The sequence below is a fragment of the Streptomyces sp. TLI_053 genome (genome assembly GCF_900105395.1).
GTDB lineage: Bacteria > Actinomycetota > Actinomycetes > Streptomycetales > Streptomycetaceae > Kitasatospora.
The window spans coordinates 1777472-2000000 of sequence record NZ_LT629775.1 but is presented as its reverse complement, the minus strand read 5'-3'; the positions used below and the strand labels follow the sequence as shown (position 1 = coordinate 2000000).

The 222529-nt window shown below is 74.1% G+C and carries 174 protein-coding genes, 2 rRNA genes, 2 pseudogenes and 2 riboswitches (2 of these 180 cut by a window edge); of the genes and pseudogenes, 96 read left to right on the top strand and 82 right to left on the bottom strand.

Annotated elements, in window-relative coordinates:
• From BLU95_RS07795 to BLU95_RS07735, 13 genes are all read left to right on the top strand, one after another.
• Positions 1-2999 (top strand): 23S ribosomal RNA (locus tag BLU95_RS07795) (it extends 124 nt beyond the left edge of the window).
• Positions 3000-3085: 86 nt separating this feature from the next.
• Positions 3086-3202 (top strand): 5S ribosomal RNA (gene rrf / locus BLU95_RS07790).
• 97 nt (positions 3203-3299) lie between these two features.
• The gene (gene clsA / locus BLU95_RS07785; protein ID WP_093859348.1) at positions 3300-3920 is read left to right on the top strand and encodes a cardiolipin synthase ClsA; all 621 of its coding nucleotides are present in this window, start codon (positions 3300-3302) and stop codon (positions 3918-3920) included.
• A gap of 124 nt (positions 3921-4044) precedes the next feature.
• Positions 4045-6540 carry a mannose-1-phosphate guanyltransferase gene (locus tag BLU95_RS07780; RefSeq protein ID WP_093859347.1) on the top strand — a complete coding sequence of 832 codons (2496 nt, stop codon included), beginning with the start codon at positions 4045-4047 and terminating at the stop codon, positions 6538-6540.
• 141 nt (positions 6541-6681) lie between these two features.
• Entirely contained in the window at positions 6682-7836 is a 1155-nt protein-coding gene (locus BLU95_RS07775; RefSeq protein ID WP_353653545.1) for a DUF881 domain-containing protein, read from the top strand.
• Positions 7833-8165: a small basic family protein gene (locus BLU95_RS07770; RefSeq protein WP_030062488.1), complete on the top strand. Its 333-nt coding sequence runs from the start codon at positions 7833-7835 to the stop codon at positions 8163-8165. The genes BLU95_RS07775 and BLU95_RS07770 overlap by 4 nt, the downstream gene beginning before the upstream one ends.
• 475 nt (positions 8166-8640) lie before the next feature.
• Complete coding sequence (locus tag BLU95_RS07765; protein ID WP_231978386.1) at positions 8641-9555, top strand: DUF881 domain-containing protein; 915 nt, start codon at positions 8641-8643, stop codon at positions 9553-9555.
• 448 nt (positions 9556-10003) lie between these two features.
• The gene (locus BLU95_RS45490) at positions 10004-10546 is read left to right on the top strand and encodes a double zinc ribbon and FHA domain-containing protein (protein WP_030303564.1); all 543 of its coding nucleotides are present in this window, start codon (positions 10004-10006) and stop codon (positions 10544-10546) included.
• Positions 10547-10725: 179 nt separating this feature from the next.
• Positions 10726-11418 (top strand): transcriptional regulator FtsR, encoded by a 693-nt coding sequence (gene ftsR, locus BLU95_RS07755; protein WP_173862234.1) that lies wholly within the window; start codon positions 10726-10728, stop codon positions 11416-11418.
• Between the two features lie 123 nt (positions 11419-11541).
• Positions 11542-12018 carry a bifunctional nuclease family protein gene (locus BLU95_RS07750; protein ID WP_030303568.1) on the top strand — a complete coding sequence of 159 codons (477 nt, stop codon included), beginning with the start codon at positions 11542-11544 and terminating at the stop codon, positions 12016-12018.
• 328 nt (positions 12019-12346) lie between these two features.
• Positions 12347-13009 (top strand): MerR family transcriptional regulator, encoded by a 663-nt coding sequence (locus tag BLU95_RS07745; RefSeq protein ID WP_093859342.1) that lies wholly within the window; start codon positions 12347-12349, stop codon positions 13007-13009.
• 281 nt (positions 13010-13290) lie between these two features.
• The gene (locus BLU95_RS07740) at positions 13291-14082 is read left to right on the top strand and encodes a SanA/YdcF family protein (RefSeq protein WP_502689813.1); all 792 of its coding nucleotides are present in this window, start codon (positions 13291-13293) and stop codon (positions 14080-14082) included.
• A gap of 54 nt (positions 14083-14136) precedes the next feature.
• The gene (locus BLU95_RS07735) at positions 14137-15585 is read left to right on the top strand and encodes a DNA polymerase IV (RefSeq protein WP_093859340.1); all 1449 of its coding nucleotides are present in this window, start codon (positions 14137-14139) and stop codon (positions 15583-15585) included.
• 159 nt (positions 15586-15744) lie between these two features.
• On the opposite strand, the gene BLU95_RS07730 is transcribed toward BLU95_RS07735, so the two are convergent.
• Both BLU95_RS07730 and BLU95_RS41350 read right to left on the bottom strand, forming a co-directional pair.
• Positions 15745-17235, bottom strand: a complete 1491-nt coding sequence (locus tag BLU95_RS07730) for an MFS transporter (protein ID WP_093859339.1) — start codon at positions 17233-17235, stop codon at positions 15745-15747.
• 143 nt (positions 17236-17378) lie between these two features.
• Positions 17379-18695 carry a DUF2382 domain-containing protein gene (locus BLU95_RS41350; RefSeq protein ID WP_107452494.1) on the bottom strand — a complete coding sequence of 439 codons (1317 nt, stop codon included), beginning with the start codon at positions 18693-18695 and terminating at the stop codon, positions 17379-17381.
• A 163-nt stretch (positions 18696-18858) separates the two neighbouring features.
• Positions 18859-18962, top strand: a riboswitch (glycine riboswitch).
• Between the two features lie 240 nt (positions 18963-19202).
• On the opposite strand from BLU95_RS41350, the gene gcvP reads away from it, so the two are divergent.
• Entirely contained in the window at positions 19203-22103 is a 2901-nt protein-coding gene (gene gcvP, locus BLU95_RS07720; RefSeq protein WP_093859338.1) for an aminomethyl-transferring glycine dehydrogenase, read from the top strand.
• A gap of 213 nt (positions 22104-22316) precedes the next feature.
• On the opposite strand, the gene BLU95_RS07715 is transcribed toward gcvP, so the two are convergent.
• A complete protein-coding gene (locus BLU95_RS07715; RefSeq protein ID WP_093859337.1) occupies positions 22317-22508 on the bottom strand; it encodes a DUF5999 family protein in 192 nt (63 codons plus the stop codon).
• 371 nt (positions 22509-22879) lie between these two features.
• Positions 22880-23500 carry a hypothetical protein gene (locus BLU95_RS07710; protein ID WP_093859336.1) on the bottom strand — a complete coding sequence of 207 codons (621 nt, stop codon included), beginning with the start codon at positions 23498-23500 and terminating at the stop codon, positions 22880-22882.
• A gap of 362 nt (positions 23501-23862) precedes the next feature.
• Here BLU95_RS07710 and BLU95_RS07705 point away from each other — a divergent pair, with 362 nt between their 5' ends.
• The gene (locus BLU95_RS07705) at positions 23863-25368 is read left to right on the top strand and encodes a glutamate-cysteine ligase family protein (RefSeq protein ID WP_093859335.1); all 1506 of its coding nucleotides are present in this window, start codon (positions 23863-23865) and stop codon (positions 25366-25368) included.
• A gap of 204 nt (positions 25369-25572) precedes the next feature.
• Positions 25573-26361: a CPBP family intramembrane glutamic endopeptidase gene (locus BLU95_RS07700; RefSeq protein ID WP_231978384.1), complete on the top strand. Its 789-nt coding sequence runs from the start codon at positions 25573-25575 to the stop codon at positions 26359-26361.
• A gap of 22 nt (positions 26362-26383) precedes the next feature.
• On the opposite strand, the gene BLU95_RS07695 is transcribed toward BLU95_RS07700, so the two are convergent.
• The 6 genes from BLU95_RS07695 to BLU95_RS07670 form a co-directional block, all read right to left on the bottom strand.
• Positions 26384-26914 carry an HAD domain-containing protein gene (locus tag BLU95_RS07695; protein WP_093859333.1) on the bottom strand — a complete coding sequence of 177 codons (531 nt, stop codon included), beginning with the start codon at positions 26912-26914 and terminating at the stop codon, positions 26384-26386.
• A 206-nt stretch (positions 26915-27120) separates the two neighbouring features.
• Complete coding sequence (locus BLU95_RS07690) at positions 27121-28398, bottom strand: MFS transporter (protein ID WP_231978378.1); 1278 nt, start codon at positions 28396-28398, stop codon at positions 27121-27123.
• A 99-nt stretch (positions 28399-28497) separates the two neighbouring features.
• A complete protein-coding gene (locus tag BLU95_RS07685) occupies positions 28498-29199 on the bottom strand; it encodes a dienelactone hydrolase family protein (RefSeq protein WP_093859331.1) in 702 nt (233 codons plus the stop codon).
• A gap of 132 nt (positions 29200-29331) precedes the next feature.
• The gene (locus tag BLU95_RS07680; protein ID WP_093859330.1) at positions 29332-30744 is read right to left on the bottom strand and encodes a sugar porter family MFS transporter; all 1413 of its coding nucleotides are present in this window, start codon (positions 30742-30744) and stop codon (positions 29332-29334) included.
• 118 nt (positions 30745-30862) lie between these two features.
• Positions 30863-31537 carry an FMN-binding negative transcriptional regulator gene (locus BLU95_RS07675; protein ID WP_093859329.1) on the bottom strand — a complete coding sequence of 225 codons (675 nt, stop codon included), beginning with the start codon at positions 31535-31537 and terminating at the stop codon, positions 30863-30865.
• Between the two features lie 13 nt (positions 31538-31550).
• Positions 31551-32276, bottom strand: coding sequence for a pyridoxamine 5'-phosphate oxidase family protein (locus tag BLU95_RS07670; protein ID WP_093859328.1), 726 nt, complete (start codon positions 32274-32276; stop codon positions 31551-31553).
• Positions 32277-32310: 34 nt separating this feature from the next.
• On the opposite strand from BLU95_RS07670, the gene BLU95_RS07665 reads away from it, so the two are divergent.
• Complete coding sequence (locus BLU95_RS07665; protein WP_093859327.1) at positions 32311-33669, top strand: aminotransferase class I/II-fold pyridoxal phosphate-dependent enzyme; 1359 nt, start codon at positions 32311-32313, stop codon at positions 33667-33669.
• Positions 33670-33957: 288 nt separating this feature from the next.
• Entirely contained in the window at positions 33958-35148 is a 1191-nt protein-coding gene (locus tag BLU95_RS07660) for a GDSL-type esterase/lipase family protein (protein ID WP_231978376.1), read from the top strand.
• A gap of 77 nt (positions 35149-35225) precedes the next feature.
• On the opposite strand, the gene BLU95_RS07655 is transcribed toward BLU95_RS07660, so the two are convergent.
• The gene (locus BLU95_RS07655) at positions 35226-36584 is read right to left on the bottom strand and encodes an NAD(P)/FAD-dependent oxidoreductase (RefSeq protein WP_093864705.1); all 1359 of its coding nucleotides are present in this window, start codon (positions 36582-36584) and stop codon (positions 35226-35228) included.
• 395 nt (positions 36585-36979) lie between these two features.
• Here BLU95_RS07655 and BLU95_RS07650 point away from each other — a divergent pair, with 395 nt between their 5' ends.
• The 4 genes from BLU95_RS07650 to purB all read left to right on the top strand — a co-directional run bounded on the left by BLU95_RS07650 (position 36980) and on the right by purB (position 40313).
• Positions 36980-37735, top strand: coding sequence for a HipA family kinase (locus tag BLU95_RS07650; protein ID WP_197698730.1), 756 nt, complete (start codon positions 36980-36982; stop codon positions 37733-37735).
• Positions 37732-38148: a DUF3037 domain-containing protein gene (locus BLU95_RS07645; RefSeq protein ID WP_045943322.1), complete on the top strand. Its 417-nt coding sequence runs from the start codon at positions 37732-37734 to the stop codon at positions 38146-38148. Before BLU95_RS07650 ends, BLU95_RS07645 begins: the two co-directional genes overlap by 4 nt.
• Positions 38149-38277: 129 nt before the next feature.
• The gene (locus BLU95_RS07640) at positions 38278-38721 is read left to right on the top strand and encodes a MarR family winged helix-turn-helix transcriptional regulator (RefSeq protein WP_093859325.1); all 444 of its coding nucleotides are present in this window, start codon (positions 38278-38280) and stop codon (positions 38719-38721) included.
• Between the two features lie 152 nt (positions 38722-38873).
• The gene (gene purB, locus BLU95_RS07635; RefSeq protein WP_197698729.1) at positions 38874-40313 is read left to right on the top strand and encodes an adenylosuccinate lyase; all 1440 of its coding nucleotides are present in this window, start codon (positions 38874-38876) and stop codon (positions 40311-40313) included.
• A gap of 160 nt (positions 40314-40473) precedes the next feature.
• Here the strand turns inward: purB and BLU95_RS07630 are convergent, their stop codons facing one another.
• Positions 40474-41976, bottom strand: coding sequence for an MFS transporter (locus BLU95_RS07630; protein ID WP_231978374.1), 1503 nt, complete (start codon positions 41974-41976; stop codon positions 40474-40476).
• Positions 41977-42285: 309 nt separating this feature from the next.
• Positions 42286-42451, top strand: a riboswitch (cyclic di-AMP (ydaO/yuaA leader).
• A 3-nt stretch (positions 42452-42454) separates the two neighbouring features.
• Between BLU95_RS07630 and BLU95_RS07625 the strand changes: the two genes are divergently transcribed.
• A complete protein-coding gene (locus tag BLU95_RS07625) occupies positions 42455-43492 on the top strand; it encodes a M23 family metallopeptidase (protein WP_093859323.1) in 1038 nt (345 codons plus the stop codon).
• A gap of 280 nt (positions 43493-43772) precedes the next feature.
• Here BLU95_RS07625 and BLU95_RS07620 read toward each other — a convergent pair whose 3' ends face one another.
• The 4 genes from BLU95_RS07620 to BLU95_RS07605 form a co-directional block, all read right to left on the bottom strand.
• A complete protein-coding gene (locus BLU95_RS07620) occupies positions 43773-44495 on the bottom strand; it encodes a DUF2470 domain-containing protein (RefSeq protein WP_093859322.1) in 723 nt (240 codons plus the stop codon).
• A gap of 178 nt (positions 44496-44673) precedes the next feature.
• On the bottom strand, positions 44674-45090 hold the full coding sequence (locus tag BLU95_RS07615; protein ID WP_093859321.1) for a RidA family protein: 417 nt from the start codon (positions 45088-45090) through the stop codon (positions 44674-44676).
• Positions 45091-45232: 142 nt separating this feature from the next.
• Positions 45233-45982 (bottom strand): IclR family transcriptional regulator, encoded by a 750-nt coding sequence (locus BLU95_RS07610; RefSeq protein WP_093859320.1) that lies wholly within the window; start codon positions 45980-45982, stop codon positions 45233-45235.
• The gene (locus tag BLU95_RS07605) at positions 45979-47193 is read right to left on the bottom strand and encodes a sugar kinase (protein ID WP_231978372.1); all 1215 of its coding nucleotides are present in this window, start codon (positions 47191-47193) and stop codon (positions 45979-45981) included. Before BLU95_RS07605 ends, BLU95_RS07610 begins: the two co-directional genes overlap by 4 nt.
• Positions 47194-47558: 365 nt before the next feature.
• Between BLU95_RS07605 and BLU95_RS07600 the strand changes: the two genes are divergently transcribed.
• The 6 genes from BLU95_RS07600 to BLU95_RS07575 all read left to right on the top strand — a co-directional run bounded on the left by BLU95_RS07600 (position 47559) and on the right by BLU95_RS07575 (position 56359).
• Positions 47559-48968 (top strand): type III PLP-dependent enzyme domain-containing protein, encoded by a 1410-nt coding sequence (locus BLU95_RS07600; RefSeq protein WP_353653544.1) that lies wholly within the window; start codon positions 47559-47561, stop codon positions 48966-48968.
• Positions 48968-50755, top strand: coding sequence for an N-acyl-D-amino-acid deacylase family protein (locus tag BLU95_RS07595; protein WP_093859318.1), 1788 nt, complete (start codon positions 48968-48970; stop codon positions 50753-50755). Before BLU95_RS07600 ends, BLU95_RS07595 begins: the two co-directional genes overlap by 1 nt.
• A gap of 322 nt (positions 50756-51077) precedes the next feature.
• Positions 51078-51704 (top strand): bifunctional 4-hydroxy-2-oxoglutarate aldolase/2-dehydro-3-deoxy-phosphogluconate aldolase, encoded by a 627-nt coding sequence (locus BLU95_RS07590; protein ID WP_093859317.1) that lies wholly within the window; start codon positions 51078-51080, stop codon positions 51702-51704.
• A gap of 391 nt (positions 51705-52095) precedes the next feature.
• The gene (locus tag BLU95_RS07585; protein WP_093859316.1) at positions 52096-53736 is read left to right on the top strand and encodes an alpha-amylase family glycosyl hydrolase; all 1641 of its coding nucleotides are present in this window, start codon (positions 52096-52098) and stop codon (positions 53734-53736) included.
• 162 nt (positions 53737-53898) lie between these two features.
• Positions 53899-55059, top strand: a complete 1161-nt coding sequence (locus BLU95_RS07580) for an ABC-2 transporter permease (protein WP_093859315.1) — start codon at positions 53899-53901, stop codon at positions 55057-55059.
• Between the two features lie 376 nt (positions 55060-55435).
• Positions 55436-56359, top strand: a complete 924-nt coding sequence (locus tag BLU95_RS07575; protein ID WP_231978370.1) for an NHL repeat-containing protein — start codon at positions 55436-55438, stop codon at positions 56357-56359.
• 90 nt (positions 56360-56449) lie between these two features.
• Here BLU95_RS07575 and BLU95_RS07570 read toward each other — a convergent pair whose 3' ends face one another.
• Together BLU95_RS07570 and polX are read right to left on the bottom strand one after the other, a co-directional pair.
• Positions 56450-57244: a (2Fe-2S)-binding protein gene (locus tag BLU95_RS07570; RefSeq protein WP_093859313.1), complete on the bottom strand. Its 795-nt coding sequence runs from the start codon at positions 57242-57244 to the stop codon at positions 56450-56452.
• A gap of 861 nt (positions 57245-58105) precedes the next feature.
• Positions 58106-59836: a DNA polymerase/3'-5' exonuclease PolX gene (gene polX, locus BLU95_RS07560; protein WP_093859311.1), complete on the bottom strand. Its 1731-nt coding sequence runs from the start codon at positions 59834-59836 to the stop codon at positions 58106-58108.
• A 327-nt stretch (positions 59837-60163) separates the two neighbouring features.
• Here polX and BLU95_RS07555 point away from each other — a divergent pair, with 327 nt between their 5' ends.
• From BLU95_RS07555 to BLU95_RS07545, 3 genes are all read left to right on the top strand, one after another.
• On the top strand, positions 60164-61210 hold the full coding sequence (locus tag BLU95_RS07555) for a hypothetical protein (RefSeq protein ID WP_093859310.1): 1047 nt from the start codon (positions 60164-60166) through the stop codon (positions 61208-61210).
• Positions 61211-61335: 125 nt separating this feature from the next.
• Positions 61336-61965, top strand: coding sequence for an ArsR/SmtB family transcription factor (locus BLU95_RS07550; protein WP_093859309.1), 630 nt, complete (start codon positions 61336-61338; stop codon positions 61963-61965).
• A complete protein-coding gene (locus BLU95_RS07545) occupies positions 61962-63398 on the top strand; it encodes an MFS transporter (RefSeq protein ID WP_197698728.1) in 1437 nt (478 codons plus the stop codon). Before BLU95_RS07550 ends, BLU95_RS07545 begins: the two co-directional genes overlap by 4 nt.
• An 81-nt stretch (positions 63399-63479) precedes the next feature.
• Here BLU95_RS07545 and BLU95_RS07540 read toward each other — a convergent pair whose 3' ends face one another.
• Together BLU95_RS07540 and BLU95_RS42995 are read right to left on the bottom strand one after the other, a co-directional pair.
• Positions 63480-64145, bottom strand: coding sequence for a DUF6629 family protein (locus BLU95_RS07540; protein ID WP_093859308.1), 666 nt, complete (start codon positions 64143-64145; stop codon positions 63480-63482).
• A gap of 58 nt (positions 64146-64203) precedes the next feature.
• Positions 64204-65187 (bottom strand): DMT family transporter, encoded by a 984-nt coding sequence (locus BLU95_RS42995; RefSeq protein WP_231978369.1) that lies wholly within the window; start codon positions 65185-65187, stop codon positions 64204-64206.
• Positions 65188-65497: 310 nt separating this feature from the next.
• Here BLU95_RS42995 and BLU95_RS07530 point away from each other — a divergent pair, with 310 nt between their 5' ends.
• Complete coding sequence (locus BLU95_RS07530) at positions 65498-65761, top strand: dsRBD fold-containing protein (protein WP_093859307.1); 264 nt, start codon at positions 65498-65500, stop codon at positions 65759-65761.
• Positions 65762-65810: 49 nt separating this feature from the next.
• On the opposite strand, the gene BLU95_RS07525 is transcribed toward BLU95_RS07530, so the two are convergent.
• Positions 65811-66506, bottom strand: coding sequence for an alpha/beta fold hydrolase (locus BLU95_RS07525; RefSeq protein ID WP_093859306.1), 696 nt, complete (start codon positions 66504-66506; stop codon positions 65811-65813).
• 509 nt (positions 66507-67015) lie between these two features.
• Here BLU95_RS07525 and BLU95_RS07520 point away from each other — a divergent pair.
• Positions 67016-67471, top strand: a complete 456-nt coding sequence (locus BLU95_RS07520; protein WP_093859305.1) for a MarR family winged helix-turn-helix transcriptional regulator — start codon at positions 67016-67018, stop codon at positions 67469-67471.
• 9 nt (positions 67472-67480) lie between these two features.
• On the opposite strand, the gene BLU95_RS07515 is transcribed toward BLU95_RS07520, so the two are convergent.
• Complete coding sequence (locus tag BLU95_RS07515) at positions 67481-68407, bottom strand: AEC family transporter (protein WP_093859304.1); 927 nt, start codon at positions 68405-68407, stop codon at positions 67481-67483.
• A 184-nt stretch (positions 68408-68591) separates the two neighbouring features.
• Between BLU95_RS07515 and BLU95_RS07510 the strand changes: the two genes are divergently transcribed.
• Entirely contained in the window at positions 68592-69056 is a 465-nt protein-coding gene (locus BLU95_RS07510; RefSeq protein ID WP_173862013.1) for an HD domain-containing protein, read from the top strand.
• Positions 69057-69413: 357 nt separating this feature from the next.
• On the opposite strand, the gene BLU95_RS07505 is transcribed toward BLU95_RS07510, so the two are convergent.
• The 4 genes from BLU95_RS07505 to BLU95_RS07490 all read right to left on the bottom strand — a co-directional run bounded on the left by BLU95_RS07505 (position 69414) and on the right by BLU95_RS07490 (position 73824).
• A complete protein-coding gene (locus BLU95_RS07505) occupies positions 69414-70634 on the bottom strand; it encodes an ROK family transcriptional regulator (protein WP_159424817.1) in 1221 nt (406 codons plus the stop codon).
• Between the two features lie 274 nt (positions 70635-70908).
• A complete protein-coding gene (locus tag BLU95_RS07500; RefSeq protein WP_093864702.1) occupies positions 70909-71304 on the bottom strand; it encodes an aggregation-promoting factor C-terminal-like domain-containing protein in 396 nt (131 codons plus the stop codon).
• Between the two features lie 568 nt (positions 71305-71872).
• Positions 71873-73435, bottom strand: a complete 1563-nt coding sequence (locus BLU95_RS07495) for a carboxyl transferase domain-containing protein (protein ID WP_093864701.1) — start codon at positions 73433-73435, stop codon at positions 71873-71875.
• The gene (locus BLU95_RS07490; RefSeq protein WP_162497184.1) at positions 73432-73824 is read right to left on the bottom strand and encodes a hypothetical protein; all 393 of its coding nucleotides are present in this window, start codon (positions 73822-73824) and stop codon (positions 73432-73434) included. Before BLU95_RS07490 ends, BLU95_RS07495 begins: the two co-directional genes overlap by 4 nt.
• Between BLU95_RS07490 and BLU95_RS07485 the strand changes: the two genes are divergently transcribed.
• Positions 73805-74293 (top strand): hypothetical protein, encoded by a 489-nt coding sequence (locus tag BLU95_RS07485; RefSeq protein WP_231978367.1) that lies wholly within the window; start codon positions 73805-73807, stop codon positions 74291-74293. The two genes, BLU95_RS07490 and BLU95_RS07485, sit on opposite strands and share 20 nt — an antisense overlap.
• A gap of 16 nt (positions 74294-74309) precedes the next feature.
• Here BLU95_RS07485 and BLU95_RS07480 read toward each other — a convergent pair whose 3' ends face one another.
• Both BLU95_RS07480 and BLU95_RS07475 read right to left on the bottom strand, forming a co-directional pair.
• Positions 74310-75065, bottom strand: a complete 756-nt coding sequence (locus tag BLU95_RS07480; RefSeq protein WP_173862012.1) for a sirohydrochlorin chelatase — start codon at positions 75063-75065, stop codon at positions 74310-74312.
• An 86-nt stretch (positions 75066-75151) separates the two neighbouring features.
• On the bottom strand, positions 75152-76297 hold the full coding sequence (locus BLU95_RS07475) for a uroporphyrinogen-III synthase (RefSeq protein ID WP_093859300.1): 1146 nt from the start codon (positions 76295-76297) through the stop codon (positions 75152-75154).
• Positions 76298-76703: 406 nt separating this feature from the next.
• Between BLU95_RS07475 and nirB the strand changes: the two genes are divergently transcribed.
• The 3 genes from nirB to BLU95_RS07460 are packed head-to-tail and all read left to right on the top strand — an operon-like array spanning position 76704 to position 81057.
• Positions 76704-79322, top strand: a complete 2619-nt coding sequence (nirB, locus tag BLU95_RS07470) for a nitrite reductase large subunit NirB (RefSeq protein ID WP_093859299.1) — start codon at positions 76704-76706, stop codon at positions 79320-79322.
• Positions 79319-79693, top strand: coding sequence for a nitrite reductase small subunit NirD (gene nirD / locus BLU95_RS07465; RefSeq protein WP_093859298.1), 375 nt, complete (start codon positions 79319-79321; stop codon positions 79691-79693). Before nirB ends, nirD begins: the two co-directional genes overlap by 4 nt.
• A complete protein-coding gene (locus BLU95_RS07460; protein WP_093859297.1) occupies positions 79690-81057 on the top strand; it encodes an MFS transporter in 1368 nt (455 codons plus the stop codon). Before nirD ends, BLU95_RS07460 begins: the two co-directional genes overlap by 4 nt.
• A gap of 64 nt (positions 81058-81121) precedes the next feature.
• Here the strand turns inward: BLU95_RS07460 and BLU95_RS07455 are convergent, their stop codons facing one another.
• Positions 81122-82207: a substrate-binding domain-containing protein gene (locus tag BLU95_RS07455; protein WP_093859296.1), complete on the bottom strand. Its 1086-nt coding sequence runs from the start codon at positions 82205-82207 to the stop codon at positions 81122-81124.
• Positions 82208-82427: 220 nt separating this feature from the next.
• On the opposite strand from BLU95_RS07455, the gene BLU95_RS07450 reads away from it, so the two are divergent.
• From BLU95_RS07450 to BLU95_RS07435, 4 genes are all read left to right on the top strand, one after another.
• Entirely contained in the window at positions 82428-83168 is a 741-nt protein-coding gene (locus tag BLU95_RS07450; RefSeq protein WP_093859295.1) for a TetR/AcrR family transcriptional regulator, read from the top strand.
• A gap of 151 nt (positions 83169-83319) precedes the next feature.
• Positions 83320-83874, top strand: a complete 555-nt coding sequence (locus BLU95_RS07445) for a universal stress protein (RefSeq protein ID WP_093859294.1) — start codon at positions 83320-83322, stop codon at positions 83872-83874.
• Positions 83871-84233, top strand: a complete 363-nt coding sequence (locus tag BLU95_RS07440) for a hypothetical protein (protein ID WP_093859293.1) — start codon at positions 83871-83873, stop codon at positions 84231-84233. The genes BLU95_RS07445 and BLU95_RS07440 overlap by 4 nt, the downstream gene beginning before the upstream one ends.
• A 137-nt stretch (positions 84234-84370) precedes the next feature.
• The gene (locus tag BLU95_RS07435) at positions 84371-89098 is read left to right on the top strand and encodes a wHTH domain-containing protein (protein WP_093859292.1); all 4728 of its coding nucleotides are present in this window, start codon (positions 84371-84373) and stop codon (positions 89096-89098) included.
• 235 nt (positions 89099-89333) lie between these two features.
• On the opposite strand, the gene BLU95_RS07430 is transcribed toward BLU95_RS07435, so the two are convergent.
• The 3 genes from BLU95_RS07430 to BLU95_RS07420 form a co-directional block, all read right to left on the bottom strand.
• The gene (locus BLU95_RS07430; protein ID WP_093864699.1) at positions 89334-90992 is read right to left on the bottom strand and encodes an alpha/beta hydrolase; all 1659 of its coding nucleotides are present in this window, start codon (positions 90990-90992) and stop codon (positions 89334-89336) included.
• A gap of 402 nt (positions 90993-91394) precedes the next feature.
• Positions 91395-92126 carry an alpha/beta hydrolase family protein gene (locus BLU95_RS07425; RefSeq protein WP_093859291.1) on the bottom strand — a complete coding sequence of 244 codons (732 nt, stop codon included), beginning with the start codon at positions 92124-92126 and terminating at the stop codon, positions 91395-91397.
• Positions 92127-92357: 231 nt separating this feature from the next.
• Positions 92358-93182 (bottom strand): IclR family transcriptional regulator, encoded by an 825-nt coding sequence (locus BLU95_RS07420; RefSeq protein ID WP_093859290.1) that lies wholly within the window; start codon positions 93180-93182, stop codon positions 92358-92360.
• A gap of 320 nt (positions 93183-93502) precedes the next feature.
• Here BLU95_RS07420 and BLU95_RS07415 point away from each other — a divergent pair, with 320 nt between their 5' ends.
• The 4 genes from BLU95_RS07415 to BLU95_RS07400 all read left to right on the top strand — a co-directional run bounded on the left by BLU95_RS07415 (position 93503) and on the right by BLU95_RS07400 (position 97290).
• Positions 93503-94813 (top strand): extracellular solute-binding protein, encoded by a 1311-nt coding sequence (locus BLU95_RS07415; protein ID WP_093859289.1) that lies wholly within the window; start codon positions 93503-93505, stop codon positions 94811-94813.
• 38 nt (positions 94814-94851) lie between these two features.
• Complete coding sequence (locus tag BLU95_RS07410) at positions 94852-95829, top strand: carbohydrate ABC transporter permease (RefSeq protein WP_093859288.1); 978 nt, start codon at positions 94852-94854, stop codon at positions 95827-95829.
• On the top strand, positions 95826-96674 hold the full coding sequence (locus tag BLU95_RS07405; protein WP_030396330.1) for a carbohydrate ABC transporter permease: 849 nt from the start codon (positions 95826-95828) through the stop codon (positions 96672-96674). The genes BLU95_RS07410 and BLU95_RS07405 overlap by 4 nt, the downstream gene beginning before the upstream one ends.
• Positions 96675-96762: 88 nt before the next feature.
• Positions 96763-97290 carry a nucleotidyltransferase domain-containing protein gene (locus BLU95_RS07400; protein ID WP_093859287.1) on the top strand — a complete coding sequence of 176 codons (528 nt, stop codon included), beginning with the start codon at positions 96763-96765 and terminating at the stop codon, positions 97288-97290.
• A gap of 63 nt (positions 97291-97353) precedes the next feature.
• Here the strand turns inward: BLU95_RS07400 and BLU95_RS07395 are convergent, their stop codons facing one another.
• Positions 97354-98001, bottom strand: coding sequence for an alpha-ketoglutarate-dependent dioxygenase AlkB (locus BLU95_RS07395; protein WP_093859286.1), 648 nt, complete (start codon positions 97999-98001; stop codon positions 97354-97356).
• A gap of 681 nt (positions 98002-98682) precedes the next feature.
• On the opposite strand from BLU95_RS07395, the gene BLU95_RS07390 reads away from it, so the two are divergent.
• From BLU95_RS07390 to BLU95_RS07375, 4 genes are all read left to right on the top strand, one after another.
• On the top strand, positions 98683-99066 hold the full coding sequence (locus BLU95_RS07390; protein ID WP_093859285.1) for a hypothetical protein: 384 nt from the start codon (positions 98683-98685) through the stop codon (positions 99064-99066).
• On the top strand, positions 99063-100268 hold the full coding sequence (locus tag BLU95_RS44990; protein WP_093859284.1) for a hypothetical protein: 1206 nt from the start codon (positions 99063-99065) through the stop codon (positions 100266-100268). Before BLU95_RS07390 ends, BLU95_RS44990 begins: the two co-directional genes overlap by 4 nt.
• A gap of 82 nt (positions 100269-100350) precedes the next feature.
• Entirely contained in the window at positions 100351-100743 is a 393-nt protein-coding gene (locus tag BLU95_RS07380; RefSeq protein WP_369826319.1) for a roadblock/LC7 domain-containing protein, read from the top strand.
• Between the two features lie 203 nt (positions 100744-100946).
• Entirely contained in the window at positions 100947-101321 is a 375-nt protein-coding gene (locus BLU95_RS07375) for a hypothetical protein (protein WP_093859283.1), read from the top strand.
• A 215-nt stretch (positions 101322-101536) separates the two neighbouring features.
• Here BLU95_RS07375 and BLU95_RS07370 read toward each other — a convergent pair whose 3' ends face one another.
• From BLU95_RS07370 to BLU95_RS07345, 6 genes and pseudogenes are all read right to left on the bottom strand, one after another.
• Positions 101537-102655 carry an NUDIX hydrolase gene (locus tag BLU95_RS07370; protein ID WP_159424815.1) on the bottom strand — a complete coding sequence of 373 codons (1119 nt, stop codon included), beginning with the start codon at positions 102653-102655 and terminating at the stop codon, positions 101537-101539.
• A 497-nt stretch (positions 102656-103152) separates the two neighbouring features.
• On the bottom strand, positions 103153-104100 hold the full coding sequence (locus tag BLU95_RS07365; protein WP_093859281.1) for an SGNH/GDSL hydrolase family protein: 948 nt from the start codon (positions 104098-104100) through the stop codon (positions 103153-103155).
• Positions 104101-104249: 149 nt separating this feature from the next.
• Positions 104250-105404, bottom strand: coding sequence for a glycosyltransferase (locus tag BLU95_RS07360; protein ID WP_093859280.1), 1155 nt, complete (start codon positions 105402-105404; stop codon positions 104250-104252).
• 251 nt (positions 105405-105655) lie between these two features.
• Positions 105656-106813, bottom strand: a pseudogene (locus BLU95_RS07355) (glycosyltransferase family 4 protein); the annotation flags it as partial.
• 145 nt (positions 106814-106958) lie between these two features.
• Entirely contained in the window at positions 106959-107150 is a 192-nt protein-coding gene (locus BLU95_RS07350; RefSeq protein WP_093859278.1) for a YegP family protein, read from the bottom strand.
• Positions 107151-107288: 138 nt separating this feature from the next.
• Positions 107289-107477 (bottom strand): hypothetical protein, encoded by a 189-nt coding sequence (locus tag BLU95_RS07345; RefSeq protein ID WP_093859277.1) that lies wholly within the window; start codon positions 107475-107477, stop codon positions 107289-107291.
• Between the two features lie 265 nt (positions 107478-107742).
• Between BLU95_RS07345 and BLU95_RS07340 the strand changes: the two genes are divergently transcribed.
• The 3 genes from BLU95_RS07340 to BLU95_RS07330 all read left to right on the top strand — a co-directional run bounded on the left by BLU95_RS07340 (position 107743) and on the right by BLU95_RS07330 (position 113052).
• Entirely contained in the window at positions 107743-109479 is a 1737-nt protein-coding gene (locus tag BLU95_RS07340) for an FAD-dependent monooxygenase (protein ID WP_093859276.1), read from the top strand.
• 38 nt (positions 109480-109517) lie between these two features.
• The gene (locus BLU95_RS07335; RefSeq protein ID WP_093859275.1) at positions 109518-112742 is read left to right on the top strand and encodes a DEAD/DEAH box helicase; all 3225 of its coding nucleotides are present in this window, start codon (positions 109518-109520) and stop codon (positions 112740-112742) included.
• 76 nt (positions 112743-112818) lie between these two features.
• Positions 112819-113052, top strand: a complete 234-nt coding sequence (locus BLU95_RS07330) for a hypothetical protein (protein ID WP_159424814.1) — start codon at positions 112819-112821, stop codon at positions 113050-113052.
• A 30-nt stretch (positions 113053-113082) separates the two neighbouring features.
• Here the strand turns inward: BLU95_RS07330 and sph are convergent, their stop codons facing one another.
• On the bottom strand, positions 113083-114099 hold the full coding sequence (gene sph, locus BLU95_RS07325; RefSeq protein WP_093859273.1) for a sphingomyelin phosphodiesterase: 1017 nt from the start codon (positions 114097-114099) through the stop codon (positions 113083-113085).
• Positions 114100-114171: 72 nt separating this feature from the next.
• The gene (locus tag BLU95_RS07320; protein ID WP_093859272.1) at positions 114172-116268 is read right to left on the bottom strand and encodes an MMPL family transporter; all 2097 of its coding nucleotides are present in this window, start codon (positions 116266-116268) and stop codon (positions 114172-114174) included.
• A 326-nt stretch (positions 116269-116594) separates the two neighbouring features.
• Between BLU95_RS07320 and BLU95_RS07315 the strand changes: the two genes are divergently transcribed.
• A complete protein-coding gene (locus BLU95_RS07315) occupies positions 116595-118013 on the top strand; it encodes a lamin tail domain-containing protein (protein ID WP_093859271.1) in 1419 nt (472 codons plus the stop codon).
• Positions 118014-118107: 94 nt separating this feature from the next.
• Here BLU95_RS07315 and BLU95_RS07310 read toward each other — a convergent pair whose 3' ends face one another.
• Complete coding sequence (locus tag BLU95_RS07310; RefSeq protein ID WP_093859270.1) at positions 118108-119148, bottom strand: deoxyribonuclease IV; 1041 nt, start codon at positions 119146-119148, stop codon at positions 118108-118110.
• Positions 119149-119382: 234 nt separating this feature from the next.
• Between BLU95_RS07310 and BLU95_RS07305 the strand changes: the two genes are divergently transcribed.
• Both BLU95_RS07305 and BLU95_RS07300 read left to right on the top strand, forming a co-directional pair.
• On the top strand, positions 119383-120471 hold the full coding sequence (locus tag BLU95_RS07305) for a right-handed parallel beta-helix repeat-containing protein (RefSeq protein ID WP_093859269.1): 1089 nt from the start codon (positions 119383-119385) through the stop codon (positions 120469-120471).
• A 98-nt stretch (positions 120472-120569) separates the two neighbouring features.
• Positions 120570-121604, top strand: a complete 1035-nt coding sequence (locus BLU95_RS07300; RefSeq protein WP_093859268.1) for a methyltransferase — start codon at positions 120570-120572, stop codon at positions 121602-121604.
• Between the two features lie 96 nt (positions 121605-121700).
• Here BLU95_RS07300 and BLU95_RS07295 read toward each other — a convergent pair whose 3' ends face one another.
• Together BLU95_RS07295 and BLU95_RS07290 are read right to left on the bottom strand one after the other, a co-directional pair.
• Positions 121701-122441 (bottom strand): class F sortase, encoded by a 741-nt coding sequence (locus tag BLU95_RS07295; protein WP_093859267.1) that lies wholly within the window; start codon positions 122439-122441, stop codon positions 121701-121703.
• A gap of 139 nt (positions 122442-122580) precedes the next feature.
• The gene (locus BLU95_RS07290; protein WP_093859266.1) at positions 122581-123006 is read right to left on the bottom strand and encodes a hypothetical protein; all 426 of its coding nucleotides are present in this window, start codon (positions 123004-123006) and stop codon (positions 122581-122583) included.
• A 252-nt stretch (positions 123007-123258) separates the two neighbouring features.
• On the opposite strand from BLU95_RS07290, the gene BLU95_RS07285 reads away from it, so the two are divergent.
• The 9 genes from BLU95_RS07285 to BLU95_RS07245 all read left to right on the top strand — a co-directional run bounded on the left by BLU95_RS07285 (position 123259) and on the right by BLU95_RS07245 (position 139830).
• The gene (locus BLU95_RS07285) at positions 123259-123711 is read left to right on the top strand and encodes a PPOX class F420-dependent oxidoreductase (protein ID WP_093859265.1); all 453 of its coding nucleotides are present in this window, start codon (positions 123259-123261) and stop codon (positions 123709-123711) included.
• A 164-nt stretch (positions 123712-123875) separates the two neighbouring features.
• Positions 123876-124841, top strand: coding sequence for a hypothetical protein (locus tag BLU95_RS07280; protein ID WP_093859264.1), 966 nt, complete (start codon positions 123876-123878; stop codon positions 124839-124841).
• 384 nt (positions 124842-125225) lie between these two features.
• Positions 125226-126710: an MFS transporter gene (locus tag BLU95_RS07275; RefSeq protein WP_093859263.1), complete on the top strand. Its 1485-nt coding sequence runs from the start codon at positions 125226-125228 to the stop codon at positions 126708-126710.
• Between the two features lie 67 nt (positions 126711-126777).
• Positions 126778-128175: a non-ribosomal peptide synthetase gene (locus BLU95_RS07270; RefSeq protein WP_197698727.1), complete on the top strand. Its 1398-nt coding sequence runs from the start codon at positions 126778-126780 to the stop codon at positions 128173-128175.
• A gap of 332 nt (positions 128176-128507) precedes the next feature.
• Positions 128508-131714 carry a non-ribosomal peptide synthetase gene (locus BLU95_RS07265; RefSeq protein WP_093859262.1) on the top strand — a complete coding sequence of 1069 codons (3207 nt, stop codon included), beginning with the start codon at positions 128508-128510 and terminating at the stop codon, positions 131712-131714.
• Positions 131711-132952, top strand: a complete 1242-nt coding sequence (locus BLU95_RS07260) for an acyl-CoA dehydrogenase family protein (RefSeq protein ID WP_231978364.1) — start codon at positions 131711-131713, stop codon at positions 132950-132952. Before BLU95_RS07265 ends, BLU95_RS07260 begins: the two co-directional genes overlap by 4 nt.
• A gap of 39 nt (positions 132953-132991) precedes the next feature.
• Positions 132992-134863, top strand: coding sequence for a non-ribosomal peptide synthetase (locus tag BLU95_RS07255; protein WP_093859261.1), 1872 nt, complete (start codon positions 132992-132994; stop codon positions 134861-134863).
• A gap of 78 nt (positions 134864-134941) precedes the next feature.
• Positions 134942-136888, top strand: a complete 1947-nt coding sequence (locus BLU95_RS07250; protein ID WP_093859260.1) for a non-ribosomal peptide synthetase — start codon at positions 134942-134944, stop codon at positions 136886-136888.
• Positions 136885-139830 (top strand): condensation domain-containing protein, encoded by a 2946-nt coding sequence (locus BLU95_RS07245; protein WP_093859259.1) that lies wholly within the window; start codon positions 136885-136887, stop codon positions 139828-139830. The genes BLU95_RS07250 and BLU95_RS07245 overlap by 4 nt, the downstream gene beginning before the upstream one ends.
• A 94-nt stretch (positions 139831-139924) precedes the next feature.
• Here BLU95_RS07245 and BLU95_RS07240 read toward each other — a convergent pair whose 3' ends face one another.
• From BLU95_RS07240 to BLU95_RS07210, 7 genes are all read right to left on the bottom strand, one after another.
• Entirely contained in the window at positions 139925-140254 is a 330-nt protein-coding gene (locus BLU95_RS07240) for a TcmI family type II polyketide cyclase (protein WP_093864696.1), read from the bottom strand.
• A 39-nt stretch (positions 140255-140293) separates the two neighbouring features.
• Complete coding sequence (locus BLU95_RS07235; RefSeq protein ID WP_093859258.1) at positions 140294-140749, bottom strand: SRPBCC family protein; 456 nt, start codon at positions 140747-140749, stop codon at positions 140294-140296.
• A gap of 1 nt (position 140750) precedes the next feature.
• On the bottom strand, positions 140751-141011 hold the full coding sequence (locus BLU95_RS07230) for an acyl carrier protein (RefSeq protein WP_093859257.1): 261 nt from the start codon (positions 141009-141011) through the stop codon (positions 140751-140753).
• A gap of 76 nt (positions 141012-141087) precedes the next feature.
• Positions 141088-142329 (bottom strand): beta-ketoacyl synthase N-terminal-like domain-containing protein, encoded by a 1242-nt coding sequence (locus BLU95_RS07225; RefSeq protein WP_093859256.1) that lies wholly within the window; start codon positions 142327-142329, stop codon positions 141088-141090.
• 5 nt (positions 142330-142334) lie between these two features.
• Positions 142335-143594, bottom strand: a complete 1260-nt coding sequence (locus BLU95_RS07220) for a beta-ketoacyl-[acyl-carrier-protein] synthase family protein (RefSeq protein WP_093859255.1) — start codon at positions 143592-143594, stop codon at positions 142335-142337.
• Positions 143591-144025: a cupin domain-containing protein gene (locus BLU95_RS07215; RefSeq protein WP_093859254.1), complete on the bottom strand. Its 435-nt coding sequence runs from the start codon at positions 144023-144025 to the stop codon at positions 143591-143593. The genes BLU95_RS07220 and BLU95_RS07215 overlap by 4 nt, the downstream gene beginning before the upstream one ends.
• A 109-nt stretch (positions 144026-144134) precedes the next feature.
• A complete protein-coding gene (locus tag BLU95_RS07210) occupies positions 144135-145301 on the bottom strand; it encodes a SchA/CurD-like domain-containing protein (RefSeq protein ID WP_093859253.1) in 1167 nt (388 codons plus the stop codon).
• 303 nt (positions 145302-145604) lie between these two features.
• Here BLU95_RS07210 and BLU95_RS07205 point away from each other — a divergent pair, with 303 nt between their 5' ends.
• Complete coding sequence (locus BLU95_RS07205; protein ID WP_093859252.1) at positions 145605-147230, top strand: FAD-dependent oxidoreductase; 1626 nt, start codon at positions 145605-145607, stop codon at positions 147228-147230.
• 68 nt (positions 147231-147298) lie between these two features.
• Here the strand turns inward: BLU95_RS07205 and BLU95_RS07200 are convergent, their stop codons facing one another.
• On the bottom strand, positions 147299-148858 hold the full coding sequence (locus tag BLU95_RS07200) for an APC family permease (RefSeq protein WP_400746942.1): 1560 nt from the start codon (positions 148856-148858) through the stop codon (positions 147299-147301).
• 428 nt (positions 148859-149286) lie between these two features.
• On the opposite strand from BLU95_RS07200, the gene BLU95_RS07195 reads away from it, so the two are divergent.
• Positions 149287-150603 carry a DUF2254 domain-containing protein gene (locus BLU95_RS07195; RefSeq protein WP_093859250.1) on the top strand — a complete coding sequence of 439 codons (1317 nt, stop codon included), beginning with the start codon at positions 149287-149289 and terminating at the stop codon, positions 150601-150603.
• A gap of 93 nt (positions 150604-150696) precedes the next feature.
• On the opposite strand, the gene BLU95_RS07190 is transcribed toward BLU95_RS07195, so the two are convergent.
• The gene (locus tag BLU95_RS07190) at positions 150697-151008 is read right to left on the bottom strand and encodes a hypothetical protein (RefSeq protein WP_093859249.1); all 312 of its coding nucleotides are present in this window, start codon (positions 151006-151008) and stop codon (positions 150697-150699) included.
• Complete coding sequence (locus tag BLU95_RS07185; RefSeq protein WP_093859248.1) at positions 151005-151346, bottom strand: SAV_915 family protein; 342 nt, start codon at positions 151344-151346, stop codon at positions 151005-151007. Before BLU95_RS07185 ends, BLU95_RS07190 begins: the two co-directional genes overlap by 4 nt.
• Before the next feature lie 235 nt (positions 151347-151581).
• Between BLU95_RS07185 and BLU95_RS07180 the strand changes: the two genes are divergently transcribed.
• The 3 genes from BLU95_RS07180 to BLU95_RS07170 all read left to right on the top strand — a co-directional run bounded on the left by BLU95_RS07180 (position 151582) and on the right by BLU95_RS07170 (position 154856).
• A complete protein-coding gene (locus BLU95_RS07180; protein WP_231978362.1) occupies positions 151582-152061 on the top strand; it encodes a helix-turn-helix domain-containing protein in 480 nt (159 codons plus the stop codon).
• Positions 152054-152503, top strand: a complete 450-nt coding sequence (locus BLU95_RS07175) for a DUF4180 domain-containing protein (RefSeq protein ID WP_093859246.1) — start codon at positions 152054-152056, stop codon at positions 152501-152503. The genes BLU95_RS07180 and BLU95_RS07175 overlap by 8 nt, the downstream gene beginning before the upstream one ends.
• A gap of 130 nt (positions 152504-152633) precedes the next feature.
• Positions 152634-154856, top strand: a complete 2223-nt coding sequence (locus BLU95_RS07170; RefSeq protein ID WP_093859245.1) for an NADP-dependent isocitrate dehydrogenase — start codon at positions 152634-152636, stop codon at positions 154854-154856.
• Between the two features lie 88 nt (positions 154857-154944).
• Here the strand turns inward: BLU95_RS07170 and BLU95_RS07165 are convergent, their stop codons facing one another.
• Positions 154945-156438 (bottom strand): MFS transporter, encoded by a 1494-nt coding sequence (locus BLU95_RS07165; protein WP_093859244.1) that lies wholly within the window; start codon positions 156436-156438, stop codon positions 154945-154947.
• A gap of 143 nt (positions 156439-156581) precedes the next feature.
• Here BLU95_RS07165 and BLU95_RS07160 point away from each other — a divergent pair, with 143 nt between their 5' ends.
• Complete coding sequence (locus tag BLU95_RS07160; protein ID WP_093859243.1) at positions 156582-157289, top strand: TetR/AcrR family transcriptional regulator; 708 nt, start codon at positions 156582-156584, stop codon at positions 157287-157289.
• 115 nt (positions 157290-157404) lie between these two features.
• Here the strand turns inward: BLU95_RS07160 and BLU95_RS07155 are convergent, their stop codons facing one another.
• The 3 genes from BLU95_RS07155 to BLU95_RS07145 form a co-directional block, all read right to left on the bottom strand.
• On the bottom strand, positions 157405-158373 hold the full coding sequence (locus BLU95_RS07155) for a cytochrome c oxidase assembly protein (RefSeq protein WP_093859242.1): 969 nt from the start codon (positions 158371-158373) through the stop codon (positions 157405-157407).
• A gap of 155 nt (positions 158374-158528) precedes the next feature.
• Positions 158529-159344 (bottom strand): alpha/beta fold hydrolase, encoded by an 816-nt coding sequence (locus BLU95_RS07150; RefSeq protein ID WP_093859241.1) that lies wholly within the window; start codon positions 159342-159344, stop codon positions 158529-158531.
• A gap of 161 nt (positions 159345-159505) precedes the next feature.
• Positions 159506-160660 (bottom strand): helix-turn-helix domain-containing protein, encoded by a 1155-nt coding sequence (locus tag BLU95_RS07145; RefSeq protein WP_159424813.1) that lies wholly within the window; start codon positions 160658-160660, stop codon positions 159506-159508.
• Between the two features lie 144 nt (positions 160661-160804).
• On the opposite strand from BLU95_RS07145, the gene BLU95_RS07140 reads away from it, so the two are divergent.
• The 3 genes from BLU95_RS07140 (at position 160805) to BLU95_RS07130 (ending at position 163611) form a co-directional block, all read left to right on the top strand.
• Positions 160805-161797, top strand: coding sequence for an FUSC family protein (locus tag BLU95_RS07140; RefSeq protein WP_107452490.1), 993 nt, complete (start codon positions 160805-160807; stop codon positions 161795-161797).
• Positions 161798-161854: 57 nt separating this feature from the next.
• A complete protein-coding gene (locus BLU95_RS07135; protein ID WP_093859238.1) occupies positions 161855-162661 on the top strand; it encodes an alpha/beta fold hydrolase in 807 nt (268 codons plus the stop codon).
• A gap of 107 nt (positions 162662-162768) precedes the next feature.
• Positions 162769-163611, top strand: coding sequence for an alpha/beta fold hydrolase (locus tag BLU95_RS07130; protein WP_093859237.1), 843 nt, complete (start codon positions 162769-162771; stop codon positions 163609-163611).
• A 130-nt stretch (positions 163612-163741) separates the two neighbouring features.
• Here the strand turns inward: BLU95_RS07130 and BLU95_RS07125 are convergent, their stop codons facing one another.
• From BLU95_RS07125 to BLU95_RS07115, 4 genes are all read right to left on the bottom strand, one after another.
• Positions 163742-164920 carry an alpha-hydroxy-acid oxidizing protein gene (locus BLU95_RS07125; protein ID WP_093859236.1) on the bottom strand — a complete coding sequence of 393 codons (1179 nt, stop codon included), beginning with the start codon at positions 164918-164920 and terminating at the stop codon, positions 163742-163744.
• Positions 164921-165138: 218 nt separating this feature from the next.
• Entirely contained in the window at positions 165139-167811 is a 2673-nt protein-coding gene (gene lanL, locus BLU95_RS07120) for a class IV lanthionine synthetase LanL (RefSeq protein ID WP_093859235.1), read from the bottom strand.
• Between the two features lie 2 nt (positions 167812-167813).
• Complete coding sequence (locus tag BLU95_RS42985; protein WP_173862011.1) at positions 167814-167990, bottom strand: SflA family class IV lanthipeptide; 177 nt, start codon at positions 167988-167990, stop codon at positions 167814-167816.
• A 305-nt stretch (positions 167991-168295) separates the two neighbouring features.
• On the bottom strand, positions 168296-169297 hold the full coding sequence (locus BLU95_RS07115) for a 2-hydroxyacid dehydrogenase (RefSeq protein ID WP_093859234.1): 1002 nt from the start codon (positions 169295-169297) through the stop codon (positions 168296-168298).
• A gap of 323 nt (positions 169298-169620) precedes the next feature.
• Here BLU95_RS07115 and melC1 point away from each other — a divergent pair, with 323 nt between their 5' ends.
• Positions 169621-170043, top strand: coding sequence for an apotyrosinase chaperone MelC1 (gene melC1 / locus BLU95_RS07110; protein WP_093859233.1), 423 nt, complete (start codon positions 169621-169623; stop codon positions 170041-170043).
• Between the two features lie 53 nt (positions 170044-170096).
• Positions 170097-170924: a tyrosinase MelC2 gene (melC2, locus tag BLU95_RS07105; protein ID WP_093859232.1), complete on the top strand. Its 828-nt coding sequence runs from the start codon at positions 170097-170099 to the stop codon at positions 170922-170924.
• A 116-nt stretch (positions 170925-171040) separates the two neighbouring features.
• On the opposite strand, the gene BLU95_RS07100 is transcribed toward melC2, so the two are convergent.
• From BLU95_RS07100 to BLU95_RS07080, 5 genes are all read right to left on the bottom strand, one after another.
• Positions 171041-172066: a 6-phosphofructokinase gene (locus tag BLU95_RS07100; protein ID WP_093859231.1), complete on the bottom strand. Its 1026-nt coding sequence runs from the start codon at positions 172064-172066 to the stop codon at positions 171041-171043.
• Between the two features lie 366 nt (positions 172067-172432).
• Positions 172433-173161, bottom strand: a complete 729-nt coding sequence (locus BLU95_RS07095) for a type 1 glutamine amidotransferase (RefSeq protein WP_093859230.1) — start codon at positions 173159-173161, stop codon at positions 172433-172435.
• Between the two features lie 64 nt (positions 173162-173225).
• Positions 173226-174488 (bottom strand): MurT ligase domain-containing protein, encoded by a 1263-nt coding sequence (locus tag BLU95_RS07090; RefSeq protein ID WP_093859229.1) that lies wholly within the window; start codon positions 174486-174488, stop codon positions 173226-173228.
• A 483-nt stretch (positions 174489-174971) separates the two neighbouring features.
• Positions 174972-176384 carry a GNAT family N-acetyltransferase gene (locus tag BLU95_RS07085; protein WP_093859228.1) on the bottom strand — a complete coding sequence of 471 codons (1413 nt, stop codon included), beginning with the start codon at positions 176382-176384 and terminating at the stop codon, positions 174972-174974.
• 89 nt (positions 176385-176473) lie between these two features.
• Positions 176474-177901, bottom strand: coding sequence for a pyridoxal phosphate-dependent decarboxylase family protein (locus tag BLU95_RS07080; RefSeq protein WP_093859227.1), 1428 nt, complete (start codon positions 177899-177901; stop codon positions 176474-176476).
• A gap of 402 nt (positions 177902-178303) precedes the next feature.
• On the opposite strand from BLU95_RS07080, the gene BLU95_RS07075 reads away from it, so the two are divergent.
• Positions 178304-179476 carry a WD40/YVTN/BNR-like repeat-containing protein gene (locus BLU95_RS07075; protein ID WP_159424812.1) on the top strand — a complete coding sequence of 391 codons (1173 nt, stop codon included), beginning with the start codon at positions 178304-178306 and terminating at the stop codon, positions 179474-179476.
• Positions 179477-179675: 199 nt separating this feature from the next.
• Here the strand turns inward: BLU95_RS07075 and BLU95_RS07070 are convergent, their stop codons facing one another.
• Entirely contained in the window at positions 179676-180824 is a 1149-nt protein-coding gene (locus BLU95_RS07070; protein WP_159424811.1) for a hypothetical protein, read from the bottom strand.
• A gap of 199 nt (positions 180825-181023) precedes the next feature.
• Positions 181024-182874 (bottom strand): asparagine synthase (glutamine-hydrolyzing), encoded by a 1851-nt coding sequence (gene asnB, locus BLU95_RS07060; protein ID WP_093859223.1) that lies wholly within the window; start codon positions 182872-182874, stop codon positions 181024-181026.
• A gap of 208 nt (positions 182875-183082) precedes the next feature.
• Here asnB and BLU95_RS07055 point away from each other — a divergent pair, with 208 nt between their 5' ends.
• Positions 183083-183367 carry a hypothetical protein gene (locus BLU95_RS07055; protein ID WP_093859222.1) on the top strand — a complete coding sequence of 95 codons (285 nt, stop codon included), beginning with the start codon at positions 183083-183085 and terminating at the stop codon, positions 183365-183367.
• A 124-nt stretch (positions 183368-183491) separates the two neighbouring features.
• The gene (gene glmS, locus BLU95_RS07050) at positions 183492-185318 is read left to right on the top strand and encodes a glutamine--fructose-6-phosphate transaminase (isomerizing) (RefSeq protein ID WP_093859221.1); all 1827 of its coding nucleotides are present in this window, start codon (positions 183492-183494) and stop codon (positions 185316-185318) included.
• Between the two features lie 64 nt (positions 185319-185382).
• Here glmS and BLU95_RS07045 read toward each other — a convergent pair whose 3' ends face one another.
• Positions 185383-187179 carry a glycoside hydrolase family 35 protein gene (locus tag BLU95_RS07045; protein ID WP_093859220.1) on the bottom strand — a complete coding sequence of 599 codons (1797 nt, stop codon included), beginning with the start codon at positions 187177-187179 and terminating at the stop codon, positions 185383-185385.
• Between the two features lie 395 nt (positions 187180-187574).
• On the opposite strand from BLU95_RS07045, the gene BLU95_RS07040 reads away from it, so the two are divergent.
• Positions 187575-188981, top strand: coding sequence for an amidase (locus BLU95_RS07040; protein ID WP_093859219.1), 1407 nt, complete (start codon positions 187575-187577; stop codon positions 188979-188981).
• 73 nt (positions 188982-189054) lie between these two features.
• On the opposite strand, the gene BLU95_RS07035 is transcribed toward BLU95_RS07040, so the two are convergent.
• The 3 genes from BLU95_RS07035 to BLU95_RS07025 all read right to left on the bottom strand — a co-directional run bounded on the left by BLU95_RS07035 (position 189055) and on the right by BLU95_RS07025 (position 193224).
• Complete coding sequence (locus BLU95_RS07035; RefSeq protein WP_093859218.1) at positions 189055-191049, bottom strand: FUSC family protein; 1995 nt, start codon at positions 191047-191049, stop codon at positions 189055-189057.
• Between the two features lie 142 nt (positions 191050-191191).
• Entirely contained in the window at positions 191192-192514 is a 1323-nt protein-coding gene (locus BLU95_RS07030; protein WP_162497189.1) for an MFS transporter, read from the bottom strand.
• Positions 192511-193224, bottom strand: coding sequence for an ArsR/SmtB family transcription factor (locus BLU95_RS07025; RefSeq protein WP_093859217.1), 714 nt, complete (start codon positions 193222-193224; stop codon positions 192511-192513). The genes BLU95_RS07030 and BLU95_RS07025 overlap by 4 nt, the downstream gene beginning before the upstream one ends.
• 195 nt (positions 193225-193419) lie before the next feature.
• Here BLU95_RS07025 and BLU95_RS07020 point away from each other — a divergent pair, with 195 nt between their 5' ends.
• A complete protein-coding gene (locus BLU95_RS07020) occupies positions 193420-194160 on the top strand; it encodes a PIG-L deacetylase family protein (protein ID WP_093859216.1) in 741 nt (246 codons plus the stop codon).
• Positions 194161-194244: 84 nt separating this feature from the next.
• Here the strand turns inward: BLU95_RS07020 and BLU95_RS07015 are convergent, their stop codons facing one another.
• The 4 genes from BLU95_RS07015 to BLU95_RS07000 form a co-directional block, all read right to left on the bottom strand.
• Positions 194245-195396, bottom strand: coding sequence for a PP2C family protein-serine/threonine phosphatase (locus tag BLU95_RS07015; RefSeq protein ID WP_093859215.1), 1152 nt, complete (start codon positions 195394-195396; stop codon positions 194245-194247).
• 73 nt (positions 195397-195469) lie between these two features.
• Complete coding sequence (locus tag BLU95_RS07010; protein ID WP_231978359.1) at positions 195470-196291, bottom strand: DedA family protein; 822 nt, start codon at positions 196289-196291, stop codon at positions 195470-195472.
• 47 nt (positions 196292-196338) lie between these two features.
• Positions 196339-196533, bottom strand: coding sequence for a DUF1918 domain-containing protein (locus tag BLU95_RS07005; protein WP_093859214.1), 195 nt, complete (start codon positions 196531-196533; stop codon positions 196339-196341).
• 134 nt (positions 196534-196667) lie between these two features.
• On the bottom strand, positions 196668-197345 hold the full coding sequence (locus BLU95_RS07000; RefSeq protein ID WP_093859213.1) for a TetR/AcrR family transcriptional regulator: 678 nt from the start codon (positions 197343-197345) through the stop codon (positions 196668-196670).
• 120 nt (positions 197346-197465) lie between these two features.
• On the opposite strand from BLU95_RS07000, the gene BLU95_RS06995 reads away from it, so the two are divergent.
• A complete protein-coding gene (locus BLU95_RS06995) occupies positions 197466-198026 on the top strand; it encodes a hypothetical protein (RefSeq protein ID WP_093859212.1) in 561 nt (186 codons plus the stop codon).
• Between the two features lie 119 nt (positions 198027-198145).
• Here the strand turns inward: BLU95_RS06995 and BLU95_RS06990 are convergent, their stop codons facing one another.
• A complete protein-coding gene (locus BLU95_RS06990) occupies positions 198146-198964 on the bottom strand; it encodes an SDR family oxidoreductase (protein WP_093859211.1) in 819 nt (272 codons plus the stop codon).
• 266 nt (positions 198965-199230) lie between these two features.
• Between BLU95_RS06990 and BLU95_RS06980 the strand changes: the two genes are divergently transcribed.
• The 7 genes from BLU95_RS06980 (at position 199231) to BLU95_RS06955 (ending at position 207255) form a co-directional block, all read left to right on the top strand.
• On the top strand, positions 199231-199761 hold the full coding sequence (locus BLU95_RS06980) for a TetR/AcrR family transcriptional regulator (protein ID WP_286158645.1): 531 nt from the start codon (positions 199231-199233) through the stop codon (positions 199759-199761).
• Between the two features lie 267 nt (positions 199762-200028).
• The gene (locus BLU95_RS44985) at positions 200029-201909 is read left to right on the top strand and encodes a prolyl oligopeptidase family serine peptidase (protein ID WP_107452487.1); all 1881 of its coding nucleotides are present in this window, start codon (positions 200029-200031) and stop codon (positions 201907-201909) included.
• Positions 201906-202064 (top strand): hypothetical protein, encoded by a 159-nt coding sequence (locus tag BLU95_RS42980; protein WP_167349777.1) that lies wholly within the window; start codon positions 201906-201908, stop codon positions 202062-202064. Before BLU95_RS44985 ends, BLU95_RS42980 begins: the two co-directional genes overlap by 4 nt.
• Positions 202065-202168: 104 nt before the next feature.
• Positions 202169-204085 carry a RiPP maturation radical SAM C-methyltransferase gene (locus tag BLU95_RS06970; protein ID WP_093864693.1) on the top strand — a complete coding sequence of 639 codons (1917 nt, stop codon included), beginning with the start codon at positions 202169-202171 and terminating at the stop codon, positions 204083-204085.
• Positions 204066-204740, top strand: a complete 675-nt coding sequence (locus BLU95_RS06965; RefSeq protein ID WP_093859207.1) for a DUF5825 family protein — start codon at positions 204066-204068, stop codon at positions 204738-204740. The genes BLU95_RS06970 and BLU95_RS06965 overlap by 20 nt, the downstream gene beginning before the upstream one ends.
• Before the next feature lie 33 nt (positions 204741-204773).
• A complete protein-coding gene (locus BLU95_RS06960; protein WP_093859206.1) occupies positions 204774-205973 on the top strand; it encodes a cytochrome P450 family protein in 1200 nt (399 codons plus the stop codon).
• Positions 205966-207255, top strand: coding sequence for an MFS transporter (locus tag BLU95_RS06955; protein WP_093859205.1), 1290 nt, complete (start codon positions 205966-205968; stop codon positions 207253-207255). The genes BLU95_RS06960 and BLU95_RS06955 overlap by 8 nt, the downstream gene beginning before the upstream one ends.
• A 43-nt stretch (positions 207256-207298) precedes the next feature.
• Here the strand turns inward: BLU95_RS06955 and BLU95_RS06950 are convergent, their stop codons facing one another.
• The gene (locus BLU95_RS06950) at positions 207299-207760 is read right to left on the bottom strand and encodes a rhodanese-like domain-containing protein (protein WP_093859204.1); all 462 of its coding nucleotides are present in this window, start codon (positions 207758-207760) and stop codon (positions 207299-207301) included.
• 342 nt (positions 207761-208102) lie between these two features.
• On the opposite strand from BLU95_RS06950, the gene BLU95_RS06945 reads away from it, so the two are divergent.
• Positions 208103-213007 carry a CLIPPER-2 domain-containing protein gene (locus BLU95_RS06945; RefSeq protein ID WP_107452485.1) on the top strand — a complete coding sequence of 1635 codons (4905 nt, stop codon included), beginning with the start codon at positions 208103-208105 and terminating at the stop codon, positions 213005-213007.
• A gap of 148 nt (positions 213008-213155) precedes the next feature.
• Here BLU95_RS06945 and BLU95_RS43840 read toward each other — a convergent pair.
• Positions 213156-213515: pseudogene (locus BLU95_RS43840) on the bottom strand (ricin-type beta-trefoil lectin domain protein); the annotation flags it as partial.
• 216 nt (positions 213516-213731) lie between these two features.
• Between BLU95_RS43840 and BLU95_RS43835 the strand changes: the two are divergent.
• The 5 genes from BLU95_RS43835 to BLU95_RS43825 all read left to right on the top strand — a co-directional run bounded on the left by BLU95_RS43835 (position 213732) and on the right by BLU95_RS43825 (position 221872).
• Positions 213732-214193 (top strand): hypothetical protein, encoded by a 462-nt coding sequence (locus BLU95_RS43835; protein WP_162497183.1) that lies wholly within the window; start codon positions 213732-213734, stop codon positions 214191-214193.
• Positions 214194-214607: 414 nt separating this feature from the next.
• Positions 214608-215156 (top strand): sigma-70 family RNA polymerase sigma factor, encoded by a 549-nt coding sequence (locus tag BLU95_RS06935; RefSeq protein WP_093859201.1) that lies wholly within the window; start codon positions 214608-214610, stop codon positions 215154-215156.
• A complete protein-coding gene (locus tag BLU95_RS42875) occupies positions 215153-216943 on the top strand; it encodes a hypothetical protein (RefSeq protein ID WP_162497182.1) in 1791 nt (596 codons plus the stop codon). The genes BLU95_RS06935 and BLU95_RS42875 overlap by 4 nt, the downstream gene beginning before the upstream one ends.
• Positions 216944-217034: 91 nt before the next feature.
• Entirely contained in the window at positions 217035-220439 is a 3405-nt protein-coding gene (locus BLU95_RS44980) for an FtsK/SpoIIIE domain-containing protein (protein ID WP_286158619.1), read from the top strand.
• Positions 220349-221872, top strand: a complete 1524-nt coding sequence (locus tag BLU95_RS43825; RefSeq protein WP_231978684.1) for an FtsK/SpoIIIE domain-containing protein — start codon at positions 220349-220351, stop codon at positions 221870-221872. The genes BLU95_RS44980 and BLU95_RS43825 overlap by 91 nt, the downstream gene beginning before the upstream one ends.
• A gap of 57 nt (positions 221873-221929) precedes the next feature.
• Here the strand turns inward: BLU95_RS43825 and BLU95_RS06920 are convergent, their stop codons facing one another.
• Positions 221930-222232 (bottom strand): WXG100 family type VII secretion target, encoded by a 303-nt coding sequence (locus BLU95_RS06920; RefSeq protein WP_030396211.1) that lies wholly within the window; start codon positions 222230-222232, stop codon positions 221930-221932.
• A gap of 72 nt (positions 222233-222304) precedes the next feature.
• On the bottom strand, positions 222305-222529 hold the final stretch of the coding sequence (locus BLU95_RS06915; RefSeq protein ID WP_093859200.1) for a hypothetical protein. Its footprint extends 558 nt past the window's final position; the window shows 225 of its 783 coding nt (coding positions 559-783); the start codon falls outside the window, past its right edge; the stop codon is at positions 222305-222307.

Here is a 222529-nt window from a genome sequence, read left to right as displayed (position 1 = left end):
AAACCCGGCAGTCGTCATGGGCTGTCACCCATACCTGAACACATAGGGTATGTGGAGGGAACGCGGGGAAGTGAAACATCTCAGTACCCGCAGGAAGAGAAAACAACCGTGATTCCGGGAGTAGTGGCGAGCGAAACCGGATGAGGCTAAACCGTGATGGTGTGAGACCCGGCAGGGGTTGCCGTCACGGGGTCGTGGGATTTTTCTTGACCGGTCTGCCGGCCGGTCGGCGAGTCAGAAACCGTATGGATAGTCGAAGGACATGCGAAAGGTCCGGCGTAGAGGGTAAGACCCCCGTAGGCGAAATCTGTACGGCTCGTTTGAGAAACTCCCAAGTAGCACGGGGCCCGAGAAATCCCGTGTGAATCTGGCGGGACCACCCGCTAAGCCTAAATATTCCCTGGTGACCGATAGCGGATAGTACCGTGAGGGAATGGTGAAAAGTACCGCGGGAGCGGAGTGAAATAGTACCTGAAACCGTGTGCCTACAAGCCGTGGGAGCGTCGGACATGCAGCTTGCTGTGTGTCTCGTGACTGCGTGCCTTTTGAAGAATGAGCCTGCGAGTTTGCGGTGTGTAGCGAGGTTAACCCGTGTGGGGTAGCCGTAGCGAAAGCGAGTCCGAACAGGGCGTCTGAGTTGCATGCCCAAGACCCGAAGCGGAGTGATCTAGCCATGGGCAGGTTGAAGCGGAGGTAAGACTTCGTGGAGGACCGAACCCACCAGGGTTGAAAACCTGGGGGATGACCTGTGGTTAGGGGTGAAAGGCCAATCAAACTCCGTGATAGCTGGTTCTCCCCGAAATGCATTTAGGTGCAGCGTCACGTGTTTCTTGCCGGAGGTAGAGCACTGGATAGGCGATGGGCCTCACCGGGTTACTGACCTTAGCCAAACTCCGAATGCCGGTAAGTGAGAGCGTGGCAGTGAGACTGTGGGGGATAAGCTCCATGGTCGAGAGGGAAACAGCCCAGAACACCGACTAAGGTCCCTAAGCGTGTGCTAAGTGGGAAAGGATGTGGAGTCGCAGAGACAACCAGGAGGTTGGCTTAGAAGCAGCCACCCTTGAAAGAGTGCGTAATAGCTCACTGGTCAAGTGATTCCGCGCCGACAATGTAGCGGGGCTCAAGCACATCACCGAAGTCGTGTCATTGCAGCATATAGGGCCAACGCCTGCTGTGATGGGTAGGGGAGCGTCGTGTGCCGGGTGAAGCGGCGGTGGAAACCAGTCGTGGACGGTATACGAGTGAGAATGCAGGCATGAGTAGCGATACAAGAGTGGGAAACTCTTGCGCCGATTGACCAAGGGTTCCTGGGTCAAGCTGATCTGCCCAGGGTAAGTCGGGACCTAAGGCGAGGCCGACAGGCGTAGTCGATGGACAACGGGTTGATATTCCCGTACCCGCTTTGAAGCGCCAACGCTGAACCAGGTGATGCTAAAGCCGTGAAGCCGGCCCGGAGTCTTCGGACAATGGGACGTGGTGGAGCCGCTGAACCAAGTCTGTACTAGGTGAGCGATGGGGTGACGCAGGAAGGTAGTCCAGCCCGGGCGGTGGTTGTCCCGGGGTAAGGGTGTAGGCCGAGTGATAGGCAAATCCGTCACTCATTGAGGCTGAGACCTGATGCCGAGCCGATTGTGGTGAAGTGGATGATCCTATGCTGTCGAGAAAAGCCTCTAGCGAGTTTCATGGCGGCCCGTACCCCAAACCGACTCAGGTGGTCAGGTAGAGAATACCGAGGCGTTCGGGTGAACTATGGTTAAGGAACTCGGCAAAATGCCCCCGTAACTTCGGGAGAAGGGGGGCCATTCCTGGTGACGGCACTTGCTGCCAGAGCTGGGGGTGGCCGCAGAGACCAGCGAGAAGCGACTGTTTACTAAAAACACAGGTCCGTGCGAAGCTGTAAGGCGATGTATACGGACTGACGCCTGCCCGGTGCTGGAACGTTAAGGGGACCGGTTAGCTCTGATTCGTCGGGGCGAAGCTGAGAACTTAAGCGCCAGTAAACGGCGGTGGTAACTATAACCATCCTAAGGTAGCGAAATTCCTTGTCGGGTAAGTTCCGACCTGCACGAATGGCGTAACGACTTCTCGACTGTCTCAACCATAGGCCCGGTGAAATTGCATTACGAGTAAAGATGCTCGTTTCGCGCAGCAGGACGGAAAGACCCCGGGACCTTTACTATAGCTTGATATTGGTGTTCGGTTCGGCTTGTGTAGGATAGGTGGGAGACTTTGAAGCCGTGACGCCAGTCATGGTGGAGTCGTCGTTGAAATACCACTCTGGTCGTGCTGGATGTCTAACCTGGGTCCGTGATCCGGATCAGGGACAGTGTCTGGTGGGTAGTTTAACTGGGGCGGTTGCCTCCTAAAGAGTAACGGAGGCGCCCAAAGGTTCCCTCAGCCTGGTTGGCAATCAGGTGTTGAGTGTAAGTGCACAAGGGAGCTTGACTGTGAGACTGACGGGTCGAGCAGGGACGAAAGTCGGGACTAGTGATCCGGCGGTGGCTTGTGGAAGCGCCGTCGCTCAACGGATAAAAGGTACCCCGGGGATAACAGGCTGATCTTCCCCAAGAGTCCATATCGACGGGATGGTTTGGCACCTCGATGTCGGCTCGTCGCATCCTGGGGCTGGAGTAGGTCCCAAGGGTTGGGCTGTTCGCCCATTAAAGCGGTACGCGAGCTGGGTTTAGAACGTCGTGAGACAGTTCGGTCCCTATCCGCTGTGCGCGTAGGAGTGTTGAGAAGGGCTGTCCCTAGTACGAGAGGACCGGGACGGACGAACCTCTGGTGTGCCAGTTGTCCTGCCAAGGGCATGGCTGGTTGGCTACGTTCGGGAGGGATAACCGCTGAAAGCATCTAAGCGGGAAGCCTGCTTCGAGATGAGCACTCCCACCTCCTTGAGAGGGTAAGGCTCCCAGTAGACGACTGGGTTGATAGGCCGGATATGGAAGCCCTGTGAGGGGTGGAGTTGACCGGTACTAATAGGCCGAGGGCTTGTCCTCAGTTGCTCGCGTCCACTGTGTTGTTCTGAAACAACGACCCCCGGTTCCTGGCCAGGAACCGGGTGCGGTCGACAGTTTCATAGTGTTTCGGTGGTCATAGCGTGAGGGAAACGCCCGGTTACATTCCGAACCCGGAAGCTAAGCCTCACAGCGCCGATGGTACTGCAGGGGGGACCCTGTGGGAGAGTAGGACGCCGCCGAACAAATTTTCTGGAAGAGCCCCCGCCGGGTAATCGGTCGGGGGCTTTTCTGTTGTAAGGTCGACGTGAAAAGTTGCCATACGTGACAGGAGGCCCCCGGGTGGAGGTCCAGGAGACGCGGGTCCAGACCGATCGCGTCCTCACCATCCCCAACCTGCTGAGCATGGGCCGGCTGGTCGGTGTTCCGCTGTTCCTCTGGCTGATCCTCTGGCCGGTGTTCGACGGTCCGAACAACGACGGGTGGGCGTTGCTGATCCTGATGCTCAGTGGCATCAGTGATTACCTGGACGGGAAACTCGCGCGCAGGTGGGGGCAGATCAGCCGGGTGGGGCAGTTGCTCGACCCGCTGGCGGACCGGCTCTATGTGCTTTCCACCCTGGTCGGCCTGACCTGGCGTGAGATCCTGCCGTGGTGGCTGACGGCGATCCTGCTGGCGCGCGAGGTGTTTATCGCGGCGCTGCTGCCGATTCTCAACCGGCACGGCTACGGGCCGCTGCAGGTGAGTTTCCTGGGCAAGGCCGCGACATTCAATCTGATGTACGCGTTTCCGCTTCTGCTGCTCGGCGCCGGGGACAGTTGGATCGCCCGGCCGGCCGAGATCGTGAGCTGGGCGTTCATCTGGTGGGGTGCCACGCTGTACTGGTGGGCCGCCATTCTTTACGCGGTCCAGGTGCGACAGATCGTCCGCGGCCGCGCGGCCTCCTCGCCGTCCACGGTCTGAGACGTGATCTGAGAGAAGTCCCACGTCGCCACGGTGCGTCGGACGATACCTTCCGGGTAGACCTCCTCTGGAACGGTTTGATGGACCCGAACGGTCCACCACCGCGAAGGAGGACGCACCCGTAATGAAAGCCGTTGTTATGGCAGGGGGCGAAGGCACTCGACTTCGCCCGATGACCTCCAGCATGCCGAAGCCCCTGCTCCCGGTCGCCAATATGCCGATCATGGAGCACGTGCTTCGACTGCTGAAGCGGCACGGTCTCTCCGACACCGTCGTGACCGTCCAGTTCCTGGCCTCACTGGTGAAGAACTACTTCGGTGACGGCGAAGAGCTGGGCATGCATCTCACCTATGCGAACGAGGAGACCCCACTCGGCACTGCGGGGAGTGTCAAGAACGCCGAGGACGCCCTCAAGGACGACTCCTTTCTGGTGATCTCCGGCGACGCTTTGACCGACTTCAATCTCTCGGAATTGATCGAGTTCCACCGCAGCAAGAACGCATTGGTCACCGTCTGTCTCACCAGGGTGCCGAACCCCCTGGAGTTCGGTATCACGATCACCGACGACGAGGGCCGGGTCGAACGCTTCCTGGAGAAACCGACCTGGGGGCAGGTCTTCTCGGACACGGTGAACACCGGTATCTACGTGATGGAGCCCGAGGTCTTCGACTACGTCGCGGCCGGCGAGTCGGTGGACTGGTCGAGCGATGTCTTCCCCCAGTTGCTCAAGGAGGGCAAGCGGGTCTACGGCTATGTTGCCGAGGGCTACTGGGAGGACGTGGGCACCCACGAGAGCTACGGCAAGGCCCAGGCGGACGTCCTGGACGGCAAGGTCGAGGTCGAGCTCGACGGCTTCGAGATCTCGCCGGGTGTCTGGGTGGCCGAAGGGGCCGAGGTGGACCCGGAGGCGATTCTCCGTGGCCCGCTGTACATCGGCGACTACGCCAAGGTCGAGGCGGGCGTCGAGATCCGCGAGCACACCGTGCTCGGCAGCAACGTCGTGGTCAAACGCGGTGCCTTCCTCCACAAGGCGGTCGTGCACGACAACGTCTACATCGGGCCGCAGAGCAATCTGCGGGGCTGCGTGGTCGGCAAGAACACCGATGTGATGCGGGCCGCGCGGATCGAGGACGGCGCGGTGATCGGGGACGAGTGCCTGGTCGGCGAGGAGTCGATCATCGCGGCCAACGTCCGGGTCTACCCGTTCAAGACCATCGAGGCCGGCGCGGTCGTCAACACCTCGGTGATCTGGGAGTCCCGGGGGCAGGAGCACCTGTTCGGGGTGCGCGGTGTCTCCGGCATTCTCAATGTCGAGATCACCCCGGAGCTGGCCGTCCGGCTGGCCGGGGCGTACGCGACGACCTTGAAGAAGGGCGCGACCGTCACCATCGCGCGTGACCACTCGCGCGGTGCGCGGGCTCTCAAGCGGGCGATGATCTCGGCGTTGCAGACCAGCGCGATCGACGTCCGCGACCTGGAGAACGTGCCGATGCCGGTGGCCCGGCAGCACACCGCGCGGGGCAGTGCCGGCGGGATCTTCCTGCGCACCACCCCCGGGGTGCCGGACTCGCTGGACATCCTGTTCTTCGACGAGCGCGGCGCCGATCTCTCCCAGGCCGGACAGCGCAAGCTCGACCGGGTCTACGCACGCCAGGAGTACCGGCGCGCGTTCCCGGGGGAGATCGGTGACCTGACCTTCCCGTCGAGCGTCTTCGACGGCTACGCGGGCAACCTGCTGCGGGCCGTGGACACCACGGGCGTGCGGGAGGCCGGTCTGAAGGTGGTCGTCGACACCGCGCACGGCAGCGCGGGACTCGTTCTGCCGAGCATCCTCGGCCGGCTCGGGGTGGAGGCGCTGACGGTCTCCGGCGGGCTGGACGAGGCACGGCCGACCGAGGACGCCGAGGAGCGGCGGGCCGGACTGGCCCGGCTCGGCGAGCTGGTCGCCTCCTCGCGCGCCGCCTTCGGCGTGCGGTTCGACCCGGTGGGCGAGCGGGTGGCCTTCGTGGACGAGCTCGGCCGGGTGATCGACGACGACCGGGCGCTGCTGGTCCTGCTGGACCTGGTGGCGGCCGAGCGGCGGAGCGGGCAGGTCGCGCTCCCGGTGACCACGACCCGGATCGCCGAGCAGGTCGCGGCCTACCACGGCACGCAGGTCATCTGGACCACGACGACACCGGACGATCTGGCCAAGGCGGCCGCCGCAGAGGGCACGGTGTTCGGCGGCGACGGCCGCGGCGGCTTCGTGGTGCCGGAGTTCAGCGGAGTGCTGGACGGGGCGGCGGCCTTCGTCCGGCTGGTCGGTCTGGTGGCCAGGACCCAGCTCACCCTGAGCCAGATCGACGCGCGGATCCCGCAGGCGCACATCCGTCGCAGGGACATCGCGACGCCGTGGGCGGCGAAGGGCATGGTGATGCGCTCGGTGGTCGAGGCGGCCGGTAGCCGGCAACTGGACACCACGGACGGCGTACGGGTCGTCGAGGCGGACGGGCGGTGGACGCTGGTGCTGCCCGATCCGGCCGAGGCGGTGACCCATCTGTGGGCGGAGGGGCCGGACGACGCGGCGACCGAGGCCCTGCTCGACGAGTGGGCGGCGGTGGTCGACAGCGCCGGGCGGTGAGCCCGCGGCGGGGCGGAGCGGCGGTCGCCGCTCCGCCCCGCTGTCCGTTTCGGGCGGTTGGTCGCGTTCTGGCGTATTTGAAATAGTTGCAGGTCAGGGGGCGTGCGCAGGGCCCTCGCGCGACATGGGACGATGGTCGGCATGTCAGCGACGCCGGGGCAGGGTGCCAGCAGTGGACGGTACAACCGTCCGGATGCCTCGATGTCCCTGCTGACCAATGTGATGGACCACAGCCTCGACGAGGGGTACGCCGAGGCGGCCGCCGCGCGGGGCGGGGCCGGGCCGTACCGGATACCGGGGACGGTGCGCGGGCTGATCACCCTGGGCGCCGGGCTGGCGCTGGTCGGCGCGGTCATCACGGTCGGGGCGGTGAACGCGCACAAGGCGGAACCCACGCTGGCCAAGGAGCGGGACGCCCTGATCCACCGGATCAACGACGCCAACGGTTCGGCGGACCGTCTTCAGCAGCAGGTCCAGGACCTGCGCCGGAAGGTCGACACCACACAGCGGCAGGCGCTCGCCCCGGGTGAGGGCGACCCGGCGGCCCTGGCCGGCGCGGTCGGTCTGGCCGAGGTCACCGGCCCCGGGGTGAAGCTGGTACTGGAGGACGCGGCCGGGACGGGCGCCGGCGGGAACGTCGACCCGCGTGCCGGGCAGGGCTTCTCCAACAGCGGGCGGTTGCGCGACCGTGACCTCCAGCTGGTGGTGAACGGGCTCTGGTCCTCGGGTGCGGAGGCGGTCTCCATCAACGGGCAGCGGCTCACCGCGCTCTCGGCGATCCGCGCGGCCGGCGAAGCCGTTCTGGTGGACAACCGGCCGCTGGTGCCGCCCTACACGGTGCAGGCGCTGGGGGACGGGCCGCGGCTGCTGGGCGCCTTCGAGAGTGCCATGGCCGGCCAGTACCTGCGGCTGCTGCAGGAGAAGTACGGCATCAAGTCGACCCTGTCGGCGCAGAAGAGCCTGACACTGCCCGCGGCCGTCGGGGTGAGCCTGCGGACCGCGCAGCCCGCGGTGCCCGAGGCGTCGCCGAGCGGCTCTCCGGCGGCCGGTGCGAGCGGCTCGCCGTCCGGTGGCCCGTCGCCGTCGCCGTCCGCTCCGGCCTCTTCCGGCTCGTCCGCCGGGGCGTCGCCCTCGGCGAAGCCGAGCGGGTCGACCCCCGCCAAGCGCTCACCGAGTTCGCCGGCCAGAACCACCACCTCGCCTCCCTCGGCGTCCTCCCCGCCCGCCAAGGGCTCCCGCCCGTCCACCACGACCACCGGGTCGTCCTCCGCAGCGACTGGAGCAGCTACACCGTGATTGCCGTACTGGGTCTCGTGATCGGCGTCGTCGTCGGACTCTTCGTCCAGCCCGAGGTGCCCGACGCCGTGGTGCCCTATCTGCCGATCGCGGTGGTGGCGGCGCTGGACGCGGTGTTCGGCGGCGTCCGGGCGATGCTGGACGGCATCTTCAACGACAAGGTGTTCATCGTGTCGTTCCTGTCCAACGTGGTGGTGGCGGCGCTGATCGTCTTCCTCGGTGACCAGCTGGGGGTCGGCTCGCAGCTGTCCACCGGCGTGGTCGTCGTCCTCGGCATCCGCATCTTCTCCAACGCGGCCGCGATCAGGCGCCATGTCTTCCGTGCCTGAGCCGGGCCGCGGGCGCGCGGCGGCGGAGGAGGAAGTGGACGGATCGGTGGGAGAAGTCGTGCGGGACGAGAAGCAGGGGGAAAGGTCCTCGGACGGGACGGCGACCGCCGGGGTCGAGGACGGGGCGGTGGCGGAGAGCACCGGGGAGCGAGAGGGGCCGGCGCCCGTTCGTCCGGCCGGGCGGGTCGAGCGGACCCCCGGGGTCGTGGCCGAGGCCGGGCCGGAGCCGGACCCGGAGCGCGTTCACGAGCGTGTCCCGGAGCCCGAGCGGGTGCCCGGGCCCGTGACGCGGCCGGTCCCCGGGGCCGCGGTCGTGCGCGCCCCCGGCGTGACGCCCGTGCCCGGACACGCACCGGTGGCACCGTCCGAGGCGAAGCCGACTCCCGTGCCCGTGCGTGCGCCCGAACCCGCGCCTGAGCCCGTGTCGAGGCCCGAGCCCGCGCCGGAGCCGAGGCTCGAGCGGAAGCCCGAGCCCGTGCCGGAGCTCCGGCCGGTGCTCGCGCCGGAGCATTCGCCGCTGCCCGCGCCCGCGCCCGAGCCCGCTCCGAAGCCCGCGCCCGAGCCCGAGGAGGAGTCCGGGGCCGAGGAGGAGCCCGGGTTCGAGGAGGATCCGGAGGAGGTCGAGCCCGCGCCGATGTCGGTCTCCGCGCAGGCCGTGGACCGCCACGCCGGACGCCGGCGGCTCAAGGCGGCGCTGTGGCCGCCGAGGATGTCGCGCGGTCAGCTGGTGGTGGCCGTGCTGCTGTTCGCGCTCGGCCTGGGGCTCGCGATCCAGGTCCGCTCGACCAACGACCACCACAGCCAGCTGCGCGGCGCGCGCCAGGAGGACCTGGTTCGCATCCTCGACGAACTGGACAGCCGTCAGCAGCGTCTCCAGCAGGAGAAGGCGGAGTTGGAGCAGTCCCTGGCCAAGTTGGAGAACAGCTCCAACCAGGCCAAGGAGGCCCAGGAGCAGACCAGGAAGAAGGTGACGGAACTCGGCGTGCTCGCCGGGACCGTCAAGGCCACAGGTCCGGGCATCGTACTGACGGTCGATGATCCCCAAGGGCAGGTGAAGGCAGATATGCTGCTGGACACCCTGCAGGAACTACGAGCGGCGGGGGCGGAGGCGATTCAGATCAACGATGTGCGCGTGGTGGTCAACACCTACTTCACGGACGTGTCCGGCGGCGGTGTGCAGATCGACGGCAAGAAGGTCTCGGCTCCCTACCGCTTCACCGTCGTGGGGAATCCGCAGGACCTGACCCCCGCGCTGAACATCCCGGGGGGTGTCGTCCGTACTCTGGAGAGCCACCAGGCGCGTGCGACGATCTCCCAGCAGCAGAAGGTGGTCGTCGACGCACTCGTCGACTTGAAGACGCCGCAGTACGCCAAGCCGGCTCCGAAGTGACCAGCACACTCGGAGTGCCACTCCCGCCGGCCCGATCCACGACCGGGCCCGCAGTCTGTCCGAGGTTCTCACCCTGCCCCACGGGCGGGTCTGTCACACGCAAGGGGATTCGCCCGTGAGTTTCTTCTCGAAGTTGTTCGGTCGTAACAAGGGCCGCGACGCGGCCGCGGAGGCGCCGACCGCGCTGCACCGCAACTACGACGAGCCCGGTGTGCCGGGCATGCGCTCGGCCCCGGAGGGTGCGGAGTACGCCGAGCGCCCCATGTACCGGGACGGTGCCGGGGCCCAGTACACGGGGAATCAGGCGGGCTACGGCGCGTCGGTTGACCCCTCCGGCGCGCCGCGCATAGGTTTCCCGTCAGCACCCTCAACCTCTGGTGGAGGGTTTGCTCCGGACCCGTACGCCGGGCACAACCCGTCGGGTGTGCCGCGCCAGGAGGCTGTGAACATGGCTGGCCCGACTCCGTGCCCCAGGTGCGGCAACCAGAACCCGGCCTCGGCCCGGTTCTGTTCCAACTGCGGTACGGCGCTGCGGGGTGGGCTGCTGCCCGAGGGATCGGCCGAGACCACCTCGACCATCTCGATCTCCGGCCTGGAGTCGTACGACCCCAACACCACGACCGGGACCGGCACGCCGGCGCTCTCGGCCGAGGTGCTGGCGGCGATCGACGCGCTGCCGCCGGGCTCGGCCCTGCTGATCGTCCAGCGCGGCCCGAACTCCGGCAGCCGCTTCCTGCTGGACTCGGACAAGACCACGGCCGGCCGCCACCCGCAGGGCGACATCTTCCTCGACGACGTCACGGTCTCCCGCAAGCACGTGGAGTTCCGCCGGACGCCGGGCGGCGGTTTCACCGTCGCCGACGTCGGCAGCCTCAACGGCACCTACGTCAACCGGGAGCGGATCGACGAGGTCGCCCTGAACAACGGTGACGAGGTCCAGATCGGGAAGTACCGGCTGGTCTTCTTCGCCAGCCACAACCGGGGGTACTGAAACCAACGTCGGCAGGAGCCCGAGTGAGTACGAACACCCCTTCCTCTCCTCTCGGGGCGGCCACCCCCGCGTCGTCCGGTCCCAGGCCGGACCAGGGCGCGCGGGGCGTGGTCGCGGCCCCCAGGCAGCCGGTCCGTCCGGACCGGCCCGCCGGGCGGCGGCGCGGCGGCGACGAGCTGCTGAGCATCGGCGCGGTGCTGGCCTTCCTGCGTGACGACTTCCCCGAGGTCACCATCTCGAAGATCCGCTTCCTGGAGGCGGAGGGACTGGTCGAGCCGCAGCGCACACCCTCGGGGTACCGCAAGTTCAGCCCGGCCGACGTCGAGCGGCTGGCCTACGTGCTGCGGATGCAGCGCGACCACTACCTCCCGCTGCGGGTGATCCGCGAGCACCTCGACGCGATCGAGCGCGGCGAGGCCCCGCCCGCGCTGCCCGCCGCCGACACCCGGCCGGGCCCGCTGGAGGAGGCCGACCGCGAGCTGACCGCCGGGGCCGAGGCCGCCACCGGGGTACGGCTGGGCCGGGCCGAACTGCTGGCGGCCGCCGAGGCCGGCGAGACCGCGCTGGCCGAGTGGGAGGCCTACGGTCTGGTCGCCCCGGGGCCGGACGGCGGGTACGACGGCGAGGCGCTGCAGGTCGCCAGACTGGTCGCGGAGCTCGGCCGGTACGGACTGGAGCCCCGGCACCTGCGGGCCATGAAGGCCGCCGCGGACCGGGAGATCGCGCTGGTCGAGCAGGTCGTGGCCCCGCTGCGGCGGCACCGGAACCCGCAGACCAGGGCGCATGCCGAGACCACCGCCCGGGAGCTGGCGACACTCTCCGTACGGCTGCACGCGGCCATGGTGCAGGCGGGTCTGCGGGCCCGTCCGTAGGGCGCCGGGCCCCGGCCCGCGAGGGTCGCGCCGGGACCGTGCGCACCGCCCTCGCCGGGGCCCTGACCAGCACCGTCGGCGCTGCGCTTTCATATCCGGGGCGGGAGCCATAGGGTTGCGTGTGTGAATGAGCTCGACGTCGTGGGTGTCCGGGTGGAGATGCCTTCCAACCAGCCGATCGTGCTGCTCCGCGAGGTCGGGGGCGATCGGTACCTGCCCATCTGGATCGGCCCGGGCGAGGCGACCGCGATCGCCTTCGCCCAGCAGGGCATGACGCCGGTGCGCCCGCTGACGCACGACCTCTTCAAGGACGTCCTGGAGGCCCTCGGCCAGCAGCTCACCGAGGTCCGGATCACCGACCTCCGTGAGGGCGTCTTCTACGCCGAGCTGGTCTTCGCCGGTGGGGTGGAGGTGAGCGCCCGGCCGTCCGACGCGATAGCGCTGGCGCTGCGCACCGGGACGCCGATCTACGGGAGCGAGGAGGTGCTCGCCGAGGCGGGCATCGCGATCCCGGACGAGCAGGAGGACGAGGTCGAGAAGTTCCGCGAGTTCCTGGACCAGGTCTCGCCGGAGGACTTCGGCGGCAGCGGCCCGCAGTAGTCGTCCCGCCGCCCGGTGCCGGTCCCGGGGTGGGCCCGGGGCGGCTCGCCGACTGCCCGGGGGCTGATCGTGGTTGCTCGGTGGTGATGGCCCGGGCGGTGCCCGCGGCCGGACTTCGGGCCGGCGGGCGACGGCCGTTTTGCCAAAAAACGCGCACCTACCCACACTGGGGGCACGAAAAACCACCCTCCTGAGTGATGTGGTCTGTTCGGCCCGGCGTGGCGATCGTTGACGGGCCATAGGGGACTGCCTACCGTCAGGAGGGGCTGCCCGGGTGTCCGACGCCCGCGGCCCGGTTTGCCCGCAGCACGAGTGGACGGAGGTAGGCATGACCGGCACTGGCGACGAAGTGGCCACGGGAGGCCTGTGCACCGTGCACCTGCCGCGCACCGCCCGCACCGTGACCGAACTGCCCCGGACGGAGCTGCCGCGGGTGGGCCGGTTCCCGGCCGTGCAGCCCGGCCAGCCCGCGATCGAGCGGCTCTCGCCGACCTCCGAGCTGATCGGCTACCGCGGCCCGACCGCCTGCGCGGCGGCCGGCATCACCTACCGGCAGCTGGACTACTGGGCCCGCACCGGGCTGCTGGAGCCGAGCGTGCGCTCGGTGTACCCCGCGAGCAGCCAGCGGCTCTACAGCTTCCGCGACATCCTGCTGCTGAAGATCGTCAAGCGGCTGCTGGACGCCGGGGTCTCGCTGCAGAACATCCGGGTGGCGGTCGCCCATCTGCAGGCCGTCGCCGAGGTCGCGGACCTGGCCGGGACGACCCTGATGTGCGACGGCGCGACGGTGTACGAGTGCACGACGCCGCAGCAGGTGGTCGACCTGATGAAGGGGGGCCAGGGGGTCTTCGGCATCGCGGTCGGCGCGGTCTGGCGGGAGCTGGAGCTCACCCTGGACCGGCTGCACGCCGAGCGGACCGACACCGGCGAGACGGTGGTCGGCCACGATCCGGCGGACGAGCTGGCGCAGCGGCGCAACCGCGCGGTCTAGGGGTTGTCTGACAATTCCCGCCGCGCGCGCGACGCCGGGCATCCCGGCTGGACGCACCGCCGAATCGTCCAAGTACGTCCAGTACGAGGACGCTTCGGCGGCACGCCCAGCCGGGCGCCCAACGCCGCGCGCTGATGCGACGCGAATTGTCAGACAACCCCTTGGGCCGACTTCTCCCTCGCGCGACGCGGGGACTCCGGAACGACGCCGTGGGCCCGGACGGGGAACCGTCCGGGCCCACGGCGTCGTCGTGCCCGGTGAGCCGAGACGAGGGAGGGCACGTGCGGTTGGGTTCCGGCATCCCCGGGCTGGTGCTGCGAAGGGCGGCGGGGTTCGGCCGGCGGCTGCGCCGGCGACCGGCCCAGCGGCGGCTGTTCCAGCTGGTGACGCTCGGCTGCTCACTGGCGCTCGCGCCGAGCGCCTGGCTCTGGATCTCGGCCGGCGACCGGGTGGGGACGGTGGCGAGCGCGCCCTCGGCGCCGGTGGCGGTGGTGTTCGGCGCCGGGCTGTTCGACGGGAAGCCCTCGCCGTACCTGGCGCACCGTCTGGACGCGGCGGTGGAGCTGTACGAGCGGCAGAAGGTGCGGGCGATCCTGGTGACCGGCGACAACGGCCGGACCAGCTACGACGAGACCGACGCGATGCGCCGGTACCTGGTCGAGCACGGGGTGCCGGAGGTGCGGGTGGTCGGCGACTACGCGGGCTTCGACACCTGGGACTCCTGCACCCGGGCGCACCGGATCTTCGGGGTGGACCGGGCGGTGCTGGTGAGTCAGGACTTCCACGTCCGCCGGGCGCTGGCGCTCTGCGAGGCGGCGGGGATCGACTCGTACGCGGTGGGTGTGCCGGAGGTCAAGGACCTCACCTGGCTGTACGGCGGCTTCCGGGAGGTCCCGGGGGCCGGGAAGGCGCTGCTGAACGCCTGGCTGCGGCCGGACCCGCTGTTCCTGGGGCCGCGCGAGCCGGGCATACCGGAGGCGCTGGCGGACGCGGGCGCGGCCGGCCCGGGCGGTGGCGCCGGAGACGGCACGGCCGGTGGTGGCGACGGCCAGGTCGGCGCAGGGGTGCGCTGACCTCCGGCGGCCGGGTTCGGACACGTTGTCGGACCCTTGCGGCATGATCGGCGGGTGCGGTCACTGCCGAGCATCATCCACCTCGACATGGACGCCTTCTTCGCGGCGGTGGAGCAGGCGGCCAAGCCGAGCCTGCGCGGCAAGCCGGTGATCGTGGGCGGGCTCGGCGGGCGCGGGGTGGTGTCGACGGCGTCCTACGAGGCGCGGAAGTTCGGGGTCCACTCGGCCATGCCGATGGCGCAGGCGCGCCGGCTCTGTCCGAACGCGGCCTTCCTGGCCGGCCGTTTCGAGGCCTACCGGCGGGCCAGCGGGCTGGTGATGGGGCTGCTGCGGGAGCTGTCGCCGCTGGTGCAGCCGCTCAGCCTGGACGAGGCCTTCGTCGACCTCGAGGCCGGTCCGTACGGTCCCGTGCTGGCCGAGGCGGAGCACGGGACGGGGGAGCGGCTGCTGCTGGCCCTGGCCGAGGACCTGCGTGCGGACATCGTGGAGCGGACCGGGCTGACCGCCTCGGTCGGGGTGGCCGGCTCCAAGCTGATGGCCAAGATCGCCTCCGAGCAGGCCAAGCCGGACGGCCTGGTGCTGATCGAGCCGGGGCAGGAGCGCGCGGTGCTCGGGCCGATGCCGGTACGGGCGCTGCCCGGGATCGGACCGGCCACCGAGCAGGTGCTGCGCCGGGCGGGGCTGAACACGGTCGCCGAGCTCGCCGAGGCGGGCGAGGCGGAGCTGGTGCAGTTGCTGGGCAAGGCGCACGGCGTCGGTGTCCACGCCATGGCCATAGGGCTGGACGACCGGCCGGTGGTGGCGGACCAGGACGCCAAGTCGGTGTCGGTGGAGGACACCTTCGAGGTCGACCTGGCCGACCGGGACCGGGTGCTGCGCGAGGTGGAGGCACTGGCGCTGCGCTGTGTGCGGAGACTGCGCGGGGCCGGGCGCTCGGGGCGGACGGTGGTGCTGAAGGTACGGCGGTTCGACTTCTCGACGCTGACCCGTTCGGAGACGCTGCGGGGGCCGACGGACGACGAGGCGGTGGTCGTCGAGACGGCGCGACGGCTGGCCTCCCAGGTGGACATCACCGGCGGGGTGCGGCTGCTGGGTGTCGGGGTGGCGCAGCTGGCCGACTACACCCAGGAGGACCTGTTCGCGCAGGCCGTCCGGGAGGAGGCGGCGGCCGAGGCCGAGGCCGGAGCCGGGGCGGTCGTGGAGGAGGAGCCGGAGCCGGCCGAGGAGCAGGCGGTGCCGGTGCGCCGCTGGCTGCCCGGGCAGGACGTGCGGCACGCCGAGCACGGGCCGGGGTGGGTGCAGGGCAGCGGGGTGGGGCGGGTGACGGTCCGGTTCGAGACGCCGTGGAGCGGGCCGGGCCGGGTGCGGACCTTCCGGATCGACGATCCGGCGCTGGAGCCGGCCCGGCCGCTGCCGCTGCGCCCGGGGTGGCCCGGGGCCGGGGACGGGGACGGGGACGAAGCGGGGGCGGAGGGTGCCGGGGGCGGTCCGGAGCAGGGCTGACCGGTTCCTCCGCCGGCTGCGGGAACGAAGCGGCCCCACCCGGCGGGGGAGCCGGGTGGGGCCGCTTCGTTCCCGGGCCGTGGACGGTCGCGATGCCCTCGGCGACCGTTCTGGTCCGGTCCCCGCGCCCTGTCCCTGGGCGCGGGGCGGGACGCCTCGTCAGGCGTCGGTCTTGACCGGCTCGCGGCCGGAGGTGAGGTCCGCCGTCGTGTTGCCGGAGGCCACCGCGGTGGTCGGCCGGACGGTGCGGATCAGGAACGGGACGGCGCCGGCCACGATGCAGACCACGGCGGCGGTCCAGAACGCGTGCTTGTACGCGTCCAGGGTGGGCAGCGCGATCGGGATCGGCAGCTTCATGGTGTCGCCGGTGAGGATGGCGGCCATGACGGCGGTGCCGATCGCGCCGCCGACGGTGCGCAGCACGGCGTTCATGCCGTTGGCGATGCCGCTCTGCTCGACCGGGACGGCGCCGTTGATGTAGGCGGGCATCGCCGAGAAGGCGAGGCCGATGCCGAGGCCGAAGATGGCCGAGGCGAGGTAGATGTCGGCCTCGTGGCTGTGCCGCACGGCCAGGTAGGCCATCGCGACGGCGCCGAGGACGCCACCGAGGACCAGCGGCAGGCGCGGGCCGCGGCGGGCGATCAGCACGGCGCCGATCGGGGCGGCGACCATCGAGCCGAGGGCGGAGGGCAGCAGCATCACACCGGCGTGCAGCACGGTGGCGGTGAAGCCGTAGTGGGCGAACTTCTCCGGGGTCTGGGCGAAGTTGCTGATCACCATGAACGAGCCGTACATGCCGAAGCCGATGAGCAGGCCGGCCAGGTTGGTGAAGGCGACGGCCGGGCGGGACATCATCTTCATGTCGACCAGCGGGTGCTTGACCTTGACCTCGATGACGCCCCAGATCAGCGCGACCACGGCGGCGACGGCGAACAGGCCGAGGGTCTTGGTGGAGGTCCAGCCCCAGTGGTTGCCCTGGCTGACGGCGACCAGGAGGGCGGAGAGCCAGCCGGCCAGGGTGATGGCGCCGAGCGGGTCGGCACCGCCCTCCTTGTCGGTGACCGGGTCGCTGGGCACCCGGAAGGCGACCAGGGCGATCGCGAGCAGGCCGAAGGCCAGGCCCATCCAGAAGATCGACTTGTAGCTCCAGTGCTCCAGCAGCAGGCCGGTGGCGACCAGGCCGAGGCCGCTGCCGACGCCCATCGAGGCGCTGATGGCGGCGACGCCGCCGGTCACCTTCTGCTTGGGCAGCTCGTCGCGGACGATGCTGATGGCCAGCGGGAGCACGCCACCGCCGGCGCCCTGGAGCACGCGGGCGACGACCAGCCAGGTGAAGGAGTGGGTCGAGACGGCGAGTGCGGAGCCCGCGACCAGGCCGGCGAGCGAGATCAGCAGCATCGGCTTGCGGCCGCGCAGGTCGCCGAAGCGGCCGAGCAGCGGGGTGAGCACGGCGGCGGACAGCAGGTTGGCCGTCATCAGCCAGGTGATGCTGGAGCCGGAGACGCTCAGTTCCTTGGCGAGCGAGGGCAGGATCGGAACGACCGCGGTCTGCACCACGCTGAACGACAGCATCGCCAGGATGAGGGCCGGCAGGACCCGGGCGCTGCTCTGCTTCTCGGTCGTGGTGGTGGGCTGTGGTGCCTCACTCACGGTTGCTTCCTCTCGTACATAGTGAATGAACTGAAGTAACCATGCAGGGAGATACTTCAGTGTGTCAAATATTCATTGGTTAAGCCTTGGCAAAAAGGAAAGACCCCGGCCATGATCGGCCGGGGTCCTGCCGTTCCGCGGGGTCAGGCGAGCGGCCGCAGCGGGGCCGGGCGGGCCTGGTCCTCGACCGCCGGGTGGGCGGCCTGACGGGCCGGCGCGTGGGCGGCCGACGGCACCGGGGTCGAAGCCGCCGCCGTGTTGTCGTGGACCTCGACGTGCTCGCGGCGCAGCTCGTCCCGGACCACCTCCTCGGCGGTGTACCGCTCGACCACCAGACGGACCCGCTCGATCGGTGCCAGGTACTTGCGGACCACCGGGCGCTCCTCGCGGAGGGTCACCTCCTCCACCGCCTCGGCGATCTCCTTCTCGCTGAGCGCGGCCCGCTCCGCGTCCCCGACCGGGATCCGCTCGACCCGGACCCGTTCGCGGACCACCGCGACCCGCCGTTCCACCGGCTCGCTGGTGACGTACTTGCGCAGCTTCGCGGTGCCCAGCACATGCCACTCGGTGGTGATGTCCAGGCGCTCCTCGCGGCAGGTGATCTCCACCGGGCCGCTCGGGGAGGAGGCGGCGGGGCCGGTCCCGGGGTGCGCGGTGTCCGCGGCGGGGCCGGCCGGGGCGACCGACGGGGCCGCCGGGGTGTGCGGGCGCGGCTCGGCGGCCTGGTGGGGCGCGGCGGGTGTCGTGGTGGTGGGCAGGGGCGTGGCGAGGGTCCGCACGGGGGCCTCCGGGGCGGGGTCGGACGGCTTGCCGAGGTCGGCGGCCGGGCTCGGGACGGGAGTGGGGGACTGGTGGAGGCCGAGCGGCTTGGCCGGATGCGCGGTGCCCGTGCCGTTGGTCGCGCCGATGCCGTTGGTGGTGCCGTTGGTGGTGCCGTTGGTGGTGCCCGTGGCGTTGGCGGCGGCCGCGCCCACCGCGGCCGTGCCGGCTGCCGTGCCCCGGTCGGCGGTGGTGCCGAAGTCGAGGTCGGCCGGTTCCGAGCCCGAGCCGTCACCCGCCGACGGCCGGCCGTCCACCGGGGTGTCCAGCCCGTAGTAGCGGTAGAGCTGAAGCTCCTGGGCGGGCGACAGGTGCTGGCCGACGCCGAAGTCCGGTGATTCCTTCACCAGGGACTTGTCGTACGGCACCCGCAGCTCCTCGCCGGAGAACTCGCTCGTGGTCAGGGGGACGAAGGCGTCCCGGCCGAAGATGCCGGTCCGCACGGCCGCCCACTCGGGTCGGCCGGTGGCGTCGTCGAGATACACCTCGTCGATGGTGCCGATCTTGTCCCCGTTGCGGTCGACCGCCTTGTGGCCGATGAGGTCCCGGGGGTCGATGTCGGTCTGCACTCTTTCCTCCAGTGCGGTGATCCTGCGGAACTCCCGCAGGACGACGGCCGGCCCGCCCGCCCGGTCCGCCACTTCACACCAAAAGCCATGAACCGGACCCCCGCGACCGGGGCGGGGCCGGACGGGCGCGGCGCTGGGCCGATCGGGGCAGGCCGGGCGATCGTGCCGCGGCGGCGGAGTGACCGGACGCACCCGTGATCGCCGGGCCTCCCGCTGGTACCCTGGGCGCGACCGCCGAGCCCGCGCGGGAGAGTCCCCGGCAGTGGAAGCCGCTGGTCGGGGCGCCGAAGGAGCAACTCCTCCCCGGAATCTCTCAGGCATCCGTACCGTGCGGGATAGGTCACTCTGGAAAGCAGGGCAGGAACGCGGGCGAGGGAGCCGGCGGACCCCACCCTCACCGACGGTGCAAGCCGGCGGGGCGTCCCACGGCGCTCCGCGCGGGCGAAGCTCTCAGGTCCCGATGACAGAGGGGGAGGCCTGTCGGGTTCGTCCGACCGGGTCCTCCGCTGTTGTCCGCAGCGGCGAGGCGCCCCGGCGTGCGCACCCCCGCCGGTCCGTGACCAGGAGGCCTCGACCACCATGAACGCCCAGCCGAACTCGGGACGCCCCACCACCCCCGCGACCCTCACCGAGCTCGAACAGGCCAGCCCCTTCGAGAACCGCCACATCGGCCCCGACGCCGCTGCGCAGGAGAAGATGCTGGCCCACGTCGGCTACGGCTCGCTGGACGAGCTGGCCACCGCCGCCGTCCCCGAGGCGATCCGCTCGATCACCGCGCTGGACCTGCCCGGCGGCCGCTCCGAGGCCCAGGTCCTGGCCGAGCTGCGCGAGCTGGCCGACCGCAACTCCGTCCTCCGGTCGATGATCGGTCTGGGCTACTACGGCACCTTCACCCCGCCGGTGATCCTCCGCAACGTGATGGAGAACCCGGCCTGGTACACCGCCTACACGCCCTACCAGCCGGAGATCTCGCAGGGCCGGCTGGAGGCGCTGCTCAACTTCCAGACCCTGGTCGCCGACCTGACCGGTCTGCCCACCTCCGGCTCCTCGCTGCTGGACGAGGGCACCGCGGCCGCCGAGGCGATGGCCCTGGCCCGCCGCGTCACCAAGGTCAAGGGCGGCGTCTTCCTGGTCGACGCCGACACGCTGCCGCAGACGGTCGCGGTGATCAACACCCGCGCCGTGCCGACCGGTGTCGAGGTCGTCGTCGCCGACCTGTCCGAGGGCATCCCGGCCGAGATCGCCGAGCGCGGCGTGTTCGGCGTGCTGCTCCAGTACCCGGGCGCGACCGGCGCGGTCCGCGACCTCGCCCCGGTGATCGAGCAGGCCCACGGTCTGGGCGCGATCGTCGCCGTCGCCGCCGACCTGCTCGCCCTCACCCTGCTGAAGTCCCCGGGCTCGCTCGGCGCCGACATCGCCTGCGGCACCTCGCAGCGCTTCGGCGTGCCGATGGGCTTCGGCGGCCCGCACGCCGGCTACCTCGCCGTGCGCGCCGACTACGCCCGCTCGCTGCCCGGCCGCCTGGTCGGCGTCTCCGTGGACACCCACGGCAACCGCGCCTACCGCCTGGCCCTGCAGACCCGCGAGCAGCACATCCGCCGCGAGAAGGCCACCAGCAACATCTGCACCGCCCAGGTGCTGCTCGCCGTGATGGCCTCGATGTACGCCGTCTACCACGGCCCCGACGGCCTGGCCGACATCGCCCGCCGCACCCACCGCTACGCCGCCGCGCTGGCCGAGGGCCTGCGGGCCGGCGGCGTCGAGCTGCTGCACGGCGAGTTCTTCGACACCGTCACCGCGGTCGTCCCGGGCCGCGCCGCCGGGATCGCCGCCGCCGCCCGCGCCAACGGCATCAACGTCTTCCAGGACGGCGAGGACCGGATCTCGGTCTCCACCGACGAGACCACCACCCGCGAGGACCTGGCGGGCGTCTGGGCCGCGTTCGGCGTCGAGGCCGTCGAGGTGGCGGAGGACGCCGACACCCTGCCGGCCGCGCTGCTGCGCGAGGACGAGTACCTGACCCACCCGGTCTTCCACAGTCACCGCTCCGAGACCGCCATGCTGCGCTACCTGCGCCGCCTGTCGGACCGGGACTACGCGCTGGACCGCGGCATGATCCCGCTGGGCTCCTGCACCATGAAGCTCAACGCGACCACCGAGATGGAGTCGGTGACCTGGCCGGAGTTCGGCCAGCTGCACCCCTTCGCGCCGGTCGACCAGGCCGCGGGCTTCCTCACCCTGATCCGCGGCCTGGAGCAGCAGCTGGTCGAGGTGACCGGCTACGACGCCGTCTCCATCCAGCCGAACGCCGGCTCCCAGGGCGAGCTCGCCGGTCTGCTGGCCGTCCGCGCCTACCACCACGGCAACGGCGACACCCAGCGCGACGTCTGCCTCATCCCGTCCTCCGCGCACGGAACCAACGCCGCCTCCGCGGTCATGGCCGGCATGCGGGTCGTCGTGGTCAAGACCCTGGTCGACGGTGACGTCGACGTCGAGGACCTGAAGGCCAAGATCGAGCAGCACCGCGACAACCTGTCGGTGCTGATGGTGACCTACCCGTCCACCCACGGCGTGTACGAGACCCAGATCACCGAGATCTGCGGCCTGGTGCACGAGGCCGGCGGCCAGGTCTACGTCGACGGCGCCAACCTCAACGCCCTGGTCGGCCTCGCCAAGCCGGGCAAGTTCGGCGCGGACGTCTCGCACCTGAACCTGCACAAGACCTTCTGCATCCCGCACGGCGGCGGCGGCCCGGGCGTCGGCCCGGTCGCGGTGCGCGCGCACCTCGCGCCGTACCTGCCGAACCACCCGCTGCAGGCGGAGGCCGGTCCGGCCACCGGTGTCGGTCCGATCTCGGCCGCCCCGTGGGGCTCGGCGGGCATCCTGCCGATCTCCTGGTCCTACGTCCGGCTGATGGGCGGCGAGGGCCTCAAGCGCGCCACCCAGGTCGCGGTGCTGAACGCCAACTACATCGCCAAGCGGCTGGCCCCGCACTTCCCGGTGCTCTACACCGGTCCCGGCGGCCTGGTCGCGCACGAGTGCATCATCGACCTGCGCCCGCTCTCCAAGGAGACCGGCGTGACGGTGGACGACATCGCCAAGCGCCTGATCGACTACGGCTTCCACGCGCCGACCATGTCGTTCCCGGTCGCCGGCACGCTGATGATCGAGCCGACCGAGTCCGAGGACCTGTACGAGATCGACCGGTTCTGCGACGCGATGATCGAGATCCGGGCCGAGATCGAGAAGGTCGGCTCGGGCGAGTGGGACGCCGACGACAACCCGCTGCGCAACGCCCCGCACACCGCCGCCACCCTGGCCGGCGACTGGGCGCACGGCTACTCGCGGCAGGAGGCGGTCTTCCCGGCCGGCGTGAACCCGGCGGACAAGTACTGGCCGCCGGTCGGCCGGATCGACGGCGCGTACGGCGACCGCAACCTGGTCTGCTCCTGCCCGCCGATGGACGAGTACGGCGTCTGATTCCGGCACGCCGTCCGGACCGGACGGGTCCGGACGGCGGACGGAACGGTACGTGACAGGGCCCCGGCGGTGCTTCCGCCGGGGCCCTGCCCTGTGGTGCTCCGTCATGCCCGGTGGTGCCCAGTGGTGCTCCGCCGCGCCCGCGACTGTGGCGCGCGCGGCCGGTGCTGCCGGGGTGCTGCCGGTGTGTCGCCCCCGGGGCGGCCGGGCGGCTCAGACCGCGCTGGCGACCGGACGGCGCGGGGCGATCACCCGGCCGTCGGGCAGCAGCTCGCCGGTGTCCTCGAAGAGCAGGACTCCGTTGCAGAGCAGGCTCCACCCCTGCTCGGGGTGGCAGGCCACCGTGAAGGCGGCCTCGCGGTCCTCGGACTCGGCCGACGGACACTCAGGACGGTGCTGGCACATACGCGTACCCTCGCTTCGCTCCGCGATCCTCCCCGTGATGCGGTGCCGCCGGATGGCCGTCGGGCGCCGCCGCGGTGGTCGGATCCTGTCCGGCGCCGGGCCAGGTGTGGACCGGCGCTCAAGTGGGTAGGACAGGAGGTCCTTCCACGCTGGTTCCCAGTGTCGGCATCCCGGGACCCGCGCGCAGCGATTTCGTGACACGCGCCACAACCCCCGCCCAGAGATCACCCGTTCAGGTGGTGAGCGGCCGAAATCGATGCCGGACGGGTCATGGGTCGGACGGTCCGTCCGGGCCATGCCGGATGACCCGATCGGGTGGGTCCGGGCGGACGACCCGATCGGGTGGGCCCGGACGGGCGGTCGGCGACGGGTCAGAGTGCTCCGGAGGCGAGCCGCGCCGGATCGGCGGGGGCGCCGAGGAGCACCGGGCGGGCGATCGGCGACCGGGCGAGCGGCCCCCGGGCCAGGACCGGCAGCAGTTCGGCGGCCGGGTGGGCACGGTGCGCGGTGACCCCCATCGGTGCCGGAGCCAGCGGGATCAGCAGATCGGTGCCGGGAGCGCCGTCCGGACTGTGCAGCCACAGCGCCGTCGCGTACTGGCCGGGGAAGGTCAGCAGCCTCGGCTGGCAGCGGGTCCGGGAGGACTGGGCGAGCTGCCACGCCTGGCGCAGCGCTCTGACGGTCGAGTCCAGATAGGGGCCGGCGGTGAAGTGCGAGAAGGTGTGGCCCTCGGCCCCCTGCACCACCTCGGCCGCTGCCGCGACCTCGGTGCCGTCCTTGATCAGGAAGCGCCATCCGGTCCGGCGGGCGGCGGCGAGTTCGGCCCGCGGTCCGTCCAGGACGTGGACGGCGAGCGGGTGCGCGGGGAGGAGCGGCCCGGTCGGACGGCGCAGCGCGGCGGCGGCGGGCTGGCGCAGCGCTGTCTCCGAGTCGAGCGCGGCGAGCACCGCGCGCAGGGCACTGGGCGGGGGCTGGGGGGTCTGCAGAGTCATGGCAAGGTCGCCTCTCCGTGCGAGATCGGCGTGCGAGTGCGGCATACCGGCATGGCGGGTGCGTCGGCGGTGACGGGACCTGGGCCTTGTCCGGTTGGGCAGGATCGCGGTGCCGGCGCGGCGGCCGTCCTCGGGTCTCGGGCGACGGCCGACCGCGCCGTGGCGCAGTGCGAATTCTACTCGAACAGGTGCGCAGGGTGACCTGTTTATCACAGGCGGTGGCGCCGGGCAAGTCGGCAGTTGAGCTGAAACGACGTCAGTTCCCTTGCATTGCAAGCCAATCGAAGCGTTCGGGTATCGATCTTCGGGGTGGGCATGATGCTTGCACGGTCGAGGGCCGGCCGGCTCAGGAGGTGGGGACCATGGGCGAGAAGGTCGTGGCGACTCGAGCGGAACTGTCGGACCGGCAGATGTACCGCCGCAAGCTCCAGTCCTGCCTGGAGGCGCTCGGCCGGATGCTCCGCGAGGACCGCTTCGACCGTCCGAAGGCCGTGATGGGACTGGAGATCGAGCTCAATCTGGCCGACGAGCAGGGCCTTCCGGTGCTGAACAACGCGCAGGTGCTCACCTCGATCGGCTCCGCCGACTTCCAGACCGAGCTCGGCCGCTTCAACATCGAGGTCAACATCGCGCCGCACCGGCTCGGCGGGCACGTCTTCGAGGAGCTGCGCGAGGAGATCGACACCGGCCTGCGCTACGCCGACCGGAGGGCCGGGGAGGCCGGTGCCCGGATCGTGATGGTCGGCATCCTGCCGACCCTGGAGCTCGACCACACCGGGCTCGACGCGATGTCCCACAACCAGCGGTACAGCCTGCTCAGCGACCAGATCCTGGCCGCCCGCGGCGAGGACATCACCCTGGACATCGAGGGCGTGGAGCGGCTCGAACTGGACTCGATCACGATGGTCGCCGAGGCTGCCGCGACCTCGCTCCAGCTCCACCTCCAGGTGACCCCGGAGCGGTTCTCCTCGGTGTGGAACGCGGCCCAGGCGATCTGCGGGCCGCAGCTCGCGCTGGGAGCCAACTCGCCGTTCCTGTTCGGCCGGGAGCTGTGGCGGGAGACCCGGCCGGTGCTGTTCCAGCAGGCCTGCGACACCCGATCGGCGGAGCTCAAGGCCCAGGGCGTGCGGCCGATCACCTGGTTCGGCGAACGCTGGGTGGACTCGGCCTACGACCTGTTCGAGGAGAACCTGCGGTACTTCCCGGCGCTGCTTCCGATCTGCGACGACGAGGACCCGGCGAAGGTGCTGGCCTCCGGCGGGGTGCCGCGACTGGCCGAGATGCGGCTGCACAACGGCACCATCTACCGGTGGAACCGGCCGGTGTACGACGTCAGCGGCGGAGTGCCGCACCTGCGGGTGGAGAACCGGGCGCTGCCGGCCGGGCCGACCGTGGCCGACACGCTCGCCAACGCCGCCTTCTACTACGGCGTGGTGCGGGTACTGGCCGAGCAGCCCCGGCCGATCTGGACCAGGCTTCCGTTCGAGCTGGCCGACGAGAACTTCCGGCAGGCGGCCCGGTACGGCATCGACGCGGTCTTCCAGTGGCCGCGGTCCGGCCGGGCCGGTCGCGGCGGCGGGTCGACCACCGTCTCCGCCGTCGACCTGGTGCTCAACGAGCTGCTGCCGATGGCCCACCAGGGGCTGGACGCGTGGGGTGTGGAGCCGGCCGACCGGGACCGTTACCTCGGCATCATCGAGCAGCGCTGTCTGCGCAGGACCAACGGCGCGGCCTGGCAGAGCGCGACCTTCCACCGGCTGCGCGAGCAGTACGGGACGGAACGGCCGTCCGCGCTCGCGGCGATGACCCGGCGGTACATGGAGCACATGCGCGGCGGCGAGCCGGTGCACACCTGGCCGGTCGGGTAGGGCCGGCCCGGATCGGCCTCGGCTCGGCCTCGGCCCGGCCCCGGCTCGGCCGGGATCGGCCCGGGTCTGCCCCCGGGCTGTCGCGGGGTGCTCGCCGGGGTCCGCGCGGCGGGCTGTGGAAGGATGACCGCTCCGGTCCGCCGCCGTCGCCCGCCGGCGGCCGGAGCACCGTCCGCCCGCCGCCGTCCGCGCTGGAGCACCCCCGTGACGACCGTTCCGACCGCACCGGAGACCGTGAAGCCGACCCGTCGGCTGCTCGGGGTGGAACTGCTGACCGTCCTCGGCCTCTCGCTCGGGGCGAGCGGCGTCGGCGCGCTGATCAGCTTCACCGGCTCGCTCACCGAGACCCTGAAGCTGGGCCAGCAGGTGGCCACCCTGAACGGCTCGCGCGCGCCCGGCCGGCCCTGGCTCGACCTGGTCTGGCAGCTCTACTACATCGGCCGGGGGCTGATGCCGGTCGTGCTGGTCGGCTATCTGCTGGTCCGCGAGGGCGTGTCGCTGCGGGTGCTGGGCTTCGACCTCGGGCAGAAGCTGCGCGACCTCGGCCGGGGCGCGGCGGTGGCGGCCGCGATCGGCGGCTCCGGGCTGGTGCTCTACCTGGGCTCGCAGGCGGCCGGTTACAACCTGACGGTCGCGCCGTCCGGGCTGCCGGACGTCTGGTGGCGGATCCCGGTCCTGATCCTCTCGGCCTGGCAGAACGCGGTCCTGGAGGAGGTCGTCGTCCTCGGCTACCTGCTGCGCCGGGTGGCGCAGCTGGGCTGGAGCTGGCCGGCCGCACTGGCGGCGAGCTCGCTGCTGCGCGGTTCGTACCACCTGTACCAGGGCGTCGGCGGGCTGGTCGGGAACATCGTGATGGGCGTGGTGTTCTGCCTGCTGTACCGGCGCTGGGGGCGGGTGATGCCGCTGGTGGTGGCGCACGCCCTGATCGACACGGTGGCGTTCGTCGGGTACGCGCTGCTGGCCGGGCACGTCGGCTGGCTGCCCACCGGCTGACCGGGCGTTCCGGCGGGGGAGGTCAGCCGGCGGCCCGGCGTTTGGCCGGGGACAGCACTCCGGGGCGCGGCGGACGGGCCAGCAGCCGGTCCACGTGCCGTCGTTCGAGCCCCTCGCCGGGGTCGATCGGCAGCAGCACCCGGTCGCGGCGCCAGAGCGAGCCGCGGACCAGACGGGGCGGGATGACGTCGTCGACCCAGGCGAACGGGCGGCCCGCCGCGTAGCGCAGCAGGGGTGCCCACTTGCGGGCGGAAAGGAGTTCCATCAGCGGGACGCGCGGGTCGCCGGGCTGCGGGACGTAGCCGGTGAAGCGGACGAAGGGCAGCTCGGGCAGGCCGATCGCCGGCGAGACATGGGTATTCGCGTGTTCCTCCCATGTGCTCGCCCAGACCAGTTCGTACGTCCCGGCCAGCTCGCGCAGCCAGTCGCCGTGGCGGGCCGAGAGCAGCACGGTGTAGCCGAGCAGGGTGTGGGCGTCGAACCCGGACCTGGGGTGGGGACAGACCGGGTTGAGCACGCCGTCGATGTCCAGGAACAGCAGTGGCTTCGGCATCGGGCGCCCCCCAGGTCTCGTGCGTCGTCACCTGGTCGGACGAGCGGGAGCCCCGGCCGGTTGCCCGCCGAAGGGCGCACGCGGGGGCGCACCGGGGGCGCTCGGGGTGGGGCGGGAAGGGGCGGGAAGGGGCGGGGAGGGGCGCGACCGGTGCTCACCGTGCCGTGGCGGGCTCCGGGCTCACCACGCCGCGGCGGGCTCCGGAGTCACTGCGCGGGGGCGGGTTCCGGGCGGACGTCGGCGGGCGGCCCGGCCGGGCGTCGGGACAGTCGGCGGACCTGCGGTTCCAGCAGGACGGCGGCACTGAGCACCAGCGAGACCACCGCACAGGTCCAGAGCGCGCCGGAGAGGCCGAGCAGGTCGGCGGCCGGGCCGGCGAGGGCGGTGCCGAGCGGTGCCAGCGAGAGCGAGCCGAGTTCGTCGTAGGCGGCGACCCGGGAGAACGCCTCGGCCGGGATCTCCTGCTGCAGCGCGATCATCCAGTTGACGCCGAACACGGTCACGCCGACGCCCGAGAGGAACATCGCCGCGCAGAGCACCGGCAGCGGCGCGGACGCTGCCAGGGCCAGCGCGGGCACACCGAAGAGGAACACGCCCCAGTTGCCGACCAGCAGGATCCGGCGCGGCTGCCAGCGGACCATCAGCACGCCGGTGGCGACCAGACCGACACCGTAGGCCGCCATCGCCAGGCCCCAGTCGGCCGCGCCCCCGAGCCGTTCCTTCGCCACGGCGGGCCCGTACACCGCCTCGACCGCGCCGACACAGGCGACCAGCACCGAGAACTGGAGCACGACGACCCAGAGCCAGCGGCGGGAGGAGAACTCCTGCCAGCCCTCGCGCAGGTCGCGGAGCATCCCGCCGCCCTCGGCCGGGGCGCCCGGCGCCTGCGGTTCGAGCAGGAAGCGCAGCGCGGCGGCGGCCAGGAAGCAGGCGGCGTCCAGGGCCAGCACCCATCCGGCGCCGACGGCCGCGGTCAGCGCGCCGCCGAGTGCCGCGCCGCCGATCTGGGCGCCGTTGAAGCCCATCCGGTAGACCGAGAAGGCCCGGGCGGCGTGCTCGGGGGTGACGCTCTCCAGGATCATGCCGCCCGAGGCGGGGGAGTAGAAGGCGTAGCCGGCACCCGCACCGGCCGAGAACAGCATCAGCTGCCAGAGGGCCGGCTCGCCGGTCAGCACCACAAGGGCGAGGGCGCCCTGGGAGACGGCGCTGAACAGGTTGGCGCCGACCATCACGTGGTGGCGCGGCAAGCGGTCGGCGAGCGCGCCGCCGATCACCAGCAGCAGGACGGTGGGCAGCAGCCGGGCCGCGGTGACGTAGCCGACGTCGGCGGTCGAGCCGCCGCCGTCGAGGATCGCGAAGGCGGTGGCGATCGGGGCGCCGGCGTTGCCGAGCCCGCTGACCACGGTGGCGGCGGTCTGGATCCGGAAGTTGCGGCTCGCCCAGGCGAAACGGCCGGTGGGCGGGGACGGGGTTCGGCTCTGCACTCCGCGACTATGCCGGGGCGGGTGGTCCGTGTCCATCCGATTAGCGGACCGACTGAACGGACCGACCGAACGGACCGACGGCGGGGCGCCCTCGGGGGCTCAGCCCAGGTGGCCCCAGAGGAAGGCCAGGGTGCGTTTCCAGGCGATCCCCGCCTGGAGCGCGTCGTAGGTGCCGAGCAGGTTCTCCTCGTTCATGAAGGCGTGCCCGGCCGGGTAGAAGTGGAACTCCGGGCGGACGTCGGTGGCCTCGCCGATCCTGATCGCGGCCTCGTCCACGGCGGCCATCGGGATGTACGCGTCGTCCTCCCCGTAGTGGCCGAGCACATGGGCGGTCAGGCCCCGGTACTCGAAGTCCGGGTCGGGCGGCAGACCGTAGAACGGCACCGCCGCGGCCACCCGGTCGCCCTCGGCAGCGGCCAGCAGCAGGGCGAAACCGCCACCCATGCAGAAGCCGACCACCCCGACCGCGTCGCCGACCACGCCCTCCAGGCCGAGCAGCAGGTCGACCGCGCCGCGGAGGTCCCGCACCGCCTGCTCGACCGGCAGCTCGCGCTTGAGCCTGGCACCCTCGGCGCTGTCGTGGGTGGTGGCGCCGCCGAAGAGGTCCGGCGCGAGGACGGTGAAGCCCTCGGCGGCGAACCGGTCCGCCACGCCGGCCAGGTACGGGGTCAGGCCCCACCACTCCTGGACCACCACCAGGCCGGGGCCGACGCCCTGGGGAGGACGGGCCAGATAGCCGTGGGCCTGGCGGCCGCCGCTGCGGAAGGTGACGTTCTGCCGGGAGCCGCCCTGGTCAGGCATGGCTTCCTCTCGGGGGACGGGCCGCCGGGCGCGGCATGGGGCCTGCGGCCGGTGTCGGGCGGTGTCGGGCGGTGTCGAGTGATGGTGGTCCGGGCCGGTGGTGGTCCGGGCCGGTGGTGGCGGCGCGGGCGGTCAGCCCATCTCCTCCAGGGCGCGGCCCTTGGTCTCCTTGATGCAGAAGGCCACGAACGGGATGGAGAGCAGTGCGAAGGCCGCGTAGATGACGTAGGTGGCCGAGAGGTTCCAGTCGGCGAGGTCGGGGAAGCTGACGGTGATCGCCCAGTTGGCGATCCACTGGGCGGAGGCGGCGACCGACAGCGCGAGCGCGCGGATCCGGTTGGGGAACATCTCGCCGAGCAGCACCCAGACCACCACGCCCCAGGAGAACGCGAAGCAGAACACGAAGACGTGCGCGGCGACCAGCGCGACGGTCGCGTAGGTGTTCTCCAGGGTGGCGGAGTCGCCGGTGCCCTGCCGGTAGGAGAACGCCCAGGCGGCGGTGGCCAGCGCGGCGGCCATGCCGGCCGAGCCGGCCAGCGCGAGCGGCTTGCGGCCGATCCGGTCGACCAGGGCCATCGCGACCACCGTGCCGACCACGTTGACGATCGAGGTGGAGAGGCTGATCAGCAGCGAGTTCGACTCGTTGATGCCGACCGACTGCCACAGGAAGGAGGAGTAGTAGAAGATCACGTTGATGCCGACGAACTGCTGGAACACCGAGGCGCCGATACCGACCCAGACGATCGGCAGCAGCCCGAACCGGCCGCCCAGCAGGTCCTTGAGCCGCGGCTTGTGGGTGGACGCCAGCACCGCGTGGATCTCGGCCACCCGGGCGTCGAGGTCGACGTCCTCGCCCTCGACCTCCAGCAGCACCTTGCGGGCCTGCTCCTCCCGCCGGTCGGCGATCAGGTAGCGCGGCGACTCCGGGATGGACATCGCCATCAGTCCGTAGACCAGGGCCGGGATCGTCTCCACGCCGAGCATCCACTGCCAGGCCTGGATGCCGCCGAGGTGGCCGGTGGACTCGCCGCCGGCGGCCTGGTTGAGCGCCCAGTTGGCGAGCTGGGAGACGGTGATGCCGAGCACGATCGCCATCTGCTGGAACGAGGCCAGCCGGCCCCGGTAGGCGGTCGGGGCGACCTCGGCGATGTAGGTCGGCGCGATCACCGAGGCGATGCCGATCGCCACGCCGCCGATCACCCGCCAGGTGGCCAGCAGCTCCAGGTTCGGCGGGAACATCGAGCCGAGGCCGCTGATCGCGAACAGGGCCGCGGCCAGCAGCATGGTGCGCACCCGGCCCAGGTGGTCGGCGAGCCGCCCGGCCACGACCGCCCCGGCCGCCGAGCCGAGCAGCGCGATCGCGACCACGAAGGCCGTCGTGCCGTTGCCGACCCCGAAGTGCTTCTGGATGCCCGTCACCGCACCGTTGATCACGGCGCTGTCGTAGCCGAACAGGAACCCGCCCATCGCGGCGGCGGCCGAGATGAAGACGACGTGCCCGAGGTGCGCCTCGCCGGATGCCGGATGGGTCTGGGTCCTGGACACGCACGCTCCCCGGGTCGACGGTCCCGCCCGCGCGGCCGAGCGGGCAGGGTTCGGCTCACATTCGACCAGTGCCCGGGCGGCGGCGTCGCGATGAATGGGCCGAACGGGTGACGGGGCGTCAGCTGATTGCGCGGTCCGGGGGAACGGGCCCGCGGCGGACCTCGCGGATCCGGCCGGACCGGCGGGCGTTGCGGCGCAGCAACTGCGTACGGGCCCCGGCGTCCGCACCCCGGTTCCGCTCGGCGAGCCGGTCGGCCGTCGCGTACTGCTCGGCGGCCGGCTTCTTGTCGTCGTACTTGAACTTGGCGCGGACCTCGCGCACGGTCAGGCGCAGCCCGGTCAGGCCGGGGAGCAGCCGGGCGAACTCCCCCTCGCCGGGGGTGACCCGGACGTCCGGGCGCTCCGGCTGGAAGTGGGCCAGCTGGCGGTTGAGGATCTCCGCCTTGCCGGTCGGGTCGGTGACCAGTGACGCGGTGGCGTGGAAGTGCACCGAGGCGTAGTAGCTGGTCGGCGTGCCGGGCTCGCCGCGCCAGTGGCCGGGGGCGAAGGCGTAGTCGTCGGTGACCGCGAGGGTGACCTCCGGGTCGGCCCGGACGGCCGCGAGCAGGGGGTTGGGGGCGGCGAGGTGGAGCAGGATCTCGCCGCGGTCGGCGTCCAGCAGGAAGTGGGTGGGGACGAGCACCGGGCCGTGGCCCGGCCCGCCGTTGGCGGCGAGCAGGCCGAAGTCGCGGCCCTCGGCGAGCCAGGCGCGCCATTCGGCCTCGTCGCCGCGGTCCCAGGAGCGGATCAGCATCGGGGCTCCCGGGTCAGTCGGTGGAGCCGTCGACGCCCGGGGCGGACGTGTCGGCGGCGGTGGCGCCGGGGGCGGTGAGCGCGCGCAGGTGGGCGGGGAGCGGCACGGTGGTGGAGGCGTCCGGCAGGGGTGTGCCGTAGCCGCCGGTGACCGGGACCAGTCCGGCCCAGTACGGCAGGTCGAGGTCCTCGGCGTCGTCGGCGGCGGGGGCGTTCCGGCTCTTGGCCGAGACCTCGTCGAGGTCGAGCCGGATCACCGCGGTGGCGGCGAGCTCCTTGGCGTTGGCGGGGCGGACCTCGGCGGAGCGGCCGGGCACGACCTGGTCGACCAGGGCGTCCAGCGCGATGCTCAGCTCCTCGGGGTCGGTGACCTGGTGCGCGGTGCCGTGCGCCACCACCGAGCGGAAGTTGACCGAGTGGTTGAAGGCCGATTTGGTCAGCACCAGCGCGTCGACCAGGGTGACGGTGAGGCAGACCGGCAGGCCCTGCTCGCCGCGGGCGCCGCGCAGCGGCCGGCTGCCCGTGGAACCGTGCACGTAGACGCGGTCGCCGACCCTGGCGTGGATGGTGGGCAGGACGACCGGCGCGCCGTCGACGACGAAGCCGAGGTGGCAGAGGTAGGTGGCGTCGAGGACCGCGTGGATCGCCTCGCGTTCCCAGGTGGCCCGGTCCTTGTAGCGGGTGGGGGTGGTGCGCGGGGTGCGGGCGTAGGACGTGTCGCTGTCCGGTACGGTCGACATGACAACCTCTATGTACTAGTGCATAATCTGTTTTGTGCTAGGAGACTATCGGATCACCGGTCGGCGTGCCAGCGAGATTGCGGCCGAGATCGAGCGCGGGGTCAGTGCCGGACAGCTCGCCCCCGGGATGCCGTTGCCGGCGCTGCGGGACCTCGCGGCCGAACTCGGCGTCAACCCCAACACCGTGGCGGCCGCCTACCGGCTGCTCCGCGACCGGGGGGTGATCGAGACCGCCGGCCGCAAGGGCAGCCGGATCCGCCCGCGCCCCGCCCACACCCCGCGCGACGAGATCCGGCTGCCCGTTCCGGCGCACGCCCGCGACCTCTCCGACGGCAACCCCGACCCGGCGCTGCTGCCCGACCTCACCCCGGCCCTCGCGGCGGCCGCCGAGGCCGCGCGCCGTGCACCCGTCCGCTACGGTGACCCGGTCGCCGACCCCGGACTGCTCGCTCTGGCCGGCGCGGCCTTCGCCGCGGACGGCCTGCCCGCCGGCCCGATCGCCGTCGCCTCCGGCTCCCTGGACACCATCGAGCGGATCCTGGTCACCCGGCTGCGTCCCGGTGACGCGGTCGCGGTCGAGGATCCGGGCTGGGGCAGCCTGCTGGACCTGCTGCCGGCGCTCGGCCTGCGCGCGGTGCCGGTCCGGCTCGACGACGAGGGCCCGCTGCCCGGCGCGCTCGCCGAGGCGCTGGACGGCGGCGCCCGGGCGGTGGTGGTCACCAGCCGGGCGCAGAACCCGACCGGTGCCGCGCTCACCGCCGGGCGGGCCGGGGAACTGCGCGCCGTCCTGTCCGCCCGGCCGGACGTGCTGCTGATCGAGGACGACCACGGCCACGGCATCGTCGACCAGCCCTACTGCCCACTGGCCGGCGCGGGCTCGCGGCACTGGGCGGTGGTGCGCTCGGCGGCCAAGGCCTACGGGCCGGACCTGCGGCTCTCGGTCGCGGTCGGCGACGAGGACACCGTCGGGCGGGTGCTCGGGCGCCAGCGGCTGGGTGCCGGGTGGGTCAGCAGTCTGCTCCAGTGCACGGTGGCCGAACTGTGGCGCGCCGATGCCGCGCCGGTCGGGCGGGTGGCCGGTGCCTACCGGGCCCGCCGGGAGGCGCTGATCGGCGCGCTGGCCGCGCGGGGCGTCGCGGCGCACGGGGCGAGCGGGCTGAACGTCTGGGTGCCGGTGCCGGACGAGGCCGTCGCGCTGGCCGCCCTGGTGCAGCGCGGCTGGGTCGTGGCGCCGGGTGCGCGCTACCGGCTCCAGTCGCCGCCCGGGCTGCGGGTCACGGTCGCGCAGCTGGATCCGGCCGAGGCCGGGCGGCTGGCGGAGGACCTGGCGTCCGTGCTGAGCGGACGGCACGGGATCGCCGGTGCGGCCGGGTCGCCGTCGCGGTCGGTCTGAATCGGTCCGGCCCACCCCGGGGAATGGTTCGGCCTTCGATTCCAGGTCAATGGTGATGCCTATTCCGATCCGATCCGGATCGAATCGAAATCAACTCCGCATTGACCGGCCGGAAATTCTTCGGGCCGATCAGTACTGATTGGTAACAGAGCAAGAAATTCACTGCAGATACCTAGCGGTAACAAGCGCGGGCATGTCATCTTCAACGCGCCACCGGCCGGCGGCCTACCCTCACCCCGTGTCTCCCCGCCCCCACCTGCGGGCGAGACCGATCGTTGGAGTTCCGTCGTGCCCGAAAACCGTTCGAGCATTTCCCGCACCACCGCCCGGTGGCGCGGACGGCTGCTCGCCGCCGCGCTCGCCCTGCCGCTCGCCGCCACCGGACTGGTGGCGGGAACCGCCGCCCCGGCCCGGGCCGCCACCCCGAGCGGCCCGACCGCCAGCGTCAGCCTCGGCGACAGCTACATCTCCGGCGAGGCCGGCCGCTGGAAGGGCAACTCCGTCACCAGCGGCGGCAACCGGGCCGGCACCGACCGGGCCTGGACCGGCAGCGGCTACGACCCGAGCCGGATCTACGGCGCCACCTACGCGAGCGGGTGCGACCGCTCGGACGTCGCCGAGGTGCGCAGCGCGCCGACCGTGGCCCAGACCCAGATCAACCTGGCCTGCTCGGGCGCCGTCGCCGCCAACGTCTTCCGCGCCGCCAACGGCGGGCAGTCGTTCAAGGGCGAGGCCCCGCAGGCCGACCAGCTCGCCACGGTGGCCCGGCAGAACAACGTCAAGCTGATCACCCTGTCGATCGGCGGCAACGACCTCGGCTTCGGCGACGTGATCTCGACCTGTGTGCAGGACTACCTCGTCTGGTACTCCTACTGCAACGATGATCAACAGGACGCGGTCGACGGCCGGATGCCGGCCGCGATGGCCGGCGTCGGCAAGGCGCTCGACGAGATCCGCGCCGTGATGGCGGGCGCCGGGTACGCGGCCGGGGACTACCGGATCGTGCTGCAGTCCTACCCCTCGCCGATCCCGCGCGCCGCCGAGATCCGGTACCCCGAGAGCGGCTGGAGCCGTTCCGACACCGGCGGCTGTCCGCTCTGGAACGGCGACGCGGACTGGGCGCGCGACTCGCTGGTGCCGCAGATCTCCCGGGCGCTCGCCGGGGTGGCCAAGGCCAAGGGCGTGCAGTTCCTGGACCTGAGCGACATGCTCCAGGGCCGCGAGGTCTGCTCCAGGGCGACCCGTCAGGCCGGCTCGACCAGCGCGCCGTCCGCGACCACCAGTGAGTGGGCGCGGTTCCTGGACGGCGGGCTCAACGCCTCGCAGGGCAGCCTGCAGGAGTCGCTGCACCCCAACTACTACGCGCAGCAGGCGCTCGGGCGCTGCCTGACCCTGCTGTACGCGCGGACCAGCGGCGACTGGGGGTGCCGCAACACCGCCGGGCAGGACGCCGGCGGGATGTACCTGACGGCGAAGTAGCCGACGCGGGACACGACGTCGCCCCGCACCCTTCCGATTCGGCGGGGGCGGGGCGACGGCGTGTTCCGCTGTTCCGGTCAGCCCTTGGCGAGCAGCGCCTGGGTGTGCTCCTTGACCTGGTCCCGCGTCAGATAGGCGTCCGTGTACTCGAAGTCACGGAGCCGCGCGGGCTGGCGGGCGAGGAACCCGGTGCGCACGAAGTCGTCGCCCGCGGTCGCGTTGAGCAGCCAGTTCGCGCCGACCCGGAACTTGGCGACGTTGGTGCGCATCGCCATCAGGTGGTAGCCGCGCGCCACCAGCTGCGCCGGCACGCCGCGCAGCTCCACCCCGACCGGCTTGGAGACGGCGTCCTTGCCGCCGAGGTCCACCACCAGGCCGAGGTCCTTGTGGTAGTAGGGCTCCAGCGGCTGGTTGCGGAGCGCCGCGATCACGTTGTTGGCCACCGCCCGGCCCTGGCGGGCCGAGTGCTGGGCGGTCGGCGGGCACATCGCGCCGTCGCCCTTGGCGAGGTCGGGGACGGCGGCGGCGTCACCGAGCGCGAACACGCCCTCGAACGGGGCCACCCGCATCTCCGCCGTCACCGCGATCCGGCCGCGCACCGTCTCCGCGTCCAGGGTGGCGATCAGCGGGCTCGCGGCGACGCCGGCCGTCCAGATCAGGGTCCGGCAGGGGAGCACCCGGCCGTCGGTGAACTTCACCGACTCGGCGCCGACCTCCGCCACCGACACGCCCAGCGAGACCTCGATGCCGCGCTCGCGCAGTACCTCCAGGGCGGCGGTGCCGAGGGCGTCGCCGAGCTCGGGCATCAGCTTGGGGGCGATGTCGATGAGGTGCCACTTGATCTGCCGGGCGTCCAGCCTCGGGTAGCGGTGGGCGGCGGCGGTGGTGAGGCGCTGGAGGCAGGCGGCGGTCTCGGTGCCGGCGTAGCCGCCGCCGACCACCACGAACTGGAGCCGGGATTCGCGCTCCCGCTGGTCCGGGGTGGCCGAGGCGAGGTCCAGTTGGGCGATCACGTGGTCACGGACGTAGGCCGCCTCGGCGAGGGTCTTCATGCCGCGCGCGTAGTCGGTCAGGCCGGGGATGTCGAAGGTGCGGGTGACGCTGCCGGGGGCCAGCACCAGGTAGTCGTACTTCTGCGCCACCACCTCGTCGGTGATCTTGCGCACCACGCAGACCTTGGCGGCGGGGTCCACCCCGATCGCGCCGCCGGGGACGATGTGGGTGCGGCGCAGCGAGCGCCGCAGTGAGACGGCCACCGACTGCGGTGTGAGCACACCGGCCGCCACGTGCGGCAGCAGCGGCAGGTAGAGCTGGTAGCTGAACGGGGTGACCAGGGAGATCTCCGCCTCCGCGGGGGAGAGCTTGCGCTCCAGTCGGCGCGCGCACTCCAGTCCGGCGAAGCCGCCGCCCACGATCAGGATCCGGGCTCGTTCCATCGTGCGTCCCTCACAGTGCAGGTCGTTCCGCCGCGGGTCGTGCCGCCGCGGGCGTCCGCCACGGCGCGGTCCTCGGTGGGTGCGGCGGTGGCGGTGCGGGTGCGGCGGTGCGAGTGCGGTGGTGCGGGTCATGGCCGATGCGGGTCGTGGCCGGTTGCGGGTGGTGGCCGTGGCGTTCCCCGGCTACTGTCCGCCACGTTCGCACGGGGCGGCGGGGGCTGCCACCGGGGCGACCCGGGCGGGGGAGCGGGGGCGGTCGTCGGGGCACATCCCGGGCGGGGCGGGGCTGTCGTAGGGACGATCCGGGTCGGGCGGGGCTGTCGTGGGGGGCGACCCGGGTGGGCCGGCGGCCGAGCGACACCCGCCCCGTGCATATGCCCGATAGGCTGTCCGCCGTGCTCCCCGAGGTGACGGCGGTCCGATATGTGACGCCACTGCGAGAAGGCGGCTCGATGCCGGGCCTGGTCGAGGCCGACGACCGGCGGCTGTACGCGCTGAAATGGGTCGGCGCGGCACAGGGCCGCAAGGCGCTGGTGGCGGAGGTGCTGGCCGCGGAACTCGGCCGGCGGCTCGGTCTGCCGGTGCCCGAGCTGGTGACCGTGGACCTGGACCCGGTGCTGGCCCGCAGTGAGCCGGACCCGCAGATCCAGGACCAGATGCGCGCCAGCGGCGGCCTCAACCTGGGCATGGCCTTCGTCAGCGGCGCGCTCAACTTCGACCCGCTCTGCTTCGACGTGGACGCCGGGCTGGCCGGGCAGGTGCTCTGGTTCGACGCCCTCATCGGCAACGTGGACCGCTCCTGGCGCAATCCCAACCTGCTGGTCGCCACCGGTGGACTGCGGCTCATCGACCACGGCGCGAGCCTGATCTTCCACCACAACTGGGCCGGTGCCGCCGCCTGGACCCGCCGGCCGTACGACGCCTCCGACCACGCGCTGCTGCGCGCCGAGCCGGACCTGCTCGCCGCCGACAAGGCGCTCGCACCGCTGGCCGAGGCGGCGATCGAGGAGGCGGTGGCGCTGATCCCCGACGTCTGGCTGGTGGACGAACCCGGCTTCGACACGCCCGAGGCGGTGCGCGCGGCGTACCGCACCCAGTTGACCGAGCGACTGGCCGGTCCGCGCGACTGGCTGCCGGAGGTGTCCGTATGACCGAGCCGATCCGGTCGGCCCTGCCGGCCGTCGCCGAGCTGCACGACTACGAGTACGCGGTGATCCGGGCGGTGCCCCGGGTGGAGCGCGGTGAGTGCGTCAACGTGGGTGTGCTGCTGTACTGCCGGCAGAGCGCCCACCTGGCCGCCCGGACCCATCTGGACCAGGCGCGGCTGCTGGCGCTGGACCCGGTGGCCGACGTGTCCGGGGTGCGGCGGGCGCTGCAGGGGATCGAGGCGGTCTGCGAGGGCGGGCCGCAGGCCGGTCCGGCGGCGTCGGACAACCCGGGGCAGCGGTTCCGCTGGCTGACCGCACCGCGCAGCGCGGTGGTGCAGCCGGGGCCGGTGCACACGGGGCTGACCTCGGACCCGGAGACCGAGCTGCGCCGGCTGTTCGACCAGCTGGTGCTCTGAGGCACGGGCTCGAGCCGGGGTTCGGGGCGGGCCAGGGCAGGGGTTCGGGACCGGTGCTGCGGTTGACTGCCGGATCTTTGCCGTGATCAAAGCTTGAGATAATGAAGCACTCGGTCGTAGGCTGACCTCATGGGTTCGACAGCGACCACGACCGTACCGACCAACGCCGAGCTGATGGAGGCGCTGGCCGCCGTCGGTGCCGCGTACTTCCAGGACTTCGCGGCCGCCGCCGCCAGGCACGGTCTCTCCTCCTCGCAGGCCAAGGCGCTCGGTGCCGTCCAGGAGCCGGTGCCGATGCGCGCGCTGGCCGGGCGGCTCGGCTGCGACGCCTCCAACGTGACCGGGATCGTCGACCGCCTCGAGGCCCTGGGCCTGGCCCGCCGGGAGGCCTCGGCGGGGGACCGGCGGGTCAAGATCGTGGTCATCAGCGAGCAGGGCCGGGAGATCCTGGCACTCGTCCGCGGCGAGATGAGCCGGACCCACCAGTCCTTCGAGACCCTCAGCGACGAGCAGCGGAGCGCGCTGCACTCGATCTGCCTCCAGGTGCTGCCGGTCCTCAGCGGACGGCAGTAGGACACGGGCAGGAGGACACCGGTAGCCGGCACCGGCAGCCGGTCGGCGGGTCGCCGCAGCCGCTCCCCGGGGCGGGGCCGATCGCCCGCCGGTCGCCCGCCGGTCGCGGTGGGCCGGTCCGGCGCGGGTCCGGCTGACCTCGGCTGTTAGGCTTGCGAAGCGTGAGCGCGAAGCCCCAGATCCCCAATGTCCTGGCCTCCCGGTACGCCTCGGCGACCCTGGCCCAGCTGTGGTCCCCCGAGCACAAGGTGGTCCTCGAGCGCCACCTGTGGCTCGCCGTCCTGAAGGCCCAGCAGGACCTCGGCGTCGAGGTGCCCGCCACCGCCGTCGCCGACTACGAGCGGGTGATCGACCAGGTCGACCTCGCGTCCATCGCCGCCCGTGAGCGGGTCACCCGGCACGATGTGAAGGCCCGGATCGAGGAGTTCAGCGACCTCGCCGGCCACGAGCAGATCCACAAGGGCATGACCTCCCGGGACCTGACCGAGAACGTCGAGCAGCTGCAGATCCGGCAGTCCCTCGAGCACGTGCGCGACCGCACGGTCGCCGTGCTGGTCCGCCTGGGCCGGCTCTCCGCCGAGCACGCCGAGCTGGTCATGGCGGGCCGCTCGCACAACGTGGCCGCGCAGGCCACCACCCTCGGCAAGCGCTTCGCGTCGATCGCGGACGAGCTGCTGGTCGCCTTCCGCCGGCTGGAGGAGCTGATCGCCCGCTACCCGCTGCGCGGGATCAAGGGCCCGGTCGGCACCGCCCAGGACATGCTGGACCTGCTCGGCGGCGACACCGAGAAGCTCGCCGAGCTGGAGCGCCGGGTCGCCGGCCACCTGGGCTTCGACAACGTGCTGATCAGTGTCGGCCAGGTCTACCCGCGCTCGCTGGACTTCGAGGTGCTGACCGCCCTCGTCCAGCTGGCCGCCGCGCCGTCCAGCCTGGCCAAGACCATCCGTCTGATGGCCGGTCACGAGCTCGTGACCGAGGGCTTCAAGGAGGGCCAGGTCGGCTCCTCCGCGATGCCGCACAAGATGAACACCCGCTCCTGCGAGCGCGTCAACGGCCTCGCCGTGATCCTGCGCGGCTACGCGTCGATGACCGGCGAGCTGGCCGGCGACCAGTGGAACGAGGGTGACGTCTCCTGCTCGGTGGTCCGCCGGGTCGCGCTGCCGGACGCCTTCTTCGCGTTCGACGGCCTGCTGGAGACCTTCCTGACCGTCCTCGACGAGTTCGGCGCCTTCCCCGCCGTCGTCGAGGCCGAGCTGGACCGCTACCTGCCGTTCCTGGCCACCACCAAGGTGCTGATGGGCGCGGTGCGCGCGGGCGTCGGCCGGGAGACCGGGCACGAGGTGATCAAGGAGCACGCCGTCGCCTCCGCGCTCGCGATGCGCGCCGGCGCCCGGGAGAACGAGCTGCTGGACCGGCTGGCGAACGACGACCGGATCCCGCTGGACCGGGCCGGGCTGGACGCGCTGCTCGCCGACCGGCTGTCCTTCACCGGTGCGGCCGGTGCCCAGGTCGCCGAGGTCGTCCGCCAGGTCGAGGCCGTCGCGGCCGCGTACCCGGAGGCCGCCAAGTACGCGCCGGGCGACATCCTCTGACGGTTGTCCACCCCGGTCACCGGGCCCCGTCGCCGTTCGGGCGGCGGGGCCCTCGGCGTGTTCGGGGGTCCGGGCTTCCGCCGACGGGGTTCGGCCCTGTTCGGGGGTCCGCCGGCGGGGTCCAGCCCTGTTCGGGGGTCCGGGCTTCCGCCGACGGGGCTCAGCCCTGTTCCGGGGCCGAGTGGCCGGGGTCGAGCGGCGGGGCGTTGGTGCCGCAGGCGTAGCGGCAGTCCGGTTCGGCCACCGGGTGGTGGTCCTCCGGGGCCAGGACGTTGCCGTGGACGGTGGCCAGAGCCGTGAGCCCGCCCGCCACGAGCAGCCCGGCGCAGATCAGCATCGCGGTGCGGAAGGCGGAGTCGACCGCCGAGGGCACCTGGTAGGCGTCGCCGCTCAGACCCGCGAGCGAGGGCAGCGCGGCGACCGCCAGCAGACCGGCCGCCCGGGCCGCGGCGTTGTTGACCCCGCTCGCGATGCCCGCGTGCCGCACCTCGACCGCCGCCAGCACGGTCGCGGTCAGCGGTGCCACCAGCAGCACCATCCCGCTCCCCATCACCGCGACGGCGGGCAGTACGTCCGTCCAGTAGGAGGCGTCGGGCCCGATCCGCAGCATCAGCAGCACGCCCGCCGCGCACAGCAGCGGGCCGACGGTGAGCGGCAGCCGCGGGCCGATCCGCTTGCCCAGCCGCCCCGCCCGGGCGGAGAGCGCCAGCATGATCACGGTGATCGGCACCAGGGCGAGTCCGGAGACCAGCGGGGAGAAGCCGGAGACGATCTGCAGCTGCACGACCAGCAGGAAGAAGACCCCGCTGAACGCCGCGTACACGGCGAGGGTGACCAGGTTGACGGCGGTGAACAGCCGTGAGGAGAACAGTCCCAGCGGCAGCATCGGCTCCGGGGTGCGGCGCTCGACCAGGACGAAGGCGGCGCCGAGCAGGAGCCCGGCCGTGCCGGTGACCCAGACGGTGGCGGAGAGACCGCTCCCGGCGGCGGTCAGCGCATAGGTGATCGAGCCGAGCGCGAGGGCGGCCAGGACCGCGCCGAGCACGTCGAAGCGCCCGGTCGAGCTCTCGTCCCGGCTCTCCGGGACGTGCCGGGCCGCGACCGCGATCACCGTCGCGGCCAGCGGCAGGTTCAGCAGGAAGATCCAGCGCCAGCCCGGGCCGTCCACCAGCCAGCCGCCGAGGAACGGGCCCACCGCCGCCGACACCCCGCCGAGGCCGGACCAGAGGCCGACCGCCGCCGAGCGGTCGTCCGGACGGAACACCGCCTGGAGCATCGCCAGCGAGCCGGGGGTGAGCAGCGCCCCGCCGATGCCCTGCACGGCACGGGCCGCGATCAGCACCTCGATGGTCGGCGCGGCGGCGCAGGCGGCCGAGGCGACGGCGAACCAGACGACGCCCAGCAGGAAGATCCGGCGCCGCCCGTACCGGTCGCCGAGCGCGCCACCGAGCAGGATCAGGCCCGCCAGGGTGAGCAGATAGGCGTTCAGCGTCCATTGCAGGGCGTCGAGCCGGGCGTCGAGATCGGTGCCGATCCGGGGCAGTGCGACGTTCACGACGGTTCCGTCGAGCATCGCCATGCTGGAGCCGAGCACGGTCGCCAGAAGTACCCAGCGTCCCTGTGCGGTGCCCAACCGCAGGGTGCCGGCATCGGTGGTGGTCACGGCCCATGGTGGGGCTCGTGGGGCCGACGTGACAAGGGTCACCGGGGGTGTGTCGGAGATGTCCGTTCCGTGAGTGATCGTGTGCGCACTGATGACGACATCGGCGCAGGGTGGTGGATCACGTGCACTCGGTGAATGGATTGTGTGCTTACTGTGCATGCCTTTCATGCGGAGCGTCACGGTGTTCCGGACTTTGGTCCCGGGTTCCGGAGATCGACATTGCTTCACCCGAACGGATGGGTTTTAGTTCAGCGACCGCCCGGCGTCAGCCCGGGTGGCCACCGGGTGGAACGCCTAGTCCTGCCGCTGCCCGGTGGTTCGCAACGAACTCTGTACGGCAGGAGCGGGGGACCCACAGGTAAGTCGCCGGACCCGAATTGACGGTCCGGCTTGGGGTGAAGCCGCATTTCTCTGCGGCCGGGCAACTCCAGCCCGAACCCGACAGCTCACCTCGCAGGCGTCGGAGAGGACAGCTTCCATGCCCGCACAGGCTCGTCGTATCGCCATGCCCCGCGCCGTCCGCATCGGCATCGCCACCGCCGTCACCGGCGCCGCGTTCGCCCTCCCGCTGGTGACCACCGTCACCGCCCAGGCCCACGAGGCCCCGGCCGCCGGGCACACGCACCAGAGCAGCACCTGGACCGGCGCCGCCAGCGTCGACGCCGCCCCGGCCGCTGCCGAGAACGCCCCGGCCGCCCCGGCCGCTCCCGCCGCCGAGGCCGCTCCGGCCGACTACAAGGTCGTCGGTGGGGACACCCTGTCGAAGATCGCCGACGCGAAGAACGTCGAGGGTGGCTGGAAGGCGCTGTTCGAGCACAACCGCTCGGTCATCGGTGCCAACCCGAACCTCATCTTCCCGGGTCAGCAGCTCGCGCTCGGCACCAAGGCCGCCGAGGGCGCCAAGCCGGCCGCTCCGGCCGAGGCCGCCAAGCCGGCCGCCCCCGCCGCCAAGGCGCAGACCTCGCAGGACTCCGTGAAGCCGGCCAAGCCGACCGCTCCGGCCGAGAAGCCGGCCGCTCCGGCCGCCAAGCCCGCCGCCAAGCCGGCCGTTCAGGCCGTCGTCGCCCCGGTCGCGAAGCCGGCCGCTCCGGCCCCGGCCGCCGCCACCTCCGGCTTCTTCGCCCCGCTGGCCAACCCGAAGCTCGGCACCGCCTACGGTGTGGCCGGCTCGATGTGGGCCTCCGGCCACCACACCGGCGCCGACTTCGTCGCTGCCACCGGCACCCCGCTGCGCGCCGTCGCGGCCGGCACCGTGGTGAAGGCCGGCAACGGCGGCGCCTACGGCAACGAGGTCGAGATCAAGCTCGCCGACGGCAAGTACGCCGAGTACGCGCACCTGTCCTCGATCGGCGTCTCCATCGGTCAGACCGTCACCGCCGGCCAGCAGATCGGCCTCTCCGGTGCGACCGGCAACGTGACCGGCCCGCACCTGCACTTCGAGATCCGCACCGGTTCGGAGTACGGCTCGGACATCGACCCGATCGCCTACCTGCGGGCGCACGGCGTCGCGATCTGACCTTCGGTCGGATCATCTGCCACCGCCGGGTGCGGGGCGAAACGACCTCCCGGAATGGTCATGTCGGGTGACCGCTGGACCGGGTGGACGCCGCACCCGAGTGGATTGACGGGCGCGGGACACGCCCGTCCTGCCGGCCGGCCCGGCTCACGAGAACTCTCTCGTGGGCCGGGCCGGCCGTCGTTGTGGCGGGGCTCGAGGGTGGGGAGGAGCGGGGCGGGGCGAACCGATATCGGGTCAGTTCCGCTGTCGGGCGGGCTGGTTCGCGCTTCCGTTGGGTTCAGGACCGGTGGGTGGCCGGCTCCTGCTCGGCGGCGGACAGCAGTTGGTGCACCCGGTGGCCGAACTCGTCCGCGTCGCGGGCCGGTTCGATGAAGACCAGGCGGACGTCGCGGTGGCCGTGCGGGTGGTCCAGGCGGAGCACCAGGCCGTACCGGTCGAGCGCGAGCGGGCGGACCTCGGGGCGGTCGGCGAGCAGCGCCGGGTCGAGCAGCCGAGTGAGCACGGCGAGCGCGTCGGGGTGGTCGTCGGCCAGATGGGTGAGCAGTCCGGCTTCGTAGCGGGCCAGCGGGTCGGGGGCGGCCGCCGCGAGGTCGGCGCCGGTGATCGCGGTGGTGCCGTACGGGGTCGAGAGCACGGCGTGCGCGACGTCCAGGCGCAGGTGCACGCTGAGGCCGTCGTCGGCGAGGTGGGCGAGGTGGAGCCGGCCGGCCAGGGTGAGCCGCCCGCGCACCCGGTCGCGCACGGCCACCGGGGCGATGTCGGTGAGGTCGAGCACGACGGCGAGGCCGTCCTGCTCGCGGGCGGCGGCGGAGGTCACCGGGGAGTCGAGCGGCGCGCGCAGCCGGAGCCGGGAGCCGTGCACCGAGACGGGGGTGGAGAGTTCGTGCTGCTCGCCGCCGGCGCGGAGGACCACCGAGGAGGTGGCGGTCAGCAGGCTGCCGATGCGCTCGGCGGCGGTGGGCTCGGGAATCTCGGCATCGTGCTGCGGGTGCGGACTCATGGGATCGGGACCTCCGGCGGACGAGCTGACCTTGTAGTTAGGTGAGCCTAACCTAATCATTGGAGGGGGAGAGGGCAAGGTGTCGTCGGGGTGGGGCGGAACCGGCCATGCGCGAAGGGCCCCGACCCGGCTTGTGTGCCGGGATCGGGGCCCTTGCGGTGCGGGTGGTGCGCGCGGGTCAGGCGACGACCGCCTGGGCGTCGATCTCGACCAGCATCGGCTCCTGCGGGAGCTCGCAGAAGATCGTGGTCCGGCAGGGCTTCACGCCGCCCGGCGGGATGTTCTCCTCGATGAACTCGGCGTAGACCTCGTTCATCAGCGGGAAGTCGGCGCGCTTGGTGAGGTACACGCGGAACATCACCACGTCCTCGACGGTCGCGCCGCCCGCCTCGACGATCGCCTTGACGTTCTCCAGGGTGCGGCGGGTCTGTGCCTTCACGTCGCTGTGGTGGAGGTACTCGCCGGTGGCGGGGTCCTGCGGGCCCTGGCCGGACACCTGGAGGATCGGGCCCTTGCGGACGCCCTGGGAGAACATCCAGGCCGGGGCGGGGGCGCCGTCGGTACGGATCTCGGTCTTGTCGTTCTGGACGCTCATGCGTGCTCGCTTCCTCGGTGGGGTGGGTGGTGCTGTGGTGCTGTGGTGCGTGCTTCGGGGCTTTCGGGCCTTCGGGCCTTCGGGCTTGGTGCGTGGCGTGGCGTGGGGTGGTCGGGGATGCGGGGTGCGGGGTGCGGAGTGGTCAGTGGCGCGGGGGCTGGCCGCAGTCGGCGGAGATCGCCCGTGCGGTGGCGAGCAGTTGGGGCAGCAGCTCCAGCACCTGCTCGTAGGGGAGCACGACGTCCGGGACGGAGATCGAGGCGGCGGCGACCACTCGGCCGCTGGCGTCGCGGATCGGCGCGGCCACGCAGTTGATGAACGACTCGTGCTCGGCGTGGTCCTGCGCCCAGCCCTGGGCGGCGACCTTCTCCAGCTCGGCCAGCAGCGCCTCGGGTGTGGTGAGGGTGCGCGCGGTGTGCGGGGTGAAGTCGATGCCGGCCACCACCCGCCGCCGTTCGGGCGCGGGCAGGTCGGCGAGCAGCACCTTGGACACCGCGGCGCTGTGCAGCGCGGCCCGGAGGCCGATCCGCGAGTACATCCGCACCGGGTGCCGGGAGTCGTACTTGTCGATGTAGACCACCTCGCCACCCTCGTACGCGGCCAGGTGCACGGTCTGGCCGGTGCCGGCGTTGAGTTCGGCGAGGTACGGTGCGGCGATCCGGCGGACCCCGCGCTGTTCCAGAGCGAGCCCCGAGAGCGCGAACAGGCCGGCGCCCAGGTGGTAGCGGTATCCGGCGTCGCGGTAGACGAACCGTTCCTCCTCGAGGCTCTGCAGCAGTCGGAGCACGGTCGTCTTGTGCACACCGAGCACCTCGGCCAACTGGTCGAGGGAGCGCTCGCCCTCGCCGAGTTCGGCGAGGATGCGCAGGGCGCGGGTGACGGTCTGGCTCATGGCGCTCCAAGGGCCGGGGTGGCGGCCGGTCGAGGGTCGGGGGCACCGCCCCCCGGTACGACGGGCGCGGAGCGGTCGGTGGGGGAGGCGGACGCGGTGGTGCGGGAAGCGGTGGTGCGGGAGGCGGTCGGCGGGAGGGGCGGCGGGTCGTCGGGGGCGGCGTACGTGCTGGTGAGCGCTCCGGGGAGCACAGGGGACACGATGCCATCCGCCGACACCCGGGTGGCCGCCCAGGCCTCGGGTGAGGCGTCGAGCAGGGCGCCGACCACCGGGGCGGGCGGCAGTTCGGCCTGGTCCCCGTGGGTCGTCAGCGCGCAGGCGGCGCTCAGATGGCCCAGCCGCAGGCGGCGCCGCTGGTCGAGTCCACGAACGGTGCCGGCCAGGTAGCCGGCCGCGAAGGCGTCGCCCGCTCCGGTCGCCTCGACCACCTCGACCGTCAGGGCCGGTTCGGCGACGGTGGTGCCGTCGCGCCCGATCGCGGTGACCAGCCGGGCCTCGTCCTTGACCACGACGGTGGCCGGCGACGGGAAGAGGCGGCGCAGCGCGTGCGGGTCCCCGGTGCCGAAGGCGGCCTCGGCCTCGTCCGCGCCGAGCAGGAGCAGGTCGGCCGCGTCCAGCAGGGGCGGCAGCACCGAGAGGTCGCGGTCGCGCCAGAGCGCCGGACGCCAGTTGAGGTCGAAGCTGACCAGTCGGTCGGAGCGGCGCTCCGCCAGCAGCGTGCGGAGCAGCGCGAGGCAGTCGTCGGAGAGCGCGGCGGTGATGCCGGACAGGTGGAGCAGCCGGGCCCCGGCCAGCAGGCGGGCGGCGGCCGGGTCGTCCAGCAGTGCGGGGGAGAGGGCGGCCGCCGCCGAGCCGCGCCGGTGGTAGTGCAACCGGCTCCGCCCCGGGCCCAGGTCGTGGCGGTCGCCGGTGGTTCCGCCGACCTCCTTGAGGTAGACGCCGGTCGGGCGGTGCGGGTCGAGGGCGACGGCGGAGACGTCCACCCCGCGGGCGGTCAGTTCGCCGAGGAGGCGGCGGCCGAAGCCGTCGTTGCCGACCCGGCTGATCCAGGCGCTCGGCACGCCCAGGGCGGCCAGGGCACCGGCGACGTTGGACTCGGCGCCGCCGACGGCGAGCCGGAAGTTCTCCACGGACTCCAGCGGGCCCGCGCGGTCGGGGAGGAGCACGGCCATCGATTCGCCCACGCAGACGGCCAGGGGGGTGGGGGGCACGGGGGGCGGCGGGGGTGTCGGGGGTGTCGGGGAAGTGGTGGGCGCCGGGGGTGCGGTGGGTGCCGGTGCCCGGGGCGGTGCCGGCTCCGGCTCCGGCGCCGGGGCGGCCGGTGTGCGGGGCGGTTCGGCCGTCGGATCGCCGGGCGACGGGGTGGCCTCGCTCGCGGCGGCGTCCTGGCGTGGCATCTGCTGGGCTCCTCGGAGTACTGCGGCCTGCCGGGGTGGGGGTGCTGCGGCGAGCCTGGCTGACCCGCGTGCGGCGGGCGGCTGTCGTTGACCTTCGTCCGGCGCCGATGCTAGAACCGTGCTGCCAGCATGTGCAACCCTCATTGCGCATGTTGCAACATGGCAGATGGAGGAAGACGGTGTACCAGACCTTCGCGAGCAGTGGCGGCGACGGCAGCGGTAGCGGGAACGGCGGTAGCGGTGGTGACCGTCCCGGTGGTGGCGGTCTCGGCGTCGGCGGGCCCGGTGGCGGCGGTGGTGGTGGCGGTATCGATGCCGCTGCGGTGGCCGCGCTCGCCGAGGAGGCGCTCGACTGGCGGTTCAAGGCGCTGCCGCCGGCCGCCGACGGTCTGACCGTCCGCCAGTACCTGGCCACCGGACCCACCCTGGCGGACCTCGGCACCCCGCTGCTCACGCTCGACGGGCGCGCGCTCGACCACAACCTGCGCACCATGGCCCGCTGGTGCGCGGACGCCGGCGTGGCGCTCGCCCCGCACGGCAAGACCACCATGGCCCCCGCGCTCTGGCAGGCGCAGTTGGACGCGGGCAGCCACGGCATCACCCTCGCCAACCTGCCGCAGCTCCGGGTCGCCCGTGCCTTCGGTGTGCGGCGGCTGCTGCTCGCCAACTCCCTGCTCGACCCGGCGGGCCTGCGCTGGCTGGCGGGAGAGCTCGCCGCCGACGCCGACTTCGCCTTCGCCTGCTGGGTCGACTCGGTGCAGAGCGTCCGGCTGATGGACGAGGCACTGCGCGCGGCCGGTGCCGAGCGCGCCGTCGAGGTGCTGGTCGAGCTCGGTGGCCCCGGCGGGCGTACCGGCGCGCGCACCGTCGACGGGGCGGTGGAGATCGCGGATGCCGTCCGCCGTGCGCCGACCCTCCGGCTGGCCGGCATCGGCGGGTACGAGGGGGCACTGGCGCACGACGCGAGCGAGGGCGGGCTCGGCACGGTGCGCGGGTACCTTCGGTCGCTGGCCGAGCTGCACGGGCGGCTGGCCGGGCGGTACGCCGAGGGGTCCGCGCCGGTGGTCACCGCCGGCGGCAGCGCCTACTTCGACCTGGTGGCCGAGGAGTTGGGAGCGCTTCCGGAGGCCTTCGTGGTGCTGCGGTCGGGTGCGTACCTGGCGCACGACGACGGCTTCTACCGGGGGATCTCGCCGCTCGCCCGGGGAGCGGGGGATCCGGCCGCCGGTCGTGGCGGGGCGCTGCGCGGCGCACTGCACGGGTGGGCTCGAGTGGTGTCCCGGCCGGAGAAGCAGTTGGCGCTGCTGGACGCAGGCAAGCGCGACCTGCCGTTCGACGAGGGCCTGCCGGAACCGCATCTGGTCAGGGGCGGGGCGGAGTTGACGGGCACGGCCGCGCGGATCACCGCGCTCAACGACCAGCACGCGTTCCTCCGGGACGCGGGCGACCTCGCACCGGTCGGTGCCGTGCTGCGGCTCGGTATCTCGCACCCGTGCACCGCCTTCGACAAGTGGACGCTGATCCCGGTGCTGGACGACGCCTCGGCGGCCGAGCCGAAGGTGACCGGGCTGGTCAGGACGTTCTTCTGATGAGCGCCGCGGGTGGTGGGAACGTGCTGTTCCGTGGCGCCACGGTGGTGGACGGCACGGGGGCGGGACGATTCCGGGCGGACGTCCGGATCGCCGGCGGGGTGATCGTCGAGGTCGGGGCGCCGGGCGGTTCGGCGGCGCGGGGCGGTTCGGTTGCGTCGGGCGGGACCGTGGCGTCGGGGCGGTCGGGTGGTGGCGGTGGCGGTGGCGGTGCCGGTGCCGGTGCCGGTGCCAGTGGCGGTGCGGGTGGCGATGGCGGTGGCGGTGGCGGTGGCCGTGCGGGCCGGTCCGGTGGTGGTGCGGTGCGGACGATCGACGCGGACGGGCTGGTCCTGGCTCCCGGGTTCATCGACATGCACGCCCACTCCGACCTCGCCCTGCTCCGCGAACCGGAGCACCCGGCCAAGGTCACCCAGGGCGTGACCTGCGAGGTCCTCGGTCAGGACGGCCTCTCCTACGCGCCGGTCGACGACACGACGCTGCCCGCGCTCCGCCGCCAGATCGCCGGCTGGAACGGCGATCCGGACGACCTCGACTGGGACTGGCGCACCGTCGGCGGCTACCTGGACCGGCTGGACCGGACCGGCCCCGCCGTCAACGCCTGCTACCTGGTGCCGCACGGCTCGCTGCGCATGCTCGCCATGGGGTGGGACAACCGGGCTCCGAGCGCCGCCGAACTGGACCGGATGCGCGAGCTGTTGGCGCAGGGTCTGATCGAGGGTGCGGTCGGGATGTCGAGCGGTCTGACGTACACGCCGGGGATGTACGCCGGAACGGCCGAACTGGTCGAACTCTGCCGGGTCGTCGCGGGCTTCGGCGGCTTCCACGCCCCCCACCAACGCTCTTACGGGGCAGGTGCGTTGGAGGGCTACGCGGAGATGGTCGAGATCGCCCGACGGTCCGGCTGCCCGCTCCACCTCACCCACGCCACCATGAACTTCGGCGTCAACGAGGGCCGTGCCGGTGAGCTGCTGGCCCTGCTCGACCGGGCCCTGGACGACGGTGTGGACCTCTCCCTGGACAGCTACCCCTATCTGCCGGGATCCACCACCCTGGCCGCCCTGCTGCCCAGTTGGGCCACCGAGGGCGGACCGCAGGCCACCCTGGCGCGACTCGGCGACCCGGTCGCGCGCGAGCGGATCCGGTACGAGGTGGAGGAGAAGGGCAGCGACGGCTGCCACGGCGTGGTCACCGACTGGAGCACCATCCAGCTCTCCGGCGTCCGGGCCCCCGGACTCGCCGACTCGGTCGGCCGGACCGTCGCCGAACTCGCGGCGGAGCAGGGACGGAGCGGCACGGAGGTCTTCCTCGACCTGCTGCTCCGCGACGAGTTGGCCACCACCATCCTCCAGCACGTCGGCCACGAGGCGAACGTCCGGGCGATCATGCGTCACCGCGTGCACACCGTCGGCAGCGACGGGCTGTTGGTCGGCGCGCGCCCGCACCCGCGGGCCTGGGGCACCTTCCCCCGCTACCTGGCCCGCTACGTCCGCGAGTCCGGCGTGCTCACGCTGGAAGAAGCGGTCGCCCGGATGACCGGTCGGCCCGCGGCCCGGCTGCGGCTCCACCGGCGTGGGCGGATCGCCCCCGGATTCCACGCCGACCTGGTCCTCTTCGACCCCGAGCAGGTCCAGGACGCCGCGACGTTCGAGCAGCCGCGGCGGCCCGCCGTCGGTGTGGAACACGTCTATGTGAACGGTGTGGCCGTGGTGGAACAGGGCCGTACCACCGGCGCGCGACCCGGTCGGGCGCTGCGCCGGACCGGGCGCGGGGCGGAGGCGGTATGACGGCCGTGCGCTGTGGAGGCGGTCGCGCCGATGGTCGGTGCGGGTGCGGGTGCGGGTGCGGGTGCGGGTGCGGGTGCGGGTGCGGCTGTGGGTGTGACGGTGGGACCGGTGCTGCTGGGGCCGGTTCCCGTTGATCAGGTGCCTGGTGAATCAGGGTGCCAGGCGAATCCGAGTGGAATGTCCGAGTGGAATGGAAGCGAACGCCGTGAATTCGAGTTCAGTCGGTCCGAGGTCGGTCGAAGCAGGCTGGGTGGACCGGGAGCCGGCGGGTCCGAGCGCCGGGAGCCCGGCCTCCGGGAGCCGCGGGCCCTCCGCTGCCGCCATGGCGGCAGCGGCGCGGGCAGCGCTCGCCGCCTCGCCGGTGGTCGCGGTCGTCCGTGCGCCGCGGATACCGGACGCCGCCGCGCTCTGCGCCGCGCTCGCCGCCGGCGGTATCACCTGGACCGAGTTCACCTTCACCACACCCGATGTGACGACCCACCTGCACCGGGCGGCGCAGGCCGGCCACCGGGTCGGGGTCGGGACGGTGCTGACCTCCCAGCAGGCCGAGCAGGGGCTCGCTGCCGGGGCGTCCTTCCTCGTCACGCCCGGCTTGCGACCCGAGGTGGCGGATGTCGCGCACGCGGCAGGAGTCCCGGTGATCCTCGGCGCCCTCACCGCGACCGAGGTCGCCCAGGCGGTGGACCTCGGTGCCGCGGCGGTGAAGATCTTCCCGGCCCGGGCGTTCGGTCCCGGCTACTTCAAGGATCTGCGGGGTCCGTACCCCGATGTCCCGCTGGTCGCCTCCGGGGGTGTCAACGCGGGCAACGCGGCGGAGTTCCTGGCGCACGGAGCACTCGCCGTCTGCGCCGGGACGGACGTGGTGCCGCCGGAGGCCGTCGCAGCAGGGGAGTGGGCGGAGATCACCCGCCGGGCCCGGGCGTTCACGGAGGCCTGTGCGTCCCGGTAGCGAGGTAGGCCGGCGCGGCGAGTTTCCGTTCGCGGGGCGGCGACGAGTGCTGCCGCCCCGCGCGCGGTCGGTCCGGACGTGATGCGCGGGGTGTGATGCGCGGGGTGTGATGCGCCGGGTGTGATGCGCGCCCCGTGGTGCGTGGTGCGTGGTGCGCTCGGTGCGCGCCGTGGCCGATGCGCGGCGTCGGGTGCGGCGGCATGCCCGACCTGGCGGCTGCCGACCGTGGGGCGTGAAGGAGTGGGAGGGGCTCGGGAGGGCGCGCAGCACGGCCGGGGGCTCCTTCCAGGAGTCCCGCACCGGTCCGGGAGTGGCCGAGCCGGACTGTTGGGGCGATGGGGATTCGACGAGAATCGGTAGCCCCCCGGCACCCGGCAGGAGGATCCCACCCATGACCTCGACCCGCCCCGGCCCCGACTGGCTGACCGACGCCGTGCTGTACCAGATCTACCCCCAGACCTTCGCCGACTCCGACGGCGACGGCATCGGCGACTTCGCGGGCATCACCGACCACCTCGACCACCTCGCCTGGCTGGGCGTGAACACGGTCTGGCTGAACCCGTGCTTCGCCTCGCCCTTCCGCGACGCGGGCTACGACGTCACCGACTACCTCACGCCCGCCCCGCGCTACGGCACGGCCGACGACCTCGCCGCCCTGGTCGAGGCGGCACGCCGCAAGGGCATCCGGATCCTGCTGGACCTGGTCGCCGGCCACACGTCCGACCAGCACCCCTGGTTCCTGTCCTCGGCCGAGGATCCGTCCGACCACCGCTACATCTGGTCCGACCGGCCGGTGGACGGCTTCGTCGCCTCCCCGGGCGGCCGGACCGGGTGGTACCGGCCCAACTTCTTCGAGTGCCAGCCGGCACTCAACTTCGGCTACGGGCGCGAGGATCCCGAAGAGCCCTGGCGCCAGCCCGTCGACGCCGAGGGGCCGCGCGCCAACCGCGCCGCGCTGCGCCGGATCATGGCGCACTGGCTCGGTCTGGGGCTGGCGGGCTTCCGGGTCGACATGGCGTCCTCGCTGGTCAAGGACGACCCCGGCTTCGCCGAGACGGGCAAGCTCTGGACCGAGCTGCGTGACTGGCTCGACCGCGACCACCCGCAGGCCGCCCTGTTCGCCGAATGGGGCGACCCGGCGGCCGCCGTCGCCGCGGGCTTCCACGCGGACTTCCTGCTCCAGTTCGGCGGCGCGGACCACGGCCTGCCGCTGCGTTCGCTCTGGAACAACAACGCCGGGACGGTGGAGGAGTTCTGGAAGCAGGGCCCGTGCTACTTCGAGGCCGAGGGGCGCGGCACGCCCCGAGCGTTCCTGGATGCCTGGCACTCGGCGGCCCAACTGACGGAGGGTGCCGGGCACATCGCGCTTCCCACCGCCAACCACGACTTCTCCCGGCTCGCGACCGGCCCGCGCACCGCCGAGCAACTCGCCCCGGCCTTCGCCCTGGTGCTGACCTGGCCCACCCTTCCCGCGGTGTACTACGGCGACGAGATCGGCATGCGCTACGTGCCGGACCTCGCCGATGTCGAGGGCAGCGTGCTCGGCCCGACGTACAACCGGGCGGGCTCGCGCACACCCATGCAGTGGGCGCCCGGTCCGAACGCGGGCTTCTCGACCGCCCCGGCGCGAAAGCTCTACCTCCCGGTGGATCCGGAGCCGCACCGGCCGGACGTCGCCACCCAGCGGGCCGACCCGACCTCGTTGCTGCACACCGTGCGACGGCTGATCTCGCTGCGCCGCAAGCATCCGGGGCTCGGGGCCCGGGGCTCGGTGGAGGTCCGGCATGCGGGTTACCCCCTGGTGTACACCCGGGCCGGACGGTACCTGGTGGTGATCAACCCGCGGCGGGAACCGGCGGTCCTCCCGCTCGACGGGCTGTTGGACGGCGTCGGTGCGGCCGGGGCGGGCCGGGCCGATCGGGCGGGTCGGCCGGGCGGGATCATCCCGCTGGACGTCCAGGGTGTGCGGATCGGAGCGGCGGGCGAGCTGCGGGCGGACGGGTTCTCGTACGGGGTCTTCGACCTGGGGTGACGCGCCCGGCGCCGGTGGCGCTGCCGCCCTGCGGGGCGTGGGCCGATCGGGGGCGGGCTTCGGCTCGCCCCCGAGGTGGTTGTACACTGCATCCAGATAGTTGCATTTACCATCTTTCCCTGCCATCTTCGCTGGCGACCGCCGGAGGACGGACCGAACTTCATGAGCACACCCCGGACCACAGCCGTCGCGCCCGCCGCAGGACACCCGCTCAAGCACCTGGCGTTCCACCTCCTCACCCCGTTGCTGATGTGCCTCGGCATGGCGCTGGCCTACCAGGGCGCCTTCCATCAGCCCGCGCCGCACCACCTGAAGGTCGCGGTCGTGGGCGTCGCCCCGGAGGTGCGGGCGCTGGCCGGGGCGGTGCAGGGCCGGGCGGGCGAGGCGCTGGACGTCACGACGCTGCCGGACCGGGCCGCCGCCGAACAGGAACTGCTGGACCGGGACCTGGTCGGCGCCTTCCTCCCCGATGCGAGCCACCCCGAACTGCTGGTCGCCAAGGCCAACTCGGACACCTCGGCGATGGCGGCCGAGAAGGTCTTCCAGCGGGTGGCCGCACAGCAGGGCGTCCCCCTGGCGGTCACGGACCTCACCACCCCGAGCGAGGGCGACCCCACCGGTCAAGGTCTGTTCTTCCTGCTGGTCGCGCTCAGCATCGGTTCCTACGGCAGTGTCGCGGTGATCGGTGCGGCGGGCGCGGCTCTGGCCATGCGGATCCGGGTGCTGGTCGGACTGGCCGTGTCCCTGGCGGTGAGCGTGATCGGGATTCTCACCGCAGGACCCGTCTTCCATGTGGTCGACCACGACCTGGCCGGGGTCTGGGCGCTCGGTTGGCTTTACTCGGCCGGGGTGATCGGGATCGGTACGGGTCTGCACACCTTCCTCAGGCGGTGGACCACGCTGGCGATGATGGTGCTGTTCGTGATGCTGAACTTCACCAGTTCCGGCGGTGTCTACCGGCCGGAGCTCCAGAACGGCTTCTTCGGCGGTCTGCACTCCTTCTGGGCCGGTGCGGGCTTCCTGGAGGGCGCCCGCAGTCTGCTCTACTTCGACGGCGGCGCCGGGTTCGGGGGACATCTCCTGACGTTGGTGCTGTGGTTGGCGGCGGCCGGCGTGCTCGTGCTCGGAGCCGCGCGGTACGAGCGGCGCGGCCGGGCGGCGACGTCGACCGCGGTCGGTACGGGGGCTGCCGGGGGTGTCGGTGGTCGGGTCGGTCCGGTCGGTCGGACCGGTGTGGCGCCGGGAGCCGGGGTGCCGGGGGAGCGGGCTGGAGCGGAGGAGGAAATCGAGGAGGAAATCGAGGAGTCGGCGGCCGCGATCTGATTGTCCGTCAACTTCGTGCGAGAACTTCACCCGGTGACAGGGGCATCGATCCCGGGTGGGGATCGGCGGCCCGCAACCGGCCCTGGACAAGCCGGTTGCGGGCCCCAGTCGTCGAGGCGCACGCCGACGACCCGGTGCGGTGGAGCGCGTGATCTGCGTGGCGGCACAGCCCGCTGCCTCCCGGATGGCAGGATCGGGCGTGCTCTGCCGACGGGGGCGCCGCCCCGTCCGTTCGCCGCCCCAGGGGAGTACCACTGTGCCTCGCTCCTTCCGCCGTGCCCGTAAGTGCTCGACACAACAGGGCTCTTGTGCGGCCCCGGCGTCCTCCGTCGCCCGTCCTCCCCGTGCCGCCCTCGCCGACCGGGTGCTGGGAGCAGTGCCGGTCACCGCTGTCGCCCTGGTGCTGCTCGCCGCGACGCCGGCGCTCGCCGTCGCGCCACCGCTCTCGCAGCCCCGGATCGTCGCCCACTTCGATCTGTCCCAGGGCCGCCAGCCCGAGAACATCGCCGTCGAACCCGACGGCTCGGTTGACCTCACCCTCTCCTTCGCCCGCCAGGTCGTCCACCTCGACCGGGCCGGCCGGCCCGCCGTCCTGGCCGACATGCCCGCACCGGCACACCCCGTGACTCCGGTCGTCGGTGCCGCCGCAGTCTCCGGCCTGGCCCGCGCCCACGACGGCACGCTCTACTTCGCCTACGCCACCGGTACCGAGGACCTCACCGGTATCTGGAGGATCTGCCCCGGTGGCGGGCCGGAGCGCATCGCCGCCCTCCCCGCGAACAGCCTGCCCAACGGACTCGCTCTGGACGAGCGCGCCGGTGTGCTGTACTCGGCCGACTCGGCGCTCGGGCTGGTCCGGGTGGTGCCGACGGCCGGCGGCGCCCCGGTGGTCTGGTCCGACGACGCCCGCCTCAGGCCCACCGGGGCTTTCGGCGCCAACGGCCTGAAGGTCCACCGCGGCGCCGTCTGGGTCGGCAACACCGACACCGACTCGCTGCTGCGGATCCCGATCGGCCAGGACGGCTCCGCCGGTCCGGTCGAGGTTCGTGCCGACGGGCTCGCGGGGCTCGACGACTTCGCCTTCGTCGGGACCGGTGACGAGTTGATCGCGGCGCTCAACACCTCCAGTGAGGCCGTCTACCTCCACGGTGACGGAACCCGGCACACCGTTCTCGATGCCTCGGACGGTCTCTCCAACCCGACCTCGGTCGGGATCCGGGGTGACCGCGTCTACGTGGCCAGTGCGGCCTTCTACTCGAGGACCGACCCCAATCTGCTGGCCGCGACCCTGGAGCGGTAGAGCGCCCGGGACTGCGGGCGGTGCCGTCGAGCGGTCGGGCGTCCGGACCGGCCCTGGCTCATTTCGGCTCTCGGTCGGGGGCGGCGCGGTTCAGGAGCGGCGCGGTGGACTGGTGAAGCAGCAGTCGCCGCAGACGCCGGCCTGCGGACCGACCCGGTAGTAGAGGCAGCAACTGGTGCGTCGGAACCCGGTACCGGCCCGAGCGCCGCCGACGGTCAGGGTTCCGGTGCCGGCCAGGGGCGGTCGGTCGAGTACGCGGGCGACCAGGGTCCGGGCCAGTCCCGGATCCACGGACAGGCTGTCGGGAGCCGCCTGCGCGATGTGGGCGTCCAGCACGCGCAGGGCGCCTGCCAGAGCGGAGGCCACGTTTCCCCGGAGCAGCCCGTCGGAGAGCGGGACCGTGGAGCGGACGGCAGTCGCCAGCTCCGCCAACTGCCCCTCGACAACGGCCCGGCGGAGGCGGTCGGCGAGCCGACCCGGATCGGCCGACGTGCGCGCCTGCGCGGAACCGGGCCCTGCCGTCGACGTGGGCCGGTAGGGAGCCCAGAGGTCGATCGGCCCCTGTTCGGGGACGCGGACCCACGCTTCATCGGGAGTCAGGTCGGGCACGTCGCCGACCAGTACGGCGGCGCCGAGGCCCACCGAGCAGAACCTGGCGGCCAGGCCCAGGTGCAGGATCGAGGCCGCGACCCGTGCCTCGGCCGTGCCGAGTCTCCGGCCGACGTCCCGGATCCGGCCTGCCAACAGGCCCTCGCGGCCCGGGGCGTAGAGATCTCGAAGCGGTCGGAAGCCCGGAGGCGGAGCTTCACCGGGCGCCCCGGCCGTGTCCAGCGCGAAGTACGGGCCGACGGCGGTGAGCCGGTCGAGGCCGGAGGCGACGCTCATCGGCGGCCGACCGTCGCCGTGGTGGGGCCGGCGGGGGAGGCCGGGGCGAGGAGTGCCTGGACGGGGCCGGAGCGCGGACGGTCGAGGGTCGGCATCGGGCTGGTTCTCCGGATCCGTGCGGCGAGCTGGGGCGGACGGTGACGGCACCGGCGCGCCGCGGCGGGTCGGCCCGGTGAACCGGCCGGGAAGGTGTCGGCGTCGGTCCGGATGAACGGTACCGCGCCCCGGTGGTTCCGGACGGGCACCCCGAAGGCAGGTGGGAGTCGGCCGGTGCGGCGGTGGTGCTGGTGCGGAAGTGCATGGGGATGTCCCTCCTCGGAGCCGGCGGAGCCGGTCCGACTCTCTGTTCGGTCACGGAGTAACATCCCCCTCTCCTGCGTCCCGTACCTCCCTCGATCGAGGGAGTTTGACCTTGCTCGCAGCGAATTCGTCTCGCTTTGAGTGGAGTTGGCCCAAGCCGGTGGCCGGTGGCCGGCGGCCTGGATCTCGGGCGCGGGCGTGGGCGTGGGCCGCAGCGCCGGAGGGCCGACAGCGGAATGTCCGGCCGGTGAGGGGTCCGGCCGGACATGCGGAACCCGCGAGGTGGGGGTGGCCTCCGGACGTCCCGTCCTCCGGCCTGTGCAGTTCGATCGTCGACCGAGGTACCAGCGGCAGACCCTGATCCGTCTCGATCTGTCGCCACTGCCTCCTGCGGTCGAACCTCCTCGGCTACCTCGCAGGTCCACCACCATGATGCGCCTCGGGAGGCCGTCGCACCAGGGATATTCGGAAAAAATTCCCATCAATCGGACATATTTCCGGCTCTGGTCGCACGCCCCCGCGTCAGCCACCCCGGCCACCCCGGCCACTCCGGTCGGACGCTCAGCTGCGGAGCGCGTCCTTGCGGAGGAACCGCTTGAGGCGCTGCCACGGCCAGGTGTTGATCACGTCCTCGGTGCCGAGCCAGGCGCGCTGGGCGGTGCCGATCCCGTACCTGGGGTAGGCGAGATGGGGGGTGGCGTGCGCGTCGCTGTCGATCGAGAACTTCACACCGTGGCGCTTGGCCCGGAGCACGTCCTCGTCCCGCAGATCGAGCCGCTGGGGCGAGCTGTTGATCTCGATCGCGGTTCCGGTCCGGGCGGCAGCGGCGAAGACGGCGTCCAGGTCGACGTCGATCGGCCCGCGCCGGCCGATCCGGCGGGTGGTGAGGTGGCCGATGATGTGCACGTGCGGGTTCTCGCAGGCGCGGATCAGCCGACGGGTCTGGGCGTCCCGGTCCGCGCCGAAGTGGGAGTGGACGGACGCCACGCACACGTCGAAACCGGACAGGAACTCGGCCGGCCAGTCCACCCTGCCGTCCGGTCCGATGTTCAACTCGGTGCCGTGCAGCAGCCGCATCCGCCGGTGCCGCCCGGCCAGCGCGCGCAGCTGCTCCCGCTGGGCGAGCATCTTCTCGTCCGTCATCCGCTGCATCACCAGGTCCGGGGCATGGTCGGTGACCGCGTAGTAGGTGTAGCCGCGGGCGGCCGCGGTGTCGATCATCTCCTCCAGGGTGGCCAGCCCGTCGGTCAGGTCGGTGTGGGTGTGCAGGTCGCCGCGGAGGTCCGCCTCGGTGACCAGTTCGGGCAACTCACCGCGCAGGGCCGCCTCGATCTCACCCCGGTCCTCGCGCAGAGGCGGCGCGATCCAGGGCAGGCCGAGCGCGGCGTACACCTCGTCCTCGGTCGCCGACACGATCTTCTCGCCGCTCGCGGCGTCGAAGAGCCCGTACTCGGAGAGCTTCAGGCCGGCCCGTACCGCCATCGTCCGGAGCCTGATGTTGTGCGCCTTCGAGCCGGTGAAGTAGACCAGGGCCGCACCCCAGTCCTCCTTCGGGACCACCCGCAGGTCGACCTGGATCCCGTCCGTGGTGCGGATCGAGGTCTTGGTCGGTCCGCTTCCGATGACGTCGGCCGTGAAGGGGAGCGCCGTGAGCGAGGCAATCAGGGGCGCCGAGTCCTCGGCGGTGGCCAGGACGTCGATGTCGCCGACCGTCTCGCGCATCCGGCGCAGGGAACCCGCGTACGCGCAGCGGGTGCACCCCGGTACGGCGGCCAGTGCCGCGACGATCCGGTCGGCCAGTGCCGTGGCGGCGTCCAGCAGGGTCCGGCCGCCGGACTGCCGGATCAGTTCGATCCCGTGCAGGATCTTCTCGCCGCTGCGTTCGCCCAGGCCCGGGACCTCGCTCAGGCGGTCGGCGCGGATCGCCTCGGCGAGTTCGTCGACGGAGGCGATGCCGAGGTCGCGGTGGAGCGCGAGCGCGCGCTTCGGTCCCACGCCGGGGACGGACATCATCGCGCGCACTCCGGCCGGGATCTCGGCCCGGAGCGCCTCCAGGGCCTCGATCCGCCCACCGGTGAGGTATTCGGCGATCTTCTCGGCGGTGGACCTGCCGACCCCGGGGATCTGCTGGAGACCCTTCGCGTCCATGCCGTCGATGTCCACGGGGTGGCCGCCGACCGCTCGGGCGGCCTTCTCGTAGGCGCGGGCGCGGAAGGCGTCGCCGCCGGTGATCGAGATCAGGTCGGCGTACTCCTGCAGCAGGTCCCTGACCTTGTCGTTGAGCCGGGCCATGGGGTCAGTCTAGGTTCGCCGGCCGGATCGGGCCGGGTGTCCGCGGCCGTCCGCCGGAGGGCGCGGGGGCGGCCGCGGCAGCGTGCGGAAGGGGTCGGTGTCCGGGGTGGGGGCGCGTGCAGTTCGACGCGCGCCGGTTCGGTGCTCCCGCCGATTGCCGGAGGGCGGCCCCGCTGGTCGGCGGGGTAGCAGCGGTTGGTGTGGCACCGGGGCCGGATTGTCACCCGGGCGGCGGGGGCGCAGGCTTGGCGCAGGGCCGGGGATGCGGCTCGCACCGATCCGTCACACGGTGGTGGACCGGGTCCGCGAGGGACGAAGGGCAGGGCGATGGCAGGCGGGAAGCTCTGGGGCTACGTCGCGACGGGTGCCCGGGCGCTGGGCGGGCTCGGCCCGCTCGGGCGGTCCGGGGCGCTGGCGGGCGCGCGGTTGCTCAAGGGCGTGGGCGGGGGTGGCCGGCCCGAGCCGGACCGGCAGGCGTCGATGCTCGCCGCGCCGATCGGGACGGTGGGTGCCGGGACTCCGGGCCGGTCCGCGGGCGGCGGCATGGCCGGGCCGCAGCTCCTGTCGCGGCCCGAGTTGGAGCGACTGCGCTGGATCGACCGGGCCGCCGGCTGTGTCCCCGACGCGCGGCACGTGCAGGTGGCCGAGGTGGTCGGACGGGTGCTGCGGGGCGGTGGCCGGGGAGCCTCGGTGGTGGTGCGCCTTCCGGTCGGGCTGCCGGTCGTGATCGCGGACGCCCCCCGACTGGAGGCGGCCCTGGCGGGGCTGGTCGATCACGCGATCCGTCGGAGTCCGGCGGGGGCCAGGGTGCTGGTCCGGGCCGATCCGTTGCCGGGGCCGGAAGGCCTGCTCGGCGCCAGGGGCGGGGTGGGGCCGGGAGGGATGTTCGGCCGGGGGACTTCCGGGAGGGGCTCGCTGGGCAAGGGGGCGCTGGGCAAGGGGGCGCTGGGCAAAGGGGCGTTGGGCAAGGGGGCGTTCAGCGGGGGAGCGCCCACCGGGGGAGCGATCGGCGGGGCGGCGGCGTGGACCGCGGAACCCGCCCGGGTGGAGCTGAGGGTGGTTGACCGGGGGACGTCGGAGCCGCCCGAGGCCCGCCAGTGGCTGCTCGCCGGGATGTACGGCGAGCCGGGGATTCCCGGCGCCGGCTGGGCACCGGGCGGCGGCTCCGGTGGCCCGGGCAGTGGCGGGGGGAGCGGCTGGGCCGTCGGCGGCGCCGGGGAGACGACCGTCCCCCGGCGGGGGAAGGGCGGGCCGGAGCCGGTCGGGCCGTCGATATCGGCGCTGGTGCGTGCGGCCGGGGGGCGGCTGAGAGTGGAGCAGACGGCCGGCGGCGGGCTCACGGTGGTGCTGGTGCTGGCCGTCGCGCGGGACTGAGCCCCGGCCCGCGCCGGGCCCGTGGGCGGCCGGTCCGGCGGCGGCGCGAGACCCCTGTTCGAACCGCAAAGATTTCTTCGCAAAAACCCTTTGTGAAGGACCCTTTGCGGTTCTATCGTGTTGCCATGACCGATGACCGCAGGTGGCCGCACAGTCCGGACCCGCAGACCGATGTCGTGATCGATGCCAAGGGCCTGCGGGCCCTGGCCCACCCGGTACGGGTGCAGCTGATCGGGCTGCTCCGGAAGAACGGCCCGTCCACCGCCACCAAGCTGGCCGAGCAGCTGGGGCTGAACTCGGGAGCGACCAGCTACCACCTCCGTCAGCTCGCGGCGTCCGGCTTCGTCGCCGAGGACACCGAGCGCGGCAACGCCAGGGACCGTTGGTGGAAGGCCGTCCACCAGGTGACCTGGTGGACGGACAGCCGCCTGGCCGACGACGATCCGGAGGCGGCGCTCGGTTACCTGCGGTCGATCGTCGCGGCCCACACCCTGATGGCGCAGACGGCACTCAACGCCTACGAGACGATGACGCCGGAGTGGCGGCAGGCGGTGGACTTCAGCGACATGGTGTTCCAGCTGACCCCGGAGGAGGCCCGGGCCCTGGCCACGGAGATGTCGGAGGTGTTCGCCCGCTACCGTCGCATAGCCCCGGGGAGCTCCGTCCCCGAGGGAACGGACCGGGTGGCCGTGGTCGTCCAGGTGCTTCCCGAGCCGCAGGCCACCGTCGACGACGCGTCGGAGGAGCAGTCATGAGCACCGAGGCCACGACCCCGCCCCGGGTGCCGTCGCCCGGGTCGACGTCCTCTGCCGCCGACGGTCCGGCCGCCGGTGCCCGCAGCTTCCGGCCGCTGGCCGGGGTGCTGACGGCGATGGCCGTCTCGCTGACCGGCACCCGGGTATCGGCGATCGCCCTGCCGTGGTTCGTGCTGGCCACGACCGGCAGTGCCACGATGACCGGAGTCGTCGCGTTCGTCGAGCTGGCTCCCTACGTGCTCGTCAAGGCGTTCACCGGCCCGGTGATCGACCGGCTCGGTCCGCGCGTCGTCTCCTGGACGACGGACGCGGTGAGCGCCGCCGCGGCGGGCCTGGTCCCGCTGCTGCATGCGCTCGGCCTGCTGCCGTTCTGGCTCCTGCTGGTCATGGTCGCCGTGATCGGCGCCGCTCGCGGCCCGGGGGACCTCGCCAAGGAGGTGATGGTCGCCGAGGCGGCCGACCGGGGCCGGATCCCGATGGAGCGGGCCACCGGACTGTCCGGGGTCACGGAGCGGCTGGCCACCACGATCGGTCCGGCGGTGGGCGGCGGGCTGATCGCCCTGCTCGGCCCGATGGCCGGTCTGACGGTCAACGCGGTCGCCTTCGCACTCGGCTCACTGGTGATCGCCGTCGCGCTTCCCCGGGGGATGGGGCGCTCGGCCGCAGTGCAGGAGGCGTCCGGGCCGACGGCCGCGCCGGCGGAAGGCCGGGCCGACGCCGTCGACGGGGACGAGCAGGTCGGCTACTGGCGCATGTTCCGGGAGGGATTCACCTTCCTGCGGGGTGAGCCACTGCTGCTGACCGTCATCGTGACGGTCGCGGTGACCAACCTGCTGGACGCGGCGTTCCTCAGCGTGCTGGTGCCCGTCTGGGCGCAGGAATCGGGCGGCGGCCCGGCGGCGATCGGTCTGACCGGGAGTGCCTGGGGCATCGCGGCGGTGGCCGGCAGCCTGATCGCGGCGGTGGTGGCGCACCGTCTGCCGCGCCGGACAGTTTTCTTCGTCGGCTTCCTGCTCGTCGGTGCCCCGCGCTTCCTCGTCCTCACCATGGACGCGCCGATGGCACTGGTGATTGTGGTCTTCGCGGTCAGTGGTTTCGGCGGCGGCTTCCTCAATCCGATCCTCGGTGCCGTCCAGCTCGAGCGGGTGCCCCGTCACCTGTTGGGCCGGGTCAACGCGCTGGGCGACTCGCTCGCCTGGGCGGGTATCCCGGTGGGCGGCCTGCTCGCGGGTGCGGCCGTGTCCATGGTGGGGCTCATACCGGTGCTGCTCACGTGCGGCGGTCTGTACATCGCCACCACCACCCTGTCCGGCCTGCGGCCCGAGTGGCGGGAGATGGACCGCAAGCGTGGCCGTGCCCCGGCGGCGGTCCCGGACGTGAGCAGCTCCCCTGAGCAGAAGGTCCCGGGCCCGACGGCCCCGGTGCTCGGCTGACCACCGCGGGACCGGGCGGCGACAGCCACCGGAACGCCGGACATCCCGGCCGGCGACCGGAGTCGGTGTCGGACGAGGCGGCTACGGGCTCCGGAGGCGAGAAGAGGGAGGTGGTGAGGCCGTCCACCGGAGAAGCAGGACGGAAGTGAGGGCGGCGAGGGCACACCAGGTCGAGACGAAAGCGAGCTGCCAGAGGAGGGCACAGACCAGGGCGCCGATTCCGGTCAGCAGGCCGAGACGGCGGAGGAGGCGGTCTCCGCTGAGGAGGAGCGAGCCGACGGTGGCGAGGAGGTAGCCGGCGAGGAGGAGCGCGGGGTACGGCGCACCGAGGCGGTAGTCGAGGGTGTGGGCATGGGCGGTGGCGCCGACGGGACGGGTGGCGACGGTGTGGGCCAAGGGCACGGCGACGAGGAGGCCGAGGACCACGCACCCGGTCAGCAGCCGCTGACGAGGACGGTCGACCCGGGCGGCGCAGCGGACGCCGATCGGGACCAGGAGCGGGAGCAGGGGCAGGGCGATCACCGCCCAGGCGGTGCGGGCCCAGGCGGCCGCTGCGGGCGGCAGGTCGCCGTCGGTGCCCGCCCAGACCGCGGCCTCGATCAGCTGGTGCACCCCGAGGACGAGCGGGAGAGCGGCGAGCGGCAGGCGCTCGGGTCGGCCGGCGCGGTGGGCACGTACGAGACAGAGCCCGCCGACCGCGGTCACGGCGCCGCCGACGACGAGGTCCGCCTGGGCACTCCAGCACATGGGGTCTCCGGTGGTCGGCGATGGGGCGGTCGGTCAACGTCCAGGGGACGGCGGGCGATCAGCCCGTGTCGGCGGGACCGCCGGTACCGGGGACATCGCCGGTGGAGGTCTCAGGCGGTCGGTCGGTCGGAGCTACCGGCTCCGGACCGTCGTCGGTGCCAGTGCCGGAGGTGCCACCAGTGCCACCGGTGCCGGTGGTGCCCGGCAGAGCGGGGTGGCGGCCGATCACCACGACACCGATCACGATGGCGATCAGACCGATCACCTCCCAGGCCAGTGCGCCCGGGGTCACCCGGAGACGGTCGCCGAGGAAGCCGACCGCGCAGGCGATGCCGGAGATCGGCTGCGCGGCGGTCAGCGCGGGAAGGGACATCCGCAGCGGTGCGGCCTCGAACGCGCTCTGGACCAGCAGCAGGCCGACCACACCGGCCGCGACGACGGCATACGGTTGCCAACTGCGCAGGACGGCGTCCAGTCCCTCGTGGTCGAGCCGCTGGGTGGTGGTGCGGGTGAGCGCGTCCTGGAGTCCGTAGAGCAGACCCGCGGCCAGCGCGAGCAGGGTCGCCTCCTCGAACAACGGCAGTCGGCGGGCGAACGAGACCAGCAGCAGAGTCAGCCCGACCACCGTTCCGATCACCAGCCAGTGCCGCAGTTCGCTCGCCGGCGGGCCTCCGCCGGTGGGGCGGCCGGCCACGATGAACACGGTCACGCCGAGCGCCAGCAGCACCACCCCCGCCCAGCCGGAGCGTCCGAGCGTCTGGCGGGTGAGCACTCTGGCGAGTGCCATCGCGAAGATGAGGTTGGTCGCGAGAAGGGGTTCGACCAGCGAGACCTCGCCCTGGTTGAGGGCGAGCGCGGAGAGGATCAACCCGATGACCATGAACCCGGTGCCGAGCAGCCACTCCGGCATCCGCAGCAGGTCCAGCAGCAGACGCCAGTGCAGCAGGTCGGCACGCGGGGCCCGCTGCGCCGCGTGCTGCTGGAGGACGAATCCGAGGCCCAGGAAGCAGGCGGCACTCAAAGCCAGGAGGAAGACCGCCACGGATGGACCGCCCGATGGTTGCCGACCGCGCCGCACCGCCGGGCTCCGGGGCCTCGACGGGGTGCGCCGAGGCGGGTTCCGGTGTTCCGGAGCAGGGTTTTCGCGGCATTGACGCGCTGTGGCCAGCCTACCGCCGGGGTGGGGTACCGACCCCCGGAACGCCCCGGGCGTGGCGCCGGGTGCTGTCCCGCCCGGGCCCGCTTGCCGCTGCCGTGCCGACGGGCGCACGCTGGTGTGAGCGGCCGCCGCGGGAGCACTGCCCGGACCGGCCCGAGCGGGCGCGACGTGCGCCGGCGCCAGGAGGTGTGGCATGCACAACCAGTGGGATGTGGAGCTGAGCTTCGAGGAGGACGGTGTTCACACCGGATGCCAGGCGAGGCTGACGGGCGCCCGTGCGCCGGGTCTCACGGCGCACGGGGAGTCGACCAAGAGTGCGGAGGACCGCCCGCTCGCCAGGATCGGCGAGGAGGTCGCGGCCTCCCGGGCCCTGGAGGCACTTTCGCGGAAGCTACGGGCTCAGGCGACCGGGGAGATCGACGACGAAGGGCACCGGCCCGGGTACCTGATCTATTGAGCGAGGGCCGCTGGCCCGGTCGGGTGAACGACGCCGGGCCGGGCCGCGGTCACAGGCTCAGCAGCAGGTCCCGGACCGCCTCGGGGCGTGACAGGAACGGGTGGTGGCCGGCGTCGAGTTCGACGACGCTGCCGGCCCGGCGGGCGAAGTCGCGTTGCAGGCGCGGCGGGGTGCCCCGGTCCTGGGCGCACACGAGGTAGGTCGAGGGCACCTGCTGCCAGGCGGCCGCGCCGACCGGTTGCGTCGTCACGTGCGCGCTCTGCCGGGCGAGGTGGTCCGCCGCCCCTGTCCGGTCCTCCGGACCGCAGTCCTGGAGGAAGGTGTCCACGAGCAGCTCGGGCCGGACGCCGAAGGTCCCGGTGCCGGGGTCGACGTCCAGGAAAGGGGCGGGGCCGTCGTCCCCGAAGTCGGACAGGCTCTGCCCGACCTCGGGCAGGTAGCTGGAGACCAGCAGCAGATGGCGCACGGAGCCGACCCCCGCGGCGGCCTCCGCGGTGACGATTCCGCCGTAGCTGTGGGCGACCACGACGGTCGGCCCGTCGTCGGCCCGCAGTACTCGTCGTACCGCCGCCACGTCCTCGGGCAGCCCGGGCCCGCCGGCGCCGGCAGGGAGGCCCGTCTCGCCGCAGCTCGGCAGTTCCGGGGCCGCGCTCGGCACCCCGCGTTCCCGCAACAGTTCGGCGGTTCGGCGCCACCACCACGACCCGTCCCGCACGCACGCCCCGTGCACGAACACGACCCTCATCGCCACCTCCGTGTCGACCCCGACGGCTTCCGCCGACCATGCTCGCTCCCCTTCCCGGCGGTGGCCACAGCCACCCGCCCGGCGCGCGCCCCGACGGACCCGGACATCGGGACGCTTCGGAGGCGCGGGGCAAGTAGGAGCGGTCCGCGTCGGCGCGGGTTCTGCGGGCCGTCCGGCGGGCCAGGCTCTTGTGGCTGCCGCCGTCGGGGAGGTCGCCGGGCTTCGTGGTGGCCCAGTGGACGGTTCGCCCGGTGCGGCGCCCTCGTGGCACCGCACCGGGCGCCGCGTCGCGTCGGCCGGGGCGGCCCCTTCGGCGCATCACGTGGACCATCGTGATCCGCTGCTCGGGCCGGACCGGTGGCCGAGGCGGACCGGAGCGGGGAAGGCGGGACGCCGAGGTCGGGCTGGTCGTGCCGGGTGGCCGGGTGATGGAGGGCGTCGGCCGGGGTGGGTGGGGGTAGGGGTGGGGTTCTGGGCGTGTTCAGGGACTCCGGGGAAGGGGCGATGAGGTGGAGCCGTCGCAGACGCCGACACAGCTGATCCGACTGCTGCGTGGGCTGACGTCCGAACTCGACCTGTTCGGTACCGAGTTCGCCGCACGGAACGGCTTGCATCCGACGGATCTGCGGGGGCTCATCCATCTGCTGGACGCCGAGCGGGCCGGGGCGGTGGTGACTCCGGGGCGGCTCGGTGCGGCGTTGGGGTTGAACTCGGCCGGGACGACGGGGCTGGTCGATCGGCTGGAGCGGTCGGGGCTGATCCGGCGCGAGCGCGACGAGGAGGACCGCCGCAAGGTCCGGTTACTGGTGGAGGAGCGTGCGATCGAGCTGGGCGAAGCGTTCTTCGGCGGTCTGGTCGCCGATCTGATGGCCGCGATGGGCGCCTTCGGGGAGACGGAACTCGCCGTGGCGCGAAGGTTCCTGGTGGCGATGACCGGGGTGGTGGCCGCGGCCAGGGCGGAGTAGCGGGAGCGACTACGCCGGGCCGAGCGCCCAGGCGACCAGCGACAGGGTGGCCATCGAGACGAGCGTCGAGGCGAGGACGGAGTCCCGTGCGAACACGGCGCCGTGGTCGTACTCGCGGGCGTAGGTGAAGACGTTCTGCGCCGTGGGCAGGGCCGAGAACAGGACCACGGTGAGCAGTTGGTGGGGCGGCAGGTCGAGCACGAGGGCGCCGACCGCCCAGGCCGTCAGCGGTTGGACGACGTTCTTGATCGCGACCGCCGTCCCGACCTCCAGGTAGCGGGAGGCGCCGGTGACCGCGGGCGGGTGGCAGATCGACAGGCCGAGCGCCACCAGGGCGGTCGGTACCGCGGCCCCGCCCAGCAGTTCGCAGGAACGATTCAGCTCGGCCGGCGGCCGCCAGCCGGTCGCCGAGAGCAGGGCGCCGACGGCCACCGCGAGCAGGATCGGATTGCGCAGCGGCAGGGTGAGCGCCGCCCGCAGACCCGCCCGGCCGGAGTCGAGCACGGTCAGTACCGCGGGGGTGACCACCAGGATCTGGAACAGCACCACCGGGCCGACGAACGAGGCGTCGCCGAGTACCTGGACGGCCACCGGTATGCCGAGGTTGGCCGAGTTGACGTACCCGGCGGCCATTCCGCCGAGCGTCCGTTCCGGCAGCGCCCGGCCGAACAGCCGGTACGAGGCGAACAGTCCGAGCCCGCCCGCCACCACGGTGCTCGCGGTGAACGCCAGCATGGAGGAGTTGGCGAACCGGTCCAGCGGCGTACGGGCGATCATCAGGAACAGTGCGGCGGGCATGGCCGCGTGGAAGACGAACCGGTTCAGCACCTGCTCGGCCTGGTCGCCGAGCAGTCTGCTGCGGCCGAGGACGTATCCGACACCGGTCAGGGCCCAGATCGGGGCGAAACCGGACAGGAGCGGGTGCAGACTCGGCATGGCTTCCTCGGCGCTGTGGTCGGCGCGGTCGTCGGCGTGATCGTCGGAGCGGTCGTCGGCATGGTGGTCGGGCGGACGGCCGTGGTCCGTGCCGCCCTGGTGGTGGGACCTCGGAAGTCAATCAGCCGCCCGGACGCCGTCGGTGGGCAGGCCCCCGTGCGGCCGGGCGGGCCGGGTGCCTACGATGGGCGGTGTGGACCACCTGAGCCTGGCCGAGGTCGAGCGGATCGCCCGGAACGCGCACGCGGGACAGACCGACAAGAACGGTCACCCCTACACCGAACACCTGGCGGCGGTCGCCCACGGGGTGGCGGCACGGGGCGGCAGCGCCGAGCAGATCGCGGCCGGCTGGCTGCACGACGCCGTCGAGGACGACGCGCTGACCCGCGAGTGGCTGGCCGGTGCCGCGCTGAGCGACGCCACCAAGGCCATCGTGGACGCGCTCACCAAGCGCCCCGGCGAGCCGCTGGAGGAGTACACCGCACGCATTCTCGCCACGCCGGGTGCCCTGGTCGTCAAGCAGGCCGACCTCGCGCACAACTCCGACCCGGCCCGACTGGCGAGCCTGGACCCGGCGACCGCCGCCAGGCTGGCCGCCAAGTACCGCCGCACCCGTGAACTGCTGGGCCTGGCGGCGGAGTCCGGCTGACGCCGGGCCGGGGCGGGCCGGGGCGGCGAAGGCGGGGCGAGGCGCGGTCGTGGGTGCCCTGTGCCAGGGCGGCTGCCGCGAGCGGGATGGCCCCACAGTCGTGGCCGGCCCCGGCGAACACCCGGCCCGGTGGTCGTGAGTATTTCTTGGTACGACAGGAACCGCCGGTAGCCGTTCGTCCGGGCGGACCGTGGTGGCACGCGGTGGAACGAACGGTCCGGAACCGACGGTGCGACGTGACCACACAACGCCCCGACCTCATGGCGGTCCTGACCGGCCGGCCGGAGGGAACAGCGGGAGGCAGCAGCCGGGACAGGGGCAGGGACAGGAGGCACCGCCCCGGCTCAGCGCCGCGGCTCAGCGCGTGATGAACGTGGCCCCGTCGGCGAGCCGGACGGCGGCCGCGGTGGCGCCGGCCAGTTCGGTGGCGCCGGCCGGGATCGTCATCAGCTGCGGCAGAACCGGCACCCGGCCCTGGAGGCGGGACTCGATCGCGGGCAGCATCCCGCCACCGCTCTCGCGCAGCAGTCGCCCGCCCAGGGCCACGAGTTCGGGGCCGAGGACGCTGACGGTCCGCGCCACCAGCAGGGCCAGGTCGTCGGTGAACTCGTCCACCAGGCGCACCGCCGCCGGCACCCCCGCCCGGGCCAGCCGGAACAGTTCGGCGACCCGCTCGGTCGAACTCCCGGACACGGCCAGTCCGGCCTCGGTGATCCGCAGGTCGACGGCCCGGTCACCGAGCCTCGCCTGGGTGTCGCCGGTGCGCCCCGCCGGACGCTCCAGGGCCCGGCAGTCGGTCATCAGGTGGCCGAGGGCGCCGGCCGAGCCCAGCCGTCCCCGGTGCAGCCGGCCGCCGAGCACGATCCCGGCGCCGACCTCGATCCCGACCGTCACGGCGACGAGGTCGCTCGCACCCGCGCCGGCCTCGGTGTGCTGGACGGCCAGCGCGACCAGATCGACATTGCTCTCGACCGCCACCGGCACGCCCAGCCGCTCCTGGAGCGGGGCGCGCAACCGCAGCCCGGGCCAGTCCAGCGCCGGTGCGAACTCCACCAGCCCGGTGCCCCGGTCCCGGACCGCACCGGGCACCCCGACCACCAGGGCGCGCGGTGTGCCCGCGTGCCGCGCGGCCCAGCGGTTCAGGCCGTCCACGAGCGCCAGCAGCGGTCCGGTGAGTTCCTCGGCGGACGGTTCACGGGTGCGGTCGGGGCCCAGCGCCGGCGCCCACTGCCGTTCGGCCTCGTGCAGCACCGTGCCGTGCAGGTCCGTGACCACACCGACGACGCGGCGCGGTCGCAGTGCCACGGCCAGGACGGTCTGCGCCCCGGCGTTGTAGCGGATCAGCTGTGGCGGGCGGCCGCCGCTGGACGGCGCGCGCTCGGGCTCCACGACGACCAGCCCGGCCGTGCGCAGGGCCTCGACCAGACGGTGCACGGTCGCGGTGGACAGTCCGCTCTCGGTCGCCAGCCGTTGCCGGGAGAGCGAGCCGTTGCGGCGCAGCACCTCCAGCAGCACGGTCTGGTTGACCTGCGCCACGGTCCGGGTGGTGGCGGTCGCCGGGCGCGGGGGCTTGGGCACCGGGTGCTCCTCGAACGGGGCGGGGCGGGACCGGGCACGGCCCGAACGGCGGCGGGACTTCGTCTCGGCCCGAATATATCCGCTGGGTACGACAGGGCGGGCGGACACGCGACCGGCGGGCAGGGAAGCGGGAACCGCGGGAACGGCCGAGGGCCCGGCCGCGCGGATCGCGCGCGGCCGGGCCCCGGTCACCCCGGTGGTCCCTGTCCGACCCCGGGGTGAGGGGGGACAGTTGGTCCGGATGCCGTCGCCGTGGAGGATTCCTCGGGTCGGCTTAGTACCAGTGGTGGTTCTGCCAGAAGGTCCAGGCGGCGTTCGGGCTGCCGTAGCGGCTGTTCATGTAGTCCAGCGCCCAGCGGATCTGGGTGGTGGCGTTGGTCTTCCAGTCGGAGCCGTGGGTGGCCATCTTGGAACCCGGCAGCGCCTGCGCCAGGCCGTACGCACCCGAGCTCGGGTTGGTCGCGGTCACGTTCCAGCTGGACTCGTGGGCGATGATCTGGCTGAACGAGGAGAGCTGGTTCGCCGGCACGATCTGCGCGGCGATGGCCTGCGGCGAGGCGGTCGCCGCGGACGCGGTGGCGGGCATGACACCCGCGCCGATCGCGGTCAGACCGGCGGCACCGGCAAGAAGAGCGGCCGAGGTACGCATACGAAGCTTGAAAGCGGGCATGAAGAACAAGACCTCAATCAGGTTGGGCCGGTGCTCGCCCCGCCCGGACCGTGGCCGGACAGGGGCCGTAACGGTCGCGGGGCGCGCACCGGCAGTAGTTCGTGAAGAGCCGTACGCCGGTGGGACAGGTACCGGGTACGGCTGGCGACGAGAGCCATTGTTGACAGACGGGATCGGCCACCGCCAAGACCCCTCCGCTACGACGCCCCGTCGTAGCGATCTCGCGTGCCGTCGATTCGAAGGCCGCCGACGGGCGGCCCTGACCTGCGCGGATTCGGTGCCCGCGCCGCACCGGCCGTGAGCACTACCGGCCGTCGTGCCGACGGATTCCCTGTGAGCGCACTCACCGTTTGAACGCCGCCCCCGTCACCCAGGGCCGCACCGTCGGCACGCCACGTCGCCGTTGATCTGAGACCGGCACCACAGGACCACGGGGCGAAGCCCGGCATCCCCGTATCCCGGCATCCCCGCAGCCCGACAAGCTCGGAGACCGTTTCCCCCGGAGCCCGGCATCCCCGTAGCCCGGCATCCCCCGAGGCCCGACAAGCTCGGAGCCCGGTCTCCGTCGTCAGGTGACGAGGTCGCCCAGGCGGCGGTGGCGGATGGTGCGGGCGGTGAGGCGGTCGGACGCGGGAGTGGCCGTGAGGGTCGCGAGGGCGGTGGAGACGGCGTGACCGAGGCGGGCGCAGAAGGCGGCGGGCTCGTCGGCGGCGTCGGGAAGCTCGGGGATCACGGTGTCGACCAGGCCGACGGCGGCGAGGTCGTGGGCGCCGATGCCCTGCGCGCGGGCGAGCTCGGGGGCGTGGGAGCCGTCGCGGTGGACGATCGCGGACGCGCCCTCCGGGGGGAGTGGTGCGAGCCAGGCGTTGCCGGCGGCGAGGACGTGGTCGGCAGGAAGCAGCGCCAGTGCGCCGCCGCCGGATCCCTGGCCCAGGAGGACGGCGAGAACGGGGGTTCGCAGGGAGAGGAGGGTGGTGAGGCAGTGGGCGATCTCCACGGCCACGCCGTCGAGCTCCGCCTGGGCGGAGAGTTCGGCGCCCGCCGTGTCGACGACGGTGACGAGCGGGAGGCCGAGCTGTTCGGCGAACCGGGCGGTGCGGCGGACGGAGCGCAGGTCGGCGGCGGTGAAGGGGCGTTCCTGGGCGCCGGCCCGGCGCTGCTGGCCGACGACCACGGCAGGTTGGCCGTCCAGCACCGCGAGAGCCCGGACGAGGGCTCCGTCGCGGCCGCCGGGGGAGTCGAGGAGGACGAGCTCCTCGGCGGTGCGGCGCAGCAGTTCGCGGGTGCCGGGGCGGTCGGGGTGACGGGTGCGGAGGACGGCCTCCCAGGCGTCGGGGCGTTCGGCGGCGGCGCCGGGACGTTCGGCCGGGGCGGTGGCAGAGGCGGTGGCAGAGGCAGAGGCGGTAGCGGTGGCGGAGCCCGGGAACCGAGGAACAACGGCGGGGGAGGGCAGCGCGCGGCGGGTGAGGACGGACAGGGAGCGGCGCAGGACCTCGCGCAGTTCCTCGGGCGCGACCACCGCGTCCACCAGTCCGCGTTCGGCCAGCGTCTCGGCGCGCTGCACGTCGGGCGGAAGCTGCACGCCCCGCAGTTCCTCGTACACGCGCGGGCCGAGGAAGCCCAGCCGCGCCGCCGGCTCGGCGAGAACCAGGTGGCCGAGGGTGCCCCAGGACGCGAACACCCCGCCCATGGTGGGGTTGCGCAGATAGGTGAGGTAGGGGAGCCCGGCCGCCCGGTGGGCCTGGACGGCGGCGGTGATCCGCAGCATGCACAGGAATGCCGCCGACCCCTCCTGCATCCGGGTGCCGCCGGAGACCGGGAGGGCGATCAGCGGGAGCCGGGCGGCGGTCGCCTGTTCGACGGCCCGGGTGATCCGTTCGGCCGTGGCCACCCCGATCGACCCGCCGAGGAAGCCGAACTCGGAGGCGATCAGGGCTGCTTGTCCGCCACCGATCCGACCGATGCCGGTGACGACCGCTTCGTCGATACCGGTGCGCTCCCGGGCGCGGGTCAGGCTCGCCCGGTACTCGGCGTCGCGGGGTTCGGTGGTCACCGGATCGTCCCAGCTCACGAAGGAGCCGGGGTCGACCAGCAGCCCGATCAGCTGATGTGCCGTGAGGGACATGCTCATCTGCTCCACCCCATCGTCCGGTCCGCGTCCGCGCCGAGGAAGATCACCTTAGGGGGCGGCGGGAGCGCGGTGGGGGATTGTGCGCCGGGTGTGAGGAGGTCGACAGCCAGGGGGAGCCCGGGCGACGGGCCTCCCCCGGGCGGGGGAGGGGGATCGGGCCCGCGCACGATCCCGGGGAGCGCGGTGCGGGCGGAGGGTGGAGGCATGACCACGAGCGCGACGACCACGACGGACATGACCACGAGCGCGACGACCGCGAGCGCGAGTGCACCGACCACGAGCGCGACGATCGCGACGACCGCGACGACCGCGAGTGCGAGCGCACCGACCACGAGCGCACCGACCACGAGCGAGGTGACCACGAGCGAGGTGACTACGAGCGCGACCACCCGGGCCGCCGAACGACCCGTCCCCGTCTGGGCGCTGCGCACCGCACGGGCGCTGCCCCTGCTCGCCCTGCCGGTGTGCCTGTGGCGGCTGCCGTTCGGGTTCGGGTTCCAGATGGGGATGGACATGCCGCGCGAGGAGCTCCCGCTCTGGGTGACGGTGCCCTACGTCCTCGCGTTGAGCCTGCTCTCCGAGGCCTTCGCGCTGCTCTGCGCCGGGCTGGTCCGGCCGTGGGGCGAGCGGGTGCCCGCGTCGGTCGTGGTCGCCGCCGGGGCGGTGGCGGGCGGTGCGTTCACGGTGCTGACCGCGCAGTGGGTGCTCACCACCTTCGAGCTCGCGGGTTTCCAGGACGTGGGGTTCGTCAACGGCTGGTGGCGGGCGCTGGCCGCGGTGGTGAGTGGGCTGTTCGTGCTCTGGGGGCCGCTGATCCTCGCGCTGACGTACGCGTACCACCGGCGGCGGCGCGCCTGACGGTCGGGTCCGACGGTCAGCGGGCGGCGGCGAGCGATTCGGTCCGGGCCTGGTCGTAGCGCAGGGCGACCAGTCGGGCGAGCGCCTCGTGGGTGCCGAGCGGGGCGCTCGTCCAGCGGGCGCCGGTGGCGGCGGCTCGGTCGGCGAAGAAGCCGGGGGCGAGCAGATGGGTGGCGACGGCGACGTGGCGGTGGCCGGCGGCGTGCAGGGCGGCGACCGCCTCCCGGGGGGTCGGGCGGGCGGCGGACAGGTAGGCGGGGACGACCGGGCTGCCGTCGCCGAGGCGGTCGGCGAGCAGCTCGGCGGTCCGCGCGGTGTCGGCGTTGGCGCCCGGGTCGGAGGAGCCGGCCGCCGCGAGGACCACCGGCCCGGCACCGGCCGGGCGACCGGCCGCGGTGAGGCGCTCGGCGAGCGCTGCGGCCAGCAGTGGGTGGGGGCCGAGCGCCCGGGCGAGCGGAAGGCGGGCCAGCCCGGCGGCGGCGAGCGCCCCGGGCAGGTCGACCCGCAGGTGGTAGCCACCCCCGAGCAGCAGCGGGACCAGCACCGCCGCCCGCCCGTCCAGCGCGGCGAGCGCCTCGGGCAGGGCGGGCCGGGCGAGGTCCAGGAAGCAGCAGCGGACGTCGAGGCCCGGGCGCAGCACCCGGACCCGGCGCAGCAGTGCCCGGTTCGCGGCCACTCCGGCGGCGGATCGGCTGCCGTGCGCGACCGCGAGCAGGACCGGCCGACTCCCGGCCGGTCGACGCCCCGCCCCCGCAGGCCGGCGTTCCGCCACCTCTTCCCCCGCAGGCCGGCCCCTCGCCACCTCTTCCCCCGCAGGCCGACGCCCTGCCGCCTCTTCCCCCGCCGACCCCGCCCCCATCAGGCCACCGCCAACCGGTAGCCGCGCTTGGGCACGGTGCGGATCAGCTTCCCGTGCGGCCCGAGTGCCGCCCGCAGCCGCCCGACCGCCGCCTCGACGGCGTGTTCGTCGGCGGCGGCGTCCGGCCAGGCCGTGCGCAGCAGGTCGGCGCGGCTGAGCACGTGCCCGGGGCGTTCGGCGAGCGCGCGCAGCACGGCGGCGCCGCGCGGGCTGAGCAGGCGGCTGTCCCCGTCGACCAGGGCGGCGTTCCCCTGGAGGGTCAACCGGACGCTCCCCAGGTCGAGTTCGCGGCGGCCCCGGCTCGGCAGGGTCTCCGCGAGCAGCCGCACCAGCGAGCCCAGGCGGCCGCGCTCGGGGAACTCCGCGGGCAGACCGAGGTCGGCGAACGGCCGGGCGCAGAGCGCGCCGACGCAGACCGGCAGGACGTCCCCGCGCAGCGCGTCCAGCAGCGCGTCGCGCAGGCCGTCGGCGGCGGCCGTCTCGACGAACGCGGTGACCGCGGGGGCGCTGGTGAACGCGAGGGCGTGGACCTGCCGGCGGACGGTCTGTTCGACCAGCCGCCGCACCGGGGCCGGGTCGTCCGGAGGGGCCCAGCGGTAGACGGGCACGGAGATCACCTCGGCGCCGCGTTCGCGCAGCGCGGCCGCGAAGTCGTCGAGCCGCACCCCGTGTTCCTGGACGGCGATCCGCCGGCCGGTCAGCGGGCGGGCGAGCAGCCAGGTCAGCAGTTCGTCGGTGGCCTCGGAGCCGGGGGAGAAGCCCTCGCCGAGGCCGCTGGCCCGGACGGCGCCGGTGGCCTTGGGGCCGCGGGTGAGGACGACGGCCCGCCGGCACGCCTCGGCGAGGGCGGCACCCCGGCCCCAGCCCTCGGCGGCGCTCATCCAGCCGCGCCAGCCGACGCCGGTGGTGGCCACCACGTAGTCGAGCGGCCCGGTCAGGCAGGACTCGGTGGCCCGGCGCAGGGCGAGGTCGTCGGCGAGCGGCATGATCCGCAGCACCGGTGCCTCGACGACCTGGGCGCCGCGCCGGGTGAGCAGCGCGGTCAGCTCGTCCCGGCGGCGGGCGGCGGTCACCCCGATGGTGAAGCCGGTGAGGGGCCCGGGCCGCGGGGTGGGGCGCGGTCCGGTGAGGGTGGTTGTTGCCATGGCCGAAAGGGTGCGGGGCTCTCGTTACGGGCTGATTGCCCGCCCGTCTCCCCGGCGTTAGCGAAGCAGCCGTTCCCGTTACGGGGCATGTCAGGAGCCGCACGTCGGACGGTACCGGGTGTGAGCGAGGCGTACCGCGGGCGCAACACGGCGGACCCGGAGGCGAAACGACCACCGGCGAAATTTCTCGGCACGGTCCCGGGGCACCGGGGAGCGGGACCGCCGAACCCCGGCCGCCTCCGCCTCCGCCTCCGCTTCCGCCTCCGCCTCCGCCACCGGCCCCACTCCACCGGCCCCCACTCCACCGGCGCCCCCACCCCGCCGGCCCCCGCCGGCCCCGGCCGCCCCGGCCGCCCCACCCCGTCCCACCCGGCACCCAGCCCCCGCACCACCCGAGGAGTCACGCATGACGTCGCACACGGCCGAGCCGGCCGAGCCGCCGCTGGACCTCGTCCTGGTCGGCCACGGCATGGTCGGCCAGCGCTTCCTGGAGGCCTGGACCGAGCAGCCCGGCGCCCGGCGACGGCGGGTCACCGTGCTCGCCGAGGAGCCCCGCCCCGCCTACGACCGCGTCCACCTCAGCTCCCTCTTCGAGGGCCGCACACCCGAGGACCTCACGCTCTGCCCGCCCGGCTTCCTGGCCGAGCACGGCATCGAGCTGCGCCTCGGCGACCCGGTCACCGCCGTCGACCGCGCCGCCCGCACCGTCACCACCCGCTCCGGCGCCCGGCTGCGGTACGACGAACTGGTGCTGGCCACCGGCTCGGCCCCGTTCGTGCCGCCCGTGCCCGGCCGGGACGCCGCCGGCTGCCACGTCTACCGGACCGTCGAGGACCTCGACGCGATCCGCGCCGATGCGACGAGGGCCGTGGTGGCGGGCGGCGGCACCGGCATCGTGGTCGGCGGTGGCCTGCTCGGCCTGGAGGCGGCAGGCGCGCTGCGGGCGATGGGACTCACCACCCATGTGGTCGAGTTCGCCCCGCGCCTGATGGCCGTCCAGGTCGACGAGGGCGGCGGCGAACTGCTCCGCCGCAAGATCGAGGAGCTCGGCGTCACCGTCCACACCGCGGCCGCCGCGAGCGGGGTCGCCACCGGTCCGGACGGCGCGGTGCGCGGCCTGCTCCTCTCCGACGGCCGCGAACTCGCCGCCGACCTGGTGGTGTTCTCGGCCGGCGTCCGCCCCCGGGACGGGCTCGCCCGGGACTGCGGCCTGGCGGTCGGCCCGCGCGGCGGCATCGTCGTCGACGAGCGCTGCCGCACCGAGGACCCGGCCGTCCTCGCCATCGGCGAGTGCGCCCAGGCCGCCGACGGCCGGGTCTACGGACTGGTCGCCCCCGGCTACCAGATGGCCGAGACGGCGGCCCGCGAACTCGCCGGCCGCCCCGGCCCCGGCTTCTCCGGCGCCGACACCTCGACCAAGCTCAAGCTGCTCGGTGTCGACGTCGCCAGCTTCGGCGACCCGCACGGCACCGCCGAGGGCGCCCTCGACGTGCTCTACAGCGACGGCCGGCTGGGCGTCTACCGCAAGCTGGTGATCGGCGCCGACGGGGCCCTGCTCGGCGGCGTGCTGGTCGGCGACACCGACGCCTACGGCACCCTGCGCCCCTTGGCGACGGCCGGCCGGCCGCTCACCGTCCCGCCCGAACAGCTGGTGCTGCCCGCCGGGTCCGCCGCCGTCGGCCCGATCGCGCTGCCCGACGACGCGGTGCTCTGCTCCTGCCACAACGTCACCCAGGGCGCCGTGCGGGCCGCCGTCCGGGAGCAGGACGCGGGCAGCGTCGCCGAGGTCAAGAAGTGCACCCGGGCGGGCACCGGCTGCGGCAGCTGCCTCAAGCAGCTCGGCACCGTCGTGACCGAGGAACTCGCCGCCGCGGGGGCCGAGGTGGGGACCGGCCTGTGCGAGCACTTCCGGCAGAGCCGCGCCGAGCTGTACGAGATCGTCCTGGTCACCGGCATCAGCACGTTCTCCGCGCTGGTCGACCGGCACGGCACCGGCGAGGGCTGCGACATCTGCAAGCCGACCGTCGCCTCGATCCTGGCCAGCCTCTCCAACGGTCACATCCTGGACGGCGAACAGGCCGCCCTCCAGGACTCCAACGACCACTTCCTGGCCAACCTCCAGCGCAACGGCTCCTATTCGGTGGTGCCCCGGGTGCCCGGTGGCGAGATCACCCCGGACGGCCTGATCGCCATCGGCGAGGTGGCCCGCGACTTCGGCCTCTACACCAAGATCACCGGTGGCCAGCGGATCGACCTGTTCGGCGCCGGCGTCGACCAGCTCCCCGCCATCTGGGCCAGGCTGGTGGACGCCGGATTCGAGTCCGGGCACGCCTACGGCAAGGCGCTGCGCACCGTGAAGTCCTGCGTGGGCGAGACCTGGTGCCGCTACGGCGTCCAGGACTCGGTCGGCCTCGCCATCGAACTCGAGCTTCGCTACCGGGGGTTGCGCTCCCCGCACAAGCTCAAGTCGGCGGTCTCCGGCTGCGCCCGCGAGTGCGCCGAGGCGCAGAGCAAGGACTTCGGCGTCATCGCCACCTCCACCGGCTGGAACCTCTACGTCGGCGGCAACGGCGGGACGACGCCCCGGCACGCCGACCTGCTCGCCGCCGACCTGGACCGCGAGACGCTGATCCGCACCGTCGACCGCTACCTGATGTTCTACATCCGGACCGCCGACCGGCTGGAGCGCACCTCGGTCTGGCTGGAGCGGCTCGACGGTGGTCTGGACCACCTGCGCGCGGTCGTCCTGGACGACGCGCTCGGCATCGCGGCCGAACTCGATGCCCTGATGGCCCGCCACATCGATTCCTACCAGGACGAGTGGGCCGCTACGCTGGCCGACCCGGACCGGCTCCGCCGCTTCGCCTCCTTCGTCAACGCTCCAGGCACCCCCGACCCGGCCGTCACCTTCGTCCCCGAACGCGGCCAGATCCGCCCCGCCCGCCCCGACGAGGACGGCCACGTCCTCCCCGCCCCCGCCCCGGTCCTCGTGGCCGGACCCCGACTGGAGGTGCTCGCCAAGTGACCGTGGAGATCCACGACGGCACCCGCTGGCAGCCCGTCTGCAGGCTCGACGACCTGCAACCGGGCCGCGGCGTCGCCGTCCTGCTGCCCCCCGCCGACACCCAGGTGGCCCTGTTCCTCGACCGCTCCGGCGCGCTCTACGCCGTCGACAACCGCGACCCGTTCAGCGGCGCGCACGTGCTCTCCCGCGGCCTGCTCGGCAGCCGCGCGGGCCGGCCGACGCTCGCCTCGCCGATGTACAAGCAGACCTTCGACCTCACCGACGGCCGCTGCCTGGACGAGGACACCGCCCCCGACGGCACCCCCGCGGTGCTCCGCCGGTGGCCGGTCCGCGCCGCGGCGACCGGATCCCGGAAGGAGGAACGGGCATGACCACCGCCCTCGGCACCCGCCCGGCCCGAACGGCCGGCACCCGCACCCTCACCCACTGGGACCCGGAGGACCGCGAGTTCTGGGAGCGCACCGGTGCCCGCACCGCCCGCCGCAACCTGATCCTCTCCGTGCTCTCGGAGCACATAGGCTTCTCGGTGTGGAGCCTGTGGTCCGTCCTGGTGCTCTTCCTCGGCCCGCAGTACCACATCGACGCGGCCGGGAAGTTCACCCTGACCGCCCTGCCCACCGCGCTCGGCGGCCTGCTCCGGCTCCCGTACACCTATGCCGTCGCCCGGTTCGGCGGCCGTACCTGGACGGTGGTCAGCGCCCTGCTGCTGCTGGTCCCGGCCGGTCTGGCGGCGCTCGTCCTCACCCCCGGCGTCTCCTACGGCACGCTGCTCGCGGTGGCCTGCGTCGCCGGTGTCGGCGGCGGCAACTTCGCCTCCTCGATGGCCAACATCAACTCCTTCTACCCGCACCGCCTCAAGGGCTGGGCCCTCGGCATCAACGCCGGCGGCGGCAACCTCGGCGTCCCCGCCGTGCAGCTGCTCGGCCTGCTGGTGCTCGCCACCGCCGGCGCCGCCCACCCCCGGCTGCTGCCGCTGATCTACCTGCCGCTGATCCTGGCCGCCGCCGCGCTCGCGTGGGGCCGGATGGACAACCTGCCGACCCCGTCCAGGGAGCCCGGCGCGCCCGCCGACCGCTCGCTGCGCGAGGTCGCCCGGGACCCCTACGGCTGGGCCGTCTCCGTCCTGTACATCGGCACCTTCGGCTCGTTCATCGGCTTCGGGTTCGCGTTCGGCCAGGTGCTCCAGGTGCAGTTCCACGACCGCTTCGACACCCCGGTCAAGGCGGCCGCACTCACCTTCCTGGGCCCGCTGCTCGGCTCCCTGCTGCGGCCCGTCGGCGGCCGGCTCGCCGACCGCTGGGGCGGTCCCTGGGTCACGCTGGTCACCTTCGTCGCGATGGGCGCCGGCACCGCCGTCGTCCTGGCCGCCTCCCGGGCCGGCTCGCTGCCGCTCTTCCTCGCCGGGTTCATCGCGCTCTTCGTCCTCAGCGGCATCGGCAACGGCTCGACCTACAAGATGATCCCCGCCCACTACGAGGGCCGGGCCCGCCTCGCCGTCGCCGACGGCGCCGACCCGGCCGCCGCCGAGGCGACCGCCCGCCGCCGCACCGCCGCCCTGATCGGCCTGGCCGGGGCGATCGGCGCCTTCGGCGGGGTACTGGTCAACCTGGCCTTCCGGCAGTCCTTCCTCAGTACCGGCACCGGCGACGACGCCTATCTGGCCTTCCTCGTCGCCTACTTGTGCTGCTCCGCCCTCACCTGGGCGGTCTGGCTCCGGCCGGGCGCCCGGCGCTGAGCGGGACGCCGGACGCACCCCCGGCCCCGGGCACGGACCTCGTGCCCGGGGCCGGTGCCGTGTCTCAGCTGTGCGTGGTCCAGCCGCAGCCTCCGACGGGCAGCGTGAGGAAGCCGCGGCCACGGATGGCCGCCGCGCCGTTCCGGCAGATCCACCCGTTCCGGCCGAAGATCGCGCGCAGTGCGGTGCCGTGCGCGTCCGCGCTGTTCCACTCGGCCTCGCGCACCGTGTTCATGAGCAGGTACCCGTAATTGGTGCTCACGAAGTCGGTCCGGATCCGGCGGTTCACCGGGTCCAGCGCCGAGATCCCGTCGATGGCGCGCACGGTGAGCACGCCCGGGTCGTCGCCCGGCCGGGTGTGCCCGTAGTAGGCCTGGTCGACGTAGCGGCCGACGGAGAAGGGCACGAGGGCGCCGGGGTCGTGCAGGACGGCGTCGCCGCCCTGCTCACCGCGCTCGACGATCCGGACGCAGGAGCGGTCCCAGTGGGGACTGCGGGACGGCGGCGGGTAGTTGATGGCCTTGAGGAAGAAGCCGGACGAGTCCGTCGGGGCGCCGTCGACGCCGTACTGGCTCACGACGAGGTTGCCGGCCAGCACCGGGACGATGGGGGCGTCGGGCAGCGCCGGGTCGATCTGCCGCCAGTTGGTCTTGTGGCAGTTGTAGATGTCGGACAGCTGCGCGGTGGTCAGGTTGGCCGGCGCGTACCCGTCGGAAGGGGCGGCCCAGCTGATCGCGTCCTTGGCCATGCCCACGAACACGTCGGAGGTGAGGTCGGAGGGCTGCGGCAAGCGGGCGCTGCGGGCGAAGTCGACCGTGCGGCTGGTGGTGGAGTTCAGGGAGAGGACGCCGGCGTTGCTCCGGTCGGGCCGGACGATCGTGTCCGCCCCGGCCTTGGGCGTGATCTGCCGGTTCCCTGTCGAGTCCCAGCTGTACAGCCGGGGTGAGGTGGTGTCTCCGGCGGCGGCCAGCGCGGCGTTGTAGTCGGTGGAGATCTGGTTGAGCAGGGCCTCGGAGATCCCCGAGCCCACCCCGACGATGTCGGTGGCGGCCGGCTGCGGCGGATCGGCGAGGGCGGGGGTGGTGACGGCGAGGGCCAGGGCGGAGGCCAGGGCGAGGGCCGAGGCGGCCCGGGCGGCGAGGCGAAGCACGGGTGTGGACTCCCGGTCGGGGGACGGTGCGGTCCCCGGCATCCTGGGGCTGTCCCTGCGGCACCGGAAAGCCCCCAGCACCCTGGGATGCCCGGCGTCGTCGCAGGTCGGGCCCGGTCCTTCGGTCCCCCCGCCACCACTTGTTCTTCCTCCGGTGATGTCCGGGCCACCCGGCCGGGGCGGGGCGGGCGGCCCCCTCCCGCGTTGTTAGGGTCGGGGCATGGCAGTGAGCAGGACGGGTCTCGGCGGTCCCGGTGGTTCCGGCGGTCCCGGCGGTCCCGGTGGTGGTACCCGTCCCCCCGCGCGGCTGCGGCTCGACGCGCGGCGCAACCGCGACCTCCTGCTCACCACCGCCCGCGACCTGTTCGCGCGGCACGGGCTGGACGTCCCGCTCGACCGGATCGCCAAGGAGGCGGGCGTCGGCAACGCCACCCTCTACCGGCACTTCCCGACCCGCCAGGCCCTGGTCGGCGAGGTCTTCGCGAACGCCGCGAGCCTGGTCGCCGAGGCCGGGGCCGAGGCGCTGGCCGCCGAGGACGCCTGGCGCGCGATCGAGTGCTACTTCGAGCGGATCCTCGAACTGGTCGCCGCCGACCGGGGGATCAACGACCTGGTCACCCGGTCCGTCCTGACCGCCCCCGGGTTGCTCGGCACCAGCCGGCGCAACGCCGCGACGGTCGGCTCGCTGGTCGCCCGCGCGCAGGAGCAGGGCACCATGCGGGCGGATGTCACCACCACGGACCTGCTGTTCGTGTTCGGCGCGCTCTGCCGGTCCCTGCCGGTGGCCACCGAGCTGCGCCCCGACCTGTGGCGCCGCCACCTCGCGCTGCTGCTCGACGGCTTCCGCGTCCGGGCCGCCCACCCGCTGCCCGTCCCGCCGGTCGGCGAGGAGCGGTTGGACCGGATGTTCGCCGAACTCTGGGCGGCCGACGCGCGGGCGGAGGCGCCAACCACCGCTTGACCGCCCCCGCGTCAGGAACCCGTACGGACCGGCCCCGCCCGCGTCAGAGCTCCGTCAACGAACCGCCCCTCCCCCCTCCGCCGGGCTTGGCTGGCACCGACGGCACCGGCCACCAGCGACCGGTGACCGCTACGGAAGGACGGACATCGCCATGGCGGACCAGCCGACAACCCTCCCCAGCGGGTCGGGGGCGCCGGAGGACGACGGCCGGGGCCGGATCGTGGTCGGCGTCAGCGGCTCGCTCGGCAGCCTCGCCGCCCTGCACCGCGCCGTCGCCGAGGCCCGTCGGCTCGACGCCGAGGTGCTCGCGGTGCACTGCTGGACCCCGGTCGGCGGCGAGTTCGGTTACCGCCGCGCACCCTGCCCGCCGCTGCTCTCCGCCTGCCGCGACGCGGCCGCGACCCGGCTGCGCGAGGCCCTCGACCAGGCCTTCGGCGGCACCCGGCCGGGCGTCCGGCTGCGCAGCGCCGCCGTCCGCGGCGAGACCGGGCAGGCCCTGGTCCACTGCGCCGACCGGCCGGACGACCTGCTCGTACTGGGCGCCGGCCCCCGCGGCCTGCTCGCCCGCACCCTGCGTCCGTCGATCACCGCCTACTGCGTGCGGCACGCCGCCTGCCCGGTGCTGGCCGTGCCGAAACCACCGCTCCAGCGCGAACTGGAGGCCATGGAGCGCCACCCCCGGACCCGGCTCACGGTGACGGTGTGACCGCCCGCCTCGCCCCCTCGATGTCGGCCGCGCTCGCCCTCACCGCCTCCGCCGTCCTGCTGCCCGCCCTCGCCGTCCTCGGTGAGCTCCGCCCGACCTGGGTCGCGCTCGGCGCCTACGCCGCCCTCTGCGCCGCCGTCGGCGGCCGCTCCCGGCCCTCCGCCGCCCCGCTGATCGGCCCGGCGGCCTGGCTCTTCCACAATGGCTTCGTCGAACACCGGCACGGTGCCCTCGACCTCTCCGCCCCGGCCGCCGAGGCCGCCCACGTCCTCCTCCTCACCGCGGCCGCCCTGGTCGCGGCCCTCCTCGCTGCGCCGCGCGCCCCGCGCCCCGGGGGCCGCTACGACCTCGCCGCATGACGCCCCGACGGCCAGGGGCGGGCGACCTATGATGTGTCGTCTCGCTGACAGCCGCTGGGGATGGGGAACGCGTTGTTCGAGCAGGCGAAGCATGCGGTCGTGACGATCCACGTGCCGGGGCGGACGACGAGCGGACGATGAAGGGATCCTTCCGGGCACTGCTGATCGGCGTGCCGAAGTACCGTGACGAGCACATCACCGACCTCCCGTTCGTCCGGGACGACCTCGCCGAGCTGGAGGAGGCACTGTCCTCGGCCGGCTACGAGGTGGTCGTCCACGAGCCGGACGAGACGGACCGGGAGGGCATCGACGCCGCCGTCGAGACCTTCTTCCAGCGGGCCGCTGCCGGTCAGACGCTGCTGGTCTACCTCAGCGGCCACGGCATCCACCACGACGGCACGGACTACCTGGTCCCCAAGGGAGCGCTCACCAGCGCCCGGGACTTCCGCGGCAAGTGCCTGGCGCTCGACTTCGCCCCGTACGTCGAACAGAGCCTGGCCGGCGACGTGGCCGTGCTCGTCGACGCCTGCCGCGAGGGCATCGTGATGCGCGAGATGGCGCCGGGCAACGCCGTCGGCTGGTCCGAGGCGAAGGTCCGCCGGGTCGGGAGGCGGCACTACTGCCACGTCTACGCCTGCTCGCCCGGCGAACGCGCCCGCTACGCCACGGCGGGCGGGACCACGTTCAGCCTCTTCTCGCGGGCGCTCAGCACCGTGGTGGCGAGCGAGACCGGTCCGAGCACCCTCGCCGACCTCCAGGAGCAGCTCCAGACGGCCGTGGACGCGCTCACGAGCGAACACGAGTGCCCGCGCCAGCGGGTCAGGGTCCGCACCGAGGGGGACCTCGACGGCTTCGTCCTGTTCGAGCGGCCCGACCGCGAGCTCGCCGGCGCGGCGGGGGAGCATCCCTGGGTGGTCCGGGCCCGGGAGCACCCGGTCTGGCGGCAGGTGGCGGACGGCCCCGGCGCCGAGGCGATGCGTACGGCCGTGACGGCCCTCGTCGAGCGGCTCGCCGCCTCGGCGGCCGCCGACGACCGGGCCCTCGCCGACGACCCGTGGCGGCCGACCGACCTCGCCGAGCGGATGTCGGGCCGACTGGGCTGGCTGCTGTCCAAGGTGCTCAACGCCGAGAAGCTGGCGCTCGCCCCGGCCGAGGCGGCGCTGCTGGTGGCCGCGCCGTTCGCCCACGTGGCGTGCGCCAACCGGGTCGCGGTCGAGGCCCTGGCCGTGCGGCCCACCGATCTGGCACCGGCCGCCGCCCCCTCCCCGCTCCGGGCCGGCTACGAGCAGTTCGTCACGGGCCGCGCGCGGCTGGTCCGGCGCGCCGCGCAGGCCGAGCGCGGCGGCGACCCGGCGGGGGCGGCGGGCATCGCCTGGTGGCTGTTCCGCCAGTGGCTGGCGGGCAGACCGGGCGGCCACCACGAGAGCGTCCTGACCGCCCTGGGCGGACCGGTCGGCGCGCTCACCGAGCACCTCACGGCATCCGGAGACCGGGACCTGGTCGCCGAACTGTTCGCCCTGGACGCCCTCCCGAGCCTGCTGCGTTCGCTCCGGACCTCCTACGACACCACCGCGATCCGCCCGGTCCGCCAACTGGCCGGCGCCACCGAGGCGGAGCAGTACGTCCGGGAGGAACTGCTCGGCGCGCTGCTCGCGGTCGCGCACCACCTGGCCGTCGACCCGCTGCGGCTGCCGGACGTCGTGGTCGAACACCTCGGCATCTCGTACGCGGTCGACCTCGCCGAACTGCACGGGACGATCCGGGGCGCCCGCTGGGACCCGCGCGGCCGGACCAGGGTGCTCACCGCCGCCTGCCACCACCCCGCGGTCGGCCTGGCGCTCCGTCGGCACGCCGCCGCGCTGGACACCCTGCTCGGCGTGATCGACCTCCACGCCGGCGGCGACCCCCAGCTCGCCCCGCTCCAGGACCTGCCCGTCCACGCGACCGCCGACCAGGTCCACGCCGCCGCGGACGAACGGGGGCGACCCATCTACGAGTCCACCGACCTGCGGTTCCGGCTCGCGGACGACCGGATCCAGGAACTCCTGATGGGGGAGCAGCTCTACGGCGACCAGGCGCTGGCGATCCGCGAGCTGTACCAGAACGCCCTCGACGCCTGCCGCTACCGGGACGCCCGCACCACCTACCTCCGCCGCCGCGACCCGCACCTGCCCGGGTGGTCTGGCCGGATCGACTTCCGCCGGGGCGTGGACGAGCGCGGCCAGGCCTACCTGGAGTGCCGGGACAACGGCATCGGCATGGGCGAGCGCGAACTGCGCGAGGTGTTCTCCTACGCGGGCATGCGCTTCGCCGACCTGCCCGAGTTCCTCGACGAGCAGGCCGCCTGGCGGGCCGAAGGAATTGAGTTCCACCCCAACAGCCGCTTCGGCATCGGCGTGCTGAGCTACTTCATGATGGCCGACGACATCTCGGTCACCACCTGCCGCCTGGACCGCGACGGCCACCCCGGCGACCGCCTCCGGGTGGACATCGCGGGCCCGGGCTCGGTCTTCCGCATTCGGAATCTGGGACGGGGCCACGACGCGGGCACCGTCGTCCGGTTGCACCTGCGGAACCCGGGGACGGCGCCGTCGTGCACCGGGCTGCTGGGGCGGCTGCTGTGGATCGCCCCGTACGACGTGACGGCGGAGGACGGGGAGGAGCGGCTGGAGTGGGAGGCGGGGGTGCTGTCGCCGTTCGCGCCGCTCGGCGCGGAGGATCCGTACGCCGACACCGCGGTGCGGGGGAAGGACGTGAGGGTCGCTGCCACGGACCGCGCCGACGTGTGGTGGACCGGTGCCTGGGGCGGCATCCTGGCCGACGGGCTCTGGGCGGGTCTGCGGTTCTACGGCGCCGTGATCGACCTGAGCGGTACACGGGCGCCCAGGCTGACCGTCGACCGCACCCGGACCCTTGGTTACGACCGGGCCCATGCGCTCCGGTTGCTGCACGAGCAGATCCCGGCACTGCTGCGTGACGGCTGCACGATGCTCCACCACGAGTGGCTCTCCGCTCTGGTGGAACACCACTCGCTGCTCGCCGATGCGATCCTGGAAGCGGCGGTCTCCCACCGGTACCGGCCGTGGTCGGTGTGCGGGTACGAGGTGGACATCACCGTCGTCGGCTGCTTCCCCCGGGACTCCCGACTCTTGGAGGAACGCGGCGAACAGCGGACCTGGCCCGTCCCGAGCGGTTCGTCCAGGGCGTCGGAGCATGTGGTGAATTGGCGGATGCTCTCCTGGACTGCGGCCGGTGGCGTTCCCGGCGTGACCGGGGCACACGGGACCAGGCCCGTTCTCGCCCGGCCTACCGACGACTTTCTGTTGCGGTCGAACGGCGGGGAGCCTCGCCGTGAGCGGTTCGGATTCGACGACGGTGGCAGTCTGCTCGATCCGGCGGTACCCGTGCCCCTGGGGCACGTGCTCTGGGTCGCTCGGCGGGTCGGTCACCGACCGAGGGATGTGGTCGCCAGGTTGGCAGAGCTGGGATATGCCCTTCGGGACGGACAACGGGTGCCGGACCAGGTGGACGCAGATGATCTTGCGGTCCTCAGTCGACGTGTCGACGGTGGGCCGCCCTGGCTGGATCCCCTGGAGCCCGTGCCGCTCGGGCATGTCCTCTTTGCTGCCGAGAGGTTGGACCGGACGCCGGAGACCGTGGTGGGGCGAATCGAAGCGCTCGGCGTCAGCTCGACGGAGCACCTGGTGCTTCCGGTACCTCCCGTTGCCAGTAGCCTGTTGTTGCTCGAGCCGGGCCAGGAGCCCGAGTGGTTGAGCCCGGGAATGCCTTCTCCCCTGTGGCAGGTACTGGCGGCGGCTGACAGTACGGGCGGCAGCCCTCATGACGTGATCGAAAGTCTCGCCCGACTGGGTCACTTGTTCGATGGAACGGCTGTGCCGGATTCCCTTCAGAAGAACGACTACGAGCTTCTGAGTCGCTATCTCATGGCTGAAGGGCCGTTTCTGGGAAACGGTGAGGCGGTGTCGGCCTGGCATGTGATGGAGGCTGTGAAGCAGCTCGACCTCGAGTCGACGGAGGTTGTGGCCAGACTGCGGCAACTCGGCCATGCGGTGGCGGACGGGGTGCGAATCCCGATGGTCTTCGGCTACCGGGAAACCGTGCTCCTTCGTGGTGCCATTCACAACGAAGAGGAGGACGAGCCCGAGTTGACCACGGTCGGCGCGAGCGTGTCGATGGGCCATGTCCTCTGGTGCGCGGAGGAGCTGAACTGTTCGCCGACCGAAGTAGTCGCACGGCTGGGGTTGTTGGGACACTTCCTGCCCGAGGGTGCTGTGCCGCCGGATCAGGTGCACACTGACGACCGTCTGGTTCTCAGCACGAACCTTGACTGGCGTCGCCCTTGGTTGTCGGTGGACAGGCCGGTTCCGATCGGACACGTCCTCGCAGCTGCGGCGAAGCTGCGCCGATCGCCGGAAGACGTCGCTACCCGGTTGATGCGATACGGCCACCGACTGCTCAATGGTGCCGTCCTGTCCGGTTCGGTCGAGTTCGGCGATCTGCTGATGCTCAGTGCGCAGCGGGACGGTCAGGCACCGTGGCTGGTGCCCGGTCGGCGAGCAGGGATCTGGCATGTACTGGCCGCTGCCCACGATCTCGAAAGGGAACCCCGGGAAGTCGCTGAACGATTGGAGGTGCTGGGCCATCCGCTGCCGCCAGGGACGGTCGCGGCGCACGGAGCCGAGTACTTCGAGCGGGCGGAGGACGGTGTCGGGCCCGGTCCCGACCGGCCCCTCACGCTGGCGGAGGTGCTCCGGGCGACTGCGCGCGGGCACTCCCCGGCCGACACTGCCCGCCGCCTCCAGGACCTCGGCTTCACGCTCGCCGGCGACGTCGTCTACGAGTGACCCCCAGTCACCCGCCCTTTCCCCGTGGTTCGGACACCCGTTCCGACCTGGTAGTGTTCTTCCTGTCGCGAGGGAAACGAACGAAGCAGAATCCCTCGTCAGGCGTCAGCGGTGCTACCAGAGCACGTCCCACTTTCAGTGGGGAGAGTCCGTGCGACCCGGGCCTGGCGCTCCACGGTCGGACGGGCCCGGTACCTCTTCAGGTACCGGGCCCGTTCGCGTTCCTCCCCCAGGATCAGCGGAGCACGCCGCGGACGGCCTCGGGGTCGGTCGGGGCGAGCGGTGCCGCATCGGTCGAACCCGCCGTGCCGGAAAGGGACTTGGCGGCCGGGGGCGGGGTCACGTAGACCGGGTCGGGCTCGGCGCCGGGGGCGCAGGTCTTGGCGATCCGGCCCTTGCCGTTCGGCAGGCTGCCGTCGCGGAGGTAGGCGGTGAAGGTGTCGTCGAGGCAGGCGTTGCCGTGGAACAGGATCTCGTGGAAGCTGCCGCCGTCCTGGACGACGAGCTTGGCGCTGGGCAGTGCGTCGCGCATGGCGAGTCCGCCCTCGTAGGGGGTCGCGCCGTCCTCGGTGGACTGGAAGAGCAGCACGGGCGGCAGGCCCTTGCCGGTGATCTTCAGCCGGCCGGCCCGGTTGCCCTCGTAGGGCCAGAACATGCAGGCGGCGTTGTACCACATGTTGTTGTAGGTGTAGAAGGGCGCGACGGCGTCGACCCCGGCCTGGTCCTTCTTCCAGTACTCCCAGTCGCGCGGCCAGGCGTTCTCGGTGCACTGGACGGCGTTGTACGCGGGGAAGGAGCCGTCGTCGGCGCCGGGGGCCGCGTAGCGGTTGTAGGCGATGGCGAGCGGCCGGGTGTCGTGCTGGGTGACGAATGCGGAGAGCACGGTGGCCATCCGGGGCCAGCGGAGGAAGTTGTAGCCGCCGCCGTAGAAGGTGTCCTCGAACTCGGCCGGGCCGATCTTCCCCACGGCCGGGGCGGCGTCCACCGGCTCGGTCCGCAGGGCGGCCTCGACCTGGTCGTAGGCGCGCTGGATGTCGGCGGGGTCGGTGCCGAGGTGGTAGACGGAGTCGGCCTTGGCGGTCCAGGCGGTGAACGCCTCGAAACGGCGCTGGTGCTCCTTGTCCTGGAGCTTGTTGTGCTCGTACCAGGTGGTGGTCGGGCCGACGATGCTGTCGAGCACCATCCGGCGCACCCGGGACGGGAAGAGCTGTCCGTAGGTGGAGCCCAGTGAGGTGCCCCAGGAACCGCCGTAGAAGTTGATCTTCGGCTCGCCGAGTGCCCGCCGGATGCTGTCCATGTCGCGGGCGTTGTCGACGGTGGTCATGTGGGGGAGCAGCCAGGACCAGTCGGCCGCGCAGTCGGAGGCGTAGCCGGCGGCCTTCTTCAGCCAGGCCTTCGCGGTGCCCTGGTCCGGCCGGTAGTCGGGGCGTTCGGCGTCGAAGTAGTCGGGGTCGCAGACCACATGGGGTTCGCTGCCGTTGGTGCCGCGGGGGTCGAAGCCGATCCAGTCGTAGGTGGAGGCGACGTCGGCCGGGATCTGTCCGGCGATGAAGGCGGGCATCCAGAGGCCGGAGTTCCCGGGGCCGCCGGGGTTGAGCAGGATCGGGCCCTGGCGCTTGTCCTTGGGCGCGGTGGCCGGGAGCCGGTTCAGCTTGATCCTGATCTTGCGGCCGCGCGGGGCGGAGTAGTCCACCGGGACGTCGAGCATCGCGCACTGCAGTGCCGGCGTGGCCGGGTCCTCGCAGGAGCTCCAGGCGAGGGTGCCCTGTCCGGTGTCGGACAGCACGCTCCGGTCGTCGAGCCCGTCGACCCCGGGTTCGACGCCGACGGCGGCGGCGCCGCCGAGCACGGCGATGGCGGTGGCGGCGGACAGTAAGGTGATGACTTTTCTCATGGTGAGCATGATGTGATATGTGCAATGTCACATCCACTCAGCTGACGTGACGTTATGAAGCTGTGACGGCCCGGTGGTTCGGCGGCGGTGGCCGTTCGTGGTCCGGCGCACCCGCTCCGAGCTGGTAGTGTTCTTCCTGTCGCGAGGGAAACGAACGAATCAGAATCCCTCGTCAGGCGTCAGCGGTGCTACCAGAGCACGTCCCACTTTCAGTGGGGAGAGTCCGTGCAACCCGGGCCTGGCGCTCCACGGTCGAACGGCCCGGTACCTCCTCAGGTACCGGGCCGTTCGCGTTTTCCAGTGGCCCGGCGGCCCGGCCGCGCATCTGCCCGTTGCCCGGTACCCGTTGCCCGGTGCCCCGTGCCGGGCCCGGCGCCCGGGAAGGCGCCGGGCCCGTGCCCGTCAGGCGCGGGCCGGGAGTCCGGCGGCGCGGGCCAGCAGGGCGGCGGTTGCGCGACCGGCCTCGACGGCGTGCGGTGCGCGGGCGGCGACGCAGTGCCCGAGGGCCGGGTCGTACTCGGTCAGCACGACGCCCGCGTGGTCGGTGTCGGACTGGAGGAACTCGGCCGCCGGTGTCAGCAGCGCGGTGTCCAGGGCCCGGGTGGTGTCGGCGGGGACGAGGTCGTCCCCGGTGCCGTGGACCAGGAACAGCGGGACGGGGGAGGGGCGGTCGGCGAGGGCGGTGAGGGGTGCCTCGCCGGTGGTGACCGCCGGGCGGGCGTAGCTGGAGGCGATGCCGACGGCCGCGGTGGGGCGGCGGTCCTCGGGCAGGTCGCGCCGGGTGGCGACGGCTATCGCCTCCCGGCCGGACATCGACCAGCCGGCCAGGACGAGGCCGAGCGCGGTGTCGCCGCCGTGGTCGACGGCGTGCCGGTGGGTGTACTCCAGTGAGGCCAGCAGATCGGCGCGGCCGCTGTCCGCCGCGTCGGAGCGCCAGTCCGGGGTGAGCACCAGCAGGCCGTGCGCCGCCGCCTCCCGGGCGAGCGGGGCGAGTTCGAACCGCGAGTCGGGTGCCTTCCCGTGCCAGAGGAGGAGCACGGGCCAGGGCCCGTCGGGGCCGGCCGGGGGTCGGTGGACGTCCAGGAACCGGCCGGGGGCGTACTCGACGGTCTCGGCCGGGGTGGTGACGGACATGGGTGGTTCTCCTGCGGTTCGGGCGGGTGTTCCGGACTGGTACTGTTCTTCCTGTCGCGAGGGAATGATCTCTCGTCAGGCGTCAGCGGTGCTACCAGAGCACGTCCCGCTTTCAGCGGGGAGAGTCCGTGCGACCCGGGCCTGGCGCTCCACGGTCGAACGGGCCCGGTACCTGAAGCAGGTACCGGGCCCGTTCGCGTTTCCCGGGCCGGGAGAGCGTGTCCGCCCGCGTCACCCGACCGGACGGTCGGAGCCGAGTTCGCGGGAGATCCGCAGGCCTACCTGGGCGACCACCGGGCCGAGGGCGCGGACCCGGGCGGCGGTCATCCGGGAGGTGAGGCCGGAGACCGAGAGGGCGGCGGTGACCTCTCCGGTGTGGTCGAAGATCGGGGCGGCCACGCAGCGGACCTCGGGCTCGTTCTCGCGGTCGTCGATGGAGTAGCCGCGGGCGCGGATGCGGGCGAGGTCGGCGCGCAGGCGGGGCTCGTCGGAGATGGTCCAGGCGGTGACCGGACGCAGCCCGGCCGCGACCACCTCGGTGACCGCCTCCTCGGGGAGCCAGGCCAGGATCGCCTTTCCGGTGGCGGTGCAGTAGGCGGGGGCCCGGCTGCCGACCCGGGAGGCCATCCGGACGTTGGTCTCGTCCTCGACCTTGTCCAGGTAGACGATGCCGGGCGCCTGCCAGACGGTCAGGTGGACGGTCTCGCCGGCCTCGCGCTGGAGGCGGCGCAGGTGCTCGGCGGCGACGCTGCGCAGGTCGAGGGTGGACAGGTAGGCCTGGCCGAGCCGGAGCGAGCCGTGGCCGAGCCGGAACCAGCCGGTCTCCCGGTCGCGGTCGAGCAGGTGCTCGTCGAGCAGCGGGCCGGTCAGCCGCAGCACGGTCGACTTGTTGAGGTCGAGCGCCTCGGCGAGCTGGGCGAGCGGGACTCCGCGCCCGTCGCCGTGGTCGCGGACGTAGCCGAGGACGGACAGTGCGCGGCGCAGCGACGAGGACTGGTTGCGCTCGCCCGCCGCCTTCCGCGGTTTCCCGGTGGTGGCGGCGGTCTGCTCCGTCATCGGTCCGTTCCCCTCTCGTTCCGCCGTCCGACTGCGGCGGTTGTCGAACCGTACCCCCTACGGGCATGCGGGCCGCTTTTTCGATACAGCGTTGTGCACTGCAAAACTTCCCGAATCGGCTCTTGTTGGGCGTCCGCGCCCCCGCCTAACGTCCCTGGCATCGAGCAGGCGACGCCGCCCAGACGAGCGGCCGCACTGCCGTACCCACCCGCGTCACCACCCCCACATCCACCATCGGCCCCGGTCAGGGCCTGCTGCGACGTGCCCGTCCGCGACGGCGCGTCCCGGCGGCAGCTGTCGGGAGGGGAGGCTTCCCACCCATGCGCATCGTCAGACGGACCACCGCGGCCGCCGTCCTCGCCGCCACCTGTCTCGCCGCCGCGGCCTGTTCGCCCGGCACCGCCGTCCCGGCCGGCGAGAAGGCCGCCGACGACAAGACCGGCACCCTGCAGGTCTGGCTCTACAACGAGGCCGGCAACGCCGCCAAGGAGGCGGTGGTCGCCAAGGCGGTCTCCGAGTTCCAGTCGGCCCACCAGGGCGTCACCGTCAACGTCAGCTACATCGACACCGACGCCTCGGCCCGCGCCGCCAAGATGAAGGGCGCGTTCAACGATCCCAGCAGCGCCCCGGACCTGGTCGAGTTCGGGAACACCGACCTGCCCGGCTACGTCGCGGCCGGCGGTCTCGCCGAGATCGGCGCCGACCTCGACAAGTGGGCGGACAAGGGCGACCTGGACCCGGCGATCGCCAAGACCTCCGTGCTCGACGGCAAGACCTACGGCCTCCCGTGGTGGGTCGGCGTGCGCGCGCTGTACTACCGCACCGACCTGTTCACCGAGGCCGGACTGGCCGCGCCGACCTCCTACGACGAACTGGTCGCCGCCACCCGGAAGATCCACGCCGCGCACTCCGACACCTTCGGCATCGCGATCGGCGGCAAGTACACCTTCGGCGCGCTGCCCTTCGTCTGGGACGCGGGCGGCGACATCGCCGCCAAGGACGGCGACAAGTTCAAGGCGGCGATCAACTCGGCCGCCTCGCAGGCCGGGGTGAAGCGCTACACCGACCTGTTCGACGAGGCCGGCTGCCCGGCGCAGCAGTGCGCCGACCTCACCGGCGGCAAGACCGTCGACCTGTTCGCGGCCGGCAAGGCCGCCATGGCGATCCTGCCCAACTCCAGCCGCAGCAAGGTGGACGCGGGTGCGGCCAAGGACAAGTACGCCGTCGTCCCGCTGCCCGGGAGCAAGGCCGGCACCATCGCCCCGGCCTTCGCCGGCGGCAACAACCTCGGCGTGATGAAGGCGGCCAAGCACCGCACCCTGGCCGTGCAGTTCGCCCAGCTGCTGGCGAGCCCCGGCTACCAGGAGCAGATGTACGACGCGATGGGCAACCTGCCGACCCTGAAGTCGGTCAACGCCAAGGTCGCGGCCAAGGACGCCTTCCTGAAGCCGTTCACCGACACCATCGCGGCCGGCACCCGCTTCGTCCCGCTGGACCAGGCCTGGGCGCAGATCGACGCGCAGGCCGTCATCCCGACCATGCTCCAGCAGGTCGTCACCGGCAAGGCGGACGTGGCGAAGGCCTCGGGCGACGCCGCCACGCAGATCACCTCGGCCTTCGCCGCCCGCTGAGCCCGCCCCCCGGGGAATCCAGAGAGCAGGTCCCGCTCGTGTCCGCACCCACCACGACCGCCCCGGCGGCGCCGCCCTCCCCGAGCGGGCGGCGCCGGGGCGCCGCGGCGGCCGCGCCCCCGCGCGGCCGCCGCCGTACCCCACTGCTGCTCCTGCTGCCGGCGGCGGTCGTCATGATCCCGCTGGTCGCCTACCCGATCTACCAGCTCGGTCTGCTGTCCGTCCTGGACTTCGGGCAGGCGCAGGCCTCCGGCGGCGTGCCGACGAGCTTCGTCGGCCTCGGCAACTACCGGAAGATCCTGAGCGACGGGCAGTTCTGGTCGGTGCTGTCGCAGACGCTCGGTTTCGCCGCGTTCTGCGTGGTCGCCACCCTGGCCGTCGGCGCCACCCTCGCGGTGCTGCTGACCAGGGTGGGCCGGGTGCCCCGGCTGGTGCTGACCACCGCCGCGATGGCGGCCTGGGCGGCGCCGGCGATGACCGGATCGACGGTGTGGAGCTTCCTGTTCGACACCAACCTCGGTCTGGTCAACAAGACCCTGGTGAGCATCGGTCTGGACGGCTTCCACGAGTTCAACTGGTTCTACGACAAGTGGACGGCCTTCCTGATCGTCGGCGCCGTCGTCGTCTGGCACTCCTTCCCGTTCGTCATGGTGACGCTCTACGCGGGCATCAGGGCGATCCCGGCGGAGGTGCTGGAGGCGGCGGCGCTGGACGGGGCCAACACCTGGACCACCTTCCGCCGGATCACCGCGCCGATGCTCCGGCCGATCCTGACCATCGTGGTGATCCAGTCGGTCATCTGGGACTTCAAGGTCTTCACCCAGATCTACGTGATGACCGAGGGCGGCGGCATCGCCGGCCAGAACCTCGTGCTCAACGTCTACGCCTACCAGAAGGCCTTCGCCTCCTCCCAGTACGGGCTGGGCGCGGCCATCGGCGTGATCATGCTGCTGGTCCTGGTCGTCCCGACCGTCCTCTACATCCGCTCGCTGCGCAGGACGGGGAACGAACTGTGAACGCCCGTAGCCGCTGGCGCCTCGGCGCCAACACCACCGCCCTCCTGGTGGCCGTCGTCACCGCCTTCCCGATCTTCTGGATGGTGCTCTCGGCCTTCAAGCCGAAGGGCGAGGTGCAGTCGCTCGACCCCCGGCCGTGGACGGCCCACCCCACCCTGGAGAGCTTCCGCCAGGTGCTGAGCGTGGACGGCTTCGGGCGGTACTTCGTCAACAGCCTGGTGATCGCGCTGTCCGTGGTGGTGCTCTCCGCGCTGGTGGTCTTCCTCGCGGCGGTCGCGGTGACCAGGTTCCGCTTCCGCTTCCGCACCACCATCATGGTGATGTTCCTGATCGCCCAGATGATCCCGGTCGAGGCGCTCACCATCCCGCTGTTCTTCATGTTCCGCGACGCGGGCCGGTTCGCCCCGGGCATCGGCCTCAACACCCTGGCCTCGCTGATCCTGGTGCAGCTGGCGTTCTCGCTGCCGTTCGGGATCTGGATGATGCGGGGCTTCGTCGCCGCGGTGCCGGTGTCGATCGAGGAGGCCGCGCAGATCGACGGCGCGAGCCGGACCAGGATCCTCTGGACGGTGCTGCTGCCGCTGGTCGCCCCCGGGCTGGCCGCGACCAGCGTGTTCTCCTTCATCGCGGCGTGGAACGACTTCGTCTTCGCCAAGACCTTCATCATCAGCGCGACCGAGAACCAGACCCTGCCCTCCGCGCTGCTGGTGTTCTTCAAGCCGGACGAGAACGACTGGGGCGGCATCATGGCGGCCTCGACGCTGATGACCGTGCCGGTGCTGATCTTCTTCATCGCGGTGCAGCGCAAGCTGGTCTCCGGACTGGCGGGCGCCGTCAAGGACTGAGGACTCCCGGGGTCGGTCCACCGGCGGAGAACGCCGCGACGGAGGGGCTGCGCCGGGTGTAGCGTCCGGGCCCGTGGAGGTGGGGTCCATGGACCGGGAACGTGCCGACGGGCAACTCGCGCAGATCGCCGAGACGGTGGGCCTCGCCCGCCGTCTCGGCACCCGTGTCTGGCTACGGGGCGGGTGGGCGATGGACTTCTTCCTCGGCGCGCCGACCCGCGACCACGAGGACATCGACTGGTTCGCCCCGGCCGCCGACGCCGCCGCGCTCGCCGCCGGCCTCGGCGCCCTCGGGTACGCGCGGCTGGAGGGCGTTCCGCCCGAGCAGCAGCTGGACTTCGTCAAGGACGGCCTGGAGTCGAGCTTCGCCCTGGTGGACCTCGCGCCGGACGGCCGGGTGCTGGTGGCGGGCGGGCCCTGGGCCGGGACGGCCTGGCCGGCCGGGATGCTGGACGGGCCGCCGGGGCGGCTCGGCGGGCTGGTCTGTCCGGTCGTCGCCGCCGGGGCGCAGATCGAGATCAAGCGGATGATGCCGGTCTGGGACCCGCGTCGGCCCCGGCGGGCCAAGGACGCCGAGGACATCGCCCGGCTGCGGGCGGCCCTCGCCGGGGCGTGACGCCCCGGCGGGCCGACGCGGCCGCGCGAGCCCGACGCGCCCCCGGCGGGCCAGACGCCGTGGTCAGGAGACGCCGCGCGGCCGGAACTGGACGCTGATCCGGGGCCCCGCCGGCCTGGCAGTCTTGGGCACCGCGTGCTCCCAGGTCCGCTGGCAGGAGCCGCCCATCACCAGCAGGTCGCCGTGGCCCAGCCGGTGCCGGACCACCGGCCCGCCGCCGCCCCGGGGGCGCAGCAGCAGGGCCCGCGGCTCGCCGACGGAGAGGATCGCCACCATGGTGTCCTCGCGCTCCCCGCGGCCGATCCGGTCGCCGTGCCAGGCCACGCTGTCCCGGCCGTCCCGGTAGTAGCAGAGCCCCAGGGTGCGGAACGGCTCGCCCAGCTCGGGCCGGTAGTACCCGCTCAGCGCCGCCCGGGCCGCGTCCAGTACCGGGTGCGGCGGCGGGTCGTCCTCCCGGTAGGAGGCGAGCAGCCGGGGGACGTCCACGGTCCGCTCGTACATCTCACGCCGTTCGGCCCGCCAGGGCACCTCGGCGGCCAGCTGTTCGAACAGCCGGTCGGCGCCGTGCAGCCAGCCGGGCAGCACGTCCACCCAGGCGCCCGCTCCCAGGACCTCGCGGCGCACCCCGGTCAGCGGCCCGAGGACCGGGCCGGCCGGGCCGGTGTCGTCGAACAGGGACGGCTGGCGGTGGACGGCGGCGGTGCTGCTCATGGCTCCAGCCTACGCCTGAAATCGAACATGCATGCGAATGAAGAGGTGAACGGAAATGCGGGCGGGGTCCGGCGTCGGGGGTCGGTGAAGCGATTTCCGACCGGGTGCGATCGCCTGCTACTGTTCATCCCGTCGAAAGGAAACGATCTTCGCGAAGCGGGGACCGGGTCCGATCGAGCAGGCGTCAGCGGTGCTACCAGAGCACGTCCTACTTTCAGTAGGGAGAGTCCGTGCAACCCGGGCCTGGCGCTCCAACGGAAGCGGTCGTCCCCCTCGGGGGGCGGCCGCTTCTTCGTGCTGCGCCGGAGTGGACCCGGCGGTGCTGGCGGTTCCGGCGGTCCGGGGTGTCTTCGGTCCTATCGCACCCGTGGCCCGAAACCCATCGGCGTGGCCGGGAATCGGCCAAGGTCCCGTGCCAGGTGGATCGTCCGTTCGTACGACGTACGGGCGTCCGGGCAGCGGTGATGGTGGGCCTTCCGAGCTGACGATGCGTCAAAGGATGGCTGAAAATACCGGGTTGTGGTGTGAATATGCCATTGGAATGTTCGTCGTACGAGTTCCGGCAGTAGCCTTCCGTGTCGAACCCGCCACTCGTCGTGGCGGTCCGGTCGGCGTCCGACGGCCACGCCCTGCGCCGTGGCCTGCGCCGTTTCCTCCCCGAACCCCTCCGAAGGAGCCCGAGTGCCGGGTATCGACGAGTGCCTGTCCCAGGCGATGGCGATCGCCGGGGCCCGCGCCGCCGGTCTGATCGACTGGAGCAGCGGGCTCGCCCTTGGCAGCGTCGGAGTCAGTCCGACCGGCGACCACGACACCACGGCGGCGGAGGCGACCGACCTGGTCCGGGCGGCCGTCGAGGGAGCCACCTTCACCGCGGCGGAGGACGGCAAGGCACCGTTGCAGGACATCATCGTGACCGCGGGCCGCAGTTACCACCTGCTTTGCTTCATCGATACCGTCTTCGACAGCCGGCTCGTCCTGCACCTCTGGCTGGACCGGGCCGAGGGCAACCTCGCCGGCGCCCGCTACCGGCTCCAGTCGCTCGCCGAGGAACTGGTGCTCGGATGACGAACCCCGTCACCAGCGACCCCGCCGTCACCGCTGTCACCGCTGTCACCGTCGGCACCGTCGGCACCGCCGCCACCACCGGCACCGCCGCGACCGTCCGCAACACCGGCACCCAGGCCGGATTCCGGCCACCGGCCGGCCCGGTGGCGCCGGTGCTCCCGGTCGCCGTCGACCCCGGCTGGACCCCGGGCGCGGCCGTCGAACGGCTCGCCACCGAACGGGCCACCGGCGCCCTGCGCGGCCCCGCCGGAACCGTCTACCTCGTCGACGGCCTGGTCACCCACGCCGAGTCCGACCGGGCCCCCGACCTCGCCACCCTGCTCACCACCAGCGGCCGGCTCGACCCGGGCACCTGGCAGGAGGCCGTCCACCGCTTCGGCCCGTACGCCCGGGTCGGCGAGGCGCTGGTCGAACAGGGCCGACTGACCCGCGGCGAACTCGAACTCTGCCATCTCGGCACCCTCTACGACGCCGCCTGCTTCCTGCTCGACACCCCCGCCACCCTCGCCTCCTGGACCTTCGCCCCGGGCATGCGGCACTGGCTCGGCCCGGTGGCCGCGGTCGGCGCCCACCGGCTCCGCCGGGAGGCCGAACGTCGGCGGCACCTGCTCGACCGGATCTGGCCCTCGGCCCAGCTCGACACCGTGCCGCTGCGCCGGACCGCCGCCCAGGCCCCGGCCCTCGGGCGCCACGCCCGCCGGGTGCGCCCGCCGACCCGGCGCCAGTACGAGCTGCTCGACCGCGCGGACGGGCGGAGAACCGCGGTGGAGCTGGCCCGGCTGTTGGGCCGGTCCGCGTTCGCCACCACGGCGGACGTCCGCCGCCTCGCCGCCGCCGGACTGCTCGCCGGGACCGGAGCCGGCCCGCTCGCCGGAGCCAGAGCCGGAGTCGGGCCGGGGACCGGGGCCGGAACCGGAGCCGGGTGTGCGGCGGGGGCCGGGCCGGGGCCGGGCGTCGGGACGGTCGGCGCGGTACCGGGGCCGAGGGGGCCCGGCGGTCTGCACCGGCGCGTTCCCGGCGCTGCGCTCGCCGCGCTCACCGGTCACGCGTCGGCTCCGCCCGCCCCGCCCGCTCCGGCGGCTCCGTCAGTTCCGGCGCAGGCCGCGTCCGGGCCGCGGACCACCGCCCTCCCGCTCACCGCCGCCGACCCGGACACAGCGCTGCTGATCCGGGTCCGAACCCTTCTGGAGGCCAGACTTTGAACCACTCTCCGCCCGCGACGCCCCCCGCACGGCCATGAGGCGGGCGCTCAAGCAGCGTGTCGGAAGGAGACAACTGATCGCCTTGGAGACCGAGCTGCTGGCCGAACTCCGCGCCATCAAGCACCGGGTACCGCACCTCGCCGGAGGTCTGGTGGCCAGCGTGGACGGCCTGCTGGTAGCCCACGACACCCACGGGACCGAGCCCTCGGGCCTGGCGGCGATGACCGCGGCCTCGCTCAGCCTGGCCCAACGGCTCGCCGACAGCACCGGCCAGGGCGAGTTCCGGGAGTCGCTGGTCCGCGGTGAGCACGGCTACGTCGCCACCTACGCGGCGGGAGGAAGCTGCGTGCTCACCCTCCTCGCCCACCCGGACGCGAACGTCGGCCGCCTGCACCTGGAGGCCCGCCGTTCCGCCCAGCGCATCACCGCGCTCCTGAACGACACGCTCCTGCCCAAGGACGCCCGGGAGTACTGACCCGGGAGTGCTGACCGGAAGTGCTGACCGGAAGTGCTGACACCTGGGAGTGCTGACGCCCGGGAGTGCCGGCACCCGCCCCGGGCCTCCGGCGGGCCGATTCATCGACCTACCGACCTGAAGACCTACTGATCCACCGACCTCGACCCATCGACGTACCGACTTTTCGGCGTACCGACCACCGACGAACTGGAGACAGTGACATGACCGACGCCGCAGGCGCGCTCAAGCAGGCCATGACCGTGATCGAGGGCGCCATCGGCGCGGCCCTGGTCGACTACAACAGCGGCATGGCGCTCGCGACCCTGGACGGCCCCGGCGGTTTCGACCTCAACGTCGCCGCCGCCGGCAACACCGACGTGGTCCGGGCCAAGATGCGCACCATGGACATGCTCGGCCTGGGTGACGGGATCGAGGACATCCTCATCACCCTCAGCAGCCAGTACCACCTGATCCGCCCGCTCACCGGCCGCAGCGGCAAGGGCCTCTTCCTCTACCTGGCGCTGGACAAGGGCCGGGCGAACCTGGCGATGGCCCGTCACCAGCTCATCAAGATCGAGGCCGATCTGGAGGTCTGACCGGCGCCGGTCCGGCCGTCGGGCTCCCGGCCGTCGGACCCGCCGTCGGGCTCTCCGGCGGTCGAGCTGGTCGAGCTGGTCGAGCGGGCCGAGTGTGTCGAGCGGGCCGACCGGGCCGAGCAGTGGTCCGGTCGGCCGCGGGGACGCCGCCGTCCGCGAGCGGCCCCCGGGGACCGGCGGGACGCCGCCCGTCCCCGGGGCCCGACCCGGACGGCTCAACCGGCCGGGTACCCGCCGACCAGTTCGGCCGGGCCGCCCGGCCGGTTCCGCGCCGCCAGCGCGGCCGCCGTCCGGGCCCAGGACGCGGGCGTCAGCAGCGCCCGCGCCTCCGCCGGCGCGCAGAGCCGCCACTCGACCAGTTCCTCCGGGGCCAGCACGATCGAGGAGAGCAACTCCTCACCCACCGTGCCCCCGTCGAACAGGAACACCAGGCGGGCGGTGTCGCTGTCCGCGGCCGGATCGGCCGCCCGCCCCGGCATCCAGTCCAGGGCCAGCAACCGACCCGGCTCGCAGGACCAGCCCAGTTCCTCCCGGACCTCCCGCCGGGCCGCCGCCCGGGGCAGCTCCCGGTCGGCCTCGACACCGCCGCCCGGCAGCGTCCAGTGCGGTACGTCGCCGCCGGGAAGCTCCCACGGCCGCAGCCGTACCAGCAGGACCCGGCCCTGCCGGTCGGTGAACACCGTCCGCGCCTTGGCCCGGATCCGCGGGCGGCCGGCGATGTAGGCGGCCCGGTCCAGCGGTGGCGGTGCGTCGCCGGCCGTCGGGCCGCCCGCCGACGCCGGCCACCGCGCGGACAGCCCGGACAGTCCCGCCTCGCCGGTGTACTCCGGCACCGGGCCGGGTGCCGGTGCGTCGACGGCGTGCCCGACCGGGTGACCGTCCTCCAGCTCCAGCGGTCCGGCCGCGCGGGGCGCCCGCAGACAGGCCGTCACCCGCCGGGAGAGCCGCGGCGGCAGCGCGCGGCCCGCCTGCTCCGGCGTCAGCCAGGCCCACCCGCCCACCTCGGCCCGGTCCGGCGTGAACGCCGCCGCCTGCTCGGGTGTCAGCGGCTCGGCCCAGTACAGGTGGGCGGCGATCGGCGGCCGGTCGTCGTCCAGTGTCCAGTCCAGGCAGGCCAGCGGCCCCAGCCGGGGCGTGAAACCCAGCTCCTCCTCGATCTCGCGCACCGCCGTCCGCCGCGGCGACCGGTCCTCCGGGTCCCAGCCCCCGCCCGGCACCGCCACCGGGTGCTTCCGGTCGTAGGGCAGCCGCACCACCAGCACCCGCCCCCGCCCGTCCGGGAACAGCACCCCCGCCGCCGCCAGCAGCTCCTGACCCCAGCCCTCCGCCGCCATCCGTGCCCCCTCCGTGTCCACTCGGTCACGTGTCACGACACCGCGCCCGGCTGCCCCGGTTCCCCGCCGCCCCGGTGGGACCGGTGCCTCGTGGCGGTGGGAGGGCTGCGGCCGGGGTGTTCGTGAGTGTCGACGGGTGTCGGTCGCCGCGCTCTTGTCAGGCCGGCCACGGCACCCCGTGATGGTGGCGGACCGGCGGAATGTCCGCATCGTCGATCTCGTGGCCGGCACGGTGCAGCCCGCGGATCCGCGGGGCCTCGAGTCGACCGCGGAGCCGGGCGCGGCCCTCGGCCGTGGCGATCCCGTCGGAGAACGGGCCCGTCCTGCACCGGAGCGCCGTCCACTGCCAGGAGGTGACCCGGTGCAGCGACTTCGACGGGGCGGGGCGACGGCCGTCCCGGGCGGCTCGGGCCGGTTCGGCGTTCGTGAAGCGCAGGTCGTACAGCGCCAGGATGCGTGGGCGGAGCCCGTTCCGACGATCCCCGTCGTTGCCGTGGTCAGGCGGGGTGGTGCGGGGGTGGGTGGGGGAGGGCGGTGAGGGCGGTGGTGGTGGCCTCGGTCATTCTGCGGTCCTGGCGGTCGGTGGAGCCGCGCAGGCGGGCGCAGCCCTCGACGGCGGCGAGGGCGACCAGGCCGGGGAGGAGGTCGGTGCTGCGGTCGAGGACCCAGCGGGTGCCGCGGGTGGCCATCCACCAGAGGTCGGCCAGGGTGCCGGGCGGGGGTTCGGCCGGTTCCGGGGCGGGGGCCGGGCCGAGCGGGTGGTCGGTGGCGGCCAGCAGGTCGTGGAAGCCGCGGGCGATCAGGTGGTGGCCCTCGGCACTCGGGTGCAGGCGGTCGACGCTGAGCAGTTGCCGTTCCGCCGTCCACGGCAGCTCGGCGAGGTGCAGGTGGACGGCCCGGTGGCGGACGGCGAGCGCGTGCACCACGGTGTTCACCGCGCGCATCCGCCGGGCGAGCGGTCGGGCGAGCGGTCGGGGCAGCCGCAGCAGGGCACCCGGGTCGGGCAGGCAGGCCGTCAGCACCACGGCCCCGCTGTCGGTGAGCCGCCCGAGGACGGTGTCCAGGGCCAGGGCGGTGCGTTCCACGTCGAAGCCGGACCGCAGGGTGTCGTTGCCGCCCGCCACCACGGCGGCGAACCGCGGGCGCAGCGCGAGGGCCGCGGGCAGTTGCTCCGCGGCGAGGTCGGTGGTGAGCGCGCCGCTGCGCGCGAGGTTGGTGAACTCGACCCCGGTCTGCGGCGGGGCCAGCGACCGGGCGAGCAGCGCCGCCCAGCCGCGCCAGCCGTCGGCGATCGGGTCCCCGATGCCCTCGGTGAGGGAGTCGCCCAGGGCGACGAACCGCACCGTTTCGCCGGTCGTCCGCCCGCCCGGGCGGGCCTCTCCCCGTGCGGCACCGGGTCCGGTGTCGCCTCCGCCGTCTCCGTCCACCGCCGCGATCGTGGTCATCGCACCTCCCACCGTTCCCGGACCCTCCGGTCCGGCCGTTCCTGTCGCTGTCGTGCGGATCCGCTGTCCGGTGTCCCGCTGTCCGGTGTCCCGGTGTCCCGGTGCCGTGCTGTCGGGCTGCCCTGCTGTCCGGAACGCGGCCGACGGCCTCAGCCGGCCGTGACCGGGGCCGCGCCGTGGGCGCTGAGGAAGGCCGCGACCGCCGTCGGCCAGCCGTAGCGTTCGGCCTGGTCGCGGGCGGCGGCGCGGCGGGCCGGTTCGGGGCGGGCGAGGATCTCGCGCACCGCCGCCGCGAACCCCGCGCCGGTCGGCTCCGCGGCCACGCCGGCGGTGCCGACCAGTTCGGGCAGGGCAGAGCCCCGGTTGACCGCGACCGGCGTGCCACAGGCGAGCGCTTCCAGCGCGGCCAGGCCGAAGGTCTCCACCGGTCCCGGTGCGAGCACCACGTCCGCGCAGCCGAGCAGTCGGGCGACGGCCGCCCGCCCGGCCAGGTGGCCGAGGAAGTGCACGGGCAGGCGGCGCCGCGCGGCCGAGGCCGCGAGCCGGGCGCGCAGCGGCCCGGTGCCGGCCACCGCCAGCACCGCCCCGGGGCCCGGCCCGGTGGACCGGAGCACCTCCAGGGCGTCGAGCGCGAGCTCGGGGCGCTTCTCGGTGGAGAGCCGGGAGCAGAGCACCAGCAGCACCTGGTCCGGTTCCGCGTACCGGGCACGTTCGGCGGCCCGGGTGACGTCGTCCGGCGGGCGCAGGGTGGCGAGGTCCACTCCGAGCGGGGCGCGGGCGAGGTTGCGCACGCCCAGGCGGCGGAACTCGGCGGCCGCCCAGTCCGTCGTGCAGATCACCGTGTCGTAGGTCCGGGCGGTCCGGCCGTTGAGCCGGTTCGCGGCGGCCCCGGCGACCGGGCCCGGCAGGCCCCAGGTACGCAGCAGTCCGACGGCGCTCTCGTGCGAGACCATCGCGGCGCGCACACCGTGCCGCCGGGCCCAGGCGCCCGTCCAGCGCAGGGTGGTGCGGTCGGACACCTCGAGCCGGTCGGGGGCGAGCCGTTCGAGTTCGGCGGCCACCGCCCGGCGGTCGGTGAGCAACCGGTAGCCGCCGCTGCCGGGGAGCACCGGGCCGGGCAGGGTGACGACCAGTCCCTGCTCGTCCTCCTCCACGGCGCGGCGCGCTCCGGGCACCACGAGCACGGGGGTGTGCCCGGCGGCCCGGTAGCCCGCGCCGAGGTGGCGCAGCGCGGTACGGAGTCCGCCGGAGACGGGGGTGACGAAGTTGGCCACCCGGACGATCCGGAGCGGGCCGGTGGTCATGCGGGCAGTTCCTCCGTCAGCGGGGCGGTCGCCGGGGCGATCGGAAGTGAGACCGGCGGTGAGGCCGGCGGTGAGGCAGGAAGCGTGGCCGGGGCGGCGACCGGCGACGGGACGGGGCCCTCGCTCGGGGCGGCTCCCACAGCATCGGCGAGCGCCGCGTCCGCGACCATGACCTGCGCTTCCGCGACGTCAGCGACCGCCACGTCCGCGACCGCCACGTCCGCGACCGCCGCGCCGGGCCCCGCCACGTCCGCGACCGTCGTCCCGCGGTGCTCCGCCAGCACCTCGGCGTAGTGCCGCAGCAGCAGGTCCCCGACCGCCTCCCAGGTGCGCGCCGTCACCTCCGCCCGCCCGGCCCGCCCGTACGCCGCCCGCAGCTCCGCGTCCCCGGCCAGGGCGGTCACCGCCCGGGCCACCGCCGTGCCGTCGCGCGGCGGGACGAGCAGGCCGGTGCGGTGGTGCGCCACCAGGTCGAGCGGTCCGCCGGCGGCCGGGCCGATCACCGGGACGCCGCTGGCCATCGCCTCCTGGATGGTCTGGCAGAAGGTCTCCAGCGGCCCGGTGTGCACGAACACGTCCAGGGTCGCGAAACATCGGGCCAGTTCCTCGCCGGTCCGCCGGCCGAGGAAGACCGCGCCCGGCATCGCGGCCTTCAGCCCCGGCGCGGAGGGCCCGTCGCCGATGATCACCACCCGGACGCCGGGCAGGGTCGCGGTCTCGGCCAGCAGGTCCACCCGCTTCTCCGGCGCGAGCCGTCCGACGTACCCGACCAGCACCTCGCCGCCGGGGGCGAGCGCCCGGTGCAGCGCCTCGTCGCGGTGGCGCGGGTGGAAGCGGGCCGAGTCCACGCCGCGCGGCCACAGCTGGACCCGGGAGACCCCGTGCGCGGTGAGGTCCTGGGCGGCGGGGGTGGACGGCGCGAGGGTCCGGGCGGCGAGGCCGTGCACGGTGCGGATCCGGTGCCAGGCGGCGGCCTCGCCGAGCCCGCGCCCGGCCCGGTAGGCGTGCGCGTACCCGGCCAGGTCGGTCTGGTAGACGGCGACGACCGGCAGGCCGAGCCGGGCGGCGACCTGGGCGCCGCGCGCGCCGAGCACGAACGGGCTGGCCAGGTGGACCAGGTCGGGCCGGTGGCCCTGGATCGCGGCGGCCAGCCGGCGGCTCGGCAGCGCGATCCTGACCTGCGGGTAGCCGGGCAGCGGGACGGAGGGCACCCGTACCACCGGCAGCTCGTCCGGCACGCCGCCGGCGCCGAAGGTGTGCGAGGGGCTCTGCGCGCCGCGCGCGGGCGCCGGGGTGACGACGAGCGGCTGGTGTCCCCGGCGGAGCAGGTGCTCGGCGGTCCGCAGCACGCTGTGGGCGACGCCGTTGACCTCGGGGGGAAAGGACTCGGTGACGATGACGACACGCATGCCAGTGTTCTGTCCGGGTCCGGCGTGCAGGCGGCCAAAGGGATCTGTCGTACAAACGAACGCGGGTCGGCGAATTGTGCCACCGACCCGCGTCCAGCCCTCCCTGGGGCATCAGCGAGACGTCACCGGGACGTCACCGAGCCGCTCAGGCCGCGCCGGCGGCCGCTTCCTTCAGCTCCGCGTAGGGCGCGAGCTTGCGGATCGACTCGATGCTCTTGAGGCAGTCGTCCCGGTTCTCCTGCGGGTCGCCGGTCACCACGATCGTCCCGTTGCTCGCCTTGAGCCGGAACCGGTGCATGCCACTGTCGTCGGTGTACAGCTCGAACTTGCCGGCCATGGAGTGTTCGCCTTTCCTTCGGTGACCCCCTCGCAACGCAACGTAGGGGCAAATCCCTTGCCGCGCATGTCAGATGAGGCATCAGGGGGGCTACGCCGAACGGGTCCGGGGGGCACCGGCGGGCCGTCCCGGGGCCGGTCAGTCGTGGTAGAGGGCGTGGGCCGCGGCCTCGATCGTGTCGGCGGTCGCGTCCCCCAGGAAGAACTGGCGCAGCAGTCGCACCACGTCGTCCAGGGACATGTCCACCCCCACCTCCAGCTTCGCCCGGATCCGCGAGTCGCTCTGCGCCTTGCGGACGATGTCGTTCTTCGACAACTCCTTGCCCATGACTGCTCCCTCGATCGGTCCTCCGACGCGGTCGGTTCCCCGCGCCGTCGGTGTCGAGCGAATCACCCCACCGGGCGCGGGACTCGGTCAGCTGAGGGAAAGCGGCAACTCCGGTCACGACCGTTCGCGGCGTCCCGCCGTGGGGCCGTCGTGGGGCCGTCGCCGGGCGGTGGCCGTGCCGTCGCGCCGGCGCACGACTGGCGGTGCCCCGAACGGTCGGCGCAGTCTGGGAGGGGGACGGCTCGGGGACCGAGGAGCACGGTTCATGGACGACACCGAGACGGAGGTCCTGGTCGTCGGCGCCGGACCGGTCGGGCTGACGGCCGCCGCCGAACTGCGCCGCCGCGGCGTCGGGTGCCGGATCGTCGACCGGCTGGAGCAGCCCCAGCCGTACGCCAAGGCCGTCGGCATCCAGCCCCGCACCCTGGAGGTGTGGGAGGCGATGGGCCTGGTCGGCCCGGTGCTCGACGAGGCGGTGCCGCTGCTCGGCCAGCTCACCTTCGTCGACGGCGAGCCCGGCCCGCGGCTGGAGCTGGAGCTGCCCGCCGAGGTGCCCTACCGGTTCGCCGCGCTGCCGCAGGACACCACCGAGCGGCTGCTCACCGAGCACCTGGCCGGCTTCGGGACGCGGGTCGAGCGCGGCACCGAGCTGCTCGGACTCGACCAGGGCCTCGACCGGGACGACGACCACGTCCGGGCCGAACTGGCGACCCCGGACGGCCCGGCCGTGCTGCGCGCGCGGTACGTACTGGGCTGCGACGGCGCGCACAGCCGGGTGCGCCGCGCGATCGGCGTCGGCTTCGCGGGCGACGCCTTCCCGGAGCGGTACATGCTCGGGGACGTCGAGGTCGACTGGGACCTGCCCCGGGGCTACGGCGTGCGGTGTCTGCGCCGCACCGGCGACGGCACGCCCGACGACGTCCTCGTCTGCATCCCGCTGCCGGGGCACCGCCGCTACCGGATGTCGATGCTGGTCCCGGCCGGGCCGGAGGAGGCGGCGGACGGCTCGGCCGCCGAGGAGGTCACCCACGGGCTGGCGGGCGGACGGGGGCCCGGGCTGGCGGACATCCAGGCGGTGCTGGACCGCCTCTCGCCCCGTCCCGCCACCGCGGGGGCGCTGCGCTGGTCCTCGGTCTTCCGGATCAGCCACCGGCTGGCCGACCGGTACCGGGTCGGCCGGGTGTTCCTGGCCGGCGACGCCGCGCACATCCACCCGCCCACCGGGGCCCAGGGCATGAACACCGGCGTGCAGGACGCCTGGAACCTGGCCTGGAAGCTCGCGCTCGCGCTGCGCGGCGTCGCCGCCGAGGGGCTGCTCGACAGCTACCACGCCGAGCGCCACCCGGTCGGGGCGGAGGTGGTCGGCCGGACCGTGCGGCACGCCCGGGGCGAGGCGGACGCAGACGACCCCACCACGGTGCTGCTGCGCCAGGCCCAGCTGCTGGTGAACTACCGGGGCGGACCGCTCAGCGGCGGGGACGGCGCGGGCGGCGAGGACGGCGAGGACGGCGGGGACGGCGCCACCGGCGCCGGACCGCGAGCGGGCGACCGCGCGCCCGACTGCACCGGACTGGAACGGCCGCTCACCGCCTTCCCCCAGCGGCTGTTCGACCTGCTGCGGGCCCGTCCGCACCACACGCTGCTGCTGTACGCGGCCGCCGGGCCCGACGGCGCGGCGCGGGCGGGACACCTGCACGCGCTCGCCGACGCGGCCCGCACGGCGGCGCACGGCCTGCTGGACGTTCACGTGGTGCTGGCCGGGGACACCCCGGAGGTGCCGGACGGACTGCTGCTGCCGTACGCGCGCGACGCCGCCGGCTCCTTCCGCACCGCCTGGGCGCCGGCCGACGGCGAGGCGTTCGTCGTCCGCCCGGACGGCTACCTGGCGGCCAGGCTCCCCGCGCCGACCGCCGCCGCGCTGAGCGCCCACCTGCGCCGCACCTTCCGCCGAGCCCCCGGGCGGCCGCCGACCCCGCCGGGCGTTGTCGGAGGCAGCGCCTAGGCTGGGAGACCCGTCCCGTCGAGAGGTGTCGCCCGCCGATGTACGCCCTGCACGCGCTCTGGCGAGCCGACGGCCGGCTGGCCGTCTGGGCGGAGGACGCGGCGGTCTACCGGGGTGACGCGTACCGGCCCGGCGACCGGGCCGGCCGGGGCGGTACGGCCCACCCGTTCGCCTGCCCGGCCGGGGAGGTGGCGCGGCTGCTGGGGACGGTCGGGCCGGGGCTGGGGTGGCTGGCCGAACAGGCCGGCGAGCGGTGGACGGGGTTGCTGCTGCCCAGCCTCGGCGGGCGGCCGGTGCCGTCACCGGACCTGCCGGTCGGGGCCGGCCCGCGCGGGGTGGGGCTGAGCCCGTGGCGGGTGCCCGCGCTGCTCTTCGACCGGTCCCAGGCCGCCCAGCTGCTCGGCGCGCTGCACGATCCGCACTGGCCGGGCGCCACCGTGCAGCTGCCGGACGGCACACCGGCCGAGCTGGCGTACGGGGCCTCGGTGCGCTGGCTGGCCGCCGTGCACGACCTGGCCTGGCGGCTGGTCGGGCGGGGGCGGCTGCTGCCGGTGCCGGTCGAGGAGGCGGGGGAGTGGTACGCCCGCTGGCGGCCCGCGCCGGACGCACCGGCCCGCCGGGAGTCGGCGGCACTGGTCGCGGGCTGTCCGCCGGTGTGCCGGGCCGAGCACCCGGCGGCGGCCTCCGCCGACCCGGCCGGTACTCCCGCGCCGCCGACCGCCGCCGCGTTGTTCACCGGGGTGCTGGACGCCCTGGCCGACCAGGAGGCCCGGGTCGCCCTGGCCGACCTCGACCCGCCCGCCGAACCGTTCCTCGCCGCCCTGTACTCGCCCGACGCCCGGCTCGGCCAGGCGCCGCCCGCCGGACTGTCCGAACGGCTGGCGGTCTGGCAGACGGCCCGCCCGGCGGACGGGCCGCTGCGGCTCGACTTCCGCCTCACCGAGCCGCTCGGCCACGACGCCGACCCGGCCGTCGTCGGCCCGGACACCGGTACGACCGGGGACGACGCCGACTCCTGGCGGCTGGACCTGCTGGTCCGCGCCGTCGACCGCCCCTCCCTGGTGGTCCCGGCCGCCTCGCTGCGCCCCGGCGCTCGCGACCCGGCCCGGGAGGCCCTGGTGGACGCCGTCCCCGCCGGGGCCGGCGATCCGGTCGAGGCGTTCCACGAGGAGCTGGCCCGCGCCGTCCGGGTCGCCCCGGAGCTGCGCGCCCTGTTCACCGGCAGCTTCCCCACCGAGGCCCGGCTCGGCCGGGCCGGGGCCCTGCGCTTCCTGCGCGAGGACGCGCCCGCGCTCACCGCCGCCGGGTTCGCCGTACTGCTGCCCGCGTGGTGGCAGCGCCGCCCCCGGCTCGGTCTGGTCCTGACGGCGGCCGCGCCCGCCGACGGTCCGGCGGCCGTGCGGCGCACCGCGCAGGTCGACCGGGACGCCGTGCTGGCCTTCGAGTGGCGGCTCGCGCTGGGCGACCTCACCCTGACCGAGCGGGAGCTGGCCGATCTCGCCGCCGCCCAGCAGGGACTGGTCCGGCTGCGCGGCCGCTGGGTCGAGGTCGACCCGGACCAGCTCGCCGTCGCCGTGCGGTTCCTGGCCGAGCACGGCACCGGCACCATGGCGCCGGTCGAACTGCTGCGGCTGGCCCTGGACGACGGGGCGGTGGTGGACGGGCTGCCGGTCACCGAGGTGCGGGCGGCCGGGCCGCTCGGCGACCTGCTGGCCGGCCGGCCGGGCCCGGCGGACCGGGTGCCGGAGCTGCCCGAGGGCTTCACCGGCACCCTCCGACCGTACCAGCGGCGCGGGTTGGCCTGGCTGGACGCGCTCGGCCGGCTCGGCCTGGGCGCCGTGCTGGCCGACGACATGGGCCTCGGCAAGACGGTGCAGACGCTGGCGCTGCTCGCCCTGGAACGGGAACGCGGGGCCGTCGGGCCGGTGCTGCTGGTCTGTCCGATGTCGCTGGTCGGCAACTGGCGCCGGGAGGCAGCGGCCTTCGCACCCGGTCTGCGGGTGCACGTCCACCACGGCCCCGACCGCACCGCGCCCGCCCCGGTCGCGTTCGCCCCGGCCGCGCCCGGCACCGGCACCGGTCTCGACCCGGCCGCCGACCCCACCGGCCCCGCCGACCCCGCCGGCCTCCCGGACCTGGTCATCACCACGTACGGCGTGGTCCAGCGGGACGCCGCCGAACTGCGCCGGATCCACTGGCGGCGGATCGTCGCCGACGAGGCGCAGCACATCAAGAACCGTTCGGCCCGGCAGTCCAGGGCACTGCGCTCGCTGCGCTCCGGCCCCCGGATCGCGCTCACCGGTACCCCGGTGGAGAACCGCCTGGCCGATCTGCACGCCGTGCTCGACTTCGCCAACCCGGGGCTGTTCGGCAGTCCGGAGTCGTTCCGGGAGCGGTTCGCCAACCCCGTCGAGCAGACCGGCAGCGTGGACGCGGCGGCCCGGCTGCGGCGGGTCACCGGCCCGTTCCTGCTGCGCCGCCGCAAGAGCGATCCGCAGATCGTCCGGGACCTGCCCGCCAAGCAGGAGTTCACCGTCAGCTGCTCGCTGACCGCGGAGCAGGCCGGGCTCTACCGGGCGGTGGTGACCGATCTGCTGGAGCGGCTGGGCGGACTGCGCGGGGTCGAGCGCAAGGGCGCGGTGCTGGCGGCGATCGGCCGGCTCAAGCAGGTGTGCAACCACCCGGCCCAGCTGCTGCACGACGGCACGGCGGTGGCGGGCCGTTCGGGCAAGGTGGAGCGGCTGGTGGAGCTGCTGATGGAGGCGCTGGCCGAGGGGGACCGGGCGCTGGTGTTCACCCAGTACGCCGAGTTCGGTGCGATGCTCCGGCCGTACCTGCGGCGGAAGCTGGGCGAGGAGGTGCTCTATCTGCACGGCGGGGTGCCGCGCGCCCGCCGGGACGCCATGGTCGAGCGCTTCCAGTCGCCGGACGGGCCGCGGGTGTTCCTGCTGTCGCTCCGGGCGGGCGGCACCGGGCTGAATCTGACCGCCGCCAACCAGGTGGTGCACCTGGACCGTTGGTGGAATCCGGCGGTCGAGGACCAGGCCACCGACCGCGCGCACCGGATCGGGCAGCGCCGCGACGTGCAGGTGCGGCGGCTGGTCTGCGCGGGCACGGTGGAGGAGCGGATCGACGAACTCCTCACCGCCAAGCGGACCCTGGCCGAGGCGGCGCTCGGCGCCGACGAGCAGTGGCTGGCCGAACTCCCGGCCGAGCGGCTGCGGGAGCTGCTCACCCTGTCCGCGGACTCGATCGGAGCATGACCCTATGACGGGATCGGAGCGTCACCCGGTGACCGGACCGGAGCGCGGCCCCTTGACCGGACCGGAGCGTCACCCGGTGACCGGACCGGAGCGCGACCCGGTGATCCGCGCCGACCGCGGTGCCGACCGGCCGCTCGCCGAGCTGCTGGACGTCTACTGGCACGGCCGGGTGCCGCCCCCGGTCGACCCCGGGCAGGACGGAACACCCACCGCCCTGGACGAGTTGGGCCCGTCCGGCCTCACGGCGCGCGGCCGCCCGCTGGAGGCCGGGCTGGCCGCCGCCTACCGGCGGTTCACCGGGGCCGGCTGACCCCGGTGGACCGCCGTGCGGAGCCGGGGCTCAGCCCGCCGTGACCGGGTAGTGGTCGGACAGGTCGTTGTAGGTGTAGCTGGTGCCCCAGCTGCTCACGGTCCACGGCGCGCTGTGGAAGCGGACCACCGAGTTGGTGTAGGCGGCCGGGCGCGCGTGGTCGGCGCGGTAGAGGACGTAGTCGAGGTCCTCCTTCGGCTCGCCGGGGTAGCGGTAGGCCGCGATCGAGTTGTCCGCGGTGTCGAAGGAGTTGACCCAGCCGTCGCGGGTGGTGGCCGGTGCCACGCCCGCGTTGGCCAGCAGCGACGGGTACTCGCTGCCGTGCGAGTCGATGTTGAGGTCGCCGGCGAGCACGATCGGCTCGGCGGCCGGGATGTTCTTGGCGTCGACGAAGGCCTTCATCGCCTTGAGCTGGGCGGCCCGGACGGTGGCCGGCTGGCCGTTCGAGCAGCCGGAGTCGGTGGACTGGAGGTGGGTGCCGATCACGTGGGTGCGTACGCCGTTGACGTTCAGCACGGCGTAGACGAAGCCCTTGTTGGACCACCAGTCCGCCCCGCAGGCGTCCTTGAAGATGTACTGCTCCTTGCGCAGGATCGGCCACTTGCTGAGCAGGGTGACCCCGCCGTCCTCGGGCGTGGTGGAGCTGTAGCTGCCGGAGGTGGCGTCCCAGCCGCTGGTCGAGCGGCCGACGACGGGGGTGTGGTACGGGTACTGCGCCGAGGCCTGGGCGACCAGGGCGTCGGAGGCGGCGTTGTCGAAGGCCTCCTGGAGCACCACGACGTCCTGGCCCTGGAAGAAGCCGGTGGCCGGGATGGCCTTGGCGCGGTAGTCCTGGCCCCAGTTGGGGTAGAGGCTCTTGCTCATCAGGAAGATGTTGTACGTCAGCACCTTGAGCGGCGCGACCGTCGGCAGCGCGGTGGCGGCGGTGCCCTCCGCGGGGGCGGCGAGGGCGCTCGGCGCGGCGGCGAGCGGGGCGAGCAGGGCGGCGGCCGCGGTGCACACCGCGGCGAGGCGCGCGCCGGGGCGGCGCGTGGAGGGAGTTGGCATGTGCGCAGTGAAGCGAGATCGGGCCACGCTCGTCCAGACAGTGAACGATAACCATATGAACTCATTGGTAACTTAAAGCTGTCTGGCCAACTCGTCCTCGGACGGAGGAACTTGTCCGGACAACGCGCTCGGCCACCACATGTGCCGGTCCAGGTCGACGGTCAGCGCGGTCACCAGGACGGAGCGCACCACCAGGGTGTCCAGCAGCACGCCGAGGGCCACCGCGAAGCCGATCTCGGCGAAGCCCACCACCGGCAGGGTGCCCAGCACGGCGAAGGTACTGGCCAGGATCAGACCGGCCGAGGTGATCACCCCGCCGGTCGCGGCCAGTCCGGCCACGGCCCCCCGCCGGGTGCCCTGCTGCGCCGCCTCCTCGCGCACCCGGGTCATCAGGAAGATGTTGTAGTCGATCCCCAGTGCCACCAGGAACACGAAGACGAACAGCGGGAAGGCGTTGTCCTGCCCCTCGAAGTCGAAGACGTGCTCGAAGAAGAACGCGCTGATGCCCAGCGCCGCCGCGTAGGAGAGGACGACGGTGGCGATCAGCACCAGCGGCGCGGTGACCGCGCGCAGCAGCAGGGCGAGGATCACCAGCACCATGCCCAGTACCAGCGGGATGACGGTCCGGTTGTCGGAGGTCGCGGCCCGGCCGGCGTCCAGGATCACCGCCGTCGAACCGCCCACCTGGGCGTCGGCGTCCGGCACGGCGTGGACGGCGCTCCGCAGCCGGTCCACGGTGTCCTTGGCGGCCTGGCTGTCCGGCGGGTCGGTGAGTGTCGCGCGGAACAGCGCCCGCCCCTCGTGGAACATCGGCTCCGTGGTGCTCGCGATCCCGGGCGTCGCCCCGGTCACCTCACGGACCGTGCCGCTCTCGGCGGCCGCCGAGACGACGCTCAGCGGTGCACCGGTGCCGGCCGGGAAGTGCGCCTCCAGGGCCTGCTGGCCGACCACCGAGTCCGGTGTCCCGGTGAAGCTGCCGGCCGTGCTGAGCCCGGTGGCGTTCAGCGAGACCAGCCCGACGCAGCAGGCCGCGAGCGCCAGCCCGGTGCCGATCCACACCCTGCGCGGCCGCCGCGCGATCCACTCGCCGACGTGCGCCCAGCGTCCGGAGCGCGTCGGCTCCGGCGTGCCGTAGGCGGGCTTCACCGGCCAGAACACCCAGCGTCCGAGGATCACCAGCAGCGCCGGCAGCAGCGTCAGCATCGCGGCCAGCGCCACCAGCACGCCGATCGCGCAGACCGGGCCGAGGCCGCTGGTCGAGTTCATCTCCGCGACCAGCAGGCAGAGCATCGAGGCGACCACGGTCGCGGAGGAGGCGAGGATCGCCGGACCGGCCCGGTGCAGGGCGAAGGCCATCGCCTCGTGCCGGTCCTCGTGCCGGCGCAGTTCCTCCCGGTAGCGGGCGGTCAGCAGCAGGGCGTAGTCCGTCCCCGCGCCGAGCACCAGCACGACGAGGATGCCGGCGCTCTGCGCGTTGACGGTCAGTCCGGCGTGGTCGGCCAGCAGGTAGATCACCGCCTGGGAGACCACCAGCGCCCCGGCCGCGGAGAACAGCGGCAGCATCCACAGCACCGGGCTGCGGTAGGTGAGCAGCAGCAGGACGATCACCACGGCGACGGTGGCGGCGAGCAGGGTGGAGTCGATCCCGGCGAAGGCCTCGGCCTGGTCGGCGCCGACCCCGGCCGGACCGGTGACATGGGTGGTCATGCCGAGGCTGTGCTCGGCGGCGGTGGCGCGCAGGCTGTCCACCGCCGGGCGGAGGTCCTTCCAGCCGCCGGTGCCGATGTCCACCGACACGACGGTCTGCAGCGCCTCGCCGTCCGAGGACTCCACGGGCCCGGTCACCGGGCCGACCACGTGCGGGGCGGAGGCGAAGGCGCGGGCGTCCGCGGCCGCCTCGGCCTTGTCGGCGGCCGTGATGCCGCCGTCCCGGACGTAGACCACCACCGCCTGGGCGGTGTCCACCGGCTGGAAGGCGCGCTGCTCGTCGAGCACCCGGGTGGACTCGGCGTTGCCGGGCAGCCAACTGGACGCCTGGTTGTCCTCGACGTCGGTGAGCTTGCCCGCCAGCGGGCCGGCCACCACCAGCAGGACCAGCCACAGGGCGAGTACCACCCACTTGCCGCGGCGTCCGCACGGCAGCTCGGCCAGTCTCCGGGTCGGGCTCATCGGGGGACCACCGTTCTCGGGGCTGCGGCGGCGCGGGTCGCCACCACGCGTCGGCATCGTCCGCTCCAGCCTGGCACCGGCCCCCGGACCCGGCAGCCCGGGCGGCACCGGCGGGCCGCCGACCGTGTGTCACCCCGGGCGTGCCGCGCGCTCCGAGCGTCCGGTGGGTCGGGTGGGACGGATGCGCGCGGACGGTGCCCGGGTGGTCCCGGCGTGCTGTGGTTCTTCCGTCGTTCACACCGCGCTCGCCTGCAGGCGTTGCGGTGTTGGCGGGTTACCGGGACGGTGGTGGCGCCCTGTCAGCCCTTCCCCCCAGGACGGACATCGTGACCGCATCGCGTGCACCGCGCCGGCGCCGCAGCCTCGCCCTCCTCCTCGCCACCGCCCTCGGCCCCGTGCTGGCCACCGGCGTGCTCGGGGCGTCCCCGGCCGCCGCCGCGCCCGCCGACGACATCCGGATCAACGAGGTGGTGACCACCGGATCCGTCAACGACTCGATCGAGCTCGTCAACAAGGGCACCGCCGCCGTCGACATCTCGGGCTGGGTCCTCAAGGACGACGACAACAGCTCCAGCTACAAGATCGCCTCCGGCACCACCCTCGCCGCCGGCGCGTTCAAGGCCTTCGACGTCCACAACGCCTTCGGCCTCGGCTCCGCCGACAAGGCCCGGCTCTACCTGCCGGGCGGCAGCACCCTGGTCGACAGCTTCACCTGGAGCACCCACTCCGCGCCGTCCTGGTCCCGCTGCCCCGACGGCACCGGCGCCTTCGCCCAGGCCCAGCTCACCCTGGGCGCGGCCAACAGCTGCGGCTCCGGCGGCGGCACCCCGGTGGCCTGGCCCGGCGGCAGCACCGTCGCCACCGCCGACGCCTCGAACGTCTTCGGGAGCGACCTCAGCGGTCTCTACCAGGACGGCGGCGTGCTGTGGGGCGCGCAGAACTCCGGCAAGCTCTGGCGCCTGCTGCCCAACGGCTCCGGCGGCTGGACCCCGGACACGGCCAACGGCTGGGGCTCCGGCAAGACGCTGCGCTTCCCCGGCGGCACCGGCAGCCCCGACAGCGAGGGCGTGACCGTCACCTCCGCCGGGGCGGCGGGCGGCGTCTTCGTCTCCAGCGAGCGCAACGGCGACGCGTCCGGCACCAGCCGGCTGTCCGTCCTGCGCTACGACGTGAGCGGCACCGGCAGCACGCTGACCGCCGGCAAGGAGTGGAACCTCACCGCGAGCCTGCCCGCGGTCGGCTCCAACCTCGGGCTGGAGGGCATCGCCTGGGTGCCGGACAGCGCGCTGACCGCCGCCGGCTTCAAGGACGAGTCCACCGGAGCGGCCTACAACCCGGCCGGGTACGCCGCCCACACCGGCGGAGTGTTCTTCGTCGGGGTCGAGGGCACCGGCGCCGTGCACGGCTTCGTGCTCCAGGACAGCGGCAGCTTCACCAAGGTCGCCTCGATCAGCACCGGCCTGGCCGGGGTGATGGAGGTCCAGTGGGAGCCGCAGACCTCGCGCCTGTGGGTGGTCTGCGACGACACCTGCAACGGTCAGCACCGCACCCTGAAGGTCAACGCCTCCGGCGCCTTCGCCACCACCGCCGTCTTCAACCGCCCGACCGGCATGTCCAACCTCAACAACGAGGGCTTCGCGATCGCCGGCGCCGCCGAGTGCGTCGGCGGCAGCAAGCCCGTCTACTGGTCCGACGACAGCAACACCGGGGGCCACGCCCTCCGCAGGGGCACCATCACCTGCTGATCCTGCTGATCCTGCTGATCCCGCTGATTCCGCACGTCCCGCGGCCCCGAGCCACCCGGCTCGGGGCCGCGGCCGTCGTGGCGGGCCCCGGCCCTCACACCGGCAGTGGGCCGGCGGCCGCACCGGGTGCGGGGGCCGGCGCCGCGGCGCGGGAGCGGAGCCGCTTCAGGGCGGTGATGTCGAGGGTGTGACCGGCGCCCTCGCCGCCGTGCTTGCGGTCCGGGGTCTCCACGATCAGGGGGACGCCGGCCGTGGCCGGGTGCTCGAAGAGCTCGCGGAACGGTTCGGCGCCGATCAGGCCGGCGCCGATGTTGGCGTGCCGGTCCTTGCGGGCGCCGACCGCGTCCTCGGAGTCGTTGGCGTGGATCAGCCGCAGCCGGCCCGGCCCGGCGGCCTCGACCAGCGCGTCCAGGGTCGCCCGGACGCCGCCCGGCGCCGCCAGGTCGTGACCGGCCGCGAAGGCGTGGCAGGTGTCCAGGCAGACCCCGACCTTCGGGTGGCCGTCCAGGGCCTCCAGGTACCCGGCGAGGTCCTCCATCCGCGCGCAGAGCGAGCTGCCCTGGCCGGCCGTGGGCTCCAGCAGCAGCCACGGCGCGTCCTCGCCGAGCGCGTCGAGTTCGTCCAGCAGCCGCCGCACGTCCTCGCGGACCTGGGCCATCGCCTCGGCCCGCCGGGAGCCGCCGCCCGGGGCGGAGCCGACCGCCGACCCGGTGTGCAGCACCACGCCGAGCGCGCCGATCGCGTGTCCGCGCCGCAGCGAGTGGCGCAGCGAGTCGGCCGAGCGCTCCCTGGTCAGCGGGTTGTCCGAGCCGAAGTTGATGAGGTACGGCGCGTGCACGTACGCGGGGACCGCCCGTTCCGCGCAGGCCGCGCGGAACTCCGCGTCCTGCGCCGGGTTGCCGGTCGGCGTCGCCCAGCCGCGCGGGTTCGCGACGAACACCTGCACCGTCTCGGCGCCCACCCGCCCGGCGTACGCGAGGCCGGTGCCGGCCAGTCCGCGGCCGGCCACCGGCACATGGGCGCCGATCGGGTTGCGGACCGCCGGGTCGCGGGGACCTGCAGGGCCGGCGGTGGTGGTGCCGGCCGGGACGGTGTCGGCCGCGGGGGCGGCGGCTGCGGCGGTGCTGGTGCTCATGGCTCCGAGCATGGCACGCGCACGGCGCACCACCGCAGGCCGGGCCGGTGCCCCGACCGGCCGACGCCCCGTCAGCCCGGCAGCCCAACCCTGGTGGCGGGGCCTTCCGCCCGCCCCTAGCGTCGGTTCGGCCGACACCCACCGGCCGTCACCTCCCGACCACCCCGCGTCATCGTGCCGACGTCCCCGCGAGCGCGCCCCCGGGTCGGCGCGTCAGAAAGCAGGTCACCACTCATGCCCACGCGACGGGTCCACCACCTCGCCGCGGCCACCGCCGCCGCCACGACCGCCCTGACCACCGTGCTGACCGCCGTCGGCGCCGCGCCCGCCCGCGCCGCCGGCGAGCTGCACCTGGTCCGGCCCGGCGAATCGATCCAGCAGGCCGTCGACGCGGCTCTGCCGGGCGACACCGTGCAGCTGCTCCCCGGCGAGTACCGGGGCAGCGTCCGGATCACCACGCCCGGCCTCACCCTGCGCGGCGCGGGCCGGGACAGCGTGCTGCTCCCGGCCGAGGTGCCCGCCGCCGACGGCGCCGCCGCCTGCGCGACCGCCGGCCACGGCCTCTGCGTGGCCGGCACCGACGAGCGGCCGCTCGCCGGCGTCACCGTCGAGGCGCTCGCCGTCACCGGCTTCCGCAAGAACGGCATCAGCGCCTCCGGCACCACCGGGCTGACCGTGCGCGCCACCTTCGTGCACGACAACGGCCAGCAGGGCATCAGCCAGGAGAAGTCGACCCGGGGCGTGATCACCGCCAACGAGTCCACCCGGAACGGCCAGTCCGGCGTCTTCCTCGCCAACTCGGTGGACAGCGAGGGCGGCGCCCTCTCCGCGGACGGCACCCTGGTCAGCGCCAACCTGCTGACCGACAACCGGGTCGGCGTCACCGTCCGGCGGCTGCGCGACCTGAGCGTCGAGCGGAACCGGATCCACGGCAACTGCGGCGGGGTGTTCGTCGTCGGCGACGAGGGCGTGCCCCGGGCCGGCGCCCTCACCGTGACCCGCAACCAGGTCGTCGCCAACAACCGCTACTGCCCGCCGAACCCCCGGCTCGACCACATCCAGGGCGCCGGGATCGTGCTCACCGGGGCCGAGGAGACCGCGGTGACGGAGAACGAGGTCCGCGACAACGTCGGCGCCTCGCCGTTCTCCGGCGGCATCGTGCTCGTCCACAGCGTGGTCGGGGTGGCCAACGCCCGCAACACCGTCGCCGACAACCTCGTGCTCGGCAACGGGCCGGCCGACCTCGCCGACCGCGACACCGGCACCGACAACTCCTTCGCCCGCAACCAGTGCGCGGTCTCCGAGCCGGCCGGCCACTGCTGACCGGACCCGAGCCCGCCCCGCCCTCGCCCCGTCCCGCCCTCGCCCCGCCCTCCTGAGCCCAGTCCAAGTCCCCCCGCAGAAAGCAGAGACCCGGCCCCATGACCACCGCACCCGCCGCCACCACCCCGCAGGCAGCCATGCGCCTGCGGGAGCTCGTCTTCGGCGCCGCCTGCGCCGCCGCCGTCCGCGCGGCCGCCCGGCTCGGTGTCGCCGACAAGCTCGGCGACACCCCCACCCCCGTCACCGACCTCGCCGCCGAGCTCGGCACCGAGCCCCGCCAGCTGCGCCGCCTGCTGCGCGCCCTCACCTGCTACGGCATCTTCGAGGAGCTCGACGGCGACCGCTTCACCCACACCGACATGTCCCGGCTGCTGCGCGAGGACGCGCCGAACAGCCTCCGCTACATCTCCCTGTGGTGCACCGAGCCGTGGACGTGGGAGGCCTGGCCGAAGCTGGACGAGGCGGTGCGCTCCGGCCGCAACGTCTTCCCCGAGCTGTTCGGCAAGGAGTTCTTCGACTACCTGCACAGCGACGCGGGCGAGTCCGCCAAGGTCTTCGACAAGGCGATGACCACCTCCAGCCGGCAGTCCGCCGCCGACTTCGCGGCCTACCTCGACCTCACCGGGATCGACGCGGTGGTCGACATCGGCGGCGGCCAGGGCCATGTCCTCGCCAGCCTGCTGGAGAAGCACCCGTCGCTGCACGGCACCCTGCTGGACCTGCCCAAGGTGGTCGCGGGCGCCGACGCCCGGCTGCGCGAGGGCGGCTCGTTCGCCGACCGGGCCCGGCTGGTCCCCGGTGACTGCCGGGAGGCGATCCCGGTCGTCGCGGACCTCTACATCATCAAGAACATCCTGGAGTGGGACGACGCGAGCACCCGCCGCACGCTGGCGAACGTGGTCGCCGCGGCCCGCCCGGGCGCCCGGGTCGTGGTGGTCGAGAACCTCGTCGACGACAGCCCCTCGATGCGCTTCACCACCGCGATGGACCTCCTGCTGATGCTCAACGTCGGCGGCGCCAAGCACTCCGAGGCGAGCATGGTCCGGCTGATGACCGAGGCCGGGCTGGAGGTCCGGGAGGTGTGCCCGGTCAACCCGTACCTGCACGCCTTCGAGGCCGTGGTGCGCGGCTGACCCGGCCTGCCGGAACGACGAGGCCGCCGGTCCCCTTCCGAGGGGGGACCGGCGGCCTCGTCGTGCGTCGCTCCGCTTCGCGTCGTGGAGCGGGACTCAGGCCTTGCGGCTGGACTCCAGGTGCGCGAAGACCACCACGTTGTCCAGGTAGTCACGGCGCTTCTTGTCGTAGGTGCCGCCGCAGGTGATCAGCCGGAGCTGGGCGTCGGGCGTCTTCCCGTAGACCTTCTGGTCGGGGAAGGCGTCCTTGGCGAAGGTCTCGACGGCGTCCACCGAGAACACCGCGACCGTGCCGTCGGCCCGCCGGACCTCCACCTTGTTGCCCGGCAGCATCAGGCTGAGCAGCAGGAACACCGCCGGGCCCTTGGTGGTGTCGACGTGTCCGGCGACCACGGCGGCGCCGCGCTCCCCGGGGGTGACGCCGTCGCGGTACCAGCCGACCAGGTTCTTGTCGTCCGCGGGCGGGGCGTTGAGCTGGCCGGCGGGGCTCAGGGTGAGCTCGGTGAAGGGAGCGTCCACGTTGAGCTGCGGGATCCGGAGCCTGGTCGGCTTGGAGCGCTTCAGCGGCGCCGCCGCCTTGACCGGCGCGGCGGGGGCGGTCGCGGCGGCCCCCGCGGGTGCGGTGGGGGCCGGGGCGCCGGGGCCGGTGGCCGCCGGGGACCCCGGCGCCGGTCCCGGTGCGGCGGACGCGGCGGCGGCCGGCGGCGCGGCCCCGGCGGCGGCCGCGTCGTCGGCCGGGACGCTGTCCACCGAGTTGTAGATCAGCAGCAGACCGACCGCGGCCGCGCCCATGCCCGCGCGCAGCAGCCGGGACGTACCGGGGATCAGACCGGCCATCGTCGCTCGTACTCCTCTCAGTGGCCCGCGCTCGGGGCGCCGCGGGCCGGACACGGCGGAGCGCCGCCCCGCACGCCCCCGCCGTGGCCGGCGCACCGGGCGCGGGCCACGACGGGGAGGCGGCGGGAACGGCGCGCGGTCAGATCGCGGCGTCCGCGGTGCGGCGGCCACGGCGCAGGGCGATCGCGCCCGCCCCGAGGCCGCCGAGCAGCAGCACCGCGCCGGAGGCGAGGCCGCCGCCGGAGAGCGCCAGGCCGCCGCCGCCGGTGTGCACGCCGCCGTGCGGGGTCTTCTCCTCGCCCTTGCTCTCGTAGCTCTTGCCCTCGGAACCCTTGCCTTCCGGGGCCTTGCCCTCGGAGCCCTTGCTCGCGTCGGTGCCGGAGGAACCGTTCTGCTTCTCGTCCCAGGTCTTCTGGCCGTCGGAGGTGGCGGCCTTGTCCTGCTTCTCCTGCCAGGTGAGGTTCTTGCCCTGGTCGGCGGCGCCGTCGGCGTAGGCGAGCGGGGCACCGACGGTGAGGGCGGCGGCGACGGCTGCTCCGGCGAGCAGGGTACGTGCGGAACGCATGATGATGATCCTTCCGGCGCGGTACCGCGATCGCCGACACATCATCGGGCGGGGGACTCGCGGAGTGGGCGCCTGATTCACCGTCAACCACCCTGACGCCCGCTGCCACCGGAGAGCGGCAGCCCCGGCCCGGCGGGTGACCCCTTCGAGTGGAGTCCCGGGCGTGTTCACCCGAGTGCCCTGGGCGATCCGGGTGAGGTGCGTGTACGAGGGGCGGGAGTGGCGCCCGGGGCGTACGGGCAGACTCGGCGCATGGTCGAGATCTCGAAGGACGTCCGTGAGCGGATCGAGGCGGGGCACATCTGGTACGTCGGCACGGTCAATGCCGACGGCTCGCCGCACGTGAGCCCGATGTGGGTGGGGACGGAGGGGGACCTGGTGCTGTTCAACACCTCCGTGGGGCGGGTCAAGGAGCGCAATCTGCGGCGGGACCCGCGGGTCTGCCTGTCGCTCGCCGACCCCGGGAACCCGTACGACCGGGTGCAGATCCGGGGGCGGGCGGTGCGGTTCGTGGAGGGCGAGGAGGCGGTCCGGAACATGGACCGGCTGGCGCGGACGTACCTCGGGGTGGAGCGGTACGGCTGGGGCATCCCGGGGGAGCGGCGGGTGGTGGTGCTGGTCGAGCCGACCAGGATCAGCCGGGTGGTGGGCATCGAGCCGCTGCCGCCGGGCGCCCCCGGGAGCGACCCGGCCGGTCTCGGCTGACCTGACCTGGCCCGACCCGACCTGGCCCGACCAGACAGTCCGTGCCCTGTCCGCCCCGCCCTGCCTCGCGCGTGGCGGCCGTTCCCCGAGGCAGCGGGCCCCGGGGAACCGGTCGGGCGGGGCCGCGTCTATCTTGAGGGGCCACGGACACGAGAGGGGCGCACATGGGCACGGCCGGTCGGAAGGTGGCCGCCGCGGCGGCGACGGGTGCGCTGCTGGCGGCGTTGGCCGCCTGCGGTTCCGGGAGCTCGACGAGCTCCGAGAACGCGGCGAAGGGCACGGCGGGCGCGTCGGCGACCCCCGGGGCGACGGCCGACGCGGCCACCGGGGGTACCGGTGCGCCCTCGGCGGCGGCCGGGTCCGGGACCGCCGCGCCGTCGGGCGACCCGGCCGGTGGCGCCGCCGCCGGCGGTACCCCGGCGGCCGGGGCGAGCGGTCCGGGCGCGGCCACGCCCGGGGCGACGGCGGCGGGCGGCTCGACCGCCGGTACGGCCGGTGCCGGGGCCGGGGCCACCGGAACGACCACCGGGGGCGCTTCGAGCGGTGGAGCGGGTGGAGCGGGTGGAGCGGCTGGAGCGGGTGGGACCGGCGGGGCCGGGCAGCCGGCGACCGGTCCGGACTCGGACACCGCCCTGCTCGACTCCGCGCTGGTCGCCCTGCTGCTGCCCGACCAGAAGGCGATGACCGGCTGGGAGGAGGAGAAGCGGCGGGTCGACACCGCCGACCACGCCACCACCTGCACGGCCGCCGCGCCCTGCAAGGGCAAGCCGCTGAGCGGCAGCGCCAGGTTCGCCGCCGGCGAGGTGGTGGTGCGCTTCGGCGTCGACACCCTGCCCGGCCGGGCGCAGGCCCAGGACCGGTACAAGGAGGCGTACGGCGCGTACGCCGACGCGAGCAAGTACGGCCCGGCCGACGTCGGCCTGCTGGGGACGGAGAGTCGCGCGTTCAAGGGCGACCTCGCGGGCCGGGACGGTGTGGCGATCGTGCTGCGCGCCGGCACGGTGGTCGCCACCGTCACCACCGAGGGCGGTCCGGTGGACCCGGCGGGCACCCGGAGGCTGGCCGCGATGCTGGTCGCCCGGATCGAGCAGGCCCAGGCGGGCCGCACCCCGGACGCGGCCCTCGGCTAGCCCGTCCCCCCTTCAGCGGGCCCCGCGGCCCCCGGACCGACCCCGGTCCGGGGGCCGCTTCCGTGCGCCGATATCACGGCCGCACCACCGCCAGGTGACGGAAAGTCAGCACTCCCCGGGTTCCGGCCAAGTTGAGGCCGGCTGTCCGCTGGCTGAAATCCATGGTCCGGATAGCGGACACTCGGTTGGACATCCCGAACGGGAAGACCGGTCGGCGCGACGTCGCTGGTCCCGCCCCCGGGCGCCCGTTCCGGGCCCTCGCGGGCGGATAAGGAGCAGGTGAGGGAAGACTGAGCGAGCGGCGGTATCCGGCCGATTCGGGCGGGGGCCGGAATCCGGCCAGCCGGTTGCCCTGTAGCGAATCGGTAACCGAGGGTCGTACTGATGAACGAAACGCCTCACCTGCCCAGTACCGGTCCGTCGGCCCGCCGCGACTTCCGCCTCCTGCTCTCGGGGGCCGTCACGGCGCAGGCGGGCAGTCAGGTCACCCTGGTCGCACTGCCCCTGGTGGCAGTGGTGGAACTCGATGCCACGCCCTTCCAGGTCGGCCTGCTGACCGCCGCCGAGACCGCCGCCTTCCTCCTGGTCGGCCTGCCCGCCGGCGCCTGGCTGGACCGGATGCGCAAGCTGCCCGTCCTGGTCCGCGCCGACGTGCTGCGCTGCCTCGCCGTCGGCTCGATCCCGCTGGCCGCCGCGCTGGACGTGCTCAGCCTGCTCCAGCTCTACCTGGTGGCCCTGGTCACCGGGGTGGCGACGGTCTTCTTCGACGTCGCCCACCAGTCCTTCCTCCCCGTCCTGCTGCCGCGCGACCGACTGGTGGCGGGGAACGGGGCGATCGAGACGGTCCGGTCCTCGGCGCAGATCGCCGGACCCGGTCTGGGCGGCGGACTGGTCCAGCTGCTCGGCGCCCCGCTGGCGATCGTCGCCGACGCGTTCGGCTTCCTCGCCTCGGCGGTCCTGCTCTCCCGGATCGGGGCCGAGGAGCGACTGCCCGCGCCCGAGCCCGGGCGGTCGCTGCGGGCCGAGGTCGCCGAGGGCCTGCGGTTCGTGCTCGGCCACCCGCTGCTGCGGGTGATCGCCGCCACCACCGCGGCGTCCAACCTGTTCAGCGCGGTGCTGATGGCCGTGCAGACCGTCTTCTGGGTGCGGGTGCTGGACCTCTCCCCGGCCGCGATCGGGGTGCTGCTCTCGGCCTCGGCGGTCGGCGGGCTCGCCGGTGCGCTGTGCGCGGGCCGGCTCGCCGCGCGGATCGGGCAGGCCCGGCTGATCTGGCTCGCCCCGCTGGTCACCGGCCCGTTCGCGCTGCTCTGGCCGCTCGCGGACGGGGGCGTGGGGGCGGTGCTGTTCGCGATCGGCGGGGTGGCCGTGCTGTTCGGCGCGGTGGTCTACAACGTCGCCCAGGTGAGCTTCCGGCAGAGCCTGTGCCCGCCCCGGCTGCTCGGCCGGATGAACGCCACCATGCGGTTCCTGGTCTGGGGCACCCTGCCGCTCGGTGCCCTGCTCGGCGGCGCCGTCGCCGAGCAGGCCGGTCCGCGCGCCGCGCTCTGGCTCTGCGCGGCGGGCTTCCTGGTGGTGCCGGTGCCGCTGCTGTTCTCGTCGCTGCGGGGGATGCGGGACCTGCCGTCCGCGCCCGCGGAGGAAGGGAAAGCCGACGCCGGGCCGTCGGCGGACGACGCCCCGACCGAGGGTTCCGGCCCGGCCGGAGCCACGGCTCCGTCGGCGGCCACGGCCCCGATCGCGGTCACCGGTCCGACGGTGGGCGTGCGGCCCACCGCGGGCGTGCGGTCCGCCGTGGACGCGGACCCGGCCGCCGGTGGCGCCGCCGGGCGCGACCCGGCCGAAGCCGCCGACGCCGGAAGGGCCCGCTGAACGCGCCGCCCGGGCCCGGAACCACGCCGACCCACCGATGTCCCGAACCGAAAGCGGAGACCCTCCCGTGCACTCCAGCATCACGGCCGCCTACCTGACCCGCTACCGGTCCCTCGCCTCCGCCGCCGGGACCGGCCCCGACCCGGTACCGCTGCTCCCGCTCACCGGCGCCCAGCGCCGCTTCCTGATCACCCGCCACCGCGACCGGCTGGCCCGGACGGACATCGTCCCGCTGTTCTTCGCCTTCCCCCGGGGGACCGTCGACCTGCCCCGGTTGCGCCGCGCCGCGCTCCGGCTGGCCCGCCGGCACCCGGCGCTGTGCGGCGGGTTCACGGTGCTGCGCGGTACGCCGGTGCTGCGGCTCGGCGAGCCCTCGGTCGAGGTGGCCCGGGTGCTGGTGGACCCGTCCGGTCCGGCCGCCCCCGGAGCCGTCGCCGCCCCCGGAGCCGGGATCGGCGCAACCGCCGTCGACGGGGCCGCCGGTGCCGGGCTGCCGGACGGGCCCGCCCGGGCGGCGCTGCTGCGGGCGCTGCTGGACTGGCCGACCGACGGACCGGCGCTGCGGCTGCTGCTGGCGGCCGGACCGCAGGACGAGGAGGAACTGCTCGCCGTCGCCCTGGACCACGCCGCCTGCGACGAGCAGTCGCTCGGCCTGGTCACCGAGGGGCTCGGCGCCGCCTACGCCGAACCGGACGAGGGCGAGACTGCCCCGGACGCCGCGCAGGCCGAGGCCGTCGAGGCCTACCGGGTGGCGGTGGAGGGGCAGTTGGACGCCGAGGCGCGGGCGGCCGGCGAGGCTGCCCAGCGGCACTGGGCAGCCCGGCTCGGCGCTCTCGCCGACGCCCCGGACGCCGCCGGACCGGCCGGTCCGGCCCGGTCGACCGGCATGGCCGTGGACCGGCTGCCCGCCGTGACCGGCGCCGCCCGGAGCGGTGTCTTCCCGGCACTGCTGGACGCCGTCGCCGCCGCGGCGCACCGGCTCGACGGCGGCGACCGGGTGCTCGCGCTGGGTTACCCGTGGGGCGGCCGCCCGGCCGACACCGCACCGGTGCTCGGCTGCTTCCTGAACACCCTGGTCCACCCCGCGCCGCCCGGCCCGCCCCGTCCGCTCGACGCGCTCGGCGCCGACTGGTGGGACGACCTCGACCACGCGGACACCCCGTACGACGAGGTGGTGCGCGCCGCCCGGTCCGCCGGGGCGAGCTGGTCCGGTGCGCTCGACGGACTGCTCACCTTCGAGGACCTGCACCGCCGACCGCCCCTGCTGCTCGGCGGGGTCGCCGGGCGCGAGGTCCACCTCGCGGGCCGTCCGCTCGCCGCACCGATCGCGGTGTCCGCCTCGCACGGCGAGGACCTCCTGGTCCGGCTGGCCTGGGACCGCGAGCGTTACCCGGACGCCGCGGCGGAGGCCGCCTTCGCGGTGCTGCTCGCGACCCTGCGCCACCACCTCGGCACCGGGGCCTGACCCGCCGGGCCGTTCCGCCGTCCCGGCCCCGCTGCGGTCCCGAGCCGCCACGGTCCCGAGCCGCCGCCGCCCCGAGTCGCCGCGGTCCCGATCCACCACCGTCCCGATCCCCCGGACCGCTCCGCTCGCCGACCGCCGCACCCGCCGGCCGGCCGGTCCGCCACGACCACCCCGACCCACCCCGACCCGCGTCGACCCGCGTCGACCGATCCCGACCCGTTCCGCCGGGCCCGCCACCACCCCCGGCGGGTCCCGGCCCGGGGCAGGCCCCACAGCGCCCGCCCCGAGCTGTCGAACCGAATCAACAACCCGACACAACCAGGGAGTTGCCCATGTTCGTACTCTCCTCCTCGCAGGAGATCGTCTGGCTGCACGAGCAGATGCAGCCCGGCAGTCGTGCCTACAACTTCACCGCCGCCCTCGACCTCTGGGGGCCGCTCGACACCGACGCGCTCCGGGCCGGCCTCACCGCCGTGCTCGCCCACCACCCCGGCCTGCGGCTCGAACTGGTCCCCCGCGCCGAGGGGTTGCCGCTCCAGCGGGTCGGCGCCCGGACCGAGCCGCGGCTGCGCACCAGCGACCTGAGCGCCGAGGCCGACCCCGAGGCCGTGTTCCGTACCCTGCTGGCGGCGGAGGCCGAGGAGCCGCTGGACACCACCGACGCCCCGCTGCTGCGCTGGCACCTGGTCCGGATCGGCGACGACCACCACCGGCTGATCCACGTCGAGCACCACCTCGTCCACGACGGCCACTCGTTCGCGATCCTGCTGCGCGACCTCTTCACCGTGTACCGCGCCCACGTCCTCGGCGAGGCCGACACGGTCACGCTTCCCGCCGCGCCTTCCTACGAGGAGCACGTGCACGCCGCCGAGGCCGTCCGGGAGGCCGGCCGCGAACGTGGACTCGCCTTCTGGAAGCAGGAGTTGGCGGACGCCCCGCTCGACCTCGCGCTGCCGGGCCTGGCCCGTCCCGGCGCCCGCCGCCGCCACCGCGGCGGCCAGCTGCGCCAGTCGATCGGCGCCGATCTCGCCGAGCGGCTGCGCGAGCGGGCCAAGGCCGACGGCCACACCCCGTTCTCCACCCTGCTCACCCTCTTCGCCGAACTGCTGCGCCGGCACAGCGGCCACCGGGAACTGATGGTCGGCACCGCCGTCGGCAACCGGCCGCCCGGCTTCGAGGGCACCGTCGGGATGTTCGTCAACACCGTGCCGCTGCGCCTGCGACTGGACCCTGCCGCGCCCGGCACCGACGCGGTGGACGAGGTGACCGATGTGCTGTTCCGTGCGCTGCCCCACCAGGACGTGCCGGTCCAGGAGCTGACCCGCGCGCTCGGCCGGCACACCACCGGTGCGGACAACCCGCTGTTCAGCGTGATGTTCAGCGCGCACGACGCGCCGCTGCCCGATGTGCAGGCGCCCGGCCTGGAGGTCTCGCTCTACGAGGGCTTCAACACCGGCACCACCCGCTTCGACCTCGACCTCGTCCTGCTGCCCGACGACCGCCGGGTGGTCGGCGAGAAGCACGGCGCGGCCGGGATGACCCTGGTCTGGGACTACGACGCCGACCTGTTCGGCGAGAGGATCGCCACCCTGCTCTCCGAGCGGCTGCTCGACCTGCTGCGCGGCTACCTCGACGGCCCGGACGCCCTGCTCGCCGACCTCGCGGTGGCGCCCGCCACGACCGGCACCGCGACGGACGGGGACACCACCCCCGCCGCGCTGCCCGAGCCGGCCGGTCTCGACCCGGTCGCCGTCCACGACCCGAGCGCGCTCGCCCTGCTCGCCGGTTCCGAGCGGCTGAGCTACGGCGACCTCGACCGCCGGGTCGGCGAGCTGGTCGAGCGCCTGCGCGCCGCGGGGGTGACCCCCGGGCAGCCGGTCGCCACCGTGCTGCCGCGCGGCGTCGACAGCGTCGTCGCCCTGCTCGCCTGCCTGCGCCTCGGCGCGGTGCACGCCCCGCTCTCCGCCGAGGACCCGCAGGCCAGGCTGGCCCTGCTGCTGGAGCGGCTCGCCCCGGCCCTGGTGCTGGCCACCCGGCAGAGCGCCCTCGCGCTGCCCGCCGACACCGTCCCGGCCCTGCTGGACGGCCCGGCCTTCCCCGCGGCCCGCCCGGCCGCCGTGCTCGACGGCGCCGCCTACGTGATCCACACCTCCGGCTCGACCGGTGTGCCCAAGCCGGTCCTGGTCGGCCGCACCGCGCTGGCCCGGTACCTGACCGCGGTGACCGCCCGTTACGGCCTGGGCCCGGCCGACCGGGTGCTGCTGTTCGCCCGGCCGTCCTTCGACGTGGCGCTCGAGGAGGTGCTGCCCTCGCTGGTGGCCGGCGCCGCCCTGGTGCTGCCGCAGCGCGAGGTCCCGACCGGGCCCGAACTGGTCGCCGTGCTGGCCGCCCGCGGCGTCACCGTCGCCAACCTGCCGACCAGCTACGCGCTCGCCGTCCGCGAGGACCTGCGCGACGCGCTGGCGGACGGCCGCTGGGCGCCGCGCCTGCTCGTCCTCGGCGGCGAGCGGCTGCCGGCCCGGGCGCTGCGCGGGCTGACCGACGGCACCGCCGTCACCGTCCTCAACGCCTACGGCGTCACCGAGGCCACCGTCACCTCCACCGTGCACGAGCTGACCGCGGCCGACCTGGCCCCGGCTGCCGTCGCCGACCGTACCGATGCCGACGGCGCGTCCGCCGACGGTACCGCCGCCGAGGGCGTCGACGACACCGCCGAGATCCCGCTCGGCACCGAACTCCCCGGCGTCCGGATGCACGTCCTGGACACCGGCGGCCAGCCGCTGCCGCCCGGAGCGGTCGGCGAACTCGCCGTCGGGGGAGCGGCCCTGGCCGACGGCTACCTCGGCCTGCCGGAGGTGACCGGGGCCCGCTTCCCGGTCGTCCCGGCCCTCGGCGGCGAGCGCGTCTACCGCACCGGTGACCGCGGCTACCGCGACCTCGACGGACGGCTGCGCTTCCTCGGCCGCCAGGACAACCAGGTCAAGCTGCGCGGCTTCCGGATCGAGCTGGAGGAGATCGAGGCCGCCGCCTCCGCCGAACTCGGCGGCCGCTCCTGCGCCGTCCTGCTGCACCGGGGCGACAGCGCCGGACCGCGCCTGCTCGGCTTCCTCGACGGCGGCCCGCAGCCCGACCAGGCCGCCCTGCACGCGGCCCTGGCCCGCCGGCTGCCCGCCGGTCTCGTCCCGGCGAGCTGGACCGCGCTGGACGCCATGCCGCTGCTGCCCGGTGGCAAGCCCGACCGGGCGGCCCTCGCCCGCCTGGCCGCCGAGGCACCCGCCGCCGCCCCGCCGGAGACCGCCCCGTCGGCCTTCACCGACCCCGCCCAGCTGCTGATCGCCGAGGCCTGGCGGGAGGTGCTCGGCCACGACCGGTTCGCCCCGGACTCGCACTTCTTCGAGGTCGGCGGCCACTCGCTGCTCGCCGCCCGGCTCGCCGCCTGGCTGGAGCCGCACCTCGGCAACCGGCCCCCGCTGCGCACCCTCTTCCAGCACCCCGTCCTGGCCGACCAGGCCCGCGCCCTCACCGGAGCCCAGCAGTGACCCTCACCGCCCCCGGGCCCGCCGCCGCCCGCCCCGCTGCACGACCGGCCAACAGCACCGGCCTGTCCGCGCCCTCCGCCGTGCTGGAGGGCGAGCACCGCGAACTCGTGGCCGCCTTCGAGAGCTTCGTGCGCCGCGAACTCGAGCCGCTCGCCGCCGAGTTGGCGGAGTCCGCCGAACAGCCGCCGGCCGACCTGCGGGCCTACGTCCGCAAGCGCTCCGCCGCCCTCGGCTTCTACGCCGGCGACTACCCGGAGGAACTCGGCGGCTCCGGCATGCCGTTCACCGCCGTCGTGCTGCTCCACCACGCCGCCGGGCGCAGCGGCTGCCCGCTCGCCCCCTACGCGCTGGCCGGCTCCGACGGGCCCAGCCCGCTGCTGCGGCACGGCACGCCCGAGCAGATCGAGCGCCACCTGGTCCCGCTGGTCCGCGGCGAGCGCACCCGCTGCCTGGCACTCACCGAACCCCAGGCCGGGTCCGACGCGTTCCGGCTCACCACCACCGCCGTCCGCGACGGCGACGGCTGGCTGCTGAACGGCCGCAAGACCTTCGTCAGCAACGCCGACCGCGCCGACCTCGCGCTCGTGGTCGCCGCCACCGACCTGGGCGACGGCGCCGGGCCGACCGCCGGCGCCACCGCCTTCGTCCTGCCGATGGACCACCCCGGGCTGCGCATCGGCCAGCGCTACGAAGGCATGTCCGGGGAGCCGCTGTTCGAGCTGGTGCTCGACCGGCTGCACGCGCCGGCCGCCGCGGTGATCGGCGGCGAGGGCGGCATCGGCGCCGCCACCGGGCTCGCCATGGACAGCCTCTCCCGGGGCCGGCTGGTGGTCGCCGCGATGTGCGACGGCATCGCCGAGTTCGCGCTGCGGCTCGGTGTCGAGTACGCCCGCGAGCGGCAGGCCTTCGGACAGCCGATCGGCGACTACCAGCACATCCAGGACCACCTGGTGCGCACCCGCGCCGAGGTCGAGGCCGCCAAGCTGCTGACCCTCGCCTGCGCCCGGCTCGTCGACGAGGGCACCGAGGCGCCCGAGAACGCCGCGCTCGCCAAGCTGACCTCCTCCGAGACCGCCGTCCGGGCCGTCGACCGCGCCCTCCAGGTGCACGGTGCCACGGGCTGGGTGCGCGGCCATCCGCTGGAGTACCTCTACCGCTACGTCCGGATGACCACCATCATCGAAGGGACCTCCGAGGTCCAGAAGGTGATCGTGGCCCGGGCCATGGGCCTGGGCTGACCCGTACCGACCATCCACCGACGTCCGGAGGACCCCGTCATGACCACCATCCAGGACCGGCCCCTGCCCGGCCTTCTGCCCGGCCTCTCCGTCGCCTACGGCCGCCCGCACCGCGACGGCGCCGTGCTCGACCTCTTCACCAGCTGGGCCCGCCGCACCCCGAACGCGCCCGCGCTGATCGACGGCGGACTCACCCTGAGCTACGCCGAACTCGACCGTCTCGCCGACGGGATCGCCGGGCAGCTGGCCGGAAGGGTCCGCCCCGGCGACCTGGTCGGCCTCTGCCTCGACCACTCCGCCGCCCTGGTCGCCGCCACCCTGGCCGTCGCCCGGCTCGGCGCCGTCCACCTGCCGCTCGGCCCGCGTCCCGGCGAGCGCCGGCTCCGCGCCGTCGCCGAACAGCTGCGCCCCGCCTGCCTCATCGGGGACCCGGCGCTGCTCCCGCCCGCCCACCGGGACGGCCGGCACCACCCGGTCACCGCTCCGGGCGCGACCGGGATCGTGGCCGCCTTCGCCGGGGAGAGCGACGGCGCGGAGGCCGTCCGCGCTCCCAGGGGCACCCAGTACACCGTGCTCACCTCCGGCTCCACCGGCCTGCCGAAGGCCGTCGCGGTCGGGCAGACCGCGCTCGGTGCGCTGCTCACCTGGTACCGCGAACTGACCGGCCTCGGCCCGGGCGACCGGCACAGCCTGCTCATCGGCGTCGCCTTCGACCCGCACCTGATGGAGCTGTGGGCCGGCCTCACCTCCGGCGCGGCGCTCTGCGTCGCCCCCGAGGCCGTCCGCTGGGACCCGGTCGCGCTCACCGACTGGTGGCGCACCGCCGGCATCACCGTCGGTGTGCTGCCCACCCCGCTCGCCGAGCCGGTGCTCGACCGGCCCTGGCCCGCCGACCTGCCGCTGCGCCACCTCACCGTCGGCGGCGACCGGCTGCGCCGCACCCCCGGTCCGGACGTCACCGCGACCGTCCACAACGCCTACGGACCGGCCGAGGCGACCGTCACCACCACCGTGCACAGCATGGTGCCGGGCGCCGGGCACGGCACCGGCGCGCCGCCGATCGGCCGGCCCGTCCCCGGCGCGATCGTCCTGGTCACCGACGAGAACGGCCGCGCGCTGCCGCGCGGCGAGGCCGGTGAACTGCGGATCGGCGGCCAGGGCCTGGCCATCGGCTACCTCGACGAGGGACTGACCGCCGAGCGCTTCGTCTCCGCGCCCGACGACCTCGAGGGCACCGACCGGGTCTACCGCACCGGCGACCGGGTGCTGATGCGCGCCGACGGCGTGCTGGAGTTCCTCGGCCGGCTGGACGACCAGGTCAAGGTCAGCGGAGTGCGGATCGAACCGGCCGAGGTCGAGGCCGCCCTGGAGCGCGACCCCCGGGTGCGGCGCGCCGCCGTGGTCGCCCGCCCGGCCCAGGTGGGCGGCGCACAGCTGATCGCCTTCGCCCAGCCCGTGACCGGGGGCACCCCGGTGGACGGCGCCGAACTGCTGGCGGCGGTGCGGCCCTGGCTGCCCGAGCAGGCGGTGCCGAGCGCCCTGCGGCTGGTCGACGGCTTCCCGCTGGACGCCAACGGCAAGATCGACCGGGCCGCGCTGCTCAAGGCCGAGGAGGCCGAGGCCCAGCAGGGTGCCGCGCGCCCCGCCGGGGCCGGGGCCGACGCGGCCGCCACGCCGACCGAGTGGACGCTGCTCCGGATCTGCGCCGGGCTGCTCGGCCGGACCGACCTCGGCCCCTCGGACAACTTCCTGGACGCGGGAGGGACTTCGGTCACCGCCGCGCGACTGCTCGCCGCGCTGGAGGAGGAGTTCGAGGTCCGGCTGCGGGCCCCGTCGCTGCTGCGCCAGCCCGATCTGCGCGCGGTGGCCCGGCTGGTCGACGAGCGCCGTCCGGGCGCCGTCACGGACTGACCGGCCGCCCCCTCCCGCCCGCCCACCGTCGCACGGCGCCCCGGCCCACCGCCGGGGCGCCCGGAAGGCTGACCTCCGATGACTCCCTCCCGCTCCACCACTGCTCCGACCGCCGTCGCCGCGGCCGTCGTCGCTCCGACCACTGCCGCCGCCACCGTCCCGGCGCTGGTCGCCCGGCAGGCCGCCGAGCGCCCCGAGGCGCTCGCCGTCACCGACGGCACCACCACCCTGACCTACCGCGAACTCGTCGAGAACGCACGGCGGTTGGCCGCCGAGCTGACCGCCCGCGGAGTCGCCCCCGGCAGCGCCGTCGGCGTGCTCTGCGCCCGCGGCAGCCGGATCGCCGTGGCCCACCTCGCCGTCTGGTGGGCCGGCGGCCATGTGCTGCCGCTCGACCCGGCGTACCCGGCCGCGCGCCTCACCGCGATGCTCGACGACGCGGCCGTCCGGCTCACCCTCGGCGACAAGGCGCTGCTGGCCGAACTCGATCTGACCGAGGACCGCTCGCTGGTGCTCACCGAGACCGGCCCCGCCGGGACCGGCGACGACGAGCACGGGCCCGCTCCGGTCGACCCCGACCCGGACGCCGCCGCCGTCGTGTACTTCACCTCCGGCTCCACCGGGCGGCCCAAGGGCGTGCTGGTGCCGCACCACGCCGTCACCGGGCTGGTCACCGCCGCCGACGGGGTCGTGCTGCGCCCCGGCGACCGGATGCTGGTCCGGACCTCCGCCGGTTTCGACCTCTCCACCCTGGAACTCTGGGGCCCGCTGGCCAACGGTGCCGCGCTCGCCGTGCCGACCGCCGACCGCCCGAGCGCGGAGGAACTCGCCCGTGACGTCGAGCGGTTCGGCGTCACCCACGCCGTGCTCGCGACCGCCCTGTTCCACCAGCTCGCTGCGCGCGGCTCACGGATCTTCGGCGTGCTGCGGCACGTCGTCGTCGGCGGCGAGGCGCTCGCGGCCGAGCACGCCGGCGCCGTGCTGCGGGCCTACCCGTGGCTCGAACTGGTCAACGGCTACGGCCCGACCGAGGCCACCACCTTCGCCACCCTGCACCGGGTCCGGCCCGCCGACTGCGCGGGCCCGGTGCCGATCGGCCGTCCGTTCGGCGGCACCGGCGCCGCCGTCCTCGACCGGGACCGCCGACCCGTCCCGGACGGCACCCGGGGCGAACTCTGGCTGACCGGACGGCTGGCGCTCGGCTACCTCGGCCGGCCCGATCTGACGGCCGAGCGCTTCGTCGAACTCCCCGGCCTGGGCCGGGCGTACGGCACCGGCGACCTGGTGTCCCGGCGCCCGGACGGCACCCTCGACTTCCACGGCCGGCTGGACGACCAGGTGAAGGTGCGCGGCTACCGGATCGAGCCCGGCGAGGTCGAGCACGCGCTGCGCCGCCTGCCCGAGGTCGCCGAGGCCGCCGTGGTGGTCCGCCGCGCGGGGCGCGAGGACGCCGCGCTGACCGCCTTCCTGGTCGCCGCCGAGGGCGCCCGCCCGACGCCGGAGTCGCTGCGCCGACAGCTCGCCGAGCGCCTTCCGGCCCATCTGGTGCCGACCGCCTGGACGGTGCTGGACACCCTCCCGCTCACCGGCAGCGGCAAGGTCGACCGCCGCGCGCTGGCCGCCGAGGAGGAGCCGGCCGGGACCGCCACCAGCGCCGGGACCGCCCGCCCCGTCACCGGCCCCGCGGCTCTCGGCCCGATCGAGCAGGTCGTCGCAGCCGCCTGGTCGCGCGCCCTGGAGACCGAAGTGACGACCCCAGAAGCCGAGTTCTTCGCCCTGGGCGGCCACTCGCTGCTCGCCATGTGGGTGGTCGACGACCTCCGCGAGGACCTGGGTGTCGAGCTGCCGCTCGGCGACTTCCTGGGCCGGCCCACCGTGGCCGGTCAGGCCGCCCTGATCGAACGCGCCCTGCTCGCGGCCGATTCGGCGGGGTCCGCCGGGTCCGCCGCGTCCGCCGATGCGACCGGGGCCGCCGACCCCGACCTCGTGACCGCCGGCGCCCGCCCCCAGGAGTCCGCCCGATGACCGCCCCGATCGACCAGGCCGAACTGCTCCGCCGCGCCCGGAGCCGCGCCGGGAAGCCCGCGCCCGGCACCCCGGCCGCCGGCCCGGTCCGGCGCGCCACCGCCCCCGGCCCGGCCCCGCTCTCCCACGCCCAGCAGCGGATGTGGCTGATGGACCGCCTCGGCCAGGGCGGCCCCCGCTACCACGTCCCGCTCGCCACCCGGCTGCGCGGCCCGCTGGACCGGGACGCCCTCGCCGCCGCCCTGACCGGCCTCACCGCCCGCCACCACGTCCTGCGCACCCGCTACGGCCACCAGGACGACCGGCCGCACCAGGAGCCCGCGCCGCCCGCCGCGGTGCCGCTCCCGGTCCGGGACGCCGCCCCCGAGGACGCCGCCGCCCTGCTGCGCGACGAGGCGGCCCGCTCGTTCGACCTCGCCACCGGCCCCGTCCTGCGCGCGCTGCTCCTGCGGCACGCCCCGGACGACCACACCCTGCTCCTGACGATCCATCACATCGCCGTCGACGGGGGATCGCTGCCCGTCCTCGCCGAGGAACTCGGCGCGCTGTACGCGGCCGCGGCCGGGGGCGGCCCCGCCGACCTGCCCGAACCCGGGATCCAGTACGCCGACTACGCCCGCTGGGAGCGCGAGCGCGACGACCGGCTCGCCGCCGCGGCCGCCGCCCGGGCCACCGGGCTCGCCGGTGCCGGGCCGCTCCCGCTGCTGCGCCCCGTCCCGCCCGGCACCCCCGAGCGCCGCGCCGTCCTGCACAGCGCACCGCTCACCGCCGACACCGTGGACGGACTGCGCCGGCTCGGCGCCCGGCACGGCGCGACCGTGTTCACCGTCGTCCTGGCCGCCGCCTTCGCGGCCCTGCGCGCCGCCACCGGTGGCTCCGACCTGGTGCTCGGCTGCGCCGGCGGCCACCGAGCCCGGCCCGAACTGCGGCGGCTGATCGGCCTCCAGGTCAACACCCTGCCGGTCCGCGCCCGGCTGCCCGAGCCGGACGGCGACCCGGCCTTCACCGAACTGCTGGCCGTCGTCCGCACCGCCCTGCTGGACGCCCAGGAGCACCACGAGGTGCCCTTCGACCTGGTCGTCGAACGCCTCGGTGCCGCCGCCCGCGGCGCCGACGGCACCCCGCTGCTCGCCGTGAGCTGCGACCTGGTCCACCCGGCCGAGCCGCTGGCGCTGCCGGGCCTCACCGCCGAGGCGGTGGAGGTCGACCTCGGGCTCGCCAAGTTCGGCCTGACCCTGCTGGTCGAGGACGGTCCGGAGCCGCGCTGCCTGCTCCAGCACGACCCGGCCGCCCTGGACGGGGCCACCGCCGGTCGGCTGCACACCGCTTTCGCCGAACTGCTGGCAGCCGTCGCCACCGATGCCGACCGCCCGCTGTCCCGCCTCCCCGGCGAGCGGCTCGTGGACGAGCGGCGTCCGGTCGAGCGGCTCGTGGACGAGCGGCATCCGGACGAGCGGCTCGCGGGCGAACTCCCCGGTGCGACCGGGCCGGTGGACCACCCCGACCGGCATCCCGCCGTCGCCGCCCTGCTCGCGGACCCCCGGGTCGCCGACGCCGCCCTGCACCTCGCCGAGCACGGTCCCGCCCTCGCCTACGCGACCGTCCGCGGCCCGGTCGCCCCCAGCGGCGCCGAACTGCGCGCCGCCCTCCGCCGCCGGCTCGCGGACCCCGACGCGCTCCCGCACGCCGTCACCCTGCTGGACCGCATCCCGCGCCGCTCCGACGGCGCCCTCGACCCGGCCCGGCTCCCCGGCGCGCCCGCCGCCCACCTGGACACCGTGCGCGACGTCTTCGCCGAACTGCTCGGCGCCCGGCCGCCCGCCGAGGGCGACTTCTTCGGCCTGGGCGGCCATTCCCTGGTCGCCGTGCAACTGGCGGAGCGGCTCCGCGCGCGCCTCGGCCTGCCGCTGACCGGCCTGGACGTGCTGGAGCGGCGGACCCCCCGGGCCCTGGCCGCCCTGCTGGCCGAACGCGCCGCAGAACGCGCGGCCGAACGCGGTGGCGCCCGCCGCACCGCCGCCGGCACCGCCGCCGTCCCCGCCGCCCGGGCCGGGACGGTGCTGCTGACCGGCGCCAGCGGCGGTGTCGGCGCCGCCCTGCTCCAGGAACTCGTCGCCCAGGGCCGCCCCGTGCGCGCCCTGGTCCGCCCCGAGTCGGCCCATCTGGTGGCCGGCGCCGGGGTGGAGGTCGCCGAGGGGGACCTCGCCGACCTGGACAGCCTGCGCCGGGCCGCGGAGGGTGCGGAGACCGTGATCCACGCCGCCTGCACCTTCACCGAGCACGCCGTCGACCTCGCCGCGATGCGGACCCTGGTCGAGGGCTGGCGTGGCACCGGTGGATTCGTCTTCGTCAGCAGCATCGACGCCTACGGCCGCCCGGCGCCCGGGGAGGTCGCCGAGGGCGGCCCCTCGGCCGGACCGCTCACCGCGTACGGGCAGGCCAAGCTCGACTGCGAGCGGATCCTGCTGGACGCCGCCCCGTCGGCCTCCGGCCCGGTCGCGGTGGTCCGCTCGCCGATCGTCTGGGGCCCGCACCGGCGGCTGCGCGACCAGCTCCGCTGGGGCGCCACCGGCGCGCTCTACCAGGCCGCGCTGGCCGGCCGCCCGATCCTGCTGCCGGAGCCCTCGGCCGGGTGGGCCGGGGCGAGCTGGGTGCACTCCGCCGCGCTGGCCCGGGCGGTGACGGCCGGCCTCGGCCTCGCCCCCGGCCGGATCGTCAACGCCGTCACCGGCCACGTCTCCTGGGCCGACTTCGCCGCCGAACTGGTGCGGCTGCTCGGCTCGTCGAGCACCGTCGCGCACGGCCCGGCCGCCGAGGCGGAGCTGCTGCGCCCCTGGTCCTACCGGGCCGACGCACTCGCCGGGCCGCTGACCCCGGAGCCCGGCGAGGACTGGCGCGCCGTGCTCGCCGCGATGACGGCGCAGCCCGCCGGGGCGCACTGACGCCCCGGCGCCGGCGTACGACCCGCCCGCACGAGCGGACACCCCGGGGCCCGAGGCCCGCGGGGTGTCCGCTCGTCGTGTCACCGGTGCGCGCTCAGCCGCGGCGCTCCCAGCGGTAGAACTCGCGCGCCATCGCGTCCTTCGGCCCCCGCCAGGTGGCCGGGTCGTACGCCTGGACATAGCTGGTCAGCGCGTCGCTGACGGCCCGGAACTCGGGGTGGCCGACCACCTGGGCGACGGCCGGCCCGGGCGGCCGGTCCGCCTCGATCAGGTGCAGGTACACGTCGCCGAACTGGAACAGGCTGCGCCCGGTGACGCCGATCAGATGGGGGAGTTCACCCCGGTTGTCGGAGTCGGCGAAGACCTCGGCGATGCCGGTGGCCGCGTCGGGCTTCATCCGGGCGACGATCAGGGCGCGGTGGATCCCGGTGGCCCGGTTCTCGGTCGTGGGGGAGGTCATGGCTCAGAGCTCCGCGGCCTTCTTCTCGACCTTCTCGCGGATCAGCTGCAGCTGGATCCGGGAGTTGCGGTTGATGTGATTGACCATGCCGTCGTCGTCGACGGGCGCGGTGGGCTTCATCGCGAAGTCCTGCACCCACCGCATCCGGGTGCCGGACGGCACCTCGGAGTACTCCCAGTGGATGTCCATGTACTCGAACGGGCCGGGTTCGACCCGCCGGGCCCGCACCTCGAGCGAGGGGCGGTCGGTGGTGCGCTCGGAGACCCAGCTCCAGACCTTGCCGTCGTCGTCCGGGTGCATGGTCAGCCGGAAGGTGACCCGCTCGCCGTCGCGCTCCAGCACCTCCACCGAGGCGTACTCGCTGAACAGCTGCGGCCAGTTCTCCAGATCGTTGGTGATCTCCCAGACCAGGTCGAGCGGGGCCTCGATGACGATCTCGTTGTCCGTGTGTCCGGGCATCTCAGGCACCCGCCTTCGCAGTCACGGCGGAGTTCACCAGGGCCAGGAACTCGGCCGGGGTCCTGGCCGACTCGGCGCCGTTGGTGACCTTCACTCCGTGTCGGTTCTCCAGCTCGCCGACGACGCCGAGCAGGCCGAGGGAGTCCACGCCGAACTCGTCGAAGTCGGCTCCGGGCCGCTCCAGTTCGACCGGGTCGATCTCGACGCCGGCCCGGGCCCGGATGAGTTCCGCGAGTTCGGGATAGTTGAGGGTGTTGCTCACGAGGTGTCCCTTCGTAGCGAGCCAGTGGTTGAGCGGTGGAGCGTGGGGCGGGCCGCGGGCGGGCGGACCGGCGGGGTCAGTCCGGTTCGCCGCGCCGCAGCACCAGGGCCGCGTTGGAGCCCATCAGCCCGCGGCTGAGCACCAGGGCGGTACGCAGTTCGGCCGGGCGGGCGCGGCCGGTCACCAGGGCCAGGTCGTGGGCGACCTCGGTGACGTTCGGGGTGGGCGGCAGCACGCCGTCCTCCATGGCGAGCACGGCGGCCACCGTGTCCAGCGGCGGTGCGCCGCAGTAGGCCCGCCCGGTACCGGACTTGGGGGCGGTGACCGGGACCCGCTCGGCGTACGGGCCGAGCGCGTCCGCCAGCGCGAGCGCCTCGGCGCGGTCCGCGGCCGGGATGCCGAGGGCGTCGGCGAAGACCACGTCCACCTCCTCCGGCGAGATCCTGGCCCGGTCGAGGGCGATCCGGATCGCCGCCGCCAGGCCCTCGCGGGACTCCGCCCAGCGGGAGGCGCCGGTGAAGGTGGCGCCGTGCCCGGCGACGTACGCCCGGACGGCGGCCCCGCGCCGGCGGGCGGTGGCCTCGTCCTCCAGCAGCAGCATCGCGCCGCCCTCGGCGGGGGCGAAGCCGGCCGCGTCGGGGGAGAACGGCAGGTAGGCCCGGTCGGGCCGGTCGGCCAGGCTCAGTTCGGGGTAGCCGAGCTGGCAGACCATCGAGTACGGCGCGAGCGGGGCCTCGGCGGCGCCGACCACCACCGCGTCGGTGCCGTGCACGACGGAGCGGGCGGCGTGCGCGATCGCGTCCAGTCCGCCGGCCTCGTCGCTGGCCACCACCCCGCACGGGCCCTTGTAGCCGCCGCGGATCGACACCTGGCCGGTGCTGGCCGCGTAGAACCAGGCGATGGACTGGTAGGGGCCGACGAACTGCGGTCCCTTGCCCCACAGTTGCTGGAGCTCGCCCTGGCCGAACTCGCCGCCGCCCGAGCCGGCCGCGGTCACCACGCCCACCGCGTAGGGGTGTTCCGGATCGGCGACGAAGCCGGCGTCCGCCACCGCCTGGTCGGCGGCGGCCATCGCGTAGTGCGTGAACCGGTCGGTCTGCACCAGGTAGCGGCTGTCGATGACGGCCTGCGGGTCGAAGTCCCGCACCTGGCCCGCGACGCGCAGCGGGAGGTCCGCACAGCCCTCGCGCGATATCCGGTCGAGGACGCTCACGCCCTGCCTGGTGGCCTTCCAGAAGGCATCGGCCCCGACGCCGTTCGGTGCCACCACACCCAGGCCGGTGATCACCGCCCGGCGTTCCTGTTGACGTGACGTCATGGATCTCACCCCGTTCTCGTGAGCACGACGGCGGACTGGAATCCGCCGAAGCCGCTGCCGACCGAGAGGATGTGGCGCAGCGGGATCTCCCGGGCGGTGCGCGGCACGTAGTCCAGGTCGCACTCCGGGTCGGGTGTCTCGTAGTTGGCGGTCGGCGGCACGACGCCGCGGTCCAGTGCGAGGGTGCAGGCGACCACCTCGATCGCGCCGATCGCGCCGAGCGAGTGCCCGACCATCGACTTGATCGAGCTCATCGGCGTCCGGTAGGCGTGCTCGCCGAGCGAGCGCTTCACCGCCGCCGTCTCGTGCCGGTCGTTCTGCTTGGTGCCCGAGCCGTGCGCGTTGACGTAGTCGACCTCGGTGCGGTCGACCCGGGCGTGGGCGAGCGCGTGGTCGATCGCCCGGGACATCTCCAGCCCCTCCTGGGTCAGGCCGGTCATGTGGTAGGCGTTGCCGAAGGTCGCGAAGCCCCCGATCTCGCCGTAGATCCGGGCGCCGCGCCGCCGGGCGTGCTCCAGTTCCTCCAGCACCAGGACGGCGCCGCCCTCGCCGAGCACGAAGCCGTCCCGGTGGGCGTCGAACGGCCGGGAGGCGTGTGCCGGGTCGTCGTTGCGTTCGCTGGTGGCCTTGATGGCGTCGAAGCAGGCGACGGTGATCGGCGAGATCGGCGAGTCCGAGGCCCCGGTGATGCAGATGTCGGCCCGGCCGTCCTCGACCGTCTGGAAGGCGTAGCCGATCGCGTCCAGGCCGGAGGTGCACCCGGTGGAGACGGTCTGCACCGGTCCGTGGGCGCCGGTCCGCTCGGCGACCGCCGAGGCGAGCGTGCTGGGGGCGAAGGCCCGGTGCAGCTGCGGTTCGGCCAGCCGGTGGTCGACGTCCCAGCGGGCGCCGCCGGCGCTGACCAGGGCGTAGTCGTGCTCCAGCCGGGTGGTTCCGCCGACGGCGGTGCCGAGCGAGACGCCGATCCGCCACGGGTCCTCGGCGGTCAGGTCGAGTCCGGCGTCGCTGATCGCCTCGTCCGCCGCCACCATCGCGAACTGGACGTAGCGGTCGGCCCGTTGGACCTCGTCCGGGCCGAGCCCGTGGGCCGCCGGGTCGAAGTCGCACTCGGCGGCGATCCGGGAGCGGAACCCGGCGGGGTCGAAGAGCGTGATGCCGCGGGTCGCCGTCCGCCCGGCGGTGAGGAGGTCCCAGAACGCCGGGACCCCGACCCCACCGGGCGCGACCACGCCGATTCCGGTGACGGCGACCCGTCGGCGGCTCACGAAGCCACCTTGGCGTGTTCCGGCGGCCCGGCGTTGACCGCCGCCCCGGTCTCCTCGGTGTCCACGTGGCCGAGTTCGGGGCGCGGTGCCAGCGGGCCGAGGTGGAAGACCATCTTGGCCACGGTGTCGCCGACGTTGCGGAACCGGTGGCGCATGTTGATCGGGATCATCAGCCCCTGTTCGGGCTTGAGGATCCGGGTCTCGTCGTCCAGGTCCACCTCCAGGTCGCCTGCGACGACGAAGACGAACTCCTCGGAGTACGGGTGGTAGTGCTCGCCGATCCGCTCGCCCGGCTGCACGATGGCCAGCCCCATGAACCCGCTGGTGGCGCCGCAGGTGGTCGGGGTGAGCATGGCGCGCAGGTCGCCGCCGCGCCGGCGGTTCTCCGGGGCGTCGGAGACGTTCACGATCGGTGGGTACTGCGTGGACATGGTTTCTTCCTTCTTGCCGGGTGGTGCCGGGTGGTGCCGGGTGGTGCCGGATGTGCGGCCGTGTTCCGCGGTGCGGCGCCTGCGGGGACTGCGCCGGGACGGCGGAGGGTCAGGAGTCCTGCGAGGTGCGGTCGGTGACCGGGTTCATCGCCCGCGCGGCGAGGAAGGCGCGCAGTCCGGCGTCGGTCCGCAGGTCGACCTCGGGGCCGAGGTCGAGCAGCCGGCCCAGGACGGCGGCCTCGCGCTCGCCGGCGATGCCGAGCGCCGCCGCCGGGTCCGCCTCCGGCGGGACCCGCAGGTCCACCAGCCGGACCACCACGTCGTCCCGGTGGAACACGGTGCTGGTCGCGACCGGGCCGGTCGGGTCGACGGTGGCGAGCTCGTCGTACTCGGCGAGGAGGTCGGTGACCGCCTGGCCGTTCCCGGGCTTCACCGGGTAGAGCACGGCGTGCCGGTGCGGCCGTCCGGCGGCCGGGGTGCCGGCCACGGCCTGGTTCTCGGCGGGCAGCGCGGCCCGGGCGAAGAAGGCGCGCGCCGCCTGCGGGTCGCCCAGCTGACGGGCCTCCTCCAGGTGCGGGTTGATCGCCTCCTCGACGGCCCGCACCTCGGGCTGCATGGCGACGTGCCGCAGCGCGTCGCCGAGGCTGCCGATCACCTCGACCGCGCGGACGACACGGTTGCCGTGCATGAACAGGGAGGTGCGGCGCAGCCGGGTGGTCCCGTCGACCTCGGCCCGGGGGGAGGCGTAGCCGGACAGGATCCGGGCCACCTCGGGCTCGGTGCCGGGCTTCACGGTGAAGGTGAGCGCGTGCCGGACCACGCCGTCCGGGCCGGGGTCGGCCTTGGGCGGGCCGACCTGCCCGGCCGGGGCGGTCCGCGGCAGGCCGGCCGGCACCTCGGCCGGGGCGCGGGTGCCGGTGACACCGGCGGCGGAGGTCTCGCGCAGGATCGTGTAGCGCATCGAGCGGAAGGTGTCGCTGACGCAGCCGTGCATCGGCTTGACCATCTCGCGGTGGGCCGGGCTGTCCACCCACTCCAGGAAGGTGTCCTGGTCCTCCCACTCGCTGGTGATGAGCCACTGCCGGGGGTCGTTGATGTTCTGGCAGAGCTGGTCGCTGACGTGGCCGGGCACGGAGGCGACCTGGTGGCGGAGCTGCTCGTAGACGTCCATGAAGCGCTGCTGGGCGCCGTCCTGGATCTCCAGCATCAGCACCACCCGCAGCCGGGTGTCGGAGGCGGAGTGGTGCCGCGCGGGCGGTTCGGACAGAGTCGTCATGATCCACTTTCTGCTTCTGGGCCGCACGCGTCGGGGGCCGCGTGCGGCGGCTCCGGTGCCGGAAGAGCCGGGCGGTCTCCGGCGGGGAGGGGTGCTGGGGTGGCGTCGGCCACCAGGTCTGAGGTCGATCGTGCGCGGTGCTCCCGGGTGGCGCGAGCCATGCGGGCCATCCGAGCGATGAACCGCCAGAACGGACCCGGCGCGGGGGACGGTAGGACCGGGCCGCCGTGTCCGCGGGCCCCTCCGAGGGTCGCGCCGAGCCCCGCATTCGGCCCCGAACTCCCGTACAGGCTGGAGCAATTGATGAATCCGAAGGTGGACGACCGGGTACCGGTCCTGATCGTCGGCGGCTCGTTGGTCGGGCTGTCGGCCGCACTCTTCCTGGGCCGACTGGGTGTCAGGCACCTGCTGGTCGAGAAGCACGCCGACACCTCGCGTCACCCGCGTGGCCGAGGCAACAACGTCCGGACGATGGAGCTGTACCGGGTGGCCGGCATCGAGGCGGCGATCCGCGAGGCGGCGTCCGTGCTGGCCCCGAACCACGGCATCCTGCAGGCCCCCTCGCTGACCGGCGAGGAGCAGGAGTGGCTGTTCCGCGAGATCGACCCGGGCGGGCGGCTGGCCCGCTTCAGCCCCAGTTCCTGGTGCCTGTGCAGCCAGAACGACCTGGAGCCGGTGCTGCGCCACGCCGCCCGGGAGCTGGGCGCGGACATCCGCTTCGGCACCGAGCTGGTCTCCTTCGAGCAGGACGACGAGGGGGTGACGGCACTGCTGCGCAGCCGGGAGACCGGGGAGGAGCGGACCGTCCGGGCGCAGTACCTGGTCGCGGCGGACGGCCCGCGCAGCCCGGCCCGCACCGCGCTGGGCATCGGCCAGACCGGCAAGGGCGAGCTGTTCCACAACGTCAGCATCACCTTCCGGGCGAAGCGGCTGGCCGAGGTGGTCGGCGACCGTCACTTCATCGCCTGCTACCTGACGAACCCGGAGGCGGACGGCGCCCTGCTGCCGGTCGACAACCGGGAGGAGTGGGTGTTCCACGCGCCGTGGCACCCGGAGCACGGCGAGCCGCTTGAGGCGTTCACCGACGAGCGCTGCGCCCGGCACATCCGGGCCGCCGTCGGGATGCCGGAGCTCGACGTCGAGGTGACCGGCCGGGCTCCGTGGCACGCCGCCGAGCGGGTGGCCGGGAGCTACTCCTCGGGGCGGGTGTTCCTGGCCGGGGACTCGGCCCACGAGATGTCCCCGACCGGGGCGTTCGGCTCCAACACCGGCATCCAGGACGCGCACAACCTGGCCTGGAAGCTCGCCGCGGTGCTCTGCGGCTGGGCCGGTCCCGGCCTGCTGGACACCTACGGGCAGGAGCGCCGCCCGGTGGCGCGGGTGACCAGTGAGCGGGCCTCGGCCCGTTCCGCCGAGCACAGCCACCCGGGCTACGCGGTGGTGCCGGGCGTCGGCCGGCAGGCCGGGGTACTGGCGGTGGCGCTCGGCTACCGCTACCCGCGGGGCGCGGTGACCGGCACCGACCCGGAGGGTCCGGTGGTGCCGGAGGCCTTCGGGTCGACGGGCGAGCCGGGCAGCCGGGCACCGCACCAGTGGCTGCTGCGGGCCGGGGTCCGGCTCTCCACCCTCGACCTGTACGAGCAGAGCATGGTGCTGCTGACCGGTTCGGCGGGCACCGCCTGGCAGGAGGGCGCCCGTCGGGCGGCGGACCGGCTGGCCGTCCCGCTGGAGGCGTTCCGGATCGGCCCCGACGGCGAGGACGACCTGGCCCCCGAGCCGGGCGAGGACTTCGCGGCCCTGCACGGCATCGGCCCCGAGGGCGCGCTGCTCGTCCGTCCGGACGGCTTCGTGGCCTGGCGTTCCGAGGGTCCCGCCGAGGACCCGGCCGGGGTGGTCGAGCGGGCGCTGCGCCTGGTGCTCTCGCTCTAGGGGTTGTCTGACAGCGGAACGGGCCCGCCGGTGCGTACCGGCGGGCCCGTCGTGCTGGGTGGCGCGGGTCAGTGACCGCCCGCGTCGACCACCTCGACGTCCTCGATGTTCTGCTCGATGACCTCGGCGGGCAGGGCGACCCGGATCGCCCAGTAGTAGATCGCCAGGGAGAACGCGGCGACCGCGGCCATGTCCCACCACATCGGGATCCGGCCGGTGCCGTCGCCGAAGCCGCCCTGCCAGGAGATCAGGCCGAGGCCCAGCAGGTAGACCGGCAGCCACTGGGCGGCCCGCAGGTCCAGGCGGGGGGCGTTCGGCAGGCCCTTGCGGGTGGCGTAGAAGGCGTAGCTGCCGAGCAGGCCGTAGCCGACCACGATGGCGATGCCCAGGCGGGAGAGGGTGTGCCAGCCGGACCAGTAGATGATCAGGCTGGAGACCACGAACGAGGCCGGGGCGATGACCGCGCCGCCGGGCAGGCGGTAGGAACGCTCGCGGTGCGGCAGCCGGCGGCGCAGCGCGCCGAAGGCCAGCGGGGCGCCGGCGTACATCAGCACGCTGGCGGAGACGATGAAGCCGACCAGCTCCTGCCAGCTCGGGAAGGGCAGGAAGCAGATGACACCGGTGACGAAGGACATGATCAGGCCGAACCACGGGGTGCCGCGCTTGTCGACGCGCTCGAAGAGCTGCGGCGCGTAGCCGTTCTTGCTCAGGCCGTACGCGATGCGCGAGGTCGACGTGGTGTAGATGAGGCCGGTGCCGCCGGGGGAGACGATGGCGTCGAAGTACAGCACCCAGGCCAGCCAGCCCAGGCCGACCAGGGTGGCGAGGCCGGCGAACGGGCCGTCGATGCCGGGGAAGTCCAGCTTGTCCCAGCCGTTGGCGAAGGAGGCGGCGGGCAGCGCGGCGATGAAGACGACCTGCAGCAGGACGTAGATCACGGTGCCGATGGCGACCGAGCCGAGCACCGCGCGCGGGATGTCGCGCTTGGGGTTCTTGCTCTCGCCGGCCAGCTGGATCGCCTGCTCGAAGCCCAGCAGGGCGAAGATGATGCCGCTGGCGCTGACCGCGGTGAGCACGCCCTTGACGCCGAACGGGGCGAAGCCGTGCGAGGTGAAGTTGGAGCCGTGGAAGTTGGTCACGGCGAGCACGAAGATCGCGAACAGCGGGACGAAGATCTTCAGCCAGGTGGTGGCGCTGTTGGTGCGGGCGAGCACCCGGACACCGAGGAAGTTGACCGCGACGAACAGGCCCATCAGCAGCACGGCGACCACGAAGCCGCTGGCGGTGAGGGTGCCGTTGTCGTTGAGGAGGCTCTTCGCGAACTCCCAGTGGCCCGCGTAGCCGATCATCGCCTCGACCTCGATCGGGGCGACGGTGGCGGCCTGGAGCCAGGAGAACCAGCCGAACGACATGCCCGCGAGGCCGCCGAAGGCGTAGTGCGGGTAGCGCGCCGTGCCGCCGGCGACCGGGAACATGCCGCCGAGCTCGGCGTGCACGAACGCGAGCAGGACGATCGCGACCGCGCCGATGCCCCAGGCGACGATCGCCGCCGGGCCGGCGACGACGACGGCGTTCTTGGCTCCGTAGAGCCAACCCGAGCCGATGATCGATCCGACCGAGGCCCACATGAGGCCGATCAGGCCGACCTCGCGCCGGAGCGAGCGGTGGGTGGTGGTGCCGGTGGTGCCGGTGCTCGATCCGGGCGGAGAGAGCTGGTTGAGGGAAGCCATGCGCAATCTCTCTGTGCTGTGGGAGCTCCGGCTGAACGGAGCGCGGAGAGTTGCCACACAGTAGGCGTATTCATAGACCTCTGCACAGATTTCATTACTGAATGTTTACCTACTTCGCGGGATATTCCCGCAGGTAGGAGGCCATGTGTTCATGTGCCCGTTACGTGACTCACCAGTAGTTCCGGTATCTGAGCGCGAATTGAGCCTCGGTCCGTACTCGTGCAATATGGAGGGCATCCCGATTCATAGAAATCGGCCGGAGTGCATAGAAATACCGGCGCGTGGCGTGCCGGGGGCTGCCGCGTGCGGGCACCTAGCCTGGGGCGATGACCGACCGCCAGACCGGGCCGCGGCCGCCGGTCCGCTACCGACCGCTCTCCCCGCTGCGCGAGCACCTGCGCGAGTCGTTCTGGTTCGCCCCGCTGCTCGCCTGCGTCGCCGCCGTGCTGCTGGCCGGGCTGACCGCCGAGCTGGACGAGGCCGTGGTGAGCCAGAGTGTCGCCGACACCGGCTCGGTGGACGAGCTGCTGCGCTTCAACAGCGCCGCCAAGTCCGTCGTCTCCACGGTGAGTTCGGCGATGCTGACGTTCATCGGCGTGGTCTTCTCGATCTCCCTGGTGGCGCTGCAGATGGCCGCCAGCCAGTTCTCCCCGCGGGTGCTGCGGCTCTACGTCCGCAGCCGGCTGACCAAAGCGGCCTTCTCGGTCTGCCTGGCCACCTTCCTCTTCGCGCTGCTGGTCCAGTTCAGCTACGACGACTCCACCGACCCGGCCAAGCTCACCTCGGTGCCGGTCTTCTCCAGCGTGGTGGCCGTGCTCCTGGTCGTGCTCAGCCTCGCCCTGTTCGTGCTCTACGTGCAGTCCACGATGCGGCTGCTGCGCGTCCCGCACGTCATTGATCGAGTGGCCAACGAGTCGACGGCCGTCCTGCTCCAGTACCGGCTGATGCCGGCCGAACCCGCGCCGCCCGTGCCCGACCAGGCGTACACCCTGCTCCACGAGGGGCGCTCCGGCGTGCTGCGGGACGTGAACATCGGGCGGCTGCTGCGGATCGCCCGCAAGCACGACGCGGTACTGCACCTGGTACCGAGGATCGGCGACTTCATCGCCCCCGGGACCCCGATCGTCCGGGTGGCCGGCGAGCGCCCGCCGCCCTCGCGGCGGATCGCCCAGGCGCTCAACGTCGGCGTCGACCGCACCATGCACCAGGACCTGAGCTTCGGCTTCCGCCAGCTCGTGGACATCGCGATCCGCGCGCTCTCGCCCGCCGTCAACGACCCGACCACCGCGGTGCAGGCCGTCGACCGGATCCACCAACTGCTGGCGATGCTCCTGCACGAGAGCTTCGGCGACCTCTGCCACCGCGACCGGCACGGTGCGGTCCGGCTGGTCGAACCGGTGCCGGGCTGGTCGGCCGTCGTCGACCTCGCCTTCACCGAGATCCGGCTCTGCGGCGCCGGCCACCCCCAGGTGACCCGCCGCCTGACCGCCGCGCTGGACGACCTGCTGCGAATCGCCCCGGACCGGCGCCGGCCCGAACTCCTGGAGCAGCAGGTCCTGTTGGTCCGTGCGGTGACCCAGGAGCAGGGCGACCCCGAGGTCCGGGCCTTCGCGCTGCGCCCGGACCGCCAGGGGATCGGCTGACCGGCCCGGGGGGTGCCGCGACGGGGGGCGACGGGGGCGACGGGGTGCCGCGACCCGGGGGCCCGGGCGCACCGACCCGGCCCCCGGGAGTCCTCAGGGCACCGGCCGCAGGGTCGGCCGGGCCGGGACGAGGGCACGGAGCACCAGATCGACGTGGACGTGGGCCGCGCCGGCCCGGAGCAGGGCGGCCGAGACGGCGCGCAGTTCCTCCGGTCCCGTGCAGGCCAGCCGGAGTTCCAGGTCGGCACCGCCCGCCAGCGCCAACCCGCTCTGCACTGCCGGGAGTTCGGCGACCAGCCGGTCGAAGTCGAGCGGCACGGGGCCGAAGCTCACCCGGGCGAGGGCGTGCAGCGGCCGGGCCGGCTCCGGCCCGGGCGTCCCGGGGACCAGGTGGAGTGCGCTCACCTGTGCTGGAGCTGTGCGCCGGGCCGGCCGGTGGGGCGTCCACCCGGACCGGTGCCCCGGTCGGTGGGGGCCGGACGACCGCCCGGGGGGACGACGGGCGCGGCGACCAGCCGCGGGTCCAGGACGAGTTCCTCGACGCCGAGCGGCGCGGTGAGCGCCCGCAGCGCCGGTTCGCCGAGTTCGACGGCGGCCTGCTCCGGGCCGAGGAGCTCGGCGAGCGCGCCCGCGGAGCTGAAGCCGACGGCGCAACGGCGCCCGTCGCGCAGGCGGAAGAGGCGGAGGGAGGTGGTCCGTCCGGTGACGGTGACCGGGACGTGCCAGACGACGACGCGGGCCATGCGGGTGCTCCCGAGTGGTGGAGAGGGGCCTGCCGGAACTGCACCTCCGACGCTAGGACCGTCGCGCCCGACGGGAGAACCTTCCTGACGCAGCGTTGACCGAATGCAGCGCCGCGTTGACGAAGTCCTGACGGTCGGGTGCACCGCTCACCGGACGCCCTTCCTTATCCTTCCTTATCGTGCCCTGTGTCATGGTAGTTTGCGTAATGAAATGACAGAGTCAAGGAGGCGGCCGGTGCCGGAGCACCCCCCGGAGTACTTCTCGGTCGAGCAGGTTGCCGAACTGCTCGGACTGCACGTCCGGACGGTCCGCGGCTACGTCCGCGACGGCCGGCTGCGGGCCACCAGGATCGGCAAGCAGTACCGGATCGCCCGCCGCGACTTCGAGTCCTTCGCCGGCGGCACCGTCGCCGACACCCCCGGCGGCGCCCCGGGGGCCGACGCCGCGCCGCCGGCCGCCCCGGCACCGCTGCACGCCGAGGCGTCCGCCGTGGTGCAGATCGACGGCATCGGCGTCCGGGAGGCCGCCCGGCTGTCGAACACCCTGCTCGCGGCGGTCTCCGGTCCGCGCGGCGGGGCCGTGCCGCTGCGGATCGAGACGCTGCACAACGAGGATCGCGCGACCCTCAAGGTGATCGTCCTCGGCGCCCCGGCGGACACCGCCGAGCTGCTGCTCCTCATTCACACCCTGACCACGGAGAACCGCCATGTCTGAGCCGCTCCCGACGCCCGCGCCCGCGCCCCTGTCCGTCCCCGCGTCCGTCCCCGGGGCCGTCCCCGCCCCGGTCGTGGTGCGGCTGTCCGCCGACGGCCCGGTGGTCCGCGCCCCGCGCGACGGCACGGACCTGCTCGGCGAGGCCTTCGCCCAGGACGCCGAGTGGCTGGTGGTGCCCGCCGCCCGGTTCGGGCCGGAGTTCTTCACCCTGGGCACCCGACTCGCCGGGGAGGTCACCCAGAAGTTCGCCCAGTACCGGGTCGGCCTCGCCGTGGTCGGCGACCTCTCCGCGTACACCGGGGCCAGCGGTGCGCTGCGGGACTTCGTCCGCGAGAGTAACCGGGGCCGCCAGCTGTGGTTCCTCGCCGACGAGGCCGAGTTCGACGCCCGGATCGACGCGCTGCGCGAGGCCCGGAACGGCGCCCACCGGCCCTCCGGGTGACCCGTCCGGCTTGCCCCGCGACGGCATCGGGTCGACCGTGGAGCTGATCCGTGCCGGGGGGAGGTGGAGCGGAGGGCCGGTCACGAGATATCTTGACGTCAAGACGTTGGAGACGTGAAGCGGAGTACCGATGACTGACTCGACCATCATCTATACGCACACCGACGAGGCGCCTGCCCTGGCAACGTACTCGTTCCTGCCGGTCGTCCAGGCGTACGCCTCGACCGCGGGCGTGAAGGTGGAGACGCGCGACATCTCCCTCGCCGGGCGGATCATCGCGAGCTTCCCGGAGCGTCTGACCGAGGACCAGCGGATCGGCGACGCCCTCGCCGAGCTGGGCGCCCTGGCCAAGACCCCGGGTGCCAACATCATCAAGCTGCCGAACATCTCGGCCTCGATCCCGCAGCTCAAGGCCGCCGTGGCCGAGCTGCAGGCGCAGGGCTACGCGCTGCCGGACTACCCGGACGACCCGCGGACCGACGAGGACAAGGACGTCCGCGCCCGTTACGACAAGGTCAAGGGCAGCGCCGTCAACCCGGTCCTGCGCGAGGGCAACTCCGACCGCCGCGCCCCCGCGTCGGTCAAGAACTACGCCAAGACCCACCCGCACCGCATGGGTGCCTGGTCGGCGGACTCCAGGACCAATGTCGCCACCATGGGCGTGAACGACTTCCGCTCCACCGAGAAGTCGACCGTGATCGCCGAGGCCGGCGCGCTGCGCATCGAGCTGCTCGCCGAGGACGGCACCACCACCGTGCTGCGCGAGTCGGTCCCGGTGCTGGCCGGGGAGGTCGTGGACGCCTCGGTCATGCGCGCCGCCGCGCTGAACGAGTTCCTGGCCGCGCAGGTCGCCCGCGCCAAGGCCGAGGGCGTGCTGTTCTCGGTCCACCTCAAGGCCACCATGATGAAGGTCTCGGACCCGATCGTCTTCGGCCACGTGGTCCGGGCGTTCTTCCCGCAGACCTTCGCCACGTACGGCGAGGTGCTGGCCGCCGCCGGCCTGAACCCGAACAACGGCCTCGGTGGCATCCTGGCCGGCCTCGACGCGCTGGAGAACGGCGCCGAGATCAAGGCCTCCTTCGAGGCCGAGCTGGCCGCCGGTCCGGCGCTCGCCATGGTCGACTCGGACAAGGGCATCACCAACCTGCACGTGCCGAGCGACGTCATCGTCGACGCCTCGATGCCGGCCATGATCCGCACCTCCGGCCACATGTGGGGCCCGGACGGCCAGGAGGCCGACACCCTCGCCGTGCTGCCGGACAGCAGCTACGCCGGTGTCTACCAGGCCGTGATCGACGACTGCCGCGCCAACGGCGCCCTGGACCCGGCCACCATCGGCTCGGTCCCGAACGTCGGCCTGATGGCCCAGGCCGCCGAGGAGTACGGCAGCCACGACAAGACCTTCGAGATCGCCGCGGCCGGCACCGTCCGCCTGGTCGACGCCGCCACCGGCGAGGTCGTCCTGGAGCAGGCCGTCCAGCCGGGCGACATCTTCCGCGCCTGCCAGACCAAGGACCTGCCGATCCGCGACTGGGTGAAGCTGGCCGTCACCCGCGCCCAGGTCACCGGCGACCCGGCCGTCTTCTGGCTGGACGAGACCCGCGCCCACGACGCCGTGCTGATCGAGAAGGTCAAGGCGTACCTGCCGGAGCACGACACCACCGGCCTGCGGATCGAGATCCTGGCCCCGGTCGAGGCCACCACCTTCTCGCTGGAGCGCATCCGCCGCGGCGAGAACACCATCTCGGTGACCGGCAACGTGCTGCGCGACTACCTGACCGACCTGTTCCCGATCCTGGAGCTGGGCACCAGCGCCAAGATGCTGTCGGTCGTCCCGCTGATGAACGGCGGCGGCCTGTTCGAGACCGGCGCCGGCGGCTCCGCCCCGAAGCACGTCCAGCAGCTGGTCAAGGAGAACTACCTGCGCTGGGACAGCCTGGGCGAGTTCTTCGCGCTGGCCGCCAGCTTCGAGCACCTGGCCCGCACCACCGGCAACACCGGCGCCCAGGTGCTGGCCGACACCCTGGACCGCGCCACCGGCACCTTCCTCAACGAGGACAAGTCGCCGAGCCGCCGCCTCGGTGGCATCGACAACCGCGGCAGCCACTTCTACCTGGCCATGTACTGGGCCCAGGAGCTGGCCGGCCAGACCGAGGACGCCGCCCTGGCCGAGGCCTTCGCCGGCCTGGCCAAGACGCTGACCGAGCAGGAGGCGGCCATCGTCGAGGAGCTCGTCGCCGTGCAGGGCTCCGCGGTCGAGCTCGGCGGCTACTTCCAGCCGGACCCGGCCAAGGCCGCGGCCGTGATGCGTCCCTCGAAGACGCTCAACGAGGCGATCGCCAACCTCGGCTGATCCCACCCGCACCGCGCACGACCCGGGAGGCCCCGGGGTCCGTACCCACGGACCCCGGGGCCTCCCGGCGTTCCCCCCGCAGGGGCGTTCAGTGCCCCTCGCCGTCCGGACGGGCCTGCCGGGGGAGCAGGAAGGCGATCACGAAGGCCGCGGCGAGCAGCGCGGCGACGAGTCCGTAGGTCAGCCCGGCCGCGTGCCCGAACCCCTCGGTGGGGGCCCAGCCGAAGAACGCGGTGCCGAGCAGGGCGACGCCCATCGAGCCGCCGAGCTGCTGCTGGGCGTTGAGGACGCCGGACGCGGAGCCGGTCTCGGACTCCTCGACCCCCGCGAGCGCGATGTCGAAGAACGGCGCCATGATCAGGCCGAGACCGAGGCCGGCCACGGCGAGTCCCGGTGCCAGCTGCCAGGAGCCGAGGCCGGTGGCCCCGTCCACGGTGGCCCACAGGCCGAGCGCGCCCGCGGCGGCCAGCACCATGCCGAGGTGCAGCACCCGGCGGCCGTACCGGGGGGCGAGCAGGGCACCGGAGAGCACGGCTCCGACGACCACGCCGATCGAGAGCGGGATCATCGACAGCCCGGCGTGCAGCGGTGTCCAGCCGAGACCGAGCTGGAGGTGGAGGGTGAAGACCAGCATCAGGCCGGAGAGGGCGGCGAAGAAGACCAGCCCGGTGGCGAGCGCCGAGACGAAGGCCCGCTTCCCGAAGAGCGAGGGCTCGATCAGCGGGGTGCCGCCGCGGCGCAGGACGCCGCGCTGCTGGACGGTGAAGAGCCAGGCCGTCGGTACCGAGGCGGCCATCGAGAGGAAGGTCCACAGCGGCCAGCCGAGCTCCCGGCCCTGCACCAGCGGGTAGACCAGCAGCAGGACGGCCAGCCCGAGCACCAGCACACCGACCGGGTCGACCCTGCCGGTGCCGGTGCCGGTGCCGGTGCCGGTGGCGGCGCTGGTGGTGCGGTTGGTGGTGGTGCGGTCGCCGGGCAGGATCCGCCCGGCGGCGAGGACGGTGAGCAGGCCCACCGGCAGGTTGATCAGGAAGACCGCCCGCCAGCCGAGGCCGAACCAGTCGGCCCCGGTGAGGTAGCCGCCGAGGGTCGGGCCGAGCACCGAGGAGAGTCCCAGGACCGGGCCGAACAGGCCGAAGGCGGTGCCGAGCTCCTTGGGCGGGAACATCGCCTTGATCAGCCCGAGCCCCTGCGGGATGAGCAGTGCCGCGAACAGGCCCTGCACGGTGCGGGCGGCGACCAGGGTGCCGGCACCGGGCGCGGCCGCGCAGAGCGCCGAGGCGAGGGTGAAGCCGGTCGCGCCGAGGACGAACAGGCGCTTGCGGCCGAAGAGGTCGCCGAGCCGGCCGCCGGTGATCAGCAGGACGGCGAAGGCGAGCGTGTAGGACGCGGTGATCCATTGGATCTGGGCGTCACTGCCGCCGAGGTCCTCCCGGACGGCGGGGGCGGCGACGCCGACGATGGTGGTGTCGAGGAGGTCCATCACCTCGGCGGCGAGGACGACGGCGAGTCCCGCCCAGCGCAGCCGGTAGCCGGTGGACGGCTTTCCGACGGGCGCGGGTGGGGCGATCTGACTGGTCATGGGGAGGTCTCCGGAGCGAGAGCCAGCGACGAACGACGTTCGTCATAACGAACACTGTTTTTCTGAACGAACAGTGTTCTCCCATGGAACGGTGTTCGTGTCAAGTACTGTGGGTCCTGTCACCGACCCACGAAGGAGCCCCCATGACCAGTGCCGCCCCGCGCTCCGGCTGGCCCGAGCACTGGCAGGACAGGGAGCGGGCACCCCGGCGGCAGCCGCTGAGCCGGGAGCGGATCGTCGAGGCGGCGCTGCGGATCGTCGACACCGAGGGCATGGACGCCCTGAGCATGCGCCGCGTCGGCCAGGAGCTCGGCACCGGCGCGGCCAGCCTCTACGCCCACGTGGGCTCCAAGGAGGAGCTGGTCGAGCTGGTCCTCGACCTCGCCTACGCCGGAATCGAGCTGGAGGAGGCCGATCCGGCCCGCTGGGAGGAGCAGATCAAGGGCCTGCTGCGGCGCTCCCGCGAGGCACTGCTCTCGCACCGGGACCTGGCCAAGGCCGCCGTGGTCGCGAACGTCCCGGTCACCCCGCACGCGATGGACATCGCCGAGACGATGCTCGCCATGCTGCGGGCCGGCGGGCTGGACGAGCAGACGGCCGCCTACGGGGTCGACCTGCTGGGCCTCTACACCACCGCGACCGCCTTCGAGGCGTCCACCCGGGGCGGAGGCAACACCGAGGAGTTCACCGAGCGGATCCGCGACTACTTCGCGACCGTCCCGACCGGGCGCTACCCGATGATCACCTCGATGGCCGCCGCGCTCACCCGCAACGTCGGCGACGAGCGGTTCGAGTTCGGCCTGGACATCCTGGTCGCGGGCCTCGCCCGGCAGGTCCCGCGCCAGGCCTGAGGCCGCCCCCGGGTACGACGGAGCCCCCGTCCGCGGTCGGACGGGGGCTCGTCGGTGGTTCTTGGTCGGTGGGCCAGGTCGGCCAGGTCGGCCAGGTCGGCCAGGTCGGGCCGGATCAGCCGGCGTCGGCCGCCGGCCGCCGGTTGCGCTGGTCCAGCGAGGCCAGGTAGGCGTTGTACGCCGCCAGCTCGGCGTCACCGCTGCGGTCCTCGGCGCGGTCCCGGCGGCGCGAGAGCCGCTCCTCCGAGCGCATCCACTGGTAGACCAGCGCGATCAGCACGATCGCGGTCGGGATCTCGCCGAACGCCCAGGTGATGCCGCCGGCCAGCTTCTGGTCCGCCAGCAGGTCGGTGCCGGGAGGCGCCCCCTCGGCGGTGAAGGTCTTGACCAGCTGGTGGTTGGCCATCATCACCGCGACACCGAAGAAGGCGTGGAACGGCATGCCCATGAACAGCTCGATGATCCGCATCACGTGGCCGGACCGGTTCGGGCCCGGGTCCACGCCCATGATCGGCCAGAAGAAGGCGAGCCCGGTCGCCAGGAAGTGGACCATCATGAAGATGTGCCCGAGCCGGTACTCCATGAGGAAGTCGAACAGCGGGGTGAAGTAGACCCCGTACAGGCTCGCGATGAACAGCGGGATGGTGAACGCCGGGTGCGAGATCACCTTCACGTAGGTGCTGTGCAGCAGTGCCACCAGCAACTCGCGCGGCCCGCGCGGACGCCCCTTCCCGGCCGGCCGCAGCGCGCGCAGCGCCAGCGTGATCGGCGCCCCGAGCAGCAGCAGGATCGGCGACAGCATGGAGAGCACCATGTGCTGCATCATGTGCGCGCTGAACAGGACCATGCCGTAGTCGTTCAGCCCGCTGCAGGTGACCAGGATCACCGAGCCGATGCCCAGCACCCAGGCCACCGTGCGCCCGACCGGCCAGCCGTCCCCGCGCCGCCGCAGCCGCACCACGCCGAGGAGGTACAGCGCGAGCCCGGCCAGGGCGGCGGCCAGGAACACCCAGTCCGGGGACCAGGTGAGCACATTGGAGAACGAGAACGGTCCTAGCTCGGTCATCCCGCCGTGGTGGTGCATGCCTGACATTCCGTCGCCCATCGGCGGGTCCTGCTTTCCGTCCTCGCGGCCCCTGGGTGGGTCCGGTTCGCCCGTTTTGCTTCGTCGTACAGCCTAGGCGGGCCTTACCCGGGGCCTCCGGCCGGGGTCAGCCGTCCGGGGTCAGCCGTCCGGAGTCAGCCGTCCGCGCGCGTCGAACCGGCGAAGGCCACCAGCCGTTCGGCCACGGCCTCCGGCTGGTCGACGTGGGCGGTGTGCCCGGCGCCCTCGAAGACGGTCCACCCGGCCCGCGGGTTGAGCGCCGCGGTGGCCTCCGCGTGCGCCGCCGGCCAGAACTGGCTCTCCGCGCCCGCGGTGATCAGCAGCGGGACCTCGGCCCGGGCGACGACGTCGCGCCAGTCCTGGCGAGAGTGGTCCAGCAGCAGCGGATAGGTGTCGGGCGTGATCAGGCTCTCGGCACCGCGCCCGCCGGCCGCCCTGATCGCGGCGTCCAGCGCGGCCGGGTCGGGCCAGTCCCGGCCGTGGCCGGTGGCGAAGGCCGTCGGCGAGCCGAAGAAGGTGCCGAGGTTCTCCTCCGTGAGGCCGTAGAAGCCGTAGGACCAGTCCGGGGCGTTGACCATCCTCGGGGACTGGTCGACGGTGGCGACCCCGGCGAGCCGGCCGGTGCCGAACAGGCTGACGTACGCCCAGATGGTGCTCGCCCCCATGGACTGGCCGATCGCGACCACCCCGCGCAGGTCGAGGGCGGTGACCAGGTCGTCCAGGTCCTTGCCGTGCCGGGACATCCGCTGCCCCCAGGACGGCCGGTCGGACTGCCCCTGCCAGCGGCGGTCCAGCGAGATCACCCGGTACCCGGCGGCGCGCAGCGGGGCCCACTGCAGCGCCCAGTCGTCGGCGGGCGCGCCGTACCCGGGCACGAGCAGGACCGGCTGTCCGTCGCCCTCGTCGTAGTAGTGGAGCGAGACGCCGTCGTTGGTGGTGATCCTGGGCACGGGGGGCTCCTGACCGGGTTCGGGGCATGGACCGGTCCATCGTCGCGGCGGGCGCCGGGCGCACCGGGCAGGCGCGGACGGGCCTCACCCGCCCGGCGTACCGGGCACGGTCGTCCGGTCGCCCCGGTGCTCCGGCCCCGGCCTTCCGGCGGGGCGCCGCCTCAGTGCTCCCCGCCGGTCCGCCCGTTCACCGCCTCCAGGTGCCGAACCGCCCACCACAGGGACAGCGCGTCCTCGGTGCGGGCCGGGTCCAGGCCGGTGGCGGCGGTCAGCGCGCGCAGCCGGTAGCGCAGGGTGTTGGGGTGGACGAACAGCGCGGCCGCGGCCTGCTCCGCGTTGGCGTCGGCGGCCAGGTAGGCGTCCACGGTACGCACCAGGGTGGCCCGGCGGTCACCGGAGGTGTGTCCGAAGCACCGCTCGACCAGCTGCCCGCCGACCGCCGGAAGGGTCAGCACCGCCAGGTGGAGCGGTAGTTCCCCGGTCCGCACCGGGCGGGCCAGGCCGAACGCCACGGCCAGTTCGTCGCACCGCTCGGCCTCGGCCAGCGACTCGCGCAGCCTCGCCAGCGGCCGGGCCGCCCCCAGGCCGGACGGTACGGCGACCCGGTCCGGCAGTGGGCGGGCGGTCAGGCCGACCACCCGGTCGGTCCCGGGTTCGGCCAGCAGGGCGACCGTGTACGGGCGCAGCTCCCGCTCCACGACCGCGATCGTCCGGCCCGCACCGGGCCGGGCGTGGCACACGTGGTACTCGCTGCGCAGATCGAGGCCGAGCGCGGCCGCGGCGGTGGCCAGGTAGTCGGTGGGCAGGTCCCCGGTGAGCAACTGGCGCAGCAGCAGGGTGCGGTGCTCCTGCGCGGCGGTCGCCTCGGCCAGGTCGCGTTCCCGGTGTCCCTGGACCACGGCGGCGGACAACCGGTCGCAGCAGTCCCAGAAGTCGCGGGCGAGTTCCAGCCCGGCCTGCTGGGCGTCGACGCGGCGGATCTGCAGGTAGAGGGCGTCGAAGGCGCGGCGGGTGGTCAGCCGGAAGGCCTCCAGGAGGGGTTCCAGACCGATGCCCTGCTCGGCACGCAGCGCCCCGAAGGCGGCGAACGCCGCCCGCTCCCCGGCGGTGGCGTCGCGTCCCTCGCGCAGCATCGCCAGGACCGGTGCCAGGACGGCGAGCAGGTCGCCGCGCACCCGGCCGGTGTCGTGCCCGTGGTAGGCCGGGATCTCGCGGACCACGGTGGCCGCCGCCGCGGTCGCGATGTCGTCGGGGGACAGATCCGCCAGGACGCGCCTGCGCTCCTCGGCCACGGTCGACCCGGTTCCTTTGTTCACACGGACAATTCTGGCCCCGCCGACACTGTGCCGCGCACCATGGCCGCCGAGCCGGCCGCGGGGCACCGTGGAGACCGGGAGCCGGATCCCGTTCCGCCCGGATCCGTCCCGCCCGAGCCCCGTCCAGCCCAGGAGCCGTCCGCCATGCCTCGCCCCGACCGTCCCGCCGCCGCCCCGCCCGGGCGACGGATCCCGTGGGACCGGACGGTGCGCAGTGCGGTCGCGATCACCGCGGCCCTGCTCGGCGCGCACGCGCTGGCGGGTGCCGCCGGGGTGCCGGTGGCCGTGGCCGGCGCGGTGTGCAGCGTCAACGGCGACCACAGCGGTCCGGTGCGCGAGCGCGCGGTCCGGTTCGCCGCGATCCTGGTCGGCGGGTCCGCCGGTCTGCTCCTCGGCCGTACCGCGCCCACGCCGGGCTGGGGCCAGGCCCTGTGCATGGTGCTGGCCGCCCTTGCCGCCGCGGTCGTCGGCTTCGCCCGGCCCGCCGACCAGCTGTTCGGCCTCAAGCTGATGGTGCTGACCGCCATCGGCATGGGCATGGGCGCCGGTCCGACGTCCGTCCGGACCGTCGCCCTCTACGGACTCGGCTGCGCGCCGATGGGTCTGCTTCTCGTCCTCGCCCGCCTGCGCGGCCGCCCCGCCGCCGGCACCACGGACCGCCCGGCACGGGCGGTCCGGTCCGGTCCGGCCCGCCGGGACGCCGTCCTGCGGCTGCCGCTGTGCGTCGGGACCGCCGCGGTCCTCGCCGAGCTGCTCCGGCCCGAGCACGCCTTCTGGCTGCCGCTCACCGCGGCCCTGGCCTTCCGTCCGGCCGACGCCTCGGTGCTGCGCCGGGTCGGCGACCGGGTGGCCGGCACGGTCCTGGGAGTCCTGGGCGCCGCGCTGGCGGCCCGCACGCTGTCCGGCTGGACGCTGGTCCTGCTCGCCGTCCTGGTGGGCGCGGTCCTCCCCGGGGCCACCGACCGCTCCTACGCCCTGCACACAGCGCTGGCGAGCGTCGTCGTCCTGGTGCTCGCCGTCCCCGGTCCGCCCTCGGACGGCCGGGTGATCACCGCCCGGCTGGTCGACACCCTCCTCGCCTGCGGGGTCGCCGTTGCCGTCGGTCACCCCTGGCGGCGGAGGCCCGCCGCCCACTGACCCCCCGTCGTACTCCTCTTCCGACATCCCCGCCCCGACACCCTCCCGGAGGCCGCCATGCCCAGGTTCGTCACGAGCGACAACACCGCCCTGCACTACTACGACGAGGGCACCGGCCGACCGGTCGTGCTGATCGCCGGCTACGGGGCGCCCGCCGACAGCTGGGCGATGCAGTGGGCCGCCCTGCGCGCGGCCGGACACCGGGTGATCTCCCTGGACCGGCGCTGGCACGGGCAGTCCGACCGGCCCGCGGGCGGGCAGCGCATCGCCCGGCACGGCACGGACCTGCACGAGTTCCTCACCGGGCTGGACCTCGACGACGTCACCGCGGTCGGCGCGTCGATGGGCGCGAGCACCGTCTGGTCGTACGTCAGCCTGTTCGGTGGCGAGCGGCTCGCCGGGATCGTCACGCTCGACCAGACCCCGCGGATGGTCAACGGCCCCGACTGGCCGTACGGCTTCCACGGGCTGACCACCGAGAACCTGGGCACCTTCTTCCTGCGGCCTGACGCCGTCGCGACCGGCCGCGGCCGCGCGTGGCCCGACCCGGTGGCCGTCGACGCGGGGATCAGACGGGCCGGGGGGCGTGGCATGAGCCGGCTCATCACCGACGACACCTACCCGCTGCTGTTCGACCACGCCTGCCAGGACTGGCGGGACGTCGTGGCCGGCCTCACCGTGCCCGCCCTGATCGTGGCCGGTGCCGACAGCCAGTTCTGGTCGAGCGAGCACGCCGGTGCCACCGCGGCCCTCAGTCCGCTGGCCCGCGCCGCGGTCGTCCCCGGGGCCGGCCACCCCGTCCACCTGGACCGCCCCGACGCGGTCGCCCGGCTGATCGTCGAATTCGCCGCCACGACCGGCTGAGCCCGGCGGCTCCTCGTCCGCACCCTCCTACCCCCGCCCGGCCCGAGGCTCCCGCCACGGGCCGGGCGGCCGTACGTCTCCACCACCCTCGACACCTGGAGCCCCCTTTGTTCACCCTCCCCAGCCCCGGCGGCATCCGCCTCCATGTCCGGACCTGGGCCCCCGACGGCCCGCCCCGCGCCGTCGTCCAGATCGCCCACGGCATGGGCGAGCACAGCGGCCGCTACGCGCGCCTGGCCGAGGCCCTCACCGCGACGGGCTGCGCCGTCTACGCGGGCGATCACCGCGGCCACGGCCTGACCATGCACGCGGGGCGCGGCCGGCTCGGGCCGGACGGCTGGAACGAGCTCGTGGGCGACCTCGCCCGGATCACCGCCGTCGTCGAACGCCGCCACCCCGGACTCCCCGTCGTGCTGCTCGGCCACAGCCTGGGATCGTTCGCGGCCCAGCAGTACACCCTCGACCACGCCGCGCGGCTGTCCGGCCTCGCACTGTTCGGCACCACCGCGCTGGACCACCTGGCCCGGAGCCTCACCGGGACCGGGCCACAGCTGCTCGCGGCCCTCAACGAGCCGTTCCGGCCCGCCCGCACGCCGGCCGACTGGCTCAGCCGCGACCCGGACGCCGTCGACGCCTACCTCGCCGACCCGCTGTGCGGATTCGCCCTGGACGCCGCCGGGCTGGCGGGGCTGACCGCCGCCGCACCCCGGCTCACCGACCCCTCCTGGGTCCGCCCCGACCTGCCGGTCGCGGTCTTCGCGGGGGAGGACGACCCGCTCGCGGCCGGTCTGGTGCCCGCGGACCTGGTCGCCCGCCGCTACCGGCACGTGGGATTCACCGACGTGGTCCACCACAGCTATCCCGGTGCCCGGCACGAGCTGTTGCACGAGACCAACCACGGGGAGGTCACCGCCGACCTGGTGGCCTGGCTGGCCAGGGTGACCGGCTGAGGTCCCGGGACGGGGAGACGGAGAGCCGGAGATGCGGCGCACGGCGGAAGGCCCGGCCCCCCGAACCCTGTGCGGGTTCGGGGGGCCGGGCCTTCCGCCGGTTGTGCGTGAGCCGGCCGGACGGCGCGGGTCAGAGCCGGCGCAGCGCGCCCTCGGCCCGGAGGTCGGCGAGCGTCGGGTAACCGTCCACGGCCATGATCAGGTCGGCCTCGGCGAGCAGCGAGCGCAGCACGTGCACGACGCCGTCGACGCCGCCGACGGCGAGACCGTAGGCGTACGGCCGGCCGACGGCGACGGCCGTGGCGCCGAGGGCGAGTGCCTTGATCACGTCCGCGCCGGTCCGCACGCCGGAGTCGAACAGCACCGGCATCCCGTCGGCGGCCTCGACCACACCGGGCAGGGCCTCCAGGGCCGGCAGCCCGCCGTTGGCCTGCCGGCCGCCGTGGTTGGAGCAGTAGACGCCGTCCACGCCGCCGTCCTTGGCCCGGCGGACGTCCTCCGGCGCGCAGATGCCCTTCAGGACGATCGGGAGGTCGGTGATCGACCGCAGCCACGGAAGATCGTCCCAGGTGAGCGGGTTGCCGAAGACGTTGATCCACTCGCGGACGGCGCCCCGGGGGTCCTCCTCGGGCGACTTGGCGAGACGCGCCCGGAACACCGGGTCGGAGGTGTAGTTGGCCAGCGCGTGGCCGCGCAGCTGGGGGAAGTTGCTGGTACTGAGGTCACGCGGGCGCCAGCCGGTCAGCCAGGTGTCCAGGGTGACCACGATGCCCTGGAAACCGGCGGCCTCCGCCCGGTGCACGAGGCTCTCCGCCAGGGCGCGGTCGGTCGGGGTGTACAGCTGGAAGAACCCGGGGGTGTCGCCGAACTCCGCGGCCACCTCCTCCAGCGGGTCGACGGTCAGCGTCGAGGCGATCATCGGAACACCGCTGCGCGCGGCGGCGCGCGCGGTGGCCAGGTCGCCGTGACCGTCCTGCGCGCAGAGGCCGATCACCCCGACCGGGGCCATCAGCAGCGGCGACGGGAGCTCGAGCCCGAACAGGTTCACGGACAGGTCGCGCCCGGTCGCGCCGACCATCATCCGCGGCACCAGGCCCCAGCGCTCGAACGCCGACACGTTCGCCCGCTGGGTGGACTCGTCCCCGGCGCCACCCGCGACGTAGGAGAGCACCGACGGCGGCAGCGCGGCCTGCGCGCGGGCCTCCAGCTCGGGGAAGGTCATCGGCATCGTCGGCTGCACCCCGAAGAGACCGTCGAAGTAGATCTCGTTCTGGTAGTCCCCGTACTGCCCGCGGGAGTTGACGTCCATGGTGTTCGCCGTCCTTCCAGACGCCGGCCGCCCGGGACCGTCCCGGGCGCGGCACCTCCCACCGTGCCGCCCGGTCGGCCCGCGGACCATGGCGCGGGCGCCAAGAAGGCCGGCCGCCGGACTGTCGCCACGGACAGGACCCGGTCGGCCGGCGTCGCGCGGGCCGAGGGTGTTCCCGCCGCGGGCACGCACGGACCGGCACCTCGCGGCCCGGGATGTCAGCCGATCAGGCCGAGCCGCGGGCCGCCCTGCCGGTACAGGCGGCGGAGGAACGCGAGCACACCGGCGGAACCGCCGGCCCAGCCCGCGCTCGCCGCGGCCAGGTTCGCGTCCGGGAAGACCGGACGGGACCGGGGGCCGCCGCTGCGGGTCAGGACGATCGCCGCGACGGTCCCGGCCGCCTCCCAGTACTCCTCGGAGCCGGTCGCCAGGGCCACGTCCACCATCAGGTCGCCGACACCGGACAGCCCGCAGCACTGCGTGACCAGCGGCATCCGCGGCGCCAGCACGGCGCAGGTGCGCGCGGCCCGCTCGGCGAGGACGAGGTGCTGCGGCTCGCCCAGCCGGTCGGCGGCCCGCACCAGCACGGCCCCGATCCCCGCCAGCCCTCGGCACCAGGAGCCGTAGCGTCGCGTCGCGGCCGGTGCGGTCGCCGCCGCGACGATGTCCGTGGTGACGGCCGCCAGACGCGCGCACGCCAGCCGGGCCCTGGCGGTCGCCCCGGGATCCCCGGTCGCCGCGGCGTACTCCGCCAGGAAGTACGCGACACCCGCCGTGCCGTGGGCCAGGCCCTCCCGCAGTGCGGCGTCACCGGCCCGTTCGACGGTCGGGGGCGTCAGCCGGGCCCGGTCGTCGGCCAGCATCCGGTCGCACTCGGCGGCGACGGCGAGGTGCCGGTCGGCCAGGCCGGGATCGCCCGCTTCGCGCGCCTGACGTGCGAGCAGCAGGCGGCCGACGCCGATGCCGGCGACACCCTCGATCATGTCCGCTTCCGGCGGTCCGCCGTCCGGGCCCCGGGTGGGCAGCGTGGCGTGGTCGACCGGTCCGTCGGCACGCGGCGCCCGCGCCCTGCCGACCGGGCCCGCTTCCGCCGCCGCGAGGAACAGCTCGACGCCGGTGCGGCCCGTGTAGAAGCCCGTGGACCGGCTCCGGGTCTGCTGCGCCGTCCACAGCGCCAGGGCGTCCACGGCTTCGCGCACCTCGGGCCGGTCCGCGTGGCGCAGCAGTTCCAGTCCGAGCCCCGAGCTGCCGGCGTAGACGTCGACCGGGGTCGGGACGTCCGCACGGGCGGCGAGCGCCGGATCCACGATCCTGCGTGCCTCGTCGACGCAGAACGCCGTCGTGTGCTCGACGATCTCCGCGAGCAGTCCGGCGTCGGGCCGCAGGCGCTGCGGACCCCCGGACGTCCTGCGCGTCTCCCGGGCGGCGGGTGCGGCGGGTGCGGCGGGTGCGGCGGGCGTGGCGGGCGCTGCGGGGGCCCCGGGTACCCCGGTCCTCGAGGCGCGGAGCCGTTCGGCGCCGGCCCCGCGCACGGCGGGGGCGAGGCTCGTCAACTCCTCGATCACCGTCCGGATCCACCGGTGCCGGTCGTCCGGGAGGACCCATGCCAGGCCCGCCAGGGTGCGCTCCCGGTTGACCCCGGCGTCCGCATCGACGATCACCGGGTCGAGACCGGTGGCGGCGAAGTGCAGGGTCGCGCCCAGGGCGTAGTAGTCGTCGACGGTCTCGGCGGGTCCGGCCGCACGCCGAACCGGCGCGCTGTACCCGGGAGTTGCGCCGTCCTGGCCGACGCCGTGCAGTTCGCCGATCCCGAAGTCGATCAACCGGCACCGGCCGGTGGCGTCGAGTACGACGTTGTCGGGCTTCAGATCGCGGACGACCACGCCCCGTTCGTGGACCTCGTCGAGGACGGACAGCAATCCGAGGGCCAGTTCGCGCAGCCCGCGCGGGGGTCCGGCGTCCCCGTAGGGTCCCTGGTCCCGGACGTCCCGTCGCAGGTTCCGGTCGCCGCAGTCGGTCAGCACCAGGTACTCGTCGGCCTCGTGGCCGAAGTAGTCCAGTGCGCGCGGCACCCCGGTGACGCCGTCCAGCGCGGTGAGGACGGTGCGTTCGTGGCGCAGTCGGTCCCGGGTGTCGGCACCCGATTCGTCCTCGGCCACGAAGGCCCTGGCCTGCTTGACCACCACCGAAGCCCCGGTGACCCGGTCGAGTGCCCGGTAGACATTGCCCCCGGGCTTGCGCGCGATGCCGCCGGTGATCCGGTAGCGTCCACCGCCCATGCCGGTCGCGGGCGTCGACGTGCCGGACGCGGGCGTCGACGGCTCGCCGCCGGCCCCGGACGCGCTCACGTTCCGCCGCCGGCCGGCGAAGGGGTCCTCGGCCCACGGGGGGCACCGGTAGGAGCCGGTGGCGAGTCCGTCGAAGACCCGGCCGTCCGGCCCGACCATGACCGACTCCAACCGTCCGCCGCGGCCGGTGCGGTAGCTGCCCGTGAAGGGGCCGTAACGGTAGTAGACCGGGGCCCGAGGGTCGACCCGTCGGTCGCTGACGACCTGCGGGCCCTCCAGGCCGTCCAGGACGGAGACGAGCTCCTCGGCGAGTTCGACCACGACGCCCGTCGCCGGGTAGACCGTGATCGCCTTGCCGACCACCCCCGCGCTCGCCGTGCCGGAGTTGATCTCGCGCAGGACCTGCGGGCTCCGGGCGGACTTCGCGTGGCAGACGAACCGCTCCAGCACCGGAAGCACGAGACCGGTCAGGGCCTCGAGCCCGTCGGGGCGGGCGGAGATGTGGAGCTTCCAGCCGTGGTCCATCGCAGGCATTCGCGGGTCGTTGAGATACGACCACCTGTGGTCCGACCACCCGCTGCGGCCGGCGATGGACCAGAGCACCCCTAGTCCCCGCAGGCGAAGCGGGTGGTGGCGGTCACCCAGGGGTCGGCCAGGCAGGCGGTGGCGCCGTGGTCGCTGCGGTCGTCGTCCTCGAACACGATGGCCTCGTCGTCGACCACCAGCGGGCCGGCGTTGCGGAATTCGTCGACCTTCGGGAGTTCGATCATGGCTACGGGCATGTGACGCCTCCAAGTCCTGTGCGTGGGTGAGGGCGCGGGTCGCGACCGCTGCGGACCGGCGGCTTGCTGGGCTGCGGTCCTGATCCACGAAGGTAGGGAGGAAGGGTGTCTCTGACAAGAGGTCAGGAAGTGCCAACTTTACAGCGTTTTCACAGATAGGAAGGCTTTGTTGTCCTCGAACACTTTGGTCGGCGGGTCGGCGGGTCGGCGGGTCGGCGGGTCGGCGGGTCGGCGTGACGGCGTGACGGCGGGTCGGCGTGACGGCGTGACGGCGTGACGGGTGTGCGGAGTGCCAGCCCCGGGCGTCAGCCGGCCTTGCGGGGCACGAGGGTGTTCCCGTTGGTGCGGCCGTTGGCGAAGTCGTCGACGTTCTGGACGGTGGTGTCGATGATCTGGCCGACGGCGGTGCGGGTGAAGTACGCCTGGTGGCTGGTGACGAGGACCTGGGGGAAGGTGACGAGGCGGGCGAGGGTGTCGTCGGTGATGCCCTCGATGGAGCGGTCGGTGAAGAAGACGCCGGTCTCCTCCTCGTAGACGTCGAGGCCGACGCCGGAGAGGCGGCCGGCGCGCAGGGTCTCGACCAGGGCGGCGGCGTCGACGAGGCCGCCCCGGCTGGAGTTGACGAGGATGGCGTCGTCCTTCATCCGGGCGAGCGCGGCGGCGTCGATCAGGTGGTGGGTGGACGGCAGCAGGGGGACGTGCAGGCTGATCAGGTCGGCGCAGGAGAGGAGTTCGGGCAGTTCGGTGTAGGTCATGCCGAGGTCGCGGCAGGCGGGGTTCTCGGCGATGTCCCAGCCGAGGAGGTGGGTGCCGAATCCGGCCGCGATGCGGGCGAAGCATTCGCCGATCTTGCCGGTGCCGATGACGCCGACGGTCATGCCGTGGATGTCGCGGCCGAGCAGGCCGTCGAGGCGGAAGTCGAACTCGCGGGAGCGGTTGGCGGCCCGGGTGAGGCGACGGTTGACGGCCAGGGCCAGGGTCCAGGCGTGTTCGGCGACCGCGTACGGGCTGTAGTGGGAGACCCGGGCGACGGTCAGGCCGAGGTCGGCGGCGGCGTCGAGGTCGATGTTGTTGAAGCCGGTGGAGCGCTGGGCGATCAGCTTCGTGCCGCCGGCGGCGAGGACGGCGAGGGTGGCGGCGTCGAGTTCGGCGTTGACGCTGCTGCTGACGACCGGGTGGCCGGCCGCGAGCGGGGCGGTGTCGCGGTTGAGGAAGACGGACAGGCAACGCAGCGCGTGCCGGCCCGCGAAGGCCTTCTCCAGCAGCGGTCGCTCGTCGGCCTGCACGCCGTACGCGAGGATCTCCATCGCCTGGTCCCTCCGGGGGTTCGTCCGGTTCGTCTGGTTCGTCCGGTCCGTTGCGGCCCTCCGGTCACGCTAGCCGCAACCCGTGGGGGCGGCCGGGTGCGCCCCGCCGGGTGCGACCGCTGCGTGTTCGGCAGGTGACAGAAAATGACCGAATTTATACGCAACCCTATGCACCCCCGCCGATCGGCTGTTCCGTAGGTCAAAAAGCATTGCGACCATCGAAACGGGTGATTCGATCAAGGAATCACCTTCGTTTAACGGTTAACCAACCGTTCGTGAACAGTGCCCGAACCACAGTCCCGGGCACCTGAGGGGGTATCACCATGTCCGAAGACACCCAGGCCACGGAGCTGACGCGCCGACGGATGCTCCAGGGGGCCGCGGCCGCCCTGACCGTCGCCACCGGCACCGTCGTGATCGGTCTCGCGGGTCCGGGCGGCGGCGCCGCCACCGCCGCCGACCCGGGCGCGTCCGACAGCTTCGACGAGGTCTTCCAGGGCCGGCGGATCCAGGGCCGCCCGGCCGCCGGGGGGAGCCACCACCACGGCGGCGGCACCGGCACCGGCGGGGGCACCGGCTACGAGGTGCGGATCGACGGCGACGAGCTGCACATGATGCGCAACGCCGACGGCACCTGGATCAGCGTCGTCAACCACTACCAGACCTTCGCGACGCCGCGCGCGCTCGCCCGGGCCGCCGTCAACGACCTCCAGGGCGCGACGCTCGTCCCGGTCGTCACCGTCTGATTCCGGCCACTCGCCCACCGCGACCGACCACCACCACAAGAGGGGGGACTCACATGGGAGTCCGCAAGAACCAGGCGACCCTGACGTCCCAGGAGAAGCGCGCGTTCGTGAACGCCGTGCTGGCGCTCAAGGCCAACGGCGGCTACGACCCGTTCGTCACCACGCACAACCAGTTCATCCTCAGCGACGTCGACAACGGCGAGCGCACCGGGCACCGCTCGCCCTCCTTCCTGCCCTGGCACCGCCAGTACCTGCTGGAGTTCGAGCGGGCGCTGCAGGCGATCGACCCGAGCGTCAACCTCCCGTACTGGGACTGGACCGCGGACCGCACGGCCACCGCCGGCATCTGGGGCGCCGACTTCATGGGCGGCAACGGCCGCAGCAGCGACGGTCAGGTGACCACCGGCCCGTTCGCCTTCTCGGGCGGCAACTGGCGGCTCAACGTCAACACCGACAGCCGCACCTACCTGCGCCGCCAGCTCGGCACCGGGGTGGCCCAGCTGCCCAGCCGCACCGACACCGAGTCGGTGCTCGCCATCACCACCTACGACGCGGCGCCCTGGAACAGCTCCTCCTCCGGCTTCCGCAACAACCTGGAGGGGTGGCGCGGGGTCAACCTGCACAACCGGGTGCACGTCTGGGTGGGCGGTCAGATGGCCACCGGCATGTCGCCCAACGACCCGGTGTTTTGGCTGCACCACTGTTTCGTCGACAAGCTCTGGTCCGAGTGGCAGAAGCGCAACCCCGGCCAGACCTATCTGCCGACGGCCGGCACGCCCGACGTGATCGACCTCAACGACCGGATGAAGCCGTGGAACACGGTCACCCCGGCCGATCTGCTCGACCACAGCGGCAAGTACACCTACGACACCGGTTTCTGACCGGCCGGTCCGCCGGTCCGGTCCCGCTCCCGGCGGGGCAGTCGCCGCGAACGGCCCCGGCCCCCGAGACTCGCGCTCTCGGGGGCCGGGGCACCGGACGTCGTGGGGGCGGGCGGTCAGATGACCGTCTCCGCCTCCAGGTAGCGGTCGGCCGGCACGGTCTTCAGCTCGGCCACCGCCTCGGCCAGCGGCACCAGGCTGATGTTGGTGCCCTGCAGGGCGGTGATGTGCCCGAAGGCGCCCTTGTGGACGGCCTCCACGGCGTGCCAGCCGAAGCGGGTGGCGAGGACCCGGTCGTAGGCGGTCGGGGTGCCGCCGCGCTGGGTGTGGCCGAGGATGACCGGACGGGCCTCCTTGCCGAGCCGGTGCTCCAGCTCGCCGGAGAGCTGGGTGGCGATGCCGGTGAACCGCTCGTGGCCGTAGATGTCCCTGGTGCCCTCTTCCCAGTGCATGGTGCCGGGCTCGGGCTTGGCGCCCTCGGCGCAGACCACGATGGCGAACTTCTTCTGCCGGTCGAAGCGCTCCCGGACGACCGCGGTGAGCTTCTCGATGTGGAACGGGCGCTCCGGCACCACGATCGCGTGCGCGCCCGCCGCCATGCCCGCGTTCAGCGCGATCCAGCCGGTGTGGCGGCCCATGACCTCGACCACCATGACGCGCTGGTGCGACTCGGCCGTGGTCTTCAGCCGGTCCAGGGCCTCGGTGGCGACCGACACGGCGGTGTCGAAGCCGAAGGTGACGTCGGTGCACGCGATGTCGTTGTCGATGGTCTTCGGCACACCGACGATCGGCAGGCCCGCGTCGCTCATCAGCTTGGCGGCCTTGAGGGTGCCCTCGCCGCCGATCGGGATCACCGCGTCCAGGCCGAGGTCCGCGCAGTACTTCTTGGCGCGCTCGACGCCGTCGCGCAGGTGGCTGGGCTGGACCCGGGAGGACCCGAGGATGGTGCCACCCTGGGCCAGGATGCCGCTCACCGAGTCGAGGGTCAGGGGCCGGTGGTGCCCTTCGAGGAAACCGCGCCAGCCGTCCTCGAACCCGATGATCTCGTCGCCGTGGTCGACCACCCCCCGGTGGACCACGGACCGGATCACCGCGTTCAGGCCGGGGCAGTCACCGCCGCTGGTCAGCACTCCAATACGCATTGCTTTGCAACTCCCGAGCAGAACCGAGGAACGGCCGGACTACAGGCTGGGACGACGGACCGCCACCACGACAGGCCGTACCCGCGCCGGTGGGCGCGGAGGTGACCGTCGGGTGAAGGACCGGCCGATCCGGACAGAACATCCGAAACCGGCCGTGGAGTCGAGCATACGGCGCCTGCGTCCGGCCGGGCAGGAGCCGACGCGGGAGCGGCGTCGTCGACGCCCCCGCGTGGAAATGCAGCCTGCTGCCGAGGAGGGTGTGCAGCCGGCAGCCCCGGGACGGGGCAGCCCCATTGTCGTACGTCCCGGCCCGCCCGGGGAGCCCATGACCGCATCGCGGGCACCGGGCGGACGGACCGGGGAGTACTACGCGGGGCGCGTCGTGGCCGCGATGCGCTCGGCGCGCAGCGCGTCGTACCAGGTGGTGTCGGCCGGCGGCAGGGCGCTCACGTCCAGTGCCAGCTTGAGCAGCATGTCGGCGACGGCGGGGTTGCGCGCCATCACCGGGCCGTGCAGGTAGGTGCCGAAGACGGTGTCCCGCCAGGCGCCCTCGGTGCCGTCGCCGGTGCCGTTGCCCCGGCCGGCGGTGACCCGGGCCAGCGGCTTGACGCCCTGGCCGAGGTGGGTCACGCCCTGGTGGTTCTCGAACCCGGTCAGCTGCGGCAGGCCGAGCGCCGGGTCCACGTCGGCCAGCACGTCGCCGACGCAGCGCTCGCCCTCGCCGCGGGTGGTCCACACGTCCAGCAGGCCGAGGCCCGGCTCGCGCTGGCCGAGGTCGTTGACGAACTCGTGGCCGAGGATCTGGTAGCCGGCGCAGACCGCGAAGATGATCGCGCCGTTCTCGGCCGCCCGCACCAGACCGGTGTCGTTGCGCAGCCGCTCGGCGGCGAGCCGCTGCGGGCGGTCCTCGCCGCCGCCGATCAGGTAGATGTCCCCGCTGGTGGGCACCGACTGGTCGGAGCGGACGTCGATCCGGGTCACGTTGAGATGGCGCTGGCGGGCCCGGCGCTCCACGACCAGGGCGTTGCCCCGGTCGCCGTAGGTGCTGAGCAGGTCGGGGTAGACCCAGACCACGCGCAGGCTGCTCTCACTCATCCTCGAAGGCCTTCCATGACGTACGTGCGGTGGGCTGCTGGGTGCTGCGGGTGCCGCTCCGGCATCAGCCGGCCACGACCTTCCGCAGCTGCTGGAAGGCGGTGTAGTTGGCGATCGCCTCGATCCGGCCGGGCGGTGCCATCCGGACGGCCTGCTCCAGCGAGTCCACGACGTGGAACTGCAGCCCGGCGACCTCCAGGCGCACCGCGAGGTCCAGCTTGCGCTGGCCCAGCACGAAGACCGGGTGCCCGGCCAGCCGCTCGTAGTCGACGTCCCACAGCCAGGAGGTGTCGGTGCCGTCCGCGTCGAGCGCGTTGACCGAGAGCACCACCGGGGTGGGCGGGCCGTCGATCAGCGAGAAGGTCTCCAGCCAGCCGGCCGGGTTCTTGGCCAGCAGCAGCCTTATGTCACGGCCCTGGTACTGCACCACGTCGTAGCGGCCGGCGACCGCGGTGACGCCGCGCATCCGCTCCAGGGCGACCTGCGGGGAGACGCCGAACACGGCGGCGACGGCGGCCGAGCTGGTGGCGTTGGCGAGGTTGGCCCGGCCGGGCAGCTGGAGCTGGATCGGCCAGGCGCCGCGCTGCGGGTCGATCACGTGGGTGCCCTGGAGCGCCCAGTGCGGGTTGGGGCGCCGGAAGCCGCACTCCTGGCAGAACCAGTCGTCGCCGGGGCGCTGCATCACACCGCCGCAGGCGGGGCAGGACCAGGCGTCCTCCTTCCACGCCTGTCCGGCGGCCACCCAGACCACCTTCTTGCAGGAGGAGGCGGCCCAGGTCACCAGCGGGTCGTCGGCGTTGGCGATCACCACGGCCTCGGTGTCCTGGAGGCCCTCGCGCCACTTCTCGGCCATCATCCGGGTCTCGGCCGCGCGGTCGAGCTGGTCGCGGGAGAGGTTGAGCAGGGCGATCGCCTTGGGGCGGGTGTCGCGGGCGACGCCGGCCAGGTACTTCTCGTCGACCTCGATCACGCCGAAGCGGGCCTCCGAGCCGCCGGCCAGGGCGGAGGTGATGCCGGCCGGCATGTTGGCGCCCAGGGCGTTGGAGACCACCGGGCCGGCGGCGCGCAGCGCCTCGGCGATCAGGCGGGTGGTGGTGGTCTTGCCGTTGGTGGCGCTGACCAGCACCACGTCCAGGTGGTCGGCGAGGGTGGCGAGCAGATCGGGGTCGAGCCTGAGCGCGACCTTGCCGCCGATCACCGAGCCGCTGCCTCGGCCGGCCTTGCGGGACACGGCGGCCGCCACCTTGCCGGCGGTCACCGCGATCTTCGCGCGTGCCGGCAGCGAGGCGTCGCGTGCGCCTGTGGGCTCCGATTCGGTGCCTGCCATGCTCAGTGGTTCCTCCTTGCTGCGGCACCGCCCGGGGGCCGGACTACGGGCCGTCGGGCGGCGGGGACGGGATCAGCCTACCGACTCCGCCGCCCGGCTCGACGCCCCGGACCCCGTGCCGCCTGCTGCGACGCCCCGGGAGCGGCGGTCCGGGAGATCCTGACGTGGGGTCAGGATCGGCGGTGTACGGACGGGCCGTTCGCCGTCGGGGACGCGTGGGCGGGGTGCGGCGGTTCCCCGCGCGCCCCGGGCCGGGCGGCACGGAGGCCGCCCGGCCCGGGGCCGGTGAGGTTCTTGGTGAGGATGTGGTGAAGAAATGACCGGACGATTACCGGACCTGTCCGATCAGCTCACGGATTCGCTCGCCGATCCGCTCGCCGATCCGCTCACCGGTACGGCTCGAGCGCGACGCCGGGCGGCCCGAGGGCGGCCCGGAGACCGGCCCCGAGCGCGGCCCGGGGAGCACGCCCCGAGGGGCCGTTCTCAGCGCCCCGGACGGGTCTGCCACGGCACCGGGAGCTCCTCGGCGGCCTCCGCCAGATGGGCGGTGATCACCAGGGTGCCCTCGTCCACCTCGTAGTCCAGCGGGGCCGCCAGCCGGCGCATGGTCGCGATCAGCCCGGTGTTGGACGACCGGGTGACCGCGTACACCGTCTCCACCCCGGCCTCCAGGGCCAGCGCGGACATCCGCCGCACGAGGTCCAGGCCCAGCCCGCGCCGCTGCCAGGCGTCCTCGACCAGCACCGCCACCTCGGCGCTGTCGTCGTCCCACATCAGGTGCCCGAGGGCGACGATCCGCCCGTCCGCCGTCTCCACCGCCAGGGCCTGCCCGTGCCGGGCGTCCAGCAGGTGGTCCAGGTAGCGGTCGGCGTCCCGGACCGGCCCGTGGTAGCGCTTGCGCAGGGTCTCGGGCGAGCAGCGGTGGTGCATCGCCAGCGCGGCCGCCTTGTCGTCCGCGTCCGCGCGGCGCACGGTCAGCTCGGCGCCGGCCGGCACGCTCGGCCGGGCTCGGACGTCCGGCACCCGGGGGCCGAGCAGGGTGTCCAGCTCGACCAGGGCCTGCGCCCGGGCGAACTCGGTCGGGGTGAACGGCAGCTGCGGGCGGGTGAGCTCGATCAGCTCGCCCGAGGGCGCGGGCAGCCGCATCACATGGCCGTCCACCCCGGCGGTGCCGCGCCCGGCCGCCCCCGGGTACTGCCGGATGCTGCACTGCCCGAAGAGCCGGCGCAGGGCGATCGGCAGCTCCGCGGCGTCCAGCGCCGTCCGGGTGGCGAGGGCCAGGACGTGGGTGGGCACGTCCACCAGGTCGTGCGCGTCGGCCGGGCCGGTCCAGATGTCGTGCCCGCCGGCCCCGGCCACCAGCGCGGTCAGGTCGGCCCGGGTGAGCGAGTGCGGCGCGCGGACGAAGAACTCGTCCACGGCGCCGGTCGGCAGCGGGTGGGACTGCATCGAGACGATGTTCACCTGCCGCCCGGCGAGGGCCGCGCAGACCCGGGCCAGACTGCCGGGGGAGTCCTGCACGGTGGTGCGGACCCGCCACAGCGTGCTGCCCTCGAAGTCGTGCAGCGGTCCCCGCAGCGGCTCGGCCTCGGGCGCCCCCGGCGGCGCGGGCGCGTCCGGCGCCGGGGGGCCGTGCAACTGGTGGCGGTGTGCCCACCAGGTGTGGAACAGCGCGGTGGCGAGCAGCGCGACGGCGGACGCGCCGAGCACCACCGGCCCGTCCGGCCCGTGCACCACGAGCTTGGCCACCAGATCGGCGGCGGTCACCGAGAGGAAGACGGCGGAGAGCTCCACCGCGTCGCGCCGCCAGCGGTGGCTGCGGAGGCCGCGGCGCTGGGCACGGGAGGGGGTCGTGGTCGGATCGGTCGTGGACGTCAGCTGCTCCGTGTGCTCCATGCCATCAATCTGCCGCTTCCGTGTTTCACGATCACGAATCCTCCGTGACCCCGCGGTTAATGGTGCCGTGACTCGATCACCGTCGCCGGTCACCCGGAGTGCTCGCGCCCGGCGGCCTTGACCTCGGCGAGCAGAACGGCGAGGTCCTCCTCGGTGGTGGCGGGATTGAGCAGGCAGGCGCGGAGGATCTCCCGGCCGTCGAGCCGGGCGCCGGTGAGGAAGGCGCGGCCGCGGCGCTGGACGGCGGCGGGGAGCTCGCGGTTGACGGCGTCGAGGGCGGCCTCGTCGGTCCGGCCGGCGGGGCGCAGCCGGAACGCCACGATCGAGGTCTGGACCTCGGCGAGGAGTTCCAGCTCCGGGTCCGCGGTGACGAGTTCGCCGAGCCGGCGGGCCAGGGCGGTGGTCCGGGCGATGTCGGCGGCCAGGCCGTCGCGGCCCCGGTGGGCGATGGTCGCCCACACCTTCAGGGCGCGGAACGGGCGGGTCTGCTCGGTCCCGTACTCGGAGAACCAGCCGAGCTCGCCGGCCGCCTCGTCGCGCAGGTAGGAGGGGACGAGGCTGAAGGCGGCGCGCAGCTCGGCGGGGTCGCGGACCAGCGCGCAGCCGCAGTCGACCGGGACGCCGAGCCACTTGTGCGGGTCGAGGGCGAGCGAGTCGGCGCGGGCCAGCCCGGCGTAGCGGTGGGCGATCTCCGGGTCCAGCACGCCGAACGCCCCGTAGGCGCCGTCCACGTGCAGCCAGAGCCGCTCCTCGGCGCACAGGTCGGCGATCGGGTCGAAGGCGTCGACCGCGCCGGTGCCGACCGTGCCGGCCGAGGCCACCACCAGGAACGGCAGCAGTCCGGCGGCCCGGTCGCGGGCGATCGCGGTGCGCAGCTCGGCGGGGTCGAGGAGGCCGTCCGGTCCGGTGGCGACGGCGCGCAGGTGCTTGCTGCCGAGGCCCAGCAGCTCGGCGGCCTTGCGGACGCAGGAGTGGGTCTCGCCGGTGACGTAGCCGACCAGCGGCGGCATCCCGGCCAGGCCGTCCTCGCGGACGTCCCACCCGGCGGCGCGCGCGGCGCGGTTCCGGGCGGCGGCGAGGCAGACGATGGTCGCCATCGAGGTGCCGGAGGTGAGCAGCCCGCCGCCGGGCGGGTGCGGGAAGCCGACGAGTTCGGCGATCCAGCGGACCACCGCCCGTTCGAGGTGGACGTCGGCGTGGTCGCCGCCGGCCGAGCTCGGGTTCATCGCGGCGGCGGCCAGGGTGGCGAGCACGCCGGCCGGGGCGGGCGCCGAGTTCACCCAGCCGAAGAAGCGCGGGTGGCCGTTGCCCATCGGGTACGGCAGGACGTCGCGGCCGACGGCGGCCAGCAGCTCGCCCAGCGGACGGCCGGCGGCGGGCAGCGGGGCGTCCAGCAGGGTGCGGCGGGCGGCGTCGTCCATCGGCCGCCAGACCGGACCGGCGGCGATCCCGGCGAGGTGGTCGGCGGCCAGGTCGGCGGCGGTGTGCGCGGCGGCGCGGAAGTCGTCGGAGGTCATGCGGTGGCTCCTGGTGGTGCGGGGCCCGGTGGCGCGGCGTCCTCGGCGCACCCGAACGCCGCGATCCTACGGAAACGGGCCCGCGCCGTGCGGCGCGGGCCCGGAATCCGGGACGGCCCGGCGCCCGGGAGGCCAGGGTGATCGGTCGACCGCGAGCCGTGATGCGCCGGTGGTGGCCCGGGTGGCGCGGGCGATCGCCCGATCGTCCGGCGCCGGGCGAACCGCGACGGTGCCCCGAACGGGGCGGCGGTTGCCCGGTGCGCCTGCGGGACAACGGAACTGACATGTCCTCAGAAGAACTTCGCATGCGCCGAATTCCCGGGACCGGGCGGGCAACCTCCGGCGGAGGGACGGGCGTCATCCGGGCATCGGGGCACCGCGCCCCGGGTCTGGAGGTACGACATGGCTGTCGGAACACGCATCCGACTGTCGTTGACAGGCGCGCTCGCCGCGCTCCTCGCGTGCGGGGTCCTGCCCGCCACCGCCTCGGCCGCCCCGGAACCATCGCCCGCCGCGGGGGCGGCGCGCTGGACGGCGGCCAAACTGCCCGGTGGCGACACCGTGCTGACCGGCTCCACCCGTCCCGAGGCCCGCACCACCTGGGCAGCCGGCTTCCGGGTCGTCCCGGGCGGCGACGGGAGCGTCGGGTTCGACCCCGTGCTCTACACCCGCGACGACCGCCGCGACGGGAAGTGGACCGAAGTGCCGACCGCTCCCGGCGGGACGGAGCGGGTCAACGCCGTCGCGGCGACCTCGGCCCGCGACGGCTGGCTGGTCGGTGACTCCGGCCGGGGCGGTGGGCCGGTCATGACCCAGTACTGGAACGGTCGCTCCTGGCAGATCGAGCAGGCTCCGATGCCCGCCGACTCGGCCGGCGGCGGCCTGCTGGGAATCGCCGCGCTGACGCCGAACGATGCCTGGGCGGCGGGCTGGAGCCAGGGGGCCGACAGCCACGTGGGCATCGTCCAGCACTGGAACGGCCGCTCCTGGCGGCAGGTCGAACTGCCCGCGCCGTACCAGAGCTGGGGCCTCAGCGCGATCGCCGCGGCCGGCCCCGACGACGTCTGGGCGGTCGGCAACGGCTACGCCGAGGACGACCGGCCGGTCGCCCTGCACTACGACGGGCGCGGCTGGAGCGTCGTGCCGGTGCCGGTCTTCGGCGGCCTGTACGGCGAGTTCAACGATGTCGTGGTGAAGGGGCCGCGCGACGTGTGGGCGGTCGGGCGCGTGGTGCTGGACGAGAAGGACCGCGGCCACGCGTTGCTCATGCACTGGGACGGTCGCGCCTGGACCCGGGTCGAGGCTCCCGAGGGCGCGGGCGCGGTGAGCGGCGCCGCGTCCGCGCCGGGCGGCATCGTGACGGTGGGCCGGGTCTCGGGCGGCGGCGAGGACGCGTACGCGCTGCGGGTGACGGGCTCGCGGGCGACCTCGCTGGACTTCCCGGAGTCCGGCGCGGGCACGGCGTACTGGTCCTGGAAGGTGTCCACCAGCGGCCGTGAGGTGACCGTCACCGGCGCCTTCAACTACGAGAAGCAGCGACTCCCGCAGCCGATGGTGATGACCACCCGGCTCTGACCGCAGTGCTCTGATCGCAGTGCCGTGACCGTACGGCCCCGGCCGTACGGTCGCACCCGGTCCGGCGGCCCCGCCACGGCGGTGGGGCCGCCGGACCCTGCCGTCCCGCCGCCGGTGCGGCATCCGTCCGCGAGCGGGCGGCCGTCGGAGTTCCCGCGCCGGCCGCCCGCGGACGCCGTGCCGTACGCGCCGCACCTCCTCAGTCGAGGGAGGCCGAGAGCCCGCCGGCGGAGCGGCAGTAGCCCTGCATCTCCTTGTCGGAGAACTTGGCGCAGAGCCGGCCGGCCGCGCCCGCGTCCGTGTAGTTGACCGTGTAGTAACTGACCAGTCCCTCGGCGCAGGCCTTGCGCTGCCAGCCGTCCGCGGCGGTGGCGCACTGCTGGGCGGCCCAGTCCTCGCGGTCCAGGTTGTACTTCATGGTGCGCGAGCCGACGCCCCGGCTGCAGTCGACCGCCCCGCCGGAGGCCTTGCCGTTGAGGCACCACTTCAGTGCCTCGGCGTACACCTCGGGGTGGTTCGGGTAGTCGTGCGAGGAGAGGTAGAAGGTCGGCGCGTAGAAGAAGCAGGCGGACTGGAACAGCGCCGGCTGGTCCTTGCACGGGTACAGCGGGTCCTGGGCGAGCTTGTCGGCGGGGAGGTTGGCCTTGGCCTTCTCGTCCTCCTCGTCCGGGCCGAAGAGCTGCATGAACAGGCCCTCGGAGCAGCGGATCCGGTTCTGGTCGGTGGTGAACTTGTTGCACAGCTCGCGCGCCTTGGCGACGTCCTGCTTGGCGACGAACATGGTGCCGTGGCCGACGCCGTGGATGCACGGGCCGCTGTTCTTGGGCGCGCAGAGCTTGACCAGGTCGGTCTCCGGCTGGGCGGAGGCGTTGAGCATCTCCTCCACCGCGCCGTGGAGGTAGCCGGCCGCGCAGGTCTCGTGCGGGAAGGAGATGACCTTCTGGAAGTCGGCGTTGAACCGCTTGACCGCCGCGTGCCCGAGCTCGTGGGCGATCGGGTGGCAGAACCGGACGGTGTAGGGCAGCTGCTTGGTGATCCGGTCGAGGTCGGCCAGGGCGACGCCGGGGTCGCTGGCGTCCATCTCGGCCATCAGCTTGTTGCGCAGCGTCGAGCGGGTCCACACCGCCGGGTCGCCCGTCGCGGTGGCCGACGCGGCCGGCCGGCCGGTGCCGGCGGGCGCGGCGCCGGCCGGGCCGGCGGTGCCCCCGGCCCCGGTTCCCGGGACGGCCGCGGCGACGGCCGCGCGGTCGGCGGTCTGCTGGGGCGTCCAGTCGGTGACGGCCACCGACCCCAGGCCCAGCACCCCGAGCAGCAGGGCGGTGAGGATCGCGAAGGCGCGCGGTTGCATGACGGAGATCCCCCGGCGGATCGGGACGGACGGGACGTTCCCCATCCTGACGGCACGGGTCTCGGATTCCGTGTTTTCGGCCGCCATTCGGGAGGTGTCGGCGACGCTATCGCACGTCCCGCCCGGTCAACGAGGCGGGTTCACGGCGGGTCACCCTCCCCCGGGCGGCGCAACGGCGCACCACCCGGGGCGCCCGGGGTCAGAGCTCGAGCGACACCTGGTACTCCGTCAGCCAGGTGTCCAGGTCCAGGGCCAGATCGGCCGCCAGCCGGACCGTCTGCGGGTCGGTGTCCGGGGCGAGCGCGTCGGCCAGCTCGCGGCGGTCGAGCAGGGCGAGGGCGGGGGAAGCGGGGTCGGCGGCCAGCCCGGCGAGGCCGCGGCGGAGCAGCTCCGGGTAGCGCGGGTCCTGGACGATCGGGTACGGGCTCTTCGCCCGGTCGGCGATCACGGCCGGCAGCACGTCCCGGACGGCGGCGCGCAGCAGGCTCTTCTCCCGGCCGTCGAAGGACTTCATCGTCCACGGCGTGTTGAAGACGTACTGCACCAGCCGGTGGTCGCAGAACGGCACCCGCACCTCGAGCCCGCCGGCCATGCTCATCCGGTCCTTGCGGTCCAGCAGGATCCGCACGAAGCGGGTCAGGTTGAGGTACGACACCTCCCGCATCCGCCGTTCGAACGGCTCGGTGTCCGGCAGGTGCGGCACCTCGGCGAGCGCCTCCCGGTACCGGGCGCGCCGGTAGCCGGGCAGGTCGAGCTTGGCGAGCAGTTCCCGGTCCAGCAGTTGCTCGCGCGGGCCGGTGCCCGCGCCGCCGAAGCCGCTGACCGCGGCCGCCCACGGGAAGTCGTCGGTGTCGAGGGCCTTCGGGTCGTGGAACCAGCGGTAGCCGCCGAACAGCTCGTCCGCGGACTCGCCGGACAGTGCGACCGTCGAGTGCTCGCGGACCCTGCGGAAGAGCAGCAGCAGGGAGGTGTCCATGTCGCCGACGCCGCCCGGCAGGTCCCGGGCGCGCAGGGTGGCGAGCCGCTGCTCCGGATCGGTGAGGGCGGCGCTGTCCAGCTCGATCACCGAGTGGTCGGCGCCCACGTGCCGGGCGAGCAGCTCCGCGTACGGCCGGTCCGGGGTGGTGCGGATCGCGTCCGGGCGGAAGTGCTCGCGCTGCCCGGTGAAGTCGACCGCGAAGGAGCGGACCGGCCCGGTGCCCGCCGCGTCCAGGTTGCGGGCGGCCAGGGCGGTGACCGCGCTGGAGTCGAGACCGCCGGAGAGCAGCGAGCAGAGCGGCACGTCCGCCTCCAGCTGGCGGTGGACGATGTCCTCCAGCAGGGCCCGGACGGTGCCGATCGTGGTGGCGAGGTCCTGGGTGTGCCGGCGTGCCTCCAGCGCCCAGTAGCGGTGCACCGAGACGCCGCCGCGCCGGACCCGCACCAGGTGGCCGGGCCGGACCTCGGCGATGCCCCGGTACGGGGTGAGGCCGGGGGTGCGGGTCATGGCGATCAGCTCGCGCAGCCCGTCCAGGTCGACCACCGGGCGCACCGCGGGGTGGGCGAGCAGCGCCTTGGGTTCCGAGCCGAAGACGACGCCGTCCGGGGTGGGGTGGTAGTGCAGCGGCTTGACGCCCATCCGGTCGCGGACCAGGAGGAGTTCCTCGGTGCGGGCGTCCCAGAGCGCGAAGGCGAACATGCCGTTGAGCCGCCCGGCGACGCGCTCGCCCCACTCCAGGTAGCCGCGCAGGACCACCTCGGTGTCGCAGCGGGTGCGGAAGCGGTGGCCGGCGGCCACCAGCTCGGCGCGCAGCTCGTGGTGGTTGTAGACCTCGCCGTTGTAACTGAGGGCGGCCAGCAGCCGGCCGTCGTGCTCGGCCGTCATCGGCTGGGCGCCGCCCCCGGGGTCGAGCACGGCGAGGCGCCGGTGGCCGAGGGCGGCGTGCCGCTCCAGCCGGGAGCCGCCGTCGTCCGGGCCGCGGCAGAGCTGGGTGGCCGTCATGGCGTCGAGCACGTCGCGTTCGAGGGTCAGGTCGCGGTCGTAGGCGACCCATCCGGTGATCCCGCACATCAGCAAGCCTCCGGTTCTTCCGACACTCTTTCGATGCTCCAGCCCCCCTGGTCACCCGCGACCCCCCGGTGTGTGAGCAGGGCATCACGCTACGTGATGGCCCCGATGCGGACAAGACCCCGGTACTGCGCCGATTGACGCTGAATCCTGCCCGATTTCGGGCAGGATCTTTGATCTTTCCCGGGAGGGCCGCCTAGGCTCACCGACTGTGTCCAGCCCGACCGGTTCCTCGCACCCTCACGAAGACCTCCTCGCCCACCTCACCCGGACCAGCCCGCTCGGGCCCCGGGAGGCGGCGCGGGTGGTGGCGGAGGTGCTGGCGTACTTCTCCGAGACCACCGAGGAGTACGTCCGCCGCCGTCACGGCGAGCTGCAGGCGCGCGGCCTGACCAACGAGAAGATCTTCGCCCGGCTCGCGGAGGAGCTGCCCGCCCGCCGGGTCGCGGCTCCGGAGCTCTCGGCCCGCCAGCTGCGCCGGATCGTCTACGGCTGACCGGCCGGTGCCGGAGCGGAACGGCGACTGCCGGTGCCGGAGCGGCGAGCGCCGGAACCGGCCGCCACCGCTACCGGTAGCGGGGCCGGAACCAAGGAACCAAGCAACCAAGGAGCCCACCACCATGTGCGGAATCGTGGCCTACATCGGCCCCAAGGACGCGACCCCCTTCCTGCTGGAGGGCCTCGCCCGACTGGAGTACCGGGGCTACGACTCGGCCGGCGTCGCCGTCGCCGGACGCACCGGCGGCATCAAGGTCCGCAAGGTCAAGGGCCGGGTCGCCGACCTGGCCGCCGCCGTCCCCGCCCGGTTCAAGGGCGCCACCGGCATCGGCCACACCCGCTGGGCCACCCACGGTGTCCCCAGCGACGCCAACGCCCACCCGCACCTCGACAACGCCGAGCGCATCGCCGTCGTCCACAACGGCATCATCGAGAACGCCGACGAGCTGCGGGCCAAGCTGGCCGCCGACGGCGCGGTCTTCCGTTCCGAGACCGACACCGAGGTGCTCGGCCACCTGATCGCCGCCCACGCCGCCGAGGGCGTGGAGCTGGAGGAGGCCGTGCGCGCCGCCCTCGGCAAGGTCGTCGGCACCTACGGCATCGCCGTCCTCGACGCCGAGCAGCCCGACCGGATCGTGGTCGCCCGCAACGGCAGCCCGATCGTGCTCGGCATCGGCGAGAAGGAGATGTTCGTCGCCTCCGACGTCTCCGCCCTGGTTCGCTACACCCGCCAGGTGGTCCACCTGGAGGACGGCGAGCTGGCCACCGTGCGCGCCGACGGCTTCCGCACCTTCACCGAGGACGCCCGCACCACCCACCGCCAGCCGTCCACCGTGGACTGGGAGATCGACTCCTACGACACCGGCGGCTACGAGCACTTCCTGCTCAAGGAGATCCACGAGCAGCCCGGCTCGGTCGAGCGCACCCTCGGCGGCCGCCTCGACGAGCGGTTCGCCACCGCCCACCTCGGCGGCCTCAACCTGGACGCCCGCGAACTGCGCGAGATCCGCCGGGTCAAGATCCTCGGCTGCGGCTCCGCCTACTACGCCGGTGAGATGGGCGCCCAGCTGATCGAGGAGCTCGCCCGGATCCCCGCGCACAGCGAGCCCGCCTCGGAGTTCCGCTACCGCAACCCGGTGATCGAGGCCGACACCCTCTACATCGCGGTCAGCCAGTCCGGCGAGACCTACGACACGCTCGCCGCCGTCCAGGAGGTCAAGCGCAAGGGCGGCCGGGTGCTCGGCGTCGTCAACACCGTCGGCAGCGCCATCGCCCGCGAGTGCGACGGCGGCATCTACCTGCACGCCGGTCCGGAGATCTCGGTCGCCTCCACCAAGGCGTTCACCTCCACCGTCGTCGCCTTCGCGCTGATCGCCCTGCACTTCGGCCGGATCCACGACCTCTCGCCCGCCGACGGCCGCCGGATCGTCTCCGCCCTCAAGGCGCTGCCCGACCAGATCCGCGAGGTCCTCGCGCAGAGCGACGCCATCGCCGAACTCGCCGCCGAGTACGCCGGGTCGGAGGGCATGATGTTCATCGGCCGGGTGCGCGGCTACCCCGTCGCCCGCGAGGGCGCGCAGAAGCTCAAGGAGATCTCCTACGTCCACGCCGAGGCCTACCCGGCGAGCGAGCTGAAGCACGGCCCGCTGGCGCTGATCAGCCCCGAGCTGCCCACCGTCGCCCTCGTCCCGGACGACGAGCTGCTCGACAAGAACCTCACCACCCTCGGCGAGATCAAGGCCCGCTCCGGCCGCGTCCTCGCCGTCGCCCACCGCCGGCCCGAGGCCAAGCTCGCGGACCACTGCATCCTGGTGCCCAGGAGCGAGCCCGAGCTGGACCCGCTGCTGCTCAACATCCCGCTCCAGCTGCTCGCGTACCACGCGGCGGTGGCGCTGGGGCGCGACGTCGACAAGCCGCGCAACCTGGCCAAGAGCGTCACCGTCGAGTAGTACGGCGGCGGTTCGCGTGGCCGAGGGGCCCCGCCCGGACGCGGGGCGGAGCCCCTCGGGGGCCTCAGTAGTCCGCGCTGGGCGCGCGGGTGGTGGGGCCGAGGTCCGGCTCGTCGCGGATCTCCAACGCCTCGGCGTGCCGGTCCAGTTCGAGCACCACCAGGGTGTTGCGGCCCGCCAGCCAGAGCGGACCCGGCGCGTACAGGGTGCGCTGCGGGCCCTCCGCGGTGTAGCGGCCGAGCAGGAAACCGTTCAGCCAGAGCAGCCCCCGGCCCCAGCCCGGGAGGGCGAGGAAGGCGTCCGCCGGCGCGTCGACCTCGGTCTCGAAACGGTGGAAGGCCGGGTCGCCGTCGGTGGTGCCGACGGCGTCGCCGAAGGCCAGGGCGGAGAGGTCGGCGAGCGGCAGCGGCCGGATCTCCCAGCCGTGCAGCCGCTGGCGCTCGTGCGAGACGCCGCGCCGGATGCCCTTGCGATCGTCCAGCTGGGGCCCGTAGTTGGCGCGCCCCAGGGCCTCGACCAGGATGTCCAGGGTGACCCCGGCCGGGCCGGCGGCCAGCCGCAGTGTCGCGCCCGGGTCGTTGCGGTCCAGCACACCGATCGGGCGGCCGTCCGCGAAGACCTGCGCGCGGTCCCCGATGCCGTCGATCCGCAGCGGCATCCCGGGGCGCGGGCCGGGGACACGCGTCCGGTAGTGGATCAGGCCGAGCGACTGGCCGACCCGCTCCATCGGCTCGGTGGTCGGCCGGTGGACGGGTGTCGACAGCGCGTCCAGGGAGTCCAGCAGCCGTGCCCGCCCGGTCGCCCGCTCCAGTCGGCGGGGCGCCAAGCGGGGCAGCGGAGAGGGGAGTTCACCCTCGGGGAGCGGCAGGTACTTGCCGATGACGGACCGCAGGGCGTGGAACTTGTCGGTCAGCTCGCCCGCCTCGCCGATCGGCGCGTCGTAGTCGTAGCTGGTCACGGTCGGCTCGTAGCCGGCGGTGTCCGGCCCGGTTCCCGAGTGGTTGGCCCCCGCCCAGAAACCGAAGTTGGTGCCGCCGTGCGCCATGTACAGGTTGACCGAGGCCCCGGTCGCGAGCAGCTCGTCGAGCGAGGCCGCCGTCTCCGCGGCGTCCCGGACGTGGTGCGGCTCGCCGATCCGGTCGAACCAGCCGATCCAGAACTCCATCGCCGCCAGCGGCCCCTTGGGCTGCTGCCGCCGCAGCACCTCGAAGCGCTCCGGCGCCCGCGAGCCGAAGGTCCCGGTGGCCAGCAGCCCCGGGATCGCGCCGCCCTGCTGCATGAAGTCCTCGGAACCGTCGGCGGTGAACAGCAGGCAGTCCACCCCGCGCGCCAGCAGACCGTCGCGCAGATGGGCGAGGTAGGCGGCGTCGGTGCCGTAGCTCCCGTACTCGTTCTCCACCTGCACGGCCACCACCGGACCGCCCCGGCTGCCCAGCAGCGGCAGCAGTTCGGGCACCACGGCGTCGAACCAGCCGTCCACCTCGGCCAGGAACGCCGGGTCGGAACTGCGCAGCCCCGTCCCCTCCGTGGCGAGCAGCCGGGCCGGCAGGCCGCCCGACTCCCACTCGGCGCAGATGTAGGGACCCGGGCGCAGGATGACGTCCAGCCCGTGCCGCTCGGCGGTCCGGACGAACCGCGCGATGTCCCGCCAGCCGGTGAAGTCCAGCTCGCCGGAGGGAAGCTCGTGGAAGTTCCAGGGGATGTAGGTGTCCACCGTGTTGAGACCCAGCGCGCGCAGGCGGGCCAACCGGTCGTCCCACAGCTCCGGGTGCACCCGGAAGTAGTGCAGAGCGCCGGAGACGATCCGGTGCGGCACGCCGTTGCGGCGGAAGCCGTCGTCGTCGAAGTCGAGCTCGATCATGCGGACCAGCTTTCGGTTGACGCGGTCGTCGGTCGGGTACTGCTGCGTCGGAACCGGCCCCGGGGCGTCAGCCCCCCGGGCCGGCCCTCGTCCGGCCAGCGTATACGAGGTCCGTACGCGCCCCACCCGGCTTTCGGCGGGCACGCGGCACTCCGCAGGAGGGCGAGGTCGCCGACGCCCGTGCCCCGGGATTCCCGCAGTGGCTTCGACACCACCGGCGCTCCGGGCGCCGCGCCCGGGCGGTCGTTCCGCGTCCGCAGGACGGGCCGGCGTGCGGGACACAGGCTGTCGCACACGCCGCTCCCCCCTTAGACTGCTCAGCTCGCGCGGCATTACCGGCGGGTAGGTACGTATCCGCGGGCGCCGCCACCGACTGGCAGGGATGGGGAGTCCGGATGGCCGACGAGCGGGTGCACGCGTACGCGGACGACGCGCTGGGGGAGCACGACGCGGTGGCGCTGGCCGCCCTGGTGCGGGCCGGTGAGGTCGCCCCCGCCGAGCTGGCCGCGGCCGCGGCGGCCCGGGCCGGACGGGTCGACGCCGCGCTCGCCCCGGTCGCCTTCGCCGCGTACGGGCGGCCGCACACGGCGGACGGAAGCGTGCGGGACGCTCCGCTGTACGGCGTGCCCAGCTATCTGAAGGACAACACCGACCTGCGCGGGATGCCCACCGGCCAGGGCAGTTCGGCCTACCGGGCCAGGCCCGTGCGCCGCAGCGCCGGCTTCGCCGAGCAGTTCCTCGGCACCGGCCTGGGTGTTCTCGGCAAGACCCGGCTGCCGGAGTTCGGGCTCAACGCCTCCACCGAGTTCGCCTCCGCCCGACCCGTCCGCAACCCCTGGCTGACCTCGCACTCCCCGGGCGCCTCCTCGGGCGGCGCGGCCGCCCTGGTCGCCTCCGGCGTGGTCCCGATCGCGCACGCCAACGACGGCGGCGGGTCGATCCGGATCCCGGCCGCCTGCTGCGGGCTGGTCGGACTCAAGCCCACCCGGGGCCGGGTGGTGGCCAACGCCCAGGGCCGCCGGCTGCCGGTGGACCTGGTGACGGACGGCGTGCTGACCCGCTCCGTGCGCGACACCGCCGCGTTCTTCGCCGCCGCCGAACGCCACTACCGCAATCCCGCGCTGCCCCCGCTCGGCCTGGTCGAGGGCCCGGGTGAGCGCCGGCTGCGGGTGGGCCTGGTGGTGGACTCGCCGGTCGCACCCAGCGACGCGGCGACCCGGGCGGCGGTCGAGGCGACCGCGGCCCGGCTGGAGGCCCTGGGGCACGAGGTGACCCCGGCCGTGATGCCGTTCGGCGAGGAGTTCTCCCGCGACTTCGTCCTCTACTGGGGCTACATCGCCTTCCTGATCGCCACCACGGGCCGGCTGACCGTCGACCCCGGTTTCCGGGCGAGCCGTCTCGACGGGCTGACCACCGGCCTGCGGCGGCTCTTCCACCGGGAGTTCCGCCGGGTGCCGGGGGTGGTCCGGCGGCTGCGGCGCGCCGAGGAGACGTACGCGGGGATGTTCCGGACCCACGACGTGGTCCTCTCGCCGGTGCTGGCGCACGTCGCCCCGCCGATCGGGTACCTGAGCCCGAACGTCGCCTTCGAGGAGCTGATCGACCGGCTCACCCGGTACGTGGCGATCACACCGGTCAACAACGTGACCGGTGGCCCGGCGATCGCGCTGCCGACCGGTGCGAGCGCCGAGGGCCTGCCGATCGGCGTCCACCTGTCGGCGGCGCACGGGGAGGAGCGGGTGCTGCTGGAGCTGGCGTTCGCCCTGGAGGCGGACCGGCCCTGGCGGCGGATCCAGGACTGAGGGCGGATCCAGGACCGGGGGCGGGGCGGTCGGGCGCGCGGGGCCCGTACGGCCGCGGTCCGGGGCGGGTCGCTCAGCCGAGCACCGGGGAGGCGATGGCGCAGGCGGCCCGGACCTCGCTGCGCAGCGGGCCGAGCACGTCGGGCGCGGCGGGGCCGGTCGCCGCGACGGCGGCCGGCCGCGCGGCCGCCTCCCCGTCCGGCCCCGGCAGGGGCGTGCCGGAGCGCAGCGCCCCGGCCAGCGCGGCCAGGTCCGCCGCGATGGCGGCGACCTCGCCCGGCGGTGGCGCCGGTTCCCCGTGCTCGACCCGGACCCGGGTGGCGGTCGTCGCCTCCACCACCCGTTCCACCGCGATCACCAGTGGCCACCAGGCCGCCGCCCGCGGTCCGGTCGGCGGCGGTTCGGTGAGCGCGCGCTGGAACTCGGAGCGGACCGCCGAGAGGTCCCGGTAGAGGCGCCGGCGCCGGAGCGGCCGGGCCGGGCGGTCGTGGCCGGGGGCGCCGGCGAAGGCCAGTGCCACGTACGCGGCGGCGTCCGCCACGGTGTCGGCCAGCCGGTCGCCGATCCGGGTGTGCCAGGACTCCGGCCAGCACAGGTACCCGGCGACCAGCGCGATCCCGCAGCCGATCAGCGAGTCGTAGAGCCGGGGCAGGACGAGTCCGAACCGCTGGTGGTTGAGCAGGTCGGACAGCAGCAGGATGACCGGGGTGATGGCCGCGGTCTGGAACGCGTACCCCTTGGCGGAGAAGGCCGGGATCAGTGCGGCCAGCACCGCGACGGTCGGCACGTCCCACCAGCCGCGCGGCACCTCGGCCAGTACCGGCACGGCGAGCAGCAGCCCGCCGGCGGTGCCGAGGGCGCGCAGCACGGCCCGGGAGAACACCGAGCCGAAGTCCGGTTTGAGGACGAAGGTGACGGTCAGCGCGACCCAGTAGGAGCGGGGCACCGGCAGCACCGACACCACCACCTGGGCCAGGCCGATGCAGAGCGCCAGCCGCAGGCCGTAGCGCCAGGACGCGCCGGAGAGCAGCGCCGCCCGGGCCGCGCGCCGGGTCCGCACCCAGGGGGCGGCGGGGCGGCCGAGCCGGTCGGGATCGGCGGCGTGCGCGTGGTCGGGCTCGGCGGCGACGGCGGCCGCGTAGCGCAGCGCCCGGTCCAGGGCGCGTTCCGAGGGGCCGGTGGGCGCGGGCAGGTCGAGTGCGACGGCGGCACCGGTCCGGGGGCCTCGCTCGATGCTGTCGGCGAGAGCCAGCACGGCCGCCGGCCAGGCCTCCGGCAGCGGGCCCAGCCGGGCCGGGCGCAGTTTGGCGGCGGAGGCCGCCTCGACGATCGGGATCAGCGCGTTGAGTCCGGCGATCAGCCGGGTCAGCCCGGGGGAGCGGCCGTGCCGGCGGGTGCGGTGGGTGAGCAGCAGGTCGTAGGAGGTGTTGAGCGACTGGGTGACGGCCTGCCGCCGTTCGTCGTGCTCGGGGGTGCCCGCGGCCCGGACGAACCCGGCGACCGCGCGGTAGGAGGCGGCGACCGCCGCCCGTTCGGGGACGCCGCCGCGCAGTGGCCAGCCGAACAGGGTGAGCAGCAGCACCACGGCCCCGCCGGCGGTGAGCAGCAGCGGTGCCGTCCACCACGGGCGGGGCATCGGCAGCCCGGCCCCGACGACGGCGTTGAGGAGCAGCAGCAGTCCGGAGACGGAGGCGACCGAGCCGATCGAGGAGATCATCCCGGAGACCAGCGCCACCAGGGTGAGGACGGCGACGGCGGTCCAGTCGCGGCCGTACACCAGGGTGCCGAGGGTGACGCCGACGGCGCCGAAGAGCTGGGGGACGGCGATGTTGAAGAACCGCATCCGGTAGGCGTCGGCGGTGTCGCCGATCACGCCGGACAGGGCGCCCATCGAGACCAGCGCGCCGTACGCGGGCCGCCCGGCGGCGAGGCCGACGGCCAGCGGCGCGGAGAGCGCCACCGCGGCGCGGGCCACCGCCGCCCACGGCACCGGCGCGGGTTGCGGCCGCAGGCCGGCCGTCAGCCAGGTCGGCGGCGAGAGCCGGACGCCGTGTGCGCGCTGTGCCATGGGCCAAACCTACGGTGCCCGGCGGTACGGCCCCGGGCGCGGCGCGCACGGGCGGAGCGGGCAGGGGCGGGGCGGGGCACGGGCGGAGCGGGCACGGGCGGGGCGGGCCGGCCCGGGGGCCCACCGCGCGGGTGAGGGCGGGTCAGGCGGGGGCGGCGGTGGTGCCGGGCGCCGGCGCCGGTGCCGGTGCGGGGGCCGGGTCGGCCGGGCGGCGGGTGGTGGGGAGGTCGCGGACCCGGCCGACGGGGGAGAACAGGAGGACCAGCGCCGCCAGCGGCACCCCGGCCGTGGTGATCCACATCGCCGGGCGAAGGCCCACCGCGGTGCCGAGCACACCGGCGAGCAGGGCGCCGACCGGGATGGTGCCGTAGTTGAGCACGGCGGCACTCGCGGTGATCCGGCCGAGCAGCTCGGGCGGGCAGTAGCGCTGCTGGAAGCCGGACTTGATGACGTTCCCGGCCACCACCCCGGCCGAGACCCCGAAGCCGCCGACGGCGTAGCAGAGCATGCCCGCGCCGGTCCCGGTGAGCGGGATCAGCAGGGCGAGCACGGGCAGGCCCAGCTCGAACAGGATCATCGCGCGCGCCGTGCCGACCCGGGCGGCCACCCGGCGGGCGGCGAAGGCGCCCACCACTCCGCCACCGCCGGCCGCCGCGACCAGTCCGCCGACGGTGCCGGGGGCGAGTCCGACCTCGCGCACCAGGAAGGCGACCAGGATCGACTGGTAGCCCATCAGGGCCAGGTTGGAGGTGGCGCCGTAGAGGGTGAGGGTGCGCAGCCAGCGGTCCCGGGCGACCAGCCGCAGGCCCTCGCCGATCTCGCGCCGCAACGCCCGGTCGGCGCCGCGCCCGGAGTGGTCGGCCGGGGTCTCGCGGTGCCGGATCCGGCCCAGGCAGAGCAGCGGGACCAGGAAGGTCGCGGCGTTGGCGAGCATGCCGTTGGCGGCGCCGGCGAGCTGGGCGAACAGGCCGCCGGAGCCGAGGCCGGCGATCTGGGCGGCGGAGGCGCTGCCGTGCAGCTTGGCATTGCCCTCGGGCTGGTCGGCGGGGGAGAGCAGGTCGGGCAGGTAGGCGGTGTAGGCGGTCTGGAAGAACACCGCCGCGGTGCCGGTGAGCAGGGCGACCGCCAGCAGCAGACCGGTGCTCAGCCGCCCGGCCCAGGCCGCGGCGGGGACGGCGGTGAACAGGACGAGCGAGACGGCGGCGGCCGCCAGCATCACGGTCCGGCGGGGTAAGCGGTCCACCCAGACGCCGGCCGGCAGGCCCATGACCAGCCAGGGTGCCCAGGAGGCGGCGCTGAGCAGGCCGATCTGGAAGGTGGAGGCGTGCAGCTCGGAGACGGCGACGAGCGGCATCGCGACGCCGGTGACGGAGGCGCCGAACTTGCCGGCGGTCTCGCCGCACCAGAGCAGCCGGAAGTCCCGGTGGCGGCGCAGCAGGCTGCGGCGGCGCCCGTCGCCCGTCACTCGGCGCTCCCGGCGGCGTCGGTGCGGGTGTCGGCGCTCCGGTCTTCGGCGCTTCCGGCCGCGTCGGTGCGGGACCGTCGCGGGAAGGACTGGAGCTGGACGACGATCGGCAGCGCCGCCGGGTCCGGGGCGGCGTCCGGGGCCGGGGTGTGGCGTTCGACGACGGCGAAGATCTCGTCGTTGAGCGCCTGGAGCTGGGCCGGGTTCAGCCGCAGCCGGCGCCAGTCGGAGATGGTGCCGACGTTGCGCCACTCGTCCGGCCAGTCCTCGGTGATGTAGTCGTTGACCCGGTTGAAGTACTGCTGGACCAGCTGGTTCAGATAGAGCGAGACCGCGCCGCGGGTGTCCGGGTCGTCGCGGAAGTCGGCGGTGTCGAGCCGGTTGGACACCTCCACCCGCCGCCACCAGCGCTCCCGCTTGGTGCCGCGCCCGGTCTCCTCCTCGATGAATCCGTGCTCCGCGAGGTGGCGCAGGTGCCAGCTGACGGTGCCGGTGTTCTCGCCGAGCCGTTCGGCGAGCCGGGTCGCGGTCGCGGGCCCGTCGAGGTTGAGCAGCTCGAAGATCTGCATCCGCAGCGGGTGCGCGAGCCCGCGCAGACTGCGGGCGTCCAGGCGGCGCTGCGGCGGTCCCGGGGGATCGGGCGGTCCGGGAGCGGTGGGGGGTTCCGGAGCGGCGGGGGGTTCCGGAGCGGCGGGGAATTCGGTGGTCATGACGGCAGCCTAGATTGCAGAGGATCCTCTGCATAGAGGCATCTGCAGAGAATCCTCTGCATCTTTGCGATTGTCCCGAATCGCATCCCGGGCGGTCCGATGATCTTCTAGAGTCGCGTCCGGTAGGACCGTCGGACCGTACGACCGCACGGTGCGTTTCCATCGCGCGCACCGGTTCCAGGGAGAGGCAGCACCATGACCGAGCCGCAGCCGAAGCCGTTCGAGCACCTCGACGAGGACTGGCAGAGCGCCCTCGTGGTCGTCGCCCACCCCGACGACATGGAGTACGGCGGGGCCGCCGCCGTCGCCCGCTGGACGGACCAGGGCAAGAAGGTCGTCTATGTGATGGCCACCAGCGGCGAGGCCGGGATCGACAGCATGGAGCCGGAGTCGTGCGGCCCGCTGCGCGAGGCGGAGCAGATCGCCTCCGCGGCCGTGGTCGGCGTCGACACCGTCGAGTTCCTCGGCCACCCCGACGGCACCGTCGAGAACGGACTGCCGCTGCGCCGGGACATCGCCCGCGCCGTCCGCCGGCACCGCCCCGACGTCGTCGTCACGATCAACTTCCACGACACCTGGGGCGGGCCGTACCTCAACCAGGCCGACCACATCGCGGTCGGCCGGGCCGTTCTCGACGGGGTGCGGGACGCGGGCAACCGCTGGATCTTCCGCGAGCTGACCGCGGAGGGGCACGAGCCGTGGAACGGGGTGCGGGCGATCCTGGTCTCCGGCTCGCCGGAGTCCGGGCACGCGGTCGACATCACCGAGCACTTCGACCGGGGGGTGGCCTCGCTGGAGGAGCACAAGGCGTACCTGGCCGGCCTCGGCGGCGCGATGGCGGACGCGCGCGGCTTCCTGGAGGGCTTCGGCCGCGCGGCGGGCACCCGCCTCGGCACCCGCTTCGCCGTCCCGTTCGAGGTGTTCCCGCTCGGCTGAGCCCGTGCGGAGTCGGAGGAGCCAGCCGGAGCCCGCAGGGGTTCTCGGGAGCCCGCGGGAGTTCTCGGGCGTCCTCCGGTGTCCTCAGGACCCGCGCGGCCGGTCGCTCCTGTTGGGCCGGTCGCTCCCGGCTGCGCGGCGCAGGGTGAGGATGGTGAGATCGTCCCGCAGCGGGCCGTGGCTGTGGCGCCGGACGTCCTCCTCGACGGCCCCGGCGAGCGCGTCCGGGGAGCGGTCGGACAGCCCCCGCAGCCGCCGGTCGATCGGGTAGAACTCGCCCTCGGCGTCCGCGGCCTCGGTCACGCCGTCGGTCACCAGCAGCAGGGTCTCGCCCTCGGCCAGTTCGAACCGCTGCACGGCGCGGACCTCTCCGGCGAGCTCGGCGAGCCCGAGCGGGACCCCGGCGGCCAGCGGGACGGCCCCGGGTTCGCGCTCGTCGCCCAGCAGATAGGGGGCGAGGTGGCCGCAGTTGACGGCCTGGACGGTGCTGCCGTCGTCCAGGCCGAACACGGTCGCCGTGACGAAGCGCTCGTCCTCGCCGCTCTGTGCGGCGTAGGCGTTGTGCCGGGCGACGGCGTTCTCCAGCGCCTGCGCCACCGCGGTGAGCGTCGGATCGCGGAACGCCGCCTCGCGGAAGGCGCCGAGCACGGCGAAGCCGGCGCCGATCGCTGGCAGGCCCTTGCCCTGGACGTCGCCGACAAGGACCCGGGTGCCGTACGGGGTGTCGGCGATGTCGTAGAGGTCGCCGCCGACGAGGGCGTCCTCCTCGACCGGGCGGTAGCGGCCGTCCAGCCCGGCGTGCCGGGTCGGGGCGGGCAGCGGGCGCAGGAGCTGGCGCTGGAGGGCGACGGCGGTCTGCCGCATCCGGAAGAGCTCGCGGTCCCGGCGCAGGCGGCGCGCGCAGAGCAGCACGCCGACCGTCTGCGCGAGGACGACGGCCACCAGGGTCAGCGCGCGCCCGGCCACCGACGGCGTGGGGAAGACCAGCGAGCTGATCACGATCACCCCGGTCACCCAGATCGCGGCGGCGACGGTCTGCGCGAGCGTGCCCAGGCCGGCCAGCAGCGCGGGCACGAACACCAGCAGCAGCACGAGCCGTGCGCTGCTGCCGCTCACCGCCTGCGCGGCCAGCAGCAGCACGGTGGCCGCGAGCACGGCGACGGCCACCGTCCGGTCGCGCGGCGGCCGGACCTGGCCGGCCGGTACGGAGTCCGTCGGGGTGCCGGGTCCGCTCATCCTCGCCTCCCAGCCGGTGGTTTCCAGGCTCACCGGCCGGGACGGCCCCCGCAACCGGGCGCGGGTGCCGCTCTCAGGGCTCCTGCGGTCGATCCCGCCGCGGGTCCTCCCGTGCTGCCTGATCCTCCGGTTCTTCCGGTGCCTCCGGTGCATCCGGTTCTTCCGGTGCTTCCTGTGCATCCGGTTCTTCCGGTGCTTCCCGTGCCTCCGGTGCTTCCCGTGCCTCGGGTTCGGCCCGCCGCCGCCGGCGGCGGTGCAGCAACTGACGGACGACGAGGGCGGCGACCAGGAGGCCGAGCGCGGCCAGCAGCCAGAGCTGGTAGCGCACCGCCGTCCGCCACACCGTGCCGACGTTGGCCCCGGCGACGTAGCCGACGGCCGCCCACACCCCGACCCAGAGCGCCGCGCCGAGCACGTTGAACAGTTGGAAGCGGCGCCAGGGCATGCCGGTCGTCCCGGCGATGAGGCCGCTGGTCTGCCGCAGGCCGTCGACGAACCGGGCCACCGTCACCACCTTGCCGCCGTGCCGGGCGAAGAACACCTCCGCGCGGGCCGTCCGCTCCGGGGTGAGCAGCACGTACCGGCCCCAGCGGTGGACGAAGGCCCGGCCGCCGGTGGCACCGATCAGATGGCCGAGGGTGTTGCCGAGCACCGCCGCCGTGAAGGCGATCGCCACCACGGCGGCGAGGTCGAGGTGTCCGGTGCCCGCGTAGACGGCGGCCAGCACCAGCACGGTCTGGCCGGGTGCGGGGACGGCGCAGTTGTCGAGCAGCACGAACAGAGCCACCAGCGCGTAGCCGTACTCCTGCAGCAGCGGCGCGAGCGCGGCGAGCGGCCCCGGCAGCTCGGACGCGGCCTCGGCGAGGAACCGCGCCGTCCAGGGTGGGAGGGACACGGCTCACCGCCCCGGGCCGGACGGCCGCGGAGCGGTGGGCGGTGGCGTCAGCGGGTCGCCCCGCGGGGTTCGATGTTGCAGTCCGGGCCCGGAAAGACCAGGCCGGTGTGGCCGTCCTCGAAGCGGACCACGTACGGCGGCGAGCCGTCCTGGCCGCGCACCTCGACGATCTCGCCCTTCTGGTCGACCATGCCCACCGCCCGGCTGTGGACGTGGAGCTGGTCACCTACCGCTGCGTGCATGGTCGTGCTCCTCGGGTGTGTGCGGACACCGGCGGCCGACGGGGCCGCTCGGCTCCCCGTCCGCTCCCTCCACTCTGCTGCGGGCGCGCACGGCCCGCAACGGCGCGTCCGGGCGCCGCACGGGAGGGTGCGGTTCAGCGCGGCCCGAGCAGGTCGGCCAGGTAGCACCGGACCAGCCGCTTGCACTCGGTGATCATCGCCGGGTCGCCGTCCCGGTCGGTGCGGAAGGCGAGCTTGAGCACCGCGTCGGCCGCTTCCAGCACCACCCGCAGGGCGAGGGTCAGCGCGGCCGGGTCGGTGGTGCCGAACAGGGTGCCGCCGAGGGCCTGGAGCCGCAGTGCGACGGCCGTGTTGTTGTCCACCTCGGCGTCCAGCAGGTGCCGGTCGTCGTGCACACCGCCCGGTGCGGCCGGTCCGGTGAGTCCGAAGTCCACCTGGCCGAAGCCGGGGACGGTCCGCTTCATCACGACGAACTCGTCCACCGCGAGGTCGGTGAACCCGGCCGGCCCGGTGGGGGCCTCGGCGCGCAGCCGGTCGTCCAGCCGGTGCAGGTAGTGGTCCAGGTTGCGGCCGGCCAGCGCGGCGAGCAGGTCCTCCTTGCCCGCGAAGAACTGGTACAGGGTGCCGATCGGCACCTGGGCGCGCTGGGCCACCTCCTTGGTGGTGAGCGCGGCGGCCCCGGCCTCGTCGAGCAGCGCGCCGCACGCGTCCAGGATCCTGCCGTAGCGTTCCTGGCTGCGCTGCTGCACCGGCCGCCGCCGCCCGGGGGCCGTCCCTCCCGATGTCCGGTGACCCCTCGTGTCCGCGCTCATGTGGCCACTGTGCCGCATCTGCCGTTCGGCGGGCCAATCCCCGGGCCGATGCCGGGGCCGATCCCCGCGGGACAGGCCGTAGGCTCGCTGAGCTGATCATGAGGGGCAGGAGAGGAAGCCATGGGGCAGAAGATCATCCGGTTCTCGGACCTGACCGGCCGGCACGCAGAGGACGAGGACCAGCTGGTGCGGGTCGTGGTCCGCGCCCACCCGGGCCTCACCGACGGGCCGGTCGCGATCGAGGCGCTCGTCGGGGAGCTGGCCGAGGTGCGGGGGCTGGCGCTCGACCTGGTGACGATCGAGCTGCACCACCCGGACGGGGAGGAGCCGGAGACGGTCGTCATGACCGCCGAGGCCTTCGACCGGCTGGCCACGGCGACGCCGATGGCGGAGGTGCTGCGCGGCGCCGAGCGGGTCGCCGCCCGGACGGTCCCGGTGCAGGCCGCGGCCGCCGGGGCGGGGCGGGAGCGGGTCAACTACGCGAGCCCGGAGCACGCCGGCCGTCCGCACAAGGGCCGTACCACCGACGCCGAGAAGCAGGTCGTCCGGGAGCGTCTGGACGAGATCAACGAGCGGCTGGCCGCCGAGGGCGTCCGCACCGTCGACCTGGCCAACCCGGAGCACGTCGCCCGGTACGGCCTGGAGGAGCTGGCCGCCGAGCGCGGTGCCACCCTCGGCTGATCCGGCCGGGGCCGGCCCCCGGGAGCGCGACGGCCGCGTTCCCGGGGGCATCGGCACCGGAGTGGACCGACGGGAGGGCACGAGGTGATGACGGTTCGTCGGTTCTCCTCCCCCGGCGGTCATCGGCGGAACGCCGGGGCGGTGCGGGCGGCCCAGTCGGCGAAGGGGCGCGGTGCGCGGCCGAGGACGCGCTCGACGTCCGGGCCCGGCGTCCGCTCGGCGGGCAGCGGCCGGCCGAGGACGGCGAGGGTGCCCTCCACCACCGGCTCCGGCATGAACGCCAGCAGTTGGGCCCGGGCCTCGTCGCGGGTCTGCTCGACGAACCGCACCGGGGTGCCCAGGGCCGCGCCGATCGCCTCGGCCCGTTCGCGCGGGGTGACCGGGGCCGGGCCGGTCAGTTCGTACGTCCGGCCGGTGTGGCCGTCCTCGCGCAGGGTGACGGCGGCGACCGCGGCGACGTCCGCCGGGTCGACGGACGGCAGTCCGACGTCGCCGAACGGTGCCGCGGCCGTGCGATCGGTGCGGATCGATTCGGCCCAGGCGAAGGCGTTCGAGTTCAGGCCGCCGGAGCGCAGTACCGTCCAGTCGAGGCCGCAGTCGCGCACCGCCTCCTCGAACCCGGCGGCGTGGCGGTAGACCTCGGGCCGCGTCCCGACGCCCTGGGAGGACAGCAGGACGACCCGGCGCACCCCGGCCGCACGGGCCAGCCGGAGGATCTCCCGCGGTTCCTCGCCGGCCACCAGCAGGAACAGGGCCGTGGCACCGTCGAGGGCGGGGCGCAGGCTCGCCGGGTCGGCGAGGTCTGCCGGAACGTGCCGGACGCCGGCCGGGAGCGGCCCCGGCCGACGGGAGACGGCGGTCACCCGCTCGCCGGCGTCGACCAGGGTCCGGACCAGCTCGCGGCCGACGTTCCCGGTCGCACCCGTGACAACAATCATCGTGAACCCCCCTGTGGGGAGCGGCAGTCGGCCGCTCCGGTTGAGTTAGTCAGTTGGCTGACTTAGAACGACCGTAGCCGACGCCGCGTCAGGCGTCTACTCTTAGTCAGGTGACTGACTCAAAGACCTCCGAGGCCGCGAAGGCGGCGAAGGCCGTGAAGGCCGTGAAGGCGGCGAAGGCCGTGAAGACCTCGAGGACGGCGGAGGGTGCGAAGGCCGCGGGGGGCGCGAGGGGCGCCGGGCGCGCCCCGGGAAAACGTGAGCGGCTGGCCGCGGCGGCGGCGCGGGTGCTGCACGAGAAGGGCGTGGAGCAGACCACGCTCGCCGACATCGCCCGCGTGGCGGACGTCCCGGTCGGGAACGTCTACTACTACTTCAAGACCAAGAACGAGCTGGTCGAGGCCGCGATCCAGGCCCACGGGGCCGGGCTGGAGGAGCTGATCGCACGGCTCGACGCGCTCCCCGACCCCCAGGAGCGGCTGAAGGCGCTGCTGGCCGGCTGGGTCGGACAGCGCGAACTCACCGCCCGGTACGGCTGTCCGACCGGGAGTCTCGCGTCCGAGCTCGACAAGCGCGCCGACGGCCTCGACGTCGCCGTCGCGGAGGTCGTGCGCAGGCTGATCGACTGGGCCGAGGCGCAGTTCGCCGAGATGGGGCGGGAGGACTCCCGCGAGCTGGCCGTCGCACTGGTCGCCGCCTACCAGGGGATCTCGCTGCTCACCAACACCCTCCGCGACCCCGGACTGATGCTGGCCGAGGGGGACCGGCTGGAGCGCTGGATCGACTCGCTGCGCTGACGCCGAGGTCCGGAGTCCGCCGGGGGCGACGGCGGGGGAGGCCGCGTCCGGCGGACGGCCGGCACGTCCGGGGCGGCTCCCCCCGGTCGGGCGGTGTCCATTTCAATTTTCTTCCGGTCAACCGTGCGAGAGGTCTGTTCGAGGCCGCAGCACCCCCCTAGAGTGGACCGCGCTCCTCCACAAGTGACCTTTACGTCACAGGAGTTCACTGGTCCCTCGATCGTTCGGCGCAGCCTGTTCCCACCATCGAGCCGGAAGGGCGGGTCCGTGACACAGGCGTACCAGTCCCCGGGCTTCGCCGCGCTCGCCGCGGACCGCGCGGTCGAGACGCGGCTCGTCGAGGAGCGCTGGCAGGCGGTGGCCTGGGACCTCCGGACGGACCGCCGCCGGGTGGTCACCGACCGGCCCGGCGGCGTCCACCTGAGCGAGATCGAGCCGGACGGCGACGCCATCTGGTGGTTCGACGCCGACAGCGACGAGCGGGGCCGGTGGCGCCGGGAGCCGTTCGCCGGCGGTGCGGACGGCGAGGCGCTGCGGGGGGTGCCGCCCGGTCGCCCGTACGGCGTCGCCTTCGACCGGACGGGCGCGCTCGCGGCGGTGGCGGTCGGCGTCGACGGGGCCTCGCACTGCTACGTCGGACCGCCCGCGGGCGAGGCGCGGCTGATCGGTTCCGCGCCGGGGTACCTGAGCCTGGCCGACCTGTCGCCGGACGGTCGGCTGCTCGCCCTCGGCGGGCGGCCCGACGGGGACGACGCGGTGCTGCTGTGGCGGACGGACGGGGGCCCGGCCGTCCGTGCGGCCGGGGGCGGCGGACTGCGGCTCTGGCCGATCGAGTTCGACCCGCTCGCGCTCCTCGACCCCGAACTGCTGCTGGTGGTCGAGGAGGACGAGCGGTACACGGTCGCGACCTGGCGCGCGGACACCGGCCTGCGCCGCTACCCGGGCCTGTCGTTCGACGCCCAGATATCGGCCGGCTGGTACCGGGGTCCGCGCGGGGTGCTGATCCAGCACGAGCGGGCCGGACGCAGCCGACTGCTGCTCGCCGACCTCGGCCCGTCGCCGGTGGTCCGGGAGCTCGGAACACCCGGCGGCACCATCCACGACCTGTCCTGCGCCCCGGACGGCACCCTGCACTGCGTCTGGAGCCGGGAGTCCACCCCGCCCCGACCGCTGGTGCTGCGTCCGGAGGCGGGGGCGACGGCCCGCCCCGGCCCCGACCTGGACCCGGACCACCCGGACCACCCGGACCACCCGGACCACGCGGACCCGGACCACGCGGACCCGGACCACGCGGACCCGGACCTCGACGGCACCTCCCGCGGCCGCCGCTGGACGCCCAGCCCCTACGGGCGGATCCACAGCTTCGTCAGCACCCCGCCCGGCCCGGGCCCGTGGCCGACGCTGTTCCTGGTGCACGGCGGCCCCGCCACCCACGACCGGGACTCCTACGACCCCCGGGTGAACATCCTGGTCGGCCACGGCTACGCGGTGGTGCGCACCAACTACCGCGGCTCCACCGGTTACGGGGCCCGCTGGCAGCACGAGTACGACCACCGGGTCGGGCTGGCCCAGATCGAGGACCTGGCCGCCGTCCGCGCCGAGCTGGTCGCCGACGGCACGGCGCTCGCGGACCGCACCGGCCTCTGCGGGTTCTCCTGGGGCGGCTACCTGACCCTGCTCGCGATGGGCGCCCAGCCGGACCTGTGGTCGCTCGGCATGGCCGCCCAGCCGATCGCGGACTACCCCGCCACCTACCGCGGCACCACCCCGGCCCTGCGCGCACTCGACCGGCAGCTCTTCGGCGGGAGTCCCGACGAGGTGCCCGAGCGCTACCGCGCGGCCGACCCGCGGTCGTACGTGCACCGGGTCCGTTCGCCGGTGCTGCTGGTCGTCTCGCGGGACGACGAGCGGTGCCCGCCCGAGCAGGTGGCCCGCTACGCCGCGGACCTGCGCCGGCTGGCGGTGCCGCACGAGCTGCTCAGGGTGGACGGCGGCCACTACAGCCGCCGGACCGCCGACCACCGGTCGGTGCTGGCCGCGATGGTCCGGTTCGCCGGACGGGCCTGGCCGGCACCACCCCACCGACCTCCCCGGGGCGACCGCTCCGGGGGATCCGCCCAGCCGATGGAAGGAGGTGAACAGCCATGAAGCGTCGCAGCATCCAGAACGACCCGATCGGTACCCCGGAGCGTGACCGTGGCGCGGTGATCGTCCAGAACTTCGCGCTCGACATCACCAAGGCCGCACCGGTCGCGCCCGCCCTCAAGGGGCAGCCGAAGCCGAAGCCGGAGTCCAAGAAGTGATTCCGGGTCGCTCCGGGGCGCCCCGGCGCTCCGGAGCGGCACTCCGCCTGCCGTCCCCGCCCACCGCCCGGGTCCACCGTCCGCGCACGACAGAAGTGGCCATCATGCGTATCGTCCTGCTGCACATGCCCTGGGGTGCGATCGACGTGCCGTCGCTGGCGCTCGGGATCCTGCACACCGCCGCCGCCCGCGCCGGCCACGAGGTCGAAGTACGGTACGCCAACCTGGACTTCGTGGACTGGGCGGCCGGGACCACCGGATTCGGCGTGGACGACTACGAGTACTTCTCCGAGAAGTCCTACTTCCAGGGCGCGGGGGACTGGGCGTTCGCGGGCGCGCTGTACGGCGACGACGAGCCCGCTCCGGGCTTCGCCGAATCCGCCGACCCCGAGCGGTACTTCGAGTACCTGGCCACCAACGGTGCGAGCGAGCAGGAGATGGCGCTCACCCGGGCCACCCGGGCGATCGCCCCCGAGTTCATCGCGCGACTGGTGGACGAACTCGCCGCCGACCCGCCGGACCTGGTCGGCTTCACCACCACCTTCCAGCAGAACACGGCCAGCCTCGCCGCCGCCCGCCTGCTCAAGCAGCGCTGCCCGCAGGTGCGCACGGTGTTCGGCGGCGCCAACTGCGACGGCCCGCAGGGCGCCGCGCTGCACCGCAACTTCCCCTTCCTGGACTACGTGGTGCGCGGCGAGGGCGAGGCGGCCTTCCCGGCGCTGCTGGCGGGCGGCGACCTCGCGGCCGTTCCCGGGCTGTGCTGGCGCGACGCGTCCGGGAAGTCGACCGTCAACGAGATGTCGCGCCGCCCGCTGCCGCCCGCGGCGATCCTGACACCCCGCTACGACGGCTTCTACGAGCGGCTGGACGCCTCCGTCGCGGCGGGCTGGGTCGACCCCAAGCTCGTCCTGGAAGGCTCCCGGGGCTGCTGGTGGGGGGAGAAGCACCACTGCACCTTCTGCGGCCTCAACGGCTCCTCGATGGAGTTCCGCTCCAAGCCGCCGGCGGACTTCCTCGCCGAGGTGCTCACCCTCGCCGAGCGCCACCAGCTGCTGGACGTCTACGTCGTCGACAACATCCTGGACATGGGCTACTTCGACACCGTCCTCAAGTCCCTGGCCGAACTCCCCGTCGACCTGCGGCTGCACTTCGAGATCAAGGCCAATCTGCGCCGCCACCAGTTCCAGCTGCTCGGCGACTCGGGCGCGGCCCAGGTGCAGCCCGGCATCGAGAACCTGAGCACCCGGGTCCTGAGGATCATGGACAAGGGGGTGACGGGCTGCCAGAACGTGCGGGCGCTGCGGGACGCGCAGAGCGCCGGCGTCTCGGTCACCTGGAACTACCTCTACGGCTTCCCGGGCGAGCAGCCGGAGGACTACGAGTCGGTGATCCGGCAACTGCCCGTACTGCACCACCTGGACCCGCCGACCGGTGCGGGGCGGATCGCGATCGAGCGGTTCAGCCCGTACTTCGACCGCCCGGAGCTGGGCTTCCAGATCACCCGGCCGGCCTTCCAGTACCGCGCGACCTACCGGCTGCCGGAGAGCGAACTCGCCGAACTGGCCTATGTGTTCACCGCACCGCCGCGGGGGATCGGCGGCCCGGTCGCGGAGCGCCTGGGCGAGGCGGTGGACACCTGGCTCGCCCGCTTCCCCGACAGCCGGCTCACCTACCGGGAGGCGGGCGGGCGGATCGTGCTGGTCAACACCCGGCCCGGGTACGACTGGCGGGTGGTCGAGCTGACCGACCCGGTGGAGATCGCCGCCTTCCGGCTGCTCGGCCAGCCCCGCTCGCCCGCCGCGCTGGCCGCGAAGCTCCCCGGCGGCGCGGCGGCGGCCGAACCGGTCCTGGTGCGCTTCACCGCGCTGGGCCTGCTGTTCCACGACGGGGACAGCTACCTCCAGGTCGCCGTCGAGTCCGACAACCAGGTGCTGATGCGGATGCGGTACCGGCACGGCCCCGCCGCCGTCCGTCCCCGCACCGAGACCGAGGAGGTGCTGGATGCCGTCCCGATCGGCTGAGCGGACCGACGCCGGAGCCTGGTCGGCGGCCGGGCCGGAGGCCGAGCTCTGGCTCGACTACGACCCCGCCGTCCGGGAGTTGCCGGGCATCGGGCTCGGCCGCCGGACCCTGGCCGGACCGGCGGGGGAGGAGATCACCGAGCTGCACCGGGCCGGCGTCCGCTGTCTGAGACTGACCGAACCGGTGCGGCTGTGCGCCGACGCGCCGGCGGCCTCGGCGCGGGCCCTGATGCTGCTGCGCGACGCGACCGGGCAGGGGCTGGCCGTGCTCTGGCACGCGGTCTGCACCGACGGCTGCGTCGAGCAGCGGAGGTTCCACCACCTCTACCCGCCCGCGGAGCTGACCGGTGCGGCGGCCGGGGTCGCCGCCGACTGGCGGGCGAGCTACTTCCCGAGCAAGTGCGTCTACCGGCGCGGCCCCGGTTTCGTGGAGGTGCGCGACCGCCGCTTCGGGACGCTGGAGCTGTTCACCGTCGACGAGCCCGGCCATCTGGCCCGACTGGACGCCCTGGCCGAGGGCGTCGAGGTCGGTCTGCTGCCGGAGGCCGTGCACCGGGACTTCGCCGAGGCCGGTCTGATCGCCGAACAGGCGGGCCGGGCCTGGTTCCTGCCCATGCGGGTGCGCCGCTGGCCCTTCCCGTCGCTGACCGTCTGACCCGACCTGCCCCACCCGTCCGAGGAGAGAACCATGAGCACCGCGGTCGACGACGCCGCCGCGCGGATGTCCGCGTTCATCCGCGACCCCTACCCCACGCTCGCCCGGATCCGCGAGGCCGGCGCGGTCTCCGTGGTGGAGTTCGGCGAGGGCCTGCCGGTCTACCTGGTGACGCGGTACGAGGACGTCCGGACCGCGCTGATGGACCCGCGGTTCGGGCAGGACGTCCGCCGCAGCCAGGCCATCGCCAGCGGCCGCGGCGCCGGTCTGACCCTCGGCTCGGACGTCGTCCACATGCTCAACAGCGACCCGCCGGACCACACCAGGCTGCGCCGTCTGATCCAGGGCGTCTTCACCCGTCGCCGGGTGGACCTGATGCGGCCGATGGTCGAGCGCATCGCCGGCGGCCTGCTGGACGGTCTGCGCGGGCGGGGGACGGCCGACCTGGTGACGGACTTCGCCTTCCCGCTGCCGATCATGGTCATCTGCGAGCTGCTGGGCTTCCCCCCGGAGGACATGCGGGACTTCCGCACCTGGTCGACGGCGATCCTGACCCAGGGCGGCGACATGACCTTCGACCAGGCCACCGGCGAACTGAACGACTACCTGCGGGAGTTGATGATCGCCCGACGCTCGTCCCCGCGCACCGACATCCTCACCGACCTGGTGCGGGCCTGCGACGCGGGCGAACTCACCGAGAAGGAGGTGTTCTCGATGGTCTTCCTGCTGCTGATCGGCGGCCACGAGACCACCGTCAACCTGCTCGGCACCGCCACCCTCGCCCTGCTCCACCACCCGGACGAACTGGCCCGGCTGCGCGCCGACCCGACGATGATGCCGGTCGCGATCGACGAGTTCCTGCGCTACGAGTCCCCGGTGAGCATGGCCACGATGCGCTTCACCAACGCCGAGGTGACGGTCGACGACGTGGAGATCCCGGCGGACGAGCTGGTGCTGCTCTCGCTCGGCGCGGCCAACCGGGACCCGGCCCGTTTCACCGACCCGGACCGGCTGGTCCTGGACCGGAACGACCCGGGCCACCTGGCCTTCGGACAGGGCCTGCACCGGTGCCTCGGCTCCTTCCTCGGCAAACTGGAGAGCGAGGTGGCGCTGACCGGTCTGCTGGAGCGCTTCAGCCGGATCGAGCTGGCCGCCGCCGAGGAGACCCTGCCCTGGCGCAACACGATCATGCTGCGCGGTCTGGAGTCGCTCCCGGTCTCGCTCGATGGCTAGCGGCACGGGCACGGGCACGGGCGGCGGCGCGGGCACCGACCGCGGCGCCGTGCCGGGCGGGCCGCTGCGCTTCCGCCCCCGGATCGGCCTCGCGCCGCTGCGCTCGCGCGGCTACCGGCTGCTGGTGATCGGCCAGGGCACCTCCGAGTTCGGCAACGCGTTCCAGGTGGTCGCCCTGCCGCTGCTGGTCCAGTCCCTCGGCGGCGGCGCCCGTCAGCTGAGCCTGGTCGTCGCCGCCTACGGTGCGGGACGGCTGGCCGCCACCCCGCTCGGCGGGATGTTCGCCGACCGGTTCGGCGCCTGGCGGGTGATGATGACCGCCGACCTCGGCCGGCTGCTCGCCACCGCCGGACTGTGCGCGACCGCCGCCGGAGGATCGGCGAACTACTGGCTGATCGGCGCGCTCGCGCTGCTGGTCGGCCTCGGGGCGGGGGTGTTCCTGCCGGCCGCCTGGGCGATCACCCCGACCCTGCTGCCCGCCGAGGACCTGCACGCCGGCAACGCGCTCAACAGCACCGTGACCTTCGGCGCCGGCCTGCTCGGCCCGGCCGCCGCCGGACCCCTGGTCGCCTGGCTGAACCCGGCCGTCGCCCTGGGCCTGGACGTCGCGACCTTCGCCGTGTCGGCGGCGACCCTGCTGCTGATCGGCCGCGGCAGCACGGTCGCACCACCCCGGCCGATCTCCGAACGGGCCTCCGTACCGAGGAACTTCCGTGCCCTGCTGCGGGAGTCGCCGCTGCTGCGCGCGGTGCTGACGGTGACGGTGGTCGCCAATCTGACGGTCGGCGGCGCCACCAGGGTCGCCCTGCCGACCCTGGCCACCGACGGCTTCGCCGCCGGCGCCGTCGGCCTCGGCCTGCTGCTGGCCGCGTTCACCGGCGGGGCACTGGTCGGCGGCCTGTTCGCGGCCGGTCTCACGGCGGTGCGCTCGCGCGGCCGCACGGCCATGCTCTCCGGGCTGGTGATGGGCGCGGCGATCGGCCTGGTGCCGTTCACCGGACTGGTCGGCGCCGTGCTGCTGCTGCTCGTCGCCGGCGGCGCCAGCACGGTGACCAACGTCCTGGTCGTCACCGGCGTCCAGAAGAGCACGCCGCCCGCCCTGCTGGCCCGGGTGATGGCGGCCATCACCTTCTGCGGGCTGGGCGTCTTCCCGGTCTCCGTGATCGCGGCCGGCGCGGCGGTCGAGACCTTCGGGAGCGGCGGCGTCCTCGCGACCACCGGCCTCTGCCTGCTCGGCGCCTTCGGCTACGCCCTCACCCGCCCCGAGATCCGCGAACTGTGAGCCCGGCGCGGGCCCACCGTGGGCCCGGCGCGGATCCACCGCCTCAGCAGGCGCAGGAGATGCCCGAGCGCGGGGCCGTCAGGTCGTCGATCGGCCGCCGCTCGGTGCCTTCGGCCGTCTCGAACGCGAAGCCCTCGCGGACCCAGTACTCGAAGCCGCCGAGCATCTCCTTCACCCGGTAGCCGAGCCGGGCGAAGGCGAGCGCGGCCCGGGTGGCACCGTTGCAGCCGGGACCCCAGCAGTAGGTGACGACGGTGGCCCCGCGGTCGACCAGTTCCCCGGCCAGCTCCGGGATCCGGACGGTGGGCAGGTGCAGCGCACCCGGGATGTGCCCCTGCGCCCACGCGACCTCGCTCCGCGAGTCGACGAGGACCAGCCCGGGCACACCCGCCGTGAGGTCGGCGCGCACGTCCGAGACATCGGCCTCGAAGCTGAGCCGGGAGAGGAAGTGCGCCTCGGCGACGGCCGGCTCGGCGGGCGGAACGGAGAGAACGGCGCTGGTCATCGGGCACTCCTGGGATCGAGCGGTACGGGCTGGTGCACCGATCCTGTCGCAGGGCCGGTGCCGCCCACGAGTGTCGTGATCGCCGCCGTTCGCCAAGATCCCGCCATGCCGGATCCGCCTCCCTTCGCGCAGGGGTGTTGCGTCCGTTCAGGGGATTTCTCCCGTGTTGCTACGACCTGTCACATAAGCGTCATGTGAATGTCACTGCTGGTGACCGGACCGGGAATCCGCGCGGGATGTGACGACGGCGGCCGTCACCTGTCCCTCATGGCGCGTCCGTCCGACAGGTGGTTGATCTCCATGTTCCGGCCCGGCAGGCCCCCTCTTCGTTCGAATCCCCCGGTGCGACCCGGGTCCTCATTCCTCCCCGCCGCCCTGCTCCGCGGGCCGGCCCGGGGCCTGGTCGCCGTGCTCGCCGCACTCGCCGTCGTCCTCGGCGCCGCGCCCGCTCTCGCCTACGAGGCCCCGAGCGGCGCGGGCACCGGTGTCACCGGTTTCAACGGGTACCGGGACATCCCCTTCCCGTCGGGCATGTCGATGAAGGCGTCCGTCGTCGGCAACATCCAGGTCCAGGAGGGCCTGACGCTGAGCTCCATCGGCAGCCCGGCCGCCTCCCACTACCAGCCGCAGCTGGACCCGACCCGGGCGTACGCGATCCGCGTCCGCACCCGGCCGCAGCAGGACTGCCCGGCGAACTCCACCTGCCCGGCGGGCACGCTCACCGTGACCTTCAAGCACCCGGTGCGCAACCCGATCCTCAGCCTGGCGGGCCTGGGCGCGGGCGCCAACGGTCCCGGCTTCGTCACCGGCACCCACTCCCAGCTGACGCTCACCGGCTCGGACCAGCCGGCCGAGCTGACCCAGTCCAACGACGGTGCCACGCTGTTCGTGGCCGGGCGCACGATCCGGCCGCGCAGCGGCACCGCCCAGGCCAACTGCCAGGACGGCAACGCCAATCTGCGGGCCGGCTGCGGCAGTGTGCCGGTCGTCGGCACGGTGTCGACCCTGACCTTCGCGGTCGACTTCGTCACCCAGCGCGTCGCCATGGCGGCGTCCGCCAGCGACGGCCAGGACGACTGGGCACTGTCCGCGCTGGTGCGGGACGACTGTTCGAACGCGCCGGTCTCCTACGGCAACGCCTCGCACGTGATCGGTGACCTGACGCTCGGTCAGGAGGTCTCCGAGAACGTCCAGACCTCGATGATCACCCAGGCCTGCCGCCAGGAGGACGACGACCGGGACCTCAACCCGGACTTCGGCACCCTGAGCGCGGGGTCGGCCGGGCGGACGTACTCGCTGACCGTCCCCGTGAACGGCCCCGCCGCCGGCTCCGCCGCGCCCGCGTACGCGGCGGCGTGGATCGACTTCGACGGCAGCGGGGGCTTCGGCACCGCCGAGCGGGCCACCGCGACGGTCGCCCCCGGGCAGACCTCGGTGACGTTCACCTGGACGGTGCCCGCGGGAGTCGTCGCCGGTCCGACCTGGAGCCGGTTCCGGCTCGGGTACGACCAGGCCCAGGTGGAGGCGCCGACGGGCATGGCGGACTCCGGCGAGGTGGAGGACTGGCCGCTGACCATCGGCGCGGCCCCCGCGCTGACGCTGGAGAAGAAGGCCGACCCGGCCACCGTCGGCAAGGCCGGCGACCAGGTCCGCTACAGCTTCACGGTCACCAACAGCGGCACCCTCCCGATCACCGACCCGGTGGTGAACGAGACGTCCTTCTCCGGCACCGGCACGCGTCCGCAGGTCAGCTGCCCGCCCGGCAGCGTCGCCCCCGGGGCCTCCGTCACCTGCACCGGCACCTACACCGTCACCCAGGCCGACGTGGACGCCGGGCGGATCGAGAACGCCGCCACCGCGACCGCGACCCCGCCGGCCGGGACGAACCCGCCGGTCTCCAACGAGTCCACCGTCACCGTCACCGCGCCTCCCGCGCCCGACCTCGCGCTGCGCAAGAGCGCCGCCGAGACCGGCGCCCTGCAGGTCGGCGAGGTCGTCCACTACGCCTTCGAGATCACCAACACCGGCAACGTCACGCTCGCCCCGGTGAGCGTCGGCGAGACCGCGTTCACCGGCCGCGGCACGGCCCCGCAGATCACCTGCCCGGCCGCGGCGGACTCGCTCGCCCCCGGTGCGGTCGTCACCTGCACCGCCGAGTACACCGTCGTCCAGGCGGACGTGGACGCGGGGACGATCGAGAACACCGCCACCGCGACCGGCACCCCGCCCGGCGGCGGCACCCCCGTCACCTCCGACCCCTCCAGCACCGTCGTCCCCTTCACCCCCAGGCCCTCGCTGGACGTCGACAAGGTCGCCGACAAGCAGCGCCTCGTCGCCGGCGAGACCCTGACCTACACCTACACGGCGACCAACACCGGCAACGTCACCCTGACGGACATCACGGTCACGGAGACCTCCTTCACCGGCAGCGGGGGAGCGCCGAAGGTGAACTGCCCGGCCGGTGAGCTGGCCCCCGGCGCCTCCCGGACCTGTACGGCGACGTACACGGTGACGCAGGCGGACGTGGACGCCGGGAAGATCGACAACGCGGCCACCGCGACCGGCACCCCGCCCGGCGGCGGCACCCCCGTCACCTCGCCCCCCGCCACCACCACCGTCACCGCCGACCGCACTCCGGCGCTGACGATTGCCAAGTCCTCCGACAAGCAGCAGCTCGTCGCCGGTGAGGACATCACCTACACCTTCACCGTCACCAACACCGGCAACACCACCCTCACCGAGGTCGGCGTCACCGAGACCGAGTGGACGGGTTCCGGCCCCGCGCCGAAGGCGACCTGCCCGGCGGGTCCGCTCGCCCCCGGCGGCCAGGTGCGGTGCACCGCCACCTACACCATCACCCAGCAGGACGCCGACCGCGGCACCCTGCGCAACTCCGCCACCGCGACCGGCACCCCGCCCGGCGGCCTGCCTCCCGTCACCAGCCCGCCCGACTCGGTCCTGGTGCCGCACGACTCCCGACCCGCCCTGACCGTGGCGAAGAAGGCCGAACCGGCCACCGTCGCCAAGGCCGGTGAGCAGGTCGTCTACACCTTCGTCCTCACCAACACCGGGAACGTCACCCTGACCGACCTCAAGGTCACCGAGACCTCGTTCAGCGGCAGCGGCGGCGCGCCAGAGGTCGACTGCCCCGGCGGTCCGCTGACCCCCGGCGCCGTCCTCACCTGCACCGCCCGCTACGTCGTCACCCAGGCCGACGTGGACGCCGGGAGGATCGACAACGCCGCCACCGCGACCGGCACCCCGCCGGCCGGCCTCACCCCGCCGGTCTCCCCGGAGGCCGGGACCACCGTCACCGTGCCCCCGCGACCGCACCTGACGCTGCGCAAGACCGTCGCCGAGACCACTGCGCTGCAGGTCGGCGAGATCCTGCACTACTCCTTCGAGGTCACCAACACCGGCAACGTCACCATGACCGATGCGGGCGTCGGTGAGACGGCGTTCACCGGTCGCGGCACCGCGCCGACGACGGTCTGCCCCGACGCCGCGAAGTCCCTCGCCCCCGGCGCGACCGTGACCTGCACCGCCGAGTACACCGTCGTCCAGGCGGATGTGGACGCGGGGACGATCGAGAACACCGCCACCGCGACCGGCACCCCGCCCGGCGGCGGCACCCCGGTCACCTCGCCGCCGTCCAGCACCGTCGTCCCCTTCACGCCCCGGCCCTCGCTGGTGGTCGAGAAGAGCGCGGACAAGCAGCGGCTGGTGGCGGGCGAGCGGATCACCTACTCGTACCTCGTCACCAACACCGGCAACGTCACCCTCTCCGACGTCCGTGTGGACGAGGGCGCCTTCAGCGGCACCGGGACCCTGTCCCCGGTCAGCTGCCCCGAGGACGCCGTGTCGCTCGAACCCGGACGCATCGTCACCTGCACCGCCGAGTACACCGTCACCCAGGCCGACGTGGACGCCGGGAGGATCGACAACGCGGCCACCGCGACCGGCACCCCGCCCGGTGGCACCCCCGTCGCCTCGCCCCCCGGCACCACCACCGTCCCCACCGACCCGAGGCCGGCGCTGACCGTCGTCAAGTCCTCCGACAAGCAGCAGCTCGTCGTCGGCGAGACCATCACGTACACCTACACCGTCACCAACACCGGCAACGTCACCCTGACCGGCGTCGGTGTGAGCGAGACCGAGTGGACCGGCTCCGGGCCGGCCCCGCGGGTCACCTGCCCGGACGCCGCGAAGTCACTGGCTCCCGGCGCCCAGGTGCTGTGCACCGCCACCCACACCGTCACCCAGGACGACGCCGACCGCGGCACCGTCCGCAACACCGCGACCGCGACGGGCACCCCGCCCGGCGGCGGCACCCCCGTCACCGGCCCGCCGTCCTCCGTGACGGTGCCGCACGAGTCCCGCCCGGCCATGGTCCTGGAGAAGAAGGCCGAGCCCGCCACCGTCACCAAGGCCGGCGAGCGGATCACCTACACCTTCACCGTCACCAACACCGGCAACATCACCCTCACCGGCGTCCACCCCGTCGAGTCCAGGTTCACCGGCACCGGCAAGCGCCCGCCGATCGCCTGCCCGCCCGGCTCCGGCGAACTGCGGCCCGGTCAGCAGCTGGTCTGCAGCACCTCCTACACCGCCACCCAGGCCGACATCGACGCCGGTTCGATCAGCAACACCGCGACCGCGACGGGCACCCCGCCCGGCGGCGGCACCCCCGTCACCAGCCCGCCCGACACCGTCACCGTCACCGCACCCCACCACCCCGCCCTCGACCTGGTCAAAACCGCGGACCCGGCGAGTGCCGCGGCGGGTGCGACCGTGACCTACCGCTTCACCCTCACCAACACCGGCAATGTGACGATCGAGCACATCGCGGTGAGGGAAGGCGAGTTCAGCGGGACCGGCACCGTGTCCGCGATCTCCTGCCCCGAGTCGGCCCTGGGCGTCGGTCAGCAGCTGGTCTGCACCGCCACCTACCGGGTCACCACCGAGGACGCCGCCCGCGGCACCCTCACCAACACCGCCACCGCGACCGGCACCCCGTTCGGCAGCAACCACCCCGTCACCTCGCCCCCCGCCCGGACCACCGTCACCACCCACCCCGCCGCCGCGCCCACCCCGCGCCCGGCACCGCACCCCGCCCCCTGGCACCCGGGCGTCCTCCCGCACACCGGGGCGGGCGTGAGCGAGGGGCTGGCCGGGGCGGCCCTGGCCCTGACGGCGGGCGGAGGGATCGCCCTGTCCGTCGCCCGCCGCAGGCGCCGCCGGCCGTAGTTCCCGGCCGACGGTCGCACGACCGGGGTGGGGCTCCCGAGGAGGGAGTCCCACCCCCTTCGCGTTCGGCGGCCCGGCCCGACGGGCCCTGTCCGTGCCGGTGCCCGCGCGGGCGGCCTCGCACTCGCGCACGGCCCGGGCGGGCGGGTCAGCGGCGGTACCACTTCTGGTTGGGGGTGCCGGAGCAGTCCCACAGCTGGAGCGGGGTGCCGGCGGCGGTGCCCTTGTCCTTGGCGTCCACGCACTTGTTCGCCTGGGGGTTGACGAGGTCCTCCGGACCCGCGAGGACGAACCGCTGGGCGGGGCTGCCGTTGCAGACCGCCACCTGGATCCGGGTGCCGTTGAGGACCGAGCCCCAGGCCACGTCCATGCAGAGGTCGCCGGCCCGGACGGTGCCGTCCGCGCGGAAGTCCCAGGTCTGCCAGGCGCCGCCGGTGCAGTCCTGGAGCTCCAGTCCGACGCCGTCGCCGAGCCGGCGGCCGACGGTGCCGATGCAGCGCTGCGAGCCGCGCCCCGCGAGGGGGCGGCCGGGGGGCGGCGGAGCGGGCGCGGGCGCCTGGGTGGTGGGCGCCGGTGGCGCGGGCGCGGCGGGCGGCGGTGCCGGGGCCTGGGTGGTGACGGCGGGCTGGGCCGCCGGGGCGGCCGGCTGGGCCGCGGGCGGTTGGGCGGCGGGGGCTGCGCGGCGGGGGGCTGGGCCGCCGGTGGCTGGGCGGCGGGGGCCTGGGTGGCGGACGCCGGTTGGTCCGGCGCGCCGGCCGGCGCCGGTGCGCGGGTCTGCGGTCGGGCGGTGGACGGCGGGACGGCGGCGGGCGGGCGGTCGGCGCCCCGGTCGGTGGTGTTCGGCCGGTCCGGCTCCGGCCCGGCCGCCACCGGATCGGCGGCGGCCGCGGCCGGGTCGGTCGCCGGGGGCGGCTCGGCGGGCGGTGCGGTCGACGGCTCGGGGCCGGCAGGGGGGCTCGGCGTGCCGTCGGCCGGGTCGGCGGCCCCGGGGGCGACGGCCGTCGCCGTGGTGGCGGGGCCGGTGGCGGCGTTCGGCGCGGCATGCGGTGCGCCGCCGTTCCCGGCGGGCAGCAGGGCGGAGCCGAGGGCGACGGCGCCGACCAGCGCGGCCGCGGCGGTCGTGGTGGTCCAGACCCGGGCCTGCGGCAGGAGACCGCGCGGCGGGTTCGGGGTGTGGCGCAGGTAGCTGTCGGAGAAGCGCGCGGGCGCGGGGTGCCGGCCCGCCGCGGTCGTGCCGCCCTCCCGGTCCGGCCGGGGCGCCGGGACGGGCGGGAAGTCCCCGTCGGGCACGGCGGCTGACGGCGGGTCGGACGGTCCGGACAACGTGGCCTCCAGGGCGAGGGCGGGCGCTGGCATGCTCCTCCGGCCGTCCGGCCGCGGTGTGAACCCGAGGTGTCGTTCCAGTGGCGGCGACCCGACATTCCTGGCGTGTCCATCTCATGCAAGGTCGGAGTGGCCCGGAGTTCACCGGCGGGTGGGGTGCCCGTTCCCCCGCGGCGTTACGGTGACGGCCGTCCGGGGACGGACCCATGATCCGAATGACCCGAACCGAGGGCGCGGCAGCGTCCGGACGGTCCCGCGAGGAGAGCAAGGCAGCAACATGGCGCACACAGCCGACGAGGCCCGGTCGGGGCCGACCGCCGCACCGTGGGCGGAACTCCTGGTGGCCGAACGCGAGGTCCTGTACCGCTTCATCAGCGGACTCGGCGACAACGACCCGCACCGGGCGGAGGACATCGTCCAGGAGGCGATGTTACGGGCCTGGCAGGCCGCCGAGGCGCTGGACTGGGACAGCCGGCCGATCCGGATGTGGCTGTTCACGGTCGCCCGCCGCCTGCTGATCGACGAGTGGCGCAAGAACCGCGCGGTGCCGGTCGGCATCGCGGTCGAGGGCTTCCCGGCCCCCGTCGCGGCGGACGCCGCCGACCCGTCCGACCGGATCCTCGACCGGCTGGTGCTGGTCGACGCGCTCCGCTCGCTCGACCGCATCCACCAGGAGGCCGTGGTGCACGTCCATCTCCTCGGGCGCCCCGGCGCGGAGGTCGCCCGCGCTGTCGGGATACCCGGCGGGACCCTCAAGTCGCGCACCCACCACGGCGTCCGGTCGCTGCGCCGGCACCTGGCCGACCGGGGTGTGGTCGCCTCGTGACCGGTACCGTCGGCCGCGCCGCGGCCGAAGCGCCCTCCGTCCCGGCCGTCCGGCCCGCGGGCGCCGCCCTCGCGTCGTTCCCGCCGTCCGGCCTCCTGCCGGCGATGCCCGGCACCACCACGCTGATCGGGATCGGCGGGGTACTGGTGCTGTTCGCCGTGCTGGCCCACCTCACCGCCCGCCGGGCGGGCGGCTGGCGGGCGTTCCGGCGCCGGCTGCGCCGCGAACTCCGCGCGACAGCGGCCGCGTTCGCCGCCCCGTTCGCGGCGCGACTGCGGTACGGGCGTCAACTGGGCACCGTCCGGCGGCTGCTGGCCGGTCGCGAGGGATGGGCCGACGCCGAGCGGGCCGTCCTCGACGCCGGACGGGTGGCGGGGGCGCGCCCGTACGCCGTGCTGCTCGGCGCACACACCGTCGGCGTGCTGGTGTCCTGCGGTCCGGGCCGGCCGCCGGGCCCGCCCGGGCCGTGGGTGGTGGACGCGGCGGACCCGCGGCTCTGGTGGGCCGCCCGGGACGAGCTGCGGCCGACGGTCGCGGGCGGCGGCCCGGCACCGCTGCTGGCGCTGGTCGGGACCGACGGTCCCACCGCGGTGCTGCTCGACCTCGCGACCGGACCCGCCGTGACCGAGTTCGGAGGCGACCGGGTGCGCGCCCACGCCGTGCTCCAGGCGGTGGCGGCGCAGTTGGACGCCCGCCTGCCGGTGGGCGCGGTCGTGGTCGCCGACGGTGTGCACGTGCGCCACGCGGGTCCGGAGCCGGCCGAGGCGCTTGCCGCGGCGGACCGGGTCGCGGCGGACGGGGAGCCGGCCTTCGCCGTCTGTCCCCTCGCCCCCGCGGGGTTCCGCCCCGCGGCGGGCGCCCGGTTGCTGGTGCTCGGTGGTGCGCGGGGCTCGGCCCGGCTGGTCACGGTCGACCGCGACGGCCTGCGGCTGCGCGGGACGACGCTGCGGGTCGAGGCGGTCGCACTGGCCCGGGCCACGGCCCGGATCCTTCGGACCCTGCCGCCCTACCCGGCCTTCGCACCGGTGGAGTTGGACGACTCCGACCTGGTGGAGCCGGGCGGTGCGCCGGTCGGTGCGGAGGAGCCGTCGGAGCCGGAGCTGCTGCCGGCGGCGGTCGGTTCGGAGGAGCCGTCGGAGCCGTCGGAGCCGTCGGAGCCGTCGGAGCCGGAGGAGCTGCCGGCGGCGCCGGGGTCGGCGGATCCGGGGGAGTCCGAGGAACCGTCCGGGACCGCGTCCGGTCCGTCGGACCTGTCGGAGCCGTCGGACCTGTCGGAGGAGTCCGCCCCTGGCGGCGAACTGCCGGACACCGGAGCGTCGGTGGCGTCCTCGGCGCAGCCGTTCCGGGTCGGGCCGGTGTATCCGGAGCCGGGCGAGGGGAGCGGATCCGGATCGGAACCGCCGTCGTTCCGGGTCGGGCCGGTGGTGCCGGACCCGACGGCCCTTCGGCTGTTGCTGCGCGGACCTGAACCGGTGCCGGAGCCGGAGCCGGTCGGGCCGGAAGCGGAGTCCGAGTCCTGGCTCCCGCCGGAGGCCGAGTCCTGGCCCCCGCCGAAACCGAAGCCGGAACCGGAGCCGGAACCGGAGCCGGAACTGAAGCCGGAACCGGAGCCCGAGCCGGTGCCCGAGCCGGTGCCCGAGCCCGAGCCCGAGCCGGAACCGGACCCCGAGCCGGATGTCGAGGACGACTTCGCCGAGCCCGAGCCAGGACCGGCCGGCCCCACGGCCGGTGTCTCCGCGCGCCGCTCCGGGACCGCGCTCCTGTCCGCGACCCGGCACGTCGGCTGACCCTGCGGCCGGGCCGCGCCCCGGCACCGTCCCGGCCGACGACCCGCCCCGACCCCCAGTCCAGCCTGCCCGACCCCCTGGAGACCTCCCGGTGAAGCTGACCGTCACCGTCGCCGACGGCACCGACCGTCGTGACCACGTCCTCGACCTGCCTCCCGGCGCGACCGTCGGCGAACTGGCGGCGGCCCTGGACCGACGGGACCCCGACCCGGTGGAGGTCGTCGCGACCGCCGGACCGGGCTACGGCCCCGGTCCGTCCGGCGGCGACATGGAAGCCTTCCTGGCCGGAACGGGAACCGTCGCCCCGCGCGGACTCCACCTCGGACCGCGGCGGTTGGACCCGGCGACGGCCGTCGCCGGGACGGGGGTACGGGAGGGTGCCGTGCTCGGTCTCGGGGTCCCCGCCGACGAGCCCGACCCGGTCCGGAGCAGCGCGCCGGACCGGCGCCCGGGCGACCCCGTCCAGCTGGAACTGCACCTCGTGTCCGGTCCGGGGGCGGGGCGGGTCTGGCGGCTCGGGCCCGGCAGCCACGAGATCGGCACCGATCCGTCCTGCACGGTCCGGCTCCGTGGCTCCGGCGCTCCGGCGGGCGGCCTCTGGCTGACCGTCGGCCCGGACGGCTCGGCGGGTTGGCACCGCGCTCCGGTCGGTCCCGGCCGGCCGGACGGTCCCGGGGGCTCCCCGGACGACGACCCCGACCGCGGCAGTGACTTCGACGGCCACGGCCACGGCCACGGCCACGGCTACGGCGACCGGGACGGCGACGGCGCGGGCGCCCCCGAGGGCGGCGGCCCGGCCCGGGGCGAGGGTGAGGGCGACGAGGCGGTCGCCCTCCGCACACCGAGCCCGCCCGCCACGGACCGCGACGTCCACAGCGACCGCACCCGTCGTACCGCCACCGGTGAGCGCGCCCCCGCCCCCGCCCGCTCCGCCCGCCGCGGCGCCCCGCGCCCGGCCGCCCACCGCGCCGACGGCGGCACCGCCTGGCCGCTGGGCGCCGACCTCACCGTCGGTGCCGCGCTGCTGCGCCTGGTCGAGCCGGTCGAGCCGGACGCCGCCGTGGTGGCGTCCGCCGACGGCATCGGCGTCGACTACAACCGCCCGCCGCGGATCGTCCCGCACCTGGACGCCGAGCGGATCCGGCTGCCCCTGCCGCCGACCGCCCCCTCCCGGCGGCCTTTCCCGCTGCTGCTGATGCTGGCCCCGATCGTGCTCGGCATGGTCATGGTGGCGGTCTTCCAGTCGTACTTCTACCTGGTCTTCATCCTCTTCAGCCCGCTGATGGCCGTCTCCAACTGGATCGTCGGCCGGCGCGGCAACCGCAAGCAGCACGAGGAGGCGGTGGCCCGTTACGAGGCGCGGCGCCGGGTCCTGGAGCAGGAGGTCCGGACCGCCGCCGACCGCGAGCGCCGGGTGCGCGGAGTGGCGGGGCCGGACCCCGCGACGGTCGCGCTGACCGCCACCGGCCCCGGCGGCCGGCTCTGGGAGCGCCGCCGGCACGACCCCGACCACCTGGTGCTGCGGCTCGGCACGGTCGACCAGCCGTCGGTCAAGGAGATCGACGACCCGGCACGGGACGAGAACCACCGCCTGGTGCGCTGGAACATCCCGGACGTGCCGATCGGCATCGAGGTGGCGGAGTTCGGCGTGGTGGGGGTGGCCGGCACCGGGCCCGTGGTGCAGGCGCTGGCCCGCTGGCTGGTCGCCCAGTCCGCCGTCCTGCACAGCCCGCGGGACCTGCGCGTCGTCGTCCTCTCCGACCGCTCGCGCGACGACGGCTGGGCCTGGGTGCGCTGGCTTCCCCACCTGCGCCCGCCCGGCGGAGCATCCGGACCGGGCGGCGGCGCCGGGCCGGTGGTGGCCGTCGGCAACGACCCGGAGTCCACCGCCAACCGGATCTCGGAACTGGTCGCGCAGATCCAGGCCCGTCGGCGGGTGCTCGGGTCCTCCATGGGCAAGGCGATGTTCAACGAGCCGGACGTGCTGGTGATCGCCGACGGGGCGAGGCAGTTGCGCGACGTGCCCGGCATGGTGCAGGTGCTCACCGACGGGCCGGGGGTCCGGGTGTTCAGCGTCTGCCTCGACGCCCAGGAACGGCTGCTGCCCGAGGAGTGCGGCACCGTCGTCCTCGCCGCCGGGCACCGCCTCACCGTCCGCCGCACCGGCGCACCCGACCTCACCGACGTGCGCGCCGACCTGGTCGACGCCGACTGGTGCGAGCAGGTGGCCCGGGCGCTCGCACCGGTCCGCGACGTCAGCCCCGAGCACGACGCCGGTCTGCCCCAGCTGGTCCGGCTGCTGGACCTGCTGCGGCTCGAACCGCCGGACCCCGCCGCCCTGCTGGCCCGCTGGCGCCGCCGCCCGGCCACCACCTCCTTCCTCCTCGGGACGGGCTACGACGGCCCGCTCACCCTCGACCTGGTCCGCGACGGACCGCACGCCCTGGTCGCCGGGACCACCGGCTCCGGCAAGTCGGAGCTGCTCCAGTCCTTCGTCGCCTCGCTGGCCGCCGCCAACCGCCCGGACGAGCTCACCTTCGTCCTGGTCGATTACAAGGGCGGGTCCGCGTTCCGCGAGTGCGCCGAACTCCCGCACAACCTCGGCATGGTGACCGACCTGGACGCCCACCTGGTGGAGCGGGCGCTGGAATCGCTCGGCGCCGAACTGCGGCGCCGCGAAAGGCTGCTGGCCGATGTCGCGGCCAAGGACCACCCGGAGTACCGGTCCAAGCGGGTCGCGGACCCGACGCTGCCCCCGCTGCCGCGGCTGCTGCTGGTGATCGACGAGTTCGCCACCCTGGTCCGGGAGGTGCCCGACTTCGTCCCCGGGCTGATCGGGATCGCCCAGCGCGGCCGCTCGCTCGGCATCCACCTGGTGCTCGCCACCCAGCGGCCCTCGGGCGCCGTCACCAGCGACATCCGCGCCAACACCAATCTGCGGATCGCGCTGCGGGTCACCGACTCCACCGAGAGCCAGGACATCATCGACACCTCCGAGGCGGTGCACATCCCGGCCTCCGCGCCCGGGCGCGCCCTGGTCCGGCTGGGGCACCGGTCCACGGTGCCGTTCCAGAGCGCCTGGGCCGGTGCGGCCCGCCCCGACCCGGCCGACCCGGACGGCGCGGCCGCCGCCGAGCGGCCCCGCGGGGCGGTGCGCGCCGCCGCCCTGTCCTGGAGCGGCCTCGGCCGCCCGCTCGCCCTGCCGCCGGTGACGGGCGACCCCGCCGCACCCGCCGCACCCGTCCCCACCGACCTCCAGGCCCTGGTCGCCGCCGTCCGCGAGGCCGCCGCCGCCCTCGACGACTTCGTCCCGCAGCCCAGCCCCTGGCTCCCCGCCCTGCCCGAGGAGGTGCAACTCGACGAGGTGGCGGCGCTGCTGCCGCCCCCGAGGACGGGGCGCTCCCGGTGGTCCCCTACGCGCTGGAGGACGTTCCCCAGCTCCAGCAGCGCCGGGTCGCCACCGTCGACCTGGCCTCCTTCGGTCACCTGTACGTGATCGGCGCCCCCCGGTCCGGCCGCACCCAGGCCCTGCGCACCCTGGCCGGATCGGTGGCCAGGACGGCCTCCTGCGCGGACGTCCACCTGTACGGGATCGACGCCGCGGGCGGCGGCCTGGCCGCCCTCAACGCCCTGCCGCACTGCGGGGCGGTCGTCTCCCGGCACGACCACGAACGGCTCGAACGCCTGCTGCACCGGCTCACGGCCGAACTGACGCGACGTCAGGAACTGTGCAGCGACCGGAACGCGGCCGGGCTCAACGAGCTGCGCGCCGCCCTTCCGAAGCCGGAGCGGCCCGCGCACGTACTGCTGCTGATCGACGGCTGGGACGCGCTGTCCGGGCTGCTGGACGACCACGACAACGGCCGGCTCGCCGACCTGGTCACCCGGCTGCTGCGGGAGGGCGCCGCGGCCGGCATCCACGTCGTCGCCACCTCCGAGCGCTCACTGCTGGGCGGCCGGCTCGCCGCGCACAACGACCACAAGCTGCTGCTGCGCCAGGGCGACCGCAACGACTACCAGTTGGTCGGACTCTCGCCGAGCAAGGTGCCGGCCGGCATCCCGGCCGGCCGCGGCTGGCACACCCTGAGCGGCACCGAGACCCAGGTCGCGCTGCTCGCCCCCGGCGCCGGCGGCCGGGAACAGGCCAGGGCGCTGGCGGCGATCGGTGCGGAGAGCACCCGGCGCGACAGCGCGGTGCCGGCCGGACTGCGGCCCTTCACGGTCGCCGCGCTGCCCCGCTCGGTGGACTTCGCGGAGGCCTACGCGGCCGTCCCGGAGGAGTCCCGCCGCCCGCTGTGGGGCCTGCTCGGCCTCGGCGGCGACGACGCCGGACCGGTCGGGGTGGACCTCGCCGGGGCCGCCGCGGCCTTCGCGGTGCTCGGCCCGCCCGGATCCGGCCGCAGCACGGCGCTCGCCTCGCTGGCCGTCTCCCTGCTCGCCGGCGGCACCGGGCTGGTCGTCCTCGCGCCGCGCCACTCCCCGCTGCGGGCGCTGGCCCGGCACGCCGGGGTCCGGGTGCTGACCGATCCGGACCCGTCCGCGCAGGACGTGCAGGCCGCCCTGGACGAACTCGCCGGCCCCCGCGTGGTGGTGGTCGACGACGCGGACCTGCTGGCGGCGCCCGCCTGCGACCGGGTGCTCAAGGAGGTCGCCGCCTTCGGCCGGGACCGCGGCCTCGGCCTGCTCTACGCGGGGTCGGCGGACGCCCTTCAGCTGGCGATGGGCAGTTGGCTCAGCGCGGCCAAGCGGGCCCGGCGGGGGCTGCTGCTGGGGCCGAAGAGCCTCCAGGAGGGCGACATGATCGGGGTCCGGCTGCCGGTGCACCTGATCCGGGCCACCCCGGTCGCGGGCCGCGGCTGGACCACCGGGCGCGGCGGCGAGGCGATGGCCGTGCAGGTGCCGCTGACCGTGCTGCGCACCGAGGACTGAGCGCACCGCCGGGGTGCGCGGCACGGAGCCGCGCACCCCGGCGGTGCGGTGGCGGTGTCAGCTGCTCTCGCGCAGGCTGCTCGCCATGTCCTGGTCCATCTGGTGCATCTGGTCCTTGATCTGGCGGAACTGCTTCGCGAAGCCCTTGATGCCCTCCATCGCGGCCAGCAGGCTGGTGTTGAACTTGTCGTACGCCTCCTGCATCGCCGGGCTGGACTGCTGGAACACCATGCCGTCGCCGAGCAGGTTGTTCACGTTGTTCTTCAGGTCGTTGAGCATCGGCACGATGTTCTCGGCCGCCGAGTCGAGCTGGCCCGAGGTGGTCTCGATCTTCTCGAAGTCGAGGGAGATGTTGGGCATGTCGCGGTCCTTTCGAAGGGGGGGATGGCCGGCCGGGGAGGTCGTGGGTCCCGGCCGGTTCGGGCGGCGCCCTCAGTCGTCCTGGGAGCTTCCGCCGCCGGTCTGCTGCCACTCCTGGCCGGGGCCGTTGCGGTGGTACTGGGTGGCCTTGCCGTCGTTGTCGGTGACGGTCATGTCGCCGCTGCCGTCCTCGTGCAGATGCGTCTCGGCGTGGTTCTTGGTGCCGTCCGCGTACACGGTGTCGGTGGTGAACGAGCGGCCGTGGTCCGAGTAGCTGGTGGTGGAGGTGTAGCTCTG

Bases quoted from the DNA above. Each gene is read 5' to 3' on its own strand.
- BLU95_RS07165 (WP_093859244.1), bottom strand. From the start codon at position 156,438: ATGACCAGTCAGATCGCCCCACCCGCGCCCGTCGGAAAGCCGTCCACC.
- BLU95_RS06995 (WP_093859212.1), top strand. From the start codon at position 197,466: ATGGGGCAGAAGATCATCCGGTTCTCGGACCTGACCGGCCGGCACGCA.
- BLU95_RS07395 (WP_093859286.1), bottom strand. From the start codon at position 98,001: ATGAGCAGCACCGCCGCCGTCCACCGCCAGCCGTCCCTGTTCGACGAC.
- BLU95_RS07640 (WP_093859325.1), top strand. From the start codon at position 38,278: ATGGGTTCGACAGCGACCACGACCGTACCGACCAACGCCGAGCTGATG.
- BLU95_RS07245 (WP_093859259.1), top strand. From the start codon at position 136,885: ATGACCGCCCCGATCGACCAGGCCGAACTGCTCCGCCGCGCCCGGAGC.
- BLU95_RS07495 (WP_093864701.1), bottom strand. From the start codon at position 73,435: ATGAGCATGTCCCTCACGGCACATCAGCTGATCGGGCTGCTGGTCGAC.
- BLU95_RS07225 (WP_093859256.1), bottom strand. From the start codon at position 142,329: ATGACGTCACGTCAACAGGAACGCCGGGCGGTGATCACCGGCCTGGGT.
- BLU95_RS07360 (WP_093859280.1), bottom strand. From the start codon at position 105,404: ATGACCACCGGCCCGCTCCGGATCGTCCGGGTGGCCAACTTCGTCACC.
- BLU95_RS07320 (WP_093859272.1), bottom strand. From the start codon at position 116,268: ATGAGCCCGACCCGGAGACTGGCCGAGCTGCCGTGCGGACGCCGCGGC.
- BLU95_RS07125 (WP_093859236.1), bottom strand. From the start codon at position 164,920: ATGGACGTCAACTCCCGCGGGCAGTACGGGGACTACCAGAACGAGATC.
- BLU95_RS07580 (WP_093859315.1), top strand. From the start codon at position 53,899: ATGAGCACACCCCGGACCACAGCCGTCGCGCCCGCCGCAGGACACCCG.
- BLU95_RS06935 (WP_093859201.1), top strand. From the start codon at position 214,608: ATGGCGCACACAGCCGACGAGGCCCGGTCGGGGCCGACCGCCGCACCG.
- BLU95_RS07295 (WP_093859267.1), bottom strand. From the start codon at position 122,441: ATGGCCGGTCTGATCCCCGGTACGTCCCGGCTGCTGCGCGCGGGCATG.
- BLU95_RS07545 (WP_197698728.1), top strand. From the start codon at position 61,962: ATGAGCACCGAGGCCACGACCCCGCCCCGGGTGCCGTCGCCCGGGTCG.
- asnB (WP_093859223.1), bottom strand. From the start codon at position 182,874: ATGTGCGGGATCACCGGATGGGTCGCCTACGACCGCGACCTGACCCTC.
- BLU95_RS07275 (WP_093859263.1), top strand. From the start codon at position 125,226: ATGAACGAAACGCCTCACCTGCCCAGTACCGGTCCGTCGGCCCGCCGC.
- BLU95_RS07195 (WP_093859250.1), top strand. From the start codon at position 149,287: ATGACCGACCGCCAGACCGGGCCGCGGCCGCCGGTCCGCTACCGACCG.
- BLU95_RS07045 (WP_093859220.1), bottom strand. From the start codon at position 187,179: ATGATCGAGCTCGACTTCGACGACGACGGCTTCCGCCGCAACGGCGTG.
- BLU95_RS07745 (WP_093859342.1), top strand. From the start codon at position 12,347: ATGACCGGCACTGGCGACGAAGTGGCCACGGGAGGCCTGTGCACCGTG.
- BLU95_RS07185 (WP_093859248.1), bottom strand. From the start codon at position 151,346: ATGGCCCGCGTCGTCGTCTGGCACGTCCCGGTCACCGTCACCGGACGG.
- BLU95_RS07585 (WP_093859316.1), top strand. From the start codon at position 52,096: ATGACCTCGACCCGCCCCGGCCCCGACTGGCTGACCGACGCCGTGCTG.
- BLU95_RS07340 (WP_093859276.1), top strand. From the start codon at position 107,743: ATGGACGACACCGAGACGGAGGTCCTGGTCGTCGGCGCCGGACCGGTC.
- BLU95_RS07265 (WP_093859262.1), top strand. From the start codon at position 128,508: ATGTTCGTACTCTCCTCCTCGCAGGAGATCGTCTGGCTGCACGAGCAG.
- BLU95_RS07075 (WP_159424812.1), top strand. From the start codon at position 178,304: ATGGCTGTCGGAACACGCATCCGACTGTCGTTGACAGGCGCGCTCGCC.
- BLU95_RS07090 (WP_093859229.1), bottom strand. From the start codon at position 174,488: ATGGCAGGCACCGAATCGGAGCCCACAGGCGCACGCGACGCCTCGCTG.
- BLU95_RS06950 (WP_093859204.1), bottom strand. From the start codon at position 207,760: ATGACCAGCGCCGTTCTCTCCGTTCCGCCCGCCGAGCCGGCCGTCGCC.
- BLU95_RS07425 (WP_093859291.1), bottom strand. From the start codon at position 92,126: ATGTCCGTCACCACCCCGGCCGAGACCGTCGAGTACGCCCCCGGCCGG.
- BLU95_RS07070 (WP_159424811.1), bottom strand. From the start codon at position 180,824: ATGCAACCGCGCGCCTTCGCGATCCTCACCGCCCTGCTGCTCGGGGTG.
- BLU95_RS07415 (WP_093859289.1), top strand. From the start codon at position 93,503: ATGCGCATCGTCAGACGGACCACCGCGGCCGCCGTCCTCGCCGCCACC.
- BLU95_RS07590 (WP_093859317.1), top strand. From the start codon at position 51,078: ATGGCGGCAGCGGCGCGGGCAGCGCTCGCCGCCTCGCCGGTGGTCGCG.
- BLU95_RS07350 (WP_093859278.1), bottom strand. From the start codon at position 107,150: ATGGCCGGCAAGTTCGAGCTGTACACCGACGACAGTGGCATGCACCGG.
- BLU95_RS07285 (WP_093859265.1), top strand. From the start codon at position 123,259: ATGGTCGAGATCTCGAAGGACGTCCGTGAGCGGATCGAGGCGGGGCAC.
- BLU95_RS06960 (WP_093859206.1), top strand. From the start codon at position 204,774: ATGAGCACCGCGGTCGACGACGCCGCCGCGCGGATGTCCGCGTTCATC.
- BLU95_RS07095 (WP_093859230.1), bottom strand. From the start codon at position 173,161: ATGAGTGAGAGCAGCCTGCGCGTGGTCTGGGTCTACCCCGACCTGCTC.
- BLU95_RS07685 (WP_093859331.1), bottom strand. From the start codon at position 29,199: ATGCCTGACCAGGGCGGCTCCCGGCAGAACGTCACCTTCCGCAGCGGC.
- BLU95_RS07710 (WP_093859336.1), bottom strand. From the start codon at position 23,500: ATGACTCTGCAGACCCCCCAGCCCCCGCCCAGTGCCCTGCGCGCGGTG.
- BLU95_RS07620 (WP_093859322.1), bottom strand. From the start codon at position 44,495: ATGAGTCCGCACCCGCAGCACGATGCCGAGATTCCCGAGCCCACCGCC.
- BLU95_RS06920 (WP_030396211.1), bottom strand. From the start codon at position 222,232: ATGCCCAACATCTCCCTCGACTTCGAGAAGATCGAGACCACCTCGGGC.
- BLU95_RS07015 (WP_093859215.1), bottom strand. From the start codon at position 195,396: ATGAGCGGACCCGGCACCCCGACGGACTCCGTACCGGCCGGCCAGGTC.
- BLU95_RS07625 (WP_093859323.1), top strand. From the start codon at position 42,455: ATGCCCGCACAGGCTCGTCGTATCGCCATGCCCCGCGCCGTCCGCATC.
- polX (WP_093859311.1), bottom strand. From the start codon at position 59,836: ATGGCCCGGCTCAACGACAAGGTCAGGGACCTGCTGCAGGAGTACGCC.
- nirB (WP_093859299.1), top strand. From the start codon at position 76,704: ATGACGTCGCACACGGCCGAGCCGGCCGAGCCGCCGCTGGACCTCGTC.
- BLU95_RS07035 (WP_093859218.1), bottom strand. From the start codon at position 191,049: ATGGCACAGCGCGCACACGGCGTCCGGCTCTCGCCGCCGACCTGGCTG.
- melC2 (WP_093859232.1), top strand. From the start codon at position 170,097: ATGGGAGTCCGCAAGAACCAGGCGACCCTGACGTCCCAGGAGAAGCGC.
- BLU95_RS07460 (WP_093859297.1), top strand. From the start codon at position 79,690: ATGACCACCGCCCTCGGCACCCGCCCGGCCCGAACGGCCGGCACCCGC.
- BLU95_RS07210 (WP_093859253.1), bottom strand. From the start codon at position 145,301: ATGACGACTCTGTCCGAACCGCCCGCGCGGCACCACTCCGCCTCCGAC.
- BLU95_RS07020 (WP_093859216.1), top strand. From the start codon at position 193,420: ATGACCGAGCCGCAGCCGAAGCCGTTCGAGCACCTCGACGAGGACTGG.
- BLU95_RS07695 (WP_093859333.1), bottom strand. From the start codon at position 26,914: ATGCCGAAGCCACTGCTGTTCCTGGACATCGACGGCGTGCTCAACCCG.
- BLU95_RS44990 (WP_093859284.1), top strand. From the start codon at position 99,063: ATGACGAACCCCGTCACCAGCGACCCCGCCGTCACCGCTGTCACCGCT.
- BLU95_RS06990 (WP_093859211.1), bottom strand. From the start codon at position 198,964: ATGATTGTTGTCACGGGTGCGACCGGGAACGTCGGCCGCGAGCTGGTC.
- BLU95_RS07235 (WP_093859258.1), bottom strand. From the start codon at position 140,749: ATGCCCGGACACACGGACAACGAGATCGTCATCGAGGCCCCGCTCGAC.
- BLU95_RS07205 (WP_093859252.1), top strand. From the start codon at position 145,605: ATGAATCCGAAGGTGGACGACCGGGTACCGGTCCTGATCGTCGGCGGC.
- BLU95_RS07570 (WP_093859313.1), bottom strand. From the start codon at position 57,244: ATGAGCGTCGCCTCCGGCCTCGACCGGCTCACCGCCGTCGGCCCGTAC.
- BLU95_RS07450 (WP_093859295.1), top strand. From the start codon at position 82,428: ATGGCAGTGAGCAGGACGGGTCTCGGCGGTCCCGGTGGTTCCGGCGGT.
- BLU95_RS07610 (WP_093859320.1), bottom strand. From the start codon at position 45,982: ATGAGCCAGACCGTCACCCGCGCCCTGCGCATCCTCGCCGAACTCGGC.
- BLU95_RS07000 (WP_093859213.1), bottom strand. From the start codon at position 197,345: ATGAGCGCGGACACGAGGGGTCACCGGACATCGGGAGGGACGGCCCCC.
- BLU95_RS07290 (WP_093859266.1), bottom strand. From the start codon at position 123,006: ATGCGTTCCGCACGTACCCTGCTCGCCGGAGCAGCCGTCGCCGCCGCC.
- BLU95_RS06955 (WP_093859205.1), top strand. From the start codon at position 205,966: ATGGCTAGCGGCACGGGCACGGGCACGGGCGGCGGCGCGGGCACCGAC.
- BLU95_RS07705 (WP_093859335.1), top strand. From the start codon at position 23,863: ATGGGCGAGAAGGTCGTGGCGACTCGAGCGGAACTGTCGGACCGGCAG.
- BLU95_RS07555 (WP_093859310.1), top strand. From the start codon at position 60,164: ATGGCAGGCGGGAAGCTCTGGGGCTACGTCGCGACGGGTGCCCGGGCG.
- BLU95_RS07675 (WP_093859329.1), bottom strand. From the start codon at position 31,537: ATGCTGATCCGCTCCTGGGACCGCGGCGACGAGGCCGAATGGCGCGCC.
- BLU95_RS07645 (WP_045943322.1), top strand. From the start codon at position 37,732: ATGACCGAGCCGATCCGGTCGGCCCTGCCGGCCGTCGCCGAGCTGCAC.
- BLU95_RS07775 (WP_353653545.1), top strand. From the start codon at position 6,682: ATGTCAGCGACGCCGGGGCAGGGTGCCAGCAGTGGACGGTACAACCGT.
- gcvP (WP_093859338.1), top strand. From the start codon at position 19,203: ATGAACGCCCAGCCGAACTCGGGACGCCCCACCACCCCCGCGACCCTC.
- BLU95_RS07115 (WP_093859234.1), bottom strand. From the start codon at position 169,297: ATGGAGATCCTCGCGTACGGCGTGCAGGCCGACGAGCGACCGCTGCTG.
- BLU95_RS06970 (WP_093864693.1), top strand. From the start codon at position 202,169: ATGCGTATCGTCCTGCTGCACATGCCCTGGGGTGCGATCGACGTGCCG.
- BLU95_RS07550 (WP_093859309.1), top strand. From the start codon at position 61,336: ATGACCGATGACCGCAGGTGGCCGCACAGTCCGGACCCGCAGACCGAT.
- BLU95_RS07200 (WP_400746942.1), bottom strand. From the start codon at position 148,858: ATGTGGGCCTCGGTCGGATCGATCATCGGCTCGGGTTGGCTCTACGGA.
- melC1 (WP_093859233.1), top strand. From the start codon at position 169,621: ATGTCCGAAGACACCCAGGCCACGGAGCTGACGCGCCGACGGATGCTC.
- BLU95_RS07305 (WP_093859269.1), top strand. From the start codon at position 119,383: ATGCCCACGCGACGGGTCCACCACCTCGCCGCGGCCACCGCCGCCGCC.
- BLU95_RS07025 (WP_093859217.1), bottom strand. From the start codon at position 193,224: ATGACCACCGAATTCCCCGCCGCTCCGGAACCCCCCGCCGCTCCGGAA.
- BLU95_RS07155 (WP_093859242.1), bottom strand. From the start codon at position 158,373: ATGCACCACCACGGCGGGATGACCGAGCTAGGACCGTTCTCGTTCTCC.
- BLU95_RS07780 (WP_093859347.1), top strand. From the start codon at position 4,045: ATGAAAGCCGTTGTTATGGCAGGGGGCGAAGGCACTCGACTTCGCCCG.
- sph (WP_093859273.1), bottom strand. From the start codon at position 114,099: ATGCCAACTCCCTCCACGCGCCGCCCCGGCGCGCGCCTCGCCGCGGTG.
- BLU95_RS07280 (WP_093859264.1), top strand. From the start codon at position 123,876: ATGGGCACGGCCGGTCGGAAGGTGGCCGCCGCGGCGGCGACGGGTGCG.
- BLU95_RS45490 (WP_030303564.1), top strand. From the start codon at position 10,004: ATGGCTGGCCCGACTCCGTGCCCCAGGTGCGGCAACCAGAACCCGGCC.
- BLU95_RS07365 (WP_093859281.1), bottom strand. From the start codon at position 104,100: ATGACCACGATCGCGGCGGTGGACGGAGACGGCGGAGGCGACACCGGA.
- BLU95_RS07525 (WP_093859306.1), bottom strand. From the start codon at position 66,506: ATGAGGGTCGTGTTCGTGCACGGGGCGTGCGTGCGGGACGGGTCGTGG.
- BLU95_RS07615 (WP_093859321.1), bottom strand. From the start codon at position 45,090: ATGAGCGTCCAGAACGACAAGACCGAGATCCGTACCGACGGCGCCCCC.
- BLU95_RS07135 (WP_093859238.1), top strand. From the start codon at position 161,855: ATGCCCAGGTTCGTCACGAGCGACAACACCGCCCTGCACTACTACGAC.
- BLU95_RS07595 (WP_093859318.1), top strand. From the start codon at position 48,968: ATGAGCGCCGCGGGTGGTGGGAACGTGCTGTTCCGTGGCGCCACGGTG.
- BLU95_RS07170 (WP_093859245.1), top strand. From the start codon at position 152,634: ATGACTGACTCGACCATCATCTATACGCACACCGACGAGGCGCCTGCC.
- BLU95_RS07510 (WP_173862013.1), top strand. From the start codon at position 68,592: ATGGGCGGTGTGGACCACCTGAGCCTGGCCGAGGTCGAGCGGATCGCC.
- BLU95_RS07435 (WP_093859292.1), top strand. From the start codon at position 84,371: ATGAAGGGATCCTTCCGGGCACTGCTGATCGGCGTGCCGAAGTACCGT.
- BLU95_RS07540 (WP_093859308.1), bottom strand. From the start codon at position 64,145: ATGTGCTGGAGTGCCCAGGCGGACCTCGTCGTCGGCGGCGCCGTGACC.
- BLU95_RS07085 (WP_093859228.1), bottom strand. From the start codon at position 176,384: ATGGAGCACACGGAGCAGCTGACGTCCACGACCGATCCGACCACGACC.
- BLU95_RS06965 (WP_093859207.1), top strand. From the start codon at position 204,066: ATGCCGTCCCGATCGGCTGAGCGGACCGACGCCGGAGCCTGGTCGGCG.
- BLU95_RS07215 (WP_093859254.1), bottom strand. From the start codon at position 144,025: ATGTCCACGCAGTACCCACCGATCGTGAACGTCTCCGACGCCCCGGAG.
- BLU95_RS07310 (WP_093859270.1), bottom strand. From the start codon at position 119,148: ATGAGCACCAGCACCGCCGCAGCCGCCGCCCCCGCGGCCGACACCGTC.
- BLU95_RS07400 (WP_093859287.1), top strand. From the start codon at position 96,763: ATGGACCGGGAACGTGCCGACGGGCAACTCGCGCAGATCGCCGAGACG.
- BLU95_RS07250 (WP_093859260.1), top strand. From the start codon at position 134,942: ATGACTCCCTCCCGCTCCACCACTGCTCCGACCGCCGTCGCCGCGGCC.
- BLU95_RS07080 (WP_093859227.1), bottom strand. From the start codon at position 177,901: ATGACCTCCGACGACTTCCGCGCCGCCGCGCACACCGCCGCCGACCTG.
- BLU95_RS07655 (WP_093864705.1), bottom strand. From the start codon at position 36,584: ATGGAACGAGCCCGGATCCTGATCGTGGGCGGCGGCTTCGCCGGACTG.
- BLU95_RS07515 (WP_093859304.1), bottom strand. From the start codon at position 68,407: ATGCCGAGTCTGCACCCGCTCCTGTCCGGTTTCGCCCCGATCTGGGCC.
- BLU95_RS07175 (WP_093859246.1), top strand. From the start codon at position 152,054: ATGTCTGAGCCGCTCCCGACGCCCGCGCCCGCGCCCCTGTCCGTCCCC.
- BLU95_RS07475 (WP_093859300.1), bottom strand. From the start codon at position 76,297: ATGGCAACAACCACCCTCACCGGACCGCGCCCCACCCCGCGGCCCGGG.
- BLU95_RS07040 (WP_093859219.1), top strand. From the start codon at position 187,575: ATGGCCGACGAGCGGGTGCACGCGTACGCGGACGACGCGCTGGGGGAG.
- BLU95_RS07375 (WP_093859283.1), top strand. From the start codon at position 100,947: ATGACCGACGCCGCAGGCGCGCTCAAGCAGGCCATGACCGTGATCGAG.
- BLU95_RS07160 (WP_093859243.1), top strand. From the start codon at position 156,582: ATGACCAGTGCCGCCCCGCGCTCCGGCTGGCCCGAGCACTGGCAGGAC.
- BLU95_RS07140 (WP_107452490.1), top strand. From the start codon at position 160,805: ATGCCTCGCCCCGACCGTCCCGCCGCCGCCCCGCCCGGGCGACGGATC.
- BLU95_RS07420 (WP_093859290.1), bottom strand. From the start codon at position 93,182: ATGACGGAGCAGACCGCCGCCACCACCGGGAAACCGCGGAAGGCGGCG.
- BLU95_RS07005 (WP_093859214.1), bottom strand. From the start codon at position 196,533: ATGCACGCAGCGGTAGGTGACCAGCTCCACGTCCACAGCCGGGCGGTG.
- BLU95_RS07100 (WP_093859231.1), bottom strand. From the start codon at position 172,066: ATGCGTATTGGAGTGCTGACCAGCGGCGGTGACTGCCCCGGCCTGAAC.
- BLU95_RS07670 (WP_093859328.1), bottom strand. From the start codon at position 32,276: ATGTCGACCGTACCGGACAGCGACACGTCCTACGCCCGCACCCCGCGC.
- BLU95_RS07430 (WP_093864699.1), bottom strand. From the start codon at position 90,992: ATGAGAAAAGTCATCACCTTACTGTCCGCCGCCACCGCCATCGCCGTG.
- BLU95_RS07300 (WP_093859268.1), top strand. From the start codon at position 120,570: ATGACCACCGCACCCGCCGCCACCACCCCGCAGGCAGCCATGCGCCTG.
- BLU95_RS07500 (WP_093864702.1), bottom strand. From the start codon at position 71,304: ATGCCCGCTTTCAAGCTTCGTATGCGTACCTCGGCCGCTCTTCTTGCC.
- BLU95_RS07345 (WP_093859277.1), bottom strand. From the start codon at position 107,477: ATGGGCAAGGAGTTGTCGAAGAACGACATCGTCCGCAAGGCGCAGAGC.
- glmS (WP_093859221.1), top strand. From the start codon at position 183,492: ATGTGCGGAATCGTGGCCTACATCGGCCCCAAGGACGCGACCCCCTTC.
- BLU95_RS07530 (WP_093859307.1), top strand. From the start codon at position 65,498: ATGCACAACCAGTGGGATGTGGAGCTGAGCTTCGAGGAGGACGGTGTT.
- BLU95_RS07255 (WP_093859261.1), top strand. From the start codon at position 132,992: ATGACCACCATCCAGGACCGGCCCCTGCCCGGCCTTCTGCCCGGCCTC.
- BLU95_RS07445 (WP_093859294.1), top strand. From the start codon at position 83,320: ATGGCGGACCAGCCGACAACCCTCCCCAGCGGGTCGGGGGCGCCGGAG.
- BLU95_RS07715 (WP_093859337.1), bottom strand. From the start codon at position 22,508: ATGTGCCAGCACCGTCCTGAGTGTCCGTCGGCCGAGTCCGAGGACCGC.
- BLU95_RS07335 (WP_093859275.1), top strand. From the start codon at position 109,518: ATGTACGCCCTGCACGCGCTCTGGCGAGCCGACGGCCGGCTGGCCGTC.
- BLU95_RS07370 (WP_159424815.1), bottom strand. From the start codon at position 102,655: ATGGCGGCGGAGGGCTGGGGTCAGGAGCTGCTGGCGGCGGCGGGGGTG.
- BLU95_RS42985 (WP_173862011.1), bottom strand. From the start codon at position 167,990: ATGCCCGTAGCCATGATCGAACTCCCGAAGGTCGACGAATTCCGCAAC.
- BLU95_RS42980 (WP_167349777.1), top strand. From the start codon at position 201,906: ATGAAGCGTCGCAGCATCCAGAACGACCCGATCGGTACCCCGGAGCGT.